The following is a 225,267-nucleotide window of genomic DNA, read 5'->3' on the forward strand; positions in this document are numbered from 1 at the left end:
GATGCAGTCATGGCTCGAAATTGCACCGCGCCGAGCCCTCTCACCCCCCTAATTCGGATTCTTGCCCAGCCTCGACGCCCCCGAGTAAGGTCCTCCTCGAAGCAAGGCGGGCGATCTCGTCGACGCGCAAGGGGGATCGAACCTTGATCGCGTTGCCGCAGCCGAGAAGCTGCACAAGCGTTCCGGAAAACCCTCTCAAGTATTTGACTCTCGGCACCAAGCCTTTAGGCGTTCTGCATTTGCAAAGGTGTCAAATGAAGAAGCAAAATCCTCGATACCCATACCCGGCTGAGGTGTCTTCCACCGACGCTATCAGGATGGTCGCCTGGGCGAATGAGATTGCCAGAGATGAATGGGCGCCGGAGTTCGGCAAGGAGACGACAGTTTTTTGGTTCAAGGATGAGAAACACCCAGAGGCATTGATGACTGCTTACTATCTGAGACAGGAACTCTCAGCTTCTAAGCGGGAGTGATAGCGCGAGGTCCAGTTCTTGGAATCAATCCCGGACCGTGGATGGCGGTAGGCATGGGTCAAAAGCGGGAAAGCTGGTTTAATCGCGCAGGGGGCCGACTGCTGGGATGTCGCATTACGAGCTGGCCGTGTTTGGAAAATAAATCTGGTTGTCTGACAAAAGCAGCCTAGGCCGCTCTGTTGACGAGCTCTGAAAATCCAGCCACAGATGCTTATCCCTTCCCCACCGCTGGAGAGCGATCCTGATAAGGAGAGCTTTGCCATGCCTAGGGTTCCGCCAGAACTGAACCTCAAGATCGGCCTGTTCTCGGTCAGCGCCAAGGGCGTGGAAGCCGTGAGGGCCATTCGCTGGCCCGTGGCCTTCGCCGTGACCCTTCTGGCTCCTGTGGCCCTCGGCGTGGCCGTTTACGGCTTGGCTCATGTTGATGCGCTACGATCTCTTTTGCGGCACTGGTGGTCTTAGGTTTGGTATGCGTGCCAAAGCTAATTTAAGGGCCTGACAAAGCTCAGGAAATAGCATCATGCTGAGCGGGCAAGCATGTTCGTATGTAAATGCTGGCGTAACCGCCTCTATTCTTTAGTAAATTTGTGTTGCTGGTACAGCGCGAGACCACGGTGCGTTGCGCGGTCCTCGAATCTGTGGCCCCATACCACTTGGTGATTCGACGGTTCTCCTGAGTTTAAATGGAGGACTACGTCATGCGCTCACCTTCCAAGTTTGAAGTGAAGTTCCTGGGGATCAGCGTGTCGGCTGAGGGTACGCTGGGTATTGCCGCAGCTTTGTTGGTCGTATTCGCGGCCTTCATCTTTTACCGGTTCTGAGATGGAAAAGCCGAGACCTGAGCAGATCGCCTTGGGCGACGAAATGTTTTACCTGCGCGGAAAGATCATCACGGGCTACGCCCAGGTGGAATTTCTCCTCGCCGATCTGTCGGTAAAGCTGAACGTCAGGTTTCCGTTTAAGATCAAGGATCGCATCAAGGCGGCAAAGGAAATCGCTGAACGGCCCGGGTATGAGAAGTATCGGGGCGAACTGCATGATATCTGCGACCACCTCGTGGACTACGACGAACTCCGGCATTTCATGGCACATGGTCTGGTGACGATTACGACCATGGCCGACGCTCATAGTCTCCAGATGAGGCGATACGACCGTAAAGACAAAGAGCACTTCGTGCAGTATCAGCTGTTCACGGACCTGGATAAGCTCAGGAATGCCGCCATCGACGTTGCCGCGTACTCGTCGCGCGCTGTGCGCCTGTTTCACACAATGTACCTTGAGCAAGATCTGGAAAAGTAGAAACAATCAGAAAATAAATCCCCCAAGTGAACTAGCGCGGCCAATTTTTCGGTGATTATTGGTAGGCTCTTCAAAGAGGTTTACGTGACCCAGATCGATGTTCTTCAATTTCTGATCAGGAAGGGCCCAGGGCGTACAGAGATTGAACTGGCGCGGGCGATTCACGGCGACAAAGGGTATCAGCAGCAGGTCAACCAAGACCTCTCGTTACTGCTCGGTCGGGGTACGGTGGAAAGGCGGGGCGTAGGGGGACAGCATGGTCCCTTTCGATATTTTCCGGCCCTTCAAAACGCTACGGAACGCTGACGAGACTCTTTATCACAACGGTATGCCGACTAGAACACACTCGCGGCTTCGGGCTGGCAGCTACCAGCTTCTCGCATAAAATTGCCCATAATTGCAGAGGTATGGGCTGTGTTGTCAGGCTTGATCGTAACCCGCTTGTTTCGCTGCGATGATGGCTATGTCTGCAGGGACCATGAGTACACCAAAAGTCCCTGAAGGTCGTTCTGGCACCGAGGAGTGGGTGAGGAAACGCTGAACCTCTCTAGATTAGCCATCGTCGTCTTCAATGGCGTCCATCACACCGTCAAGCGCTACTTCGAGGGCCCGCCGCGTGTATGATTTATTCTCGTCAGTCAGTGCGCGGCCCATGGTGACCGCGTCCGCGATAACGGTTACCGGCGTAAGCGCCACTGTTCCTGCGGCCTTGAACAGTTTTCCAATCACCGCAAAGGCGAAGCGTCACCGTAACGCCTTGAGAACGCTCGGGGATGGAAGTCCGGCTGACACGACGCTAGGCGGTTGAAATGCTCGAAATCGAGATCGCCGGCCGGGATTTCCTCGTCGGCCCTGGCGTCGCTGACCTCAGCCTCGAAGGCCGCGAGTTCCGCGGAGTCCCGGATGTCGAGCTTGTTCTTCAGAACGATCGTGCCGGGATAGCAGTAGTCGTCGGCGACCGCGTCGTACATGGCGGCCTAAGCCATGCGGTAGGCTTCGATGATCGACTTCCGGCGTTCCTCGGAGGAAAGGGCCTTACCCGTCGAAGACGAGGCTCCCTTCATCTTGGGAGAGTACTGGATTCCCTCGACGGCGCTGATCTTGCGAAACCGGGCGCTGCCGATCACAAAGCCACCGGCTTTGGTCTTTTTTGGCGAGGGTTTCTTTGGGGCCATGACGGAACAGTAGCACAAGTAGCGCGATGTCGCACGACGAGAAAATAGGGGATCGGCGAGCGTGACTTGGAAGCCGTAAAGGAATGCCTGAGGTGAGCGATCTCCTCTCACAAAATGGAGGCCTTGCGACCTCCAGCGCCCCGCGGCGTCTCTGCTCGATCGCTTCCGCCGCGGAGTACTGGATGCTCCGCCTGCGCGGAGCATGACAGCATTGGGGGGCGAGAGTTCGATCCATCCAAGAGCGCGATTCAGGTAAATGCTCGTCTAGATCAGCCCGTACTGCATCCGCTCGCGCCGTGCCAGCAGCGGCAGGGCTTGGCCGGCGACGTAGGTCTTGAAGTGGTCGCTCTCCTGGTGGGCCTTGAACGCGGCTTCGTCGCGGAACAGCTCGTAGAACAGGAACTGCGCCGGGTTGTCCTTGGCGCGGGAGATCAGGAACAGTTTTGCGCCGGGCTCGCGCTGCGCCTCGGGCAGGAAGCGCGACAGGATCTCGGCGACGCGGTCGGCTTCGCCGTCCCTCGCCTCCCATTGCGCCACCACCAGCAGGCCGCCGCCGCTGACGGCCTCGTTCACGGTTTTCGTCTCGATGGCATATCCGGTCATTGTGATCGGTCCTTTCGTTGAAGTGCTGCAAGGGCAACGATACCGCAGTTCCTGCATCAGATCCTTCGATGGCGGACGAAGGATGGATGTGTACATGAGGGCGTAGGGCGGATTAGCCGAAGGCGTCATCCGCCATGTGTCTCGGAAGGTCGGCGGGTTACGCTTCGCTAACCCGCCCTACGGGCTGGGGAGTACGCGATGCCTGGGCTTGTTCCGCCTGCGGGGCCTGGCGCCTCGCGGGGCGAAGGCCCGGCATCGACGTCTTTCCTTCTCCGGATTCGACGACGTGGATGGCCGGGACAAGCCCGGCCATGACGACGTTGAAACAGCTCGGCCGGACTCTGACGGCGTCATATGCGATAGGCCTGCAGGGCAGCGAGGCCTCGATGCCGCAGAGCACGACGGCGGGGCCATGCAGATCGCTCGGGAGCGTTCCGTCTTGCCCGCCCTTGTGTCCGGCTCGCAACGCTTTAGAAAGGCCCCAACGCTGGTGGCCGCGCGTTGCGCTGGGCCGGCTGTCATCATCAACAAGCAAGGCGAGCAGCGGTGGACGCCCTCAAAGTACGCAACGCAGCCGACGTCGAGGAGGTGGTTCGCGCCGCGATCGCCAGCGAGCAGCCGCTCGACGTCATCGGTCATGGCTCGAAGCGCCAGATCGGGCAGATCACGACCACCAACGCCGTGCTCGACCTGTCGGCCCTGAGCGCGGTCGTCGCCTACGAGCCGAACGAGCTGATCATCACGGCGCAGGCCGGCGCGCCGCTCGCCGACCTGCTGTCGCTGATCGATTCGAAGAGCCAGCAATTCGCGTTCGAGCCGATGGACACGGGACCGCTGCTCGGCACGGCCGGCCGCGGCACACTCGGCGGCATGATCGCGGCGGGCCTGGCCGGTCCGCGGCGCATCCGCGCCGGCGGGGCGCGCGACCATCTGCTCGGCGCCCACGCGGTCTCCGGCTTCGGCGAGAGCTTCAAGACCGGCGGCAAGGTCGTCAAGAACGTCACCGGCTATGATCTCTGCAAGCTGCTGGCGGGCTCCTGGGGCACGCTCGCGGTCATGACCGAGGCGACGCTGAAGGTGATGCCGCGGCCGGAGTCGGAGCGCAGCCTGGTGCTGCGCGGGCTCGACGACCTCAAGGCCAACCGCGCCATGACCGCGGCGCTGGGGTCGCCGTTCGACGTGTCGGGGGCTGCGCATCTGCCGGCCTCTACGCTGCGGCCGGAGGTCGATGGGCTGCGCCCGATCGGCTCGCCGCGCGAGGCGGTCACGGTGATCAGGCTCGAGGGCATCACGGCCTCGGCGGCGCATCGGGCGGCGTCGCTCGCCAAGCAGCTCGCGACCTTCGGTCCGGCCGAGATCATCGCGGACGACGCCTCCGCCCAAGTCTGGAGCGCCGTGCGCGACGTGCTGCCGTTCGCGGCCAATGGTCCGCTCGGCGCCTGGCCGGTCTGGCGGATCGTCTGTCCGCCGGTGTCGGGCAGCGCCATCGGGCAGGCCTTGGCGCGTCAGACCGGCGGCGAGGTGATCTATGACTGGGGCGGCGGGCTGATCTGGGCGGCGCTGCCGCCGCAGCCCGATGCGTCGGCGGGGCTGGTGCGCAAGCAGGCCGAGGCCGTCGGCGGTCACGCGACGTTGCTCCGGGCGTGGGACGAGATGCGTCTGGCGGTCGACGTCTTCCACCCGCAGCCGCCGGGTGTCGCCGCGCTGGAGGAGCGGGTGCGCGTCTCCTTCGATCCCAAGACCATTCTCAACCGCGGCCGTATCAGGCGGAGCGTTGCGCCATGAAGACCGAGTTCACCTTGGCGCAGCTCGCCGATCCCGACATCGCGGTCGCCGACAAGATCCTGCGCGCCTGCGTCCATTGCGGCTTCTGCACGGCGACCTGCCCGACCTACGTGCTGCTCGGCGACGAGCTCGACAGCCCGCGCGGCCGCATCTACCTGATCAAGCAGATGCTGGAGAAGGACCAGGCCCCGACCGCCGACGTGGTCAAGCATATCGACCGCTGCCTGTCGTGCCTGTCCTGCATGACGACCTGCCCGTCCGGCGTCCACTACATGCACCTCGTCGACCAGGCGCGGGGGCGAATCGAGCAGAGCTACCAGCGCCCGCTGACGGACCGGCTGCTGCGCGCCGTGCTCGCCTATGTGCTGCCGCGGCCGCGCGAGTTTCGGCTCGCGATGACCCTGGCGCGGCTCGGCCGGCCGTTCAAGGCGCTGCTGCCGGCGTCCTCCGCGACGCAGGGACCTGTGCCGAGCCTGCTGCGGCGCGTCAGGGCGATGCTCGACCTGGCGCCGGCCGCGGCGCTGCCGCCGCCGGGGCCGGCGGGCGGCAGCGTGTTTGCCGCGCAGGGCGCGCGGCGCGGCCGCGTGGCGCTGCTGCAGGGCTGCGCGCAGGCGGCGCTGGCGCCGCGCATCAACCAGGCTGCGATCAGCGTCCTGACGCGGCACGGCGTCGAGGTCGTGCTGGTCAGGGACGAGCAATGCTGCGGTGCGCTGACCCATCACATGGGGCAGGACGCCGACGCGCTGGCGCGCGCCCGCGCCAATGTCGGGGTGTGGGCTGCCGAGGCAAAGCGTGGCGGTCTCGACGCCATCCTGGTGACGACCTCGGGCTGCGGCACCGTCATCAAGGACTACGGACACATGCTGCGCGAGGACCCGCAATATGCAGCGCCCGCTGCGGCCGTGTCGGCCATGGCGAAGGACATCAGCGAGTATCTCGCAGGTCTCGATCTGGTCTCCGCATCTCGGCACGACGACCTCGTCGTGGCCTATCACTCCGCCTGCTCGCTGCAACATGGGCAGAAAATCACGAGCATTCCGAAAGAATTGCTTTCCAAGTGCGGATTCGTGGTGAAAGATATACCGGAGAGTCATTTGTGTTGCGGTTCGGCGGGGACCTACAACATTCTCCAGCCTGACATCGCGATGAAGCTGCGCGATCGCAAGGTCGCCAACATCGCGACCGTCAAGCCGAATGTGATCGCGGCAGGCAATATCGGCTGCATGATGCAGATTGCCAGCGGCACCACCGTTCCCGTCGTGCACACCGTTGAGCTTCTCGACTGGGCGACGGGCGGTCCGCGACCAGGAATGATTTGACGGACGGGCGCGTGCTGACTGCCGGCCCGTCCCGCCGGATGAGTTGATCGATCGGCGGCAACTGGAGGGTTTCTGATGGCGAAGGACAAGAAGGCGAAGAAGGACAAGAAAGAGAAGAAGAAGCTGATGGCGCAGGCCAAGACAGCCAAGAAGGCGACGAAGAAGTCCGCCAAGAAGGCTGCCAAGAAGTCCGCAAAAAAGGCTTCCAAGAAGGCTGCAAAGGCGCCGGCCAAGAAGGCGAAGAAGACCGTGAAGGCCGCGGCGAAGAAGGCGGCCAAGGCTCCTGCCAAGAAGGCGCCTGCCAAGAAGGCTGCTGCGAAGAAGGCTCCCGCCAAGAAGGCCAAGACGTCGGCCGCAAAGGTTCCCGCTGCGCCGAAGAAGAAGGCCGCCAAGAAGCGGGCTCCCAAGATGGCTCCTCTGGTCGAAACCCCCGAAGTGAGCGCAACCGAATCGGCTACCGAAACCAGTTGGGCGATGCCGAGCGTGGCGCCCGAGGCGCACGAGGACGGAGAGGGGACTGCCTCCGGAAGCTGATCTTTCCGGATCGGATCGTTCTCACCACCGAACGAATTCACATCGGGAGGCCGCGGCGGCAACGCTGCGGCCTTCTCGTTTGTTGTTGCCTCCGTCTGTTGCCTCCGTCTGCTGCCTCCGTCTGTTGGCTCCGTTTTGGCTGGCCATCTTGTCGATCTGCTTGTCGCCAGCGTCGCCCCCGCAGATCTACGGCCGGGCGAATCCGATCCCGATGCGCTGCGGCATTTCGCTTGCGGCACGACGAGTCAGCGTGCCGGCACACCGTCCTGGGGGGCTCTAGGACACGGAGATTTGTTGTTCAAATGCAACACGCGCTGACTACCTGCCGTGGAATTGTCAAAACGCCCAAAAAGGCGGCAGATGCCGCGCTTTTTTGCTTCACCTGCGGCGAGACCCTGGCGCAAATTGCGTCTGGATGACGCAGCCGGTCTTGTTTGCGCCCTGGGGGGCCAATGTGGGGCAGGCTTTTTCGAAATAGGGTGATGGGGATCGTCATGAAAAAGTGGGCTTTGCTGGCAACGGCGCTGGCAATGGTTTCGGGATCGGCTTCGGCGGCGGACATGGCGGTCAAGGCCTATAAGGCTCCGCCTCCGGTGGCGTTTGAACCGTGGGATATCGCGTTCGGCGCGGCGATCATGAACGACTACGTCTTCCGCGGCATTACCCAGTCGAACCACAAGCCGTCGGTCGCCGCCTATTTCGAGCCGCGCTTCAACGTCAACAAGGACCTGCAGTTCTACGTCGGCGTCGCTGGCGAGAGCATCTCCTTCCCGAACCGGGCTGCGGCCGAGATCGATATCTACGGCGGTATCCGCCCGACCTTCGGCGCCTTCGCCTTCGACATCGGCGTCTGGGGCTACCTGTATCCGGGCGGCACCTGCTATTACGGCGGCGGCGCCACGACGGACTTCGCCGGCCGCGCGCTGAGCGCCGAGTGCCAGGCCAACACCTTGACGAACTTCAACACCATGAAGAAGGACGTCAGCTTCTTCGAGGTCTACGGCAAGGGCACCTATACGGTGAACGACAACTGGTCGTTCGGCGTCACCGAATTCTATACCCCGAGCTTCCTGAACTCCGGCGCCTGGGGCAACTACGCCTCGGTCACCGGCAAGTATACCGCTCCGAGCACCCTGTTTGGATCGAGCGGCGTCGGCATGTACGTCTCGGGTGAGTTCGGTCGCCAGTGGTTCGGTACCACCGACAGCTTCTACGGCACCGCGGCCTTCCCGAACGGCATCCACTACGCCGACTACAACACCTGGAACGTTGGCGTCGGCTTCACCTACAAGGTGTTCACGCTGGATCTGCGCTACTCCGACACCAACCTGTCGAAGGGCAATTGCAACGCCTTCACTGGCGACTTCACCGCCAGCGGCACCACCAACGTCACCGCGATCAACCCGGGTGGCCTGGGCTCGAAGTGGTGCGGTGCGACCGGCATCGCCAAGCTCTCGGTCGACCTGACGGCGATGACCAACCTGAAGTAATCGTCCCAAGGCGGATCGAAATTCCTGACGAGGGCGGCAGAGCAATCTGCCGCCCTTCTGCTTTGGTGACGGCAGCTCGCCGCGGTCGCTCGGGCGTCTTGCCGTCCTTCTGGATCGCCATCTTCTGGATCGCGATGGCTCGGACGCCGCCCGGGCAATTGGACTTCTCATGGGGCGCAGGGGCGCGATGAGATCCCTGGCGGCGCCCTCGGGACAATGGGCTGGGTTCGGGGCGGATCTCTCAGACCCCTTGCTGTTGGAGACGCGCCGCTTTGCAGCGCGTCTTCATCCATGAGGTCCGCAGCGTTCGCTTCAGTTGCCTCCACCCGCGGTCGCGTCGGCAGCCTGTCCCGCCGGCCGCAGCGAGAACCGGTCGCCATCCCGAATCAGCTCGACCCTTCGATCATGGAGATCGTGCAGGGTCGAGCGGTGCCCGATCGAGACGACTGTGGTCTGCGGCAGCCGCTCGGCGATGATCCGATACAGCCGGGCTTCGCTCGGCTCGTCCAGCGACGCCGTGGCCTCGTCGAGGAAGAGATATTGCGGCTGATGCAGCAGGGCGCGGGCGATGCCGAGTCGCTGCTGCTCGCCCAGCGACAGCATCCGGTTCCAGTGTGCGTCCTCGTCGAGCCGGTCGGCGAGCTGCGGCAGGCCCACAGCGACGAGCGCCTCCTTGACCAGGTCGATGCTGAACGCGTCGGCCGCTGCCGGATAGACGATCGCGGCCTTGAGCGGGCCGATCGGGAAGTAGGGCCGCTGCGGCAGCATCATCAGCTTGGCATGCGCGGGCACGCTGATCGCACCGCTGCCGAACGGCCAGACCCCGGCGATGGCGCGGAACAGCGTCGACTTGCCGGCGCCCGACGGCCCGGTCAGCAGCGTGCGTTCGCTGCTCTTGAGGCTGAAACCGTCGGCCGCGATCAGCGGCAGCCCGTTCGGCAGCTTCAGCAGCAGCTGGGCGAGGTCGATGCTGTCGTCCGCGTGGTTGACGACATCGATCGTCTGCGGCTCGCCCGAGAGCTTGGCGGCGCTCTCGATCGACATGTCGAAGCCGTCGAGACGGGCGACGGTCGAGCGCCAGTCAGCCAGTGTACGATAGGCCGACACGAAGAACGACAGCGCGCCCTGCACCTGCGAGAATGCCGACAGTGTCTGCATCACGCCGCCTAGCTGAACCTTCTTGGCGAAATAGGCCGGCGCGACCAGCACGTAGGGAAAGATCGTGGCCGCCTGCGAATAGCCGGCGGTGAAGGCCGTCAGCCGTTTGGTCCGGCTCATGATCTGATACCAATTCTGGACCACGCGACCGAACCGGCTCGCCAACTGGCCCTGCTCGACGGCTTCGCCGCGCAACAGCGCGATCTGCTCCGAGCTCTCGCGTACCCGCACCAAGTTGAAGCGGAAATCGGCTTCATAGCGCTGCTGCTCGAAATTCAGATTGACAAGCGGCCAGCCGATCCAATGCGTTAGTGCCGTGCCGAAGATCGAGTACAACAGGGCTCCCCAGACCAGATAGCCGGGTATCCGATACTCCGTACCGAACAGCGTCAACGGAGCCTCTTCCGACAGGCCCCAGAGAACCACGACGAACGAGGCCAGCGTCACGATCGAGCTCAGCAGGCCGATCGTGATCGTGAGCGTTTGCTCGATGAACTGCTTCACATCTTCGGCGACGCGCTGGTCAGGGTTGTCTGCCGCGTCTCCCTTGAGCTGCATGCGATAGTGGTTGGCCTCGCCGAGCCAGCGCTTGAGGTAGGCCTCGGTCATCCACCGCCGCCAGCGGATCTGCAGCCACTGATTGAGATAGAGCTGGTACACGGCCAGAATGATGAAGACGGTGGCCAGCACGACGAACACGCCGAGCTCCCAGATGAAGCTGTTCCAGTCGTATTGCTGCAGCGCGTTGAAGAACCGGCTCTGCCACTGGTTCACCAGAACCTGGATCGCAACCAGCGACAGCTCGATGGCGATCACGGCGGCGAGCAGGCTGCGGCCGGCGACCTTGTCCTCGGAGCGGAAGTAGGGAATGGCGATCCGCCAGACGGTGGCGACGGTCGAGCGCAGATTGTTCACAGAGGGGCTGCTCCTGAGAAAAGGTCTTAACGGGCTGACGAAAAACGAGAAAATCGCAGTGATTGCCGCCTGTATAGACTAAAGTCGTAATGTGGCGGGTGACCGCCGGCTTGTCGGTCGCGTGTGACAAACCGTAGCATGGGGCAGGGGAGAGGGACTGCGACCGCCGCCAGATTTCGCGAGAATTTGAGCAGAGTTGGGCGTTGCCGGTTTTGTGATCTCCTTTTCCGACCTTTGCCGGGCTTGGGGGCCTGGGCGAGGAGACCTGATCCGTCCCGCCGGACCGGGTCCAACAACAAGAACGTGGGGGGAGAAGTCACGATGTGGAATCAAATCTACGACCCGATGGGGAGCCCGGCGCTGTCGACGCTGGCCGCCGCCGTCCCAGTGGTGACGCTGCTGGTGCTGATCGCCAGCGGCAAGGTGAAGGCACACATCGCGGCGATCATCGCCGTGATCCTGACCAACCTGATCACGATCTTCGTGTTCACGATGCCGGCCAACATGTCGCTGCGCGCGACGTTTCTGGGCGTCATCACCGGCTTCTTTCCGATCGGCTGGATCGTCCTGAACGTCATCTTCCTCTACCAGGTCACGGTCTCGACCGGCCGCTTCGAGTTGCTCAAGCGCGCCATCGGCGGCGTCACGGAAGACCGGCGGCTGCAGCTGCTGCTGGTCGCCTTCTCCTTTGGCGCCTTCTTCGAGGGCGCGTCGGGCTTCGGCACACCGGTGGCGATCACCGGTGCCGTGCTGATCGGCCTCGGCTTCTCGCCGCTCGCGGCGTCCGGCCTGTCGCTGATCGCCAACACCGCCCCGGTCGCCTATGGGGCGCTGGGCACGCCGATCCAGGGCCTCGCCTCGGTCACCGGTCTCGATCCCTACATCCTCGGCGCGATGGTCGGCCGGCAGCTGCCGGTGTTCTCGCTGATCGTGCCGTTCTGGGTGATCTGGGCGTTCGCGGGCTGGAAGGGTATGAAAGACGTGTGGCCGGCGATCCTGGTCACCGCCGTCTCGTTCGCGGTCCCGCAGTTCCTGATCTCGAACTACATCAATCCGTGGATCGTCGACATCGGCGCCTCGCTGATCTCGATGGGCGCGCTGATCCTGTTCCTGAAGGTCTGGCAGCCGAGGCAGCTGTGGCTGTCGCCGGCGTTGCGCGGGCGTGACGAATCGGCCGCCACGATGACGGCGGCGAAGCCGCTGGACCGCACGCCGCTGACGCAAGCCGAGCTCTGGGGCGCGCTGCTGCCCTGGATCATCGTCTGCGTGATCATGCTGATCTGGGGCAACGGCGCCTTCAAGGCCTGGGCGAACTCGATCTTCACCTGGAACTATCCGGTGCCCGAGCTCGACAAGCTGATCAACAAGATGCCGCCGGTGGCTGCGAAGCCGACACCGGAAGGCGCGGTGTTCTCGTTCACCTACCTGACCTTCACCGGCACCGGCATGCTGATCGCCGCGATCATCTCCGGCTTCCTGATGGGTGTCGGACCGGGCAAGCTGATCGCGGAATATGGCCGCACCATCCGTCTGTGCGCGATCTCGCTGATCACGATCTCGGCGATGCTGGCGATCGGCACGCTGACCCGGCTGTCCGGCGTCGACGCAACGCTCGGCCTCGCCTTCGCCGCGACCGGCGTGCTCTATCCGTTCTTCGGCACCTTGCTCGGCTGGTTGGGCGTGGCGCTGACGGGATCGGATACGGCCTCGAACGTGCTGTTCGGAAACCTGCAGAAGATCACCTCCGAGCAGCTCGGCCTGTCGCCTGTCCTGATGGCGGCTGCCAACTCATCCGGTGGTGTCATGGGCAAGATGATCGATGCGCAGTCGATCGTGGTCGCTTCGACCGCCACCAACTGGTACGGCCACGAGAGCTCGATCCTGCGCTACGTCTTCCTGCATTCGATCGTGCTGGCCTGTCTGGTCGGCCTGTTCGTCACCTTGCAGGCCTACGTCTATCCGTTCACGGCGATGGTGCTGAAGTAGCAACACCGGCAGCGACAAAAGCCCCGCGCCGCAGCTGCGGCGCGGGGTTTGCTATGTTTGGAACACATTTGTGCGGGAGCCGTGGCGCGGCGGGGATCACGGTCGTCGCCTGGAAGGCGCAGCCCTGCGTGTGATTGGTCTGAAGAGGAACGATGCAAGTGTTGAAGCGTGGCTGCGCCGTGGCGATGATGGCGTTGTCGATGTCGGGCCTGCCGCTTGCCGGCGCGTCGGCGGAGGAGTTTCCCTTCGGAATGGAGATGACGCTCGATGCGTTACCAATGCCCGGCTCGAAGCGCGTGCCGGATCTCGACATCGGCGACAACGGCGAGACCGTGCTGGAGCTCTGGTGCAAGGGCGGCAAGGGGCAGTTCTCGGTCGCCGGCAACACCATCGTGTTCATCGCCAGCAAGATCGAGGACCGCAACTGCCCGGCGGCACGCGCGCAAGCCGATGACGAGCTGATCGCGGCGCTGAGCGCGGCGACGAACTGGAAGCGTCAGGGCGACCTGATCATCTTCATCGGACCGAAGACGCTGCGCTTCCGGCTCAACACCAATTGAGCCGAGACGGCCGTATCGAAAGTCCTAGTCTTGGTCACATCGATATATCGGCATGTGGACCTCGCTGTCATGGTCCGGCACCTGGTCCTGCTTCATGCACGTTCGCGATTCCGCAGCACGCAGCTTTGAGGTCAGCCCCGCTGTCACCCTCCCCTGGAGGGGGAGGGTCGCCTCTCATGAGCGCAGCGAATGGGAGGCGGGGTGGGGTGATCTCCCCACGTGCACCGGTGCCCGCGGCGTCACCCCACCCCGCTCGCCCGCTTCGCGTGCGATCGACCCTCCCCCTCCAGGGGAGGGTGGCATCTGAGATCGCGGCGCCTGCCGTCGCCTTACTTCCAGACGGAGTTGTCCGCATCCCAGCGCTTGGCCTTGAAGGCCTTCGCCAGCTCGTCGATGGCACCGCCGTCGTCGCGGGTATCGCTTTCCTCGTCGCCCGAGGATTCGTCCGACAGGATCAGCTTGGCGCTCGATGCCTCATCGACGGTGGTCGTCGTCGGGCTGCTGATCCACAGCATCAGCGCGTCCGCGCCGCCCGGCTTGTCCGCCGAGACGAGGCCGGTGACCTCGATGACGTCGGTCAGCTCGAGCGCCGGCATCAGCTGGCTCGGCCGCTTCAACGTCAGCTTCAGCTTGCCGCTGACCGGATTCCACGCCGCACTCGTCGGCCTGGCATTGTAGGTCTTGGCCAGCACGTCGGAGATGGCGCCCGCCAGCTTGTCCTTGTTGATCTTGTCACCGTCGCGCCAGTCGGCCGCCGCAAAGCGGATGGTGCGGTCCATCTCGACCGTGCCGGCGGTCCAGCCGGCGGTGACGACGCCGTTCATGGTCCGCGCCTTCGCGATCAGTGCGCCGGCTCGTTCGGGGTCGACGGTCATGCTGATGGTCTGCTCGCCCGCGCGCAGTGCGTCGCAGCTCACGATGAGGCTCGACAGCGAAACTTCGACGTTCTCGCCCTTCAGGCTCTTGAGGAAGTCGGTCACCGCGTCGAGCTTGAGCCGGACCGAGACCGCCTCGGGCGAGACGTCGGTGAAGTCCTTCGGCTGGGCGCTGATGCCGTCGTCGCTCGACTGGCTCTCCTGGAACTCTTTCTCGCTGACGTCGGAATTGTCGGTCGACGCCACCTCGGTGACGGTCTTGCCGATCGCGATCTGTCCGCGGAACTCGAACGTGTCGCCGGTCGGCTTGCGATTCAGCTTCACCGTGACCGGCTCCTTGGCGCCGTTGCTCTGGGTCGCACCGGTCAAGGTCTGGCCATTGACGGTGAGGCTGACCACGAAGCGGTCCTTGCGATCCGAATTCTTTGCGACGGGATAGCAGACGTCGAGCGTGGCGGCGGTGACGGTCTTGCCCTGGCGCGTCTCCTTCAGGATCACGTCGGCATTGCCGTCCATCAGGCCGTCGATCGCGGTGAAATACCGAGTCTCGTTGGCGGGGGCCTTGGTCCCGCTCTTGCTCTGGGCCCAACCGAGTTCCGGCGCGGCCGCTGCAATCACGGCCAGCGCAAGCAAAATCGCGCGCATCTGAAAATCCTTGTGGGGGCAGAATCGGCCTTAAGCTGTAGCGCCGATTTGCGATCGCTGCACCCCCGGGCGCGGACACTCGGCCAAAAAGAAGGCCGCCCGGAGGCGGCCTTCCTGAACGTCTCGGTGATGCAAGGGGGGGCTCAGAAGCCCATGCCGCCCATTCCACCCATGCCGCCGCCGGCCGGCATCGCGGGAGCCGCGTCCTTCGGCAGCTCGGCGACCATGGCCTCGGTGGTGACCAGGAGGCCGGCGACCGACGAGGCGTCCTGCAGCGCGGTGCGGACCACCTTGGCCGGGTCGATGATGCCCTTGGCGACCATGTCGACATAGTCCTCGGTCTGGGCGTCGAAGCCGAAGGTCTCGGACTTCTCGTCCAGGATCTTGCCGACCACGATCGAGCCCTCGACGCCGGCGTTCTCGGAGATCTGGCGGATCGGAGCCTCGAGCGCCTTCAGCACGATGTTGATGCCGGCCTGGACGTCCGAATTGGCGTTGGTGATGCGGCCGACCGCCTTCTTGGCGCGCAGCAGCGCGACGCCACCGCCGGGGACGATGCCTTCCTGCACCGCAGCGCGGGTCGCGTTGAGGGCGTCCTCGACGCGATCCTTCTTCTCCTTGACCTCGATCTCGGTCGCGCCGCCGACGCGGATCACCGCGACGCCGCCGGCGAGCTTGGCCAGACGCTCCTGCAGCTTCTCGCGGTCGTAGTCCGAGGTGGTCTCCTCGATCTGCGCCTTGATCTGGCCGACGCGCGCCTCGATGTCGGCCTTCTTGCCGGCGCCGTTGACGATCGTGGTGTTCTCCTTGTCGATCACGACCTTCTTGGCGCGGCCGAGCATCTTCACCGTGACGTTCTCGAGCTTCATGCCGAGGTCTTCCGAGATCAGCTGACCGCCGGTCAGGATCGCGATGTCCTCGAGCATCGCCTTGCGGCGATCACCGAAGCCCGGCGCCTTGACGGCGGCAACCTTGAGGCCGCCGCGCAGGCGGTTGACGACCAGCGTCGCCAGCGCCTCGCCCTCGACGTCCTCGGCGATGATCAGCAGCGGACGGCCCGACTGCACCACGGCTTCGAGCACCGGCAGCATGGCCTGCAGGCCGGACAGCTTCTTCTCGTGCAAGAGCACGTAGACGTCGTCGAGCTCGGCCGTCATTTTCTCGGCGTTGGTGACGAAGTAGGGCGAGAGATAGCCGCGGTCGAACTTCATGCCTTCGACGATGTCGACCTCGGTATCGAGCGACTTGTTCTCCTCGACCGTGATGACGCCCTCGTTGCCGACCTTCTGCATCGCCTGGGCGATCATCTTGCCGATCGCGGCGTCGCCATTGGCGGAGATGGTGCCGACCTGGGCGACCTCGGAGGACGAGGCGACAGGCTTGGCGCGCTTCTCGATGTCCTTGATCACGGCGGCCACCGCGATGTCGATGCCGCGCTTGAGATCCATCGGGTTCATTCCGGCGGCAACCGCCTTGGCGCCCTCGCGCACGATGGCCTGGGCCAGCACGGTCGCGGTGGTGGTGCCGTCACCGGCGGTGTCGTTGGTCTTGGAGGCGACCTCGCGCAGCATCTGCGCGCCCATGTTCTCGAACTTGTCCTCCAGCTCGATCTCCTTGGCGACGGTGACGCCGTCCTTGGTGATGCGCGGAGCGCCGAAGCTCTTCTCGATGACGACGTTGCGGCCCTTCGGGCCGAGCGTCACCTTGACGGCGTTGGCGAGAATGTCGACGCCGCGCAGCATGCGGTCGCGTGCGTCGCCGGCGAATTTGACGTCCTTGGCTGCCATTTCAAAATTCTCCTGGAGTAGACCTCGACGGCGAGGGGCGTGATCGCCCGTCTGTCGCCGGAACGAGGTTGCAGAGCATTTTCGCCCGGGGCGGCTGATCGCCGCCCCCGGCAGGTCGGGATCAGGCGACGACGCCCATGATGTCGGACTCCTTCATGATCAGGAGCTCCTCGCCGTCCAGCTTGACCTCGGTTCCGGACCATTTGCCGAACAGCACGCGGTCGCCGACCTTGACGTCGATCGGGATCAGCTTGCCGCTCTCATCACGGCCGCCCGGGCCGACGGCGACGACTTCGCCCTGCGAGGGCTTTTCCTTGGCGCTGTCGGGAATGATGATGCCGCCCTTGGTCTTCTCTTCGGCGTCGATGCGCTTAACCACGACGCGGTCGTGCAGGGGACGAAACTTCGATTTGGCCATGACGGATCCCTTTTGGGGTGCTTGGATAAGTTGTTGCTGTCGGAGGAAATCTGAATGCGGCCACATTTGACGCCCACTTGGCGCCAACTGGCTCGCAGCCTTAGCAATCGCGCCCTCCGAGTGCTAAAGACCGCTCGGGGAAATATGGCTTGCGGCTGTTCCTGTCAAGCAACGGCCGGCAGTTAAGCCGTTCTTGAGGCTGTTAGGGGATGTTGTCCCGGGCCAGACATGTTAGTGGAGCGGCGTCGTCATCCGACGTCATTGCTCTGACGAGCGTTTTGGGTTTGGTTGCCGGACGGGGCAGCCACGATCTTGTTCCTAAGGGGATGCCATGACGAGTTCACGGTGCGCGCGGCCGGTTGCCAATCTCGCGATCGCGTCGGCGCTCACGATGCTTCTGGGAGCGTGCACGGGCTTCAGCCTGTCGCCGTCGCCCCCCATGCAGACCGAGGCGCCGGTCGAGCCCGAGGTTCCGGCGACGATCCGCCCCGAGGATCTCGTCGGCAAATGGGGCCTCGCCGCTTACAACAACCCCAACGACCGTCCGCGCACCGAGAAGATGGCGTTGGCGCAGTGCAAACAGCCCTATGTCATCGGGGCGGGCACGTCCGGCGGTGTCGTGATGCATCTGGCCGACCAGGCGACTCCCCAGGAGCTGCGCCTGAAGGGCTCGGCCAGCGGCAAGAACTACATCGGCCCGGCCGGACCGCCCGGCGGCGAGCAGGACCGCGAGGTCGTCTCCTTTGACGGCCGTGTGCTGATCACCCGCTTCGTCGACAAGGATGCGGCGACCCGTTACCAGACGATGGTCTACGTCCGCTGCGGACCGCGCGCCTGAGATCCGGGCGAAGCCCTCGCGACAAGCCCCGGCCACACCCAAAAGCCAAACGAAAAACGCCGGTGAAAGCGCCGGCGTTTTGCTTGGTGCTGCTCGGTGCCATCCCTGGTCGGCGTGGCCGCCGGTCAGGCAGGACGAGGTCAGTTGAACATCGCGTCGATGTCGTCCTGCGAGGCGTGGCCGACGTCGCCTTCCGCCTTCGGGCCGTTCAGCAGTCTGGCGTCGCCCTCGCGGTGGTCGACGATCGGCGGCGTATGCGCCTTGATGGCGTCGACGCCACCCCAGATGTCCATCATCACCACGATGTGGTGCTCGATGAACTTCATCGTGGTCATGACCTTGTTGATGCGCTGGCCGGTCAGGTCCTGGAAGTTGCAGGCCTCGAAGATCGAGACCACCCGCTCCTGGATCTCTTCGCTCAGGATCTTCTGCTGGTCGGCCGAGTCCACCTTGGACAGCGCGCTGGCGGCCTGGTCGATCGCCTCCGCGGCTTCGAGGATCTGCTGCGTCGCCTGCTCGGTGCCGCCGACGACCGCGCCGAGCTCGCCGTTGACCTTGGCCATCTCCTCGCCGTTGAAGCTCTTGGCATGGAGGGTCGCGATCTCGCCCTTGGTGCGGTTGATCGCGTCGTGGATCAGGTCGAGCTCGACCTTGAGCTTTTCGCACTGCTCGATCTGGGCACGATAGGTCTCGAGCAGCGCGCGCGCTTCGGCGACCTCGCGTGCGGCGGACTCTTCGATGGCGGCGTTCGCCGTGTTGCTGCCGCCGCTGCGGATCGCATTGGCCATCTGGGAGCGGATCGCGCGGAGCTCGTCCATGATTTCCTTGTGGTTGGGGCCGATCTCGCCGCCTACGAATTCAGGCTCCGGCATATGGCCGACGATTGCTTCTTCGATACGGAAACGCTTGCGAACCGCCATGATAGTATCCCTGACCTTTTGCTCGGATCAGTTCTACGCAGAGGCTATTTAACATCGCGTTCACGCCAGGAACCGCCGTTGAGCAACGCTGGCGTGCATCGTGCGTCAACGATTAACCATGCGCCAGCGGCCTTCACGCAAAATAAACGCTAGCGATCAAAACCGCCGCGTGTGCAGCGATGGTGAATCCCGGCGCCTCCTGCGTTTACCAAAGCGATCGGGTTTTGCTCTTTATTGACGATACGCGGCGGCGCATTTGCCTCGCGCGATGAACAGTCTTCAGACGAAACAGTACAGAGTACGTCGATGTTCAAATCAGTATCCGCAGCGCTGCTGGCCGGCGCATGCGTTTTCCATGCAGGTCTGGGCCGCGCCGCAGCCCAGGGATTTCAGCAGCCGACCGTGATCTATAGCGGCCCGCCGCAGCAGTCCGCGCCGGTGCGCACCGCCTATGTCGAACGCTCGCGCATGGGCGGCGGCTTCATCGAATTCCTGTTCGGGGATCCGCAAGGCGGCCGCGGCGCGCCTCCGCCGGGACAGCCGATGTACCAGCAGCAGCCGTCCTACTACGAGCCGCAGCGGCTGGCGCCGGGCATGGTCCCGCAGCAGGGAGTGCCGGATGAGGAGGCCTATGAGCAGACGCAGCGGCCACTCGATCCGAAATACGAGAAACAGATCGTTGACTATAACGGCAAAGAACGGCCGGGCACGATCGTCATCGATACGCCGAACAAGTTCCTCTATCTGGTCCAGGGCGAGGGCAGGGCGCTCCGCTATGGCATCGGCGTCGGCCGCCCCGGCTTCACCTGGTCGGGCGTGAAGACGATCTCGGCCAAGCGCGAATGGCCGGACTGGACGCCGCCGCCGGAAATGCTCGCGCGTCGGCCCGACCTGCCGCGGCACATGGAGGGCGGGCCGCAGAACCCGCTCGGCGCACGCGCGATGTATCTCGGCTCGTCGCTGTATCGGATCCACGGTTCGAACGAGCCATGGACGATCGGCACCAACGTCTCGTCAGGATGTATCCGGATGCGCAACGAGGATGTGATCGATCTCTATGGCCGGGTGAACGTCGGTGCCCGGGTCATCGTGATCTGACGACCGCCGCTGCACGACATCAGCAACAGAAAAAGGCCGCCCGCAGGGGGCGGCCTTCGCATTCTTCAGTTCGTTGCGACCCGAGAACTTCACGCGTAGTCGCTGCCACCGTCGTCGTCGCCATAGCCGTCATCGGCATCGAAGTCGGCCGCGTCGCTGTCATTGCCGCTGTCGTCATGGCTCGCCTGGTCGAACAGGCCGGCCCGGCCGCCGTCGCCGCCCGGGCGGCCGATGTCGTCGAGACCGGCGTCGCGCGCCAGCGAGCCGCCGGACTGGTCGCCGCTCCACGGGCTGGCACCGCCGCCCCGCTCCTCGATGATCGTGGTGTCACCGAACGCCTGATGCGACCCGCCGCCCATCATCGAGCGGATGCCGCCGAGCAGCAGCGAGCCGCCGACCATGCCGGCCGCTGCGGCCGCCGCCGTGCCGAGGAACGAGCCGCCTCCACCGCCGAACATGCCGCCGCGCGGCTGGCCGAAGCCGCCCTGATCGTAAGGGCCGGGCTGACCGGGATAGCCGGGCTGGCCCTGGTAGCCCGGGGGCATCGCCTGGCCGCTGTTCCAGACCGGGCGGCTCTGCGACGGCGGCGGCACGTTGGGGACCGAGCCGCGACTGCCCGAGCCGAAGATGCTGTCGCGCATCGAATCGAGGAAGCCGCCGGACTGGCCCTGCGGGGCCTGGGCGTGCTGCAGCTCCTCGATGCGGGCGTTGGCGCGCTTCAGGGCCTCGTCCTGCACCAGCACCGTCTGCACCAGCGCATAGACGGCATTGGGAGCCCGCTGCAGCGCCTGGGCGATGGCGGCGGCAGCCTCCGGATCACGCGGTGCACTCTCCAACGTGGCAAGCCGGTCGAACAGATCGTCGATGAGTTGGCGTTCTTGCGGTGTCATGTCGTTCTCCTGCCGCTTGCCTTGTTCCGGCCAAGCGCGGCCAAGATTTAGGGGGACTTTGTGGCCCGGCCAGCCGGGGCGCGGATTAAATTTCCGTATGCGACAAAGCGTCTTTGCACTTGCGAGGCGTTTCGGAAGCCGAAGGCGGACGGCATGCCTGCCTCCCTCCCACTTCGAACGCCGCCGCGCCGGGTTTTGTTCGCCGGGGCACGCGAAACATCCATCAGTCGAGCGTCACCTTGCGGCGCTCCAACAGGCCCGGAAAATGCTCGCCGGCAAGATAGGCGTGCTCATGCTCGCGCTGCACCGTCAGCGGATCGAGCTCGATGAGGACGTCATCGACGAAACCGGGGTGGCACATCACCAGCCCATGCTCGGGCAACTCGTCGAGGAAGCCATCCATCAAAGCTCCGAAGTCGGAGGCTTTGGTGAAGTCGTAGGCGCCCGCGAAGCCGGGATTGAAGGCGATCTCGGCCCGCCTGGCCTGACGGCGGAATTGCGCGCTGAGCACGTCCAGCAGCAGCGCCTTCGGCGCCGTCAGCCGCTGCATCAGGGGCAGATTGCGGCCGCCCTGGCGCACCCAGGCCGTGGGCGCAGTTTCCTTGACGGCGGCGAGAAAGCCCTCGCGCACCTGCGGATAGAGCTGGGCATGCTGGTGGCCGTCGACGAAATCGGGGGCGCGACCGAACAAATCGCCGAACGCTGCAAGCTGAACCAGGACCTCGGCACGGATCATCTCGGGATCGAGCCGGCGGGTCAGTCCGGCGCGCAGCAGCTTCGGGAAGGGCAGGAACATGCCGCCTTCCGAGGGACGGAAATGCATCGTCAGGGGCCGGAACGGCGCGGTCAGCGTGACGTGCAGGCCGATGGCGCAACGCGGGCTGTCGGACGCGACCTTGGTCAGCTCCGTCACTTCGTCGCGCCCGATCGCGGCGCCCACGGTCATCACCGAGGTTGCGTTCAACCGACCGCGCGCGATCAGGTCTCGGATGGCGCTGTTAACCCCGGGGCTGATGCCATAGTCATCGGCGCACAGCCAGATGCGTCGGTGCGGCGTCGCGCTCATTCGGCGGCGTTCCTCTCGGCGCCGTCGCTGCGCGCATCGAGCGCTGCACGCTTCTCGCTGTGCTCGGCGACGAAGTAGATCGGACGCGCCTTCAGCTCGGACAGGATCTTGCCGATATACTCGCCCATGATGCCGATCATGATCAGTTGCACGCCGCCGATCGTCATCAGGCCGACCATCAGCGAGGGATAGCCGGGCACCGACTTGCCGGTGGCTAAAGTCTCCCACAGGATCGAGAGGCCGAACAGAAAGGCCGCCGAGGCGAGCAGGATTCCGAGCAGGCTGGCGAACCGCAGCGGGGCGACCGAGAACGAGGTCAGGCCTTCGATCGACAGGCCGAGCAGGCTGGTCAGGTTGAAGGCCGTCACGCCATGGGCACGCGCGGCAGGCTCGTAGTCGACGCGGATCTGGCGGAAGCCGATCCAGCTCGCCAGGCCCTTGAAGAAGCGGTTGCGCTCCGGCAACTGCCGCAGCGCGGCCACCGCGCGCGGCGAGAGCAGGCGGAAGTCGCCGGCATCCTCCGGGATCTTCTGCCGCGCGCCCCAGTTGATGAGCGCGTAGAAGCCGTGCACGGCGACGCGGCGCAGGAACGGCTCGTTGTCGCGATGTGCCTTGGCGGTATAGACGACGTCATAGCCGTCCTTGATCCAGTGCGTGACGAGCTGCTCGACCAGGGCCGGCGGATGCTGGCCATCGCCGTCCATGAACAGCACGGCGCCGCGCCGGGCATGATCGAGGCCGGCCATCAGCGCGGCCTCCTTGCCGAAATTGCGCGACAGCGAGACGACCTGGATGTCGAGCGCATCGGCCTGCAAGGTGCGCGCAATCGCGAGCGTATTGTCGCGGCTGCCATCGTCGACATAGACGAGCTCACAGGCGAGACCGAAGCGCTGGCGCAGCGTACGGGCGAGATTATTCAGCCGCTCGTGCAGCGCCGTCAGTCCCGCGCCCTCGTTGTAGACGGGGATAACGATCGACAATCCCTGCGACGCGGCGTCGGCCGCAGTCGTGGTCAGATCCGACACGTCAGTTCCCAGCATTGCTCAGCGTCCTCGTTCTGCTACCAACATATGGTAGCTGCGCTCGCCTGTCGCTACGATGAACGGCGATTTATGATCGCAGGAAGGCCTCGAGGCGAGCAAACAGCGGATTTTCGCGGTCGAGCACATAGTCGAGCGAGGCGACCGAGACGGTCTCGGCGCCATGCGCGCGCAGAAAGCTGCCGAGCGCGTAGATCTGCGCCGGCGGGCAGTGCAGGGTGAGCATGCCGGACGAGGTCGGGCCGCCGAACGGCGCCACGACGCCGAAGCGGTTGTGCGCCTCGGTCAGCATTGCTGCGTCGCACCCTCTGAAGCGGGTGCGGACCTCGCGGTATTTGCTGGCGCGGGCGCGGGCATGGATGTGGTCGAGAATGATCCGGGCGCTCTCGCGCGGCCCCTCCGACCAGTCGGCGTCGCGGGAGGCGACCAGATTGGCCTGGCTGCGCAGGATCACGCCGTCGTCCAGCACCTTCAGCCCATTGGCGGCGAGCGTCGAGCCGGTGCTGGTGATGTCGACGATCAGCTCGGCGGTGCCCACCGCCGGCGCGCCCTCGGTGGCGCCGGCGCTCTCGACGATGCGGTAATCGACGATGCCATGGGCGGCGAAGAAGCCGCGCGTCAGGTTGATGTACTTGGTGGCGACGCGCATGCGGCGATTATGCTGGGCGCGAAAGCCGGTGGTGACGTCGTCGAGATCGGCCATGGTGCGGACGTCGATCCAGGCCTGCGGCACGGCGACGACGACGTTGGCGCCGCCGAAGCCGAGCGTATCGATCAGCAGCACGCGCTTGTCGGCATCGGTGATGCTCTCGCGAACCAGGTCCTCGCCGGTGACGCCGAGATGCACGGTGCCGCGCGCCAGTTGCGAGGCGATCTCACTCGCAGAGAGATAGGCGATCTCGACATTGTCGAGACCTGCGATGGTGCCACGATAGTCGCGCGCGCCGCCGGGCTTGGACAGGTTCAGTCCGGCGCGGCCGAAGAAGGCCTCGGCATTCTCCTGTAGGCGCCCCTTGGAGGGAACGGCGAGGACGAGGGGGCCGCTCATGATGCTCTCCCGCGCGGGGACTTGCCGACGGCGCTGCTCTGGGCCAGGCGCTCGATCCAGATCGAGAAGCCGACGGCCGGAATCGACTCGGCGGCGCCAAGCTGGCTCAGCAGGCCGTCATAACGGCCGCCGGCGACCAGTGGCTCGTCGCCATTGCCCGGATGATGCAGTTCGAACTCGAAACCGGTGTAGTAGTCGAGGCCGCGGCCGAACGACGTGGCGAAGCGCACCTTGGTGATGTCGATGCCGCGCTGGGCCATGAAGCCGGCGCGGGCCTCGAACGTGTCGATCGCCGCTGAAATGTCGAGCTTGGCGTCGGCGGCGAGCGCGCGAAGCTGCTGGACAGCCTCGGTCGGGCTCCCGCTGATGGCGAGGAAGCGCTTGATACGGTCCAGCGCGTCACGCGGCAGCGCGCCGCTCTTGAGGGTGGACTGCTCGAGGAAGCGGTCGGCGATCTCCGCCACCGTGCGGCCGCCGACCGCCGTTGCGCCGGCAATCGACATCAGGTCGGTGACCAGGGCGAGCGCCGCCTTGCGGTCGGAGCCGGCCAGGGCGGCGAGCACCCCTTCATACTCGTTGCGCGGGGCCACCGAGGCGATCGCCAGCCGCTCGAGGTCCTGCGCCAGGGTGCGCTTGCGGTTGAAGTCCTTGATCAGCCGCCGTCGCCATACCGGATAGAGATCGAGGGCGTCGATCAAGGCCGTGAACAGCGCGACGTCGCCAGTGCGGATATCCACCGCGGCAAGGCCGGCGGTGGCGGTCGCCTCGATCGCCAGCGCCAGCATCTCGGCATCCGCGGCGGGCCGATCCTGACGGCCGAACGATTCGATGCCGGCCTGCAGGAACTCGCTCGGGCGGCCCTCGCGGTAACGAAATACTGGACCGAGATAGCTGAAGCCAGCCGGATGCCCGGCGCGGGCCGAGGCGAGGTAGTCACGGGCGACGGGAATGGTCAGGTCGGGGCGCAGGCAGAGCTCTTCGCCGGCGGCGTCGCCGGTCAGATAGAGGCTCTTGCGGATGTCCTCCCCCGAGAGATCGAGAAATGGCTCGGCCGGCTGCAGGATCGCCGGTTCGGCCCGCTCATAGCCGGCCTGGGCGAAGGATTGCAGCAGCATGTCCGCCCACGCGGCGGGTCCGGTTGGAGCGGGTCCGGTCATGTCGATCGAGTTCCAAAGTGGAGTGGGCGCCTCTGGAGGCCGCGGCTGCCCCTTAGCATGGCCGTTTGACGGTTTCGACTGCGAATGGCCGCGGCGAGCCACAATTGGCCGGATGCCTTAACCGCGGGGGCCGGTCCAGTCCCCGAGCGTTGCCTGGATCACGGCGAGGGCGGCAACGCCGGCCGTATCCGCGCGCAGGATGCGCGGGCCCAGCGCGAGCCTGATCACATGCGGCTGGCGGAGCAGCAGCGCCCGCTCGTCGTCGGCAAAACCGCCCTCCGGTCCGATCAGCAGGTCGATGCCGGCCGGGTCCTTGCCGCCGCGCAGCGCCTGCAGCGGATCGGCCAATTCGGCCGCCTCGTCGCAGAACACCAGCAGCCGCTCAGGTTGCCGCTGCGCGAGGAAGCGCTCCAACGGCACCGGGTCCTTCACCTCGGCGAGGCTGAGGATGCCGCATTGCTCGGCCGCCTCGACCACGTTGGCGCGCATGCGCTCGCCATTCACGCGCGACACCTGGGTGTGACGGGTGATGACCGGCTCCAGGCGCGAGGCGCCCATCTCGACCGCCTTCTGCACCATGTAGTCCAGCCTCGCGTGCTTGAGCGGTGCGAAGACGTAGGCGATGTCCGGCAGGTGATCCTGGGGCCGGCTCTGCTGCTGGATCGTCAGGCCATCTGGCCGCTTGCGGCCCTCGATCACGGCCCGCCATTCGCCGTCGCGGCCGTTGAAGACCAAGACGTGATCGCCGGTGCCGAGACGCAGGACGTTGCCGAGATAGTTGCCCTGATTGCGGTCGAGCGCGACCGTGCCTCCCTCCCGCAAGGGTGCGTCGACGAACAGGCGCGGGGCGGTGAAGTCGTATGCGGGCATGGAGCGAAGCGGTGCCGATGATGGATGTTGCTTAACCAGACCACGCGCCGGCCGCAAAGCCGGCGGAGCCGTCACGGGGTGTTGTATCGGGTATTGGCGATGGCGCCTTTCGGCCGTGCTGTCGACAGATTTTACCGGTTCGATCCCGCCGGTCGTCCCTTGGGGACGGACATCCGACGATTCCGTGAGCCTTGAAGCGGAGAACGGCCTTGATCTTGAGACATTCGACTTGGGCGCTTGCCGCGGTCATCGTGGTGACGGTCGCCGGGCCGTCCCGGGCCGACGACAAGGCGATCGCTGCTCCGCCCCAGCAAGCGGCTCCCGCGGTGCCGGGTGGTGCTGCAGCGGCCGGCTTTCGCCCGCCCGAAACCTGCCTGAAGGAGTTCACCCCGCTGCGGGACGAGACCGCCCGCCGGGCCAAGCTGCTCAAGGCGGCGACCGAGCGGCGTTTCGCGCCCGGCGAGGCTTGCCAGCTGGTGCACGACTACGAGCTCGCCCAGACCAAGATGATCGACTACGCGGTCGCCCATGCCTCGCTCTGCGGCATCCCGCCCAAGATCACCGATCAGCTGAAGGCGAATCACGAAAATACCCTGGCCGTCATGCGCAAGGTCTGCACGGCGACGTGAACCGTCCCGCCGGCCGCCGAACTGGCGACTCCGGCCTGACCAGGTGGGCGAGGGCGCGGAGTGAACGGATTTTTGGGCCCCGACGTTCGGGAAGGGCCTCGTTTTGGGCCTCCGCGCCGGTTGGAACCCGGCTGCGTCCCTCCGCCGCGGCTGTGATCAACTCCGCGGTTGTGCTGGACGGGCGAGAATCGTAAAAGCCCCGGATCGGATCGTGCTTTCATCCGGAAGTGTTGAGGATTCTTGGTCTTACCGGAGAACCAGCCTTGATCGTCCGCCAGTCTTTCATGCCGCTCGCCATTGCCGCCCTGGTGCTCTCCACAGGGCAGGTTGTTGCGCAGAGCTCGTTTCCCGCGCCGATGCCTGGCCAGGCCCAGACCAGCAACTCGCCGTTTCCGCCCATCAACGGCGCGGCGCCGACCCGAGCCGCAGCCCCGGCAAGTCCGTTCCCCAGTCCAGGCGCCTCGGCGTTCGGCGGCGGTGGTGGCTTCCAGCCGGCCCCGATGGGAGCCGCGCCGCAGGGGGGCCCGCCGGAGAGCTGCATGAAGGAGTTCATTCCGCTGCGCGAGGAAGCCGAGCGTCGCGGCAAGCTGATCAAGGCCGCGAGCGACCGCAAGGCCTCGCCTGACGAGGCCTGCAAGCTGATCGCAAATTTCGGCAAGGCCGAAGTGAAGATGATCAAATATGTCGAGGCGCATTCGGCGAGCTGCGGCATTCCTCAGCAGATCGCCGATCAGCTGAAGGCCGGTCACAAGAACACCGACGCGCTGGAAAAGAAGGTCTGTGCCGTGGCGGCGCAGATGCAGTCGGGGGCCGGAAGGCCCTCCGCTCCGAGCCTGAGCGACGTCCTGGGCTCGTCGGCCGCGTTGCCTGAGGCCAACACAACGAAGAAGGGCGGATCCGCCTTCGACACCATGACCGGCAACGTTCTCACCCGATGAGCGACACGGCCGTCCGCGTTGCTGACGCGACCGGCAATTGGGTCGATACGCTGGCGCCGGTCTGGAGCCGGCCCTACCTGCGTCTCGCCCGCTTCGATCGCCCGATCGGATCCTGGCTGCTGCTGATGCCGTGCTGGTGGTCGGCCGCTCTGGCCGCTGGGATCGCCGGGAACCTATCCATGTTGCCGGCGTGGATCGGGCTCTATTTCGTCGGCGCGTTCGTCATGCGTGGCGCCGGCTGCACCTGGAACGACATCACCGACCGCGATCTCGACGCCAAGGTGGAGCGCACACGTTCGCGACCGATTCCCGCCGGTCAGGTCGGCGTCAAGCAGGCGCTCGCCTTCCTGGTGGCGCAGGCCCTGATCGGCTTGGTGGTGCTGCTGCAGTTCAACCGGTTCGCGATCGCCACCGGCATCGCCTCGCTGCTGATCGTCGCGATCTATCCGTTCATGAAGCGTGTCACCTGGTGGCCGCAGGTCGTGCTGGGTCTCGCCTTCTCGTGGGGCGCGCTGATGGGATTTGCGGTCGCGTTCGGCCGCATCGATGCCACCGCGCTGCTGCTCTACGCCGGGTCGATCTCGTGGGTGATCGCCTACGACACGATCTACGCGCATCAGGACGCCGAGGATGACGCGCTGATCGGCATCAAGTCGACCGCGCGCCTGTTTGCCGACCGCACGCATCTGGCGCTGGTCATCTTCTACAGTCTGGCCGTCATCCTGATTGGGGCCGCGTTCGCGACCGCCCACGTGCATGTCGCGGCGTGGCTCGGGCTGGCGTGTTTCGCCGCCCATCTCGGCTGGCAGATCCGGCGTCTGGATATCGCCGATCCGGCGCTTTGCCTGCGGGTGTTCAAGTCGAACCGCGATGCCGGACTGCTGCTGTTCGCAGGGCTGTTGGTCGATGCCGTGCTGCGCGCAACCTGATCAGCTGCGCGCGATGATCTCGCGCTCGCCGCGATGGACCGAGGCTGGATTGAGCTGGTAGCCGACACGGCGTCGCATCAGGAAGCGCGGGCGGCGCGAGCGGATCGCGTTGCGGCGGCGGCGGCGCGGCGTGGCCTCCCGGCGCGTGTCCTGCAACTGGGGCAGCGCGAAGGTCTCGCTCCACATCGCCCACGCAGCAACGATCTCGTTCTGGTCGTCGCTGACGCAGAGCGGGATGGTCAGGGAAGGGTCGCGGTGGACGAGCACCAGCATCACCTGTGTGTCGTCGATCTCGCGCACGCCGATGCCGAGGAAATCGCTGACGCGGAGGTTCAGGGCCATGCGCATGCCGCTGACGGCACGACGCAGGACCACGCGCTCCCGGTGCAATTCGATCTGCCGGATTCCGCCATCGGCACGGGTATCGTGCGCGCTGTACGAGACGGGCAGGGAAAGAGGGTCGAGCCGCAGGGCGCGGCCCGACCCAGCGGAATGGCTTCCGCCTGTTGCTGTTTGACGCCTCACGGCTTGGTCTCCCCGCCGGGATTATGCTCCCGGTCGATGCGTGTGACCTTGCCACGCGGATCGCCCGTATCGGCTTAACAAGCCTGGTTAATCAGATCTCACGCGTGATCCTCCTACCGTCATGATTGACAAGCGCTTGCCCCGCATGATTGACGAGACCTTGCCGATTTGCCGACAATCCGATGTGCCGTCTGCCGTCCTGCTTGAAGTCGGCGTGAACAGGCCACATTTCCTTTGGATTGAGCCGTCTTCGCCGCCCACCTGACATCGATCGGATCGTGTTCGTGACCTCTTCCCCAGCCTCATCGTCGACCTCAGCCCAATCAGATCTGCTTGACCAGTCCGCCCTGCGAACGCTCGCCGAGCGGCTGGTGGAAGCCGCGAGGAAGGCCGGCGCCGATGCCGCCGACGCCATCGCGGTGCGCGGCATCTCGCAAGGCGTCGAGGTCCGTGACGGGCGCGTCGAGGAATCCGAGCGCTCGGAAGGCGACGATGTCGGCCTGCGCGTTCTCGTCGGCAAGCGCCAGGCCGTGGTGTCGACCAACGACGTCAGCGGGGACGGCGTGGCGCGGCTGGCCGAGCGGGCCGTGGCGATGGCGCGGGTGGCGCCTGACGACCAATATGTCGGCCTCGCCGATCCGGCGCTGCTGGCGCGCGACATTCCCGAACTCGACCTGCTCGATCCGCAGATTCCCTCGACCGCAGAGCTGGAGCGCCGTGCCCAGGAGGCGGAGGCTGCCGCGCTCGGCGTGAAGGGCGTGACGAAGTCCGGTGGTGCGTCGGCCTCGACCGGCATCGGCGGCATGGTGCTGGTGACGAGCGACGGTTTTCACGGCGCCTATCTGCGCTCGAGCCAAAGCATCTCGACGACCGCCATTTCCGGCGAAGGCACCGGGATGGAGCGCGACTACGACTACACGGCGGCTCCGCACGGCGCCGACCTGCTGGCGCCCGCGGCCGTCGGGCGCAGCGCTGGCGAACGCGCGGTGGCGCGCGCCAATCCGCGCAAGGTTGCCACGTGCCAGGTGCCGGTCGTGTTCGATCCCCGCGTGTCCGGCTCGCTGGTCGGACATCTGGTCGGCGCCATCAATGGCGCCTCGATCGCGCGCAAGACCAGCTTCCTCAAGGACAAGCTCGGCGCGCAACTGTTCGCCAAGGGTATCCGCATCATCGATGATCCGCTGCGCAAGCGTGGGCTGCGGTCGCAGCCGTTCGACGCCGAGGGCGTGAAGGTGAAGCAGACCGCGCTGGTCGACGATGGCGTGCTGACGACGTGGCTGCTGGATTCGGGCACCGCGCGCGAGCTCGGCATGGTGACGACCGGCCACGCCCATCGCGGCGTGTCGTCGTCGCCTTCGCCCGGTCCGTTCAATCTGCATCTCGAAGCCGGCGTCGTGACAGCCAAGGAGCTGATCTCGGACATCAAGCAGGGCTTCTACGTCACCGACCTGATCGGCTCGGGCGTCAACGGCGTCACCGGGGACTACAGCCGTGGCGCGTCCGGCTTCTGGATCGAGAATGGCGAGATCGGCTATGCCGTGAGCGAGGTGACGATCGCCGGGCATCTGTTCGAGATCTTCAAGTCGATGACGCCTGCCAGCGATCTGGAATTCCGCTATGGCGTCAATGCGCCGACGGTGCGCATCGAAGGATTGACGCTTGGCGGACGGTGAGATCGAGAAACCGGACGAGACCAGCCTCGCGACAGACGCCAGGCTCCTGAAGGAGGCGGTGCGCGAAGCCGGCGAGCTCGCACGTTCGATGTTCGGAACGGAGTTGCGCAAATGGACCAAGGGTGCGTCGTCGCCCGTCTCCGAAGCCGACATGGCGGCCAATGCGCTGCTTGAGCTCAGGCTGCGATCGGCAACGCCGGATTACGGCTGGCTGTCCGAAGAGAGCGCGGATGATCGGGCGAGACTCGGTCGGTCGAGGGTCTGGATCGTCGATCCGATCGATGGGACGCGGTCCTATCTCGGCGGCCGCAACGACTGGTGCGTGAGCGTCGCGCTGGTCGAGCACGGCGCGCCGATACTCGCCGCGGTGCATGTCCCGGTCAGCGAGGAGTTCTTCTTTGCCGCCCGCGGCAGCGGCACCACGTTGAACGACGAGCCGGTTCAGGCCTCGACCGGACGCGTGCTCGACTTCGCGCGGGTGGCCGGTCCAAAACCGTTGGTTGAGCGGTTGGCTCCGAGTTCTGCGCGGATTGAACTCCATCCGCGAATCGGATCATTGGCGCTGCGTCTGTGCCGTGTCGCGCATGGCGGGCTCGATGCCGCTTTTGCAGGCGGGCAAAGCCGCGATTGGGATCTTGCGGCGGCTCATTTGATCGTGCAGGAAGCGGGGGGTAAAATGACCGCGTTGTCCGGCGAGGCGATCCTCTATAATCGTCCGGAGGTGGTGCACGGGATGCTGGTGGCAGCGGGCCGCGACCGACATGCCGACATCGTCGCGCAGTATCGCAGGTTACCGCCGGACTGAACGCCCCTGGATCGCACCCTCCATGTCGCCTGCAAGGCGTTGACTAGGAAACAATACCGATGACAGATAGCGCCTCGCAGCAGCTCCTTCACCTCGTGATCGGCGGCGAGCTCATCAATCTCGACAAGAACGAATTCAAGGATCTCGACAAGGTCGATATCGTTGGCGTCTATCCGAACTACGCGGCGGCCCACGCCGCCTGGCGCGCCAAGGCGCAGATGACGGTCGACAACGCCCACATGCGCTATTTCATCGTCCACCTGCACCGGCTGCTCGATCCCGGTCAGGATGCGAAGTAAGACGCAAAGCTCGCGACTTGAAACACCTGATCCGCAATACGCTGCGTAGCGGCTGGTTCCAGCGCGCCGTCGGGTTCCTCGCGGCCGAGTACCTGCGCCTTGTGTGGCTGACCAATCGCTTCACCTATGAGCCGCCCGAGGTCTACGACATCGTCGAGCCGCAGATGCCGGCGATCTTCGCGTTCTGGCACGGCCAGCATCTGCTGACACCCTTCATCAAGAACAAGCCGAGCTATCGCGCCAAGGTGCTGATCTCCCGCCATCGCGACGGCGAGTTCAACGCGATCGCCGCCGAGCGGCTCGGCATCGGAACCATCCGCGGCTCCGGCGATCATGGCTCCTCCTTCCACCGGAAAGGCGGGGTGGGGGCGTTCAAGGAGATGGTGCGGGCGCTCGAAGACAACTATAATGTTGCATCGACCGCCGATGTGCCGAAGCGGGCGCGGATTGCGGGTCTCGGCATCATCATGCTCGCGCGCGAATCAGGACGTCCGATCATGCCGTTCGCAATGGTCACGAGCCGCTTCATCCGCCTGAAGAACTGGGACAGCACCACCATCAATTTGCCATTCGGCCGCGGCGCATTGGTGGGAATCAAGGAAATCAACGTGCCGCGCGATGCCGACGCCGCGATGATGGAAGAGGCGCGTCTCGACCTCGAGGCGACGCTGAACGAGTGCATGCGCCGCGCCTATGAGATCGTCGGCCGTCCCGAGGCCTGTCCTCCGCCGGTCGCGTCGGGAGCATCAAGTGCCTAGGCCGCTGCCGATGGCCCTGCGTGTCTACCGCGGGTTGTCCTCGGCGGCGGTGCCGCTTGCGCCGGCACTGATCAGACAGCGGCTCAAGCATGGCAAGGAGGATCCCGAGCGGACCGACGAGCGGCGCGGCCTGAGCCACGACACGCGCCCGCTGGGTCCGCTGGTTTGGATTCACGGTGCCAGCGTCGGCGAGGTGCTGGCGGCGGCGGCGCTGATCGAGCGGCTGCGTGAGCTCAACATCCGCATCCTCATCACGTCCGGCACCGTGACGTCGGCCGCCATCGTGGCCAAGCGCTTCCCGCCCGACGTGATCCACCAATACGTGCCCTATGACACGCCGCGCTTCGTCGAGCGCTTTCTCGATCATTGGCGTCCCTCGCTCGGGCTGTTCATCGAGTCGGACCTCTGGCCGAATCTCATCCTCGCCGGCGCCTCGCGGCGGGTGCCGATGGTGGTGATCAACGGCCGCATGTCGCCGCGCTCGTTCCCGCGCTGGCGCCGCATGTCCGGCACCATCTCCGCTTTGCTGGGACGCTTTGATCTCTTCCTGACGCAGTCGCAGGCAGACGCCGACCGGTTCTCCGCGCTCGGCGCGCGCACCGTCATCACCACCGGCAATCTCAAGCTCGACGTGCCGGCGCCGCCCGCCGATCCGGCGAAGCTCGATCGGCTCACGGCGATGACGCGCGGCCGTCCGGTCGTCGTCGCCGCCTCCACGCATCCCGGCGAGGACGAGATCCTGATCGCGGCCCACAAGGCCTTGTCGGCTACCTATCCGTCGCTGCTCACCGTGATCGTGCCGCGCCATCCGCATCGTGGCCCGGCCGTCGCCGAACTCGTCGCAAGCGCCGGCCTGCAGGGCGCCTTGCGTTCGCGCGAGGAACAGCCGCTCGCAGGCACCGACATCTACGTCGCCGACACGATGGGTGAGCTCGGCCTGTTCTACCGGCTGGCGCCGGTCGTGTTCATGGGCGGGTCGCTGGTCGAGCATGGCGGCCAGAATCCGATCGAGGCCGTCAAGCTCGGCGCGGCCATCGTGCACGGACCCCACGTGTTCAACTTCACCGACGTCTATGAGTCGCTGGACAAAGCCGGGGGAGCCAGGCTCGCCCACGATCAGGAGGCGCTGATCCGCCAACTCCGGCAGCTGCTCGCTGATCCCGCAGCCGGCAACAGCCTGGTTGCGGCAGGAACGCGCGTGGTCGATCAGCTCGGTGGCGCGCTGGAGCGGACGCTGTCGGCGCTGGAGCCGTATCTATTGCAGGTCAGGCTCGAAATGGGGGCAGCCGGCGATGCGTGAGCCGGCCTTCTGGCATCGGCCGCCGTCCTGGCAATCGCGTCTGCTGTTCCCGCTCTCGAAACTCTACGGCGCCGTTGCCGCACGCCGCATGGCGCAAGCCGGCGTCGATGCCGGCTTGCCGGTGATCTGCGTCGGCAATTTCCATGTCGGCGGAGCCGGCAAGACGCCGACCGTGCTGGCGCTGACCGATATGCTGCGTGACCTCGGCGAGCAGCCGGTGGTGCTGAGCCGTGGCTATGGTGGCCGGCTGCACGGGCCCGTTGTCGTCGATCCAGCTGTCCATGAGGCTGCCGATGTCGGCGACGAGCCGCTGATGATGGCGGCGCGGGTGCCGGTCGTCGTGGCGCGCAGCCGCGCCGACGGCATCGGTCTCGTCAAGGCGCAGGGCGCCTCCGTCATTCTGATGGACGATGGCTTCCAGAACCCGTCGATCACCAAGGATCTCGCGTTGATCGTGATCGACGGCGCGCGCGGTCTCGGCAATTCCGAGGTGTTTCCCGCGGGCCCGTTGCGCGCGCCGCTGCCACCGCAGCTGGCGCGCACCGACGCGTTGGTCGTGATCGGTAGCGGCCGAGCCAGCGAGGCGGTCGCCTCACATGTGTTGGCGGCCGGCAAGCCGGTGTTTTCAGCCGCGTTGCAGCCCGATGCGCAGATCGTCGCGGCGCTGCAGGGCAGGCCGCTGCTGGCGTTTGCCGGGATTGGCGATCCCGCCCGCTTCTTCCGCACCCTTCGCGGCGCCGGTCTCGACGTCAGGCGCGAGCGTGCCTTTCCGGATCACCACCCATTCACGACGGCCGACGTCGTAGCCCTTGCCAACGAAGCCAGGCGTGATGGATTTGCCCTGGTGACCACGGAAAAAGATCTCGTGCGGTTCCGCAGCCACGAGGCCGCGCCCGATGTCATGGCATTCCCGGTGACACTGCAGTTCGGCGATCTCGCCGCGTTGCGCGCGTTGGTTGTGCAGCGGCTGTCAGCGAAGCGGAACGGTCAGCCGCTGGCTTTCAATGCGCCCGGATAATGCCGCTGCAGCACGGCGCTCGGCAGGGCGTAGGCTTCCTGCAGATCCACGCTCCAATATTTCAGCTCGTCCAGCGGAATCCGCACATCGGTGACCGCGCAGCGCACATAGCTTCCCGGTGAGATCACGCGGAAATCGCCGTCCAGATACTGCACCTGCGCCTCGCCCTGGCCCGAGGGACCAAACTTGTTGAGCACGTCCGCGATCTCCAATTCCTTGACGTGAAGTCCCCCTACGCAGGCGCAGCGCGCACACGACAGGCCGAATTTCGATGATTTCCTAGCATAGATGGGGGGCCCTGTCCCCCCGCGCAAACCCACTGATTTGTGATGCTTCTGCTCGAAACTCCGTGCTAGCTAGGTTTCAATATCCGCCGCTTGTCCCGCCCGGCTGGTTTGATGCGCTCCCTCGTCGCCATCGTCGTCTCAATGCTCTGCGCCACGGCGTTTTCAGCCTTGGCTGAGCCATTGCCGGCGCCCGTCGCGGTCGAGATCCCCTCGGGAAGCTATGTGCTGCGCGCCCAGCTCTACCGGCCGAAGGGGGCCGGCCCATTTCCGGTCGTCGTCGCGCTGCACGGCTGCGGCGGGCTTTCCGGCCGCTCCGAGCCGGTGCTGCCGCGCTATCGCGACTGGGCCGAGGAACTGGTCAAGGACGGCAAGGCCGTCCTGCTGCCGGACAGCTACGGCTCGCGCGGACTGGGCCCGCAATGCCGCGTCAAGGAGCGTCGTATCAGCGGCCGGCGCGAGCGTGTCGCTGACATCGTGATCGCGCAGAAATGGCTGGCGGAGCAAGCCTGGGCGATGCCCGACCGGGTCAGTCTCGTTGGCTGGGCCAGCGGCGCGAGCGCGCTGTTGTGGGCGGTGCGCCCGCAATTGCCCGAGCATGTCTCGCCGGATTTCCGCTCCGCGGTGGCGTTCTATCCGGATTGCCGAGCCTCGTCCGGCCTCGGCTGGAGCACGCGCGTCCCGACATTGGTGCTGATCGGCGGCCTGGACGACGTCTATTCGCCGCCGGCGTGCCGACAGATGATCGATGGCGCGCGCGGCCGCAGCGCGCTGACCCGCATCGTCATCTATCCCGGCGCCTATCACGATTTCGATCGTGTGAACCTGCCGCTGCATCAAGTCGCAGGGTCGGACGCCGGGGCGCCCGAGCGCGGCCATGTCGGCTCGGATCCCGAGGCGCGTGCCGATGCGCAGAAGCTCGTGGCCGATTGGCTCGCGCGCTGAGGACCACTCAGAACAGGCTGCCCTGATCGGCGGGATCGGGCGTGCGCTTCGGCGCCGAAGGCTTGCCCTCACGCGGGGCTTTTGGCGATGCTGGCGCCGCGGCTGGAAGCGGGCGGTCCGCGCCCGCCGTGGCCGCGACCTTGCCGTCCGCAAATTCGATCGAGAGTGCGGCGCCCGGACCGATGCTCGCGGCATGGTGCAACGGATGGCCGGCCTCGTCGCGCACCAGCGCAAATCCACGCGCCAGCACGCTGCGATAGGACAGCGCGGTGAGGAGCTTTTCGTTCTGTCCCACGCGGGCCGTCAGGCGCTGGAGCTGAGTCTGCAATGCGCGCCGAGCCCGCTCGGCAAGACGTTCGGTTCGGTCGCGCTCGCGACCGATGGCCTGGCGCTTGGCCTGCGCATAGGCCTGGCGCGAGGCCTTGAAGCGGGCGTCGAGCGCCTCGAATCGCTCGCGCCGCCGGTGCAGCTGGCCGCGCGACGACAGCGACAGCCGCTCGGACGAAGCGATGAGGCGATGGCGCGATTGCGCGATCTGCGCGTGCAGCACGCGCAGAGTGAGCTTGGCGCTCGCCGCTGCGAACTGGCGAAAGTGCACATGCGTGTTGGTCTTGAGCGCGCGCGGCAGGCTGGCGGCCGCCGTATCCAGCCGCTGCCTGGGAATGGCGAGCAGATCGCCGGCGCCGGGCAGGGCGCGCGCGGCGGCGCGCAGCTCGTTGCGGCGGCTCTCCTGGCCGCGCTGCCAGCAGACGCTGACACGGCGCGCGAGGCTTGCGACCTCCTGCATCAGCTCGCTGCGCACCGGCACCGCCATTTCCGCGGCTGCTGTCGGCGTCGGCGCACGTTTGTCGGCGGCGAAATCGATCAAGGTCACGTCGGTCTCGTGGCCGACCGCCGAGATCAGCGGGATCATGCTCTCGGCCGCGGCGCGGACCACGATCTCCTCGTTGAACGACCACAGGTCCTCCAGCGAGCCGCCGCCGCGCGCGACGATCAGCACGTCGGGCCGCGGGATCGGGCCATCCTGCGGCAAATCGTTGAAGCCGCGGATCGCGGCGGCAACCTGCTCGGCCGAGCCTTCGCCCTGCACCTTCACGGGCCAGACCAGCACGCGGCGAGGAAAGCGGTCCTCGAGCCGGTGCAGGATGTCGCGGATGACTGCCCCGGTCGGCGAGGTGACGACGCCGATCACCTCGGGCAGCCACGGCAGCAGCTGCTTGCGTGCGGGGTCGAATAGTCCTTCGGCGCCGAGCTTCCGCTTGCGCTCCTCCATCAGCGCCATCAGCGCGCCGATCCCAGCTGGCTCCAGCGCCTCGATGACGATCTGGTACTTCGACGAATTCGGGTAGGTGGTGAGCTTGCCGATGGCGATCACCTCGAGCCCTTCCTGGGGCTTGAAGCGCATGCGGCCATGCACGCCCTTCCAGATCACCGCTTCGATCTTGGCGCTCTCGTCCTTGAGCGCGAAATAGCAATGCCCCGAGGAATGCGGCCCGCGAAAGCCGGTGATCTCGCCGCGCACCCGGACATGGCCGAACTGGTCCTCGACCGTGCGCTTCAGCGCCGAGGACAGCTCGGTGACGGTGAATTCGGGCGCGTTGGGCAAGGCTTCCGCAGGCGGCATCGCTGTCTGATTCGGTTCGGGGAGCAGTTGCCAAGGTAGGGGCTTTCCGCGTCCGCCGCCAATCAAGCCGTTGCCTTTTCGATAGCTCTGTGTTATAGAGTACTCTATAGAAAATGGAGAGGGGTATGCGGGCAAGCATCAAGATCGTGCGTCAGCTCGTCGGTTGGAGCTTCGGCCTCGCCGGGGCCCTTGCCCTTCTTCTGGGCGGGATGATCGCGACGCCGTTGGTGCGCCCGCCCGAGCTGAAATCGATCTCGGAGACCGTCGGGCGTGTCGATCGGAGCACCATGCCGGCCCTACAGCGCTTCAGCGCCCGGGACGGCACGGAGCTCGCCTACCGCCACTATCCGGCGCGGGCGACGCCGACGGGCAAGGTTGCCGTCCTCGTGCACGGCTCCTCCGGCTCGAGCGTCGCTGTGCATGCGCTGGCGGATGGGCTCGCCGCCCGGGGCATCGACACGTTCGCGCCCGACATCCGCGGCCATGGCGGCTCAGGCACCCGCGGCGACATCGGCTATCTCGGCCAGCTCGAGGACGATTTGGCCGATCTCGTCGCAGAGGTCAGGAGGACCGCGCCGTCGCAGCCGATCGTGCTGCTCGGCCATTCGGCCGGCGGCGGCTTCGCGCTGCGCGCGGCCAGCGCGCCGACCCAGGACCTGTTCGCGCGCACCGTGCTGCTGTCGCCCTATCTCGGCTATGACGCGCCCACCAACCAGGAGAACTCGGGCGGTTGGGCCAGTCCCGACATTCCGCGCATCCTCGCGCTCGGCGTGCTCGATCGCGTCGGCCTGAGATGCTGCGAGGCGCTGCCCGCGCTGGCCTTTGCTGTCAGGCCGAACTCGGAGAAGTTCGTGGCCTCGACCTACAGCTACCGGCTGTTCCGCAATTTCGCGACCCGTGGCTACAAGGCCGATCTCGCTGCGGCCAAGCACCCGGTGACCCTCATCGCCGGCGCCGACGACGAGCTGATGCGCGCCGACAAATATGCCGGCGCGGTGCAGGCCGTCGCGCCCGGTATTGACGTGAAGCTGATCGCGGGCGTCAATCACATGGAGATCGTGTCGGCGCCGCAGGCGGTGAGCGCGATCGCCGATGACGTGGCGACGCGCTAGGGGTTCAAGCCGCATGATCGACAGCCTGGAAGCCGCGCGGGCGCTCAGCGACATCGAGGATGTCACGAAGCGCGTGCGGCAGTCGCAGATCTATCGGCTGTCGAGCCTGATGATGATCCTCTGGGGCGTCCTCGTCTTTGCCGGCAATCTCGTGACCTATCTGGCGCCTTACTACGCCGACAAGGCTTGGCTGTCGGTCTATGTCCTCGGTCTGGCCGGATCGGTGGTGTTGGGCGCGACGGAGAAGGCGCGTTCCGGCGTCCGCAGCTTCGATCTCCGGGCCCTGCTCGCCTTCGTCATGTTCTTTGCGTTCGGCTTCTTCGTCGAAGCGATTGGCCATTTCGGACCGCGTGAAATGGGCGCGTTCTGGCCGGTCTATTTCATGCTGTTCTACGGTCTTGCCGGATTGTGGTTCGGCGCGGCCTTTACGGTGTTCGGCCTGTGCGTCACCGCGTTGACCCTGGTGGGCTACCTCTTCATTGGCGCGGCTTTCCCGTTGTGGATGGCGTTCGTCAATGGCGGCGGCCTGGTTCTCGGCGGCTTGTGGATGCGGCGGAGCTGACGGTTTGGCGGAGCTCGACGAGATCATCCACCAGCCGCTGCGGCTGAAGATCATGGCGGCGCTGAATGCCCTGCCTGCCGGGGCCGGGCTGGAATTCGTCCGGCTGAAGAAGCTGACCGGCGCCACCGACGGTAATCTCGGCGCCCATATCGACACGCTGGCGCGCGCCGGCTACGTCGCCGTGGACAAGGCCTTCGTCGGCAAGAAGCCGCAGACCACGGTGACGGCGACCGCGGCCGGCCGGGCGGCGTTCGCCCGCCACGTCGCCAGCCTGCAGGACATCATCGCCGGCGCCGCCGTCAAGCCGTCCGAGCCATGATTTGACTCTGTAGCGATGGCCGGGCAATTGGGGCGTCCAAATTGGCCCACCCCTGCGACGGCATCGACGATGAACATTCTGCTCCTTGGTTCCGGCGGCCGCGAGCACGCGCTCGCCTGGAAGATTGCCGGCTCGCCGCTGCTCACCAAGCTGTGGTGCGCGCCCGGCAATGCCGGGATCGCCAAGGAGGCGGAATGTGTCGCGCTCGACGTCGCCGATCATGCGGCGGTGATCGCCTTCTGCCGGGCGAACAAGGTGGATTTGGTGGTGGTCGGCCCCGAGACGCCGCTCGCCGCCGGCATCGTCGATGATCTCGAGGCTGCGGGCATCAAGGCGTTCGGCCCATCCAGGCTTGCCGCCAAGCTCGAGGGCTCCAAGGGCTACACCAAGGATCTCTGCGCCGAATACGACATCCCGACCGGCGCCTACTGCCGCTTCGACAATGCCCCCGAGGCGCTCGCTTATGTCCGCGAGCACGGGGCGCCGATCGTCGTCAAGGCAGACGGGCTCGCGGCCGGCAAGGGGGTCGTCGTCGCCAAGACGGTTGCCGAGGCTGAGGACGCCATCAAGATGATGTTCGAGGGCGGCTTCGGCGTCGCGGGCGCCGAGGTCGTCATCGAGGAGTTTCTCGAAGGGCGGGAGGTGTCGTTCTTCGCGCTGTGCGACGGTGAGACCGCGATACCGCTGGCCTCCGCCCAGGACCACAAGCGGGTGTTCGATCACGACCAGGGACCGAACACCGGCGGCATGGGGGCGTATTCGCCGACGCCGTTCGTCACGCAGGAGATTCATGACAGGATCATGAATCAGATTATTCAGCCGACCATCGCCGGAATGAATGCGCGTGGCACTCCGTTCAAGGGCATTCTCTATGCCGGCCTGATGCTGACCGCCCAGGGGCCGAAGCTGTTCGAATACAACGTGCGCTTCGGCGATCCGGAATGTCAGGTGCTGATGCTGCGGATGATGTCGGATCTCGTGCCCGCCATGCTGGCCGCCTGCGACGGACAGTTGAAGAATTTCGACCTGCGCTGGTTTCCCGACGCCGCCGTCACCGTGGTCATGGCCGCGAGTGGCTATCCCGGCGACTACGCCAAAGGCGGTGTCATCGAGGGGCTCGACGACGCCGCGCGGATCGAGGGCGTGGAGATCTTCCACGCCGGCACGGTGGCGAAGGACGGCGCCATTCTCGCCAACGGCGGGCGCGTCCTCAACGTCTGCGCGTCGGGAAAGAGCGTCACCGAGGCTCAGGCGCGGGCCTATCAGGCCGTCGACCGCATCAAATGGACCGACGGCTTCTGCCGGCGCGACATTGCCTGGCAGGCGGTGGCGCAGGAAAGCGCTCAGGGCTGAGCATCGTGATCGCCGCAGTCGGCCCTGCAAGGCTATTTTTCCCGCGAGAATTGTGGCAGTTCCATAGACTCATGCCGTGATGGGATGAATCAGTTCCGCCGTGGAACGGAGGGGCCATGGAATGCGCGCGGTGCGGCAGGCAGAATCAGCCAGGGAGAGCCTCGTGCGACCGGTGCGGCGAGCCGCTCGGCCTCAGATGTGAGGCTTGCAACCAGACCAACAGCCCGTCGAATCGCTTCTGCGGCCAATGCGGCGCGCCGTTGCCCGGCCGGCCGGCTCCGCCCGACCAGGCGGCGCAGCGCGTCCTGAGGACCCTGAGCAGCAAGGGCGGAGAACGCAAGCGTCTCACCATCCTGTTCGCCGACATCCGCGATTCCACCCAGCTGATCGATAGCCTCGGCGATCCCGAGCTCGCGATGCAGCGGCTCGATCCGGTGCTCAACCTCATGAAGGAGGCGGTTCACCGCTACGACGGCGTCGTCAACAAGACGCAGGGCGACGGCGTCATGGCCCTGTTCGGGGCGCCGGTGCCGCATGAGGATCATGCGGTTCGCGGCTGCCTCGGCGCGCTGGCGATGCAGGACTCCATCGCGCGCCTCGCCGACCCGCATTTGCAGGTCCGGGTCGGGCTGCACACCGGCGAGGTGATCGTCCAGGTCGTCGAGAACAGCATGTACCAGACCTACGACGCGGCCGGCGCCAACGTCCATCTGGCCAATCGTCTGGAGCACATGGCCGAGCCCGGGACCATCCTGATCAGCAAGGAGACCTACACCGGCGCCAGGCAGTTCGTCGAAGCCGAGCCCCTCGGCACCCACACGCTGCGCGGCATTGCCTCGCCGGTGTCGATCTACAAGCTGATCGGCCGCCTCAGTGCGCCGGCGAGCGACGTCTTTCGTAGCGGCCAGCGCCTGTTGCCGCTGATCGGGCGCAACGCTCAGCTCGCCGTGCTCGAACGCGAGCTCGACGACGTCCTGGCGGCGCGCGGCGCTGTCGTCGGCATTGTGGGTGAGGCCGGCATCGGCAAGAGCCGGCTGTGCTTCGAGTTCGCCGAGCACTGTCGCCGCCAGGGCATTCGCGTCTACGAGGCGCGCGTGCTGGCACATGGCCGCGCCACCCCGTTCCAGCCGGTGCTCGAATTGCTGCGCGACTTCTTCGGCATCCGGCCGAAGGAGCCGGTGGAGGTGTCGCGCCAGCGCGTGGTCGACCGGCTCGAAGCCATTGCCATGCCCGACACGGCGCTGGTCCTGCTCTTGGACTTCATGAACCTCGCCGATCCGTCACGTCCGGCGCTCCGGCTCGATCCCGGCGTGTTCAAGACCCGTCTCCTGAACGTGTTCAAGACGCTGTTCCGCGCCGCGCCGGCTGATGGCGCCATGGTGATCATGATCGAGGATCTGCATTGGATCGACGAGGCCAGCGAGGAGTTCGTCGAGGCGCTCGCGGAGGCCACGATCGGCACCAAGACGCTGCTGGTCGTGAACTACAGGCCGGGTTTCGCCGCCTCCTTCATGCAGCAGGTCCCATTTCACGAACTGCACATCGTCCCGCTGGCCTCCGAGGAGGCAAGCGAGCTGCTGCGCGGGGTGTTTGGTGACGATCCTTCGCTGGAGGTGCTGGCGCGCGATATCGTCGAGCGCGCTCAGGGCAATCCGTTCTTCCTCGAGGAGCTCGCCAGCGCTGTATCTGAAAGCGGTGGCTTCGAGGGTGAGCGCGGCGCCTATCGGCTGAAGGGCGGGATCGGCCCGATTCCGCTGCCGCCGACGGTGCATGCCGTGGTAGCGGCCCGCATCGACCGTCTGAGCGAGACCGCCAAGAGCGTCCTGGAAACAGCGGCTGTGATCGGCCGCTCGGTCGCGCTCGCCGTGCTCAAGCCGGTCGTCGGGCTCAGCGAGGCGGACCTGTTCGACGCGCTCGCACAACTGAGACATGCCGATCTTCTCTATGATCTGCCGCCGTTCGACATGGGCGTGCTCGCCTTCCGCCATCCGCTGATCCAGGAGGTGGCCTATGCCATGCAGCTGCGCTCGCGCCTGAGCGGCGTGCACGTGGCCGTGGCCAAGGCGATCGAGGCGCTGGATTGGGGCACGCAGGACGAGTTCGCCGCCCTGATCGCCTCGCATTACGAATTCGCCGGCCAGACCATGCAGGCCGTCGAGCATCTGCAGCGCGCGGCGCGCTGGATCGGCCGCACCAACACGGCGGAGGCGCTGCGGCTGTGGAAGAAGATCCGCTCCCTGCTGCAGGCGCTGCCGCAATCGGAGCGCGTCGACCGCCTGCGAGCGCTGGCCAGCGGCCAGATCCTGAACTTCGGCTGGCGCGAAGGCATCTCGGCCGAAGAAGTCAAGCCTTTTGCTGAGGAAGCGTTGAGATTTGCACGCTCCTCCGACAAGGCGCATGAGCCGTTGTTGATCGGCGCTTATGGACGCGTGCTCGCTTCGACGGGAGCGGCCGATGACTACGTCGACCTGGCGCAGAACGCCATCAAGCTGACCTCGGGCGAGGGGGATGTCGGCCGCTACGCGACCGTCAACGCCATGCTGGCGCAGGCATACACACATTCGGGACGGATGAACGAGGCGCTCTCGGCGGCCAATACGGCTATCGCTGCGATGGCAAGCCAAGCCGGCTTCGACAGTCACGTCACGCTTGGTTTGAACCCGAACCAGATTCTCGGCTTCGACGTCAGCTATTGGGTGAGATGCATCAGGGCGCGCGCAATGGCTCATCTCGGCCAAATCGAGGATGCTCGCAGCGAGCTTCTCGAACTGGTGCAGCAGCCTTCATCCGAGGTCGCACCGGTGCTTCAGTTCGTTCCGCACTTCAACCTGGTGGAGCTAGCATGGATCGTCGGAGACCAGGGTCTTGCGCGCGAGCACGCAAGGCGAGTTTCCGATCTCGCTGAAACATCCGGCATTCCCTACATCCGCGTGCTCACCTTGCTCTGTGCAAGCCTCGAACAGGCTTTGACTGGTCGATTCGCCGATGCGACGAATGAGATGGTTGGCGCGATCGAAGCCGCACGGGCCGCAAGAACCGGGCTCGAGCTTGAGGCGCGCATGGCTGCCATAAATGCCGATCTGCTTTACCGGAGTGAGGACTTCGATGCCGCTATCGAGGCCAGCAAACAGGCGATCCTTGTAGCCAAACGAAAGACGGATCGAGTCGCGGAGTGTTACGCGACGATCATCCTGGGCCTTGCTCTTGCCGGAGCCGGCAGGAACGAGCAGGCTGCGGGACTTCTCGAGCAGATACGACATTTGATGAATGTCTCCGGTGCGTTCTGTCTGCGTTCATTAGTTCAGAAACTGCAATTGCATCTTGAAGCAATGCAATGATGCATGCATTGTCGATTCGTTGAATTCCAGCTTTTTCAGATTTGGGGGTTACAATGGGGGTAATGATTAAAGACAGTACTACCCTTGATATTATCGTGCAGCTCAACAAACGGTTCGATGCTGATGCTTTGCCCGAAATGGTTGAGCTACAACGGGAGTTCGGGGTCTTCTCGCTGAAGCATGGTCTACAGCAGTCCTTTGCTTTGCTCGGAATCGTGCCTGCCGATTGGTCCGAGCGGCGGCGCTGGTACAAGTTTCTCGAGTTTCTCAAGACTTATCCGTCGGACCTCGCCAATGTTAACGGGCATGATCGAGTGATCCAGGCGTTCAAGGATGACCTCGAATCCGAAAAGCCGCTCCCCGTCTCGATCGTCTGTCATTCCGCGGCTGACGATCCGCGGGTGACCGTGTCCGAAGGTCGTCCGATCGTTTTTTCTCTCGACACGCACGTCATCATCTCGATTCCGACGACGCCCGGTCGTGAAGCACGCAAGCAGGCGGCTGAGACCGCCCGCACAAGGCGGGTCGAGAAACGCAAGAAATGACCGTGAGGGCGGGCAGCGTCGTCGGGGCCGATCATCTGTCGCTCGATGACATCTCCTCCGACGTCGACGCCTACTACACCGCATGCGTCGCGCGTCATGGCGCGACGCCGCGCGGAGTGGACTGGTCCTGCGAGGCGACGCAGGGCCTGCGCTTCGTGCAATTGATGAAGCTGTGCGATGTGTCGGCGCCGTTCAGCCTCAATGACATCGGCTGCGGTTATGGCGCGCTGGTGCCGTTTCTTGAATCGCGATTTGCGTCCTGTGAGATTGACTATCTCGGCATCGACCTGTCCCGCGCCATGATCAGCCGGGCGCGGCGCCGCTTCGCCGCCCCCTTGCGGCGCTTCGTCGTCGCTTCGGAGAGCCCGCGCATCGCCGACTATTCGGTCGCCTCCGGCATCATGAATGTCAATGTCGGCTATTCGCGCGACGCCTGGGAAGGCTACATCAAGGCCATGTTGCAGCGCATGTTCGCGACCAGCCGGCGCGGCTTTGCCGTCAATTTCATGCGAGCTGCCGCGGACGAGGAGCAGGAAGGCGATCCTGCCAAGGCGCGCCTGTATCGCACGACGCCGGACGTTTGGGCCACCCACTGCGAGCAGGAGTTTGCGGCGGCCGTCGAGGTCATCGGCAACTACGGCATGAAGGAGTTCACGCTCCTGGTGCGCCGCTTGCCTCATGCCGCGCCGTCGCAAGCGGGGCCCTCGCACTGATGTCGGCTGTTCCGTCGCTATCCTCGCAGACAGATCGCCGCAGCGCCGCCATCGAGCGCGCTGTGGACGTGCTGATCTCCTCGCGAGGTCACGCTGATCCAACGCGGCTGGAACGCGCCTGCGCGCTGCTGCGCCAGCGCGCGCCGCTGCATTGGGTCGAACGCTCGGGCGTTCGTCCGTTCTGGGCCGTCATGCGCTACGCCGACATCGTTTCGATCGAGACACGGAGCAATGAGTTTGCCGCGGGCCCGCGCACTTATCTTGCCAGCGAGACCGCCGAGGCCGTGCTGCAGCGTGTCACCGGTAAGCCGCAACTCGTGCGCGGCCTGACCGAGATGGATCCGCCGGATCATGGCGTTTATCGCGGCATCATCCAAGGCGCCTTTGCGCCGTCGGCCTTGCGCGAGATGGAGACATGGCTGTCGCAATGGGCTGCCGAGATCATCGACCGGGTTGCGGCGCGCGGGGCCAGTTGCGACTTCGCAGGCGACGTGGCGCTGCCCTTCACCCTCCGGGTGATCGGCCGCATGCTGGGCACGCCGGAGGCCGACGATGCCCGGCTTGCGCGGCTGGCCCAGGCCTTCGTGGGCGCCGAGGATCCGAAGCGCCGTCTGGCCGAGTCGCCGGGCGATACGATGCGGACGGCCATGCTGGCGCTGCGCGATTATTTCGAAGCCGTCGTGGCCGATCGGCGCGCCCAGCCGCGCGACGATCTCGCCAGCCTGATTGCGCATGCCGCGCCGCATGGCGCAGCGATGCCGCATTACGAGCTGATCTCCTACTTCATCCTGCTGGTCACGGCGGGCCACGATACGACGGCGCTCGCATTGGCCGGCGGCCTGGCGGCGCTGCTTGCAGCGCCCGAGCAGATGGCGCGGCTGCGGGCCGAGCCCGAGCTGCTCGATCCGGCGATCGAGGAAATGCTGCGCTGGACCTCGCCGGTGCGGCACTTCATGCGCACCGCGGTCCGCGACACCGAGGTCGCGGGGCAGCGCATTCGCGAAGGCGATGCGCTGGCCTTGTTCTTCCATTCGGCGAACCGCGACGAGGCCGTGTTCGAGGATGCCGGCGCGTTCCGGATCGATCGCAGTCCGAACCCGCACATCGCCTTCGGCCGTGGCCCGCACATCTGCATGGGACTGCAGCTGGCGCGGATGCAGATGCGGGCGCTATTTGCGGAGCTGCTGCGCCGGACCGACCGGATCGAACTGGCCGGGCGGGTGCGCCGGGTGCGGTCGCCCTTCATGAGCGGCGTCTCCAGCCTCCCTGTTCGCATGAGCTTTCGCGCGCTGCGCAAGGAGGCGGCTGCATAGGCTGACCGAGCCTCATCGCCGCGCCTTGAAGAACTCCTTGAGCATCTGCGCCGCCTGTTGCTCGCCCACGGCCGAATAGACCTCCGGCGCGTGATGGCAGGTCGGCGCAGTGAAGAAGCGCACACCCGACTCGACCGCACCGCCCTTCGGATCGGCGGCCCCATAATACAGCCGTCGGATGCGCGCGAAGGAGATCGCGCCAGCGCACATCGTGCAGGGCTCGAGCGTGACGTAGAGGTCGCAATCGACCAGCCGCTCGCTGCCGACGACCTGGGCCGCCTGCCGCAGTGCCAGGATCTCGGCATGCGCGGTCGGGTCGCGGTCGGTCAAAGTGCGGTTGGCGGCGGCGGCGATCACCGCGTTGTTCCGCACCACGACGCAGCCGATCGGCACCTCGCCGGAAAGTGCGGCCGATTCGGCCGCTTTCAGCGCCAAATCCATGAAAGAAGGGCCGTTCATGGCTCGTCACGCCCGCCCAAGTCTGCTACTGGATCGCCCTTCAGCACAACCGGACCCCGATTTCCTGCGTGACATGCGCTGCTTCAGAAGCGCGCGGTTCACGCCTCGTCCTGCACCTCGAAGTGAGACCTTCATGCCCCGCACCACCGACAAAGACAACGATTCCCGCGGCCGCCGCGGCGGCGCCCCGCGGGGGCGGGCCGAGGGCGGCAAGGGACGCTCGGGCGCCGCACGCGGGCCGGAGAAGAAGTTCGCCAAGCGCGGCTTCGGCGACAAGGAAGCGGGTGGCCGGGGCAAGCGCGCCTTCGACGAGGGCCGCGCGCCGCGCCGCCGCGACGAGGGCGATGCGCCGCGCAAATCCTTTGGCGACAAGCCACGGTTTAACCGCGATGAGCGGCCGCGTGGCGATCGGCCCTATGCCGCTCGCCCGGCGCGGGACGGCGATGGCGAGAAGCGCGCCTTCAAGCCGCGGGGTGACCGGCCCAAATTCGATCGGGACGAGCGGGGCGGCGAGAAGCGTCCCTATACGCCGCGCACTGGTCGCGACGAGGCTCGTCCTGCCGGGCGATCGTCCGAGCGCAAGTTCGGCGAGCGCAAGCCCTACGCCGCGCGCGAGCGTGACGGTGACAAGCGGCCCTATACGCCGCGCGGCGAAGGCGCCCGCGATCGCAGCGACCGGCCGCGGGCGGAGGTGCGCAGCTTTGGCGACCGTCCGCCGCGCAGCGGCGATCGGCCGGAGCGCAAGTTCGGCGGCGAAAGGAAGTTTTCCCGCGGTGCTGATGGCGATCGTGGCGAACGCAAGTTCGGGGCCGGACCGCGTGGTCCGCGCAAGGAATTTGGCGATCGTCCGGCCCGTGGCGAGAGCAAGCCGTGGCAGAAGCGCGGCGCGGAGGGAGATCGTCCGGAGCGCAGTGCGCGTCCGTCGCGAGAAGGCGGGCGCAGCTTTGACCGGCCGCGCACCGAGCGCAGCCGTGAGGATCGTCCCAAGTTCGACAAGCCGAAGTTCGACAGGCCGAAATTCGATCGTCCGCGTGATCGCGGCGACGACCGTGGCTTCGACAAGCCGCGTCGCCGTCCCGAGGGCCGCACCGATTGGCAGGAGCATCCGCGCAGCGAGCGCCGCGGCGGCGAAGGCTTCTCCGAGCGGCCGCGCCGCGACAACGAGGACGACAGCAAGGTCTTCGCCAAGCGCCCGGCGTTCGGCGGCCGCGGCGCCTATCGCGAGCGCAAGCCGGAGACGGACAAGCGCAGCCCCCGCGTCGCGGCCGAGCCGGCCGCGCCGAAGAAGGCGGGCGAGCGCATCGCCAAGGTGCTGGCGCGCGCAGGGCTGGCCTCGCGGCGCGACGCCGAGGAGATGGTCACGCAGGGCCGCGTGACGGTGAATGGCCGCATCATCAACTCGCCGGCGCTCGACGTCACCGAGAATGACGTCATCCAGGTCGACGGCGCGCCGCTGCCGGAGCGCGAGCGCACGCGGCTGTTTCTGTATCACAAGCCGCGCGGGCTGATGACGACGCACAGCGACCCGGAGGGGCGACCGACGGTATTCGACAATCTGCCCGAGGGCCTGCCGCGGCTGATCTCGATCGGCCGGCTCGACTTCAACACCGAGGGCCTGCTGCTGCTCACGAATGACGGCGGGCTGGCGCGCGTGCTCGAATTGCCGGACACCGGATGGACGCGGCGCTATCGCGTCCGCGCCCATGGCGAGATCACGCAGGCGCAGCTCGATCAGCTCGCCGCAGGCGTCGAGGTCGACGGCGTCAAATACGGACCGATCGAAGCCACGCTCGAACGCGACCAGGGTGCGAACGTCTGGCTCGTGGTTGCGATCCGCGAGGGCAAGAACCGCGAGGTGCGCAACGTGCTCGCTCATCTGGGCCTCGAGGTGAACCGCCTGATCCGCGTCTCCTACGGCCCATTCCAGCTTTTGGAGCTGCCCGAGGGCGAGGTGCAGGAGGTCAAGACGCGAGTTCTGCGCGAGCAGCTCGGCGAGAAGGTGATCGCGCAGTCGGGCGCCGATCTTGGGCCGGCCGGCAAGGGCAATCGCGAGCCGCTGCCGGATCCGAAGCCCAAGCCGAAGCGCGAGGTGGTCGCCGACCGCAAGGGCCGCCGCGTGCTGGTGCAGCGCACCGGCAGCGACGAGGCGCGTGCGCGCAATGAGAACGAGGCGGCCGGCTATGGCCCGCCGCGCCGGCCGAAGCGCGGCTATCACGGCAAGCGCGATATCACGCCGCAGGACGAGTAGGGCGTTGCGATGCGTGTCGTCGGTGGACGGCTGAGAGGCCGCAACATCGCTTCGCCTGCGTCGCGCGAGATTCGGCCGACGCAGGATCGGCTGCGCGAGGCGCTGTTCAACATCCTCGTCCACGCCTACGACGATCCGATCGCCGGCGCGCGCGTGCTTGACTTGTTCGCTGGCACCGGCGCGCTCGGCATCGAGGCTGTCTCGCGCGGCGCGGCGTTCACGCTGTTCGTCGACAACGGCGCCGAGGCAAGGGCGCTGCTGCGCAACAATGTCGAGGCGCTCGGCCTCGGCGGTGTCACCAAGGTCTACCGCCGCGATGCCACCGATCTCGGTCCTGCGCATCCGGTCGAGCCGTTCTCGCTGGTGTTCCTCGACCCGCCCTATGGCAAGGGTCTGGCGGAGAAGGCGCTGGCCGCGTTGCGCGACGGCGGCTGGCTGGCGCCATCGGCGCTTCTGGTCGTCGAGGAAGCCAAGGCCGCGTTCAAGGCGCCCGATGGCTTCACCGAACTCGAACGCCGCGCCTATGACGACACCGAGTTCGTATTTTTGCGCAGCGCGTGATCCTTGCTCACTGTCGCCCCTGCGAACGCAGGGGCTCATAACCACAGGATCGGGTTGGGACGCGCGACGCTCGCGACGGCGTACTCGCACGCCACTTCTGCTGCGGCGTATGGGTCCCGGGTCGGCGCCGCCGGACAACGCTGCGCGTTGCCGGTGGCTTGCCCGGGACGACAGCCAGTTTGTCGCTCTCGTCGTGCTCCAATTCGTGGCCGCTATCTCCTCCCGAACAGCTTCTCGACGTCGGCGAGCTTGAGCTCGACGTAGGTCGGGCGGCCGTGGTTGCATTGGCCGGAGTTGGGCGTGTCCTCCATCTCGCGGAGCAGCGCGTTCATTTCCTCCGGCTTGAGGCGGCGGCCGGCGCGGACGGAGCCGTGGCAGGCCATGGTGGCGGCGACGTGCATCAGGCGGCGTTCGAGCGGCAGCGCCTCGCCCCATTCCTCCATATGCTCGGCGAGATCGCGCAGCAGCGCGGATGCATTGATCTTGCCGAGCAGCGACGGTGTCTCGCGCACGGCAACGGCGCCGGGGCCGAAGGATTCAATCGCGAGCCCGAATGAGGCGAGCTCGTCGGAGCGCGCGAGCAGCGCCTCGACGGTCGCCTCGTCCAGCTCGACGATGTCGGGGATCAGCAGGATCTGCCGCTGCACGCCATGCGCGGCGAGCGAGGCCTTCAATCGCTCATAGACGATGCGCTCATGCGCGGCGTGCTGGTCGACGATGACGAGGCCGTCGCGGGTCTGCGCCACGATGTAGGTGTCGTGGATCTGCGTACGCGCGGCGCCGAGCGGGCGGTCGAGCAGGTCGGGCGCGGCCGGCTGCTCATGCAGCCGCAGATCGGCGCGCGGCGTGCCGACGTCGAATGCGGACTGCGTCGACTCGGCGAGACCAAATGATGTGGCAGCGGGCGAGGGCGCGGCCGATGGGAACGAGCCGCCGAAGTGCGGCATCACGGGCGCCGACGGCGAGCGTTGCCAATCCCAATTGGCAGGCCGCGGCTGCGGCGTGAACGCCGGGCGGAACGCGGCGATGGTCGCGCCACCGTCATTGGCCGCGGTGCGGCGGCCCTCGCGGGCGAGGCCTTCCTTCAGCGCGTGAATGATCAGCGCGCGCACGAGGCCGGCATTGCGGAAGCGCACCTCGGTCTTGGCCGGATGGACGTTGGCGTCGACCTCGCGCGGGTCGAGCGTCACGAACAGCGCCACCACGGGATGGCGGTCGCGCGGTAGATAGTCGGCATAGGCTGCGCGCACCGCGCCGAGGATCAGCTTGTCGCGTACCGGCCGGCCGTTGACGAACAGATACTGTCCGAGCGCATTGGCCCGCGTCAGCGCCGGCGCCGCGGCGAAGCCTTCGATCATCACATGATCGCGCTCGCTGCGCACGGCGATCGCATGGCTACGGAAGTCGGCGCCGAGAATGTCGCCAAGCCGCGTCAGCTGGCCCGGCGCGCCGGGCAGCGTGGCCGCCCAGGTCACCGGCGCGCGCTCCTCGCCGGCCAGCGTAAACGCAATGTCGGGTCGCGCCATCGCCAGCCGCCGTACCACCTCGCGGATCGCCTCGGCCTCGGTGCGGTCGGTCTTGAGGAACTTCAGCCGGGCCGGCGTGGCGTGGAACAGATCGGCGACCTCGACGCGGGTGCCCTGGTTGAGCGCGGCTGGCACGATCGGAGACTTGTCGCCGCAGTCGACCGCGAGCGCCCAGGCATGCGGCTCGCTCTTGTGCCGCGTCGTGATCGACAGCCGTGCCACCGAGCCGATCGAGGGCAGCGCCTCGCCGCGGAACCCGAGGGTACGGATCTGCAGCAGGTCCTCGTCGTCGAGCTTCGAGGTCGCGTGGCGCTCGACCGCGAGCGCAAGATCGGCCGCAGTCATGCCGCCACCGTCGTCGGTGATCGCGATCTTTCGCCGGCCGCCGCCACCGGTGAAGATGTCGATGCGACTCGCGCCGGCATCGATCGCATTCTCGACCAGCTCCTTGACCACGCTCGCCGGCCGCTCGACCACCTCGCCGGCGGCGATGCGGTTGACGATCTGTTCGGGAAGCTGGCGGACGGGCATGGTGCGGCTCGGAACGTTGATGCGACGCCGCTGTCGCGACGCCACTAGTGTTGCCGGGAGAATAGCGTTTTTCACGCAGTGCGGCAGACGAATGCGGCGTTCTCCAACGGGATTGTGAGGCGGGCGGGGCCAGTATATCGTTTCGCAAAAATCACGATCAGCCGGAGGAAGCCCATGTGCCATCTGTTCGCACACCAGCCTCAGCGCGACTATGCATCGCAGACCCGCTCGTTGCGGATCGGCGGCCATAGCACCTCGATCCGGCTCGAAATGGCGTTCTGGGACACGCTCGAGGAGATCGCCGCCAAGGAGGGCATGAGCCTCGCCAAGTTCGTGACCACGCTCTACGCCGAGGTGCTCGATCATCACGGCGAGGTGAAGAATTTTGCGTCGCTGTTGAGGTGCTCCTGTCTGATCTACCGGGCGAAGGCGACCGCGGCGCTGGCGGATTTTCCCGCGGCCGCGATCATGGACGCGGCGGAGTAGCCGCACGCCGGCTCTCTCGTCTCCCTCCCCCGCCTGCGGGGGAGGGCGGGGTGGGGGCGCCACATCAGTAGTCCCGCCGGAGCGTTCCCCCACCCGCATCGCATCTTTGATGCGATGCGACCTCCCCCGCAAGCGGGGGAGGCGCTGACCGAGTGTGGAGCGCCAAGTGTGCCCCATCGCACGACCTTGTCCCTCAGATCTCCTTCTTCTGCATCGCTCCCGCAATGTAGTCGGCCTGGCGGATCGCCAGTGCCACGATGGTCAGCGTCGGATTGCACGCCGCGCCCGTGGTGAACTGGCTGCCGTCGGAGACGAACAGGTTCTTGATGTCGTGGGTCTGGCCGAATTTGTTGACGACGCCGTCCTTGGCCTTCTCGCTCATCCGGTTGGTGCCGAGATTGTGCGTCGAGGGGTAGGGCGTGGTCGGATAGGTCACGGTGGCGCCGACCGCCTCGTAGATCGCCGAGCCCTGCTTGTAGGCGTGGGCGCGCATCGCGACATCGTTGGGATGATCGTCGAAATGCACTGACGCCACCGGCATGCCGAACTTGTCCTTCGCCACGGGATCGAGCGTGATGCGGTTGGTCTCCTGCGGCATGTCCTCGCCGACCAGCCACATGCCGGCCATGCGCGGATAGGTCTCCATCGCCGCCGTGAAGCTGCGGCCCCAGGCGCCGGGATTGAGGAACGCCGCCATGAACGGCAGGCCGAGCGACAAGGTCTCCATCTCGTAGCCGCCGACGAAGCCGCGCTTCGGATTGAATGCCGCCTCGTCGCGGACGATGCCGGCCATCGTGGTGCCGCGATACATGTGCACCGGGTTCTCGAACGTCGCATAGACGCTGCCGGTCATGTGCCGCATGTAGTTGCGCCCGACCTGGCCGGAGGAGTTGGCAAGGCCGTCCGGGAACATGTTCGAGGCGCTGTTGAGCAGCAGCCGCGGGCTCTCGATCGAGTTGCCGGCGACGGCGACGATACGGGCCTTCTGCAGCTGCATCTTGCCCTGGCTGTCGGCATAGACCACGCCGGTGACCTTGCCCGAGGCGTCATGCTCGACCTTGATCGCCATGCTGCCCGGCCGCACCTCGAGATTGCCGGTGGCCTCGCCCTTCGGGATCTCGGTGTACAAGGTCGACCATTTCGCACCGGACTTGCAGCCCTGGAAGCAGAAGCCGATCTGCTGGCAGGCGCCGCGGCCGTCGCGCGGCTGCGAGTTGATCGCCATGTTGCCGGTGTGCACGGTCTTGTAGCCGATCTTCCGGGCACCGGCCTCGAGCACCTTGAAATTGTTGTTGCCGGGCAGGCCGGGAATGTCGTTGGTGCGGGTCACGCCCATCTTGAACTCGGCCTTGGCGTACCACGGCTCCATCTCGGCCAAGGTCACTGGCCAGTCCAGCAGGCTCGTGCCGGGCACGCCGCCATAGGTGGTGCGCGCCTTGAACTCGTGCTCGTCGAAGCGCAGCGAGGCGCCGGCCCAGTGCACGGTGGAGCCGCCGACCGCCTTCACGATCCAGGCCGGCAGGTTGGCAAAGTCCTTTGCCACCCGCCAGGTGCCGGACGTGGTGCGCATGTCGGTCCAGGCGAGCTGGGTGAAACTCTCCCATTCGTCGTTGATGAAGTCGGGAATCTCGTAGCGATTGCCGGCTTCGAGAATGACGACCTTGATGCCCTTCTGTGCGAGCTCGTTGCCGAGTGTGCCGCCGCCGGCGCCCGAGCCGATGATGACGACGACGCTCGAATCGTTCTGATCGAATTTTGCCATGGTGGTTTCCTCCGTGTTCTCTGTTGTTCGCCGGCGTCAGGCTTTCGGCAGCCAGTCGATGTCGGAGAAGCCACGGTTGATGTAGCCGCCATGCTCGGCGGAGGAGCCCTCGTAGCCGAATTTCGGCCAGAGCTCCTTCTGATTGTAGAGCGAGACGACGAGGTCGCCGCGGATGGTCTTGAAGAAGGTCGTCTGCTCGATGCCCTGCAGCAGCGCGACGCGATCGACCTCCCACGGCACCTGCGCATACGGCACCTTGTGGCGGTCGCGTGCATCCTGGTCGAGCCGGGCGATGCCGTCATTGATCATCGCCTTCACGGCGGCATCCTCCGCCGCCTTGCCGTCCCACGGCTTGACCGCGGTGATGTAGTAGCGGTCGGCGAGGAAGTCGTGCGGGTAGATGTCGCGCGCGACCTTCACCAGCGTCTTCAGGGTCGCCGGCGTCAGCGCCTTGGCGTCCTCCGCCCAGGCATCGGCAATGCCAAGGCCGGTCGCGGAAGCCACGGCTGCGGCCGGCACGGTCGAGGCCGCGCCCTTGAGAAAGACGCGGCGGTCGTATTTGTTGCGGCGATCGACTTCTCTCATGGGTATCCTCCGTGTGATTTTGTTGATGTATGGTCGTAGTTCAGCGGCTTCAGCCGAAGCGGCCGCCGCGCTGGATCACCTCGATCTTGTAGCCGTCGGGATCGGTGACGAAGAAGAAGCGCGCGAGCGTCGCACCATTGTGCTTGAAATCGCGCAAGGGGCCTGGCGCCAGGTTCTCGCGCTCGAAGCGGGCATGCTCGGCATCGAGATCGTCGACCACGACAGCGAGATGGCCGTAGCCGTCGCCGAGCGTATAGGGCTCCTTGCGGTCGAAGTTGACGGTCAGCTCGACCTCGAACGGCGATGACGGATGGCGCAGATAGATCAGCGCGAAGCCGTCGAAGCGCAGATTATCGGCGATCTCCAAGCCAAAGGCGCGCGTGTAGAAGTCGAGCGCCTTGGCCTCGTCGAGCACGCGGATCATGGAATGAACGGGTTTTGCCATCTCAATTGTCCTTCAAATAGGTGATGATCGCGGCGCGCAATTCGGGCTTGGCCTGGCGATAGGCCATCACGGCGCCGGGGATCAGCTCTTGCGGATTGGTCAGCCAGGCGTCGAGCTTGGCTTCGTCCCAACTGAAGTCGGCCCTGGCGAAGCCGGCCGAGTAGCGGAAGCCGTCGATCGATCCGGCGCGGCGGCCGACGATCTTCGATAGCGGCGGTCCCTGTCGCATCGGTTCGCCGCTGCTCAGCGTATGGCAGACACCGCATTGCTGCTTGAAGAGAGTCGCGCCGTCGACGGGCTTCGGCGAGGGCAGCGCCATCTGCGCGAGCGCGGCGGCCGCGCCCAGCATCGCGCCGCAACATCCAAGTCCAACGCGAAGAAAAGCAGTTTGCGCTGCACGCTGTCCCGACATCGATCCTCTCTCATCATTTTTGATGAGACTAGGTCGCAGTGAAAGCACCGTGGTAGTAGCGGGCTGTTTCAGCAGGAACAAAGCGTGCGCAGGACGCGTCCGCCCGCAGGATGTGTCAGCGTTGCGGACTAATCGTCGAAGCGACGCCCGCCGCGTCCCGCTTTGACGTCGCTGCGGATCTTCTTGCCTTCGAGCCGGCGCTGCTTCGAGCCGAAGGTCGGCTTGGTCGGGCGCCGCACCTTCGGCCTGATCATCGCCTCCTTCAACAGCGCCACCAGGCGGTCGATCGCATCGGCCTTGTTGCGCTCCTGGGTGCGGAAGCGCTCGGCCTGGATCACGATGACGCCGTTCTTGGTCATCCGCTGGCCGGCCAGCCGCGCCAGCCGTGCCGCGGCATCCTCGGGCAGCGTGATCCGGGTCGTGTCGAAGCGCAGCTGCGCCGAGGTCGACAGCTTGTTGACGTTCTGGCCGCCGGGTCCGGAGGCGCGGACGAACGAGATCTCGATGTCGTTCTCGTCGATGGCAAGGTCGCGGGAGATCCGCAGCATGGGGCACCAGGTGGAATCGAGGCTTTCGCGCACCATAGCGGGTTTAGGGCCGGTGTGCGCGGGTTCGCACCATTGCGTCGCGGGTTGGCCAGGGGCCGGTGCGAAACCCTCCACTGTCATCCCGGCGAACGCCGGGATCCATAACCCCAGGGAGAAGTTTGAGGCAGGCTGGTCGTTGACACCTCCCGCATCACGTCGGCCGCGGAGTGTGGGTCCCGGATCGGCGCAGCGCCGCGCTGGCGCGCGTCGCCGCTTGTCCGGGACGACAGCGGTGGGGGTGGCGGATTCACGGCTCAAACAGCAGGTGTCGATCAGCTCAGCCATGACGCTGCGTTCTCGCGGCATCTCATGCCCGAGGTCTGCGATCAGTTCGTCCCTCTTGAAAGTGCAGAGGGCGCGGGGAATGCCGGGCGCTGGCCGCACCCATGGCCCGCCTGCGAAAAAAATGCAGGCGGCAGGTACCACAGGTTCAGCCGAGACATCCCGGCATTCCCCGCGCGGTGGTCTTCACGCTTATACGCAGTCTCCCTGGTGCGCCGGGCTTGTTGGCCACCATGATCCACGCGGCGCGTTAGCGCCGTCGCGAACGTGACACCAGCGTCGGGGTGTCAGGACCCTGCGACTTCACGTCCGCAAGCGATCGTTCGTCCGCGTCCTCGCAAGAAGACGCTGCGACCTCTCGCGGCCACCGCATCCCCGCCTCGCGTGTCGTGACGATCGCGCGCAACGCCCCTCCGCAGTGAGGCGGGATGGCGGAGAAGAACATGATTTCCGAAAAATAGCAAGATAATTATTGTTATCGGAAGTCGACGCGCGGTCCTCCGCTGTCGTCCCGGGCAAGCCGTCAGCGACGCGAAGCGTGGCTGACGGCGCCGACCCGGGACCCATACGCCGCAGCCGACGTGAGGCGGGAGGTGTCAATGACCAAGCTGCCTCAAACATCGCCCTGGGGGTATGGGTCCCGGCTCGAGGCCGGGACGACACCATTTTTGTGGAGGCAGCGATGGTCAGCGACATCGAAGCGTCGCGCGACGCGAGCGCCGCGCCCCGCTCAGTTCGTCTTGGTCACCGGCGCCGTGGCCGGTGCTTGCACCGGCTCGGCGGCGGCCTGCGGCGTGCGGCCGACGACCGCCGTCAGCAGGCCCTGGCTCCAGAGCTGCTTCGCCGCCTTCTTGGCGTCGTCCAGGGTCACGGCCTTGACGATCTCGCTGCGCTTCTCGATGTAGTCGATCGGCATCTTGTCGAGCTGATATTGCAGCATCGCCTGGGCGAGCTTGGAGGAGGTGTCGAGCGCCAGCATCTGCGAGCCGTTGATGTAGGACTTGGCCTCGTCGAGCTCCTGCTGGGTCGGGCCTTCCTCGGCCATGCGGCGGATCTCGCCCTCGACCGCGGCGATGGTCTCGCCGGCGCGGTCGAAGCGGGTGGCGGTGTTGCCGATGAACAGCGCGGAATGATCCATCCACAGCAGCGCGTCATAGACCGAGTAGGCGAGGCCGCGCTTCTCGCGCACCTCCTTGTACAGCCGCGAGGAAAGACCGCCGCCGCCGAGGATGTGGTTGACGACATAGGCCGCCATGAAGTTCGGGTCGTGGCGGCGGATGCCGGGTCCGCCGAAGGTGATGACGGTCTGCGGCACGTCGAGCGAGACGAGGACGCGCTGCGGCGGCTTGGTGGCGATGACGTCGGGCACCGGCGTCAGGGTCGCTTTTGCCGGCAGCGCGCCGAAGGTCTGGTCCAGCAGCTTGCCGAGCGTCGCCGGATCGACGTCGCCGACGACGGCGACCTTCAGCGTGTCCTTCGCGAGAACGCGGCCGGTGTAGTCCTTGAGATCGTCGACGGTGATCGTCGGCACGCTGTCCAACGTGCCGTTGGACGGACGGCCGTAGGGGTGGTTGGGGAAGGCGAGCTCAAGGAACTTGCGGCCTGCCAGCGAGCTCGGGTTGGTGGTCTCGCGGCGCAGGCCGGAGATCACCTGCGAGCGGATGCGCTCGACATCGGCGCTGTCGAAATGCGGCGAGGTCAGCGCGGTGCGCAGCAGCTCGAACGCCTCGTCCTTGTTGTCGCGGAGCATGCGCAGCGAGCCGCGGAATTGATCGCGCGATACCTGGAAGCTGAGCTCGATGGCGCGGCGGTCGAGCCGCTCGTGGAAGGTCTTGGAGTCGAGATCGCCGGAGCCTTCGTCGAGCAGGTCGGCGACGAGATTGCCGACGCCGGGCTTGCCAATCGGATCCTGTGAGGCGCCGCCCTGGAAGGCGTATTCCATCGCGATCAGTGGCACGGTCGCGTCCTGCACGAACCAGGCCTCGATGCCTCCGGGCGAGACCAGGCGCTGGATCTTGGTTGCGGCCTGTGCAGCCGACGTGACGGCGAGCGCTGCGGCAGCGACGGCGAGCGTGCAGGCGAAGCGGCGCGCGAAGATCATTGTGTTCATCACGACCGCTTCTCCTCGCGCTTGGCCGCATTGTCCTTGATCAGATAGCCGGTCACGGAGCGCTTCTTGTCGAGCCACTTCTGCGCCGCTGTGCGCACCTGCTCGGCGGTCACGGCGCGAATGCGATCGGGCCAGCTCCGGATGTCCTCGATGCTCAGCCCCGTGGTGAGGCCGCCGCCATACCAGCGTGCCATCGTGGCCTGGTTGTCCTGGGCGTAGATCGCCTCCGCGATCAGCTGCGTCTTGACCCGTTCGAGATCCTCGGCGCGAACCGGGTTCTGCGCCAGCTCGGCGATCACGCTGTCGACCACCGCCTCGACCTGGGCGAACTCCACGCCGGGTCTTGGCGCGGCCGCGACCGAGAACTGGCTCGGATCCAGCGAGGTGCCCTGATAGGACGCGCTGGCGCTGATCGCGAGCGACTTGTCGATGACGAGCGCGCGGTAGAGATAGGAGTTGCTGCCGTTGCCCATCAGCTGGGCCAGCACGTCGAGCGCAGCGGATTCACCGGGCGCGGCCGTCGTCGCCGACGGCACCAGGTAGAAGCGGCGCATCGAGGGCTGCTCGACATGCGGGTCGGCCAGCGTGACCGTGCGCGGCGCCACCGGCTGCGGCTCCTGCGGCCGGAGCCGGTGCGCGGGAATGTCGCCCTGCGCGGGGATCTTGGCGAAGGTCTGCTCGACCAGCGGACGCACTTCCTTGGCGTCGGTGTCGCCGGCGATGATGAGGATCGCATTGTTGGGCGCGTAGAAGCGGCGATAGAATGCCAGCGCATCCTCGCGGCTGAGCTTTTCGATCTCCGGCTTCCAGCCGATCACCGGGCGGCCATAGGGATGATTGACGTAGAGCGCCGCCATGACCTGCTCGTTGAGCCGGGCTTCCGGAGAGTTGGCGACGCGCATGTTGTATTCTTCGAGCACGACGTCGCGCTCGGGCAGCACGTTCTCGTCCTTCAGCACCAGGCCGGTCATGCGGTCGGCCTCGAACTCCATCATCTTGGGCAGTTGGTCGCGCGGCACGCGCTGGAAGTAGCCGGTGTAGTCGACCGAGGTGAAGGCGTTCTCGTTGCCGCCGATCTTGAGCACGGTCTTGGAGAACTCGCCGGCCGGATGCTTCTCGGTGCCCTTGAACATCAGATGCTCGAGGAAATGGGCGAGGCCTGATTTACCGGGCGTCTCGTCGGCGGAGCCGACCTTGTACCAGATCATCTGCGTCACCACGGGGGTGCGGTGATCCTGGATCACGACGACCTGCAGGCCGTTGGGGAGGGTGAAGCTGGCAGGGGGCTCGGAGGCGAACGTCGTTTGCGCCGAAGCGCCGGCCGTGAACGCAATGATGGAGAGGAGCGCGGCGGCGACGGGAATGAAGCGGTGCGAGGACATCATGATCCTTCTGAAGGCCCGCAGGGAGGGGCGATCGGGTTTGAGCGCAGCATGCTACATCGCGCCGGACCGAGCCCGACGTCACAAAGCGGCGATGGCATGGTGCCGCCGCGAGACATTAAATTTCACTAATGCCCGGCAAACGCGGCAAGTCCGGGACTCCGGCGGCTGGCCGCCGTCACCGTTCCTTGCCGGTCATGATGTCCATCTGCTTGCCGCCGAGCGGCTCCTGCGGGCCGGTCCCGTAGGCATAGCCCGGCGACGGCGTCTGATAGCCGGGCGGCGGCTGGGTCAGGCTTTCGCGCTGCGGCTCGCTGGTGAACGGCTTGGTCTCGCTGTCATTGCCCTTGAACAGGCCGAACAGATTACCTTTGAAGCCGAGCTGGGACGGGCTCATCATCGGGTTGTTGGTGACCCCCGGCTGCACCGGCTCGGTCTGCTTCGCCGCCGCCGTCCGTCCCATCTTCATCTCGGCCGGGGTCAGCGGGCGGGCCGCATTGACCGGATCCTTGTTGTCCTTCTTGCGCGCGGCGGCCGCGGCACGGCGCTGCTGCTCGTCGGGGTCCTTCGGCCAGTTCGGGGCATTGGCCTGGGTCGCGGCAGCCGGCGGCGGCAGATCGAGCTTGGGCGGCACGACGAGCGGCGAGCGCTCGCGATAATTGATGGTCGGCGTCTCCATGTTGGTGCCGCCGAGGCCGCGCATCAGGTTGTCGACGATCTTCTCTTCGAAGGTCTTGTCGTCTTCCTCGTCCTCCTGGGCACGGGCGACGCCCGCGGCCATGATGACGCCGATGCAAAGCGCAGCCGCCGACAGGCGCAGAGCGCGAAAGGCCGCGTGGGTCATGATCCGGCCGCTGACTTCGGTCTTGCGCATGGCTTTCCCTGTCCTCGCTTGTCCAGTGCTCGTGCTCCGACGAACCGGCCGCGAACCCACCGATTGCGATCCTCGATTCGACGGGGGCCGTCCAGGCATCGCGCCGATCTCGAAAACGTGAAGATCATCAGGCTCTTGACCCTGGATCGGCACCGGCCGGTATCGACCCGGATCAGGGCGCTTTTGCGGCGGGAGCCCCGAAGAAGGAGTCATACAGCAGGCCCGCCACCCCGGCAACGATGGCCACGTCGGCCATGTTGAAGATGTACCAGTTGTAAACCGTGCCGCCGATCTGGACGTGGAACAACGCGAAATCGACCACCGCGCCATAGGCCAGCCGGTCGATGCCGTTGCCGATGGCGCCGCCGATGATCAGGCCGAGCGCCGCCGTCGCCAGCTTGCTTTCCGCGCGCGCCATCCAGATGGCGAGGGCGACCACCGCGACGGCCTTCACCGCCATCAGTCCATATTGCGCCAGCGCGCTCTCGCTCTGCAGCCAGCCGAAGCTGATGCCGATGTTCCAGGCGAGGTAGAGGTCGAAGAACGGGGTGATCCTGACCGTGCCGCGGTTGGGCAGGTCGAACACGTACAGCAGCCACAGCTTGGAGGCCTGGTCGATGACCAGGGTGGCGAAACCAGCGATGAGGCCGAGGCGGAGGCGGGGGGTCATTGCGGACCGGCGAGGGTGCCGGGCCACTCGCGGCAAACACCGCTGTCGTCCCGGCGAAAGCCGGGACCCATACCGCGGATGGCCAATTGTTGAAAAAGGCTCTGGGTCATCTGTCTTTGTCTACAAAGGCGCCGGTGGCTATGGGTCCCCGCGTTCGCGGGGACGACAGTTGTGGGTGTCGTACCAGCGAGCCTCACATGCTGACCCCGAGCGCCTTCCACTCGCGCAGCGCCTGCGCGTCGCGCGGGGAGACGTCGGGGTACTCCTTGTCGTCGCCGACGCTCTCCAGGATCTTCCAGGAGCGGGCGCACTTCTTGCCCACGGCCTTCTCGACGACGACCGCGACCCCTGGCACCGCATCGAGCCGGAACGCATCGGCCGGTGCGTCGCCTTCGCGGACCTCGTAGTTCGAGGTGATGCAGACCTCGGCGAGGTCGGTATCGAACAAGGTGCCGAGCAGCGCGCGATCGGCCACATAGATGATCGGCGACGCTTCGAGCGAGGAGCCGATGGTCTTGGCGGCACGCGCGAGCTCCAGCGCCCCGGTGACGACGCGGCGGATGTTGCGGATGGTCTCCCACTTCGCCGCCAGATGATCGTCGCGGTACTGGTCCATCGCCTCCGGGAACAGCGTCAGATGCACCGACGGCTCGGCGTCGGGGCGGTACATCCGCCACGCCTCGTCTGTCGTGAAGGACAGCACCGGCGCCAGCCATTTCAGGACGGCGTCGCAGATCAGGTCGATCGTGGTGAGCGCCGCCTTGCGCGCCATCGACGACGGCGGATCGCAATACAGCGTGTCCTTGCGGATGTCGAAATAGAACGCCGACAGCTCCGTGTTCATGAACGCAGCCAGGCTCGCGATCACGGTCTTGTAGTCGAACGCGGCATAGGCGCGGCTGATGACCTCGGCCTGCTGCGACAGCTGATGCAGCATCAGCCGCTCCAGCTCCGGCATGTCGGCGAAGGCGACGGCATCGCTGCGCTTGTAATGATGCAGCGTGCCGAGCATCCAGCGGATGCTGTTGCGCAGCTTGCGGTAGGTCTCGATGGTGTTCTTCAGGATCTCCGGGCCGATGCGCTGGTCGTCGGCGTAGTCGGTGGCGCACACCCACAGCCGCAGGATGTCGGCGCCGGAATCCTTGATCACCTTCTGCGGCTCGACGGTGTTGCCGAGCGACTTCGACATCTTGCGGCCGTTCTCGTCGAGCGTGAAGCCGTGCGTCAGCACCACGTCGTAAGGCGCGCGGCCGCGGGTGCCGCAGCTCTCCAGCAGTGACGAGTGGAACCAGCCGCGGTGCTGGTCGCTGCCTTCGAGGTACATCACGGTGTCACGGCCGCCATCGACCTTGCGCCTGATGCCGGCGAGGCCGGGGAAGTGCACGGGGTCTTCGAGCACGAAGGCGTGGGTCGAGCCGGAGTCGAACCAGACGTCGCAGATGTCGTCGACCTTCTTCCAGTCCTCATTGGCGCGCGAGCCCAGGAAGCGCTCGCGCGCGCCGTCGGCGTACCAGGCGTCGGCGCCTTCCTTGGCGAAGGCATCAGTGATGCGGGTGTTGACGGTCTCGTCCTGCAGGATCTCGGCCGAGCCGTCGCCTTTCTCGCGCACGAACACCGCGATCGGCACGCCCCAGGCGCGCTGGCGCGAGATCACCCAGTCCGGACGGTTGGCGATCATGCCGTTGATGCGGTTCTGGCCGGCGGCCGGCACCCATTGCGTGACGCTGATCGCGCGCAGGGCTCGGGCGCGCAACGTGTCGCCGGACTTGGCCTTGCCATCATCGGCAATGTCCTTGTCCATCGCGATGAACCATTGCGGCGTGTTGCGGAAGATCACCGGCTTCTTGGAGCGCCAGGAATGCGGATACTGATGCTTGAGCCGGCCGCGCGCGAGCAGCATGCCCGCGTCCGTCAGCGCCTTGATGACCGCCTCGTTGGCGTCGCCCTTCTCGCCCTTGTCGTTGATGACGCGCTTGCCGGTGAAGCCCGGCGCGTGGTCGGTCAGCGCGCCGTTCTCGTCGACGGTGTAGGGGATGGTGGTGGCGATGCCGCGGCCGTCGAGCTCGCGGGCATTGGCCATCCAGACGTCGAAGTCCTCGCGACCGTGGCCGGGCGCGGTGTGCACGAAGCCGGTGCCGGTGTCGTCGGTGACGTGGTCGCCGGGCAGGAGCGGCACGGTGAAGCCGTAGCCGCCGGCGAGACCTTTCAGTGGATGCGCGCATTCGACGGCATCGAGCGTATCGCCGGGGATGTCGCGCACCTTCTCATAGGCCGTGACGCGCGCCTGCTTGAACACGCCCTCGGCTAGCGCATCGGCGAGGATCAGCATGTCGCCGGTCTTGGCCCAATTGTCGGCGGGCGCATCCGTGACCTTGTAGAGGCCGTAGGCGATCTTCGGCGAGAACGAGATGGCGCGGTTGCCGGGCAGGGTCCAGGGCGTGGTGGTCCAGATCACCACCGAGGCGCCCGCAAGCGCGCCATGCGCCGGCGAGGTCACCGGAAACTTCACCCACACCGTGTCGGACTGATAGTCCTCATACTCGACCTCGGCCTCGGCGAGCGCGGTCTTCTCGACCACACTCCACATCACCGGCTTGGAGCCGCGATACAGCGTGCCGTTGGCGGCGAACTTCATCAGCTCGCGGGCGATCTGGGCCTCGGCCGGATAGGTCATGGTGGCGTAGGGATGGTCCCAGTCGCCGATCACGCCGAGACGCTTGAACTCCTCGCGCTGCACGTTGAGCCAATGATCGGCATAGGCGCGGCATTCCCTGCGGAACGCGACCATGGCGGCGGAGTCGCGGAAGTCGGGCTTGGTCTTGCCCTTCTTGCGGTAGTTCTCCTCCTCGATCTTCCATTCGATCGGCAGGCCGTGGCAGTCCCAGCCCGGCACGTAGTTGGAATCGTGGCCGAGCATCTGCTGGCTCTTGGTCACGACGTCCTTGAGGATCTTGTTCAGCGCGTGCCCGATGTGGATGTTGCCGTTGGCATAGGGCGGGCCGTCGTGCAGGACGAATTTCGGCCTGTTCTTGGCGGTCTCGCGCAGCTTGCCGTAGAGGTCGATGTCGCTCCAATATTTCAGGATCTCCGGCTCGCGCTGTGGCAGGCCGGCGCGCATCGGGAATTCCGTCTGCGGCAGGTAGAGGGTCTTGGAATAGTCCTTGGCGTCGGATTTTTGGGCGTCGGGCTTTTGCGGCTTTTCGGACATCGTGATCTGGCTGGCTGAGAGATGAGGCGCTGAGACGCGATTTCGATCGCGGGCGGCGGAACGAGCAGAGACATCCCGGTCTTGCGCCGAGCTCAAAGCTCAGGCGGAAGCCGGGCCGCTAATGCCGATGATGCGCCGTATCAACATGGGCCTCCTCATAGCAGCCGGACTGCGGAATCGCAAAGCGATCCTGCGGCAGCAACGCTGCGGGATCGTCGTTCAGCGTCATTCCGGGGCGATGCGCGAGCATCGAACCCGGAATCTCGAGATTCCGGGTTCAGCCCTGGCGGGCTGCCCCGGAATGACGTCACCGATGGAGCAGGAGGATCAGCCGATCTCGCCAAGCCGCGGGAAGAGACCAGGATGGGCCGCCAGCAGGGCGCGGGCCTTGGCGCTGTCGTCGTCCATCTGCCGGATCAGGGCCTCGATGGAGCCGAATTTGGCCTCCTCGCGGATGAAGCCGATGAAGGCGACATCCAGGACCTCGCCATAGAGGCTGCCATGGAAGTCGAACAGGAAGGTCTCGAGCAGCGGCGCACCATTGTCGAAGGTCGGCCGGCGGCCGAAATTGGCGACGCCATCGATCAGCACCCGGTTCGCGCCGCGGCCGCGGCCGACCCGGACGGCATAGATGCCGTGGCGAAGCCCGCAATCACGGTCGAGCCGCATGTTGGCGGTGGGGTAGCCGAGGTCGCGGCCGCGCTTCTCGCCGTGGATCACCTCGGAGCTCACGAACCAGGGGCCGCCGAGCATCGCGGTCGCCTCGCTGACCTGGCCCTCCGCCAGCGCCTCGCGGATCGCGGTCGAGGACACCGGCCGCTCGTCGATGTCGACATGGGCCTGGATGTCGACCTCGATGCCGAGCTTGGGGGCCTCGTTGGCGAGCAGGCTGGGCGAGCCGACGCGGCCCTTGCCGAAATGAAAGTCGTAGCCGACCGCGATTCCGGCGATCCCCAGCCGCCCGATCAGGTCATGGTGAATGAAATCCTGCGCCGAGGTCTGGGCGCGGCCCTTGTCGAAGGCCATGACCACGGCGCCGGCAAGGCCGGTTCCGGCCAGGAGCCGCAGCTTGGCGGTCTCGTCGGTCAGGCGGAACTGCGGGGTATTGGGGCTGAAGAAGCGCCGCGGATGCGGCTCGAAGGTCAGCGCCAGCGCCGGCCGCCCCTTGGCCTTGCCCATGTCGATCGCCGCCTCGATCACGGCCCGGTGACCGAGATGGACGCCGTCGAAATTGCCCATCGCCACCACCGCGCCCCTGAGGATGTCCGACGGCGGGGTGGAATCGCGGATGATCTTGAAATCGGGCATGTGACGGAAATATCTCGCGGATTTCGGTGGGCCGCCGTCTGGCGGCGTTGCCCTCGACCGTGGGCGGCCGGCCCCGCGAAGTCAAGCCGAAGGGGTTCCTCCGCTCATGCAGCGCAGCAATAGCGACATGCAGACGCAGCGCAGTTAACGCGCTGTTTAACGGCTGATGCTACTGCTCGGGGCGGATGGCGGGGTCGGTTACGACCCGTGCCGCAACAGCGTTTTTGTAACAGTCTGCGCGTTGTGTTCGCGTCTGGGGGAGTCAAGATGGCGGTTGATTTGACGATGCCGGTGCTCGTCGTCGACGATTACAGCACCATGATTCGTATCATCAGGAATCTTCTCAAGCAGATCGGGTTCGAGGACATCGACGATGCCAGCGACGGCTCGATGGCGCTGAACAAGATGCGCGCCAAGAAATACGGCCTCGTGATCTCGGACTGGAACATGGAGCCGATGACCGGCTACGACCTGCTCCGCGAGGTCCGTGCCGATCCGAACCTGGCGACCACGCCGTTCATCATGATCACGGCGGAATCCAAGACCGAGAACGTGATCGCGGCCAAGAAGGCCGGCGTGAACAACTATATCGTCAAGCCGTTCAATGCCGCGACGCTGAAGACCAAGATCGAGGCGGTGTTCCCGGACATGGCGACGGCCTGAAGCCCGCCTGATCCACTCCCACAGGACAGACGCCCGGCACTCGGCCGGGCGTTTTTCGTTTTAGGATCCGTTCACCACTTCAATTCGCGCATCAGCGCGCGGGGCGGGTGGCCGAACAGCTCCTTGACCGAGGCCGGGTCGAGCTGCTCGACGCCGGCGAACTCCTCGGAATGGATGCCGCGGGTCACGAACAGGCAGTCGATGCCGAAGCCGTGGGCGCCGGCGAGATCGGTGCGCACGGAATCGCCGATCGCGAGCACCTCTTCGCGCGCCACCGGCCGGCCGGCGTGCTGCTCGGCCAGCATCATGGCGCGCTCGTAGATCGGCCGGTGCGGCTTGCCGTAGAAGATCACCTCGCCGCCGAGCTCGCGGTAGAGCTCGGCGATGGCGCCGGCGCAATAGATCAGCCGGTCGCCGCGCTCGACCACGATGTCCGGATTGGCGCAGATCAGCGGCAGCCTGCGCTCGCGGGCGCGCAGCAGCATCGGCCGGTAGTCCTCGGCGGTCTCGGTCTCGTCGTCGTAGAGGCCGGTGCAGATGATGTAGGAGGCTTCCTCGAGAGGCGACAGCGCCAGGTCGAGACCGCGATGGATGGAATTGTCGCGCTCGGGGCCGAGCCAGAACACCTTGCCGCCGGGATGATCGGCCACGTAGTGGCGGGTCAAATCGCCGGAGGAGACGATGGCGCTGTAGACCTCGTCGGCGACGCCGAGCTTGCGCAACTGGCGCTGGACCGAATCGGCCGGACGCGGTGCGTTGGTGATCAGGATCACCGTACCGCCCTGGCGGCGAAAGTGGTGCAGCGCGTCGCAGGCGTCGGGGAAGGACTCCAGCCCGTTATGGACCACGCCCCAGATGTCGCTCAGCAAAACCTGCTTGCGGCCGACGAGATCGCGCAGCCGCTCTTCGAAGCGGAGAACGGTCATGGCAGGCGGCTGATCTCAGATGGTGCCGGCGACACGGCGGGCGAGGGCGGCATTGCCGCTGCGCGTCGGAGCGTTGGTGTGTGACACGTCGAGAGAGGTGGTGCCGGCGGCATTGGGGTCCTGAATCTTGATGTCCTGCCCGCCCGATGGGCCGGCGGCGGCATCGCCGGTAGCAGATGCGCCCTCCGGTCGCAATGGGCGGGGCGGCGCGAACAGGAAGCCCTGGCCGAAGCGGACGTCGTAGTCGAGCAGGTCGACGACGCTGTTCTCGCCTTCGATCCGCTCGGCGATCAGGTCGATGCCGAAGCGGCCCAGCAGATCGGAGAGATCGGTTGGATGAATGTCCGAGGCCGAGCTCTGCTTGGGGTCGAGCAGCAGCACGGCCGGAACCTTGATGAAGCGGACACCGCGATCAGCGAGCTCGCGCGGCTCGAACCGGAGGTCGGTGACGTGGTCGATCGAGAAGCGGTAGCCGCGCTGCGCCAGGGCCGCGAGGTGCTCGGTCTCGGTCGGGCCCAGGCTGCGAAAGGTCGACTGCTTGAATTCGAGCACGAAGGACGGCGCCAGGGCGCGATTGGCTTCGAGGAAATCGAGGCATTGTGAAAAGTTTGCAGGGCTGCTCAGGGTGGCTGAGGAGATGTTGCAGAAGATGCCGACGTCCTTGTTGCGAACCATCAGGCGGCGAAGCACCTGGACGCAGCGAAGCAGGACCATGTGGTCGATGCGCCCGACCAGGCCGGCGGCCTCCGCGATGCCGATGAAGTCCTCGGCCGCGACCACCTGATCGCGCTCGTCGCGTAGCCTGGTTACGGCCTCGTAGAAGCGCACCTTGCGCTGCGGCAGCGTTACCAGCGGCTGCAGATAGATGTCGAGACGGTTGTCCTCGATCGCGCCTTTGACGGCGGCGAGGATCTGCGGCTGGCTGCGCGGCACGGCGGGGGCAACCGGCGCCGACGGAGCTGGCGTCGTGATCTTGGAGGCTGCTGGCACGGCAGCGACCGCCGGGGCCTGCGGTTTGGAGGTCTCGGCCACCTTCTGCTCGAAGCCGCTCGACGGCAGCGCGTTCATCTCGAGCGCGCCGCTGGAGGAAGCGGTCGCCGGGAGCGGACGATCGGCGTCGCGAACCGCGCTGGCCCCAGCTCCCGGTGGTGTTGCCGGCGGGATGGCCGCGATCAGGTCCTCGTGCTGGGCCACGGTGACGGCGAGCTGCTTCATCAGTCCGCCGAGCTCATTGATCTCGCCGATCACACCCTGCAGGCGATCAGCGCTGACCGAACTCGACGACACGATGCGTCCCTCGACCGCCGACAGCCGCCGGCCGAACTCGGCGACCTGGCGCGCGAGGTCGGCGGTGCCGCGTGACAGATCGGCGATCTGGCTGCCGACATCGGTGCGGTCGCGCAGTCGCATCGACACGGCGTTGTAGAGAATCAGGAAGGTCAGTGCGGTGAGCGCGACGATCGCCGATTCCGAGCCACTGATACCGGCCACCGAATACAGGATCAGGCCGAGCGAGGCCGCGACCAGAACCATACAAACGGCAATGAAAATCGTGGAGATACGGATCATGCTGCGCGGCGCTCCCAACCGAACGCAACCTTAGCACTTCTGTTGATTCGCGAGGATAGTGGGCGGGATTCAAATACCGGGAGACGCCGATGATTTCTCGTCTGCGTGTCATTTACGCAAGTTCAGCTCGGCAAGCGGAGTGTCATCGTAGTGTCGCGGGTCCGTAGAACGCCGGAGTACGCGCCGTGCGGATTCCAGACATCTTCAGACATGCTCGCGACGCCCTTCGCCTAATCGGCGCATGTAGGCGCTCCAGGAGCGGCAGCGATCCCGACGCGGATCAGCTCAACTGAGCCGGTTATGCTTCGATGTCCGTCGAACCGCGCCTGTCGCTGTCCGGGCAGGCTCACTTGCTGCGGTGACGCCTGCGCAGGGCGGCCACGCCGAGCAGCAGTGCCGCAACGGCGACACCGACGGGCACGTTGACCCGTCCGAGTGCGCCCGCAACTCCGCTCGCGTGATTCGGCGACGTCGATGACGGCGCCAAGGGGATGGTGTCGGGATCGATCTCGTCCGCATCGGGTTCCTGGGCCGCCGGCGCGGCGATCGCCACGCGCAGCCGGCTGGAGAGTGAAGGATAATGCGGCGACGGGCTGCGGAGCTTCACCGCGGCGATGATCGCGCAGATCACCGCCAGCGCGACCAGGATGCCGCCGACCACCGCGAACGCGGTGAACAGGCCGTAGGTCATTTCCACCCAGCGGAACAGCGCCGTTAGCCCGACAATGCAGGCGGCGATCAGGAAGACGCCCGCAGTGGCGAACATCCCGGCCGCGACGGCGTAGGACGTCACGGTGCCGGTGGCCTGTCGCGCGCGATCACGTATGTAGGACTGGGTCGCGCGCTTGACGCGGTTGAGCCTCTGCTCGAGTCCCAAGCGCAACAGCTCTCCTGGCGGTGCAAGCATGCGCGTCCTCCGACAATCCGTTCGCCGCGCAAACCGCCGGCTCGCGACATGAACGTGGAGGATTTGCGAAGGTTCCCGGCAATCAGGCGTGCCGTTCTGCGGCAATCCTTGCAGGGCAAGCGAGATTCCGGGGTCAATCGCCAACGCGTGGCCGCGTTGACGATTGCCCCGGAATGACCGCTGCTGGGAAGCAGTCCAGATAAGGAAATGGCGGCCACCGGGGCCGCCATTCTTGTTGGCTGACGATGTCCGCGCGCGGCTTATGCCACGGCCTTGATGACCTTGCCGACCTTCTCGATGATCTCGCCGACCTGATCCTCGCTGACGATCAGCGGCGGGGTCAGCGCCAGCGTGTCGCCGGCGATGCGCAGCATCAGGTCGTTGTCGTGGAAAGCGGTCTCCATCGCCGAGTAGCCGCGTTTGCCGGCCGCGTCCGGCAGCGAGGCGAGATCGATGCCCGCAGTGAGACCGACGGTGCGGATGTCGAGCACGTTGGGCAGGCCCTTCAGCGACATCACCGCGTCGGCGAATTTCGGCTCGATCGCGCGAGCGTGCTCGAACAGCTTGTCGTCGCGATAGATGTCGAGCGTGGCGAGACCGGCCGCGCAGGCGATCGGATGCGCCGAGTAGGTGTAGCCGTGGGTGAACTCCACCATGTGCTCGGGGCCGCTCATGAAGGCGTCGTGGATGGTGTCGCGCACCAGAACGCCGCCCATCGGAGCCGCACCATTGGTGACGCCCTTGGCGAAGGTGAGCAGGTCAGGCGTCACGCCGTAGCGCTCGGCGGCGAAGGCGTAGCCGAGGCGGCCGAAGCCGGTGATGACCTCGTCGAAGATCAGCAGGATGCCGTGCTTCTGGGTGATCTCGCGCAGGCGCTTGAGATAGCCCTTCGGCGCCGGGATCACGCCGGTCGAGCCGGCCATCGGCTCGACGATCACGGCGGCGATGGTGTTGGCGCCGTGCAGGTTGACGAGATTTTCGAGCTCATCGGCGAAGTGCGCGCCGTATTCCGGCTCGCCCTTGGTGAAGGCCTGCTTCTCGCGGTCATAGGTGGCGGGGATGTGGTCGACGCCGGTCAGCAAGGTGCCGAACAGCTTGCGGTTGTTGACGATGCCGCCGACCGAGGTGCCGCCGAAGCCGACGCCGTGATAGCCGCGGACGCGGCCGATCAGGCGGGTGCGGCTGCCCTGGCCGTTGATCTGGTGGTAGGCCAGCGCCATCTTCAGCGCGGTGTCGGCCGCCTCCGAGCCGGAGTTGCAGAAGAACACGTGATCGAGGCCGGCGGGCGCGAGGTCGGCGATGCGGTTCGCCAGCTCGAAGGCCTGGGGAATGCCGAACTGGAACGGCGGCGCATAGTCGAGCGCTGCGGCCTGCTTGGCGATCGCCTCGGCGATCTGGCTGCGGCCGTGGCCGGCATTGCAGCACCACATACCGGCGGCGGCATCGATGATCTTGCGGCCGTCGACGGTGATGTAGTGCATGTCCTTGGCACCGGCGAGCAGGCGCGGGTTCTTCTTGAACGCGCGGTTCGCGGTGAACGGCATCCAATGCGCGGCAAGATCATTCGGAACGGTGACGGCGGGGCGGGGGCTCTTGTCCAGCATGGGGACCTCTCGGACGGTTGTGCGACGGCGGCAGCATGATCCGGAAAGGTGGCGAACCGGTGCCAGAAAAGCTTGCCGAAACGGATCGTGCTTGATGGGCCTGAATGCGTACGCCGACGTTGTCAGCGGCTGATCTGGGCCGGCTGCAAGTTATCAGCTTCGCGCGCAGACGGAAATGTCAAAGGTCCGGCGTTCCTGCTGCCCTGGTGAGCGGATTCTGCACAGCAGCAGCAGATTGTGCCGCATATTGGAAGTCGCCGCGTCATTTCGCGCCAACCGCGCGGGTGTGCCTCAGGCAGCCGCGTCTCAGACGAGATCGCGCGCGGTGATCCAGAACACCTCGCCCTCGGAGTCCTCAGTGTCGAGCCAGAGCAGCGGCAGGTCGGGATACGCCGCCTCGATCTGCGGACGGTCGCGGCCGACCTCGCACAACAGCCCGCCTTCGGCGGTCAGGTGGTCGCGCGCCTGGCCGAGGATGCGGTGGATGATGTCGAGGCCATCAGCGCCGCCATCGAAGGCCAGCGCCGGCTCGGCGCGGCATTCCCGCGGCAAGCCGGCCATGCCCTCGGCATCGACATAGGGCGGATTGGTGATGATCAGATCGTAGCGGCGCTGGCTGAGGGGGGCGAACAGGTCGCCGCGGTGCAGCGAGACGCGCCCGGAGAGATCGTAGGCGGCGACGTTCTTCGCCGCGACGGCGAGCGCATCCTTGGAGATGTCGACCGCGTCGATGACTGCATTCGGGAAGTGGCGGCTCGCGAGGATGGCGAGGCAGCCGGAGCCGGTGCAGAGGTCGAGCACGCTGTCGACCGCCAGGGGATCGTCGATCAGCGAGGTGCCGTCGCCCTCGGCGCCACCGAAATGCGTCTCCAGCAGCTCGCCGATGAACGAGCGCGGCACGATGACGCGCTCGTCGACATAGAACGGCAGGCCGCGCATATAGACCTTGTTGACCAGATACGCCGCCGGCTTGCGCGTGGTGATTCGGGCGGTGATCAGGTCGAGGATCGTCTTGCCTTCGGCGGCGGTGACCCGGGCCGTGACGAAGGTCTCGAACTGATCGGGGCGCAGATGCAGCGCCTCGCCGATCAGGAAGGCGGCCTCGGACACCGGATCGGTGGTGCCGTGCGCGAACACCAGATCGGCGTTCTGGAAGCAGCTCACGGCGTAGCGCAGGTAGTCGAGCAGGCTCACCAGCTCGCCCGCATTGACCTTCGGCAGCCTCAGTGCCGCCGCCTTGCGCGGCGCTGCCGTCTTGACCGTCTTCGCCATCACCTTGTCCAGCGCGCTGCGGCGGCGTCATCGTGGCTCCTGGCCTCGACCCAGCTGCCGCCGTCCTCGGTTTCCTCGCGTTTCCAGAATGGCGCGTTGGTCTTGAGATAATCCATCAGGAACTCCGCGGCCTCGAACGCCGCCTGGCGGTGGCTCGACGCGGTCACCACCAGCACGATGTTCTCGCCCGGCCGGATCCGGCCGAAGCGGTGAATCACGGTCAGCCCCTGCAGCGGCCAGCGCGTCATCGCCTGTTCGGCATGGCGCATGATCTCCGCTTCCGCCATCCCGGGATAGTGCTCGAGCGTCAGCGCGCTGATCGGCGTGTCATGGTCGTTGCCGCGGCACAGGCCGGAGAAGGTGACGACGGCGCCGATGTCAGTGCGGCCATGGCTGAGCGCCGCGATCTCGGCGGCGGTGTCGAAATCCTCGTGCTGCACGCGGACGGTGACGATCGCGGTCATGATGCCGTGTCCTGGTCTGCCGGTCCGGCGCTCGGCCTCAGCCGCCGGTCATCGGCGGGAAGAACGCGATCTCGCGGGCGCCGGCGATGGCCGCATCCGGCTGCACATGGGTCTGGTCGATGGCGGTGCGGATCACCTTGGGCTTTTCGAACGCATAGGCGTAGTCCTCGCCCTGCGCGCTGAGCCAGGCGATCAGCTCGCTGACCGTGCGGACATCCGCCGGCGGCTCGATGGTCTCCTCGGCCTTGCCGATGCGCTCGCGCACCCAGGCGAAATACTTCACCTTCATCGCTAGTCTGCCTCGATGAGGTGGTGGATGCCGGCGCGGAAATAGTCGTAGCCGGTGTAGATGGTGAAGACCGCCGACAAGCCGAGCAGCCAAATTCCGATCCCGCTCACGATCGGGCCAACGGCCGTCGAGATCTGGGCGACCGCGGCATCGCCCGCCTCGCCCGCGAGCAGGAAGCCGATTGCCACCAATTGCATCGTGGTCTTCCATTTGGCGACCTTGGTCACCGGCACCGAGACGCGCAGCGCGGCGAGATATTCGCGCAGGCCCGACACCAGGATCTCGCGGCACAGGATCACAATGGCCGCCCACAGCGACCAGTTCTGGATGGTGCTGTCGGCGGCCAGCATCAGCAGGCAAGAGGCGACCAGAAGCTTGTCGGCGATCGGGTCGAGCATACGGCCGAATGCCGATTGCTGGTTCCAGATCCGCGCGAAATGACCGTCGAGATAGTCGGTGATCCCAGCCGCAATAAACACCGCGACGGCGACCCAGCGGAGCCACAAAGGATACATCCAGACCGACTGCGCGTAGATGCAGCCGACCACGACCGGTATCGCGGCGATGCGCGTATAGGTCAGGATGTTCGGCAGGGACGTCGACGTCTTGCTGGGCACGCGTGTGGTCGCAATATTCATCCCGTGTACCAATACTGATGCCGTGCGAACGTCAACCTTCGAGCCGAGCCGCCCGGACAGGATGACGCAGATATGACGCAAATCGCAACAAAGCCTTGCGGAGATAGGAACTCTCGCGCGCGAGGCAACGCGAGCCGCAACGCTTCATTAAGCAACCGGACGCGGTCGCGCCAGTGCCCAGATCGGCGGCCGCGACGCGTGGCCGCGACCTTATTGCAGTGCGGTGACAGCCGGGCGAATGCTTGAGCGGAAGCCTCAGATGGCCTCCGCGCCATGCACCGCGCACCAATGCGCCTGGCGTTCCGCGAACACGCGGTCGCGGACATAGGCCAGCGTCTCCTCATCGAAGGTCTCGATCACCTCAAGACTGAACGCGTCAGGGCCGTGGGCGGTCCACGCCGCCTGCAGCCCGCCGCGGCGGTGGCCGCCCTGGCGCAGGGTGAACCACAGCCGGTTCTGGATCTTGTCGAGATCCGGCGCGCAGCCGACCCAGCGCTTGCCTGTGGCGGTGCAGGTGACGGCGAAGATGCCGGCGGGCGTTTTGCGTTCCTTGTAGGCGGCGACGGCCGCCTTGCGCTGGTCGGGGGTCATGGGCGCTCCTGATTATCACCCGGGCGTATATCGGATATTTCTATCCGGGTAAAATAATTTCTGCGTGCTGGCAGGGCCTCCGGGAGGGGCCGGCCCCGACGACTGGGCTTGCGCCGGATCGGGAGGTCGCAGCCTCAACCCGCGTTGCTGTGAAAATATTCGAAAATCTTCCGCGCGCTCTCGGCGCTCACGCCGGGCACCTTGCCGAGGTCGGCGATCGAGGCGCGCTCGATCTCCTTCAGCGTGCCGAAATGGTGCAGCAGCGCGCGCTTGCGCGACGGACCGATTCCGGGGATCTCCTGCAGGCCGGCCTCGCGGATGTCCTTCTTGCGCAGCTTGCGATGTGAGCCGATGACGAAGCGATGTGCCTCGTCGCGCAGGCGCTGGATGAAATACAGCACGGGGTCGCGCGGCTCGAGCTTGATCGCCTCCCGCTCCGGGACGAACAGCGTCTCGCGGCCGGCGTCGCGATCGGGGCCCTTGGCGACCGACATCAGCGCGACGTTGGTGACGCCAAGCTCGGTGAAGATCTCGCGGACGGCATTGAGCTGGCCGCGGCCGCCGTCGATGATGACGAGGTCGGGCCATTGCGGCACGTCGTCCTCCTTGGCCGCGCGTGCGACATCCTTCTCCGACGGTGACACCAGCCGCTTGAAGCGGCGCTGCAGCACCTCCTTCATCATGGCGTAGTCGTCGCCGGGCGTGAGACCTTCAGACTTGATGTTGAACTTGCGGTACTGGTTCTTCATGAAGCCGTCGGGGCCGGCGACGATCATCGCGCCGACCGCGTTGGTGCCCTGGATGTGGCTGTTGTCGTAGACCTCGATGCGCTTCGGGACCTGCGGCAGGCCGAGCGTCGTGGTCATCGCCTCCAGCAGCCGGCTTTGCGTTGCGGTGTCGGCGAGCTTGCGGCCCAGCGCCTCGCGCGCATTGGTCAGCGCGTGGGTGACGAGGTCCTTCTTCTCGCCGCGCTTCGGGCAGGACACCTCGACCTTGTGGCCGGCCTTGACGCACAGTGCCTCGGCGAGCAGCTCGGCCTCCTCGATCTCATGCGACAGCAGGATCAGCTTCGGAGGCGGCTTGTCGTCGTAGAACTGCGTGATGAACGCCGACAGCACCTCCTCCGGCAGATAGCTCTTCTCCGCGCGCGGGAAGTAGGCGCGGTTGCCCCAGTTCTGGCCGGTGCGGAAGAAGAACACCTCGACGCAGGAATAGCCGCCCTCCTGGTGGATGGCGAACACGTCGGCTTCCTCGACCGTGCGCGGGTTGATGCCCTGCTGCGAGGAGATCGCCGACAGCGCCGCGAGACGGTCGCGATAGACAGCGGCAGTCTCGAATTCGAGCTCGCCAGACGCCTTCTCCATCTCGCCTGCCAGCAGCGCCTTCACGGCCTGACTGCGTCCGGACAGGAAGTCGGTCGCCTCGCGCACGAGCTCGGTGTAGCCGGGGAAGTCGATCTCCTGGGTGCAGGGACCCGCGCAGCGGCGGATCTGATGCAACAGGCAGGGGCGGGTGCGGCTCTCGAAGAACGAATCGGTGCAGGAGCGGATCAGGAAGGCGCGCTGCAGCGCCGTGATGGTGCGGTTGACGGCGCCGGCCGAGGCGAACGGTCCGAAATAACGCCCGGGTCGCGACTGCGCGCCGCGGTGCTTGAGGATCTGCGGCGCCCAATGGTCGCCGGTGATCAGAATGTAGGGGAACGACTTGTCGTCGCGCAGCTGCACGTTGAAGCGCGGCTTGAGCTGCTTGATCAGGTTGGCTTCGAGCAGCAGCGCCTCGGTCTCCGTGGTGGTGGAGACGATCTCGACAGTCACGGTGGCGGCGATCATGCGCAGGATGCGCGCCGGCAGCGGCGCGTTGGCGCGGGCGTAGGACGACAGCCGCTTTTTGACGTTCTTGGCCTTGCCGACATAGAGCACGTCATGGGCTGCGTTGAGCATGCGGTAGACGCCGGGCGAGGTCGGCGCCAGCCGCACCGCGTTCTCGATCGCGGCATGGCCGATCGCCAGCGGGCCCTCGCCGACCGCCTCCAGGCTCTCCTCGGCCAGCTCCGGCAGCCGGCCGTCATCGTCCTCGTCCGCAGCCGGGGCGGCGGGATCGAGGTCGGGCGTGTCGATGGCCTCGGGGGGCAGGTCGGCAGAGGCGCCACGCCGGCTCGGGGGCGTCGGCGCCTTGGATGGGTCGGAGCTGTGGGTGGTCATGTCCAACAAATTAAGCGCTGCCGCGCCGCCTCGCCAGCTTGCGATGGCGCCATGCACAGGGCAGGGCGGTAACGCTTCGTTAAGCACGTTAATGGCCGGGTAACCCGGCTTAACAACGGCTTAACCTAAAACTCTCGATAAAAGCTCACGAAAGAAGCGAGAGTTCCGTAACCACGTCGGCCCGCGCAGCACAGTCGCGCGGCGCATGCTCCGGGTGGTGACGGCGAGTTGCGTGGAGTGAGCGATGAACAGGTTCTTGGTCGGTGCTGCCGCCGCGGCGGGCTTTGGCGCGGCGGCTCTCGGATCGGTCTCGGCGCAGGCGGCCGATCTCGGCTATGGGCGCGGCGCGCCCTATACCGTGAACCAGCCCCTCAACGCCTATAGCTGGGCCGGCCCCTATCTCGGCGGCACGCTGGGCTACGAATGGGGCACCGTCGGCAACAACCCGACCAAGCCGTCCGGTCTCACCGGCGGCCTGACCGCGGGATACAATTGGCAGAACGGCCCATGGGTGTTCGGCGCCGAGGGCGACATCAACCTGACCGGCGCCAACGACACCTTCGCGCCGTGGAAGTTCTCGAACCCGTGGTTCGGCACATTGCGCGGCCGCGCCGGCTACGCCTTCAACAACATCCTGTTCTACGGCACCGGCGGCCTCGCCTTTGGCGGCCTGCGCGCCGAGACCTTCGGTCTTTCGGAATCGCACACCACGGTGGGCTGGACGCTCGGCGCCGGCACCGAGTTCGGCCTGGCGCAGAACTGGACCGCCAAGATCGAGTATCTCTACGTCGATCTCGACAGCAGCAATTTCGTCATCACGGGGGCGAAGAACGACTATCGGTTTGGAGTGGTGCGCGCAGGCATCAACTTCCACTTCTGATGGCAACGAGGGAATAGGAAGAAGAAACGTCGAACGACAACCTCCCGGCCGCTCGCGCGGCCGGGATTTTTTTGTCGGAGTCCCTTTTGTCGTAGTGCTCCGTGCAATCTGGAGGCATGCAGCATCGCGCGCGGCCTGCACGTACGAGCCGGCAATGCTGTGCACGCGAGCCGGCGGCGCTGCCGGCAGCTTCCAAACGAACGAATGAGGTGCCGTCGAGGCGCCCGCGGCTGCAGTCTCACGCTGGTGCGTGAACCGTCGCCTGGTGGGCTCGCTCTAAGACGACAGGACCAGGTTCACCGCCTTCGGGCCCTTGCCCTTCTTGTCCGGCTCGACCTCGAAGCTGATCCGTTGTCCCTCGGTCAGATCCTTCAGGCCCGCGCGCTCCACCGCCGTGATGTGCACGAACACGTCGCGTCCACCGTCGTCCGGCTTGATGAAGCCGTAGCCGCGCTCACCATTGAAGAACTTGACCGTCCCAGTCATGGCCATCGGGAAACTCCTCCCCCGCAATGCTTCCTCCACTGCGCGCTCTGCGCAGCGTCCGACCGGACATCACTTTGATCGGAAAGCGTTGGCCACCTTAACGCCCAGCGCTCGCCACGCCGGATCGTCTGGATCTTGTTAGGCCTTGATCACCCCGCCGCAACCATTCGCGGAAGCGGAACGTAAAGCCAGTCTTACAATTAGACACAATAATACGGTTCCGCGCCGATTGACTACGGCTTTTCGACCAGTCGCCGTTTCAAGCTTTGGGGAATTCGATCCGGAAGCGCGCCGCGCCGCCCTGGCCGAGCGGCTTCTGCAGTTCCTGCAGGATGAGCTTCAACTCGTCATGCAATGTCCAGGGCGGGTTGACGATCAGCAGCCCGGTCGAGGTCAGCGCCTCGCCTTCGATCTGCGGCGCAACACTGAACTCGATCCGCAGCACCTTGCCCGGCGGCTTGGCCGCGGCCGCGAGCGCCGCGACGCGATCGGTCAGCTCTTCCGTCGCGCGCCGGCTCTTGGCGGGATACCAGAGCACGTAGATACCGGTGGTCCACTTTGCGAAGGCCGCAGCAAAGCGGTCCGCGAGGCGCTCGAACTCATCCTTGGCCTCGAACGCCGGATCGATCAGCACCACGCCCCGGCGCTCGTTCGGCGGCACGAAGGCGGGCAGGGCGACCCAGCCGTCGAGATCGACGACGCGGGCCTGGGTGTCGCGGCGCAACTGATCGATCAGCTGCTTGCGGGGGATCGGTGCGAGCTCGCAAAGGGTCATGCGGTCCTGCGGCCGCAGCAGCGCCCGGGCGATCAGCGGCGAGCCGGGATAGGCAACCAGCTCGGCCTTCGGATTGAACGATCTGATGATGTCGAGATAGGGCGACAAGAGTGCATAGGCCTGCTCGGAGAAGCGCGCCTGCAGCACGCGAGCGATGCCGGTGAGGAACTCGCCACTGCGGATGGCCTCGTCGCCGGTGAGATCGTACAGGCCTGCGCCGGCATGGGTGTCGATCACCCGGAACGCAGCGGGCTTCTCCTGGAGGTAGACCAGGATGCGCGTCAGCACGATGTGCTTGATGACGTCGGCAAAGCCGCCGGCGTGAAAGGCGTGTCGGTAGTTCATGCGGCACGAGTTACGCCGTTCCGCGTCAAAAGGGTACCCCGTCGATGCGCCGGATGGATCCAGAGAGCATCGGATCAGCGCCGCGGCGAGAGGCGCCGCAGGCCGACGCACTGCGGTCGCCCGATTCGGCCGTCGCTAGCCGCCGCGGACCGGCGGCATGTTGACCTCGTCGCGCCGGCAGGCCTGGCGGTCGATCTCGTCGCAGTTGCGAAACTCCAGATCCTTCGACAGGCAGATCCGGACCTCGCTCAGCCTGGTGCGGTTGCAGGTGACGGCAATGCCCGATGTCGTGAGCTTGGGGTTGGCCTTGATGAAGGCCTCCTCGACCGCCCCCGGCGCCACCGTCTTGGCCTCCGCAAGATCGAGGAATTCCGGCGGGATCTTGATGGCGGCGCGGGCCTTGCGGATGATTTCGAAGTAGGCCTTCGCGGACAGGCCGGCGCAGGTGCCGTGCTTGTCCCACTCGTTGTAGATCAGGCCCGGCGCCGGCATCAGGTCGAGCATCGAGGTCATGATGTTGCGCGGCAGGCGCGGCGCCGGCTGCTCGCAATATTCGGGGTAGCCGTTCTCGTATTGCGGCCACAGCCCGTGCACGACGAACGAGTAGGGCCGGCCGCCGCACTGCTGGGACCGGTTGCCGCGGCCGCCTCGCTCCTCGGCTTCGGCACAGTACGAGGGCGACCAGGATAGCGAGAGAACGTAGAAGTCGAACGCGCCCGGCGCGTTCTGGCGACGGTCCTGCGCCTCGGCGGAGCCAGCCGCGAGCACACCCACCAAGAGGGCAAAGCAGGCGATCGTTATGGACAACAGGACGGCAGGTCGGCGCAGGCAATCGAACATGGCGAACTCCCCGGACAATGCCAGGAGCCTAGCAGCGCGCCGGAACATTTCAAGAACAAAAATGGCTGCCCCGAGGCAGCCATTCGTCAGCCGGCCGCCCGCGCGAGCGGCCGATGGTCCGACAAAATCGAATCAGGGCTTGGCGGCGCGGCAGGCCGGATTGAAGGCCCAGTTGCGATCGAGGCCGACGACGCAGAACTCGACGCCCTGGTCATAGCCGGCGAAGCCGCCATCCTCGATGATCGAGAAGTTGACGGTGCGCGCCTTGCCGTCGCTGATCATCACGCTGCCGGTGCAGAAGCGGCGCGGAATATTGTCGGACTGCCAGGGGCGGAAGGCGATCTCATGGACGTTGGCGACGCCGGTGATCGTCAGCGAGGAATTCCAGAAGGTGCTCTCCTTGTCCTGGAATCGCGACACGATGGTCGGAATGGCCGCCTCGCAGGGGGCAACCCGGCCTTCGTACTTCGGGCCGGACAGCCAGAAGTTCATCTCGAGCGGATTGGCGGCCTGAGCCGGGGCGGTGGCGACGATGGCGGCAAGCAGCGCGCCACAGGCGGCGCCGAACATCTTGAAAGGTGAGCTGAAGTCGCGCATGGGCCGTCCGCAAGGCTGATCCGGGAGCGTGGACCGTGCCGCGGCGGCCACAGGAGGTCAAGTGCAACGCGGCAACACTCCACGATTAGTCCTGTTAACGCGAGGCTGGTGTTCTTTTCTTGACCGCACAGGACCTTTAGGATGGCAGGCCAGCTCAAGGAGAATGCAATGCGGACGCTGAAGGCCGGACTCGTGAAGACTGCAGGCCTCGCGGCCGTCGGGATGCTGCTGGCCGCCGCGCCGGCTCTGGCCGACGTGGTGCCGCCCTTCAAGGGCAACGACACCGGCGGCATCATCGCCTATCAGCTGGCCCAGAGCACGGATGCGCGCCAGCTCGCGGTCGATCATTGCGCCTCCTACGGCAAGGTCGCGAAGTTCCGCGCCGTCGATGCGCGCTATGGCGGCTACGTCTCGTTCGCCTGCCGCTGGGTGCCCTATGGCTCGGCGCAACGGCCGCTGCGGACGCTGTACTAACGTTCTCCTAATTGCCATCTTTTGGCGGCATTCGCTCCGACATCGCGCAACGAGCCGGAACGGAACACATGACCTGCACACGCACTGCCATCGGCCTTCTGGCCTGCTGTCTCCTCAGCGTGACCGCGAGTCACGAGGCCCGTGCCGTGGACCTGCCGGTGCGCAAGGCGGGCCTGTGGGAATTGAAGATGGTCAGGTCCGGCGGCCAGCTGCCGGAGATGACCATGCAGCACTGCACCGACGAGACCACCGACAGGGACATGAACAACATGGCCTCGCCGATGGCGCAGCAGGTCTGCTCCAAGCAGGACATCCAGAAGACCGCAACCGGCTATGTCAGTGATGCCGTCTGCAGCTTCGGCGGCATGAACACGACCTCGCACGCCGACATCACCGGTGACTTCAACTCGGCCTACACGGTGAAGACCACCTCGCGCATCCAGGGCGGTGCCGCCGGCGCCGCCAAGGAGACCGCGATGACCATCGAGGCGAAGTGGCTCGGCGCCTGCAAGCCCGACCAGAAGCCCGGCGACATCGTCATGCCCGGTGGCATGAAGATGAACATCAAGGACATGAACAAGCTGAAGAACCTCATTCCGGGCGCCAAGCAGTAGGCGGGCGGCCGTTGCGTTTGGCGGCACGAGCGCAGAGACATGGATCGTCGCTCATTCGCGGACGCAAAGCACGATCTTCCCGATATGTCGGCTCGTCTCCATGCGGGTGTGCGCATCGGCCGCCTCGGACAAGCGATAGATGCTGTCGATGTGCGGCCGAATGGCCGTCCCGAGAAGGGGCCCGACGCGTTGCCGCAGGTCGGCCGCGATGCGTCGTTTGAGGTCCAGTGCCGTCGAACGCAGGAACGTGCCGGTGATGCTGGCCCGGCGCGCCATCAGGCCGCGCAGCGGCACCGCCAACTCGTTCCCATGTCCGGCTGAGAGCAGGGCGATCCGTCCGCCCATTGCGAGCGCCGCAAGGTCCTGCGCGATGTGAGCGCCTGCGGAGGTGTCGAGGATGCAGTCGACACCACGCATCCCCGTCGCCACGCGGATCTGCTCGGCGAGATCAGGATCGGCGTAGTCGAACACGGCGCTGCAGCCGAGCCTGAGCGCCGCGGCGCGCTTCTCTGTGGTGCCGGCGGTGGCGATGACGGGATGACCCAGCGCGCGCAGGAGCTGGATCGCGATCGTGCCGACGCCGCTGCTTCCGCCATGAATCAAGGCGGTCTCGCCGGGCGCCATGCGCATCAGCTCGAAGAAATTGAACCAGGTCGTGAACAGCGCCTCGGGCAGCGCGGCGCCTTGGATCCAGTCGAGGCCGCTCGGCAAGTCCAGGGCAAGATGCTGATCGGTGGCGACGTATTGCGCGTATGAGCCGCCGTCGGTCAGTGCGATCACCGCTTTACCCAGCCGTTCCCGGGGAACGTTGGTGCCGCAGGCCACGATGCGCCCCGAGGCTTCCAACCCCGGCACGGGATTGGGCTCCCGCGACGGCCCGGCAGCGCGCTGGTTGCAGTCATGACGGTTGATGCCGGCGGCTGCGACCTCGATCAGCACATCGTCTGGTCCGAGGCGCGGGACCGGCCAGTCCTGTCGCTCCGACAGGACCTCCGGGCCGCCCGCGGCGCTGATGATGACGGCGCGCTGATCGTCCGGAATCATGCTTGGTCGCTCATGTGCTCACTTACCGACCAGGCTGCACTTGCTACGGTCGAGCGGGCGAAATGCCTGATCGGGGGCGATCTTCGTCACCAGCTTGACGAAGTCCCAGGGGCCCTTCGATTCGGCGGGGGTCTTGACCTGGACCAGATACAGGTCGTGCACCATGCGCTGGTCGTCGCGGATCTGGCCGTGGTCCGCATAGGCGTCCGAGACCGGCGTCGCCTTCATCCTCGCCATCACGCTTGCGCCGTCGTCGCTGTCGGCATCCTTCACCGCCTGCAGATAGTGCCGCACGGCCGAATAGACCCCGGCCTGTATCTGTGACGGCATCGCCCTCCGGCGCGCGTAGAACGCGTCGGAGAAGCGGCGCGCGGTGGGAGAGGCATCCTCGAAGAAGCTGGTGACGATGAGATCGCCCTGCGTCGCCTTGAGGCCGATGGCTTCGATGTCGACGTTCTGGAACGACATCGGCACGATCTTCATGCCCTGGGCCGCAAGCCCGAATTCCTCGGCCTGCTTGATGGCTGTGGCATTGTCGCCGGCGACGTTGAGCGCCAGGATCTTGGCGCCGGAGGCCTGGGCCTGCAGCAGGAAGGATCCGTAGTCCGGCGTGCCGAGCTGCGCCTTGACGCTGCCGGCGACCTTGCCGCCGAGCTCGGCGATGCGGGCGCGCGCGGTCGCCTCGACCGAATGGCCGAACGCGTAGTCGCCGGTGATGAAGAACCATGGCTCCTTGCTGGTCTGCATGATGCCCGAGACGACTGCGGTCGCGGTCGAATAGGCGTCGTGCGTCCATTGCACCGAGGTCGGGGCGCAAGCTTCGTCGGTCAGCTGGTTGGCGCCGGCCCCCGAGATGAGAAAGATCTTGCCGTTGCTACGCACCAGCTCCTGGACGCCAAGGGCCGCGCCGGAGCTGCCGCCGTCGGCGATCGCCTGCACACCGTCCTGCTCGAACCAGCGCCGGGCGATCGCGACCGCGATATCCGGCTTGTTCTGATGGTCAGCCTGAATGATTTCGATCGGCCTGCCGTTGATCTTGCCGCCAAATTCCTCAGCGGCCATCCGGGCCGCTTCCACGGAGCCGGGCCCCATCGCGGTCGCGAAGATGCCGGTCATGTCGGTGAGCACACCGATACGGATGGCACTCCCCTTGATTTCGGCCTGCGCGGATGAGCCTGCAAGCAGCAGCAGGCCAGCGATGCTGGATCTGAGACAGCGCGACATGATGATCCTCCCCGGACTTGAAGATTTGGTTTTTTGTCGTGTTTGATTGGTGCGCCTCGCGGTTCTCCGCGAGGCGGAGACGTCAGGCTGCCGGTTCGGCAGCCACGGGATTGCGCAGCACGCCGATGCCCGAGATGTCGACCTCGACCGTATCGCCGGGCTTCATGAACAGAGGCGGGGTGCGCTTGAAGCCGACGCCTCCCGGCGTGCCGGTGACGATCACGTCCCCCGGCAGCAAGGTCATGATCGTCGAGCAATAGACGATCAGATCGGGGACATCGGTGATGAGGAGATCCGTGGTGGTCCGCTGCACGGTCTCGCCATTGAGGCGGGTCTGCAGCGTCAGTTTCGACGGGTCGGGAATTTCATCAGCCGTGACCAGCCAGGGGCCGAACGCGCCAGACCGGTCGAAGGTCTTGCCCGACAGGAATTGCGATGTATGGCGCTGCCAGTCGCGGATGCTGCCTTCATTGTAGCAGGAATAGCCGGCGATGTGCGCGAGCGCGTCCTGGCGCCGGATGTGCCGGCCGGCTTTCCCGATCACGAGCGCAAGCTCGCCCTCGTAGTCGAAATGATCGGAGACACCAGGGCGAATGACCGGCTGCAGATGGCCGACTTGGCTGGTGGGAAAGCGCGCAAACAGCGCAGGTTTCGCGGTGACGGTCCGCCCGGTCTCGGCGACGTGGTCGCGATAGTTCAGGCCAACGCAGATGATCTTGCCGGGATCAGGGATGACGGGCGCGAAGGTGATTGCATCGAGCGGATAGTCGGTCTGTTCGCGGGCGAGCAGTTCGGCGGCGTGACCGAGCGCATCCGCCTCGATCAGCGCGCGCAGGCTCTTCGACGGCAGGCGCCGGCCGAGGTCGACCACACCGTCTCCCTTCACGGCGCCGTATCCGGGACGCCCGTCAATGACAAAGGAAACCAGCTTCATACGTGAACCCTCTCAGCAAAACGGAAACGATCAGGCGGCGCTCGGCCGCGGCGCGAGGACGGACAACAGCGCGGCGAGATCTTCACTCTTCTGCACGGCACCCAGGATGTAGCGGTCCGGGCGCATCAGCACGGCGGCGAAGCCGTGCTCATCGAGCCAACCGTCGAGGCCGCTAGCCTCCTCGCCGGAAATGATGGCGACGTCAGCCGCCGCCAAGCCGGCATGATGCTGCTCGATCACCGCGGCACCGAGTCCAGACCGGCACAGCAGCGCGAAGCGATAGCCGACGCGGTCGTCGCTGCGGCCGAGATCGCGGGTGCGGAATTGCGGTGCCAGCTTTCCCGTCATGCTTCGATCGCCGCCGGCGAGGCCCGGGCCGAGCACTGGCTTCTGCACGTCGAGCTTGAGCTGGCCGTCGCCCTGTGCCGTGCCGGTCGCGAGCGCCGCCTCGACCGCCCTGGTGTTGATGAGTCCGCCCAGCCGTATCGCGAGCTCGATGAATTCGCGCACGTGGGGCGCGCGCTCGCTCTGATAGGTGTCGAGAAGATCAGGCGTTGCCTTGCCGGCAATCACAAGGGCCAGCTTCCATGCGAGGTTGGCCGCGTCGCGAATGCCGGCACACATGCCCTGACCGAGGAAAGGCGGGGTCTGGTGCGCGGAATCACCTGCGAGCAAGAGCCGTCCGGCACGCCATTGCTGGGCGACCGCGGAGTGGAATGTGTAGACGGCGGCGCGTTCGATCTCGGCCTCTGCGGACTGGAGCCAGGGCGAGAGCAGCTCCCACACGCGCGCCGGTTGGGTGATCTCGACCGCGTCCTCGTCAGGACGAACCGTGATCTCCCACCGACGCCGGTTGCCGGTGCCGCGAATATAGGTTGCGGGACGCTGCGGGTTGCAGTGCTGGACGCTGAAGTCGCCGAGATCGGGCCGCTCCTGCCTCAGCAGCACGTCGCAGACGAGCCAGCGCTCGTGAAAGCCGAGATCGTCCAGCGCCGAGCCGATGAAGCGGCGCACCAGCGAACGTGCACCGTCGCAGCCGATGACATAGGCGCAGGAGATGTCGACGAGCCGGCCGGTACCGAGGTCTTCATAGCGAACGCGCGCACCGTTGTGGTCCTGCTCGAGCGCGAAGACATCACAGCGCGTGCGCAGCTCGACATGAGGCCAGCGCGCGAGTCCCTTGTTGAGCACGTTTTCGAGATCGGGCTGGTGGAATCGGTAGCTCAGATTCCAGCCCATCGAGGTCGGCTCGCGGGTGCGCGGCCAGTCGAGCAGCAGCCGTCCCTCGGCATCGACGAAGCGCATGCCGGGACTCAATGTAAGGTGGGGCAGGATGGCGTCGGCAAGGCCGATGGTCTGGAACACGCGCATGCATTCGTCGTCGAAATGCACCGCGCGCGGCAAATGATAAGCCTTGGCTTCGCGCTCCAGGATCAGGGTGCGGATGCCGCACAGGCCGAGCAGATTGGCGAGCGTCGAGCCCACGGGCCCGCGACCGACGATGACGACGTCGAAGCTTCCGGAATGTGCAGCCATGTTGCTCATGGCCGCATCTGTTCCGCAACCGCCTCGCACCTTCAAGGCGCGGTCGCAAACTGTCCACGCAGCGGACGCTCAGGCCTGGACGGGAATCGCGGCCGCGGCGTCGCGCAATGGGGCCGCGTATTGAGCGACAGCCTCCTCGAGGGTCATGGCGGAGCGGATCCAGATGATCGAAATGCAGCCGAAGACGACGTCGCCACGAACGATCGGCACTGCGATCGACGACGTCTTCGGATTGAATTCGCCCTCGTTGCGGATTGCATAGCCGCGCTGAGCCGTTTCCGTCACCATGCGCTGCAGCCGCTCGTGCGCCAGGAAGGAGACGTCCTCCGCATTCTCGATGCGTCGCAGGTGGTTGATGATGATGTCCCGCTCTGCGGGCGGGCAAGCGGCCAGATAGGCCCGGCCGGCCGAGGTCTGCAGCATCGGCAGGCGCTTGCCGATCATGCTGCGATCGATCGAGAGCGGGCTGCGCGCATGAGTGGTCTCCTGGATGACCATCGCGCCGTTTTCATAAGTCGACAGATCGACCGGCCAGATCAGGCTGCGGCTGAGCTCGGCGAGATAGGGCGCGGCGACCTGGCAGATGAAGATGCCGGGATCATAGCCGTCGCCGAGGCTCAACGCGTGGCGCGTCACCCGGAAGCGGTCGTCGCTGGCGCTGCGCGCGACATAGCCGAGTTCCTCGAGTGTCTCGAGCAACCGATAGACCGTAGGCCGCGGCAGATCGAGCTGGCGCGCCACGTCGCCGGCGCGAATGCCCCCGGACCGATTGACCGCGCGCAGCACGTCGAGCCCCCGCTTGAAGGCGCGGACACCCTCCGCAGGACGGGCTTGCGGAGATCGCGTCCGTTGCTTGGACACTTGGAAAATCCTCCCTGTTCTTCGTTTCCGTCCGCCGATACCGTCTTGAGAACGCGAGCCGGATGCAGGGGCGGCAGTCTACTGCAGGACCGCGCGGAGCTGATACGAAATTCCGCCCGCACCTTTCGGGAGAAAACAAGATGGAAATAACGGCGCTCGGTTACATCGGCATCAGGTCGTCCCAAGCGGAGCAGTGGGGACGCATGGCGACCGAGCTCCTCGGGATGCAGCGCGTGGATCGCGCGGCCAGCGTGCAGGCCTATCGGATGGATGATCGCAAGCAGCGGCTGATCGTCGATGGCAGCGGCGATGGCGGGCTCGCCGTCATGGGCTGGGAGGTCGGCGACGCCGCGGCGCTCGCGCGCCTCGCGAGCCGTCTCGACGACAACGGCGTGAAGGTGGCCCGCGGTTCGCAGGCACTGGTCGACGAGCGTCATGTCACCGAGCTGATCTGCTTTCAGGATCCCGCCGGCAACACGATCGAGGTGTTCTGGGGTGCAGCCGTCGCCTCGGATCCCTTCAGGCCGGGACGTCCGATCTCCGGCTTTCGCACCGGGCCGCTCGGCATGGGACACGTCGTGCTCAACGTCGAGGACGTCGAGCCGCTGCTGCGGTTCTATCGCGACCTGCTCGGCTTCAAGGTGTCCGACTTCGGCCTGACGCCGTACAAGCTCTATTTCTTCCACGTCAACGGCCGCCACCACAGCTTCGCGATGGTCGGCTCCGGTCGCCGCACACTGCATCACTTCATGGTGGAACTAGGTAGTCTCGACGACGTCGGCCAGGGCTACGACCTGGCACAGCTCGACGACGGGCGCGTGGCCTACACGCTGGGCCGTCACACCAACGACCACATGACCTCGTTCTACGTCAACACGCCCTCCGGCTTCTTCATCGAATATGGCTGGGGCGGCCGGGTGATCGATCCCGCGACCTGGCAGCCGCATGAGACCTTTGACGGCCCGTCGCTGTGGGGGCACGAGCGATTGTACCTGCCGGATGAGCAGCGCAAGCGCCTGCGCGATATGCGGCTGTCCGCGGCTGCACGCGGCGTTCGCGTGCCGGATCCTCGCGTTCCGGCACTGAACTGCGCGTGGCTCGACGCCGTGGTCGCGCAGGAATGAACTAAGCAGCGCGCTACACCGGAATCCGCACGCTCGCCCGCAACCCGCCCATCGGGCTGTCGCCGAGGGTGATGTCGCCGCCATGGGACCGCGCGATGTCGCGGGCGATGGCGAGGCCCAAGCCCGTGCCGCCCTCGTCCTGGTTACGCGCGTCGTCGAGGCGCAGGAACGGCTTGAATACCTCCTCGCGCATGTCGGCCGGGATGCCCGGGCCGTCATCGTCGACGGTGATGGTGAGGTAGCGGTGGTCGCGATGGCCGGTGATGGCGATCGCATCGGCATGGCGGGCGGCGTTGGAGACGAGATTGCCGAGGCAGCGCTTCAGCGCCTGCGGCTTCACGGTGACCACAGGCAGGCCGTGGAACGAGACCGTGGCGGAATGGCCGTTGCGCTCGGCGTCGCCGCGCAGCTCCTCGAGCGCGTTGGAGATGTCGGTCGGCTGCGCGATCTCGCCATTGTCGCCGCGTGCGAACGCCAGATAATCCTCCAGCATGTGCGACATCTCGTCGACGTCCTTGCGCATGGCGTCGATCTCGGGACTGTCGCCGAGCAGCGCCAGCTCCAGCTTGAAGCGCGTCAGGATGGTGCGCAGATCGTGGCTGACGCCGGCCAGCATCGCCGTGCGCTGCTCCAGGGTGCGCTCGATGCGCGCCTTCATCTCCAGGAAGGCGTGTGCAGCACGCCGCACCTCGCGCGCGCCGCGCGGCCGGAAGTTCGGCACCTCGCGGCCCTTGCCGAAACTCTCGGCGGCGTCGGCAAGGCGCAGGATCGGCTTGATCTGGTTGCGCAGGAACAGCACCGAGACGATCAGCAGGATCGAGGAGGTGCCGACCATCCAGAACAGGAAGATATCGGTGTTCGACGCGTAGGCCGCGCCACGCTGCGCGAACACGCGCATCACGGCGTCATCGAGCGCGATGCGGATCTCGACCAGATTGGAGCGGCCGACGGTGTCGATCCAGAACGGGCGGCTGATCTGGCGGCCGATCTGGCTCGACAGCGACTGGTCGAGCAGGTTGAAGAACGGTTTTGGCCCCGGCGGCGGCATGTCGCCGGCGGGCAGGAAGTCGACCACCAGGTTGAGCCGCTGCTGCGCGATCCGGCGCAGCATGGTGCGGTCCTTGTCCTGCGGATAGCCCTTGTAGATGTCGATCAGCGCGGCGACGTCCTGCACCACGGCGGCGGAGAGGCGTCGCGTCACCGTGTTCCAGTGCCGCTCCATGAACACGCCCGCGACCACCGTCTGCAGGATCACCATCGGCACGATCATGATCAGCAGCGCGCGGGCATAGAGGCCGGTCGGCATCCAGCCCTTGAACGCGTTGCCCACCACGCTGTTGGCGCGCGACACCCGCCGCGACGCGGTGCGGATCAGGATGAGGCCGGTGTCGAGCGTGCTCATGATAATCCTAACGCGCGCCGTTTCCGTCATTGCGAGGAGCCCCCGGGTCTCGCCCGCGGCGAGCCCGAGGGCAGGCTCCGCGACGAAGCAATCCAGAATCGTCGCGGGACTCTGGATTGCTTCGCTTCGCTCGCAATGACGCGGAGATGCCAGGTCGTTTCAGGTCTTGCGGTGAGGAAGCTAGCTCAGATGCTTTCAAGGCAACGTGGTCGGAATGGCCCGGCATATCAACCGCTCATCTCAACCCGACGTCATCAGCCGGTAGCCGATGCCGCGCACGGCCTGCAGGAACAGCGGGTTGGCCGGATCGCTCTCGAGCTTGCGGCGCAGGCGGTTGATCTGGACGTCGACGGCGCGCTCGTTGACGGTGCCGTTGCCGGTCAGCGCGCCGCGCGGCACGGTCTCGCCGCGGGCATTGGCGAGGATGCGCAGCATCTCGCGCTCGCGGTCGGTGAGGTGGACGATCTCCTCGCCCTGCTTTAGCTCGCCGCGCGCCAGATGATAGACGAACGGCCCGAACGCGATCTGCTCGACGACCTCCTCGGCCGGCGGCGGCGCGGCGCGCTTGAGGATGTTGCCGATGCGCAGCGCGAGCTCTCGCGGTTCAAAAGGTTTTGCGACGTAGTCGTCGGCGCCGAGCTGCAGGCCCTCGATGCGGCTCTCCGGCTCAGCCCGTGCGGTCAGCATCACGATCGGCACCGAGGATTGCGTGCGGATGAAGCGGGCGAGGTCGAAGCCGCTTTCGCCGGGCATCATCACGTCGAGGATCAGGAGATCGAAATGCAGTCCCGTCAGCTTGGCGCGGGCATCGCTCGCGCTCGCCGCGGTGGTGACGCGATAGCCTTCGCCGCGCAGAAAGCGCGACAGCAGGTCGCGGATGCGGCGGTCGTCGTCGACGAGCAGGAGATGCGGCGCGTCGTCGGCCGGCGTCTGCTGATGATGCGGGGCGATGGCGGCGATCGTCACGGTCACTCCTTGGCAGCGGCGACAGGCGTCTTGAAGATGGCTTCCAGCACCTTGTCCGGATCGTCGCGATCGATCATCGCGCGCAGGAACTGCCGGACCTTCTCGGCGCCGGCCGGTCCGATCTGCTCCAGCGCGCGATCAATGCGCCGCGTCTGCAGCCCGGCCAGCTTGGCGACCAGCGCCTCGCCCTTCGGCGTGGCGAAAAGAAGGCGCTGCCGGCGATCGTTGTTGCCGGTCTTCTGCACGATGTAGCCTTCGTCGAGCAGCTGCTTGAGCACGCGTCCGAGCGACTGCTTGGTGATGCGGAGAACGTCGAGCAGATCGGCGACCTTCAGGCCGGGATAGCGTGTGACGAAATGCATCACGCGGTGATGCGCCCGGCCGAACCCGAACGCCTCCAGCTCGTGGTCGGCATCGCCGACGAAGTCGCGGTAGGCGAAGAACAAGAGCTCGATGATGTCCCAGCGCAGCGGCTCGCCGCCGGCAGCCGCGGAGGGCTCAGCCGCCCGCAGCTCGGGGCTCAACGTCGGAGACGAGAAATTTATGTCAGCCATATTGACGTTTCTGCGGTTCAATGTTACAAAACAATCGTCCGCTGCGAAATTTTAGATCGTTTCATCGGCGGGCGATGGCTCTCCAGGCGTGTCTGAACGGGCCGTAGGCAACCCCGACGGGCATCCCTGGGCGACGTATCGAACAACCGTGTGATGTCGAGCGGCATTTCGGCAAACCATACTGGACTTCCGCCGGGCGCAAAAGCATGTCCTGTAGTGGCATGCTTGCCCGGTGACCGGCTCAAAAGCCGGTCGCGGCAGGTCCGAAATTCAAAAAGCCGACTGGCCCGATCGGACGGGTCGGCGCCAGAACTCGCGAATGGCGATCAAGCGGGGGAAGCAAGGACATGACTTTGACATTCGACATCAAGCCGACGACGAACCCGACCTCCGACCAGGAGCGTGCTGCCAAGCTCGCCAACCCGGGCTTCGGCCGGGTGTTCACCGATCACATGGCCGTGGTCCAGTACAGCCAGGACAAGGGCTGGCACAGCGCGCGGGTCGAATCCCGCGCCAACTTCCCGCTCGATCCGGCCGCGGCCGTCCTGCATTACGCGCAGGAGATCTTCGAGGGCCTCAAGGCCTATAAGCGCGACGATGGCGGCGTGAACCTGTTCCGCCCCGATGCCAACGCGAAGCGGTTCTGGAACTCGGCCGAGCGCATGGCGATGGCGCAACTGCCGCCGGAGGTTTTCATCGAGGCGGTCGAGCAGCTCGTCCGCATCGATCGCGCCTGGATCCCCGGCGGCGAGGGCAGCCTGTATCTGCGCCCGTTCATGATCGCCAACGAGGTGTTCCTCGGCGTGAAGCCGTCGGCGGAATACATCTTCGCGGTCATCGCCTCGCCGGTCGGCTCCTATTTCAAGGGCGGGCCGGCCCCGGTCTCGATCTGGGTCTCGGAGAACTACACCCGCGCCGCGGTCGGCGGCACCGGCGGCGTCAAATGCGGCGGCAATTATGCCGCGAGCCTCAAGGCGCAGGCCGAGGCGATCCAGCATGGCTGCGACCAGGTCGTGTTCCTGGATGCGATCGAGCGCCGCTATGTCGAGGAGCTCGGCGGCATGAACGTGTTCTTCGTGTTCGACGATGGCTCGCTGTCGACGCCGCCGCTCGGCACCATCCTGCCCGGCATCACCCGCGATTCCATCATCAAGCTGGCGCGCGACGCCGGCCGCGAGGTGCGCGAGGAGGCGTATTCGATCGACCAGTGGCGGACGGACGCCAAGAGCGGTCGTCTGAAGGAGGCGTTCGCCTGCGGCACCGCTGCCGTCATCTCGCCGATCGGCAAGGTGTGCTCGGCGAACGGCGACGTCCTGATCAACGGCGGCGAGGCCGGCCCGGTCGCCATGGGCCTGCGCAAGCAGCTGGTCGACATCCAGTACGGCCGCAGCCCCGATCCGCATCAGTGGATCCGGGACGTGAAGTAGGGGGCATGCCTCCCTAGCGCTTGCAGGTTCTGGGCACAGTCTAGCAGCGATGACGGTTTGCTCCCTCCCCCGCTTGCGGGGGAGGGCTGGGGAGGGGGAAGCCCCGTAAAGACCACCGTTGGGACGCCCCCACCCCAACCCTCCCCCGCACGCGGGGGAGGGGGCGCACCGCATGCGTGGCGGAAGCGTGGCTCTCACTGAGAATGCTGAGCCAGTGCCATGCGCCAGCACCTGACCGGCCCGCGGGTTGCCGCACCGGGCCCCGACTGCTACCAACCAAGCAACGCATTCCATCCCGTAGGGTGGGCAAAAGGCCGCGTAGCGGACCGTGCCCACCACTTCGGCGTTTATCAGCCATGGTGGGCCCGCTGCGCTTGGCCCACCCTACGTTCCGGTCCCCATGTCCGACAAACCCAAGAAACCCCAGAAGCTGAAGGCGCGGCTGCCGCGCGGGCTCGAGGATCGCGGCCCCGCGGCGATCGCAGCGACGCGCGAGATGGTCGAGAAGATCCGCGCCGTCTACGAGCGCTACGGCTTCGAGCCGGTGGAGACGCCGGCGTTCGAATACACCGACGCGCTCGGCAAATTCCTGCCCGACCAGGACCGTCCGAACGAAGGCGTGTTCTCGTTTCAGGACGACGACGAGCAGTGGATCTCGCTGCGCTATGATCTGACCGCGCCGCTGGCGCGCTACGTCGGTGAACGCTACGGCACCGATGGCCTGGTGCTGCCCTATCGCAGCTATCGCTCGGGCTACGTCTTCCGCAACGAGAAGCCCGGCCCCGGCCGCTTCCGCCAGTTCATGCAGTTCGACGCCGACACCGTCGGCTCCGCATCGCCCGCGGCGGACGCCGAGATGTGCATGATGGCGGCCGACACGATGGAGGCGCTGGGGATTCCGCGTGGGGACTACGCGATCAAGGTCAACAATCGCAAGGTGCTCGACGGCGTGATGGAGTCGATCGGCCTCGGCGGTGACGAGAATTTCGGCCGCCGGCTGATCGTGCTGCGCGCGATCGACAAGCTCGATCGTCTCGGCGAGCGCGGCGTGCGTGAGCTGCTTGGACCGGGCCGCAAGGACGAGAGCGGCGACTTCACCAAGGGCGCTGGACTCGACGACACCCAGATCAAGAAGATCGAGACCTTCGTCAATGCGCGTACGCTGGTCGCGCCGCCGCTGCTCGCCTATGCCGGCGACAAGGATGTCCAGCAGCGCGTTGCGGGCGATCCCGATCGCAAAGACAACGAGTATGACATCGCCCGCCGTATCGCCGACATGCTGCGCGAGACCTTTGCCGACTCGAAACTGGCGATCGATGGTTTGAACGAACTCGTCGAGATCGCGCGCCTGGTTGATGCGGCCGGCTATCAGAGCCAGATCACGGTCGATCCGTCGGTGGTGCGCGGGCTCGAATACTACACGGGGCCGGTGTTCGAGGCGCAGTTGCTCGCCGAGATTCCCAACGAGAAGGGCCAGCCGGTGGTGTTCGGCTCGGTCGGCGGCGGCGGGCGCTACGATGGCCTCGTCTCGCGCTTCCGCGGCGAGCCGGTACCGGCGACCGGCTTCTCGATCGGCGTGTCGCGCCTGCAGGCGGCGCTGACGATGCTCGGCAAGCTCGACACGCGGCCGGCGTTCGGGCCAGTGGTCGTCACCGTGTTCGATCGCGAGCGCGTCGCGGACTATCAGAAGATGGTGTCGACCCTGCGCAATCACGGCATCCGCGCCGAGCTCTATCTCGGCAATCCGAAGAACATGGGCAACCAGCTCAAATATGCCGACCGCCGCAACGCGCCCTGCGTCATCATCCAGGGCTCGGACGAAAAGGCGCGCGGCGAGGTGCAGATCAAGGACCTGATCGAGGGCGCCAAGGCGGCGGCTGCGATCGCCTCCAACCAGGAATGGCGGGAGAGCCGCCCGGCGCAGTTCTCCTGCAAGGAGGACGAGCTCATAGCCGGCGTCCGCGACGTGCTCGCGCGCCATGACGTGAGCTGGGGGTAGGCATTCCTTGCGGTCGTCATGCCCGGCCTTGTGCCGGGCATCCACGTCTTGTTTGATTGGAGAAACGTGGATGGCCGGGACAAGCCCGGCCATGACGAGGGAGAGAGCGAATGCCCGAGATCACCGTGAGCATGGCCGCCGGCCGCACCGACGAGCAGAAGGCCAACATGATGCGCGACATCACCAAGGCCCTGGTGACGCATCTTGGCGTCGATCCGGAAGCGGTGGTGATCCAGATCAACGAGGCGCCGCTGACGCACAAGATGAAGGGCGGCAAGACCTTCGTCGAGCGCCTGGCCGAGCAGAAGAAGTAGTTGGCCGTCGTCCTGGCGAAAGCGAGGCTATGACATCTGTCTCGACGATCACCGCCGTCGTCCCGGCGAACGCCGGGACCCATACCCCCAGGGAGCGGTTCGAGGCACGCTGGTCATTGGCCCTTTGCCCATCACGACCGCCACGGCGTATGGATCCCGGATCGGCGCGCGCTTGTCCGGGACGACAGCGGAGTTTGGAGCAGCCATGGACGCACGTGAGTTCATCAAGCCGGGCATGCGCGCCGAGCGTTTGCTCGTCGTGCCGCCGGAGCGCACCGTCGGGCATTTCGTGCCGCACATGCCGATGGTCTATGCGACGCCGATGATGATCCTGGAGATGGAGATGACGTCGGGCGATGCCATCAACCCGGTGCTGCCGCCGGGCTGGGTCACGGTCGGCACCGAGGTCAACGTCCGCCATCTCGCGGCGTCGCCGGTCGGCGCGACCATCCGCACGGTCGCCGAGGTGATCGAGGTCGAGCGCCGCGTCATCCGCTTCTCGGTCGAGGCCTATCATGGCGAGGTGAAGATCGGCGACGGCCGTCACGGCCGCGGCCTCATCAATGTCGAGCAGTTCAAGAAGCGGTTCGGCGTGACGTAGCCGCACCGCGCTAGACCGACTGGCCCGTCTTCAACAGCGAGCAGCCGGTGATCTTGAGGCTGCCGTCGGGCTGGGTCTGCAGCGTGTAGAGCGCCTCCCACGCCTCGCCTTCGGCATCGACGATGTGGACGCGCTGCGCGATGCTGCCGTCCTCGACCTGCGCGGCGCCGAATTCGAAGCTGCGATGGCGATAGACCGGCGGATAGCCGCTCTTGACCATGCTCATGAAGATCTCGACGCTCGGAAACAGCGCCTGGATCTCCGGCGCGGCCTGGGCATAGGCGGTCGCGCCGTCGTCGCGCGCCAGGGCCTGCTCTTGGGCGCGAATCACGCTCTGCGCCGCGCTGGCGTCGGCCGCGGCGGCGGGGCGGGCCAGCAGCGCCAGCAGCAGGACGAGCGGCACCAGAATGCGCATGTCGTGTCCTCCATCGGCGGTTCGGATCGATCTATCATGCGCCACGCGCCGCCCGTGACAAGCCTGCCGTGGCGCGTCAATGTCGCCGACCGGCGGCGATCGACCGGCTGGATTGTGTCGACATCGTCACGTCTTCGCGAGCCATGCGGCCGACGCGGTGCCGGTCGCGATGGGACCGGCTTGATCTGGTCCGACCCGGCGCGAATCATGCATGCAGGGCGGCGAACCACACAGGGGCAGCATGACCGATTTTTCCAGGACCCGATCGCTCTTCACGATCCCTGAAGGCGTCATCTATCTCGACGGCAACTCGCTCGGCGCGCTGCCGTCAGCGGTGCCGGCGCGCGTCAACAGCATGATCGAGGCGGAGTGGGGACGGGAGCTCATCCGCGGCTGGAATAGTGCGGGATGGATGGTGCAGCCGCGCCGCGTCGGCGACCGCATCGCCCGGCTGATCGGGGCCGCGCCCGGCACGGTCGTGATGGGCGATACGCTCTCGATCAAGGTGTATCAGGCGCTCGCCGCGGCGCTGTCGCTCAATCCGGGCCGCCGCGTGATCCTGTCCGACAGCGGCAACTTCCCGTCCGATCTCTATATGGCGCAGGGCCTGGTCCGCATGCTCGGCGACCGCGCCACCTTGAAGGTGGTCGAGCCCGAGCAGGTGGAGGCGGCGATCGACGACAGCGTCGCCGTGCTGATGCTGACCGAGGTGGATTACCGCACCGGCCGGATGCACGACATGACGGCGCTGACGACAAAGGCGCATGACGCCGGTGCGCTCGCGGTGTGGGACCTCGCGCATTCCGCCGGCGCCGTGCCGGTCGATCTCGCCGGCGCGGACGCCGACTTCGCGGTCGGCTGCACCTACAAATATCTCAACGGCGGCCCCGGCGCGCCGGCCTTCATCTATGTCGCGCCGCGCCATGCCGATATCGCGCCGCCGGCGCTGTCGGGCTGGATGGGGCACGAGGCGCCGTTCGCCTTCGATCTCGATTATCGCCCGGGCGGCGGCATCGAGCGGATGCGCATCGGCACGCCGCCGATCATCGCACTGGCCGCGCTCGATGCCGCGCTCGACGCCTGGGACGGCGTGTCGATGCAGGACGTGCGCGCGGCCTCGATCGCGCTGTCGGAATTGTTCATCGCCGAGGTCGAGAAACGCTGTCCGTCGCTGACCTTGGCGTCGCCGCGCGATCCGTCGCGGCGCGGCAGCCAGGTGTCGTTCCGCCATCCCGACGGCTATGCGATCATGCGGGCGCTGATCGCGCGCGGCGTGATCGGCGACTTCCGCGCGCCGGATGCACTGCGCTTCGGCTTCACGCCGCTCTATCTCGGCGAAGCCGAGGTGCGCGGCGCCGTCGACATCCTCGCGGAGGTCCTCGACAACAAGCTGTGGGACAGACCCGACTATCGCCAGAAGGAGCTCGTGACGTGAGCAACGGTCCCTACGATCCCGCCACCGAAGGTGCGCGGATGAACTTCAAGGGACGGATGTCCTATAGCGACTATCTGATGCTGGATCGCCTGCTCGACGCCCAGGCGCCGCTGTCCTCGGCCCATGACGAGCTCTTGTTCATCATCCAGCACCAGACCTCCGAGCTATGGATGAAGCTCGCCATCCACGAGATCAAGGCGGCAATGGCCGCGATCGCCAAAGACGACGTGCAGCCGGCGTTCAAGATGCTGACGCGGGTGTCGCGCATCTTCGAGCAGCTCAACGGTGCGTGGGACGTGCTGCGCACGATGACTCCGAGCGAATACACGCTGTTCCGCGACAAGCTCGGCGAGTCCTCGGGCTTCCAGTCGTTCCAGTATCGCTCGATCGAATTCCTGCTCGGCAACCGCAATCTGGCGATGCTGCGCCCGCATGCGCATCACCCCGAGCTGACCGCCGAGCTGGAAGCGATCCTGGCGAAGCCGAGCCTCTACGACGAAGCGCTGCGGCTGCTGGCGCGGCGCGGCTTCTTCATCGGCGCCGACGGGCAGCGCACTGACTGGCGCGGCACGCGCAGCGAGAGCGCGGAGGTGACGGCGGCCTGGACCAGCGTCTATCGCGATCCGCAGCGGCATTGGGAATTGTATGAGCTCGCCGAGAAGCTGGTCGATTTCGAGGATTATTTCCGCCGCTGGCGCTTCAACCACGTCACCACGGTGGAGCGCATCATCGGCTTCAAGACCGGCACCGGTGGCACCAGCGGCGTCAATTACTTGCGCAAGATGCTGGAGATCGTGCTGTTCCCCGAGCTCTGGAAGCTGCGCACCGGGCTGTGAGCCTCGCGCTCATCATTCGATCAGGAGATCCTCATGCTCTATGCCGTCAAGGACTGGGACAATGCCTACGCCAACGGCCCTAACATCGCCGGTGGCGAGCGCTGGCCCGGCCTGTGGGTCGCGCCGGCGGAAGCCTATCGCACGACATTGGCGGGGCAGGGCCGGGCGAAGCTCGACATCGCCTATGGCGCGCACGACCGTCAGCGCCTCGACCTGTTTCTTCCCGAGGGGACGCCGAAGGGCCTCGTCGTGTTCGTGCATGGCGGCTACTGGATGCGGCTCGACAAGAGCTTCTGGTCGCATCTCGCGCAAGGCTCCATCGCGTGCGGCCATGCCGTGGCGATGCCGTCCTACCGGCTCTGTCCCGAGGTCGGCATCGCCGATATTTCGGCCGACGTGGCGCAGGCGATCGCGCGCGCGATGGACGAGGTCGCGGGGCCGGTGGCGCTGACCGGGCATTCCGCCGGCGGCCATCTCGTCAGCCGCATGATTTGCCGCGGCGCGCCGCTGCCGCCGGAGCGGCAGGGCCGCATCACCAGCGTGGTCTCGATCTCCGGCCTGCACGATCTGCGCCCGCTGCAGCGGACCGCGATGAACGAGACGCTGCACATCGACGACGCTACGGCTGCGAAGGAGAGCCCCGCGCTGCTGGTGCCGGTCGACGGCGTCAAGGTCACCGCCTGGGTCGGCGGCGCCGAGCGCAACGAATTCCGCCGCCAGGCCCAATTGCTCGCCAACATCTGGACCGGGCTCGGGGCCTCCACTGCCTATGTCGAGGCGCCGGACCGGCACCATTTCGACGTGATCGACGAACTGGCGGATCCGGAGAGTGGGTTGGTGCAGGCGCTGGTGGGGTAGTCTCAAGTAGCGTCGATTGCAGCGCTCGCCCCGTGCTCCGTGCATGCGTTCTGCGGTGACGGCGCTGCGACCTCATCTCCCCTCCCCCTTGCGGGGAGGGGTTGGGGGTGGGGGTCCCCGGGCGCTGAACTTGACTAGGTGCGCTGTCGATATTTTCCAGGATGCGAGTCCATTTGAAGCGCGGATCAGGATATCCGCTTGCGACGTGCCGGAAGCGCGTCCTGCGTCAACGATGGTGATGGTCTCCGCGGAGCCGCGGAGCTTCAGCGCTCCTCACATCGAGCGTGACTCGTGGACCCCCACCCCCGACCCCTCCCCGCAAGGGGGAGGGGAGCTCATCGTCATCGTGGCGATATCTCGAATCCGGCGACGATCGCGTCAGCTCTCCGCCACCGCATCTCCCCACGCATGGAAGATCTCCGTGGCGCCGCTGTTCAAATCGCCCTCGCGCATCACGACGCTGGGGCAGGCGAACTTCATCGGCATGGTCTGCACCGGTGCCGGCACGGTCTCGAACTTCGCTGTCAGCGCGTCCATCACCTCCTCCGGCAGGCGCGTATCCGCGCCGACCACGTCACCCTCGCTGGCGTCGATGCGAGGCTGGTGGATCGCCGTGTCGAGATCCATGCCGAAGTCCATTACGAAGGAGAGCATCTGCGCCACGGCGGGCAGGATGCGCCGGCCGCCGGAGGCGCCCAGCGCGAGGCGGCGGCCGTCGGCGGCCTGCGCCACCACCGGCGTGTAGTTGGTGAGGCAGCGCTTGCCCGGCGCCAGCGAGTTCGTCGTGCCGGGCGTCGGGTCGAACCACATGATGCCGTTGTTCATCATGATGCCGCTCTGCGGCGCTTGGAATTTCGAGCCGAAGCCGGACAGCAGGGTCTGCGTCACCGCGGCCATGTTGCCGTCGTGGTCCACCACCGAGTAGTGCGTGGTGCAGGCCGGTGCCAGATATTCGGCGCCGAGCGCGCGCTTGCCGGGCGCATCGCCCATGTCGTTGAGCCGTTCGCGATAGGCCGACTGCATCGCTTCGGCATAGGCGATGAAGGCGCTTGCATCAGGAGTCTTGCCCGAGGCCGTCACGCGCGCCTGCATCAGCCGCAAGGCGTGTGCGAGCGTCGGGCCGGCCGTCAGCTCCGGTGTCGCGAACACCGTGCCGCCGCGATAGGGAATGCGCAGCGGCTCGCGGTGATGTGCCTCGAACGCGGCGAGGTCATCCACTGAAAGCGCGCCACCGGCGGCCTGGATGTCGCGGCTGAGCGAGCGCGCAATGTCGCCCCGGTAGAAGTCGCGCGCGCCGGCGCTGGCAAGATGTGCCAGCGTCGCCTTCAGCTGCTCCTGCGGCAGCCGTGTCACCGCTTTCGCGCCCCATTGCGGGTTCGGCGGCAAACCATCCTTCAGATAGGCCGCGGCGCTGCCGGGATAGCGGCGCAGGTCTGCGGCGCAGCTCGAGATCATCACGGTGGTCCACCAGTCCACCAGCAGGCCCTCGGCGGCGAGCTTCACGCTCGGCGTGACGAGATCCTGCCACGGCAGCCGCGCGTAGCGGCGATGCGCCGCCTCCATGCCCGCGACGACGCCGGGCACTGCGATCGCGCCGGGGCCGTGCAGATTGCGGTCGTCCTTGACGCGGGGCCAGGGGAAGATGTCGGCTGCGACGCTGCCGTCGTTGGCCAGCGGATAGTCCGCGACGTCAAGGCTGTCAGGGGCGCGCATGCCGTAGTCGATCACCTCGACGTGGTTGTCCCTGGCGCGGTACAGCAGCATGGCGCCGCCGCCGCCGAGGCCGCTCATCCACGGCTCGAGCACGCCGAGCGCAAAGCCGGTCGCCACCACGGCATCGACGCAGTCGCCGCCCGCGGCCAGCACCTCGGCACCGACCTCGGCGGCGCGCCGTGACTGTGCCGCGACGATGCCGCCCTTGCTGGTCACCGCCGGCTTGCGGATCTGCTGACGATTGGAAAACTGGTACGGCATGGCACTCCCCCGATCCCGCCTAATTGTCCGGCGAATTGACACCGCCAAGCCTCGGCGCACAATCGGCAACAGCGGGACGCTCCCCAGCCCGGATCGAATGACGGTTGCCTGCGTTGAGGAGATGTTTACCAATGGGTATTATGGTCTTCGGCAGACCAGATCGATCTCGATCAGCGCGTCATAGGCGAGACCGGTGACGCCGACGCAGGTGCGGGCCGGTAGCCGGCCCGGCGGGAAGAATGAACGGTAAGTTTCATTCATTGCCGTGTAATCGCGCTTGAATTCGGTCAGGTAAATCCGAGACATCACAATATGTTCGAGACCAAGGTTGAGACCTTGGAGGATGTACTTCAAGTTCTGCATCACCGCCTTCGTCTGATCCACGATGCCGTCGGGCAGCACGCCCGGTGCCTCCGGTGAATCCGGCATCTGACCGGTGACGAACACGAAGCCGTCGGTCTCGACCGCGTGACTGAACGGCGCCACGGGTTTCGTCGCGCCGGAGATCATGTGGAACTGCATGGTCGGATTCCTCTGCGAGTGAATGTGTAGGGTGGGCAAAGCGGCGCCGCAGGCGGCGCGTGCCCACCATCATCAGCGGATGCGCCGCGGTGGGCACGGCGCGACGTACATCATGATCGATGTCGCAGGTTCGCGGGCGCGCCTTTGCCCACCCTACGATTTAGCGTGAACTCAGCCCGCATCCTCGAACAGCCGCTTGCTGAGGATCGCGTGCACGCCCCAATTGCCGTCGACGACCTGGGTGACGCCGAAATCCACCGCGGCCGACATCAGCGCGACCGCCTCGTCCTCGCTCAGGCCTTTGATGTGCATCAGGAAGCGGCGCATCTTGCGGAACGCGTCCTTCATCGCGAGGTCGAGCGAGGAGGTCGCGTAGACCTCGCTCTGGCCCTGCGCGCCGAACTCGGCGAGATAGTTCGGGTGGCTGAAGCCGGTCAGCACCCAGTCGGTCTCGGTTTCGATCAGGGGATAGGTGAGATCGGCGAAAGGCTGTCCGGCGAGCTGCGACTTCTTGTGGAGGATGACCTGGAAGGTGCCGGTCATCGAGCATTCGATCGCGGTGCCGCCGAGCTCGCCGTCGCCCTGCGTGGCGTGGGGATCGCCGACCGATAGCAGCGCGCCGGGAACGGAGACGGGGAGATACACGGTCGCGCCCTTGCCGAGCCGCCAATTGTCGAGATTGCCGCCGAAATAGGACGGCGGAATCGAATCGACGAAGTCGGCCTCGCGTGGCGCCACCGCGATCACGCCGAAATGCGGCCGCAGGGGAATGCGGATGTTGTCGAGCACGCCGTGGCGGCGCTTGATGCTGCCGGGCGCCACCGGAACGCCGGGATAGTCGTAGGTCGCATGCACCACGCCGGCCGGATCGGTCTGCGGCTCCCAGCGATAGGAATAGAGCGCGCGCGCATGCGGCTCGGAATCGTCGGCAAAGATCTCGTAGATCGTGATGGCCTCGCGCGGCGCGGGCGGAGCGATCAGCTCATTGTAGTGATAGCCCCACCATGCCGCCACGCTGGAGCCGAACACGCGGCCTTCATGTTTCGGATTGCGGCTCGGCCGCGGCACGATGTCGAGGATGCGCACCTCGAGCACATCGCCGGGCTGCGCGTCCTTGATGGCGACCGGGCCGGTGCAGATGTGGACGCCAAAGCCTTCGCCGGCGCCGCGGCCGAACACGCTGGCGTCCATCGGACCGGCGCCACGGCGGTCGACGTTCTTCTTCGCCTTGGTCCAGCCGAACACGCTGAGCGCAGCGGCATCGCCTGAGATCATCAGCTCCGGATCATCGGAGGCATGCTGGGTCAGCGTCTCCACCGTGATCGTGTCGCCGGATGCGATTTCGATCTGCGGCGGCAGCGAGCGGCTGAAATAGCCCCAATGCACGCGCTCGGCCGACACCGCCAGATGATGGTGATGCCGCCGCGCGTCCTGGTCGTTGGCCGGCGCGGGCAGGGCGATATCGCTCCTGGCCGCCGCCGGCCTCTCGCAGACGCGCTGCTGCGCCAGCGCATCCTGCGGCCAGCCGCGCTGACCGCGCGGGGCCGCCGACGTCATCGCCTGCTCCGCCTTCTGCTGCCGGAACTCGCGCGGCGACAGGCCGAAGCGGGCGCGGAAGCTGCGGCTGAAATGCGCCGAATCGGCGAAGGCGTAGCGATAGGCGATCTCGGAGATCGAATGGTTGGCTTCGGCCGGATTGGACAGGTCGGTCCAGGCCCTCTGCAGCCGCCGTTCCCTCACGTAGTGACTGAAATTGTCGCCGGCGCCTTCGAACAGTTTTTGCAAATAGCGCTCTGAGATGCCTTCGGCCTGCGCCACCCGCGCCGGCGTCAGCTCGGCATCGTCGAGCCGCCGCTCGATGGTCTGGCAGATCCGGTGCAGGATCGCAGCCTGCGTCGCGCTGCTGCCGGCCTCCGTTGTCGGCACTGCTTGTTGATGGGCCAGCGTCAGCAGCAGATCGACGAGGCTCTGCGCGACCGTGCTCCATTCGGCATCGCTGAGCGTTTCGAGCGCCCGTGCGGTGGCCTCGATGGTGCGGCAGACTACGTCGGCAAGACCGCTCGGCGCGATCACCTGGGGGGCGGCCAATTTCAGCTTGCCGCTGATGCGGCCATGCAGGGCGTCTGATGTCACCGATAGCCCGATGGCGCGCAGATCGCGCTGGAACGCGATGTTCCAGTCGCCGATGCGCGGCAATAGCATCAGATGTCCCGCGGGGACGATGCGATGGCTGTCGCCGCTGCGGAGCACGGCGCCGTCGTCGATCGCGAGCAACGCAATCGGCAGGTCCTCATGGGTTTGCGGAACCGCGGTGATGACCTGCGAGCCCGCCGCCAGCCGCGACAGCGCGATGCCCGGCGCGCTGCGATGCGAGGCGGTCGCATGGCCGTCATAGAACGGCGCCTTGGCAGCCGGCTGCAACCCGACCGCGTTCAGGACATCACGCCACGCCTCAGGACGCTCGTCCCGCGCGTAGGATTCACTGGTGAACGGACGAAAACTCATGGCACGACCCGGGTCCGGGAATTCGAAGCAACCCCCGTGCCAGATGAGTTTCATGGTCTGTCGTCTCTGTAGCGGCATGTCGGCGCTGGCCAGTGCTTTCGTCCCGGTTTCATTGAAGCCAACGCTGTCGCCGCGCGCTGAGTGCGCTCCCCTCCCCCTTGCGGGGAGGGGTTGGGGGTGGGGGTCCACATCGGCAGTGCCGCCCGGGGCACCCCCCACCCCAACCCTCCCCCGCAAGGGGGGAGGGAGCGCACTGCCCTCTGCGCGACGGCTTTTATGACCAACGTCGAATCAATCACACCGGAACACGTTCTTCCGGATCGTGCCGTGGACGCCCCAATTGGCATCCACCACCTGGGTGACGCCAAAGTCGGCACCGACCGACATCAGCGAGATCGCCTCGTCCTCGCTGAGATGATGCACCGTCATTAGGAATCGCCGCAGCTTGCGGAAGGCGTCGCGCATCGCGCGGTCGAGGCTGGAATGGTTGGCGATCTCGGTCTGCGCGTTGGCGCCGAGCTCGGCGAGATAGTTCGGATAGGTGAAGCCGTAGACGGACCAGGCCTGGTCGGTCTCCAGCAGCGGATGGGTCAGTCCTTCGAGCTGGGTGCCGCCGAGGTCGCTCTTCTTGTGGAGGATGAACTCGAAGTCGCCGGTCAGCGAGGTCTCGATTGCGGTGCCGCCGAGCTCGCTATCGCCTTGCGCGGCATGGGGATCGCCGACCGAGAAATACGCGCCGGGCACGGCGACCGGATAGTACATCCGCGCGCCCTTGCCGATGCGCCAGTCGTCGATGTTGCCGCCGGTGTAGCTCGGCGGGATCGAGGAGACATAGTCGGCTTCCGATGGCGCGAGCCCCATGGTGCCGAAATGCAGGCGCGCCGGTACCTTGATATTCGGCAAAATGTTCTCGCGCTTCCTGATCGTGCTGTGGTCGACCGGCACGCCGGGATAGTCGATGGTCGGATGCACGATGCCGTCGGGATCGGTCTGCGGCGTCCAGACGTAGTTGTAGACCGCCTTGGCGAACGGCTCGCCCGATGTGTCGATCTCGAAGATGGTGATGACCTCGCGCGGCTTCGGTTCCTCGATCAGGTCGTGATAGTGGAAGCCCCAATTGGCGGCGGCGTTGGAGCCGAAGCACTTGCCGGCATGGCAGCCGCACCGGCTCGGCCGCGGCTTGATGTCGAGGATGCGCACCTCCAGAACGTCGCCTGGCTCGGCCCCCTCGATCGCAACCGGGCCGGTCAGCAGATGCACGCCGACGCCCTCGCCGGAGCCGCGGATGAACGGCCCTTCGGTCGGCCCCGAGCCGCGCCGCGCCACCGCCTTGTGCTCTCTGGTCCACTTGAACACGCTCTCGGCGCCGGGATCGTCCTTGATCATGCGCTCATAGTCGTCATTGGCGTGATGCGTCAGCGTCTCGATCGTGGCGCGGTCGCCGGAGCGCAAGGTGAGAGCCGGTGTCACCACCTTGGAAAAATACCCCCAATGGATGGTCTTGGGGGACACCGGCAGCAGATGGTGCTTCATGCAAGGGCCTCATGAAAGATCGGACGCGAGATCGTTGATGTTGACGTGAAGGATGAACTCATGCGACCGCATCCTTCGGCCGCTCTGCCTCCATCACCGAGAGGAAGCGCGCGGTCAGCGGGTGGCGCGGGTTGGTCAGCACCTCATGGGCCGGTCCGTCTTCGAGGATGACGCCACCATTGAGGAAGGCGACCCGGTCGGCGACCTCGTCGGCGAAGCGGACCTGATGCGTCGAGATGATCATGGTCAGACCGTCGTCGACGGCGAGGCGGCTGATCACCTCCAGCACCTCGTTGACCAACTCGGGATCGAGCGCGGAGGTCGGCTCGTCCAACAGCAGCACGCTCGGGTTCGGCGCCAGCGCGCGGGCGATGGCGACGCGCTGCTGCTGGCCGCCGGAGAGATGCCGCGGCAGCGCATCGGCGCGATGCGACAGGCCGACGCGGTCGAGCAACTCGGCCGCGCGGCGGTCGGCCTCGAACCGGCCGAGGCCGTGCACCCAGCGCAGGGGACCTGCGACGTTCTCCTTCGCCGTGAGATGCCCAAACAGGTTGAACTGCTGGAACACCATGCCGACGCCGACATTGGCGCGCTCGTTGGCGACCGCGCGCGGCGTCAGCCTGCGCCCCTGCTCGTCGAAGCCAAGCTTGCGGCCGCCGACGCGGATCTCGCCGGCGTCCCAGTTCTCCAGATGATTGATGCAGCGGAGCAAGGTGCTCTTGCCGGAGCCGGAGGGGCCGAGCAGCGCGATCACCTCGCCGATGCGCACCGTGAGATCGAGCCCGTCCAGCACTCTGTTGCCGTCATAGGCCTTGCGCAGCTCCTTGACCTCGACCGCGACGTTGTTGCGGGCGATGGTCGCGGCGCGCCTGGCGCGATCCTCGATCGACAGGGCGAGGGGCGGCGTTTCCTTCAGTTCGGCGGGCTCCGGCGGCGCGGCCTCGACGGTAGGTGCAGTCTTCGCAAGGTCCAGCTTGGCCGCCGGCTCGACGCGGCGCCATGGCAGGTAGTCCGCCAGCTTGCGTTGTTTGGCCGTGCGGTCGAGATCGAGCAGCCATTCCAGCGCGAGCTGGATGACGCTGATCGCGCCGGTCAGCAGGAGATAGATGAGACCCGAGGCGAAGAAGATCGAGAAGAAGTCGAAGGTGGAGGAGGCGAGCTGCGTCGAGCGCAAGGTCAATTCCTGCACGGCGATGACGGAGGCGAGCGAGGAGTTCTTCAGCGCGCTCACCGCCTCGTTGCCGAAGGCCGGGATCATCGTGCGGATCGCCTGCGGCGCGATGATCCGGCGCATCAGCACTGATGGCGTCATGCCGAGCGCCTGGCCGGCCAGGAGCTGGCCGCGATCGACGCCGAGCACGCCGGAGCGCAGCATCTCGGCGATGAACGGCGCCTCGTTGCAGGCGAGCGCGAGGCCCGCCGCCAGCACCGCCGGCAGCTTGATGCCGATATGCGGCAGCGCGTCGTAGGCGAACACCATCTGCAGGATCAGCGGCGTGCCGCGGAAGATCACGGTATAGCCGCGCGCAATCGCGGCCAGCAGCCAGAACCGGCTGAGCTGCATGCCGGCGAGGATGAGGCCGAGGACCAGTCCGCCGATCAGGCCGAGCGCGGTGACCTGCAGCGTGAGCTCGATGCCCATGAGCAGATACGGCATGCTGAGATAGTGCAGGAAGAGAGACATCGGTGATTGCAGCCTGATGAGTGCCGTAGGGTGGGCAAAGGCGCGAAGCGCCGTGCCCACCGTGGTGTTTCGGAACAGCGTTGGTGGGCACGCTGCGCTTTGCCCACCCTACGAAGTTGGCTCACGCGTGTGTCGCCGAGGGAGCTGGTGCACTCCCTCCCCCCTTGTGGGGGAGGGTTGGGGAGGGGGGTGCCCAGCAAAGACTCTCGCTTGTGGACCCCCACCCCCAACCCCTCCCCGCAAGGGGGAGGGGAGTGGACCGTCTTTGTGGCTGCAGCTGTGATTCCAGCGCGGCCGCACCGCTCTTAGTCCGCTGTCAGGATGTCCGGCTCCTTGAAGTTCGCGGGATCGAGCTGCCACTTCTTCAGCAGCTCCTGATGGATGCCTTCCTTCTGCACCTCGATCAGGGCGGCGAGCACGGCGTCGCGGAATTTCGGCCTGTCCTTCGGCACGGCGATGCCGACCGAATAGGGGATGGTCACGGCGATCGCCTTCTCCAGCTTGTCCGGATAGGCCTTCACCGCCTGGTCGACGGTGTTGACGTCGTTGACATAGGTGTCGGCGCGACCGGCGAGGATGGCCTGGATGCAATTGGCGTTGTTGTCGTAGAGCTGCAGCGTCGGCTCCAGCTTGCCTTCGGCCTTGCACTTCGGCGCGAGGTCCTGGATCAGCGGCACCTCGACATAGCCGGTGTTCTCGGCAGCCGCCGCGCCGCACATCGTCATGTTGATCCCGTTGATGCCCTTCGGATTGCCCTTCGCGACCAGCACGCCGTCGAACACCTTGGAGTAGGTGATGAAGTCGGCGGCCTTGGCGCGCTCCTTGGTGGCATAGATGTCGGAGATGACGATGTCGGCCTGGCCGCTCGCCAGCGTCGTCAGCAGCGCAGCGAACGTCACCGGCTTGTAGGTCAGCTTGAAGCCGAGGCAGTCGCCGATGGCTTCGCCGAGGTCGATGTCGAAGCCGACATATTTACTTGGATCCTTCGGGTCGATCGATTCGTAGCCCGGTGTGTGCGGATTGATGGCGTTGACGAGCGTCTTGCCCTTCCAGTCCGGATATTTCTCCTTGAGCGCCGCGCACCCTGCGGGCGTCGCCGCCTGTGCGTCGATCGGCGCGAGAAGTCCCGTCGCAATGATGGCGCAGAGCGCGGCAAGCCACGCGCGCCGCGCTCCAGTGAATAGCCTCGTCTGCATGTTGCCAGCTCCTTCGAACGATGTGTCGCGCTGGTCCGGCGGTGCATTGGTGCCGTCGCCCCGGTCCAAGCTCGACGGCAAGCTTAGGTGCGAGCCTGCGCGGATGACTTGTCCGTAGGCGCACAAAATATTGGATCGTGCCGGTGCAAGAATTGAGCACGCATTGCTCAAATCCGCGCCGCCGCGACGGACTGGCGCGCACGCGTCAAGTCCGCCTGTGCGGTCCTCGAAGATTCCGAAAGTCGAAAATCGGTCACGCCGGCGACGGGGCAGGTGCGCACGGCGCTAGCGCCAAGATGGAGGTGGCGCCACGTCACGCGTCAGGATCGTGGCGTCGCTGCGTCGCTCCGCCCATGCGTATGTGCATTGCGATAACTCGTGTCGCAGGCTTGGCGGCAGCGGAGCTGCCGACTACGATGCCGCCGCACAAGTTGCTGATCTGTTTGTTGAGGTGTCTGCAATGCTGTTCCGTTTTACGGGACAACCATCACTCGGCCAATTCGCAGTGCGGACACTGATCGTCGTCGCCTACGCAATCATCTTCGCGCCCGTGATCATGATCGTGGTGACCAGCTTCTTCGCGCAGGAGATCGTGAGCTTCCCGCCGCCTGGCCTGTCGCTGAAGTGGTACGCCAACGCGCTGAGCAAGCCCGAATTCCTGCGCGGCCTCGTGACGAGCTTCCAGGTCGCGCTGCTCGCGACGGCGATCGGCGTGCCCGTCGGCACCGCCGCGGCGCTGGCCATCGTGCGCGGCGAGTTCCGCGGCCGGCAGGCGCTGAGCTCGTTCCTGCTGGCGCCGCTGGCGGTGCCCGGCGTGGTCGCCGGCTCCGGGCTCTACATGTTCTACGTGCTCGCCGAGGATCTGCTCGACCGCGACATCAAGGCGACGACGGAAGGGCTCGTGGCCGCGCATACGCTGCTCGCGATTCCCTGGACGGTGCGGCTCGTCGTCGCCAGCCTGCAGGGGCTCGACCGTGCCGCCGAGGAGGCCGCCGCCAATCTTGGTGCGAGCCCGTTCACGGTGTTCCGCCGCATCACCCTGCCGATGATGCGCTCAGGGATCGTTGCGGCCGCGATGTTCTCCTTCATCCAGAGTTTTGAAAATCTCGATCTGTCGATGCTGCTGGTCGGTCCCGGCCGCATTACGCTGCCTGTTGCCATGCTGAACTATCTCGAATTCCGCATCGATCCGACGCTCGCCGCCGTCGCCACCGTGCAGATCGCGCTGGTCGGACTGCTGATGGTGGTGACCGATCGCTTCGTCAAATTGTCGCGGGTGGTGTGATGGCGCAGCTCACCATCGAGAAGCTGACCAAGCGCTTCGGCACATCCATCGGCGTGGAGGGGCTCGATCTCGCCGTCCATGAGGGCGAGCTGGTCGCGCTGCTCGGACCCTCCGGTTGCGGCAAGACGACGACCTTGCGCATGGTCGCGGGCTTCCTGCCGCCCACGAGCGGCCGCGTGCTGTTCGACCGCGAGGACGTCACGCATCTGCCGGCCTACAAGCGTGCCACCGGCATGGTGTTCCAGTCCTATGCGCTGTTTCCGCACATGAGCGCGGCCGACAATGTCGGCTTCGGCCTGGAGATGCGCGGCATCAATGCGGTCGAGCGAAAGATCAAGATCGCCGACGCGCTCAAGCTGGTGCGGCTGTCGCATCTCGCCGATCGGCTGCCGCGGCAATTGTCCGGCGGGCAGCAGCAGCGCGTCGCGCTGGCGCGCGCGCTGGTGATCAATCCGCGCATCTTCCTGCTCGACGAGCCTTTGTCGAATCTCGACGCCAAGCTGCGCGCCGAGGTGCGGCTCGAGATCCGCGCGCTGCAGCAGCGGCTCGGCCTGACCACTCTGATGGTGACGCATGACCGCGAGGAGGCGCTGACCATGGCCGACCGCCTCGTGGTGATGGAGGGCGGCCGCGTCCGCCAGATCGGCACGCCGCAGGAGCTGTACGACTCGCCGAAGGATGCGTTCGTCGCCGACTTCGTCGGCCGCTGCAACATCGTGGCGGGCCGGCGGGCGAACGAGAGCCAGTTCCGCACCAACGGCGGCCTGCTGCTACCGGTCGATGTCGCCAGCGGCGAGCGCGACGATGCCGATGCTTTCGCGCTGCGGCCTGAACGCATTGCCGTGGTGGCCGGTGAGTCCGGCGAGGTGCGCGGCCGCGTGCTGGCGATCACCTATATGGGCGCGCAGAGCGAATATGTGGTGGCGATCGGCGACGAGACGCTGGTGGCCGTCAGGCCAACGCCCGACGCGAGCGAGCCGCTGGCAACACTCAAACCGAACGATCCCGTGTCCCTGGAATGGGACCGCAAGGTCCCGCGTCTCGTGCCGCAGACAGCTTCGTAAACACCATCCATTCACAGCAAGAGGTTCTCCCATGATTTCGCGACGTCACTTTCTCTCTGCCAGTGCCGGCGTCGCCGCGCTGGCGTCCGGCATGCCCTCTGCGCGCGCCGAGGGCGGACAGGTCGTGGTCGGCACCTGGGGTGGCGACTACGGCCAGTTGCTCTCCGACATCATCGACAAGCCGATCATGACGCCCAGGGGTTTTGAGATCGTGCAGGACGTCGCCAATGCCGATCCGCGCAAGACCAAGCTGCTGGCCGAGCGGCAGAGCCGGCGCGGCTCGATGGACGTCGCCTGCCTGTCCGACAACGACGCCTACATCGTGTCGCAATCGGATGTGTTCGAGAAGGTCGATGCGGCGCAGGTGAAGCGGCTGGACAAGGTGTTCCCGGAGCTCCGGAGCGAGATCGCGATCCCGCACATCTATTCGGCGCAGGTGATCCTCTACAACACCAACCAGGTGAAGACGCCGCCGCAATCCTTCGCGGATCTGTGGGATCCGAAATGGCGCGGCCGCATCGGCCTCGCCGACATCCTCTATCCCAACAACACGCTGGCGGCGGCGCTCGCCGGCGGTGGCGGCGTCAGCAATCTCGATCCGGCCGAGAAGAAGCTGATGGAATGGCGCTCGCTCGACGTGAAGATCTATCCTTCCAACGAGGCGCTGGCGGCGGCGCTGAAGTCGGAGGAGGTGTGGCTGACCACGATGTGGCTCGCCCGCGGCTTCATGTGGAAGAAGTCCGGCATCCCGCTCGCCCACGTCGTGCCGAAGGAGGGCACCCCGGCGATCGTGTTCCAGGCCTCGGTGCCGAAGAACGCCAAGAACAAGGCCGGCGGCTTCGCCTATCTCGACGCGATGCTGGACGCCAAGGCGCAAGGCGGCTTCGCCGACAAGATGGGCTACGTCCCGACCGTCACCGACGCCGTGCTGCCGGAGGACCTCGCCAAGCAGGTCAGCCTGACCGAGGCTGAGCGCGCCCGCCTGCTGCAGCCGGACTATGCCTATGCCGCAGGGCGCTCGCAGCGCACGCTCGACTTCTGGAACAAGGAGTTCAAGGCGTAAGCCTTGAATGATGCGCTCCTGCGGCCCCGCCGCAGGAGCTGCGGCTGAAGAGCCGACACACTCGCAATCGGAGCTCGCGCGATGGCGCTGTTGGTCGTCCCCGCCTGTCTGCTGGTCCTGGCGCTGCTGATCGGGCCGATGATCCTGATGTTCCGGATCTCGCTCAACCAGTTCAGCCCGACCCAATTGATGGTGCAGGCGCTGTCGCCGGACAACTACATCAAGGCCGCGACCGATCCGTACTACCAGCAGATCATCCTGGCCACGCTGGGCATCGCGCTGCTGTGCACCTTGCTCACGCTGATCCTGGCGTTTCCGGCGGCGTATTGGCTCGGCCGCATGGAGAGTCGCTGGAAGAGCCTGGTCGTGATCGCGACCCTGTTTCCGCTGCTGGTCGGCAACGTCGTCCGCTCCGCCGGCTGGATGGCGCTGTTCGCCCGCGACGGGCTCGTGAATACGAGCCTGATGAAGCTTGGCCTGATCTCCGCGCCGCTCGAGATCATGTACACGACCAAGGCCGTGATCATCGGCATCATCGCCGTGGTGCTGCCCTACATGATCCTGACGCTCTCGGCGGTCATCGAAAGCATTCCCCGCGACCTGGAATATGCCGCCGCCAATCTCGGCGCCTCGGGCGCGCGGGTGTTCTGGCGGGTGATCCTGCCGCTGTCCGGCCCCGGCGTGGCCGCCGGCTCGATCCTGGTGTTCGTGTTGTGCATGAACACCTATGCAACGGCGGTGCTTCTCGGCGGCCCGCGATTCAAGATGATGGCCCCGGCCGTCTACGACCAGTTCGTGCGCGGCAACAACTGGCCGATGGGCGCCGCGCTCGCCTTCATGCTGCTCGCTGTGACCATGGCCTTCACTGTGTTTGGCAGCGTGGCGTTCGCGCGGCGGTACAGGACGGGATAAGGGCGTTGGGCGTCATTGCGAGGAGCGCAGCGACGAAGCAATCCAGACTTCCTTCGTCGCCCCTGGATTGCTTCGCTGCGCTCGCAATGACGGAAAAACCATTCGTAGGGTGGGCAAAGGCGCGGAGCGCCGTGCCCACCATCTTGCAAGAGAAGGACGGACGGTGGGCACGCTACGCTTTGCCCACCCTATGCTTCGAAAATGAGGAAACGCCTTCATGACCGACCAAGCCACGATGCTGCCGGGCGATGAGCTCGCCTTCATCCGGAACAAGGGCGCGGCGCCGATCGTGCCGAAGGCCACGTCGCGCGATCGCGGCATCGGGCCGTTCAAACGGCTGGCGCTGCGCAGCGCCATTGTGATCGACGGCACCGGCGCGCCGCCGATCGGGCCGGTCGACATCATCGTCGAGGACGGCCGCATCGTCAGCATCAAGAAGGTCGTCGGCTACGGCTATGCCGGCAACGCCGGCGAGCCCGCCGATCACGAGATCGACTGCCGCGGCAAATGGGTGACGCCCGGCTTCGTCGACTGCCACGCCCATGCCGGCGTCGCCTATCACTCGGCCAATGGCTGGGTGCCGCCGGTCGACTACGTCTACAAGCTGTGGCTGGCGCATGGCGTCACCACGGTGCGCGAGATGGGCTCGATGAACGGCCTGTCCTGGATGCTGGACCAGAAGCAGCGCGCCGCCGACAACACCATCGCCTCGCCGCGGCTGCTGGCCTATGCCTATTTCCCGGCCGTCAACGACATGGTCAAGACCATCTACACGCCGGAGCAGGGACGAGAGTGGCTGCGTCAGGTCAAGGAGCGCGGCGCCGACGGCATCAAGTTCTTCGGCGCGCCGCCGGCGATCATGGAAGCCGCGCTCGACGAGTGCAAGACGCTCGGCTTGCGCACTGGCTGCCATCACGCCCAGATGGCGGTGTCGCGCATGAACGCCCTGACCACGGCGCGCTGGGGCCTCACCAGCGCAGAGCATTATTACGGCCTGCCGGAGGCGCTGTTCGAGGATCGCGTGATCCAGAACTTCCCGCTCGACTACAACTACACCGACGAATATTTCCGCTTCTCGGTGTCGGGCCAGATGTTCAGGCAGGGCGCCGAGCCCGGCTCGGCCAAGTGGAACGAGGTGCTGGAGCAGTTCCTGGAGATCGGCTTCACCTTCGTGCCGACCTTCACGATCTACGATGCCAATCGCGACCTGATGCGGGCGCGCCAGGCCTATTGGCACAAGGAGTACACCTGGAAGTCGATGTGGGACTACTTCACGCCGCAGCGCGGCGGCCACGGCTCCTACTGGTATCGCTGGTCGACCCAGAACGAGATCGAGTGGAAGGAGAACTACCGGCTCTGGATGGCGTTCATCAACGAATACAAGAACCGCGGCGGCCGGGTCTGCACCGGCTCGGATTCCGGCTTCATCTATCAGATCTTCGGCTTCGGCTATGTCCGCGAGCTCGAGCTGTTGCAGGAGGCCGGCTTCCATCCGCTCGAGGTGATCCGCTCGGCGACCTCGCAGGGCGCGGCGCTGTGCGGCCTCGAGAACGAGATCGGTACCATCGACGTCGGCATGCGCGCCGACATCCTTGTGCACGACCACAATCCGCTGACCGATTTCAAGCTGCTCTACGGCACCGGCGCGATGCGCTTCAACGACGCCACCAACGCGGTCGAGTGGCATCGCGGCCTGAAATACACGATCAAGGACGGCATCATCTACGATACCGAGGAATTGCTGGCCGACGTCCGCGAGTTGGTGAAGGCGAGCTGGGAGAGCGACGTGCCGGAGAAATACGCCGCCAAGGATAAAGACAAGGACGCCGCGGCGCCATGAGCGCCGGTGCAATCGACTTCTTCGTCCTCACCGGCTTCCTCGGCTCGGGCAAGACCTCGCTGCTGCGCGACGTGCTGAGCGCGGAGACCGGCTCGGACACCGCCGTGATCGTCAACGAGGCCGGCGAAATCGGGCTCGACGGTGTGCTGCTGCGTGAGGGCGGCGACGACGTGCCGATGGCGATGCTGTCGAACGGCTGCGTGTGCTGCCAGGTCGGCAGCGATCTCGCCTTCACCATCGACCGCCTTATCATGGCGCCGCGCCCCGCCGGCCTGCCGCCCTTGCGCCGGATCATCCTGGAGACGTCGGGCCTGGCGATGCCCGGCCCGGTGCTGCGCCAGCTCGCGACGCTGGCCGAGCACCGCATGCGCGTCGCGGTCGTCGCAACCTACGACCTGACGCGAGGGCTCGCCGTCGCGACATTCGAGGAAGCTGCGGCGCAATGGGCGGCAGCGCATCGCATCGTCGCGACCAAGGCCGATCTCGCGCCGCAGGCGCTGACTGAGGCGCCGGTTGCGATCGCGCAGCTCAACCCGGTGGCGGAAGTCGTTGCCGGCGCTGATCGCGCAGCCATCGTCTCGGCCGCCTTCGCACCCCTCGTAGCCGCGTTGCCGCTACGCGAGGTCGCGCCCGATCTGGCAACCGCGCATCCGCGCCTCGCGCTCTGCCTCGTCCGCCCGCGCGCTGAGATCGCCTATGCCGATCTCGCCGGTTGGCTCGACAATGTGGCCGGCGCGCTCGGCGAGCGGCTGCTGCGCATCAAGGGTCTCGTGAAGGTCCAGGAGGCGCCGCGCCCGCTGCTGGTCGAAAGCGTCGGCACGATGTTCGCGCCGCCGCGGCAATTGACGGCCGAAAAACTGCCGGCGCCCTTCATCGTCGTGATCGCGCGCGACATTGTCCGCAATGAGCTCGAACAGGTCGAGCCGTCGGGCCTGTTCGCGTTCTCCTGGCGCGAACGCGAGAGCGCGGCGGCACAGCCGGGCGGCATCCGCGCCGAGTGGGTCACTTAGATTGCGCGCCGCCGATCGTGCTCAGACTGCGTGACGGATAGCGCAGAGCCACGTCGAACGGGTTGAGCTTGCCGGCCAGCGCCTGCGCCTCGCCCTGCAGGATCTTGACCACATGCGGCAGGCGATCGGCGTTCAGCCGTTCGGCCAGCGTGCCGACACTGAGCGCCGCGACGGCGCGGCCCTGCGCGTCCAGCACAGGCACGCCGACGCCGGCCATGCCGGGAATGAGCCCGGTGCTGGTGTTGACCCAGCCCTGCGCGCGCGCCTGCGCCAGCGCACTGCGCAGCGAGGCTTCGTCGAGGAAGCCGCGATCGAGCAGGCGCGGGATGTTGAAGCGGATCACCGCCTCCTGCTCGTCCTCGGGCAGGTTGGCGAGAATGGCGAGGCTGCCCTGGCCGAGTCCGAGCGGCACCTTGCCGCCGATGTCGCCGGTGAAGGAGCGGATCGGAAACGGACCCTCGACGCGGTCGAGGCAGACCGCATCGAAGCCGTTGCGCACCAGCAGGAAGATCGTGTCGCTCAGGGTCGCCGACAGCCGCAGCAATGCCGGCCGCGCGGCCTCGCGCAGGCCGCTGGCCTGGCCGGCGCGCGCGGCAAGCACGTAGAAGTCCAGCGCGAGGCGATAGCGCTTTCCGGCCGCCTGCTCGGCGAAACCCTCCGCGGCTAGGTCCTGCAGCATGCGGTGCGCGGTCGGCTGGCTGCAGCCCGCGACCTCGGCGATGTCCTTCAGCCGCAGCCCGTCGGGGTCGCCCTCGGCGAGAATGCGCAGCAGCTTCAGGGCCCGGCGAAGGCTGGAGGCAGAGTCGGTGTTGGATGCAGTCATCTGTTTGATTGAATGAAAGCGCGCAGTTTGAAGATAAGATTTCATATATCAAAATTCGAAAGAGATAAATTCAGGATATCGGAATTCACGATTGACCATCTGGTTCGCTCCCCGGCATGAAAGAACCCCAGGGCGGCAATCCCTGCCGATGGCGAAGGGAGCCTCCCGCGCGAGGACGCATGGGTTTCCTGACGCTGGACGGTCTGACGAGGCTCTACGGCGATGTCGCTGCGGTCAGCGATGTCAGTCTCAGCGTCGCCAAGGGCGAGTTCATCTCGCTGCTCGGTCCGTCCGGCTGCGGCAAGACCACGACGCTTCAGATGATCGCCGGCTTGGTCGAGCCGACGTCCGGGCGCATCACGCTCGATGGCCGCGACATCACCCATGAGAAGCCTGATCGCCGCGGGCTCGGCATCGTGTTCCAGAGCTACGCGCTGTTTCCGCACATGACCGTGGCGCAGAACATCGCCTTCGGACTCGAAATGCGCAAGGTGATCAGGGCCGAGCGCGAGGCGCGCGTCAAACAGGCGCTCGCGCTGGTGCAGCTCGCGGCGCTCGCCGACCGCTATCCGCGCCAGCTCTCCGGCGGCCAGCGCCAGCGCGTCGCGGTGGCGCGGGCGCTGGTGATCGATCCGCCGGTGCTGCTGCTCGACGAGCCCTTGTCCAATCTCGACGCCAAGCTGCGCGAGGAGATGCAGTTCGAGCTGCGCGGCATCCAGCGGCGCATCGGCACCACCACGATCATGGTGACCCACGACCAGAGCGAGGCACTGTCGATGAGCGACCGCGTCGTGGTGATGGAGCACGGGCGCATCATGCAGGTCGATGCGCCCTATCGTCTCTATGAGAGCCCCGCGACGCCCTTCATCTCCTCCTTCGTCGGCAAGATGAACCGACTGTCCGGCATCTGGCGCAACAATGGCGTCGAGATCGGCGGCCATGCGCTGCTTCCTTGCGAGGGCGCTGGTCTCGCCGAGGGCGCGGCGGCCGTGCTGGCGATCCGGCCGGAGAAGATCGGTCTGGCCGCTCCCGGTGCCGGCGTGCTCGACGGCCGCATCAAGGCGCGTTTCTTCCTCGGCAGCGCCTGGTTCTTCACCGTGGAGACCCCGGCCGGGGTGATCGGCGTCTCCCTGCCCAATGCAGGCGGGGAGCCGGCGCGCGAGGGCGATCAGGTCGGGCTCGCCTGGAGCAGCGCCAGCGCGCACGCGTCCAAGCCGGACGGAGCGTCACCGGCATGAGCAGCGGGCGCGCCAGTGCGACACCATGGTTATTGGCGGCGCCGGGCGCGCTGCTGTTCGCCGCATTGGTCGTCGTGCCGCTCGCGCTCACGCTGATCCTGTCGCTCCACGTCTATGACGCCGCGACCGGCGTCAAGGACGAGACCACGCTGACGCACTACATCGCCATCCTCTCCGACAGCTACTTCCTCAATATCTTCTGGCGCACCCTGCGGCTTGCGGCGCTGACGACCTTGGTCTGCGCAGCGATCGGCGCGCCCGAGGCCTACATCCTGGCGCGCATGCGCGAGCCCTGGCGCTCGGCGTTCCTGCTCGCGATCATCGGCCCGCTGCTGGTCTCGGTCGTCGTGCGTGCCTTCGGCTGGAGCATGCTGCTCGGCCCCACCGGCCTCGTGAACGAGGCTTTCCGCGCGGTTGGCCTCGGCACCGTCAGGATCCTCTACACCGAGACGGCCATCGTCATCGCGCTCGTCCATGTGATGCTGCCGTTCATGGTCATCCCGGTCTGGACCTCGCTGCAGAAGCTCGATCCGATGGTCGAGGCCGCCGCCTGGACGCTCGGCGCCTCGCGCTTCACCGCGCTGCGCCGGGTGGTGTTGCCACAGGTGACGATGGGCCTGCTGTCGGGGTGCCTCGTCGTGTTCGGACTATCAGCGTCCGCGTTCGCGATCCCCGCGCTGCTCGGCGGCCGTCGGCTGAAGATGGCGGCGACGCTGGTCTATGATGAGTACATGCACGAGCTGAACTGGCCGCTCGGTGCGGCCATCGCGATCCTGGTGCTCGTCATCAACCTCGTCATCATGCTTGTCTACCAGCGCTTGGTCGAGGCGCGCGCCAGGCGGACGCTGGGGTGAGCGGCATGCGCCACAATGGTCCCATCGCGCTTGTCTTTCACGCGCTCGTCGTCGGCTTCGTGCTGGCGCCGCTGATCGTGATCTGCCTCGTCGCGTTCACGCCCGCCAACACCTTGACCCTGCCGACCACGCAGTTCTCGCTGCGCTGGTTCACGGCCGTGTTCGCGCATCCGGATTTCGTCGCCTCCTTCCTCAACAGCCTGTGGGTCGCGGCGACAGCCGCGACGATCGCGGTCGTGCTCGCGGTCGCCGCCGGCCTCGCGCTCGATCGCTATGACTTCCGCGGCCGTGCGGCGCTGAACGCACTGTTCCTGTCGCCCTTGATGATCCCGCATCTCGTGCTCGGCGTCGCGCTGCTCAGATTGTTCGCGCTCGTCGGTGCCACCGGCAGCCTGCTCTGGCTCACCGCAGGCCACATCGTCGTGGTCACGCCCTATGTGCTCCGGCTGGTGCTGGCGGCACTGTCCGGCCTCGACCGCAGCGCCGAGCAGGCGGCCGTGACCTTGGGCGCCTCGCGCTGGATCGTATTCCGCCGCATCACCGTGCCGATGATCCTGCCCGGCATCACCGGCGGCTGGCTGCTCGCCTTCATCAACTCCTTCGATGAGCTCACGATGTCGATCTTCATCACCTCGCCCGCCACCGTCACCCTTCCGGTGCGCATGTACATGTACGCGACCGAGTCCATCGATCCGATGATGGCGGCGGTATCGGCACTGATGATCGCGGTGACGGCGGCGGCGATGCTGCTGCTCGACCGCATCTTCGGTCTCGACAAGATCCTCGTCGGGCAGGGCTGACACCATGCCGCTGCTGCATCGCCTGGTCCGCACCGACAGCGCCGTCATCTCCTTCACGATCGATGGCGTGCCCTGCGACGGCCGCGCCGGCGACACCGTTCTGACGGCGGTGCTCTGTCACGTCGAATGGCTGCGCCACAGCGAGTTCTCCGCCGCGCCGCGCGCCGGCTTCTGCCAGATGGGCGCCTGCCAGGACTGCTGGGTGCAGCTCGCAAGCGGCGAGCGGCTGCGCGCCTGCACGACTCCGCTCACCGAGGGCATGCACATCGTCACGCAGCGGGGACGCAGCAATGGCTGAGCGCGCGCCGCCCCTGATCGTCGGCGCCGGTCCGGCCGGCATCCGCGCCGCGATGACATTGGTCGCCGCCGGCCTGCGGCCGGTCGTGATCGACGAGGGCCACGCCTGTGGCGGCCAGATCTATCGCCAGCCGCTGAGCCCCGACGGCCGCGATAACCGCGCGCGCTACGGCTCGGAGGCTCCGAAGGCCGCGCGGCTGCATCACGACTTTGCGGCGCTCCGTACTGCAATCGACTATCAGCCAAATACGCTGCTGTGGAATCTGCGCGACGGCGCGGCCGACATCTTGCGTGGGGGTATCAGCCAGCGGGTCAGCTATGACGGGCTCATCCTCGCGACCGGCGCGACCGATCGCGTACTGCCGATCCCCGGCTGGACCCTGCCGGGCGTGTTCACGCTCGGCGGCGCGCAGATCGCGCTCAAGGCGCAGGGCTGCGCGATCGGCCGACGCGTGGTGTTCGCCGGCTCCGGCCCGCTGCTCTATCTGGTTGCCTGGCAATACATGAAGGCCGGCGTCGATGTCGCTGCCGTGCTCGACGCGGCGCCCTTGTCTGCGAAGCTCAATCTGCTGCGCGCGTTGCCGCTCGCGCCGGGCATCGTGCTGCGTGGGTTGCGCATGGCGGTGGAGTTGACGCTGCGCGGCACTTGCGTGCGGTTCGGCGTCTCCCGGCTCCGGATCGAGGGCGAGGGCAGGGTGGCGCGCATCGTCTATCGGGCCGGTGGGCGCGAACACGCGATCACCTGCGACGGCGTTGGCTACGGCCTCGGTCTGCGCTCGGAGACTCAGGCTGCTGATCTCGCCGGCTGCGCCTTTCGCTTCGATGCGCGCGACCGCGCGCATCGTCCGGTTCGCGACGTCAGTGGCCGCAGCAGCATCGCGGGCGTGTACCTCGCCGGCGACGGCGCCGGCATTACCGGCGCCGATGCCGCTGAAGCCGCCGGCGAGCGGGCCGCGCTGGCATTGTTGGAGGATCGCGGCCAGCCGCATGATTCCATGCGCGCCGCCGTCCTCGAACATGCGCTTGCGAGGATCGACCGGCTGCGCGACGGGCTCGAAGCCGCCTTTCCCTATCCATCGCATTGGGCGGGCGACATCGCCGATGACACGCTGCTGTGCCGCTGCGAGGAGATCGATGCCGGCGAGGCGCGGCGCGCGATCAGGGATTTCTCGCTCACCGAGATCAATCGTCTGAAGGCGGTGACGCGCATCGGCATGGGCCGCTGCCAGGGCCGCATGTGCGGCGCGGTCGCCGCGGAGCTCTTGGCTGCGCAGACGCGCCGCGACATCGGCGCCGTCGGCCGGCTGCGCGCGCAGGCGCCGATCAAGCCGATCCCGGTGGCCGCCAGCCTTTCCCTCGACGAGAGGCAGCATGACCCGGCGCATTGACTGCGATGTCGCGATCGTCGGCGGCGGGCTGGTCGGCAGCTCCGCCGCGCTGGCGCTGCGCGCCATGGGCTTCTCCGTCACGCTGCTCGACAAGGGCTTCTGTGGCGCGCAGGCGAGCGGCGTGAACTATGGCGGCGTGCGCCGCCAGGGCCGCCCGCCCGAGCAACTGCCGCTGTCGCAGCGCGCGCATGCGATCTGGCCGCAGCTGAAGGCGCTGATCGGCATCGACGGCGAGTTCCTGCGCTCGGGCCATCTCAAGCTCGCGCGGACGCCTGCGGACATGGCGAGCCTGGAGCGCTACGCCGCCGAGGTTGCGCCGTTCGGGCTCGCTCTCGAGCTGATCGGCCACAATCGACTGCACGAGCGCTTCGGCATCGCGGGCGGCGTCGTCGGCGGCTCGTTCTGCCCCGGCGACGGCCACGCCAATCCCCGGCTGGTCGCCACCGCCTTCGCCGCAGCGGCGCGTCGCGCTGGCGCCGAGGTGCTGGAGAACACGGAGGTCACGGGCGCCACCAGGACGTTCGAGGGCTTCGTGGTCGAGGCCGGCGACGTTACCATCAAGACACGTACGATCATCAACAGCGCCGGCGCCTGGGCCGACGGCTTGGCGCGCGCGTTCGACGAGCCGGTGCCGCTGGAGCGAACCTATCCATCGATGATCGTGACCGAGCCGCTTGATCCATTTCTCGGCGTCAATATCGGCATCGAAGGCGGCGGCATCTATGCGCGGCAGGTGGCGCGCGGCAATGTCGTGGTCGGCGGCGAGCGCGCTGCGCCACTCGACGATCCCGACTACTCGCGCCCGCGCAGTGACGGCGTGCTTGCGATCATGCAGCGCGCCAGCGAGCTGTTTGGTCCGCTGCGCCATGCCCAGGCGATCCGCTTCTGGAGCGGCACCGAGGCGACGATGCCCGACCGCAACCCGGTGATCGGCCCGAGCGCGACGACGCCGGGACTGATCCACGCCTTCGGCTTCTCTGGCGCCGGCTTCCAGATCGCGCCGGGGGTCGGCGAGGTGCTGGCCGAGCTGGTGCGCGACGGCGAGACCTCGACGCCGATCGCCCCTTTCGCCATCACCCGTTTCTCACCCGCATCGCAGCCGGGCGATGCATCTCAAGCAGCAATGACGACAGGATCGAAGGAGACCTCGCCATGATCGATGCTCGCGCCGCGCTCGGCTCAGCCCTCGCACTCGTGCTTGCAACCGCCTCCGCGCACGCCGAAACCAAGACGCTCTATGTCGGCATGAACGGCGGCAATTTCGAGCGCACCTACACGCAGGCGGTGTTCCCGGAGTTCGAGAAGGCCAACGACGTCAAGATCGTCGTCGTGCCCGGCACCTCCTCGGAGATCCTCGCCAAGGCAATCGCGGCCAAGGACAGGCCGCAGATGCATGTGATGTTTCTCGACGACGGCGTGATGATCCGCGCCGCCGGTCTCGGGCTGTGCGAGAAGCTGAAGCCGAGCGATGGCCTGGCGCAGCTCGAGCCGTTCGCGCGTCTCAAGGACGACATCGCCGCCGGCATCGACATCGGCATGACTGGCCTTGCCTACAACAAGAAGCTGTTCGACGAGAAGGGCTGGGCGGCGCCGACCTCCTGGCTCGATCTCGCCGATCCCAAATTCAAGGACAAGGTCGTGTTCCAGTCGGCCTCGGTCTCGACCTTCGGCCTGCACGCCTTCCTGATGTTCAACCGCATCAAGGGCGGCAACGAGGCCAATGTCGAGCCTGGCTTCAAGGCGTTTCCCGACACGATCGGCAAGAACGTGCTCGAATACATCCCGAACTCGGCCAAGATCTCCGAGATGGTGCAGACGGGCGAAGCCGCGATCTTCCCGCTGACGCCGACTGCGGTGTCGACATTGAAGGAGAAGGGTATCGCTGTCGAATACGCGCAGCCGAAGGAAGGCTCGGTCGTGCTGATGGTCGCCGAATGCGTCATCGCCAACAACTCCGAAGCCGAGCTGGCGCAGAAGCTCGCCGCCTATCTGCTGTCGCCGGAAGCGCAGGCCAAGGCGCTGGCGGCCGGCAACATCGTGCCGTCCAACACCACCGCGAAAGCCACGACGCCGGCAGCCGAGCAGAAGCTCGCGACCTTCCACGGCTACATGAAGAGCGCCGTCACGCTCGACTGGGACGTCATCAACGCCAGGCGCCCGGAGTGGAATACGCGCTGGAACAGGATGATCGAGCGGTGAGAAGAGTCGTAGGGTGGGCAAAGGCGCTCCGCGCGATGCAAAGCATCGTGCGAAGCGACGTGCCCACCGTACCCGCCACGCGTCGCGGTGAAATGGTGGGCACGGCGCGGTCAGGCAGCACGTCGCAAAAGCAACGAGCGGGCGCGCCTTTGCCCACCCTACATTGCCGCGCGTGAACTAGGGCGCCGGATAGCTCGTCGCATACGCCTCCGTCAGCGCCTCATCGAGCCGCCGTCCAGCGCTGAAACCTGCCAGCGTCGCGGGACGGGTGACGCCCGGCAGCAATCGGCCATCGGGCTCCGGCGGCCCGATCAGGGTGTGCACCGGAATGCGCTCGGCGTAGATCGGCAGCGCATAGTCCTCCTCATCATCGATGACGCCCGCGGCGCGGATCTTCGCCGATGCCTTTTCGATGTCCATGGTCACGACTGACGTGGCCTTGAGCTCCTGCTCCGTGGTCGGGCGCAGGCTTGCAGTGCGGCCGGGAAACAGGCGATCGACCATCATCACCAGCGCGCGCGCCTTCTCGGCCTGATCCTCGATCAGCCGGGCATGCCCGAACGCCATCACCGAGCGGTAGTCGGCGGAGTGATGGAAGGCGCTGCGCGCCAGCACCAGGCCGTCGAGATGGGTGACGGTGAGACAGGCCGGCTGTCCCTCGGACAGGCTGCGCAGCATGCGGCTGGCGCTCGATCCATGCCAATACAGCGTCGTTCCCTCGCGCCAATACAGCGTCGGCGTGCAATAGGGCTGGCCGTCGATGACATACGAGACGTGGCACAGCGTTGCGGAGTCGAGCAGGGCATGGACGGTCGCATGATCGTAGTGGGCGCGCTGATGCCGCCGCTTGACCCGATTGGTGTCGTCGACGGGATAGCTCGGCATCTGTTGCTCGGACATCGTCAGTCTCCTGTTTCCGTCGACGTCATGCCATGGCAAAGTGGTTGCCGGGAGTTCCACTTCGATGCGAAAGCAAGCAACCACTTCGCGGCGCCGCGACGACGTGCTGGCGCTGCCGATCCACCTCGACCGCACCATCCGCAGCCAGTCGCAGCAGGTGCACGGTGCGCTGCGGACCGGCATCGTCGATGGCCTGCTCGTGCCCGGCCTTCGTCTGCCTTCGACGCGAGGGCTTGCCGAGCAGCTCGGCGTCCGCCGCAACGCGATCGTCACAGCCTATGAGGCGCTGCTGTCGGATGGCCTGGTCGAGGCGCGCCACGGCGCCGGTACCTATGTCGCCGCCCGGCTGCCCGCGCCGCAGGTCGCCGCACCGGTTGCGGAGTTGGATATACGTATTCCGCCGCGCCGGCCGTTCGCACTCGGCTACACGCTGGTCGATCCCGCGCTCTTGAGGCGGCTCGCCGCAGCCAGCCGGCGCCGCATCGCCCACGCCGCGCCCGACGAGCTCGGCTATGGCGATCCGCGCGGCAGCCTGCATCTGCGCAGCCAGGTCGCGCACTACCTTGCCGCCAATCGCGGCGTCCGCTGCGACCCAAGCTGCATCCTGATCGTGAGCGGCACCCAGCATGGCCTGCGGCTGTGCATCGACGCGTTGCTTGCGCCGGGCGATCCCGTCTGGTTCGAGGACCCCGGCTATGTCGCCTCGCGCCACACGTTGAGCACAACCGGCGCGAAGTTGGTCCCCGTTCCCGTCGATGATGAAGGCGTCATGGTCAGCTCGGGCGAGACGACGTACATGGCGGCCAAGGCCGCCTACGTGACGCCATCGCATCAGTTTCCGACCGGCGTTGCGATGAGCATGGCGCGGCGCATCGCGCTGCTCGACTGGGCGCGCAGGGCGGACGCCTACATCTTCGAGGACGACTACGACAGCGAATACCGCTTTGCCGGCCCGCCGCTGACGGCGCTGGCCGGAATCGGCGGTGAGCGCGTGATCTATCTCGGCACCTTCGGCAAGACGCTGTTCGCGGGACTGCGGCTCGGCTACCTCGTGCTGCCGCCGGCGCTGGTCGCGCGGGTCGTCGCAGCGCGCGCGGCGCAGGACCGGTTTCCGCCGGCCTTCATGCAGGACGCTCTGGCTGACCTGATGGCCGACGGCGTTCTCGCGGCCCACATGCGGCGGCTGCGCCCGCGCTACCGCCAGGCGCGCGATGTCGTCGCCGAGGCGCTCGCCAGGCATGGCAAGGGAAGCCTGCAACTGGCCGCGCCGTCGCAAGGGTTGCATCTGCTGGCGACCTTGCCGCCCGCAGCGCCGAAGGGCGCAGCGAAACTGATCCGCGACCGGGCCGGCATCGAATGCCGGCTGTTGTCGGATGCGCGGATCGTGCAGCGCGCGCCCGACGGATTCATCCTGGGCTATTCGGGCTTTGCGGCGAAGGATCTCGCCGATGCCGCCAGGCGGCTCGGTCGCGCCACACAGGACATCCTGGGCGCTGCCGCGCGCCCGCGCTGAGCATCATCGATGCTGCATGTGTGGCCGAGCCGGGCGAGACGGATCGCAAGCCTCGGGCATCATCTGCCGCGAGAATGCGCCCTCATGTTCATGGCTGTGCGAGATGTGGTTTGGAACAGATGCGTGTCAGGCAGCCCGGATGGGCATTGTCGCACCCGCGGCGCGTTCATTCGTAGGGATTGTGCTCGGCGTTCGTCATCGTCTGGCGCACCCGGCGCAAGGTGATGGGTGTGCCGTCGGAGACGAACTGCAGCTCATAGGCGCGGCCGCTGTCGTCCTTGGCGGAGCAGGTCACGCTCGTGACCTTGAGCATCGCGAAATTGCCGACCTGACGGCACACGCCGGCCGAGCTCTTCGTCGCCGGCACCGGAATGCCATCGACCTTCGGACGATGCTTGGAATTCAGCAGCATGCGGTCGATCGGCAGTTCGTAGACGTTCTGAATCGACCTGCGGCCATTGATGCCGGAGAATGCGATGATGTGGCTCTCGTCGGCCGGATCGTCGAGCGCGACGGTGAAATGAGCCCGCCCCTTCTCGCTGTGAAAGAACGCCACTGTCTTGCACGAAAATTCGCGGCCATCGACCTTCGCGGTGCGGCAGGAGCCAGACATCAGCGCATAGAGATCGATGTCGGGCGTGTTCTCAGACGTGCTGGCAGCCGTCATCGGCGCCTGGGCCAGACAGGACGAGCCGAGGCAAAGGCCGAGCGCGGCGGCGACAATGCGAGGAAAATGCAGGGACATCCGCGGCGTCAGGCCCGATGGGAGAATCAGGAATTAAGGTTCGATCAACAGATGTGTCAACTTTGCGGCAAAATGAGGTCGGTGATCGCCGAACGCTATTTGCCAATCTGCACCTTCTGCTTCCACAACGCCCAGGCACGATCCATGATCACCATGTTGACGCCATCGGCCTTGGCGGCCTCCTCGGCGCTGAGATACGTCACATCGGAGCCGAGCCCGAGTGCCTGGGCCTGAAGCCTCGCATTCACATCGGTGTAGTAGGCGCGGAACACGGCGGCCTGGACTGCAGGACCGACGGTGACGTCACCGTGGCCGCGCATCAGCACCACGGACTTGTCGCCGAGCGCGGATGCGAGCGACCTGCCGATGGCGTTGTTGCGCACCAGCATGTCGGTCGCGCCGAACTCCTTGCCGATGTCCCACACCGGGGCGCCGTCGCCGAGAAAGGCCGCATTGTGATAGAGCGGCTTCAAGGGTGTACGGCTGACGCTGAAGGGGACGACGCCGGGCGAATGCGTGTGTACCACCGCGTTGACGTCCGGGCGGGCCTTGTAGATCTCGGCATGGATGAAGCGTTCGAGGAAGACGGCGCGGTTCTTCGCATCGACCGGTTCGCCGTTCTCGTCGAACTCCATGATGTCATTGGCCGTGACCTGCGCCGGCGCGATCGAGCGCGCCATCAGGAAGTGGCGCGGATTGGTGGGATGCCGCGCACTGACATGGCCGAAGGCATCGACGACGCCGAGATCGGCGAGCACGCGGCTGCCGGTCGCGATGTCCTCGAGCAGCTCGCGGGGAACGCCGGGGATGGAGTCTTCGGCGCGAGAGGGGGCGGCGGAGAGGAGGAGGGCGGTGACGGCAAGCGCGGCGAAGCGGCTGAAGCTGGACATCTGGCTCTTCCTCCCGGCCTTCGTTGTCTAGGCTCGTTGCTTCAACATACGCGTCATTGCGAGCGAAGCGAAGCAATCCAGGATGGTGGTCGGGACCCTGGATTGCTTCGCTTCGCTCGCAATGACGGGGAGAGGTTTGAGCGAGGCAACTGGCATGGCAGGGTGAGCGCTCCCTCAGGTCACCGGCGCCGGATTGAACAGCGTCAGATCGTTGTGGATGCCCCAGCGGTCCGACCACGGCTTGGTGCGGCCGCTCGCAACCTCGAGGATCAGCTTGAACAGCTCCCAGCCGGTTTCCTCGATCGTCATCTCGCCGGTGGCGATGCGGCCGGCGTCGAAGTCGATCAGGTCCTTCCAGCGCCGCGCCAGTTCGCTGCGGGTCGCGACCTTGATCACGGGCGCGGCGGCGAGGCCGTAGGGCGTGCCGCGGCCGGTGGTGAACACCTGGAGCGTCATGCCGGAGGCGAGCTGCAGGGTGCCGCAGATGAAGTCGGAGGCGGGCGTGGCTGCGAACAGCATGCCCTTCTGCTTGGCCTTCTCGCCCGGCGCCAGCACGCCATGGATCGGACCGGAGCCGGACTTGACGATCGAGCCCAGCGATTTCTCGACGATGTTGGCGAGCCCGCCCTTCTTGTTGCCCGGCGTCGTGTTGGCGCTGCGATCGGCGCCGCCGCGGGCCAGATAAGAGTCGTACCAGTCCATCTCGCGGATGAGCGCGCGGCCGACGGCCTCGTTGATCGCGCGCCGGGTCAAGAGCTGGATGGCGTCGCGAACCTCCGTCACCTCGGAGAACATCACGGTCGCGCCGGCGCGCACCAGCAGGTCGGCGGCGAAGCCGACCGCAGGGTTGGCGGTGACGCCGGAGAACGCGTCGCTGCCGCCGCATTGCAGGCCGATCACGAGATCGGCTGCCGGGCAGGTCTCGCGCGTGCGCTTGTTGAGCTGCGCGAGGCGCCGGTCGGCCTGGGTCATGATGGCGTCGACGATGGCGCCGAAGCCGTCGAAGGCCTCGTCCTGCATGCGGACGATCGAGTCTTCGGTGCCCTCCGGCAGCAGCCGTTCCGGCGCGAGCTTCTCGCAGCCGAGGCCGACGACCAGGATCTCGCCGCCGAAGTTCGGGTTCAGCGCGAGGTTCTGCAGGGTGCGGATCGGCACCACGGCATCGGGCGCCGTGATCGCGACACCGCAGCCATAGGCGTGGGTCAGCGCGACGACGTCATCGACATTGGGGTACTTCGGCAGCAGCTCGCTCTTGATGCGCTTGATCGCGAATTCCAGCGTGCCCTTGACGCATTGCACCGAGGTCGAGATGCCCAGCACGTTGCGGGTGCCGACCGAGCCGTCGCGATTGCGATAGCCTTCGAAGGTGTAGCCGTCGAGCGGCGGCAGCGGCGCCGGCACCGCGGTGGAGATTTCGAGCTGATCGAGGGCAGGGGCCTCGGGCATGTCGATGCGAGCCTCGTCGACCCATTCGCCGGATGCGATCGGCGACTTCGCATAGCCGATGATCTCGCCGTAGCGGACGATCGGCGCGCCCTCGGCGATGTCGACCAGTGCGGTCTTGTGGCCCTGCGGGACGAAGCTCCTCAGCGTCAGGCCATCGGGAAATTTGGTGCCGGCAGGCAGGCCGAAATCGTTGACCACGATCGCGACATTGTCGCGCGCGTTGAGCTTGATGATGCGGGGCTCTTGGTTGGCGACGACCTGCTGGTTCATGCTCGCTCCGTGCTGTTCCGTAGGGTGGGCAAAGCGAAGCGTGCCCACCGTCTTTCGTTCGTCTTCGAGCCGTCGGTGGGCACGGCGCTTCGCGCCTTTGCCCACCCTACAGGTCTTGGTTTCCGTCATTGCGAGCGAAGCGAAGCAATCCAGGGCCGAACAGGAGGTCTGGATTGCTTCGTCGCTTCGCGCCTCGCCATGACGGCGCTCACGACGGGCGAGGTCTCACACCGGATAGGTGTAGGCCGTCTTGACCGTCGTGTAGAATTCGCGCGCGTAGGAGCCCTGCTCGCGGGCGCCGTAGCTCGAGCCCTTCCGGCCGCCGAACGGCACGTGATAGTCGACGCCGGCGGTCGGCAGGTTGACCATCACCATGCCGGTCTCGCTGTTGCGCTTGAAGTGCGAGGCGTATTTGAGGCTGGTGGTGCAGACGCCAGCCGCGAGACCGAACTCGGTGTCATTGGCGATTGCCAGCGCCTCGTCGTAGTTCTTGGCACGGATCACGCAGGCAACCGGCCCGAAGATCTCCTCGCGGGCGATGCGCATGGTGTTGGTGGCCTCGGTGAACAGCGCCGGCTGCATGTAGAAGCCGGGCGTTTCGCGGTTCAACAACTCGCCGCCCCAGGTCAGCTTGGCACCTTCGTCCTGGCCGATCTTGAGATAGCGCTGGTCCTGCTCGAGCTGATTGCCGTCGACCACCGGGCCGATATGGGTGCCCTGCTTGACGGCGTCATCCACGACCAGGCCCTTCAGCCGCTCGGTCAGCGCGGCAACGAATTTGTCGTGGATGCCCTCGGTGACGATCAGGCGCGAAGACGCGGTGCAGCGCTGGCCGGTCGAGAAGTAGGAGCCGTTGGCGGCGGCCTCGACCGCGACCTTGACGTCGGCGTCGTCGAGCACGACGAGCGGGTTCTTGCCGCCCATCTCAAGCTGGAACTTCTTCATCGGGTTCGACAGCACGCAGGTCTGCGCGATCTTGCGCCCCGTGCCGACCGAGCCGGTGAAGGAGATCGCGGCGACGTCGGGGTGCTCGAGCAGCGTCTGGCCGACCACCGAGCCGGAGCCGACGACGAGGTTGAACACGCCGGCGGGAAGGCCGGAGCGCGCGATGATCTCGGACAGCGCATGCGCCGAGCCGGGCACCAGCTCGGCCGGCTTGAACACCACCGTGTTGCCGTAGCAGAGCGCGGGCGCGATCTTCCAGGCGGGGATCGCGATCGGGAAATTCCAGGGCGTGATCATGCCGACGACGCCGACGGCCTCGCGGGTGATCTCGACGTCGAGGCCCGGACGGACCGAGGCGCCCTTCTCGCCGGTCAGGCGCAGCGCCTCGCCGGCAAAGAACGCAAAGATCTGCCCCGCACGCGCCACCTCGCCGATGCCCTCCGGCAAGGTCTTGCCTTCCTCGCGCGCGAGCAGCCGGCCGAGCTCTTCCTTGCGCGACAGGATCTCCGCCGAGATCTTGTTGAGCGCGTCATAGCGCTCCTGCGGGGTCGAGCGCGACCACGCCGGAAAAGCGGCCTTGGCGGCGGCGATCGCCTTCTCGGTCTGGGCGCGGTCGGCCTTGGCATATTCGCCGACGACGTCGTTGGTGTTGGACGGGTTGATGTTGCGGGTCACCCCGCTGCCGTCGACCCACTCGCCGGCGATGAAATTCTTGAGGATCGCGTTCATGTTGTTCTCCAGACTTTTGCGCGATTGCTCGGACAATCTAACCGATCGCCTCCGTCATCGCACGAGACAGGGGCGCTTGTCGTCGAAGGTCCAGCCGGGGATCAGATACTGCATTGCGACGGCGTCGTCGCGTGCGCCGAGCCCGTGGCTCTTGTACAGCGCATTGGCCTTTTCGATGGCGCCGCGGTCAACCTCGATGCCGAGCCCGGGTTGCTCGGGCACGGCAATCCTGCCGCCCTTGATCTGCAGCGGCGCCTTGGTCAGCGCCTGGCCGTCCTGCCAGATCCAGTGGGTGTCGATCGCGGTGACCTTGCCCGGTGCGGCGGCGGCCACATGGGTGAACATCGCCAGCGAAATGTCGAAATGGTTGTTGGAGTGCGAACCCCAGGTCAGGCCATTGTCCTTGCAGGTCTGGGCGACGCGGACCGAGCCCTGCATGGTCCAGAAATGGGGATCGGCCAAGGGGATGTCGACCGCGCCGAGCCGCAGCGCATGGCTGAGCTGCCGCCAATCGGTGGCGATCATGTTGGTCGCGGTCGGCAAGCCCGTCGCGCGACGGAACTCGGCCATGATCTCGCGGCCGGAGAAGCCGGCCTCGGCGCCGCAGGGGTCCTCGGCATAAGCAAGGATGCCGTGCATGTCCTTGCACAGCCGGATCGCCTCATCGAGCGACCAGGCGCCGTTGGGATCGAGCGTGACGCGCGCCTGCGGAAAGCGCTTGGCGATCGCGGTCACCGCCTCGATCTCGGCCTCGCCTTGGAGCACGCCGCCCTTCAGCTTGAAATCGGCGAAGCCGTAGGCGTCGTGCGTGGCCTCGGCCAGCCGCACCACGGCCTCGGGCGTCATCGCCTCGTGGTGGCGCAGCGTGAACCAGCCGTCCCTCTCGCCTTCGCCGGTGGCGTAGGGCAGGTCCGTCTTCCTGCGGTCGCCGACGAAGAACAGATAGCCGAGCGCCTCGACCGACGTGCGCTGCTGGCCTTCGCCGAGCAGCGCCGCGACGGGCAGAAGGAGATGCTGGCCGAGCAGGTCGAGCAGCGCGGATTCCACCGCCGTCACCGCGTGGATCATCACGCGCAGATCGAAGGTCTGCTTGCCGCGGCCGCCGGCGTCACGGTCGGCGAAGGCGGTGCGCATCGTGGCGAGGATGGTATTGCAGGCGCCGATGCTTTTGCCCACGATCAGGCTCTTCGCATCCTCCAGCGTCTGCCGGATCTTCTCGCCGCCTGGCACTTCGCCGACGCCGATGTGGCCGGAATTGTCGGTGAGGATGACGAGGTTGCGGGTGAAGAACGGCCCATGCGCGCCGCTGAGATTGAGCAGCATGCTGTCACGGCCGGCGACCGGAACGACCTCCATGCCGGTGACGACCGGCGCGCCGGAGATGCCGGTCTTGGTGGCCTTGTGACTCATTTGCTCCTCCTCCTCGCTACCACCTCCGTCATTCCGGGGCAGCCCGTCAGGGCTGAACCCGGAATCCAGAGATTGGCTTGCGTCTCTTCTTGTCCATCAACTTCGAGATTCCGGGTTCAAGGCCTCGCGGCCTTGCCCCGGAATGACAGCCAATTACTCCGCCGCCTGCTGCGCCGAGACGGCGCCTGGCAGCGCCTTCACCAGCGCCGTCAGCTCCGCCATCTCCTCCGCGGTCAGATCGGTCAGCGGCAGGCGGACAGGGCCGGAATCGCGGCCGATCACCTTCATGCCGGCCTTGATGATCGAGACCGCGTAGCCCTTCTTGCGGTTGCGTATCGCGATCAGCGGCAAAATGAAATCCTTCAATCCGGCCTGGATGGTGGCGTGGTCGCGCTTGCGCACCGCGGCATAGAAGTTCGTCGCGAACTCCGGTACGAAGTTGAACACGGCTGAGGAGTAGGTCGTCACGCCCATGTCGAGATAGGGCAGCGCGAAGGTCTCCGCGGTCGGCAGGCCGCCGATATAGGTCAGGCGGTCGCCCATCCTGGTGTAGACCCGGGTCATCAGCTCGATGTCGCCGACGCCGTCCTTGTAGCCGACCAGGTTCGGGCAGCGCTCGCACAGCCGCGCCAAAGTGTCAGGCTGCAGGATGGCGTTGTCGCGGTTGTAGACGATGACGCCGATCTTCACCGACTTGCAGACCGCCTCGACATGGGCGGCGAGGCCGTCCTGCTCGGCATGGGTCAGATAGGGCGGCAGCAGCAGGAGGCCGTCGGCGCCGGCCTTCTCGGCGCCAATGGCGATCTCGCGCGCGATCGCGGTGCCGTAGCCGGTACCCGCCAGCACGGGCACCCGGCCGCGGGTCTCGTGCACCGCGACCTCGACGACCTCAGGCACCTCCGCAGGGGTGAGCGAGAAGAACTCGCCGGTGCCGCCGGCGGTGAACAGGCCTGCGACCTCATAGCCGCACAGCCAGTCCATGTTGGCGCGATAGGTGGCCTCGTCGAACGAATGGTCGGCCTTGAACGGCGTCACGGGGAAGGAGAGCAGGCCGCTGCCGATCTTCGCAGCCATTTCCGTCGGGGTCATCTTGCTCATCGTGCGGGTCCTTCACGAATGTCCTGGGGAACGGGCGCGGCAGGCGCCGGCGCATTCCCCGGGCGATGTCGTAGGACCAAGTTCAATGCCGGTCCAAGCCAATGACGGTATCGATTGATGCAGATCAGATATCAATCTTCCGCTTGCTGCACGGCGAGATTGCCGGCCAGCTCGACCAGTGCCGGCAGCAGCGGATTGTCGTGATCGCGCCGCCAGACCAGGAACAGCTCGGCCGGCGTCGGGTTGCGCAGCTTCAGCGGCCGCAGCCGGACATCGGCGATCTTCAGGCTGGAAGCAGCTTCGGGCACGATCGCAAGCCCGAGGCCGGCGCGCACCATCGCCAGGATCGAGTGGATCTGGCTCAGGTGCTGCACGTAGCGCGGCAGCACCTCTGCGCGCATGAACTGCGACACCAGGAGATCGTGGAAATAGCGCGCCTCGGTCTGCGAATACATGATGAAGTTCTGGCCGTCGAAATCGCGGATCGACACGGTCTCGGCCGAGGCCAGCCGATGCCGGCGCGGCAGCGCGGCGCAGAGCGGCTCGGCGACGACGCGGCGGGTGGCGAATTCGGGCCGCGCGATCGGCGGCCGCAGCAGGCCGGCATCGATCTGGCCGGAGGCGAGCGCCTCGATCTGATCCCCGGAGACCATCTCCTTCAGCGACAGATCAGCTTCGGGCAGCTCTGTTCGGCAGGCGGCGACGAGGTCGGGCAGGAAGCCGTAGGCGGCGGCCGCGGTGAAGCCGATCTTCAGCGACCCGCTCTTGCCGCTGGCGATGCGCTGCGCCACCTGGGCGGCGCTCTCCGCCATCTTCAGGATGCGCCGCGCCTCCGGCAGGAAGCTGCGCCCGGCCGGCGTGAGCTTCACCGAGCGGCTGGTGCGCTCGAGCAGCACCGCATCGATAATGTGCTCCAGCACCTGGATCTGCCTGGAGAGCGGCGGCTGCGTCATGTTGAGCCTCACGGCGGCGCGGCCGAAATGCAGCTCCTCGGCCACGGTGACGAAGCAGCGCAGCTGGTTGAGGTCGAACATCGATGCTTCCTCGGCATGGATAGGGCCGGTGGTGCGAGTTTGGTAGCATCGATTGGGGGCAGTGGGAATATTGGCGGGATCTCCGGCCGCGGCTTTGGCAGACGCGCCAAACTCGGCGGTTGGCGTCAGGCAGGGCCACTTGCTTGACCCCCCCCCCCGCGTCAGGCGCCGGCTCACTTGCCGGACGCAGCAGCGCGGGCATCCGCAATGGCCTGCTTGAAAGCCTGTGCATTGGGGACGCCGGGGATGCGGAAATGGCCGATGATGAAGGCCGGCGTGCCGCGGAAGCCGAGGCCCGTGGCCTGCTCGTGGTTGCGCGCAAGCACGGCGTCGATGTCGGCGCGCTTGGCCGCGAGGTCGGCCTTGGCGCGGGCGAGGTCGATTCCGGCGCCGCTGAGCGCCGCATCGACCTTGGCCTCCGACAGCTTCTCATTGAGCGAGATCAGCGCCTCATGGGCTTCGGCGAACTTGTCCTGATATCTCGCCGCCAGGGTGAGACGCGCCGCGTAGATCGAGGCGCCGCCGAAGATCGGCCAATCCTTGAAGACGAGACGGACGTGACCGTCGTCGCGAACCACCTTGGCGAGCTCCGGGCTGATCTTGCGGCAATACGGACACTGATAGTCGAAATACTCGACGATCGTGATGTCGCCATTGGCGTTTCCGACAGCGGGGATGGCGGGATCGTGCAGGATGCGCGCTTCGCTCAGAATGTCGGTGTCGTCGTCCTCGGCGCGGGCCTGGAGCGGCAGGATGGCCGCAGTCAACAGCAGCAGCGTGGCGATCGATGCGGCAAAGGTCTTCGTGGTCATGACTTGTCGTTCTCCTGATGAGGGATGGTCGATGCGGTGTCGATGGCATCCAGCACGGTCTGCGGCGTCAGCAGTTCGGGGAGCAGGATGCCGTTGGGAGCTCCGGGGCCGTACACGATGTTGAACGGCAGGCCGTAGCGGCCGAAGGATCGGAGGTAGGTCGCGATCGCGTCGCTGGGCGAGGTCCAGTCCGCCTTGAGGGAAACGACACCCGACGCGAGTCGGCTGCGCACGGCCGTGCTGTCGAGCACGAGCTTTTCGTTGACCTTGCAGGTGACGCACCAGCTGGCGCCGATGTCGACGAAGACCGTATGGCCGGCACGCACCTGTGCCGCGATCTCGGCCGGAGCCAGCGGCTGCCAGGCGATCTCGGCCACCCGGTCCCTGCCGTCCGGCGCCTTGATGTAGGTTGCTGCCGTCAGCGCCAGACCTGTCGCGATGGCGAGGCTGGCTCCAGCGATCGTTCGCCGCAACGGGAAACGGAGCGCCGCCGTGATCAGCGCAGGGACGAGCAGCGCAGCGGCGAGGATGACCGCAGTCGGGGGGCCACTGATGTCGGCGAGCACGATCAGCAACCAGAGCGCGGTCGCCGCCATCGCGGCCGCTGCGACGGCGCGCAGCTTCAGCATCCAGCGGCCGGGCCGCGGGAAGAGTGCGGCAAGGCCCGGCGCCGCGGCGAGAGACAGATACGGCGCAGCCATGCCGAGCCCAAGCGTGGTGAACACCAGCAGGATCTGCGGCGCGGCCTGCGACAGCGCAAAAGCGACGGCGGTGCCGACGAATGGCGCCGAGCACGGCGTGGCCAGCAGCGTCATGACGAAGCCGTTGATGGCATGACCTGCCATCGTCCTGCGGCTCGCAGCGTTGCCGAGGCGGCCGGCGATCCACCACGGCAGGCTGATCTCGAACAGGCCGAGCAGGTTGGCGCCGAATGCCGCGAGCGCGATGATCATCGCGATGAGGAAAGCCGGCTGCTGAAACTGCAGGCCCCAGCCGACTTCGGCGCCCGCGGCCTTGAGCGCGGACAGGATGATGGCAAGGGTCACGAACGAGGCGACGATGCCGGCCGCCGTCGCCAGGAATGCCCGACGCGGCGAGGGCGCGTGTGCGGGATCGTGATCGACCAGCGAAACGAGCTTCAGCGACAGCACCGGAAACACGCAGGGCATGAAGTTGAGGATGAAGCCGCCGAGGAGGGCCACACCGAGAATGGCCCAGATCGATGCCGCCGAAGGACGCGGTGCCGGTGTGGCTGCTTTGGCCGCAGAAGCGTGAGCAGCTTGATCGACATCCACCGGAAGCATGGCTTCTATCGATCGGTCGCCATCGACCAGGGTGACCCGCAGGCGTTGCACCGGACCGGCCCGATCGAGGCCTTGCACCGGCACGGCGATCCGTACGCCGCCGTCCGACATCGTGCTCACCTGGGGACGGCCGCCGGACACGGCGTCGTCCCCATCAAGGAAGACGTCGGGCGCGTGCAGTGGCGGCGTCGCATGCGCTTCGAGCAGCAGTTGCGGCTTTGGTTGCCGATCGATGCGCAGCGCCGTGATGGAAAGTCCGGGCGAACTCGCCCGCGGGACGCTCTGCCGCCATTCGTCGATCAGCGCCTGATCGTTCGGCCGACGCGAAACGGCGGGGATGTCGGCCTCGAGATCGGCCTCCTGCTGGGTGCAGATGACCGAGCAGACGAACAGCACGGCCTTCAGCGTGAGATGTGCGGGCGCCGCTCCATCCTCGAGCCGCACGCGCAACGGAAACAGCACGTGCTCGGCATAGCCGAACGTGTCGATATCCTGCTCGCTGAAGCGGCTCGGCGCCGGCCATTCGACGGTGACATCGGCGACGTTGCGCGAGCCGCTCCAGTCGAATTGCGGTGGTGCGCCGGCGTCGCCGGCCGAGCGCCAATAGGTGTGCCAGCCTGCATCCAGCCTGACATCCAGTCCCGCCCACGCCGTGGCCGGGCGGTCGTCTGCTCGCGTGATGTCGCCGACCAGCAGGCGCGTGTCGACGTTCGCCTGCGGCCGCAACTGACCCGCGGCGGCGGTCGTCGGCGCAAGATGGAGCAGGCCGAACAGCAATACGAGCCGGCCAAGATGACGGATGGACATGATGATCTCCCGCGCGCTGATCGCACATTGCGGTGGCCGCTGCGCCGCGCGATCCGGCGCAAGGCACGCCTAGAGACGGGCACCACGAGCCGATCCGCGTGACCCGCGATCGATGTTGGATATTCGTTCGCTCAAGTCACGGCGTTACGCTGCCCGTGAGCCGATGAGCACGGAACGGTCAGGCGTGGCGACAGGGAGGACGGTAGGGCGAGGACCCGTAGCATTGCGTCGTCAGCGCCTCGTCATAGGGGCGCCAGGACAGCGTCCGGGAGGCGGCAACCGGCTGTGCCGCAGGATTGTCGTTCGCCGGGACGGCGGTCAGACCAGCCGCGGCAAACGGACAGGTGTTGATCATGCCCGGAAGGACGGCCTTCCTGCACGGCTTGGGCGCGCTCGTGGTCGTTCGGGACCATTGAGGGGCACCGGCACCGGTGTCTGCCGTGGCAACCTCGAACGTTCCGAGCAGAGGCGCCAGACTCAAGACGAGCGCGACCAGCGCCGCCATCAGGCGGCGTGTCATCGCGGGCATCTCGAAATCAGCATGCCTCATCTTGGATCATCTGCTCCAGCTTGGACTGGTCGCGCAGACCGGCCGCTCTTGGCAACTGACATCTTCGTGACGCCGCGAACTTGCGGCCCAGGCCGGTATCGCGTGAGCAAAGCGAGTGGTTCTCAAAGCACGTTGATCGGTACCTTCAGGAATGTCTTTCCCGTCGCATCCGCGGGAGGCAGATGTCCGGCGCGGATATTGACCTGAAGCGATGGAATGATCAGGCGCGGCATGCCGAGCGTCTTGTCGCGGGCCTCGCGAAGCGCAACGAACTCGTCCTCGGTCATCCCGTCTCGCGCGTGGATGTTGCGGAGCCGCTCCTCGCCGACGGTCGTTTCCCAGCGCACCGCGCGGCCGTTGGGGGCATAGTCGTGACACATGAACAGCCGGGTCTCGCGCGGCAGCGTTTCAAGGATCTTCCGGATCGAGCGAAACAGCGTGCGCGCATTGCCGCCTGGAAAGTCGGCCCGCGCCGTTCCCCCGTCCGGCATGAACAGGGTGTCGCCGACGAAAGCTGCATCGCCCATCACGTGTGTGGCACAGGCGGGCGTGTGACCCGGCGTGTGCATCACGAGGGCCGTCATCTGTCCCACCTGATAGGTGTCGCCATCCTTGAACAGCCGGTCGAATTGGCTGCCGTCGCGGCGAAACTCCGTGCCCTCGTTGAAGACCTTGCCGAAGGTCTCCTGCACGGTCAGGATATGCTCGCCGATGCCGATCTTGCCGCCGAGCCTGTCCTGGATGTAGGGCGCGGCGGAGAGATGATCGGCATGCGCATGCGTTTCGATCAGCCACTCTGGCCGGAGGCCGTTGATCTTCACGTAGTCGATCAGCATGGCGGCGGAGCGGGTGCTGATGCGGCCGGCCGCGTAGTCGATGTCGAGGACGGGATCGACGATCGCGCAGCACGGCGATGACGGGTCCTTCACTACGTAGCTGATCGTGCTGGTGTCAGGATCGAAAAATCCGGCCACCTTCGGCTGCACGCGGAGATCGATTGGATAGGACATGGCTGCTGCTCCACGATTTGGCTCCGGGGCGGCATCGCCGCCCACGCCGCGTTTGTTGTCCTGCGCGGTCTAAGACATCGGACTGGATTTCGTTCCGCAGGTATTGATGCCGAGCATCGCGTAGGGCGGGCACCAGCCGATCAGTGCGGTGCCGACCGGGATCAGGCCCAGAAGGCCCCACAAGGTCTGCGGCCCTACGACCGTGAGACTGAGGATGGCGAGTCCGACGATGATCCTGAGCAGCCGGTCGATCTTGCCAATGTTCCGTGTCATGTCGCGCTCCCCTTTGGCTTGCGATGATGCAGACGATAGGGCGGGATACGGCGCGCGTATGTAACTAAGTCACCAAGAGACGCCGGTTCCTAATCATGCTGGGCCAGCTGGACAAGCGCCGGTCTGTCGGTGATCTCGACGATTCCGCGAGCCATTCGCAACCAGCCGCGCCTCGCGAATTCATTGAGCTGGCGGCTGATGACCTCGCGTGCGCTGCCGAGCTCGTTGGCGAGATCCTGATGCGTTGCAACGATCTGCTGCTTTGCCCCGGCAAGCTCGAGAAGCTTCTGGGCGAGCCGCACATCGATCCGCTCGAACGCAACCTCCTCGATGATGCGGAAGAGATTGGTGACGCGGCGGCTGAACGCGGTGAAGACGAACTGACGGAATTCGCGCGAGCTGGCGATCAGCCGGTCGAACAGCGCGCGCGGGATCGCCACGGCGCGGATCCGGGTCTCCGCGATGCCCTCGGCCTGGTATTCCTCGTAACCCATCAGGCAGGCCGTGGTCAGCGCGCAGCTTTCGCCTGCCTGGACGCGGTAGAGCACGATCTCGCGGCCGGACTCGGACGTCTGCTGCACCCGGATGGTCCCGTCCAGCAGCAGCAGGAAGGAGTCCGGCGCCTGGCCGGGGCCGAAAATCCGGCTGCCTTCCGGAAGCTCGACAATGAGGCTGGCCTCGCGCAACTGCGCGAAGATCTCCTCCGGCAGTTGTCGCAACGGCGGGAAAGCGCTCGTCCAGTCCTGCTCCGACGACATCACGACATCCGGCTGCGCCACATCGGCGTCGTCCAGACTTGCCATAGGATCGCGCGTGGGTCGAGGGACGGGATCTGCCCCCCGACCCTAATCTTCGGCACCACGAGGGAGCTCGCATGGACTTCGGCAGCGCGTTGCCTTGCAACCGATCGGCGTCTCACGCATGCGCGGCCGTTGCAGGCGGGCCAGACCAACAGGTTGCCGCACCTGCCGGCAGAGCAAGGCCCGCGCACTCTCGGACCGCGCCTTTCCTCGCTCTTTGCTCTTAGCTCTTGGTGCTTGCCGTCTTGTCGAGCGCCGCCCGCAAACCCTTGGCGAGCTTGATCGCATCATCGTTCGCCCAGAAGTGCATGAAGAAGAGGCGGGGGTGTTCGTCCAGCATGTGGCTATGCAGCGCCGTGACCTCGATGCCGTGGGCACGGAGCGTCCGGATCACGGGGTTCACCTCCTCCCCGCTCAGCACGAAGTCACCGGTGACAGCGGCCTTGCCCGCGCCGGTCGGCTGGAAGTTGATGCCCGTCGCGACGCCCATCGCCGCGACGGGAGACAAGGATAGTCCGCCCTCGACAATTGGATCGCGTCGCGGCACGTTGAACTGATAGACCCCGCCATTGGCCTGTCCTTTGACCGCCAGGATCTGATCGAGCTGTGCCGTATCGAGATCGATGGCCGGTGGCGGCGTGGTCGGCGACGCCGCAATCGTCAACGGTGTCTTGCTGTCGGCGAGGGCGTCGCGGATGGCGGACGCGAGTTTGACGGGATCGCCGTGGCCGGCGACGTGCATGTAGAACGTTGCTGGGCTCGCGCGGAGCAGATGGTTGTGCATGGCGCTGATTTCGAGCCCGCCGGCGATCATCTTCGCCATTACCGGATTGACCTCTGATTCCAGCAGGACGAGATCGCCCATGATCATGGTGCCGCCATGCGCCGGCTTGAACGCGACCCAGCCGCCGAGCGCGAGCGCCGGCCTGATGGTTACGCCGTCCAGGGTCACCGCGAGATCGGTGCGCGGGAAGCCGTACCGGCGGACGTCTCCCGCCACGGACGGCTTCCGGCCCAATGTCTCGTCGACCTTCGGCCAATCGATGTCCTGTGCGCGCGCCGTCGAGACGATCGGTCCGGCGCCGGGTGCGAGGAGGCAGGCGCCGAGGCCCAACAGACTCCAGAACGTGCTTCTCATCGTTCGCTCCTTTTGGTCTGGCACTGCCCCATGTTCCGTCGCAGCGTGCTCTCAGATGGCGCCCGCAAAGCGCATCAGGATGCCCGCGATACACGAGGCGGCGAGCACGACGAGCATTCCCACGTTGAAGCGGAAAATGGCCGTAGCGGCCGCAACCGACAGGACAACGGCCGGCAGGTCGATGCTCATCGGCCGGGGCGCGTCGAATGACAGTCCAAATCCCTGGATCGGAAAGGTCTCGCGGAAGAGGGTGTGCAGCGCGAACCAGATCGACAGATTGAGAATCACGCCCACGACGGCGGCGGTGATGGCCGAGAGCGCGCCGCCGAGCGCCTTGTTTCCCCGCAACGCCTCGATGTAGGGCGCGCCAACGAAGATCCAGAGAAAGCACGGCGCGAACGTCACCCACGTCGCCAGCAGTCCGCCCAGCGTGCCGGCGAGCATGGGAGACAGCCCGCTGGCCCCGCGGAACGCGGCCATGAAGCCCACGAACTGGACGACCATGATCAGGGGACCGGGAGTCGTCTCCGCCATGCCGAGGCCGTCGAGCATCTCGCGCGGAGCAACCCAGTGATAGTACTCCGCGGCCTGTTGCGCGACGTAGGCGAGCACGGCGTAGGCGCCGCCGAACGTCACCATCGCCATCTTGCTGAAGAAGATCGCGATCTGGCCGAAGACGTCGTTCGGCCCGAGCAGGATCAGCAGTGCGAAGACGGGGACGAGCCAGATCGCGAGCCAGACGGCCGCCACGCGCAGCGTGCGCGCAGCGTTCGGACGGACGTGATCCGGCACGGCCTCGCCGAGCATGCTGTCGATCGCGCCGGCGCTCTTGCCGCCGTGCTCGAGGGGTGCGAACTCCGGCCGGCCGAGGCGGGCACCGACGAAGCCGATGACTCCGGCGGCAATGACGATGATCGGAAACGGCGCCCCGAAGAAGAAGATCGCGACGAAGGCTGCGGCCGCCAGTCCGATCATGATCCGATTGCGCAGCGCACGCTTGCCGACGCGGACGACGGCCTGGATCACGATCGCCAGCACGGCCGCCTTGAGGCCGAAGAACAAGGCTTCGACGACGCCGACATTGCCATAGGCTGCATAGATGTAGCTGAGGCCCATGATGGCGAAGATGCCGGGCAGAACGAAGAGCGTTCCTGCGACGATGCCGCCCGTGGTCCGGTGCAGCAGCCAGCCGATATAGGTCGCAAGCTGTTGCGCCTCCGGGCCGGGCAACAGCATGCAGTAGTTCAGGGCGTGCAGGAAGCGGCTCTCCGAGATCCAGTTCTTCTCCTCGACGAGAATGCGATGCATGACCGCGATCTGACCGGCGGGGCCGCCGAAGCTCAGCACGGCCACCCGGATCCAGACGAGAAGCGCCTCGTTGAAGGAGATGCCGTGGGCGAGCTCCTCCGCGATCGGCTTCCGGGATGCTGCGACGTCCGTCATGACTTCACCTTGCTGGTCGGCCAGTTGTGCGCCTCCTTCGTGGCGTCGCGGCACCAGCGGTAGAAGGCATCATAGAGCAGCAGGCCGGCGTTCAGCTGGTCCAGATCGTCGTCATACATTCGCGATAGGCCGAGTGAAGCGGCAAGGAGGCCAGGAGCCTCGGGCGAGAGATCAAGTCGCGCCGTATCCGCGGCACGCACCAGCGTGGCGAGTCGTTCCAAGGGTGGTGTCCGCAGACCGAGCTCCTCGACCATGACGTCGAAGGTGCAAAGCTCGCCGCGGTGGCTCCAGAAGACATTCTCGATGTCGAAGGGAGTGGCTTGGAAACGCTCGGCGACGGCTTCGACTTCGGCCGGCGTCACGAACAGGAAGACCGCGGCGGGGTCGACGAAGCGACGGATCAGCCATGGACAGGCGATGCGGTCGATCTTGGGGCGTGATCGCGTGACCCAGACGGTGCGGCCGCGGTCGTCCCTGCTCGGAATTCTGTCGGCTGGCACGGTCGGGAGTTGTGCCTCTGTCCAGCCGACGTGCCCGCCCTCGAGGACCTCGGCTGCGACGTTGCTGCACCGGAGCCAGGCCGCGGTGCCTTCGCTCAGCTTCTTGCCTTTCTGGCAGATCACGACAACCGATTGGCCGGTGAAGCTCGGTGCCCATTGCTGGACGTCGAGATGGGAGCGCCTGACGGCGCCGGGGATGAGGCGTGGGTCGGCGGCGAAATCCTCGTCGACACGCACGTCGACGAGCCGTGGCGAGGTCGCCGTGCCGATCAGTCGAGACAATTTTTCGGATGATATCGAGGTGTATGATGATGACATGTTGCGCCCTTGGTGACCAGGACGCGATTCTTGGGCATGTCGCCTCGCGGGGAGATCGCACATCCCCGTAAGCGAAATAAAGCGCTCGATGGCTCGGCTGTCAACTGCCGGATGGGCCGGGAACGCCGCGGAGGTAACGCGCTGATCTCTCCCTGTCCGGCTGGATCCCGGACCGCGGGCCTCACGTGATGAATTCGTGCAGACCCAGCCACCCCGTATAGACCCCGACGAGCACGATCAGAGCCGCCGAGACGTAGGGCGCACGGTGGGCGAAGCGACTGAGCCCGCTCCAGTGCCGCTCGACGTGCCGCAGGCTAAGGGCCGCCGCGACGCCAACCGAGACCATCGTGATCGCCAGACCGATGCCGAAGCACAGCACCAGAATGAAGCCGAGGGCGAACTGCTTCAATTGGATGCAGAGCAGCAAGACGGTGATGGCGGCGGGGCAGGGGATCAACCCGCCTGTGAGACCGAAGGCGACGATCTGCGCGGTCGTGACCGTGCGTCCCGCAAAGCGCTTTCGAATGTCGTCCGCATGGGCGCGTGCGTGGGCATCGTCCTCATCGCCGAGGTCCATGTGATCGTGCCCGTGTTCCTCGAACAGGATCTCGGCAGTGTCACCCGCAAGCGCAAGCCGTGCCTTGAACGCGTGCGGCTCGGGAATCTCCTCGATGCTCTCCAGGTAATCGCTTGCGGCGCGGAAGCTGAAGCTCTGCGCGTCGCCATCTCCGCGAATGGTCGTAAGCTGGAGTTCGCCGGCCGGAGGGAGCGCGCCGGACTCGGTCCGGACTCGCCAGCGTGGCGGCACGCCGTCTTCGAAGATGTCGAGCAACAACGTACGTCCGGTCAGCACGACGGATGTCGGCGCGTCGTGATGATGATGACCGTGATGTTCATTCTTATCCAGCCACGTGCGCCAGACCATCCACACGGCGATGCCGATGATGACGACGGCCGAGATCAGTTGCAGATAGGCTTCGCTCCGCGCCCCGGACAGTTCCTGGCCAAAGTGAAGCCCGGCCAGCGCGATCACCCACACGATCGCGGTGTGGGAGAGGGTTGCCGACAGGCCGAGCAGCACGGCCTGAAAAACGGTTCCTCGAATCGCGACGATGAACGCAGCCATCATGGTCTTGGAGTGACCCGGCTCGAGCCCGTGCAGCGCACCCAGAACGATGGCGCTGGGGACGAACAGCCAGGCGTTCGCGCTGCCTTGTTGCAGAAGGTGAGACAGGTCGGTCATGCGAGGGTCATTTCAGATAGGTTCGAACCACTTCGATGAGGTCCGCGGCGCCCTTGGCCTTTTCAGGATCCTTTTCGTGCGCCGGATCGACGACATGGTGGCGGATGTGATCCTCCAGCAGCTCGGTGGTCAGGCCTCCGATGGCGCCCCTGACCGACGCCACCAGCATGAGGACGTCGGCGCAGCCCAGCTCCGCGTCCAGCGCCCGTTCCACGGCATCGATCTGTCCTTTGATGCGCCGGACGCGCGCAAGCAGCTTCGACTTGTGTTTGATCGTGTGCGACATCCCCATAAGATAGGGGGGTACCCTACAGAGGTCAACAGGACTCCGGGAGCCCGACCGGTCTTTCGCCCATGGCAGGAGCGCTTCTTGAGCCAGCCCGGCTCGACATGGACGACATTGCGCGCGACGTGCGTCCGCCGTCCTCGACGCATGATCGGGCCGTCCAGCCCGCCTCAGATCAGCAAGGGCAGCTGTGCGTCCGCCCCGGCGTCATTCTGCTGCTGCAAGGATGACAGCGAAACGCCGAGGAGCCGCACCGGCTTCGGCAACGGCATCTCGCTCTGCAGGAGAGCAACGGACAACCGGGCAAGATCCTCGCGACTCCCGACCGCGTGGGCGACGGACCTGCTGCGCGTCATGATGTCGAAGTCGGCGAACTTGACCTTCAGCGTGACCGTCCGGCCTCGGTTGCCGCTGGTTTCACAATGCTGCCAGACCTTGTCGATCAGGGGCTGCAGCTCCGCCAACATCGGCTCGAATTCCGTCAGGTCCGTCGAGAAGGTGTTTTCGGCGCCGACGGATTTTCGGATGCGATTGGCTCGGACCGGGCGATTGTCGATTCCGCGCGAGATCCAATAGTAGTGGTTGCCCGCTTTGCCGAAGTGCTGCTGGAGGAAGGGCAGGGTCTGATTGCGGATGTCGAGGCCGGTATGAATTCCGAGCGCGTTGAATTTCGCAGCGGTCGCCGGGCCAATGCCGTGAAACCTGCCGACCGGCAGCCCCTCCACGAAGACCGGACCCATCTCCGGCGAAATGACGTATTGCCCATTGGGCTTGCGATGGTCCGAGGCCAGCTTGGCGAGGAACTTGTTGTAGGAGATTCCCGCGGAGGCATTGAGTCCGGTTTCGGCCTTGATCTTGGCCCGGATCTGCAACGCGATGTCGCGCGCCAGCGGAATGCCTCGCAGGTTTTCGGTGACGTCCAGATAGGCCTCGTCCAGCGACAGAGGTTCGATGATCGGCGTGTGCTCGGCGAAGATGGCACGGATCTGCTGGCTGATGGCCTTGTAGACCTCGAAGCGCGGCTTGACGAAGATCAGGTCCGGGCACTGGCGCTTTGCCGTCACCGACGGCATGGCCGAGCGCACGCCGAACGCCCGAGCCTCGTAGCTTGCGGCTGCCACGACGCCGCGCTCGCGCGATCCGCCGACGGCCACGGGTTTGCCGCGCAGCTCGGGATTGTCCCGCTGCTCGACCGACGCATAGAATGCATCCATGTCGATGTGGATGATCTTGCGAATGGCCGGCGGCGCGGCATCCTGTTCCGGACCGGAGCTTGGCATCGCCAAGCTCTATCAGAGCGTGGCGATGAAGTCTGCCCGGCCCGAGCGCTGCCTGCGACGTCCCTTTGACGGCGGCGTTGCGATGAGATCCGCCCGTCAGGCCTTCAAACGGCGGCTGGGGAAAAGCGCTCAGAAAAAGGGATGGCCTACGGTGATTGAAACGAAGCAGCGCAGCCGGGACCCGTTGTCAAAACGGGTCACGCCGCCGCGACCGAAATTCGTCTGGCCCGGCTGTGATGTTTGAGCTCACGTTTCTGGGGACCTCGGCGAGCGTTCCGTCCGCGGACCGCAATCATCCCGGCCTTCTCGTTCGAGCAGGCCGGGATCGCATTCTCGTCGATTGCGGCGAGGGGATCCAGCGTCAGCTGCTCCGCGGTGGGGCAGGCTTTCGGCGGCTCGATCGGATCCTGCTCACCCACGGCCATTTCGACCATGTCCTCGGCATTCCCGGACTGTTTTCCACCCTGCGGCTGCGCAGGAGCGCCGACATCATGCGCGTCCACGGCAGCCCCGGCACGCTCGATGTGGTGATCCGAATGCTCGCGGGGCTGTGGGGCGAGGGCCGCGCGCCGATCCCGCTTGAGTTCGTACCGCTCAGGCGCGGGGAGGTTCTCGACGCCGGTGAGTTTACGATCAACTGCTTTCCCGTCCGGCACCGCGACACCGACAGCTTCGGCTTCGAATTTGTGAGTCGAGCGCGCCGCCATCTGCTGCCAGAGCGTCTGGCAGCGCTCGCCGTGCCCGATGGGCCCGTGCGGAAGGCCTTGGCGGAGGGCCGGCCGGTCACGCTGGAGGATGGCCGAACCATCGATCCTGAGGATGTTCTGGGGCCTCCGCAGGGACCAAAGAAGCTCGTCATCGTCGGCGATGCGGAAACGACCGAGGGTCTGCACGAGCACGTCCGCGACGCGGACATGCTCGTGATCGAGGCGACCTTCCTCCGGCGCGATTCTGCCATGGCTCGCGACTACGGCCATCTGACGGCCGCGGAGGCCGCCGGGCTCGCGGCGTCGAGCAACGTCAGGCAGCTCGTCCTGAACCACATCTCCGGCCGCTATCCCGACGAGGAGATCCTCGCCGAGTCGCGGGAGATCTTTCCTGACAGCCGAGTCGCGATCGATTTCGACCGGATGGTGGTCTAGCGGCTCGTTCGGGCACGTCTGCTACGTCGCACCCGAGCCGCTCTGCAAACGGCTCTGGGCGAACGCGATGTACCAGTCGAGGCAACCGGGATTGGCCATCGCATCGCGGTTGATGACCTTGTCGAGGGGCTGCCCGAGCAGGAGCTTCTTGATCGGGAGCTCCTGCTTCTTGCCGGACAGCGTGCGCGGGATCTCGGCAACCGCGAAGATGTCGTCAGGCACGAAGCGTCGCGACAGGCCGGCTTCCACCGCCATGTTGATCTTCCGCTTCATCGCTGCATCGAGCGCGACGCCGTCGCGCAGGACCACGAACAGCGGCATGTAGCTGTCTCGGCCGAGATATTCGAGATCGACGACCAGCGAATCAAGGATCTCCGGTAGCGCTTCGATGGCCGAGTACAATTCGCTCGTCCCCATGCGCAGCCCGTGGCGATTGATGGTCGCGTCGCTACGGCCATAGATCACGCAGGAGCCGTCCGGATCGACCTTGAGCCAGTCGCCGTGCCGCCAGACCGGCCCGCCCTCGCGCGTCTCGAAGGCGTCGAAATAGCTTGCGAGATAGCGCACATTCCCCGCGTCGTTCCAGAACCGCAGTGGCATCGACGGCATCGGCGCGGTGCAGACGAGCTCTCCGACCTCGCCGATGACAGGCTTGCCCTGGTCGTTGAAGGCCTCGACCGCTGCGCCGAGGACGCGGCACTGCATCGTTCCGGGCACCTGCGGCAATTCGCGATTGCCGCCGATGAAGGCGCCGGCGAAGTCGGTGCCGCCCGAGATGTTGGCCCACCACATTTGCGCCTGCGCCCGGCAGCCATTGACCTGCGACAGCGCCGCGAACCGCTGATCGAACCAGGCCTGCGTGTCGGCGCTGAGCGGCGAGCCGGTGGACCCGAGGCAACGCAGATGGGACAGATCGCCCGCGTCGGCCAGGTTGATGTCCGCCTTGACGCAGCTCGCGAAGAACGCCGCGCCCGCGCCGAAGAAGGTGGATTTCGAATTCGCCACGAATCGCCACAGCGTGGTCCAGTCCGGACGATCCTTCGGTCCGGCGGGGCTGCCGTCGAAGATGCAGCACGTGGTCCCGTTCAGAAGCGCGCCCACCTGGTTGTTCCACATGATCCAGCCGGTCGAGCTGTACCAGTGATAGCGCTCGCCGAACGAATTTGGCTGATACGAGCAGCCGATGTCGTTGTGCAGCCCGAGCAGGGCGAGTGTGACGACGATGATGCCGCCGTGACCATGCACGATCGGCTTCGGCAGCCCGGTGGTGCCGCTCGAATAGACGATCCAGAGCGGATGATCGAACGGAAGCCACTCCGGTTCGAAGGCATCGATGCCAGGGCTTGTTCTTGCCAGAACGTCCGAGAGACGAACCCCGTCGCTCACCTGCGCGCCGGCATCGTCACTGTGCAGGATGACGTGACCGAGTGTCGGCAACGACCGGCGCAGCTCCTCGACGACACCGCGGCGATCGTGCCGGCGGCCGGCATAGGTGACCGCATCGCAGGCGATCAGCACCTTGGGTTCGATCTGCTTGAACCGGTCGATCACGGCGGGCGCGGCCATGTCGGGCGCGCAAACGCTCCAGATCGCGCCAATGCTCGCCGAAGCGAGAAACGCGATGATGGCTTCGGGTATATTGGGCAGATAGGCGGCGACCCTGTCGCCGGGCGCCACGCCTTGCTCGCGCAGATGCAGCGCCAGGGCGGCTGCCTTTCGCCGAAGCTCGGGCCAGGTCGTCTCCGTGAGCCTGCCGTCCTCGTGACTGCTGATGATCGCAGGCAGGCCCGCCGCATCGGCGGCGTCGACGTGACGAAAGACCTGCTGGGCGTAGTTGACCGAAGCGCCCGGAAACCAGACCGCTCCCGGCATCGTGCGCTTGCCGAGGACGGTCGAAAACGCGGACGGCGACTGCAGGTCATGATAGTCCCAGATGCTGCGCCAGAATCCGTCGAGGTCGCGGATGGACCATTGCCGCATCTGCTCGAAGTTCTCGAAGTGGAGGCCGCGATTGTCCCTCAGCCATTGCCGATAGAGAGCCATTTGCGGGACGTAGGGAGCTATCATCATTCGTTCCGGCTTGTTTGCATGGTACGGCCAGGAGACGCCAAGAGGCGCTCATTTCGACTTCTGCTTCCGCCGCTTGTAGAGCGCGTTGAAGCCCCCGGCCATGAAGGTCACGAACCGCTCGCGGACCGCGGCGAAATCGTCGGACTTGCACAGGCCGCCGGACAGGCGGTCGATCCGGCCGGTCCGTGACAGGATCAGCGAGTAGGCGCCGGAGGTGAACTGGAAGCTCCAGAACAGGTCCTCAGGCTTGGCGTCGGGCAACGCCTTCTGCAGCAGCCCGATGAGACGCAGCACCAGCGGATCGAGATAGGTGTCCATCATCTCCACGCCATAGCCCGGCGCGTTGGCGACCTGCGCGAAGATGCGGCCGAAGTGTCGCCAGTTGTCCTCTTCGTTGACGTAGACGTCGAACGCGCCGTCATAATAGGCACGCAGCGCGCCTTCAACGGTCGGACGATCTCCGACCTTGGCCTCGTAGGCATCCAGCCCGGCCGTGCGCACCGTGACCGCGTATTCCATGCGGCGTTCGAACACGGCATCGAACAACGCCCTCTTGCCCTCGAAGTAGTAATGGATCAGCGCAGGATGGATGCCCATCTTGTCCGCCACATCCTTGATCGTCACGCCGAAATAGCCGAGCTGCGCGAACAGCTCCTCGCTGGTGTCGAGGATCAGCTTCACCGTCGTCGCGCGCTGTTCCGCGCGCGTGCGGCGCCCTTCGGGTTTCGGCTCTGCTGGCATGCTCTCCGTGGTCCCTGATCGGCGCACACAGGAACGGCACCGTTGGTGTTTTGACGATGAGGGGGTGGGCGCGCCCGGTCAAGCAAGACTTCGGGCTTCCAACATTTTCATTTAGTGCTAAATGAATGAACTTGACCGGCGGCCGGCCGGACGGTAGGTCTCGGAGACCTGATGGAAGGCGGTCGACGATCGGGCGGCGGGCAGCGCGTCGCCAGTCTCGTCGTGCGCGGACATCATCAAAAACAATCGGCTGGCCATGGATCAGCCGCTCACGGGAGGACACATGACACGGATCAAGTCGACGGCGGCTGCCCTGCTGATGTTCGGCGTGGGCCTTTCAGCCCCGGCATCCGCTGAAAAGAAATACGACGTCGGCGCGACCGACACCGAGATCAAGATCGGCCAGACGAACCCGCTCAGCGGGCCGGCTTCCGCTTTCGGTGCCATCGGCAAGGCGGAGGCGGCCTATATCCGCATGATCAACGAGCAGGGCGGCGTCAACGGTCGCAAGATCAACCTTATTCAATACGATGACGCCTATAGCCCGCCGAAGACGGTCGAGCAGGTGCGCAAGCTGGTCGAAAGCGACGAGGTGCTGACCACGTTCCAGATCATCGGCACGCCGCCGAATGCCGCGGTCCAGAAATATCTGAACAGCAAGGGCGTTCCGCAGCTTCTGGCGGGAAGCGGAGCGTCCCGCTTCACAGATCCCAAGAACTTTCCGTGGACGATTTCCGCCAACCCGAACTACCAGTCGGAAGCGCACATCTACGCAAGATACATTCTGGAGAACTATCCGAACGCGAAGATCGGCATCCTCTATCAGAACGACGACCTCGGCAAAGACTACGTCAAGGGCCTGAAGGACGGGCTCGGCGCCAAGGCCGGCATGATCGTGAAGGAGCTGTCCTACGAGCTGTCCGACCCGACGGTCGATTCCCAGTTGGTGACGCTGAAGGCAGCGGGCGCCGACCTCTTCTACAACATGTCGACGCCGAAATTCGCGGCGCAATCGATCAGGAAGGCCGCCGAGCTCGGCTGGAAGCCCGTCCACATCCTGGAGGTCAACGCGACGGCGGTCGGTCAGGTGCTCGTGCCTGCGGGGCTCGAGCATGCCAAGGACATTATCTCGGTCGCCTACGGCAAGGATCCGCTCGATCCGCAATGGGCCGATGACGAGGGCATGAAACGCTACAAGGCGTTCATGGCGAAATACGCGCCCGGCGAGGACGCCAACAGCGGCTTTGCGACCTATGGCTACTCGACGGCCGCTCTGCTCGTCCACATTCTCAGGCAATGCGGCGACGAGCTGACGCGCGCCAACATCATGAAGCAGGCGACCAACATCAAGGGCTTCGTTCCCGATCTCGGGCTGCCGGGAATGTCGGTGACGACGACCCCCGATGACTACCGCATCAGCAAGCAATTCCAGATGATGAAATTCGATGGTCAGCGCTGGATCATATCGGGGCCGATCCTGACCGACGACTTCAAGGCGGACTGAAGCTTCTCACCGGGCCACGGCCTGATCGGGCGCTGCTTGTGCGCCCGGCCATCCCGCGGCCTCTGCTTTGCCGTCACGGTGCCGCGGCGAAGGCCGGTGGCCGAAAGCTGACCCCTGTCCATCGGAGCGCCCGCTCATGACCAGTGAAGCCGTCTGCCGCCGTCGCGGCTTCGATCCTGCGGCGCTTGCGGCGATCGGCCCGGAACTCGCCGCATTCGTCGATCGCGGCGAACTCGCCGGCATCGTGTCTCTCACCTCGCGCGGCGGCGAGATCGTTCATGCCGAGACGATCGGCTGGCGCGATGTCGAAACCAAGAGCCCGATGCGCCCGGATACGTTGTTCCGGATCGCGTCGATGACCAAGCCGATCACCTCGGTGGCGGCGATGATGCTGGTCGAGGAAGGCAGGATCGCCTTGGCGGACCCGATCTCCCGGTGGATTCCAGAACTGGCCGATCTGCGGGTCCTGCGTGACGCCGCCGGCCCGCTCGACGATACCGTGCCCGCCCGGCGCGCGATCACCGTCGAGGATCTGCTCACGCACCGTTCGGGCATCGCCTATGCGTTCTTCTCGGAAGGCCCGCTCAAGCTCGCCTATGAGCGCGCGCTCGGTGATCCCGCGATGAACCGGTCCACGCCCGACGAATGGCTCGCTGCGCTTGGCACGCTGCCGCTGGCGTATCAGCCCGGCGACCGCTTCCACTACGGTCATTCGACCGACGTGCTCGGCTTCCTGATCGGCCGGGTCGAAGGCAGGCCGTTCCGGCAGGTGCTGCAGGAGCGCATCTTCGCGCCGCTCGGCATGGCCGACAGCGATTTCTGGTTGCCGCACGCCAAGCGAGATCGTCTGGCGAGCCTGTACGGATATGACGAGACGGCGGGGCGGCTCGCGAAGGTCGAGCCGGTCATGTATGACGAGCCGCCGGCCTATACGCCGGGCGGCGGCGGGTTGATCTCGTCCGCGCCCGACTATCATCGGTTCGCGCGCATGCTGCTGAGAGGAGGCGAGCTGGACGGCGTCAGGTTGCTGCGGCCCGCAACCGTGGAGCTGATGCGGACCAATCGGCTGACCGATGGGCAGCGCCAGATTCCCTTCGCCGGCATGCCGCTGTGGCAGACCTGCGGATTTGGGCTCGGACTTGCGATCGCCGAGGATTCCACCGGCAATCCCTATGCCTGTGGCGCACCGGGCTCGCTGACCTGGCCGGGCATCTTCGGCACCTGGTGGCAGGCCGATCCCGTCAATGACCTGATCATGATCTATCTGATTCAGCATCAAGTGCCGGTCTCGGCGGGGACAGGGGCCACGATTGCCACCGGGCGCGGCGCTGCCGGCCGCCGTGCTCTTCCCGTCTATCAGCGTGGAACCTACGCCGCGTTGTCCCACATTGTGGAACAAGCGACATGACCGGGGCAGCGCTTGTCACCCCCGCGTGTCGGGCGGATTCGTCCAGGATGTGGACGCCAACATTCCGCCGAATGAAACGTCCGATCAGCGGCGAGCCGCCTTTCCTCACATTGCCGGAGCGGCAACATGCGTTCATGTCATGCCGAGCTTGTCATCCGGCCGTTATTCTGCTCAGTGCTTCTTCAAATTGCGCGATCATGCGCATCGATCGACTGAAGTCGACAGCCCGCGAGGAAACAAGACTATGCGCAAGTTAACTTTGGCCATTGCCCTGATCGTCCCGATGCTCGGTCACGCCGCGCAAGCCGAGGACACCGTCAAGATCGGCTATATCGATCCGCTGTCCGGCGGCGGCGCCAGTATCGGCGAGGGGGGCCTGAAGACGTTCCAGTATCTGGCCGACGAGCTCAACGCCAAGGGCGGCATTCTCGGCCATAAGGTCGAGATCGTGCCGTTCGACAATAAGACCAATCCGCAAGAGAGCCTGGTCCAGGCCCAGAAGGCGATCGACGCCGGCGTCCGCTACATCACGCAAGGCAACGGATCGTCCGTCGGGCTCGCGCTGGAGGATTTCGTCAACAAGCACAACACGCGCAACCCCGGCAAGGAAGTGCTGTACTTCAACTATGCCGCCGTCGACCCGAGCATGACCAACGAGAAATGCAGCTACTGGCATTTCCGCTGGGACGCCAGCTCGGACATCAAGATGGAGGCGCTCACCAACTACATGAAGGACATCCCTTCCATCAAGAAGGTGTATCTGATCAATCAGGACTATTCTTTCGGCCAGTCGGTCCGCAGCGACGCGCGCAAGATGCTCGCGGCGAAGCGGCCCGATGTCCAGATCGTCGGCGACGAGCTGCATCCGCTGCTGAAGATCACGGACTTCTCGCCCTACATTGCCAAGATCAAGGCGTCCGGCGCCGACAGCGTCATCACCGGCAATTGGGGCCAGGACATCGCGCTGCTGCTCAAGGCCGCCGCCGATGCCGGCCTGAAGGTCAACTGGTACACCTATTATGCGGGCGGCGCCGGCGGCCCGACCGCCATCAAGCAGACGGGCCTGGATCATCAGGTCTTCCAACTGACCGAAGGCTTCGCCAATTCGGGCCATCAGGCCGCGATGGACTACGAGAAGGCGTTCCGCGCCAAGGTCAACATGTCGCTGTGGTACCCGCGCGCGGTCAACGAGATGCGCATGTTCAAGGCGGCGGCCGAGAAGGCCAACTCCATCGACCCGGTGAAGGTCGCGGCCGCGCTCGAGGACCTCAAGCTCGAGGTGCTGGATGGCGGCACCGGCTTCATGCGCAAGGATGATCACCAGTTCTTGCAGCCGATCTACGTCTCGTCCTTCGGCAAGCTCGCGGCGAACGAGACGTTCGACGAGGAGAACACCGGCTGGGGATGGCACCTGGTCTCCAGGGTCGATACGCCCCAGGCCATGGTGTCGACGACGTGCAAGATGGCGCGTCCGTAACGATCCGCGCCGGCTTCCCGCACGAGGTCAGCGTGCGGGAAGTGGCGCCGGCCGTGCGTCGGTCCGTCAGAGAATGAGCGGCAGGGCATTGAAGCCCGGGACATTCGCGAGTGCGCCGTGCTTGAACTCATCGTCATTTCGACCCTCAACGGCGTGCTGTTCGGCATGCTGCTGTTCCTGCTGTCGAGCGGGCTGACCGTCATCTTCAGCATGATGGGGGTGCTCAATTTTGCTCACGCCAGCTTCTACATGCTCGGCGCCTTCTTCGGCTTCCAGCTCACGAAGTGGGTCGGCTTCTGGCCGGCCCTGCTGCTCGCGCCGCTGCTGGTCGGGGCCATCGGCATGGCGGTCGAGCGCTATGGTCTGCGCAACACGCACAAGCATGGCCACGTCGCCGAGCTGCTGCTGACCTTCGGCCTCGCATTCGCCATCGAGGAGATCGTCTCGATGATATGGGGCAGGACCCCGCTCGACTATCGCGTGCCGGCGCTGCTGGACTTTCCCGCGTTCACGATCTTCTCGACCAACTATCCGGCGTACAAGCTTTTCATGCTGGCGGTATCGGTGACGATCTTCGTGGTGCTCCTGATCGTGCTCAAGCGCACCCGGGTCGGCCTGATCGTGCAGGCGGCGTTGACCCATCCCCACATGGTGGGCCATCTCGGCCACAATGTCGGACGCGTGTTCATGGTGGTGTTCGGGGTCGGCAGCGCGCTGGCCGGCCTTGCCGGCGTCATCGCCGGTCCCGCCTTGGTCACGCAATCCGACATGGCCGCCGCGCTCGGGCCGATCCTGTTCGTGGTGATCGTGTTCGGCGGCCTCGGCTCGCTGCCGGGCGCCTTCATCGCCTCGCTGGTGATCGGCCTGGTGCAGACCTTCGCCGTCGCGTTGAACGGCTCGCTGGCGAGCGCCTTCGGACCGCTCGATCCCTCCGCAGGGCCATCGGTGCTCACCGACATCTGGAACGTGACGATCGCGCAGGTCGCGCCGATCGTTCCCTACCTGCTGCTGGTGCTCGTCCTGATCGTGCGCCCCGTGGGCCTGATGGGGACTCGCGAATCATGACCGCAGCAGTCACCTCCGCGTCTCATCTCGCGGCAAAGCCCGCCGGCTCCCGTCTCCGCTTCTACGCCGTCTGGCTGATCGGCGTGGCCGTGCTGATCGTGCTGCCGCTGCTCTTCAATTCGGGCGGATCGCTGACCTCGTTCAGCCTGATCGGGATCGCGATCGTGTTCGCGCTCTCCTACAACGTCCTTCTCGGTCAGACCGGATTGCTGTCGTTCGGCCACGCGGTTCATTACGGCCTCGGCGGCTTCGCGGCCTGTCACATGATGAACGCGGTGGTGGCGCATGGCTGGCCGATTCCGCTGCCCTTCATTCCGCTGTTCGGCGGGCTGGGCGGCCTCGCCTTCGCGATCATCCTCGGCTGGGTCATGACCAAGCGCGCCGGCACGGTGTTTGCGATGATCTCGCTCGGCATCGGCGAGCTCGTGGCGTCGTCGTCGCTGATCCTGCGCTCGGTGTTCGGCGGCGAAGCCGGCATCACCACCGACCGCACCGCTCTGCCACGCATGTTCGGCTGGACCTTCGGCCCGCAGCTGCAGGTGTATTACCTGATCGCGGCCTGGCTGGTGCTGTCGGCAATCGCGATGTATGCGCTGACCCGGACGCCCCTGGGACGGATCAGCAATGCGGTGCGCGACAATCCCGAACGGGTCCAGTTCATCGGCTATGATCCGCACGTCGTCCGCTATCTCGCTTATTGTTTTGCCGGGTTCTTCGCCGGCATCGCGGGCGGACTCGCGGCCATCAGCTTCGAGATCGCGAATTCCGCCTATCTCGGTGCAATCCAGTCGGGCCTGGTGCTGTTCGCGACCTTCATCGGCGGGACGGCCTACTTCTTCGGTCCGATCCTCGGCGCGATCCTGGTGACCTATCTCCAGCTCGGGCTGACGAGCCTCACCAGCGTATGGCAGCTCTATTTCGGCATCATCTTCATCGGCATCGTCATGTTCTCACCCGGGGGCATTGCCGGTCTGCTGATGATGCACCGGCCGCTGGTCCGTGCCGGAACGCTCGGAATGGTGATCCCGTCCTATCTCGTGGCCATCGTGCCGACCGCGGCGCTCGCCTACGGCGTCATCCTGACCATCGAGACGGTCGCGCGCTATTCGGGTGGTGACGCCATCAACCTGTTCGGCATGGCCTTGAATCCGCAGTCGCCGGCGACATGGGGCGCCGCCGCGATTCTGCTGGTCGCCGGCTTCGTCGTCGGGCGGTGGACGTGGCAGCGGATCGCCGAAGCCTGGGACAGGGCCGCCACCGTGGCGCGTGACCGGGGGTATCTGGCATGACCGCAGCGATCGAAGTTCGTGCCGTCGAAAAGCGCTTCGGCAATGTCGGCGTGATCCGCGACCTCAATCTCAGCGTCACCAAGGGCGAGCGCCACGCCATCATCGGCCCGAACGGCGCCGGCAAGTCCACGACGTTCAACCTGATCAGCGGACACATCAAGCCGACCTCCGGCGAGGTGAGGCTGAACGGCGAGGTCATCTCGGGCCTGCGGCCGTTCGAGATCAATCGGCGCGGCCTGTCGCGCTCGTTCCAGGTCACCAACGTGTTCGCCCGCATGACCGTGTGGGAGAACGTCCGGTGCGCCGTGCTGTGGGCGACCGGGCATCGCTACGCGTTCTGGAAGAACGTCGACAGTCTCCCGGAGGTGCGGGAGCGGACCGCCCAGATTCTCGACGACATCCATCTCACGCATCGGCGTGACGTTCCCGCGGGATTGTTGACCTATGCTGAGCAGCGCGAGCTGGAGATCGGGGTCACCATTGCGAGCGGTGCGACGGTCGTCATGCTCGACGAGCCGACGGCCGGAATGAGCCACGCGGAAACCGAGCGCGCCGTGTCGTTGATCCGCCGGCTCACCGAGGGACGGACGCTGGTGATCGTCGAGCACGACATGAGCGTCGTGTTCGGCCTCGCCGATCGCATCTCGGTGCTGGTCTACGGCCACATCATCGCGTCGGGCACGCCGGAGGAGATCCGTCGCGACCCGAAGGTGAAGGAAGCCTATCTCGGCGAGGAGGCCCACTGATGCTCGAAGTCAGGAACCTCCACGCTTACTACGGCAAGAGCCATATTCTGCAGGGCGTCGACCTCGACGTCGCCGCCGGCGAAGTCGTGAGCCTGCTCGGCCGCAACGGCGTCGGCCGCTCGACCACCGTGAAGGCGATCATGGGCGAGGTCAGTCCGCAGGGGACGATCCGCTTCAAGGGCCGGGACATTGCCGGCTTGCCCAGCTACAAGATCGCGCGCCTTGGGCTCGGCTATGTGCCCGAACATCGCGATATCTTCCCGAGCCTCACCGTCCGGCAAAACCTCGTGCTCGGCATCAAGGACACGCGGCGGCCGGGGAAGTGGCGCCTTCAGGACATGCTCGACATGTTTCCCAATCTCGCGGCGCGCGCCGATACGCCGGCCGGCGTCTTGTCGGGCGGCGAGAAGCAGATGCTGACCACCTGCCGGACGCTGATGGGCGACCCCGACCTCATCATGATCGACGAGCCGACCGAAGGTCTGGCGCCGCTGATCGTGCAGCAGGTCGGCGATCTGATCGCCCGGATCGCAGCGGCGGGCGTCGCGATCCTGCTGGTCGAGCAGAAGCTCTCGATCGCCATGCGGATCTCGAAGCGCGTCTACGTCATGGGCCATGGCCGTGTCGTGTTCGAAGGAACGCCGGATCAGCTCAAGGCCAACACCGCGGTCCGGCAGGAGTGGCTCGAAGTGTGAGGTGCGCGGACTGCGGGCACGCGTTCGCCGATGCAGCTCGGGCAGAAGTGCAACAGACATCCTGCCGTGCCCGAATCCATCAGTTCAGGTCTGAGGCAATGGATGTCGCAGCATGCGGTGCGGAAACGCGGCGTGGCGCTCGCGCAGCCTCAGGGCAACGAGGCGCGCGATGCAGATCGACGCCGTCGCGATCGCGATGCCGGCGATCATGTCGACGAGGAAATGTCCGCCGCCGATCGGGGTCGAGAGCAGCATCGCGCCGTGGATCAGGACATTGAACGGTCGCAACCAGCGCAATGACCACAATGCCCAGCCGTCGAGGACCGCGGCCGCCGCGTGAAAGCTCGGAAAGGTCACGATCCCCGCGAGATGGCTGGTGTCCAATAGGCGCAGCGTCCCGTCGCGAACCAAGGGCACCTCGCGCGCCGTGTCGAAATAGGCTTGGGGAATGAGGTTTGCGTAGGCCGACGGTGGTAGCTCCAGAGCGTGGTACACGCCGAGTGCAGGAACAAACAAGGTGATGATGCATGTCAGCGCCAGCGTCAGGCTGATCGCGAGGTTGAACTCTGCAAACCGGCGATAGTGGCCCAACAAGGGAAGGGCCACGACGATGATGCAGATCGTCCAGGAAATGGATCGATAGCCGAACGCGAGGGTCAAGACGGCCCACGGACGGTCATTGACGAACGACAAGTACTCGCGAAAGTCGAAGCCGAGGGCGCGATCGAGGGCGAGCAGGTTGGCGTCCTGAAGCGGCAGGTTGGCGGCCGTCGCAATGTAGGACAGTGATGCCAGCACGGTGGATGCCAGTGTGGTCTGGGCCATCCCGGTCAGGAATGAGAACATCCAGGGTTTGGCACGCTGGGCCGACCGTGCATTGGCGTAGCCGATGAGGCCATAGGCGGCCGATGTCGACAGCACGACGACGTAGCCGATTGGTTCGATGCGAAAGTCCGTAAAGATCAGGCACAGTCCGAACAGCACCCAAAGTGCTGTCATGACAGCCCAGTTGAACCGGAACACGGCCCAGGCCGTCGCTGCATCCCCGCTGTCATGCGCCCGTTGCAAGACGCTCTTTGTCCAGGCGAGCCAGCGGCGGCTGAGATCAGGCAATAGACCACCGGCGGCGGTGTCCGACATTGTCGTCCGCTCTCACGTTTCAATGGATTTCGACTTGTTTCCCGTCGGTGTCTTGTTACGGCCAATCAGGCCAACAAATCAACCTTTGCGGGTAAAATACGGAGATACCGTGATGAGATGCTTAACTGAACGTAGCCTGGAATCCTGTATCGGTTGTGTCGAGACCGCATTCATGTCCGGAAAACGAAGCCGCTTTCGTGTCGACACAGCCCTCGTGTAAAGGGTCTTCACCATTCATCATGGGAAGCCACCCGTGGTAGTGCTGTCGTATGCGCCGCAGCTCGCAGGCCGGCTTGCGGGAGGGCCGGTCGCCGCGGTCGCTGTCCGTGCAGCCGTCTTCCGTCCGATCGCCCCGTCGCGATGTCGCGTGCGATCACAGTTTCTGGCGGCCGTAGATCAGGAGCATCAGGATGATCACGGCGCCGTAGATCAGCTGGCGGCCGGCCTCGCTGATCTGCATCACCGACAGGATCGATTGTAGCAGGGTGATCAGCACGACGCCGGCGACGGTGCCGAGATAGCTGCCGCGGCCGCCGAGAATGTGCGTGCCGCCGAGCACGACGGCGGCGATCGAGGGCAGCAAATAGGCGTCGCCCATCGACTGCGCTGCCTTCGAGGCATAGCCCGCGAGCAGCACGCCGCCGAAGGCGGAGAGGGCGCCCGACAGCGCGAACGCCAGCATGGTGATGCGGCGTGTATCGATCCCTGAGAGATAGGCGGCGCGCTCGCGGTTGCCGATGGCGTAGATGGCGCGGCCGAACGTGGTCCGCGACAGCAGCCAGATTGCTGCGCCGCCGATGATCGCCCAGACCAGCACCGCGTTCGGAACGCCGGGAACAATGGTGCCGGTGGCGAGATAGCGCATCGCCTTGGAGGCGGAATCCTGCGGCGCGAAGCCGCCGGTGTAGGCGACCATCAGCCCTTGCGCGACCGCGTTGGTCGCCAGCGTGATGATCATCGAGGGGATGCGCAGATAGGCGACACCGACGCCGTTCAACAGACCGATGGCGGCGCCGCAGAGAATGCCGCAGGGAATCGCGATGATGGCGCCGGTCGTGCCATGAGCGGCCGCCGCGCAGGCCATCATCGCACCGGTCGTAACGACCCACGGCACCGACAGATCGATCTGGCCGAGCAGGATCACCAGCATCATCCCGGTGGCGATCACGCCCAGGAAGCTCGCGACCTTCAACTGCTGCAGCAGATAGTCCGGCGACAGGAAGCTGCGCGAATAGAGACTGCCCACGAGCAGCAACAGCAAGATGCAGCCAAAGGAGGCGGCCACCGCCGGATCGATCCGGCGCAGCATGGCGATCCCCCGACGGGCCGGTTGTGATGCCGTTGCGTCGCTCATCCGAACCACTCCAGGCGATTGCGCACCCGCACCAGGCCGAACGCTCCGATCGAGACCGCGAGCATCAGCACGAGGCCCTGGAATAGCGGCTGCCACAGCGGATCGAAATCGAACACGAACAGGAGATCGCCGATGGTGCGGAACGCGAGGGCGCCGAAGATCGCCCCGATCGCGCTGCCGCGTCCGCCCATCAGCGACACGCCGCCGAGCACCACGGCCGCGATCGAGAACAGCGTGTAGGCGTTGCCGCTCGCATAGGCGGCCTCGCCGGTATACGAAAAGAACGTCAGGAACAGGCCGCCGATCGCCGACAACAGGCCGGCCAAGGTATAGGCGACAAACTTGGCCGCGCGGATCGGCGCGCCGGACATGTAGGCTGCGACCTCGGAGGAGCCGGTCGCGAACGCGGCGCGGCCGACGACCGAGCGGCTATAGGGCACCCAGATCAGCAGCGCCGTCACAGCCAGAACCACGAGACTCGTGGGCAGCACGCCGAACAGCCTGCCGGTCAGGGCATCCGCCAGCGTCTCGTTGACGGATCCGCCGGGATTGGGTCGCAGGAACAGCGCGAGCCCGTAATACATCGCGCCCGTGGCGATCGTGGTCACGATCGGTTGCAAACGCCCGAAGATCACGATCGCACCGTTGATCATGCCGCAGACGATGCCGGTGCCGAGCACGCCGGCCACGCCGAGCGCCGTCTCGGTGGCGGTTCCGACCACGATCCAGGACGCGAGGCAGTTGGTCAGGGTCAGGATCATGCCGACGGACAGATCGATGCCGGCGGTGATGACCACGATCGCCTGCGCCATGGCGACGAAGGCCAGCAGCGTCGCCTTGTTGGCGGCGGTCTGCACCATGTTGGCGCTGAAGCCGGCCGGATGATTGGTCGCATAGAGCACGAACATCGCGACGAAGATCCCGATCGCGAGCAGGGTGCCGCGCTGTTCGGAGAGCCAGTACCGCCACTCGGTCATGCCAGACTCGCTTCCGCTCGCTCGCCCTCGTCGACGTTGAGCGCGCTGCTGACCAGCGCACGTTCGGTGATCTCGGCGCCCGCGAGCTCGCGCCTGATCGCGCCATCGTACATCACCAGCACGCGGTCGCAGCAGCCGATCAGCTCGTCATAGTCGGTCGAATAGAGCAGGATCGCGGCGCCCTCGTCGGCAAGCCGGCGCAGCAGCCGGTAGATCTCCTGCTTGGTGCCGACATCGATGCCGCGCGTCGGATCATTGAGCAGGATGATGCGCGGCTTGTTCATCAGCCATTTCGCGATCACGACCTTCTGCTGGTTGCCGCCGGAGAGCGCGCTGACGGCGAGATCGGGGGAGGCGGTCTTGATCTCGATCAGGCGGATCATCTCGTCGATCAGCGTCGATTGCCGCTGCTGGTCGATGATGCCGAATGTCGCGAACCGGTCGAAGGCGGCAGCCGAGAGATTGTCGCGCACCGACATCGGCAGCATCAGTCCTTCGGTCTTGCGGTCCTCCGGAATGAGCGCGAGGCCGATGCGCTCCGACTTGGCGGTGACGGGGCTGTCGATCGTCACCTTGTTGCCGTCGATCAGAATGTCGCCGCGACAGTCCCGCAGCACGCCGAACAGCGCCAGCAGCAGCTCGCGCTGGCCCTGGCCGTCGAGCCCGCCGAGACCGATGATCTCGCCGGCCTGCAGCGAGAACGAGATGTCCTTCAGCCGGTCGCCCCAACTGATGCTCCTGCATTGCAGCGCTGGCGGCCGGCCATCGATTTTCCGCGGCGGCTTTTCCGGGAAGGCATGCTTGTACTCACGGCCGATCATGAGCTCGATCACTTCGGCATCCGTTTTGGTACCGGCCGGGAAAGTCGCGATGCGGCGGCCGTTGCGGAACACGCTGCAGTCGTCGGCGAGCTCGGCGATCTCGTGCATGCGATGGGAGATGTAGAGCAGCGCCAGCCCCTCGCTGCGCAGGCGCTTCAGCACCTTGAACACCTTGGTCACGTCGGAAGCGGTCAGCGCCGAGGTTGCCTCGTCGAGGATCAGGATCTTGGGCTGCCGCGACAGCGCTTTCGCGATCTCGACCATCTGCCGGCGCGACAGCGGCAGGTCCTTCACCAGCGCACGCGGATGAATGTCGCCGGCGCCGGCGCGGTGCAGCGCCTCCTCTGCAAGTCGACGCTGGGCCCGCCGATCGATCATTCCGAATCGCGTCGGCGGATGAGAGATCATGATGTTGTCCGCGACCGACAGGTCGGGAATCAGCGACAGCTCCTGGAAGATGCAGACGACGCCGGCATCGTTTGCCGCGGAAGGACCGGTGAAGGCGACCTCGCGTCCCGCAAGCGTCATGCGGCCTTCGTCCGGCGTGACCACGCCGACCATGAGCTTGATCAGCGTCGACTTGCCGGCGCCGTTCTCGCCGAGAATCGCGTGGATGCGGCCGGGATGGACCTCCAGGTCCGCACCGTCGAGAGCGATCACGCCGCCGTAGCGCTTGGACAGTCCTTCGGCGCGAAACAGCGGCTCGGCCGCGATCATGCTTGCTCCCTCAGTCGCTTGAGCAATAGGGACAGGCTGGCCGCGAGAGAACTCGCGGACCAGCAATCACACCGGCCTATTGATTTTCCTTCGACTGGCCCATGATCTCCTGCGCCGTGAAGTTGATGCCGCAGGTCGGGAAGGAGTTGCCGACGAAGAAGTTGTCGGACTGGGCCGGGAAGTAGTCCTGATCCTTCTTGAAGTTCGGATCTTCCACGACGGCGAGCGGCAGCTTGACCGATTGCGGCACCACCTTGCCTTCGAGGGCGGCGAGCGCGACCTTGATCGCGACCGCGACCTGCGCAGGTCCGGTACCGGCGGAAGAGCATTTCAGGCCTTCGGACGCCTTGGCGGCGCAGAACTTGCGGAAGCCGTTTTCGGTCTCGCCACCGAACGGCACCATCTTGTGCTTGGCGTCGAGCATGGCCTGCACGATGCCGGTGTCGCCGCCCTGACCGGAGATCGCATCGAACGGGCCATTGGTCGCGATCGCATCCGCCGTGGCCTTCTGGGCGACGCCGTCGTCCCATTTGCCGACGACCTCGGTGACCTGCCACTTCTTGCCGGAGCCGTCGAGAACGGAGTGGAAGCCGTTGTGACGATCGGTGTCGACCGAGGTGCCGGCGACGCCGCGCACCTCGAGCACCTTGCCGCCGCCGGGCACGTTCTTGACCAGCCACTTCGCCCAGAGTTCGCCGAGACCCTTCTGGTCGACGTTGACGTTGATCGCATCTTCCGTCGCAAGGATGTTGTCGAAGGCGACGAGGATCACGCCTGCCTGCTTGGCACGCTTGATCACCGGCCCGAACGCGGTCGGGTTCTGCGCGTTGACGACAATCGCGTCATAGCCGGAGTCGATGAAGTTGTTGATTGCCGAGATCTGGGCCGGGACGTCCTCGCCGGTCGAGACGACCTTGAACTCCTTCAGCTTGGCCTTGACCTCCGGCTGCGCCGCATAGGCCTTCGCGGTCTGGATCATCTGGATGCGCCAGGTATTGGCGATGTAGCCGTTCGCCAGTGCGATGCGGTACGGGCCCTTCTTGGCCGGAAACTTGAAGAACTTGGTGTCCGCGGTCCACGGCACCATGCATTCAGGCTCGGTCGCCGGTCCCTTGACCATCTCCGGCTCCGCCAGCGCCTTGCCGGCAAACGCCGTGACCAACACCAGCGATGCACAAGTGGCAAGGCATCGCGCCCTCATCGACTTGGACGACATTCGTGACCTCCCCTGTTGTTGTGGCGCCAAATCAATGACGCATGTGCGAGACGCCTCTTTGTTTCCGGAGGTTTGTGCGAGCATTGCTCGTCGTCTCGACCCGCCAAGCGTTACTGATCAATGACAGCGCTGTCAATTACCGTCGCGCGGCTTTTGCCAAGCGGCCGGTCGCATGTCATGAATATGGTTCGGACAAATCCGCGTGAATCAATGTTGCAAGGATCATGTCTCAGAAGCGTCGCACCACGCTGGAGGACGTCGCCCGCATCGCCCATGTCAGCGCTGTCACCGTGTCGCGGGCGCTGCGGCGGCCCGATATGGTGTCGCCGGAGTTGCGCAAGCGGATCGATGCCGCGGTCGACAGGCTGGCCTATGTGCCGAACTTCGCGGCGAGCCGGCTCGCCTCGACCCGCACGCATTCCATCGGCATCGTCGTGTCGTCGCTCTCCAACGGCATCTTCGCGGACTACCTGCAGGCGATCTACGACACCCTGCTGCCGCTCGGCTTTCGCCCCGTCGTCGTCAGCAGCCGCTATTCGGCGGAGGAGGAAGAGGGCGCCATCAGGACGCTGCTGGGCCAGAACATCGAGGCGCTGATCCTGGTCGGGGTGAACCAGACGCGGGCCGCGCGGCGCGTTCTCGAACGTTCGCGGATTCCGGTGGTGCAGACGTTCGAGCTGACCGACGATCCGATCGATCTGAATGTCGGACTTTCGCAGCGCCAGGGCGGCTATGCCGCGACCCGCTTCCTGATCGAGCTGGGACATCGGCGGATCGCCTACCTCTCCGGACAGCGCGACGACCGGGCACGAGCCCGGCTGGAGGGTTATCGCGCGGCGCTGACGGAAGCTGGTTTGGACGGCGAGTCGCTGGTTGCCTGGCTCCCGGCACAGACGACGATCTCGCTGGGGCGGAAGCTGACCGAGGAGATGCTCGCGAGCGGAGCTCCCGATGCGATCTTCTGCTGCGATGACAACATCGCGCTGGGTGCGTTGTTCGCCTGCCAGCAGGCGGGGCTGGAGGTCCCGCGCCGGATCTCGCTGATCGGCTTCAACGACCTGGAATTCGCGGCGGCCTCCAATCCGCCGCTGTCGACCGTGCTGACGCCGCGCGCCGACATGGGGCGCGTGGCGTCCGAACTGGTGCTTCAGGTGATCGCCACCGGCAAGCGGCCGAGAACGCGTCGGATCGACCTCGGCTTCGAGATCGTCGCACGCGGCAGCACCGGACCGCATCTCGTGGCTTCGTGATGATGGTCGCGCCCTTTCGGGCGCAGTGCTGCACGTGGTGCGGCCGAGCACCCATTGCATCACCCACGAGCAGGCCAATCTCTCGCAAGGAGGCAGCGGCCGCGCTGGGCGAGATCGCCGCGCCGGCCACGAGCGTTCCCGACCGCCTGGCGGACCAGGCGGTAAGCCAGATGACGAGCCTTGCGACGACCATGTCGCGGCCGATCGCGCGCGAGCCCCGCAGGGCCGCGCGCCGCACGTTCTCGTGCGCCCCACGTCCCGTTCTGGACGGCTCCGATATTGTCTGACAGAAACGTCGGACGCATCCATCGGGCATCATGACCGCTGCAGCGCAAACGGGGGAGAGCGGCCGGCCAATCCGGCCATGGTGACACGCCTCCGTTGCCTCGGCCGTCGCGCGGCCGCGTGGTGATGCACCGTGCCGAGGTCTGACATGACCGAGGACGAGCTGCAAGAGAAGCCGGAGAGCTGCCATGAACGCCAATGTCAAACTGCCTGCCGCAAAGGGCGTCTTCATCGACAACACGTGGCAGCCCGCGCGGTCGGGCCGCACCATTGCGATGCTTGCTCCGGCGACCGGCCAGGTGATCGCTTCGATCGCGGCAGGGGATGCGGCCGACATCGATCTTGCCGTGGCGGCGGCGCGCCGCGCGCTCGAAGGCCCGTGGGGCCGGCTCGCCGCGGTGGACCGCGGGCGCCTGCTGTCGAAGCTCGGCCGCCTCGTCGAGGACAACGCCGAGGAACTCGCGAAGCTCGAAGCGGCGGATACCGGCAAGCCGATGAAGCAGGCCAAGGCGGACGTGGTCGCGGTCGCGCGCTATTTCGAATATTACGGCGGCGCCGCCGACAAGGTGCATGGCGACACCATCCCGTTCCTCGACGGCTTCTTCGTCACCACGGTCTATGAGCCGCTCGGCGTCACCGGCCATATCATTCCGTGGAATTATCCGGGGCAGATGTTCGGCCGCACCGTCGCGCCGGCGCTGGCGATGGGCAACGCGACCGTGATCAAGCCGGCCGAGGAGGCCTGCCTGGTGCCGCTGCGTCTTGCCGAGCTCGCGGCGGAAGCCGGCTTTCCGGCCGGTGCGATCAATGTCGTGCCGGGTCTCGGCGAGGAGGCGGGTGCGGCGCTGTCGGCGCATGACGGCATCGATTTCATCTCCTTCACCGGCAGCCCGGAGGTCGGCACGCTCGTGCAGACGGCGGCCGCGAGGAACCACATCGGCTGCACGCTCGAGCTCGGCGGCAAGTCGCCGCAGATCGTGTTCGCCGACGCCGATCTCGATGCTGCGCTGACCTCGGTGGCCGCGGCGATCGTGCAGAACGCCGGCCAGACCTGCTCGGCCGGCTCGCGCGTGCTGGTGGAGCGTTCGATCTGGGACCGTTTCCTGGCTGACCTCAAGCTCCGCTTCGAGAAGATCACCGCCGGCACCCCGGAGATGGATCTCGATCTCGGCCCCGTCATCAGCGCGGTGCAGAAGAAGCGCATCGAGAGCATGCTGGCGCGTGCCGAGTCCGGCGGCGCCAAGCGCGTGGCCCAGGGCAAGATCGCCGACGGCGTGCCGAGCGAAGGCTTCTACGTCGCGCCTGCGCTCTATCAGCAGGTCGCCCGCGACTCCGAGCTGGCGCGCGACGAGGTGTTCGGCCCGGTGCTGGCGGCGATGCCGTTCGACGACGAGGCCGATGCGATCAAGCTTGCCAATGGCACCGATTTCGGCCTGGTCGCGGGCGTATGGTCGGGCGACGGCTCGCGGGCGATGCGCGTCGCGCGCAAGGTCAAGGTCGGCCAGATGTTCGTCAACGGCTACGGCGCTGGCGGCGGCATCGAGCTGCCGTTCGGCGGCATGAAGAAATCGGGACACGGCCGCGAGAAGGGTTTCGAGGCGCTGTACGAGCTTGCGGCGATGAAGACCCTGATCGTCAAGCACGGCTAGCGGATTCGCATCTCCGATCAATTCCGCCGTGCGGACGTCACTGACAACGCCGCCCGGCGTTGTTGTTGTCAGTCCGCGCGGCGAGGCGCTAGAGCATGATCCGGAAAAGTGGAAGCCGGTTTTCCGAAAAGATCATGCTCAGACAAAGAGCTGACATCTGGGTTTGCAGAAGGAGACGAGCGGATGAGCGACGAAAAAGAATTGTTCGAGAAGGGCCTGAAGGTGCGCCGCGAGGTGCTCGGCGCGGCCTACGTCGATGGCAGCCTCGCCAAGGCCGACGACTTCATGATGGCCTTCCAGCACATCACCACCGAAATGTGCTGGGGCTATGCCTGGACCCGGCCAGGACTGGATCGCCGCACCCGCAGCATCATCAATCTCGCGATGCTGACCGCGCTGAGCAAGCCGAGCGAGCTGAAGCTGCATGTCAAGGGCGCGCTCACCAACGGCGTCACGGTCGACGAGATCAAGGAGATCCTGCTGCACGCCACTGTCTATTGCGGCATTCCCGCAGGGCTCGAAGCCTTCAAGGCGGCGCATGAGGTGCTGGTCGCGGAGGGCGCGATCGCCAAGAAGGACGGCGCAAAGGACGGCACATGAGCGCGCCGGGGAAGATCCTGTTCGTCGGCATCGGCAACATGGGCTGGCCGATGGCCGCGCGCCTGCTCGGCGCCGGCTTTGCGGTTGCGGTCAATGATGCCGTTCCAGAACGGGCTGCGGACTTCGTGCGCCAGATCGGCGGCATCGAGGCGGGGGATCTTGCGGCGGCAGCGGCAGATGCCGACGTCATCATCACGATGCTGCCGACCAGCAAGCATGTCGCGGACGCGGTCGGGACCCTGCGCGCAGGTCTGAGGCAGGGTCACGTCGTGATCGACATGAGCTCCGGCGCGCCGGCCGCGACGCAGGCGATCGCGGCCGATCTCGCCCCGCTCGGCGTGATCATGCTCGATGCGCCGGTCAGCGGCGGCGTGCCGCGCGCGGTGACCGGCGAGCTCGCGATCATGGCCGGCGGCGAGCCGGCTGCGCTCGATTGCGTCGAGCCGCTGTTGCGCGCGATGGGCACGACGATCCACCGCATCGGCGGCCTCGGCTCGGGCCAGGCGATGAAGGCGCTCAACAACCTCGTCTCGGCCGGCGGCTTCCTGATCGGCATCGAGGCGCTGCTGATCGGCCAGCAGTTCGGCATCGATCCCGGCCTGATGACCGACGTGCTCAACGCCTCGACCGGCATGAACAACTCGACGCAGAAGAAGTTCAAGCAGTTCGTGCTGTCGCGCCAGTTCAACAGCGGCTTCGGCCTCGACCTGATGGTCAAGGACCTCTCGATCGCGCTCGAGGTTGCGCGTGCCAGCGGGGTCGCGGCCCCATTCTCCAATCTCTGCCGCGAGCTGAGCGCGAGCGCGCAAGGGATGCTCGGACCCGGGCAGGATCACACCGCGCTGGCGAAGCTGAGCGAGGCGCTGGCCGGCATCGAGCTGAAGGGCTGACTACCCCTGGCGCCGCAGGAATCCGGTGATCGTCACCTTGTCCCAGATTCCGGCCGCGGCGAACGGGTCGGCGCGGTTGAAGGCCTCGACCTCGGCGCGGCCGGGTGCCTCGACCAGGAACAGGCTTCCGATCATCGTCGACCCATCGTCGGAGACGAGCGGGCCGGACATCACGATGGTGACGGGCAGGCGGGCGGTGTCACCGAGATAGGCCTTGTGCGCGTCGTAGTTGGCAAGCCGGACCGGCAGCGCGTCCGGCTTGTCGATCGCGTGAATCGCAAACAGCATGAATTCTCTCCGCAAGTTGAAGCCGGACGGCTCCATGCCGTCCTGCTTCCGGACTGATGGCTGATCCTATTTCGCGCCGAGCTTGCTCGCATCCTCGAAGCTCGGGCAGGTCCGCTGTTCCAGCGCTACGTCGAACGGCTGGTAGTTGTCCTTGGTGATCACCGTCGGCTTCAGCACGATCTCGTTGATCACCGGCTGTCCGCGCAGCGAGCGGACGGCCATCATGGTGCCGAGGCAGCCTTGGGCGAAGCCGTTATAGTCGCCGCTGGCGAGCAGCTTGCCGGACTTGATCGCGTCGATCGCCTCCTTGGTGCCGTTGATGCCGATCACCTGGGCCTTGCGGTTGGCGCCGTCCAGCGCCTCGATGGCGCCGACGGCCATGGCGTCGTTGGCGGCAAGCACGCCGTCGATCTGTGCATTGGACTGCATCAGGTTCTCCATCACCTGCAGGGCCTGCAGGCGCTGGTAGTTGCCGGGCTGCGACGCCAGCAGCTTGGCGCCGGGATTCTCCTTCAGCGCGTCGTTGAAGCCGCGGACGCGATCGACATTGGTCAGCGAGCCCTTGACCCCTTCGATGATGACGATGTTGCCCTTGCCGCCGAGCGTCTTGAGCAGGAACCGGCCCGTCTCCAGGCCGAGGCTGTAGTCGTCGGCGCCGACGAAGGAGACGAACTTGCCGCCGGCCGAGCGGTCGGTGATGTTGACGACGGGAATCTTGGCGTCGTTGATCTTCTCGACGCCGGGCACCATCGCCTTGTAGTCGACCGGCGTGAAGACGATGGCGCTCGGCTTCTTCACCACCACGTCTTCGATCTGGCTGAGCTGCTCGGGGATCGAGTCCGGCTTGGTCGGGATGTAGTGCAGGATCTTGGCGTTCAGCACCTTCGCCATGTTGTCGGCGCCGACCCGCACCGTCTGGAAGAACGGATTGGTCTGGTTCTTGGTGAACACGGCGATGGTCTCGCCGTCGGCGCGGGCCTGCGTCGTGACAGCCGTGATCAGGAGTGCGAGCGCGAGGCTGTGCGGTATCCGGTGTTGCATGGTGTTTCCATCCCTCGTTTTCTGAGTTTGCTTATGAGCTCATTGCGTCGGGCGCCGCGTCTTCATGTCGAGCCAGACGGCGATGATGACGATGATTCCGGTGACGAGCGGCTGCCAGTTGGCGCTGATCGCGAGCAGGTTCATGCCGTTCAGCACCAGCGTCAGGATCAAGGCGCCGATGAAGGTGCCGAACACGGTGCCGACGCCGCCGAACAGCGAAGTGCCGCCGATCAGCACCGCGGCGATGGCCGGCAGCGTCAGGCTTTCGCCGATGTCGGCTTCGGCGGAGTTGAGCCGCGACAGGAAGATGATCGAGGCGAGGCCGGCCATGGTGCCTGAGACGGTGTAGACCAGCAGCAGCCGGCGCGCGACCGGAATGCCGGAGAGTCGCGCCGCGACCGGATTGGCGCCGATGGCGTAGATCTCCTGGCCCCATGTGGTGCGTTGCGCGAACAGCGTTCCGATCGCGAGGAACACCAGCAGCAGATAGACCGGGATCGGCAGTCCGAGCAAATAGCCGCTGCCGATCTGGCGGAAGCCGGCCGGGAAGCCATGAATGGTCTCGCCGGCCATGTACCAGTAGGTGACACCGTTCAGCACCCAGAGCATGCCGTAGGTCGCGATGAAAGAGGGGATGCGCAGCGCCGTGACCATGAAGCCGTTGAGAAATCCGACGCTGCCGCCGGCGAGCAGCCCGGTGCCGATCCCGAGTGCGGGCGAGCCGGTCTGATGGATCACGGTGCCGGCGAGACACGCCGACAAGGCAACGTTGGCGCCGACCGACAGATCGAGGCCGGCGGTCAGCACCACCAGCGTCAGGCCGGAGGCGATGAAGAAGGTCAGGCTCGCCTGCCTGAGCACGTTGAGGATGTTGCCGAGGCTGAGGAAGGAGTCGCTCAGCACGGTCAGCGCGGCGCAAATCAGCAGCGCGGCGAGCAGCCGGTAGAACACCTGTGCCGCGTTCTGCGACAGGAATGACCGCGGCGGCAAGACGCTCTCTTTGGCGATGTCGGTCATGACCGGCTCCGCAGGCCGTCGAGGAACATCGCGACGATGACCAGCGCACCGACGCTCGCGACCTGCACGGAGGATGGCAGCGACACCAGATTGAGGCCGTTGCGCAGCACGCCGACCGCGATGACGCCCAGCACGGTGCCGAGCAGCCAGCCATTGCCGCGCTCGAACGAGGTGCCGCCGACCGCGACCGCCGCGATGGCGTCGAACTCCATCCCGAGCCCTGCGGTCGGATGTCCCGAATTCATCCGCGATGTCATCAGCAGCCCCGCAATGCCGGCCATCGTGCCGCCGATCGCATAGACCGCGATCAGGAGCCGTGTCGGCGACAGGCCGGCATAGCGGAGCGCCTCGCGGTTGCCGCCGAGCGCGAAGACGTAGGTGCCGAACCTGGTATGATAGAGCAGGCCGTGAAACGCCGCGTAGGTCAAAAGCCCCATCACGATCGGCACGGGGATGCCGAGCAGCGTCGCCGAATAGATGTCGCGCACGCCGTGGGGAATGCCGACCACGCTCTGGCCGTCGCTCACGATCAGCGACAGGCCCTGCGCCATGCCGAGCGTGGCGAGGGTGGCCACGAACGGCGGAATCCCGACGATCGCGACCAGCCAGCCATTGACGGAGCCGAACGCCGCGCCGACCAGCACCGCGGCGCCGAGGCCCAGCAGCACGGACTTGGTCGCGAGCGAGACGATGGCGACGCAGAGCGAGGTCAGCGTCAGCACCGCGCCCATCGAGAGGTCGAGCCCTTCGGTCATGATGATCAGGGTCATCGGCAGCGCGAGCATGGTCAGGATCGTCGACTGCACCAGCACGTTGGAGAGGTTCGCGGCCGACAGGAAGCCCGGCGCGATCGCGCCGAACAGCGCGATCAGCAGCACCAGCACGATCGCCACGCCCGGGATGCGCTGCAGCGTTCGGAGCGGTGAGGCGATGGTGGCGTCACTCATCATGCATCCCCAGTCGCACGATATTCTCCTCGGTCAGCTCGCTGCGCGCCAGGTGTCCGGCGATGCGGCCCTCGCGCATCACATAGGCGCGGTCGCAGACGTGGCAGATCTCGATCTGCTCGGACGAGATCATCAGCGCGGCGGCGCCCTCGGCGACCAGCCGGTCGATCAACGCGAAGATCTCGGACTTGGCGCCGACGTCGATGCCGCGCGTCGGCTCGTCGAAGATGAACAGCCTGGCGCCGGCCGCGAGCCACTTGCCGATCACGACCTTCTGCTGGTTGCCGCCCGAGAGCAGGCCGACCGTCTGGCGCGCATTCGGCGTTGCGATCCGCAATTGCCGGATCAGCCCGTCCGCGGTGCGCTGCGCGCCGCGCGGATCGTAGAGCCCGCTGGGAAACAGCTTCTTCAGCGCCGAGACCACGAGGTTGTCGCCGACCGAGCGCAGCAGCGCCAGGCCCTCGCTCTTGCGGCTCTCGGGGATCAGCGCGATGCCGCGGCGGGCCGCGATGTCGGGCTCGCCCGCGATCGGCTTGCCGTCGAAGATGATCTCGCCTTCGCTGACCGGATCGGCGCCGAAGATCGCGCGCGCCACCTCGGTGCGGCCGGAGCCGACGAGGCCGCACAGGCCGACGATCTCGCCCCGCCGCACCTCGATGTTGATGTCGGCAATCCCGGTCGGCGCGCTCAGTCCCTTGACCTCGAGCACGAGCTCGCCCGGCGTTTCCGCGAAATGGCGCGGATAGCTCATGTCGATATTGCGCCCGACCATCATGCGCACGAGTTGGTCGGGCGTGACGTCGGCGGGGCTGACATCGCCGATGCGGCGGCCGTCGCGCAGCACGGTGATGCGGTCACCAAGCGCGAACACCTCGGCGATGCGGTGCGAGATGTAGACGATCGCCACGCCTTCCGCCTTCAGCCGCCGGATCAGCGCGAACAGCAGCTCCGCCTCGCGGTCGGACAGCGCCGCCGTCGGCTCGTCCATCACCAGGATCCGCGCATTCTGGCTGATCGCTTTCGCAATCTCGACCATCTGCTGCTGCGCGACGCCGAGCGTGTCGACGATGACAGAAGGATCGATGTCGAAGCCGATGCTGTCGAGCACGCGCTTCGCATCGGCCAGGATCCTGCGGCGGTCGATGGTGCCGGGCAGGCGGCCTTTCGGCTCGCGGCCGAGATAGATGTTCTGCGCGATGTCGAGGAACGGCACCAGCGAGAATTCCTGGAAGATCACGGCGATGCCGAGGTCTTGCGCATCGGCCGTCGAGGTGATCGCAACCTTCTTACCCTTGTAATAGACCTCACCCGCATCGGCGCTATAGGCGCCGCACAGGATCTTCATCAGGCTGGATTTGCCGGCGCCGTTCTCGCCGAGCAGCATGTGGACTTCGCCCGGGTAGATCGCAAACGAGACGTCGTCCAGCGCCTTGACGCCGGGGAACGTCTTGCTGATCCCGCGCAGCTCCAGCAGCGGCGCGGGCGATGAGGCTGCCATGGCTGCCGCCACGCTCATGGCCGCGCTCCGCCCCCAAAGATCTTGCCCGGATTCATCAGGCCATCCGGATCGAGCGCGGCCTTGATCGCGCGCATCACACCAACGGCCTCGCCGAGCTCGTCCTCGAGATAGTCGACCTTTCCGAGGCCGATGCCGTGCTCGCCGGTGCAGGTGCCGTCCATCGCGATCGCGCGCGCCACCATGCGCGACTGCAGCGCCTTGGCGCCGGCCAGCTCGTGCGCATCAGTTGGATCGATCAGGATCAGCATGTGGAAATTGCCGTCGCCGACATGGCCGACGATCGGCGCAATGAAGCCGTTGCTGTCGGCATCCCGGCGCGTCTCGATCAGGCATTCGGCGAGGCGCGAGATCGGCACGCAGACGTCGGTGATGACGGCGCGCGCGCCGGGGCGCAGGCCCAGTCCGGCATACAGCGTATTGTCGCGGGCGTGCCAGAGCCGGCTGCGGTCCTCGGCCGCCTTGGCCCAGGCGAAGCCTCGGCCGCCATGCTCGATCGCGATCGCCTCCGCCGTCTGCGCCTGCTCGGCGACGGCGGCCTCCGAGCCGTGAAATTCCAGGAACAGCGTCGGGGCTTCCCGATAGCCGAGCTTCGAATAGGCATTGATGCCGCGCATCATGACGTCATCGACGAGCTCGATGCGGGCGGCGGGGACGGCCGACTGGATCAGCGCGATCGCTGTGTCGACCGCGTCGTGCAAAGTCGGGAAGCTGCAGGTTGCGGCCGAGATCGCCTGGGGCAGGGGATGCAGCTTCAGCGTGATTTCGGTGATCACGCCGAGCGTCCCCTCCGATCCAACGAACAGCCGTGTCAGGTCGTAGCCGGCGGCGGATTTGCGCGCACGCTTGGCGGTGCGGATCACCCGGCCGTCGGCCAGCACGACCTCGAGCGCGAGGACGTTGTCCTTCATGGTGCCGTAGCGCACCGCCATGGTCCCGGAGGCGCGGGTCGAACTCATGCCGCCGATCGAGGCATCGGCCCCGGGATCGATCGGAAAGAACAGGCCTGTCCCGCGCAGCTCGGCATTGAGCTGCTTGCGGGTGATGCCGGGCTGCACCACGACGTCCATGTCGGCGTCATGCACGGCCAGCACCTCGTTCATGCGGGCGAAGTCGAAACAGACCCCGCCCGCGACAGCCGCAGCGTTGCCTTCGAGCGACGTGCCGGCGCCGAACGGCACGATGGGCGTGGCAGCCTCTGCGCACAGCCTGACGATGTCGGCGACCTCCTGCGTTGTCTCGGGAAACACGACGATGTCGGGCGGCATCGCCGGATAGTACGACTCGCTCCGGCCGTGCTGATCCAGCACGCCGCGCGCGAGACTCGCGCGCGGCCCGATCAGGTTCGAAAGCCGCTCGGCCAATGCACCGGTGCCGACCCGCAACTCCATCATTCCTCCCGTCCGCTTCCTCGTCGATGACAGGACTCTTGACGGTCCTTGTCGCCCGCTCAGCTCAAACCTGATTGGCGCGCTCCGCAAGCCGTTTCAGGCCGAAATCATAGTTGAGATGAAAATATCCGTCCGTCACCATGCGGCCATCTGGCGCACGGCCCGGCGGGCAGCGTTCGAACTCGCGGATCAGGCTGTCCTTGACGCCGAACACGACATCGGAATCGAGATACTGGTCGCCGGCCACGAACACATGCGTCACCAGCCGCTCGAAACCGGGCGCCGAGATCATGAAATGCACATGCGCCGGCCGCCACGGGTGCCGTCCCTGCGCCGTGAGCATGTCGCCGACCGGCCCGTCGTTGGGGATCGGATAGGCCGCGGGCTTGATCGACCAGAAGTGGAAGCGGCCGTCGGCGTCGGTATGGAAGCGCGCGCGCATGGCGAGATCGCCGATCTGCTCGAGCCGCTGCACGTCGTAATAGCCGTCGTCGTCGGAGTGCCAGACGTCGACCACGGCGCCTGCCAGCGGCGCGCCGTCCGCGCTCGACACCGAGCCGGTCACCAGCAGCGGATCGCCTTTCATCGGTCCCGCGATATCGTCGCCGTTGGCGCGTTCCGGCGCCGCCTGGACGAAGAAGGGGCCGAGCACCGTGGTCTCGGTGGCGCCTTCCGGCACCGGATGATTGATGGCGTCGACCAGCATCGAAACGCCGAGCGTATCCGACAGCAGGATGAACTCCTGGCGCTTGTCGTCGCACATCTGGCCGGTGCGGGTCAGGAAGTCGATGCCGTATTCCCATTCCTGCTGGGTCGGACGGACCTCGCGCACGAAGGCATGGAGATGCCGCACCAGCGCCTCGCTGACCTGTTTGATCCGCGCATCACGCGCGCCCGCCAGGCGTTCGAGCACGGCATCTGTGATCGTGGTCTCGTTGAAGTTGCGCAAGAGGCGGCTCCTTTCAGAGAGGCTCGCCGAGCCCGGACAGCCGCTCGACATGCCGGACGGTGGCGAGGAAGTCGGTGTCGGCATCGCCTGACGCGATCAGCGCGCCATAGGTCTCACGGACCTGCGCCGCGAGCTGCAGCGGCACGCCGACGGCATGGCCGGCGCCGAGAATCAGATCGAGATCCTTGGCCATCTGCGCGCAGGAGAACGTCGCGGCAAAGTCGCGCGCCAGCAGCGGCGCGGTCTTGTACTTCACCATCGGCGAGGCGACTGCGCTGTCATGCAGCACCTTCAGAATGTCGGGCCAGGCGATGCCGCCCTTGCGTGCGAGGGCGAGGCTTTCGGCCATCATCGCCGCCGTCGTCGCGATCATCAGGTTGACGGCGAGCTTGGCGTAGCGCGCCTCTTCCGCCGCGCCCAGATAGGTCTGCGCGCGCGTGAAGCCGGCCAGCACCGGCGTGATCAGGGTGAACGCCTCTCTTGGACCGGACACGAAGCACGTCAGCTCGCCGGTGTGGGCGATGCTGGCATTGCCGGAGATCGGCGTGCGCAGATAGGCGACGTCGCGAGCGCTCGCGGCGGCCGCGACCGCGCTCGACGCGTCGACACCCACGGTGCTGGTCTCGATCAGGATCGCGCCCGGCGCCATGGCCGCGATCAGTCCGCTGCTGCCGAGCATGGCGGCGCGCAGCGCATTATCGTCGGGTAGCGACGAGATGACCACGGCATGGTCGCGCACCGCCTCGGCAGCGGACGACGCGGCGGCCATGCCGAGCGCACGTGCCTCGTCGAGCCGGGCGGCGTTGGGATCGAACGCCGTGACGTCATGGCCGGCCTTGGCGAGCCGCGCCGCGATCGGCAGGCCGATCTTGCCGATGCCGATGAAGGCGAGGCGCTTGTCAGGAAGTGACATGGGTGAGGTCCGCCGATTGCTTCATTTTCTGCGCCTGTGGCGACGCGATGCTGCCTCGCAGGTTCGTCGACGTGAGGGGGCCGGTCACGCGCCGGTCGCCACGGGATAGTCGACCTGGAAGCGGCCGATCCTGAGGTCGCCGAGCTCCTCGCGGACGCGCAGGTGCTCCGGATGCGACGCATAGGCCTTCAATGCGGCGCTGCTGGCGAATTCGGAGAACAGGACGACGTCGCAGGCATAGTCGACGTCGCTGACATCGAGACCGACCTCGATGTGGGTCAGGCCGTCGATCCGGCCTTTCAAACTCTCGAACAGGGTCTTGACCTTGAGCCGGGCCGCGGCGCGCTCGGCAGCCGTCTCGGCGCGCAGCCGCCACATCACGATGTGCCTGATCGGCCCCGTCATTCGTGCGTCCCTCACCTGTGCTTGTTCTTGTCTGACGATTTTGCCTTGCAGGAAATGGAAATAAAGGACAAAAATTGTAACTCTGTTTTCCGATCAGCGTAACAATGGACCGTCTGCTCCAACTCGAGGTGTTTTCCAAGACGGCCGAGCTGGGCAGCCTGTCCAAGGCCGCCGAGTCCTTGCGGATGTCCAACGCCGCGGCGAGCCGGCATCTCAGCGCGCTGGAGGAACGGCTCGCGGTGCGCCTGATCGAGCGCAACACGCGCCGGCTCTGGCTGACCGAAGCCGGGCAGGAGCTGCTGCAGCGCTGCGGCCCGCTGCTCAACGAGCTGGCCGAGGCCGAGGACGCCGTCAGCGACCGCGCGCTGTCGCCGCAGGGCATGCTGCGCGTCACCAGCTCGCTGTCGTTCGCGACGATCTATCTCGCGCCGATGCTGCCGGCGTTTCGCGCGATGTATCCAAAGCTGAGCCTGCAGATCATCGCCGCCAACCGCTACCCGGATTTCATCGAGGCGGGCATCGACGTGGCGATCCGCACCCGCGAGCATGAGCCGGACTCGGGCATCGTCGTCCGCCGCATCGGGCAGATGCGGCGCGTGCTGGCGGCCGCGCCGTCCTATCTCGCGAGCCGTGGCTGTCCCGTCGTTCCCGGCGATCTGGTGCGCCACGACATGCTGATCTACAATCTTGCCAATGATCCGTATTCCCTGTCCCTGCGCAACGGCACGACTGCCCAGAGCATTCGGATCGCGCCGACGCTCGACAGTAATGACGGCCAGGTGATCAAGGGCGCCGCGCTTGCCGGGCTCGGCATCCTGATCCAGCCGCTCTACATCGTGCAGAGCGACATTCTGGCCGGCCGGCTGGTGCCGGTCCTGCTCGACTGGGAGCTGCCGCTCTTGACGATGAACATCGCCTACCAGAACCGCGTCAGGCTGCCGGCCAAGATCAGGGTGTTCGCCGATTTCCTCGTCGATCACATCCGGACCCATTCCGACCCGGGGATCTGGATCGAGCCGCCCAAGCCGGATTGAGCCGATGCCCGCATGCGGGGGAGGGCGGATCATGTTCTGAGAAAAATAATTACCTTGCTATTTTTCGGAAATCATGGTCTCCTGCGTGCATCCCGCCTCGAGCAGAGGGACGTACGCGTCGTCACGAACGTGGAGGTGGGCTGCGATGGACGTGACGGCTGTGCCAGACGAGCGCAGGCGGCGCGGACGGCGAAGTCGTGTGGTCCTGGCCTCTCGACGCTGAGGTCAAGTCCGTGGTCGTTGCTTGACGGCACGCGCGGGCGATGGGGGCAAGAACGCCGATCCCCAGGGAGAGCACGAAGGACACCGTTAACACCGTCGCGCGGGGAAGGCCGGGTCTGTCCGGCTGTACCTGTGGTACCTGCCGCCTGCATTCTTTTGAGCAGGCGGGCCACGGGCCTCAGCCGAGGTCCGGCCTTCCTCGCGCCCTCTCATGATCAGGAGGGACACGACGAACCCACACCTCGGGCCTCGTAGGCCGCGGGAACGCACGCGCTCATCTCCATGGCTGCTCATGTCGCCAACCCAATCCCCGGTGTCGTCCCGGACAAGCGCGCACAGCGCGCCGATCCGGGACCCATAACCCCAGGGCGCAGACGGGCATCCAGTACGCCGCGGCGTCTCGGCGGATCATGGCCGCCGGTGGTATGCTGGTTCGCCCGCCCGCCCGCGCGGGCGATGACGGCGGTGATGGTCTGTCCCCGGGGGGGGGGGAGCGACGCTCGCACGGACGCGAGGTGCCGCAGCCCGCCGCAATATGTCGGTTGGCCCGTAGAAATTCGGAGTTGGATCGAAAGATCAATACTTATCAACGGCTTGTGACTGTCATCCGACTGTCATCGAACCTTTATAAAAGCCACACTGAGGCCCCGTAAAGCGGCCGGGGAAGCGCAATCGGGCGCAGATGGCGCTTCGCTTCCCAAGCATGGAGACCAGCTATGAATTTCGTCAAAGCTATCGTCGCTGCCGGCTTGGTCGCCGCATCGACGTCGGCCTTCGCTGCCGACATTACCGGTGCGGGCGCGACGTTCCCGTTCCCGATCTATTCCAAGTGGGCGGACGCCTACAAGAAGGAGACCGGCAACGGTCTGAACTACCAGTCGATCGGTTCCGGCGGCGGCATCAAGCAGATCCAGGCCAAGACCGTGACCTTTGGCGCCACCGACGCGCCGCTCAAGGCCGAGCAGCTCGAGAAGGACGGCCTGGTGCAGTGGCCGATGGTGATGGGCGGCATCGTGCCGGTCGTCAACCTCGAGGGCGTGAAGCCGGGCGAGATGGTGCTGGACGGCGAGACGCTCGCCAACATCTATCTCGGCAAGATCACCAAGTGGGATGACGCCGCGATCAAGAAGCTCAACCCCAGCGTCAAGCTGCCGTCCGATGCGATCGCCGTGGTCCGCCGCTCCGACGGCTCGGGCACGACCTTCAACTTCACCTACTACCTCTCCGAGGTGAGCGCCGACTGGAAGAGCAAGATCGGCTTCAACACCGCCGTCGAGTGGCCGGTCGGTGTCGGCGCCAAGGGCAACGAGGGTGTGTCCGGCAACATCGGCCAGACCAAGAACTCGATCGGCTATGTCGAGTACGCCTATGCCAAGCAGAACAAGCTCACCTACACCGGCATGATGAACAAAGCCGGCAAGACCGTGCAGCCGACCGTCGAGGCCTTCCAGGCCGCGGCCGCGAATGCCGACTGGGCCAAGGCCCCCGGCTACTACGTGATCCTCGCCAACCAGCCCGGCGACAAGTCCTGGCCGATGACGGCGGCGACCTTCATCCTGATGCACAAGGAGCCGGCCGACAAGGCGGCGTCCGGCGAAGCCATCAAGTTCTTCAAGTGGTCGTTCGAGAAGGGCGGCAAGATGGCTGAGGAGCTCGACTACATCCCGATGCCCGACAGCGTCGTGAAGCTGATCGAGAAGACCTGGTCGGCCGACATCAAGAGCTGAGCTGGACGTATCGAAAATCCCCTCTCCCGGCCTCCGGGGGAGGGACGCTACCGGGGTTGCGGCGTGTCCAAGGAACAGGGGGCAGAATTGGCAGAGATGGCGGTTCAGACCGAAGTCAGCGATATCGCGGCCGCTGCCGGACCCTATGACCGGGCACGCGCGCTCAACGCCTTCAAGCTCGGCGACGTGACCTTCTATTGGATCACGCGGCTGTCCGCGATCTCCGTCCTGTTGATCCTGGGCGGCATCATCCTGTCGCTCATCGTCGGCGCATGGCCGGCCATGAGAGAATATGGCTTCGAATTCCTGTGGACGCGGCGCTGGGCGCCGTCGGCCGATCCGCCGGTGCTCGGCGCGCTCGGCCCGATCTACGGCACCTTGGTCACGTCCTTCATCGCGATGCTGATCGCCATTCCGGTCGGTCTGGGCATTGCGATCTTCCTCACCGAGCTGTGCCCGCAATGGCTGCGCCGTCCGATCGGACTTGCCATCGAGCTGCTCGCCGGCATTCCCTCGATCATCTACGGCATGTGGGGCTTCTTCGTGCTGGGCCCGTTCCTGGCCTATACGTTCCAGCCGTTCATGATCAATCTCTGCGCCGGCATCCCCGTGCTGCAGGACATCTTCGCGGGGCCCCCGTCCTATCTCAGCCTGTTCAACGCCTCGCTGATCCTGGCGATCATGGTGCTGCCGTTCATCACCTCGATCTCGGTCGACGTGTTCAAGACGGTCCCGCCGGTGCTGAAGGAAGCCGCCTACGGGGTCGGCTGCACCACCTGGGAGGTCGTGCGCAGCGTCGTCATTCCCTACACCCGCGTCGGCGTCATCGGCGGCGTCATGCTGGCGCTGGGCCGTGCGCTCGGCGAAACGATGGCGGTGACCTTCATCATCGGCAACTCGTTCCGGATCTCATCCTCGATCTTCGCGCCGGGCACCACGATCTCGGCCGCCATCGCCTCCGAATTCCAGGAGAGCGACGGGCTGCACCAGTCGAGCCTGATCCTGCTCGGCCTGCTGCTGTTCGTGCTCACCTTCTTCGTGCTGGCGAGCGCGCGGCTGATGCTCATGCGGCTCGAAGCCAAGGCGGGAAGATAAGCCATGTCCAGCGCTGATACGCTTACACTCGATGCGCCGGTCAATCCGATCTATGCACGCCGGCGCCGCAGGGACATCGTGATCCGCGGCCTCTGCGTCGCCGCCGCGATGTTCGGCGTCACCTGGCTGGCGCTGATCCTGTTCACGCTGTTCTATAACGGACTCGCCGGCCTCAGCCTGCAGGTTTTTGCCGCCGACACGCCGCCGCCCGGCTCCAGCGAAGGCGGCCTGCGCAACGCCATCGTCGGCTCCTTGATCATGACGATCATCGGCGTCGGCATCGGCGCGCCGCTCGGCCTGTTCGCCGGCACCTATCTCGCCGAATACGGCCGCAACGACCGCCTGACCTCGGTGATCCGCTTCATCAACGACATCCTGCTGTCGGCGCCCTCGATCATCATCGGCCTGTTCATCTATGGTGCGGTCGTGGTGCCGATGGGCGGCTTCTCGGCACTCGCGGGTTCCCTTGCATTGGCGGTCATCGTGATCCCGGTGGTGCTGCGCACCACCGAGGACATGCTGCTGCTCGTGCCCAACCCGCTGCGCGAGGCGGCGTCTGCGCTCGGCCTGCCGCGCTCGCTGGTGATCCGCCGCATCGCCTATCGGGCGGCGCGCTCGGGCCTCATCACCGGCGTGCTGCTTGCCACCGCCCGCGTCGCCGGCGAGACCGCGCCTCTGCTGTTCACCGCGCTGTCGAACCAGTTCTGGAGCCTCAACCTTTCCAGGACGATGGCGAACCTGCCCGTCACCATCAACAATTTCGTCCAGAGCCCTTATGCCTACTGGAAGCAACTGGCCTGGAGCGGAGCCCTTCTCATCACTCTGGCCGTGCTCGCCCTGAACATCGGTGCACGCATTCTCGGCGCCGAGAGGAACACCAAATGACCGAACTGTCCGTCTCCGTCAGTCAGCCCAATCACGCTCTTCACGGCAAGGCGCTTCCGGATGCGCCGGCCAAGGTGACCGCGCGCAACCTCAACTTCTACTACGGCGACCATCACGCGCTGAAGAACATCAACCTGTCGCTGGGCACCAACCGCGTCACCGCGTTCATCGGCCCGTCCGGCTGCGGCAAGTCCACGCTGCTGCGCATCTTCAACCGGATGTACGATCTCTATCCGGGCCAGCGCGCGACCGGACAGCTGATGCTCGACAACACCAACATCCTCGATCCCAAGCTCGATCTGAATCTGCTGCGCGCCCGGGTCGGCATGGTGTTCCAGAAGCCGACGCCGTTTCCGATGACGATCTACGAGAACATCGCCTTCGGCATCCGCCTCTATGAGAAGATCTCGAAGTCGGAGATGGACGACCGGGTCGAGAAGGCGCTGCGCGGCGGCGCGTTGTGGAACGAGGTCAAGGACAAGCTCAACGCCTCGGGCCTGTCGCTGTCCGGCGGCCAGCAGCAGCGGCTGTGCATCGCGCGCACCGTGGCGGTCCGGCCGGAGGTGATCTTGTTCGACGAGCCGTGCTCGGCGCTCGATCCGATCTCGACCGCCAAGGTCGAGGAGCTGATCCAGGAGCTCGCCGAAAACTATACGATCGCCATCGTGACGCATAACATGCAGCAGGCGGCGCGCGTCTCCGACAAGACCGCCTTCATGTATCTCGGCGAGCTGATCGAGTTCGACGACACCAGCAAGATCTTCACCTCGCCGAGTGATCGGCGGACCCAGGATTACATCACCGGCCGGTTCGGCTGACGCCGACGACATTGTCTTCAGGAGATCATCATGGCCAGTGAACATACCGCCAAGGCGTTCGACAGCGATCTGCAGGACCTCACCCGTCTGGTATCGGAGATGGGCGGCCTCGCGGAGCGGCTGATCGTCGATTCCGTCGATGCGCTGGTGCGGCGCGACATCGCGCTCGGCCAGAAGGTGGTCGCCACCGACGCCGAGGTCGACAAGCTGCAGCGCATCATCGAGGAGCGCGCCGTGCTCACGATCGCCCGTCGCCAGCCGATGGCGGTCGACCTGCGCGAGATCGTCGGCGCGATGCGCGTGGCGACCGATCTGGAGCGCATCGGCGACCTCGCCAAGAACATCGGCAAGCGCGTCGCGGCGCTGGAGAGCGACTTCCATCCGCTGAAGCTGATCCGCGGCCTCGAGCACATGACCGATCTGGTGCAGTCGCAGGTCAAGACGGTGCTGGACGCCTATGCCGCGCATGACCTGCCGGCGGCGATGACGGTGTGGAAGGGCGACGAGGAAGTCGACGCCATCTGCACCTCGCTGTTCCGCGAGCTCCTGACCTACATGATGGAGGATCCGCGCAACATCTCGTTCTGCATCCACCTGATGTTCTGCGCCAAGAACATCGAGCGCATCGGCGATCACGCGACCAACATCGCCGAGACTGTATTCTATATGATCGAAGGCCAGCAGATCATGGACAAGCGCCCGAAGGGCGACATGACGAGCTTCGCGACGACGATTCCCGGTAACTAAGAGAGACGGTTCAGACATGGGCGCCCGAATTCTGGTGGTGGAGGACGAGGAGGCGCTGACGACGCTGCTGCGCTACAACCTCGAGGCCGAAGGCTACGAGGTCGAGACCGTGGCGCGCGGCGACGAGGCCGACACGCGGCTGAAGGAGCGCGTTCCGGATCTCGTCGTGCTCGACTGGATGCTGCCGGGCCTCTCCGGCATCGAGCTGTGCCGCCGCCTGCGCGCGCGCTCCGAGACCCGGCAACTGCCGATCATCATGCTGACGGCGCGCGGCGAGGAGAGCGAGCGCGTGCGCGGACTCGCCACCGGCGCCGACGACTACATCGTCAAGCCGTTCTCGGTGCCGGAGCTCCTGGCGCGCGTGAAAGGCCTGCTGCGGCGGGCGAGCCCGGAGCGGCTGGCGACCGTGCTGTCCTATGGCGACATCGAGCTCGACCGCGAGAAACGCCGCGTGGCGCGCTCGGGGCGGCCGATCGATCTCGGCCCGACCGAATACCGCCTGCTCGAATTCTTCCTCGAGCACCCCGGCCGCGTGTTCAGCCGCGAACAGCTGCTCGACAGCGTTTGGGGCCGCGACATCTACATCGACGAGCGCACCGTCGACGTCCATATCGGCCGCCTGCGCAAGCTGCTCAATCCCGGCCGCGAGCAGGACCCGATCCGCACCGTGCGCGGCGCCGGTTATGCGCTCGATGATCGCTTCGCCAAGAGCGAGCAGGTGTAAGGGCGATGGGCGTGAGGATGAAGAAGGTGTGAGGCGCGAGCGGGCCCGATTGAGGAGATCGCGGTCCGCTTTCCGCCACGCCGCCGCCGTCTTGATCGTGTCTGCTTCGTGGCCCGTCACGATGTTTCGGTCCCAGCGGACGCCCTTGATCAAGACCATCATCATATCTCTTGCCGTGCTGCTCGGCAGCCTGGCGGGCGCCCCGGCCGCCGAGCTCGAGGACGCGGTCGCGGCGGCAGGCAACGGGCAGCATGCGGCGGCGATGCGACGGCTGCTGCCGCTGGCCGCCAAGGGCGATGCGCGGGCGCAGTTCGACGTCGGCTTCATGCAGGCGTTCGGCTGGGGCGTGCCGCGTAATCCGAGCGAGGCGCTGGCCTGGTACCGCAAGGCCGCCGATCGGGGGCTCGCCGTCGCGCAACATCATCTCGGCATCGCCTACGTCAATGGCGAGGGTGTTGCCTCGAACTACGGCGAAGCCAGTCGCTGGTTCAGCCGCGCGGCGGCGCAGGGCTTCGCCCAGTCGCAATACATGCTCGGCCTGATGCTGCTCGACGGCCGCGGTGTGAAACAGGACGTCGTGCAGGGCTATGCCTGGCTGGTGATGGCGGGCCGTAGTGGCGTGCGATCGGCCGGCCGCGACGTGCAGCGGGTCAGGTTGACCGAGCCGCAGCGCGTCCAGGCCCAGAGCGCCATTGCGTCCTGGCAGCCGAAACCGGAATCGGCGGATGCGGGCATTGCCACTCCGCGTCCGGAGCAATTGCTCGGGCTCGATCGCCACATCGGCGAGGTCGTCGATCCCACCTCCTGGCCGGCGTCGTCGATCGGCGTCGTCACCGTCGCGCAATACTCGAGCGGCGGCTGGTGCACCGGCACCCTGGTGGCGCCGCGCGTCGTGCTCACCGCCGCGCATTGCGTCTTCAACGGCGTGGCGCAGGTCAGCCCCGGCAATGTCCGCTTCCTGGCCGGCATGAACCGTGGCACGCCGGCGGCATCGTCGGTCGCCGACAAGCTGATCGTGGCGCCCGATTTCGTCCCGACCCGGCACGACAGATGGTCGCTCGACCGCTCGCCCGCCGATTGGGCGCTGATCGTGCTGAAGGATGCTCTGCCGTCGAAGCCGGTGGCGGTCAAGGCGCTGACCCGCGAGGAGCTCGCGGCTGCGACCACGGCCGGAACCATCTCCGAGATCGGCTATGGCCAGGAGCGGCGCTATTCGCCGACCGGCCAGCGCAATTGCAGCGCCGGCATGACCGGGGATGCCCGGCTGTTGACAGTGCATTGCCTGGCCAATTTCGGCTATTCGGGCTCGCCGATCCTGGCCGAGGTCGGCGGGGAGCCGGCCGTGGTCGGCATCTTCTCGGCGTTCCACGAGGAGACCCGGCTGATGTTCGCCGCCCCCGCGAGCCAGTTCGAGGCGGTCGTGCGGCGCGAGATCGCGGCACAGAGTGCCTCGGCGCGGTGAGGGAAGGAGGGGGCGAGAGGGACGAGGTCCCCGCCGCTGGTCATGATCTGTGCGTGACTGGATAGCGGGTTGCCAAGCGAGAGGGCAATCCGGGAAGCGCCGCCCAGGTTTTCCTGCAGCTTTTGCCTGCAGCGGGGGCTTTACCGAACTGGCCTGGCTCTTGCTATAGTCCGAGTATGACGATTGTTCCAATTGATCATCCTCGGGCCGCGCGGCTGCTGTGGTGGCGGTCGCAGCCCGGCCGGACCGTCGCGCTCGTCGCCGGGCTGGTCGCGGCCAACGCGCTCGCCTGGGCCTGGGCGTTCGCGCTCTATGCCGACCGGCCCGCCATCGTAGGCACCGCGATGCTGGCCTGGCTGCTCGGGCTGCGCCATGCGATCGATGCGGATCACATCGCGGCCATCGACAACGTCGTGCGGAAGCTGGTGCAGGACGGTAACCCTCCGCGCGCCGCCGGCCTCTATTTTGCGCTCGGCCATTCCAGCGTCGTCGTCATCGCCACCATCGTCGTGAGCCTCATCGCCGGCGCCGACCTCCTGGATGAAGAGAGTGCGATCAGGGCGATCGGCGGCGTCATCGGCACGTCGGTATCGGCCGGCTTCCTGCTGCTTATCGCGTTGGCGAACCTCATTCTGTTCGTGAACCTCTGGCGCCGCGCCGCACAGCCGCAGTCCGAGATGGAAACAGCCGGAAACAGCGGACGGGGCATCCTCATCCGCCTGCTGCGCCCCGTGCTCCGCCTGGTGGGACGCGCCTGGCACATGTATCCGCTCGGCTTCCTGTTCGGTCTCGGCTTCGACACCGCGAGCGAGATCGGGCTTCTCAGCCTGTCGGCGACCGAGGCTGCGCGCGGCGCGAGCCTCGCCCATGTGCTGGTATTCCCGGCGCTGTTCGCGGCTGCGATGGCCACCGTCGACACCGCCGACAGCATGCTGATGGTCGGCGCCTATCGCTGGGCGCTGACCGATCCCGCACGCAAGCTGCGCTATAACCTCGTGATCACCGGCGCATCCGTTGCGATCGCGCTGGTGATCGGCAGCTTCGAGGCGTTCACGCTGTTGGCGCCGCGGCTTGGCCTGACGGGGGGATGGGCTGACGTCGCCACCGCGCTGGGTGACGGTGTCGCCAATCTCGGAATCGTCGCGATCGGCCTGTTCGGACTGGTCTGGGCGGTCGCGATGCTGCTCGGTCGCAGTCAGCGCGGTTCCGAGGCGACGCCCGGCGAAGCGCTTGCCAGCGTTCGTGCGGGGGCGCTAAACCCGCCGGCGATACGAAGCGGAACGCATAAGACGGGCTAGGAGCGGGGCCTCATGATGGTCGGCTCGGAGGGAACGATCAGGATGCTGTGGCTGCAGGGCGCGAGCTGCGGCGGCTGCACCATGTCGATCCTGGAAAGCGGTGCGTCCGGCTGGTTCGACGAATTGCGCCAATCCGGCATCGATCTGGTATGGCATCCCTCCGTCAGCGAGCAGACAGGGGACGAGGTCGTGGAGCTGTTGGAGGCGATCCGCGACGGCCGCGAGCGGCTCGATCTGCTGGTGCTCGAAGGCTCGGTGGCGCGAGGCCCCGGTCTGACCGGCCGCTTCAACATGCTCGCCGGCACCAACCGCTCGATCTATCACTGGCTGCTCGATCTGGCGCCGCTGGCCGACTACGTCGTTGCCGTCGGTAGTTGCGCCGCCTATGGCGGCATTCCTGCTGCCGGCATCAATCCGACCGATGCGGTCGGATTGCAGTTCGAGGGCAGCGATATCGGCGGCGCGCTTGGCGCGGCCTTCCGCTCGAGACGCGGGCTGCCGGTGATCAACGTCGCAGGCTGTGCGCCGCATCCGGGCTGGATGATGGAGAGCCTGCTGGCGCTTACCTCGGGCGATCTGACGGCAGACGGCCTCGACGCGGTCGGCCGTCCGACCTTCATCGCCAACCACCTCGCTCATCACGGCTGCTCGCGCAACGAGTTCTACGAGTTCAAGGCGAGCGCGGAGACGATGTCGGAGCGCGGCTGCCTGATGGAGCATCTCGGCTGCCGCGCAACGCAAGCGGTCGGCGACTGCAATCAGCGCTCGTGGAACGGCGGCGGTTCCTGCACCAAGGGCGGTTATGCCTGCATCGCCTGCACCTCGCCGGGCTTCGAGAGCGCGCAGAACTATCTGGAGACGGCGAAGCTCGCCGGCATCCCCGTCGGCCTTCCCACCGACATGCCGAAAGCCTGGTTCGTCGCGCTCGCAGCGCTGTCGAAATCGGCCACGCCGCGCCGCGTCCGAGTCAATGCGACGGCGGATCATGTCGTGGTGCCGCCGGGCCGTTCCGGCGACAAGCGCCGTCCATGACGCGGATCACGGTCGGACCGTTCAATCGTGTCGAAGGCGATCTCGAGGTCAGGCTCGATATCGAGAGCGGCCGCGTCGCGCGGGCGGAGGTGACGGCGCCGCTCTATCGCGGCTTCGAGCAGATCCTTGAGGGCCGGCCGCCGCTCGACGCCCTGGTGATCGCGCCGCGCATCTGCGGCATCTGCTCCGTGTCGCAATCGATCGCGGCCGCCGCGGCGTTGCGCCAGGCCATGGGCATTGCGGCAGCACCAAACGGCATCCTCGCGAGCAACATCGCGCACGCGGCCGAGAACGCGGCGGATCATCTGACGCATTTCTACATCTTCTTCATGCCGGACTTCGCCCGCGATGCTTATGCCTCGCACACTTGGCATTCGACCGCGGCCGAACGTTTCGCGGCGACGAAGGGCAACGCTGCCCGCGATGCCCTGCCTGCGCGCGCGCGACTGCTCGAGATCATGGGCCTGATCGCCGGCAAATGGCCGCACAGTCTCGCCTTCCAGCCAGGCGGGACGACGCGCGCGATCGAGCTCGGCGAGCGCGTGCGGCTGAACGCGATCGCGGCGTCGTTTCGCGGTTTCCTTGAGCGCGCCGTATTTGCCGACAAGCTGGAGAATGTGCTCGCCTTGTCGACGCCGGACGAACTCGACCGTTGGCGCGAGGGCCGCGCCGGCGACTTCGCGCATTTCCTTCGGCTGGCCGATGCGCTCGCGCTGGCCGACCTCGGCAGCGGACCAGGTCTCTTGATGAGCTTCGGCGCGTATCACGACTTCAGTGGGGCTCGTTTTCGCGCTGGCGTCCGCACGAGCAGTGGCGAGGTCCAGGCTTTGCCGTCGGACGGCATCACCGAGGACGTCTCGCACGCCTGGATGCACGATACGTCGCTCGATCCGGCCGAGAGCCGCACCGTGCCCGATGCCGACAAAGCCGACGCCTATAGCTGGTGCAAGGCGCCGCGTCTCGCGGGAGAACCGGTCGAGGTCGGCGCTCTCGCAAGGCAGGCCATCGACGGTCAGCCGTTGATCACCGCGCTGCTCGCGAGCGGTCGCAGCAATGTCCGCAATCGTGTCATCGCCCGGCTGATCGAAACCGCGCAGCTCGCGCTGTCGATCGAGCACTGGATCAAGGCATTGCGTCTCAACGAGCCGTTTTGCGAAAACAGCGCCAGCGCGGTCGACGGCAATTTCGTCGGGCTCGTGGAAGCTGCGCGCGGCAGCCTCGGCCACTGGCTCGCGGTGCGCTCCGGCCGGATCGAGCGTTATCAGATCATCGCGCCGACGAGCTGGAATTTTTCGCCGCGCGACGCCGACGGCGTTGCGGGCCCGCTCGAGCAGGCGCTGGTCGGCACCGAGGTCGGCGATGCCGGCGCGCGTGCGGTCGGCATCCAGCACGTGGTGCGGTCGTTCGATCCCTGCATGGTCTGCACGGCGCATTGAGCGCGCTGCACACAGGCAGGCGGCAAGCGGAAACAAGATTGTCGGTGCAAAGCGCGTGATTTCCGATTGTCGCGCGCGATCCACCACCGAAGGCTCCGTCACTGCGATCGCACCGCTTCAAGCATCTGAAATCATTATGATTCAAATCCAGCAATGATGCTGGCCCGCATCTTGCTGTCCTTCTCGCCAGAACGCGATCAGATGATCGCCAACGCGATGTCAGGGGAGGACTCATGGGCGCGGCAACGGAAACCTTTTACAGCGTCATCAGGCGTCAGGGCATCACGCGGCGCAGCTTTCACAAATTCTGCAGCCTGACCGCGACGAGCCTCGGCCTCGGCCCGGTCGCGGCGAGCCGCATCGCCAATGCGCTGGAAACCAAGCCGCGCACGCCGGTCATCTGGATGCACGGGCTGGAGTGCACGTGCTGCTCGGAGAGCTTCATCCGCTCAGCGCATCCGCTGGTGAAGGATGCCGTGCTGTCGATGATCTCGCTCGACTATGACGACACCATCATGGCGGCGGCCGGCCACCAGGCGGAGGCCATCCTCGACGAGACGCGCGCGAAGTACAAGGGACAGTATATCCTCGCGGTCGAAGGCAATCCGCCGCTGAACGAAGGTGGCATGTTCTGCATCGACGGCGGCAAGCCGTTCGTCGAAAAGCTGAAGATGATGGCCGAGGACGCCATGGCGATCATCGCCTGGGGCGCCTGTGCCTCCTGGGGCTGTGTGCAGGCGGCAAAGCCCAATCCGACGCAGGCGACCCCGATCGACAAGGTCATCACCAACAAGCCGATCATCAAGGTGCCGGGCTGCCCGCCGATCGCGGAAGTCATGACCGGCGTCGTCACCTTCATCACCACCTTCGGCAAGCTGCCGGAGCTCGACCGCCAGGGCCGGCCGAAGATGTTCTACTCACAGCGTATCCACGACAAGTGCTATCGCCGGCCGCATTTCGACGCCGGCCAGTTCGTCGAGGAGTGGGACGACGAGGCCGCGCGCAAGGGCTACTGCCTCTACAAGATGGGCTGCAAGGGCCCGACCACCTACAATGCCTGCTCGACGGTGCGCTGGAACGGCGGCGTGTCGTTCCCGATCCAGTCCGGTCACGGCTGCATCGGCTGCTCCGAGGACGGCTTCTGGGACAAGGGCTCGTTCTACGACCGCCTCACCAACATCAAGCAGTTCGGCATCGAGCACAACGCCGACCAGGTCGGCATGGTGGCCGCGGGCACGGTGGGCGCAGCGGTCGCGGCGCATGCGGCGGTGACGGCCGTGAAACGGCTCGCCACCAAGCGCGACGACGCCAAACAAGATCATTGATCGCATTCAGGGCAGGCAACGATGGGCATCCAGACTCCCAACGGCTTCAATCTCGACAATTCCGGCAAGCGCATTGTCGTCGATCCGGTCACCCGGATCGAGGGACACATGCGGGTCGAGGTCAACGTCGACTCCGACAATGTCATCCGCAATGCGGTTTCCACCGGCACGATGTGGCGCGGCATCGAGGTGATCCTCAGGAATCGCGATCCGCGCGACGCCTGGGCCTTCACCGAGCGGATCTGCGGCGTCTGCACCGGAACGCATGCGCTCACATCGGTGCGCGCGGTCGAGAACGCGCTCGGCATCACCATTCCGGAGAATGCCAACTCCATCCGCAACCTCATGCAGCTTGCGCTGCAGGTGCACGACCACGTCGTGCACTTCTATCATCTGCACGCGCTGGACTGGGTCGACGTGGTCTCGGCGCTCTCGGCCGATCCGAAGGCGACGTCGACACTGGCGCAGTCGATCTCGAGCTGGCCGCTGTCGTCGCCCGGCTATTTCAGGGACCTCCAGACCCGCCTCAAGAAGTTCGTCGAGTCGGGGCAGCTCGGCCCGTTCAAGAATGGATATTGGGGCAGCAAGGCCTATAAGCTGCCGCCCGAAGCCAACCTGATGGCGGTGGCGCACTATCTGGAGGCGCTCGATTTCCAGAAGGAGATCGTCAAGATCCACACCATCTTCGGCGGCAAGAACCCGCACCCCAACTGGCTCGTGGGTGGCGTGCCGTGTCCGATCAACATCGACGGCACCGGTGCGGTCGGCGCCATCAACATCGAGCGGCTGAACCTCGTCTCCTCGATCATCGATCGCCTGATCGAGTTCAACGAGATGGTCTATCTGCCCGACGTCGCCGCGATCGGCTCCTTCTACAAGGACTGGCTCTATGGCGGCGGCCTGTCCGGCAAGAGCGTGCTCGCCTATGGCGACGTGCCCGAGCATGCCAATGACTACTCCGCCAAGAGCCTGAAGCTGCCGCGTGGCGCGATCATCAACGGCAACCTGTCCGAGGTGTTTCCGGTCGATCACGCCAATCCGGACGAGATCCAGGAGTTCGTGGTTCACTCCTGGTACAAATATCCCGACGAGACCAAGGGACTGCATCCCTGGGACGGCATCACCGAGCCGAACTACGTGCTCGGCCCCAATGCCAAGGGCACCAAGACCGACATCAAGGAGCTCGACGAGGGCGGCAAATATTCCTGGATCAAGGCGCCGCGCTGGCGCGGACATGCGATGGAGGTCGGACCGCTCGCACGCTGGGTCGTCGGCTATGCGCAGAACAAGGCGGAGTTCAAGGATCCCGTCGACAAATTCCTGAAAGATCTCGACCTGCCTCTGACGGCACTGTTCTCCACGCTCGGCCGCACCGCGGCGCGCGCGCTGGAATCGGTCTGGGCCGGACGGCAGATGCGCTACTTCCAGGACAAGCTGATCGCCAACATCAAGGCGGGCGACAGCTCGACGGCGAATGTCGACAAATGGAAGCCCGAGAGCTGGCCGAAAGAGGCCAAGGGCGTCGGCTTCACCGAGGCGCCGCGCGGCGCGCTCGCGCACTGGATCAAGATCAAGGACACCAAGATCGACAACTACCAGTGCGTCGTGCCGACGACCTGGAACGGCTCGCCCAGGGATCCCAAGGGCAACATCGGCGCATTCGAGGCGTCGCTGATGAACACCCCGATGGCCAATCCCGAGCAGCCGCTCGAGATCCTGCGCACGATCCATTCCTTCGATCCGTGCCTGGCCTGCTCGACGCACGTCATGAGTCCGGATGGCCAGGAACTGGCCAAGGTCAAGGTCAGGTAGCACGGGAGCAGGGTCATGATGGATGCAGTTGCACGCCCGCCCGAGTCGGGGACGGACATCGCCGCGATCGTAGCCGACGCCGCCGGCGAGCATGCGGTCGGCCGGCCCACGGTCTATGTCTACGAAGCGCCGGTGCGCATCTGCCACTGGGTCAACGCGTTCGCGATCATCGTTCTGATGATCACCGGTTATCTCATCGGATCACCTCTCCCGACGGTGTCGGGAGAGGCGTCGGCAAACTTCGTGATGGGCTATATCCGCTTTGCCCATTTCGCGGCCGGACAGGTGCTGGCGGTGTTCTTCCTCGCCCGCATCTTCTGGGCCTTCGTCGGCAACCACCATTCCCGGCAGATCTTCTACATTCCGGTGCATCGCAAGCAGTTCTGGAAAGAGGTGCTGCACGAGATCCGCTGGTACGCCTTCCTGGAACGTGAGCCGAAGATGTATGTCGGCCATAATCCCCTGGCGCAGACGGCGATGTTCATCGGCTTCACGCTGTTCGTGACCTTCATGATCGTCACCGGCTTTGCGCTCTATTCGGAAGGCACCGGGATCGACAGCTGGCAGCACAAATTGTTTGGCTGGGTGTTTGTGATCTGGCCGAACAGCCAGGATGTGCATACCTGGCATCACCTCGGGATGTGGGCGCTGGTCACGTTTGTGATGGTGCATGTCTATGCCGCCATTCGCGAAGACATCATGTCACGCCAGAGCATCATCTCCTCGATGATCTCAGGCGAACGGCAGTTCCGCGACTAGCAGGGGGCCGGCATGGTCGATGAGCGCGGACGCGATCGCATTTTGGTGCTCGGGATCGGCAACATTCTCTGGGCTGACGAAGGCTTCGGCGTGCGGGTGGTGGAGGAATTCCACCGCCGCTTCACCGTGCCCGACAACGTCACGATCCTGGATGGCGGCACGCAGGGGCTCTACCTCGTCAACTATGTCGAGGAGGCCGACGGTCTGATCGTGTTCGACGCCATCGACTACGGCCTCGTGCCGGGCGAGCTCAAGCTCGTCCGCGACGACGAGGTGCCGCGCTTCACCGGCGCCAAGAAGATGAGCCTGCACCAGACCGGCTTCCAGGAAGTGCTGAGTGCGGCCGATCTGCTCGGCCGCTATCCGCAGCGGCTTGCGCTGATCGGCTGCCAGCCGCTCGACCTCGAGGACTGGGGCGGACCGCTCACCGTGCCGGTCCGTGCGCAGATCGCGCCGGCGATCGAGCAGGCCTGCGCCCTGCTGGCGGAATGGGGCGCGCCCGCCGTGTCGCGGCGTGAACCGCTCGCCGGCGACGAACGCCTGCTCGCGAACGACATCGACCATCACAGCTATGAGCAGCGGACGCGCACGGCCGAGTGACCGCGTCGCGAGGGAATCCGACATGTGTCTTGGCCTGCCGATGACAATCCTCGAGACCGATGGCGTCTCGGCGCTGTGCAGCTTCGACGGCGAAGAGCGCCGCGTCTCGGTGCTGTTGCTGTCGAACCCGCCGGTCGGGGCCAAGGTGCTCGTCTATATCGACAACGCCGTTCGCCTGCTCGATGACGAAGAAGCGCGGCTGATCGGCGAGGCGCTGCGCGGCCTGCAGGCGGCCGTGAACGGCGAGAATTGCGACGACTTCTTCGCCGACCTGATCGGGCGCGAGCCGGAGCTTCCGGAGCATCTGCGGTAGCGGTGTTATGCCCTTGGATGGGCGCCAGATTCCTGGCAATAAGATTTCCATAAGAAAAGTAAGTTGCCAGACATTATCTGGAAAGCGGCTTTCCGATTGATTGCGGAGCTCTTAATTTCAATAAAAATATGAGATATTTCAACGTATTGAGCGTTCCGCTGTCGCGCGGGCGTCTGGCACGTTGATTGCTAACATGGAGAGCGCGGCAACGATAACTGGTCAGGGAGAAACGTCGATGGAAATGCAGCAGCGTGACCCCGCGCGCATGCGAGGCGGGTTGCCGGAGGTCGATGCCGGCACCGTCGACGCCTTTCTCGCCGAGGCCGATCGCGCCGGGCTGGTCGCCGTGCTGCTGTCGGCCGGTGATCCCGCGCGGTTTCCGGAGGCGCTCGATGTGGCCATCGTGCTGCCGGAGCTGATCACCGCGTTTCAGGGCCGGCTGCGTGGCGCGGTCATCGCGCGCGACGCGGAGGCGGAGCTCGGGACGCGCTTCGGCGTGCGCGTCCAGCCCAGCCTGATCCTGTGCCGCGGGGCCGAGGCGCTCGGCCTGATCGCCAAGATCCAGGACTGGTCTGTCTATGTCGATCGCATCTCGCGGCTGATCGACCGGCCGCAGGGCGCGACTGCAGCGGTCGTCGCCAGCATCGTCCCAGTCCATCAGCCTGCGGGAGCCGAGCGATGAAGCCGGGATTCTGGATCGCGCCTGAAGGAGCCGAGGAGCCGGTCAACATCTTTCCGATCGGCGAAGAGGCGCTCGATACCTCGCACAAGGGGCTGACCGCGTCCGGGGCCCTGGCCAAGCTGGCCTCGCTCGACTCGGAGGCGCTGGCGCGCAGCTGCCCGCGGGCGGTCGAGCTGCTGTCGACGATTGCAGCGGCCATCGCGGCGCAGACCGCCGGCGCGCCGACGCAATTATTCCGGCTCGAGGGCCTCAACGATCTCGAGCGCCGGCTGATCGACGACGTGCTGGGCGAGGGCGAGGTCGCCGGCGTCGTGGCCCTTCCCGACGGGACGCTGGCTCAGATCCAGGAATCGGTGCTCGCCGGAATATGGCGGGTGCGGCTGGAGGCGGACGAGCGACACGACTACGTCGAAATCGGCGCCGTCCCGGAGATCGTATCGCGCGCCGCCGCCGATCTGACTGCAGGTGACATCGTGATCGGCCCCGTGCCCGAGGGCACCATGAACGCGCTGCCGGTGCTCGCCGAGATCCGCGAGCGCGCGCTGTCCTGGCGACCAGGTCAGCGCTCGCAGACCATCAACTTCACGCTGCTGCCGATGAGCCCGGCCGACATGAGCTTCCTGCAGCAGACGCTCGGCAACGGCCCGATCCAGCTGATGTCGCGTGGCTACGGCACCTGCCGCGTGCTCGCGACCGGCATCCGTCATGTCTGGTCGGTGCAGTTCTTCAACGCCATGGACACGATCATTCTCGACACCCTCGAGGTCGGCGGTGTGCCGGTGGTCGCGCTCGCCGCGGCTGAGGATTTCGAGGATTCGGCCGAGCGTCTGACCCAGATCATCGAGGCCTATTTCACATGAGCGGCGGCTTCGAGAATTTCGGTGTCCGCAGCGATCTCGCTGATGACGTGCTGCTGGAGTGCGGCATCTGCTGGACGCGCTACGACCCGGCCGAGGGGGATGGCGTCGCGCAGATTCCGCCGGGCACGCCGTTCGCGGCCTTGCCGGATGACTGGCATTGCCCGAACTGCGATGCGCCGAAAGCCAAGTTCATGGTGGTCGAGCCATGAGCCCTGAGGCGGTCGGGCAGGGGACGTCGGACGTCACGCCGGCCGCGTGGGGCGAGCGTCTTGCCGGCGTCTATCGTGAAATCGGCGCTCGTGCGATGCGCGAGCTGCCGATCTATCACGACGCGCTCGACGTCGAGGCGATCGGATTTTCAGTGGTCGACGGCCGCATCCTCGGCATCGTCGTCACGCCCTGGTTCATGAACGTGGTCACTCCGGTCGAACAAGGCGCCGCGGGATCCGTCATCAAGATCGGGCTTCCGGCCGGTTCGTTCGAGTTCACGATCGGCGATGTTGCCGAGGTCGGTCGGATCGCGAGCTGCTCGCTGTTCTCGCCGATGTTCGAGTTCGAGGACATGGCCGCGGCGCGTACGGCGGCGGAAGCCGCGCTGACCGCGCTGATGACGTCGCCCGAAGACGAGCCGTCGTCCGAACGTGGTGCGAAGGCATCGGGTGCGATCGATCGCCGTGCGTTCCTGCGCGGCACCCTCTCCGAGGGCCGCGCATGACCCTCGCCTTTCGCAACCGCATCGACGTGACGCTGTCGGTCGCCGATCGGCTGATCACAGGCGTCGACATTCAGCCGCGCACGCGGCCACCGCTGGGACGGCTGTTCGCCGGCAAGCCGGCCGAGATGCTGCTCGCGGCCCTGCCGCGGCTGTTTTCGCTGTGCGCCAGTGCGCACCAGGTGGCGCTGCTCTCGGCGTTGGAAGCGGCGTGCGGCGAGCGGGCGGCGCCGCTGACCAGGCATCGTCGGATCAAGGCCGTAGTCGCGGAACGCTTCGCCGAACTCGTGCGCGGTCTGCTGGTTGCGCCGTTGGCGGAAAATCGCAACGCTGCGCAGCTGGTGCAACGGCTGTTGCAGGCGGTCGCGTCGCTGCAGATGCATTCCGGCGCCCAGCAGCAATCTCGCGCTGCAACCTTGTCTCAGATCAAGACGGACATGGTGGCCCTGGGCATAGGCTTGGCAGCGGAGCCCGTTCTACCGGGAACTCCGCTTGCATCTCTGATGGACATGGTCCGGAAGGCCGCCGATGATGGAGGATGGAGGCACATGCCGGCCGAGCACGACATCCTGTCGGCCGCCGACGATGGCGCCGTCGTCGCGCAATTGATGGACGTGGGATCTGCCTTTGCTGAGGCTCCGGAACTCGACGGCAGGGCTCCGGAGACCGGGGTCTGGGCCCGGTATGCGGAGCGCCATCAGTTGGCATCAGCCGGTCCCGTCGAACGCCTCTCAGCCAAGATCACCGAGGTTGCCGAGCTGTTCCGCTGGATCGAGGCCGGCGAGGCTGAGGACGAAGCGGCCGACCAGCATGCCATCGCGAGCTACGCGCTCGGGTCGCGGCGCGGCGGCGCCGCGGTTGAATGCGCCCGCGGCCGGCTGCATCACGCAATCGAGCTGGATGCGCACGGCGCGGTCTCGCGTTTCGAGTATCTGGCGCCGACGGAATGGAATTTTCACCCGCGCGGCCCTGTCGTGAGGAGCCTCACCGGGGCTGCGCTGCGCGGAACGGGCGATCGCGATGCCATCCATACGATGGTCGGATCGTTCGATCCCTGCGTCGGCTATCACCTGGAATTCCGGGAGATGGCCGATGCATGAGATGGCGCTGTGCGAAGGCATCGTCGAGATCGTCGAGCAGGAGGCGCGCAAGGGCGCCTTCGCCAAGGTGAAGACCGTGTGGTTGGAGATCGGTGCGCTCAGCCATGTCGCGCCGGACGCGCTGCGGTTCTGTTTCGAGGCGGTGACCGCAAAGACCCTGTTGCAGGGGGCGGCGCTCGAGATCGTCGAACAGCCGGGTACGGCGTGGTGCCTGGGCTGCTCGCGCAGCGTCGAGATCAGCCAACGCTATCAGCCTTGTCCGGCCTGCGGCAGTCATCAGTTGCAGGTCACGGGCGGGGAAGACATGCGGGTCAAGGAGCTGGAGGTCGAGTAATGTGCACGGTGTGTGGTTGCAGTGACGGCAAGTCCTCCATCGAATCCGGTGATCATCATCACGATCACGGTGAGCATCAACATGCTCATGGACATGATCAGTCCGGACATCATCATCATCACGGCCATCACTGCCATGATCATGATCACGAGCATGGTCACCATCACCATGATCATGACCATCATGATCACGGTCACGCGCATGACCACCATCATGATCACGCCGCCGACCGCATCGACTGCTCGGCCAACCCTGCGGGGCAGGAGGTTGCCGGTCTCTCCAGCGGGCGCATCATCCAGATCGAGCGCGACATTCTCGGCAAGAACAACCGGCTCGCCGCCGAGAACCGCGCACGCTTCGCCGCGCATGACGTGCTGGCGTTCAACTTCGTTTCCAGCCCGGGCGCTGGCAAGACCTCGCTGCTGGTCCGCGCCGTCTCTGACCTGAAGCAGAGCCGCCCCGTCGCGGTGATCGAGGGCGACCAGCAGACCTCCAACGATGCCGAGCGCATCCGCGCCACCGGCGTGCCTGCGATCCAGATCAACACCGGCAAGGGCTGCCATCTCGACGCGGCCATGGTGGGCGAAGCCTATGGCCGGCTGCCGGCTCTGCGCGGCGGGCTGCTGTTCATCGAGAATGTCGGCAACCTCGTGTGTCCGGCCGCCTTCGATCTCGGCGAGGCCTGCAAGATCGTCGTGTTCTCGACCACCGAGGGCGAGGACAAGCCGCTCAAATATCCCGACATGTTTGCAGCGTCATCGCTGATGCTGATCAACAAGATCGATCTGGCGCCGGTGCTCGATTTCGATCTTGCGCAGACGATCGAATATGCCCGCCGCGTCAATCCGAAGATCGAGGTGCTGACGATCTCGGCCAAGACCGGCGAGGGCCTCTCGGCGTTCTACGCCTGGATCAGGAAGCAGTCGGACCGGATGCGGGCGAGCGCGATGAACGCGGTGCAGGGATGAGCACGTCCGGCCGGACATCGGCGGCGAACCATACGCGCCTCCGGCTCCGCGTCCGCGGTGCCGTGCAGGGCGTCGGCTTTCGTCCCTATGTCCATGGCTTGGCGATCCGCCATCGGCTCGGCGGCTTCGTCGCCAACGATGCTGATGGCGTGCTGATCGAGGTTGAGGGCGACGAGGTCGCCGAATTCGTCGAGGCTCTGCCGCGGCAGACGCCGCCACTGGCGCGCATCGACGACATCGCCGTCGAGCCGATCGTGGCCGACGCCGGCACGGGCTTCCGGATCGCCGAGAGCGTGAGTGGGCGCGTCACGACGCGGATCGTGCCGGACGCCGCCACCTGTGCCGCGTGCCTGGCCGAGTTGTTCGATCCCGGCAGCCGCTTCCATCTCTATCCCTTCGTCAACTGCACCCATTGCGGTCCGCGCTTCACCATCGCCGAGCGCCTGCCTTACGATCGCCCGTCCACGGCGATGAAGCACTTTCCGATGTGTGAGGCTTGCCGGTCCGACTACGACGATCGCGCAGGGCGCCGCTTTCATGCCGAGGCGATCTCGTGTCCAAGCTGCGGGCCGCGGCTCAGCCATGGCATCGATGAGATCGCGGCCGCGCTCGCGAATGGCAGGATCGTCGCCGTCAAGGGGCTCGGCGGCTATCAGTTGCTCTGTGATGCGCGAGATGAGCAGACCGTCCAGCGGCTGCGCGCCCGTAAGCAGCGCGACGGCAAGCCGTTCGCCGTGATGTTGGCCACGGCCGACGCTGCAACTGAGATTGCCGAGATCGACGCGCCTGAGCGCGCGCTGCTGGAGCAGGTGGCGCGGCCGATCGTGCTGTTGCGCTCACGCCAGCGTGTTGCGTCCTCGGTCGCACCAGGCCTCGCAAAGATCGGGGTGATGCTGCCGGTCGCTCCGCTGCATCATCTGATCTTCCATGTGCTGGAGGCGGGCCGCCGCGCGGCTGCTGATGGGCCATGGGCGCTGGTCTGCACCAGCGCCAATCCGAGCGGGGAACCGCTGCTGACCGACAATGATGAAGCGAGGAGCGGTCTGGCTGATATCGCGGATCTGATCGTTACCCATGACCGAGACATCGTCATCCGCGCCGACGATTCCGTGCTTGCTGTCGTGGCTGGCGTTTCCCGCTTCGTCAGGCGAGCGCGCGGCTATGTACCGGAGCCGATCCGGCTCGCACGCACCATGCCGTCGGTGCTCGCGGTCGGCGCTCATCTGAAGGCGACGGTGACGGTAACGCGCGGCGACGAGGCGTTCGTGTCGCAGCATCTCGGTGATCTCGACACCGGGGCCGCGATCCGCTTCTTCGAGGAGACGATCGCGCATCTCACCGCCATCCTCGACGTCGAGCCGGTCGCGATCGCGCATGACCTGCATCCGGACATGGCGTCGACCCGGTTCGCGCAGGCACGAGGTCTGCCGACGTTGCCCGTGCAGCATCACCATGCGCATGCGGCTTCCGTCATGGCCGAGCAGGGCGTGACCGGCCCCGCTCTCGCGCTGGTGCTGGATGGCTACGGCTATGGCAGCGATGGCGGCGCCTGGGGCGGTGAGTTGCTGTCGTGCGACGGAGCGGGCTTCCAGCGCCTCGGTCATCTTGCGCCGTTGAAGATGCCGGGCGGCGACAGGGCCGCACGGGAGCCGTGGCGGATGGCGGCGTCAGTGCTGCACGATTTCGGTCGCGGTGACGAGATCGAGCGGCGTTTCGTAGCGCAGCCCCAGTCGCGCAACATAGTCACGCTGCTAGACCTTGCCGATACCGCGGTCACCACCAGCGCCGGCCGGCTGTTCGATGCCGTAGCTGGTTTGCTCGGTGTCAGCACGGTGCAGAGCTATGAAGGCGAGGCGGCCATGAAGCTGGAGGCGCTGGTGCGTGAACCGGCGACGCTTGAGCGCGGCTGGACCATTGCCGATGGCGTGCTGTCGCTGCGGCCGCTGCTCGCGCATCTGATCGCGCGTGATCTCGACACTGTCGAAGCGGCGGGGCTGTTTCACGGCACGTTGGCCGCGGCCTGCGTCGACTGGATCGCGAGAGCTTCGCGCGCGACTGGCATCGGCACGATCGTGCTGAGCGGCGGCTGCTTCCTCAATGCGCATCTGGCCGAACAGATCGTGCGCGGCTGCCGTTCCGCAGGCCTCGATCCGCTGCTGCCGCGCCGGCTGCCGCCCAATGACGGCGGCCTCAGCCTCGGGCAGGCCTGGGTGGCTGGTCTGCATCTCACACAAAGCAATGTGCTGTCTGGAGGGACCGTCTGATGTGCCTGGCCATTCCCGCCGAGGTGATCAAGCTCTTGCCTGACGACATGGCGATCGTCTCGATTGACGGCGTCAGCAAGGAGGTCTCGATCGCGCTGATCGAGGAGATCGCCGTCGGCGACTACGTCATTCTTCATGTCGGCCATGCGCTGGCCAAGATCGATCCGGAGGAGGCGCGCGAGACGCTCGACCTGCTCCGGCAGATGGGCGAGGCTGTGGCGGAGGTCAGGCCATGAAATATGCCGACGAATTTCGCGACAAGGAGCTGGCGACAGGTCTTGCGCGCGCCATCCGCGCCAAGGCCGATCCGGCGCGCGCCTATCGCTTCATGGAGTTCTGCGGCGGCCATACCCATGCGATCGCGCGCTATGGCCTCGAGGACATGCTGCCGGACAATGTTCGCATGATCCATGGCCCCGGCTGCCCGGTCTGCGTGCTGCCGGCCGGGCGCATCGACATGGCGATCGCGCTGGCCGAACGCCCCGAGGTCATCCTCTGCGTCTATGGCGACCTGATGCGCGTGCCGGGCTCGCGCGGGTCCTCGCTGCTCAAGGCGAAGGCGCGCGGCGCCGACATCCGCATGGTGTATTCGACGCTGGATGCGATCGCGCTGGCCGAGCAGAATCCCGGTCGCGAGGTGGTGTTCTTCGCCATCGGCTTCGAGACCACGACGCCGCCGACCGCCGTGATGATCCGGGCCGTCGAGAAGAAGCGATTGGCGAACTTCACCGTGTTCTGCAACCACGTGCTGACGCCGCCGGCGATGCGCGCGATCCTCGACAGCGGCGACACGGTCGAGATCGACGGCTTCGTCGGACCGGCGCATGTCTCGACCGTGATCGGCACCGAGCCCTACGCGCCGTTCGCGCGCGATGACGGCAAGCCCGTCGTGATCGCGGGCTTCGAGCCGCTCGACATGATGCAGGCGATCCTGATGCTGATCGAGCAGGTCAATGACGGCCGCCACGAGGTGGAGAACCAGTATCGTCGCGCCGTCACCGGCAGCGGCAACCAGCGCGCCATCCGCGAGGTCGCCGAGATCTTCGAACTGCGCGACCAGTTCGAATGGCGCGGCCTCGGCAGCATTCCGGCGAGCGCATTGAAATTGCGGCCCGGCTTTGCGCATCTCGATGCCGAGCTGCGCTTTGCCATGTCCGAGCTGGTGGTGGCCGACAATCCGGCCTGCGAATGTCCGGCCATTCTGCGCGGCCTGAAGAAGCCGGTGGACTGCCGGCTGTTCGGCACCGCCTGCACGCCGGAGACGCCGATCGGCTCCTGCATGGTGTCGTCGGAAGGCGCCTGCGCGGCGCATTGGACCTATGGCCGCTTCCGCGACCATCAGCGGAGGCTTGCATCATGAGCATGCATCAGCGCCGGCTCGACCTGAAGAATGGCTGCGTCGATCTCTCGCACGGCGCCGGCGGCCGCGCGATGGCGCAACTGATTGCCGGCCTGTTCCACGAGGCGTTCGGCAACGAATGGCTGGCGCGAGGCAACGATCAGTCGGCGTTCGACGTTGCGGCCGGCCGCATGGTGATGACGACCGATGGCTATGTGGTGTCGCCGCTGTTTTTCCCCGGCGGCAATATCGGCTCGCTGGCGGTGCACGGCACGGTCAACGACATTGCCATGGCCGGCGCCAGGCCGCTGTATCTGTCGGCGAGCTTCATCATCGAGGAGGGGGTTCCGTTTTCCGATCTGAAGCGGATCGCCGATGCGATGGGAGTGGCGGCGCGCGAGGCCGGCATCGCGATCATCACCGGCGATACCAAGGTGGTCGAGCGCGGCAAGGCGGATGGCGTGTTCATTTCGACGGCCGGCGTCGGCGTGCTGCCGGAAGGCCTCGATCTCTCAGCCGACAAGGCCAGGGCCGGCGACCGCGTGCTGCTGTCCGGCAGCCTCGGCGACCACGGCGTCGCCATCATGTCGAGGCGGCAGAATCTCACCTTCGACACCGAGATCATCTCGGACTCGGCCTCGCTGCACGGTCTCGTCGCCGACATGGTTGCGGCCGGCGGCGCCGGCATCCGGCTGATGCGCGATCCCACGCGTGGCGGGGTTGCGGCCACGATGAACGAGATCGCCCAGCAGTCCAATCTCGGCTTCCGCCTGCAGGAGGAATCGATTCCGGTGAAGCCTGCGGTCGCAGCCGCCTGCGAGCTGCTGGGGCTCGATCCGCTGCATGTCGCCAACGAAGGCAAGCTCGTCGCGGTGGTCGCGCCCGAGGTGGCCGGCGCAGTGCTCGCCGCCATGCGGGCGCATCCGCTCGGCCGCGATGCCGCCGAGATCGGCGAAGCTGTGGCCGACGATCACCGCTTCGTCCAGATGGCGACGAGCTTCGGCGGCGGCCGCATCGTCGACTGGCTGTCCGGCGAGCAGCTGCCGCGGATCTGCTGAGACGCGCGATGGGCATCCAGGGAACGATACTGGTCGTGGATGACGAGGTCCGGTCGCAGGAGGCGCTGCGCCGCGTCCTCAACCAGGATTTCGAGGTCTTGTGCGCGGGCAACACGAACGATGCCGAGAAACTGCTCGAAGGCGAGATCGTGCATGCCGTGATCTGCGACCAGCGCATGCCGCAGGAATCCGGCGTCAGCTTCCTGAAGCGCGTGCGCGAGATGTGGCCCGACCCTGTACGGATGATCATCTCCGGCTATTCGGACTCCGAGGACATCATCGCCGGCCTCAACGAGGCCGGCATCTATCAGTACATCACAAAGCCCTGGCAGCCGGATCGCCTGATAGAGATCGTCCGCGAGGCCGTGCAGCTGTACCGGCTGCAGAAGGAGACGGAGACCGCCGGCGTCGATGTGAAGGCCACGCCGGCCCACATCAAGAAGGTGGTGTCGGTCAAGCGCGGCGCCGCCAAGCAGCTCTACGATTTCGACCGCATCGTGCATTCGGCCGCGAGCCCGATGCGCAACGTGATCGAGCTCGGCCGGCGCGCCGCCGACTACGACATCTCGGTCTTGATCACCGGCGAATCCGGCACCGGCAAGGAGCTCTTGGCGCGCGCGATTCACTACGGCTCCGCGCGGGCCACCAAGGCGTTCGTCGTCGAGAATTGCGGCGCGCTGCCGGATGAGCTGCTGGAAAGCGAGCTGTTCGGCTGCAAGAAGGGCGCCTTCACCGGCGCCTATCAGGACCGCATCGGCCTGTTCGAGGTTGCCGATGGCGGCACCATCTTTCTCGACGAGATCGGCGAGACCTCGCCGGCATTTCAGGTCAAGCTCCTGCGCGTTCTGCAGGAGAGCGAGATCCGGCCGCTCGGCGCGCAGCGCGTGCGCCAGGTCGACGTGCGCGTGGTCGCCGCCACCAACCGGGATCTTGAGGCCGAAGTCGAGGCCGGCCGCTTCCGCCGCGACCTCTACTACCGACTGGCCGCGTTTCCGGTGCACATGCCGTCCTTGCGCGAACGGCCGATGGACATTCCGCTGATCGCCGAGGGTGTGCTGTCGGCGGTGAAGACCTCGTTCAACCGGCCGCATCTGCGTTTCGCACCGGCGGCGCTGGAGGAATTCTCCCGCTATCACTGGCCCGGCAATGTTCGCGAGCTGCAGAACGAGATCCAGCGCATGGCCGTGCTGGCCGATGCCGACGAGCTGCGCTGTCCGCCGTTCGCCGGCCGGCGCAACGGTCGCCGCGCCGCGCCCGCGATCGCCAATGGCAAGCTCAACGGTTCCGGGAGCCTGAAGGACAGGGTCGAGGATCTCGAAAAGACCATCATCGTTCACTGTCTGGAGAAATATGATGGTAACATCAGTCGCGTCGCCAGCGAGCTCGGCCTGTCAAGGGTGGGGCTCCGGAACAAATTGTCGAGATACGATCTGAAGAAACATGGCAAAGGCCACTCACTCTCCTGAGTCCGGGGCTGACACGCTGCTCAAGCTGATCGCGAGCAGCAGCACGCTCGAACTCGACAGCGAGCGCGAAGGCGTGTGGATCGAAGTGATCCGCAAGATGGACGAGGTCTATTCCGACCTGCTGCGCTACGAGGTCGATCTCGAGCACAAGAACGCCGAGCTCGAGGAAGCCCAGGCGTTCGTCACCAACGTCATCGAGTCCGTCTCCGACATCCTGGTGGTCTGTGACGCCAGGGGCACAGTGCAGCAGGCCAACTCCGCCTTTCTGCAGACATCGGGACGGGCCTTGGCTGACATCGCCGGTCGCGATATCGCCGAGATGATTGATCCCGATCATCGGCCCAAACTTGTCTCGCTGCTGAAGCCGCGCAGCAGCGCCGAAGTGGTCGACGGTGAATTGCGCTTTGCCGCGGCGGCCGGCGTCAGCTCCGACCTGTTCGCGATCAACAGCTCGCCGCGGCATGACCATCGCGGCCGCTTCATCGGCGTCGTGCTGACGGGCCGTCCGATCGGCGAGCTGCGCCGCGCCTATGAGGCCCTGCACAAGGCGCATCAGGAGCTGCAGCGGGCGCAGCGGCAATTGGTCGAGCAGGAGAAGATGGCAAGCCTCGGCCGGCTCGTCGCGGGCGTGGCCCACGAGCTGAACAATCCGATCAGCTTCGTCTATGGCAACATCCACACCCTGATGCGCTACCGCACCTCGCTGGTCGGCTATCTCGATGCCATCCATGAGCAGCCGGTCAGCGAGGACATCGCCGCGCTTCGCTCGGATCTGAGGATCGACGCCATCCTGGAGGATTTCGGGCCGCTGATCGACGGCACGCTGGAAGGTGCGGTGCGCATCAGCGAGATCGTCAAGAACCTGCGCCGCCTGTCGTTCTCGAAGCTCGGCGAGGTCGAGCGCGTCAACATCGAACGGCTGATCAATACCGCCGTGCTGTGGGCAGGGCGCACCAAGCAGCATCGTGTCGACATCCAGATCGAGGTCGAGCCGGATCTGTGGATCTCCGGCAACGAAGGCCAGCTGCATCAGGTGATCGTCAACCTCGTGGAGAACGCGATCGACGCGATGCGATCGACCGATCTGCCGCGCCTTCTGGTCGCGGTGGCGCGCCAGGGCAACGAGATCGCCTTTCGCATCACCGATAACGGCCCCGGCATCGACAAGGATCACCTGACCCACATCTTCGAGCCGTTCTTCACGACCAAGCGCGTCGGGGAGGGGACGGGGCTCGGGCTGTGGATCAGCTACGGCATCGTCCGCGAGCACGGCGGCGAGCTGTCCGCGACCAACGAGCCGCAGGGCGGCGCCACGTTCTCTTTCAGCTTGCCGGCGGCTTGACCATAGCGGCGGGGCTGCTGCCGACGCTGAAGTGGGATGCTGGGTATCCCTTCGAAACGATGCGGGGGGTCCTGACGGCGGTGCCGTCGGATGTTGCGGGCAGAAGCCAAGCCCGAGGTGATCAGGACGCCGTCGCGACCGGCACGCGCTCGCGCTGATTGGTCAACCGCGCCAGCAGCACGGTTGCGGTTCGCGTGATGTGCTGCCGTGCGAGATCCTCGGCCTTCTGCGCATCGCCGGCGATCACCGCCCGCAGGATGTCCTCATGCTGATCCCAGATTCGCCGCGGCGTCTCGTCGCGCATCAGCACCTCGCCCATCAGCCGGCGCAGATGCAGCCAATGCGGCAGCGTGGTGTCCTGGATGACGGAGTTGCCGGAGATCTCGTAGAGGAATTCATGAAACTTGACGTCGGCCTCGATCAGCTTCTCGACCGAATGCTCGCGCTCGGCGCTCCGGCCCTGCTCGATCAAATTCGGGCCTTCCTCGGCCGCTCGCTTGGCGCCGCGGGTCGCCGCGAGCCGGCAGGCGAGGCCCTCGGCGACCGCGCGTATTTCATAGAGGTTGCGGATGAAGTCGGTGTCGATCGGCGCGACTTCCAGGCCGCGGCCCGGCGCCTCGCGCACAAAGCCGTGATTGCGCAGCAGCAGCAGCGCCTGCTGCACCGGCTGGCGCGATACGCCGAGGTCGCGGGCCAGATCGTCCTGAATGAGGCGGGCCGATTCCGGCAGTTCGCCGCCGACGATGTCGGAGAGAATGCGCTCGTAGACGCGTTCGGTCAGGCTCGGCTGTGTCTTCAGCGGCGGCACACGGCCTCCACGGGATCAGGTGTGATGTCCGGTCGCGAATGTGGAGCTGCCGTGCCGGAGCCCGGCGCTCGCATTGCGGCCGATGTCGGTCTGAACGGGGTCATAGCGAGAATTTCCGCGCAGTGAGCGTTCGCCGCTGCTTGGGCTTGCTGTCCTGCTGGATTTCGAGGTGATGGATGAACACACTGGCCGCGCGTGAAATGTGCTCGCGGCTCAGCCGTTCGGCCTCGTCGCTGCGGCCCTCGATCACGGCTGCAAGAATGTCCTCATGCTCGTCCCAGACCGCCCGGGACATGCTCTGCTCCTTCTGCAGCACGTCGGACATCACCCGCTTCAGGCACGGCCAATGTGGTGCCATCGTCTCGCCGATCAGCGCGTTGCCGGAGAGGTCGCCGAGGAAGCAATGGAAGGCGATGTCGGTCTCGATCTTGCGGTTGACGAGCCCGCTCTTCACCGCCTCTTGGCCGGCCGCGATGTACGCCGGACCTTCGCGCGCGGCGCGATCGCTCGCGCGCTCGGCGGCCAGCCGCGCCGCGAGGCCTTCGAGCACCGCGCGCATCTCATAGAGGTCCCGAACGAAGCCGGGGTCGAGCGGCGCCACGATCAGGCCGCGGCCGGGCGCGCTCTGCACCAGCCCGCAGCCGCGGAGCAGGATCAGCGCCTGCTGAACCGGCTGGCGCGATACCCCGTAAGCCTGGGCCAGATCGTCCTGGATCAGCCGCGAGCCCGGCGTGAGAACGCCGCTGACGATCTCGTCAGTGATCGCTTCGACGACCTGGTCGACCAGAGAGGGAGCGGCGGGCACGATTCGCATGGGTCATCACATTTTGCCGCACATTAGCATGTCAAGTCCGAAAATCCATTTGCGAGGTATTCGAATTCAGAGTACGAATTCAAAAAAAGGACGCTGCGTTAAGGCAAGTTAAAAAGCGGCCAAATAGGGAGGGACTCCGTTGTCGGAAGATCCGACCAGTCTGGAGCGCGATCAGGTTTGGTCCGCGCGCTCGGAGGGCGGCGTGCCCGCCGGCGTCATGCTGGTGGTGTCGCGGGCATTGCTGGTGGCCTCGGTCGCGTCGTTCGCCGCGATGGCGCCTGTGCTCGGGGCGGCCGGAGAAGGCCTGACCTTGTCCGATGCGTGGGTGCCGGCGGCGCCCGAGGTGGGACGCGACATCCCGTTGCTGATCACGATCAAGAATGACACGACCGCGCCGGAAGCGTTGATGCGCGTGCGTTGTCCGATCGCCAATTTTTCGGAGCGGCACACCGTCGACCGCGGCGAAGGCGCGCCGGCGATGCGCTCCATTCCCAACATTCCAATTGCCGCGGGCAGCACGCTGGTGCTGCTGCCGACCGCCTATCACGTGATGCTGCTGCAGACGCGCGAGCCGCTCGAACCAGGCAAGCGCTTCACCTGCACGATCGTGTTCCAGAAAGCAGGATCCATCGAAACGGAGGTCGAGGTTCGCAAGTCGCCTTGAAGCGTGTTTGTCGCCTGCTGCCCTCCGCCTTCGGGCTTGGCGGAGTGGTATTCGCTCCAACTCATAATCAATATAATGGGAGAAGGAAACGATGAGGACTAACGTCAGGTCGACCCTGCGGGCGGTGCTGCTGGCCAGCGCAGCCTTCGCCTGTTTCCAGCTTGCATCGCCGGCGCAGGCCGCCGACGAGATGACCCCCGAGCGGCTGCTCAACGCCGACAAGGAAGCCGGCAACTGGCTGCACCATCATAAGAACTACTCGGGCACACGGTTCTCGGCACTGAAGGAGATCAACAAGGACAACGTCAAGAACCTGAAGGTCGCCTGGACGATGCATCTCGGCGGCGTCGAGGGCGGCGGCATCTGGAGCCACGGCGGTCTCGAAGGCACGCCGATCGTCGAGAACGGCATGATCTACGTCACCGACGGCTGGGGCTCGGTCTACAAGATCGACGCGCGCGGTGGCAAAGGCCAACTGGTCTGGAAGATGGATCCTAAGACGGATCACGACTGGGCCGGCGCCATCGCCTGCTGCGGCGTCGACAATCGCGGCGTCGCGCTGTGGGGCGATCTGGTCGTCTCGCACACGCTCGACGGCCGCCTGATTGCGACCAACAAGGAGACCGGCCAAGTTGCCTGGCAGCGCCAGGTTGCCGATCCCGACAAGGGCGAGGTCATCACCGGTGCGCCGCTGATCGTGAAGAACATGGCGATCTCGGGCGTGGCCGGCGCCGAATACGGCATCCGCGGCTGGATCGCGGCGACCGATCTCGGCACGCAGAAGGAGGTCTGGCGCACCCACACCATTCCGGGGAAGGGCGAGCCGGGCAGCGAGACCTGGAAGGACAGCAACGACGCGGCTGCGGCCGGCGGCGGCTCGACCTGGGTCACGGGCACCTATGATCCGGCGACCGACACCATCATCTGGGGCGTCGGCAATCCCGGTCCGGACTGGGACAACGCCTATCGTCCGGGCGACAACCTCTACACCGACAGCTCGCTGGCGCTCGATGCCAACACCGGCAAGATCAAGTGGCACTATCAGCACACGCCGAACGATCCCTTTGACTATGACAGCGTCGCCGAGAACGTCCTGGTCGATGTGCCCGCGCCGAACGGCTCCACCCTGAAGCTCGCGCTCGAGGCCGATCGCAACGGCTTTGCCTATGCGATCGATCGCACCAGCGGCAAGTTCGTCTGGGGCCTGCCCTTCGTCAAGAAGGTCACCTGGACCAAGGGGCTCGATGCCGAAACCGGCAAGCCGATCGAGTATGATCCGAAGAACCCGGTGCAGCGCTACAATGCGTCGGTGACGCCGCATCGTGAGAACAAGGTCGCGGACATCTGCCCGGGCAACATGGGCGGCAAGAACTGGCCGCCGACCTCCTACAATCCGGACCTGAAGCTCTGGTACATCCCTGTCATCGAGAGCTGCAACCGGATCACCGTCGAGGAGGCGACCAAGGACAAGCTCAAGCCGCGCGAATTCTGGACCGGTGGCGGACCGAGCCAGCCGTTCAAGATCACGGGCAGCGTGACCGCGATCGACGTCACCACCGGCAAGATCGCCGGCAAGTTGGAGACGCCGTTCCCGAACCTCGGGGGCTTGCTTTCGACGCCTGATCTCGTCTTCACCGGCCAGCCCTCGGGCGAGGTGATGGCGCTCGATGCCAAGACGCTGCAGAAGCTGTGGGAGTTCAACACCGGCGGCGGCGTCAATGCGCCTCCCGTGACGTTCTCGGTCGACGGCAAGCAGTATGTCGCGATCCTGGTCGGTCTCGGCGGCGCCTGGGACAAATGGTTCATCGAATCCACGCCCGAGCTGAAGAAGATCCAGCCCGGCTCGATGCTCTACGTCTTCTCGCTGTGAAGTCGATTGCGGAGCGGAGGCATAGCCTCCGCTCCGTCCTCATCCCCTGTTCGACAAGAAAATCAGATGAAACTCAGTGCGATCACGTTCGCTGTGGCGTCGGCTCTCGTCCTCGGCTCCGCTTCGCTCGCATTGGCGCAGTCTGCGGCGCCGGCAGATCCGACCGATGCCGGCAAAGCCGTGTTCAAGCGTGCGAACTGCGTCGGCTGCCACAAATGGCACGGCAATGGCGGCGGCGGCTACGGCGGCGACGCGCTGTCGCTGCGCAAGACCGAGCTCGACCGCCAGCACATCGTCGAGACCGTCACCTGCGGCCGTCCCGGCACGGGCATGCCGTACTTTGCGCGCGGCTCCTATGACACGGCGAAGTGCTACGATATGAGCCGCCAGGATGTCGGCGAGCGCATGCCGCCCGAAGGCGGCGCGTTCCTGCGGCCCAACGATATCGAGGCGGTCGCGGACTACGTGCTCGCGCACATCAAGGGACGCGGCGAGCCGAGCTACGACGAGTGTACCGCCTTCTTCGGCAACACGTCCCGGGTCTGCGATATCTACAAGGCGAATGCCAGCAAGCCTGCAAGCGAGCCATCGAAATGAAACGGTCAACCTGCGCTGCGATCTTCGCCACGTTCGTGCTGCCGTTCGTGATGCATGCGGCCTCCGCGCAGGCCGTGCCGAACTACGATCTGCGTGACATCACCGTCGGCATGCCGGTCGGCGACCTGCCTAGTGAGGGCTATGTTAATCTGACCTGCGCCAAGGACCCAAACCGCAAGCTCAATGCGTGGTCGGCGTGGCGCGATTGTCCCGCGGACGAGCAGGCGCGGCATGCGGTGCGTTTCGATTTCGATCCGGAGACCAGCCAGGACGGCACCAAGGTGGCCGGTCATCCCGTGCTGCTGACGGTCCTGGTCGACGACAAGGGCACTGTCACCGGCCTGACGATCGAGACCGATCCGAAGGCGCGGCTCTACATTCGCAAGAAGGCGTTCCTGCTCGGCAACCAGGTGAAGTCGCGCTATGGCGCCGAGGGTTGGGACTGCAAGGAGCTGGAGCCGACGGCGGGCGAGCAGCCGGTCGGCGGCGTGTTCCTGCGCGAGGTCTGCAAGAAGACGGTGCCCGGTCGGACGCTGACGGTCGAGCGCGAGCTGTTCCGCAAGCCGGATCAAGATGCCAAGAGCTTCGTCGATCAGACGCTGGTGCGGATCACCAAGGACATTAACTAGCCCGCCGCCGACCTTCATCGCGCTCCGCTGGAGGCGCGCGCCAGTCGGCGTCGTGAACCCGGTTGCCGGGAGGAAACGACGATGAGGGATCTCTTGAATTTCGGGCAGATGCTGTCGGCCCATGCGCGCATGTCGCCGGAGCGCACCGGTGCCCGCGATCTCGAACGTGCGATGAGCTTTGCGTTGTGGAATGAGCGCACGTGCCGGCTCGCCAACGCGCTGCTCGGGCTCGGCCTTGCCAAGGGCGATCGCGTTGCGATCCTTGCCTACAATTGCGTCGAATGGTGCGAGATCTATGCGGCCACAGCCAAAGCCGGGTTGGTGGCGCTGCCGATCAACTTCCGCCTCACCGCGTCCGAGGTGCAGTTCATCGTCCAGAACGCCGAAGCGGCGGCGATGATCGTGCAGGACGAACTCGTCGGCCTGGTCGAGGAGGCGCGCACGGATCTCGGCATCGCCGATGACCGCTTCATCCATTTCGGCGCGAAGCCGCGTCCGGCAGGCTATCGCGGCTATGAGGACATCATTGCGATGGCCGCGGATCGGGAGCCCGACCAGCAGGTCGCGCTGTCCGATCCCTGGACCTTGATGTACACTTCCGGCACCACCGGCAAGCCCAAGGGCGTGCTGCGCAGCCATCGCAGCGCCGTCCTCTTGTCGATGGTCACCGAGATCGAGCTGAAGCTGAGCCGCAACGACGGCGTGCTGCTGGTGATGCCGATGTGCCACGCCAACTCGCTGAACTTCTTCGGCGCGTTCGGTTATATCGGTGGCGTCAACTCGATCTATTCGCGCAAGAGTTTCGATCCCGAGCACGCCGTGACGACGCTTGCGGACGGCGGCTCCACGTTCACCTCGCTGGTCCCTACGCACTACATCATGATGCTGGATCTGCCGCGCGCGGTGCGCGCGCAGCATGATTTCAGCGCGGTCACCAAGCTGATGATCTCCTCGGCGCCGGCCCGCCCGGAGACCAAGCGCGAGGTGATGGAGATGTTCCCGAAGTCCGGGCTCTACGAGCTCTATGGCGCGACCGAGACCGGCTGGGTCACCATGCTGCATCCGCATGAGCAGTTCACCAAGCTCGGCTCGGTCGGGCGCGAATGCGTCGGCGCCGCGCCCATCCGCATCTTGGATGATGCGGGACATGAGGTGCCAGACGGCGAGGCAGGCGAGCTCTATTCCTCGAACGCTCACACCTTCGACTGCTATTGGCGTCTGCCGGAGAAGACCAAGGAGGCGTTCCGCGGCGACTACTGCTCGGTCGGCGACATGGCCCGTCGCGATGCCGACGGCTACATCCATCTCGCCGACCGCAAGAGCAACCTGATCATCTCAGGCGGCGAAAACATCTATCCCTCCGAGGTCGAGGCGATGGTTGGCGCGCATCCTGCCGTCAAGGACATCGCCGTGATCGGCCTGCCCGACGACAAATGGGGCGAGCGCGTCCATGCCGTGATCGTGCCGCGCGACGGCATGGCGGTGAAGGAGGGCGATCTGGCCGAATGGGCGAAAGAACGGCTCGCCGGCTTCAAGCGGCCGCGCTCTTACGCCTTCATCACCGATAGCGAGATGCCGCGCAACGCGACAGGCAAGATCCTGCATCGCGAATTGAAGAAGAGATTTACGCAGTGAGTCGCTGCAATGCCGTACGGTCTGATATGTAGCTGCGATGCAGGCCGTCCTCAATTCCGCTCTTCCGATCTTCGCGCTGATCCTGACCGGATTCCTGTGCGGCTGGTTCGGTGTGTTCGACCGCACCGCGACCGACAATCTCAACCGCTTCGCGGTCTATCTGGCGCTGCCGGCGCTGATCTTCACGGCGATGTCCAGGATCGGCGTCGAGCAGGTCAGTCAGTTCGGCTTCATCGGCGCCTTCTGCGGAGGTATTGCCGCGACGTTCGCGACCGGTTTCGTGATCAGCCGTCTGCGCGGCCGTCGCGTTGCCAACGCCAGCATCGAGGGACTGGACGCCGGCTACAGCAATGTCGGCTTCATGGGCATTCCGATGTGCCTCCTGGTGTTCGGTCCGGACAGCGCGCCGGCCTCGATCATCGCCACCTTGTTCACGGCCTGCGTGCTGTTCCTGTTCGCGATCGTGGTCGTCGAGATGGATCTTCAGAAGGGCGCCACGCTCGGGGCGACGGTCGCCAAGGTCGCGCGTTCGCTGCTGACGAGCCCGTTGTTCATCGCGCCCGTGGCCGGGCTCGCGGTGGGCCTCAGCGGCTTTGCATTGCCGGCGCCGTTCCTGAGCTTCACGACGTTGCTTGGTGGAGCAGCATCGCCGGCGGCGCTCGTGTGCATCGGCCTGTTCCTGGCGCAGGAACGGGTGGTGACGCACGATGCGGCTTCGATCGGCATTCTCGTATCGCTGAAGCTCGTGATGCAGCCGGCGGTCACCGCGCTGCTTGCCTTCCACGTGTTCTCGATGCCGCCGCTGTGGTCGCATTCCGCCGTGATCCTGAGCGCGCTGCCGATCGGCTCCGGGCCGTTCACGATCGCCAAGCTCTATGGTCTGGAGGCCGGCGTCACCTCGGGCTCGATTCTCGTCTCGCACATGTCAGCCGTTCTCACCGTCTCGCTGCTCGTGGCCTGGCTCGCGCCGGGCTGATCACGTCACCATCCGCAGGAGTCGTCAGATGAAGATCTCTCCCGACAGTGCCGCCGATCTGATCGCCCGCCTGCTCAAGCGCCGCGGCGTCAGCCGCGTGTTCGCGCTGTGCGGCGGCCACATCATGCCGATCTGGATGCGGCTCGATGCGGAAGGCATCCGCATCATCGACGTGCGCGACGAGCGCGCCGCCGTGCATATGGCGCAGGCGCATGCCGAGCTCACCGGCGAGCTCGGCGTCGCGCTGGTCACCGCGGGGCCGGGCGTGACCAACGCGATCACCGGCATCGCCAATGCCCACGTCTCGCGCGCGCCGGTGCTGGTGATGTCGGGCGGCAATCCGCGGCCGCAGGAGAACCGCGGTGGCCTGCAGGACATGGATCACACCCAGCTCGTGCGCTCGATCACGCGCTATGCGCGCACCGTGCGCGAGCCGTCGCTGGTGCTGCAGGAGCTCGACGAGGCGATCGCGCGTGCCTTCGGCGAGGGCGGCGAGCCTGGCCCGGTTTTCATCGATTTTCCCGTCGACACGCTGCGCGGCGTCGTGCCGAAGGCGCTGCAACTCGAGGAGCATCTCGCGCCGAAGCCGCGCGCGGCGACACGGCCTGATCCGGCCGAGGTCGAGAAGGCGGTCGAGCTGTTGTGGTCGGCGCGCCGTGTGCTCGTCATCTCCGGCCGCGGCGCGCGCGGCGCCGGGCCCGAGCTGATCGCGCTGCTCGACCGGCTCGGCGCGGTCTATCTCGACACCGGCGAAAGCAGGGGGCTCGTGCCCGACGATCATCCCTCGGTCGTCGGTGCAATGCGCGGCGCCGTGATGGGTGATGCCGACGTGGTGCTGACGGTCGGCCGCCGGCTCGACTTCCAGCTCGCCTACGGCTCGCCTGCCGTGTTCAAGGACGCCAAGTTCGTCCGCATCAGCGACACCGCGAGCGAGCTGCGCGACAATCGGCGCGGTGGGGCCGAGATCCTGGCGACACCAGCGGAGACCTTGCGCGCGATGGTGGCGCTGGCAGGCAACCGCGAATCGGCCGTCGATCGGCAATGGGCCGCAAAACTGCGGGCCGCGCATCAGGAGCGCGCGGCCAAGCTGAAGCAGAGCATGGCGGCGGCGCCGGCCGGCTCGGACGGGCGGCTGCATCCGAATCGCGTGCTGTCGGCGCTGCAGGAGGCGATCGGCAATGACGCCGTGGTCATCACTGACGGCGGCGATTTCCTCTCCTTTGCCCGCGTTGGCCTCAGCGCGCCCTTGATGCTCGATCCCGGCCCGTTCGGCTGCATCGGCATCGGCGTGCCCTATGGCATCGCTGCGAGCCTCGCCTTTCCCGACAGGCCGGTGGTGGTCGCGACCGGCGACGGTGCGTTCGGCTTCAATGCGATCGAGGTCGACACCGCGGTGCGCCACAAGGCGCCGGTGCTGATCGTCGTCGCCAACAACGGCGCCTGGCAGATCGAGGTGCACGACCAGGCGGTGACACACGGCAAGGTCGTCGGCACGAAGCTGCAATTCGCGGATCACGCCGCGATGGCGCGCGCCTTCGGCATGCATGCCGAGCGCGTCGAGACCGAGCAGCAACTCGGCCCCGCGATCCAACGCGCGCTGGCCAACCGACCGGCGCTGCTCGACATGGTGGTGACGCCGGAGGCGGTCTCGTCCGACGCCAAGACAGGACTCGCCTGGGTGCCGGACCTGCAGCCGCTCGCGGCGTGGGACGAGGCCGAACGCAAGTGGCGGGGCTCGTAGCGCCCTACACCTGCTGGATCTGCCGCGGCGCGCTGAGCCAAAGCGCGAGCAGGGTGCAGACGGCGCCGGACAAGAGATAACCGCCGGCCGAAATCAGGCCGAGATAGGCGGCCAGCAGCAGGGCGGCGAGCGGCGCGAAGCCGGCGCCGAACAGCCAAGCGAGGTCGGCGGTCAGGGCCGAGGCCGTGTAGCGATAGGTGCGCGCGAAGTTGGCGGCGATCGCGCCCGAGGACTGGCCGAACGACAGGCCGAGCAGGATGAAGCCGAGCACCATGTAGATGGTCTCGCCGACCGGGCCGGCGTCGAGCAGTTGCGGCGCGAAGCCCGAGAACACCGCGATTGCGATCGCCGAGCCGATCAAGAGCGACTTGCGACCGATACGGTCGGCCAGCATGCCAGACGCGACAATGGCGACGACGCCGAACACCGCACCGACGGCCTCGATGAGCAGGAAGCGCGCCGGCGTCTCCTTGGTGAACAGGAACACCCAGGACAGCGGAAACACCGTCACCATGTGGAACAGCGCGAAGCTCGCCAGCGGCGCGAAGGCGCCGATCACGATGTTGCGGCCCTCGTGCCGAATCGTGGTGATGATGCGTGCCGGCTGCAATTCGCGCGACTGGAACAGCTCGTCATACTCCGGCGTCACGACCATGCGCAGTCGCGCGAACAGCGCCACGACGTTGATGGCAAACGCCACGAAGAACGGGTACCGCCAGCCCCAGTCGAAGAAGTCGGCCGCGGAGAGATAACCGACGAAGAACGCGAACAGCACGCTGGCGACGATCAGCCCGAGCGGCGCGCCGAGCTGCGGGATCATCGCATACCAGCCGCGCCGGTGCTCCGGCGCATTCATCGCGAGCAGCGACGCCAGCCCGTCCCAGGCGCCGCCCCAGGCGAGACCCTGGCCGATCCGCGCCAGCGCCAACAGCCAGATCGCCGCGGCACCGACGGTGTGATAGCTCGGCAGGAACGCGATCGCGACGGTCGAGGTGCCCAGCAGGAACAATGCGGTGATCAGCTTGGCGCTCTTGCCGTAGCGGCGGTCGATCGCCATGAAGATCACGCTGCCGAACGGACGCGCGAGGAAGGCGAGCGCGAACAGCGCGAACGAATACAGGGTCTGCGTCAGCTCGTCCGCAAACGGAAACACCAAGCGCGGAAACACGATCACCGAGGCGATGGCATAGACGAAGAAGTCGAAGAACTCCGACGTCCGCCCGATGATCACGCCGATCGCGATCTCGCCCGGATGCGCCTCATGCGTGCGGGAGAGATGGGTTTCGCCGTCGGCGGTCGCCGCTGCCTGTGTCATCGCGCTGCCTGCAGTCCTCTCGTACTCTATTCGCGCTCCGTAATTGTCGTCCTCGGCGCCGCTCCGGTATTGGACAAATTGTCCAATGTCGGCCGTGTCGTCCGGTCGCTAGGTGAGGCCTCGTTCAGAGATCCGCCGTGCGACGAGGTTAAGCGTGCGTTACTGGAAATCCTTGGCTCTGCTGCCGCTGGGGCTCGCGCTCGGCGGCTGCAATCTGGTCGTGCTCGCCCCCTCCGGTGATGTCGCCGCCCAACAGCGCGATCTCGTGATCATCGCGACCGTGCTGATGCTCCTGATCGTGGTGCCCGTCATGGCGGCGACGGCGATCGTGGCCTGGCGCTACCGCCAGTCGAACCAGGCGGCGACCTACACGCCGGATTGGGATCACTCCACCCAGCTCGAGCTTCTGATCTGGGCGGCGCCGCTGCTCATCATCATCTGCCTGGGCGCGGTCACATGGATGGGCACGCATCTGCTCGATCCCTACCGCACGCTCGGGCGCATCGCGGTCGATCGTCCGGTGACGCCGCAGGACAAGCCGCTCGAGGTGAACGTTGTCGCGCTCGATTGGAAGTGGCTGTTCATCTATCCGGAATACGGCGTCGCCAGCGTCAATGAACTCGCCGCACCGGTGAACCGGCCGCTGGATTTCAAGATCACGTCGTCCTCGGTGATGAACTCGTTCTACATCCCCGCTCTGGCCGGCCAGATCTATGCGATGCCTGGCATGCAGAGCCGGCTGCACGCCGTCATCAACAAGCCCGGCGTCTATCGCGGCTTCTCGGCCAACTATAGTGGTGCCGGCTTTTCCAGCATGCGCTTTGCCTTTCATGGTCTGTCGGATGCGGAGTTTTCCGGCTGGATCGAGAAGGCGAAGGCCAGTGGCAATCACCTCGGCAAGCCGGATTATCTCGTGCTTGAGCGTCCCAGCACCGACGAGCCGGTCCGCCATTTCGCCTCGGTCGATGCTGACCTGTTCCGCGCCATCCTCAACATGTGCGTCGAATCGGGCAAGATGTGCATGAGCGAGATGATGGCGATCGACGCGAGAGGCGGCATGGGCCTGGCCGGCGTCCGCAACACACTGCCGCTCGCCTACGACAAGTTCGCCGGCCGCGGCACGGTGTTCGGTGGCGAGCCGAGCTACGTCGCCGGCGGCGTCTGCCTGCCGGGCGACCAGGTCACGCGCATGGCTGCGGAATCGTCGCCCACCGTTCTCGCGCCGCTCGATTGGACGCCGCTGCAGGGCCGCGGCCTTGAACGGCCCAGCCTGCTGCGGCCGTCGAAGGCGTCTTTCATCACGGGGCCAGCCTCCAAGTCGGATTCGTGAGGGTCACATCATGTTCGACACGTCAGATCTCACCCGATCGATCTTCGGCCGGCTCACGCTGGAGTCGCTGCCGCTGCACGAGCCGATCATCATCGGGACCTTCGCGATGGTCGCGCTCGGCGGCCTCGCGCTTTTCGGCGCCATCACCTATTTCCGGCTGTGGGGCTATCTGTGGAAGGAGTGGTTCACCACCGTCGACCACAAGCGCATCGGCATCATGTACATGGTGCTCGGCATCGTCATGCTGCTGCGCGGCTTCGCCGATGCGCTGATGATGCGGCTGCAGCAGGCGATCGCGTTCAACGGCTCCGAGGGATACCTGAACTCGCACCATTATGATCAGGTGTTCACGGCGCACGGCGTGATCATGATCTTCTTCGTGGCGATGCCGCTGGTCACCGGTCTGATGAACTATGTCGTGCCGCTGCAGATCGGCGCCCGCGACGTGTCGTTCCCGTTTCTCAACAATTTCAGCTTCTGGATGACCACGTCGGGCGCGGTGCTGGTGATGTGCTCGCTGTTCGTGGGCGAGTTCGCGCGCACCGGCTGGCTGGCCTATCCGCCGCTGTCGAACCTCTCCTACAGTCCGGATGTCGGCGTCGACTATTACATCTGGGCCCTGCAGGTCGCCGGCGTCGGCACGCTGCTGTCCGGCGTCAACCTGATCTGCACCATCGTCAAGATGCGTGCGCCCGGCATGACCATGATGAAGATGCCAGTCTTCACCTGGACCTCGCTGTGCACCAACGTGCTGATTGTCGCCTCCTTCCCGGTGCTGACGGCGGTGCTGGCGCTGCTGTCGCTCGACCGCTACGTCGGCACCAACTTCTTCACCAATGATTTCGGCGGCGACCCGATGATGTACGTCAATCTCATCTGGATCTGGGGCCATCCGGAGGTCTACATCCTCATCCTGCCGGCATTCGGCATCTTCTCCGAGGTGACCTCGACCTTCTCGGGCAAGCGGCTGTTCGGCTACACCTCGATGGTCTACGCCACGGTCGTGATCACGATCCTGTCGTACCTCGTCTGGCTGCACCATTTCTTCACGATGGGCTCCGGCGCCAGCGTGAACTCCTTCTTCGGCATCACCACGATGATCATCTCGATCCCGACGGGCGCGAAGATGTTCAACTGGCTGTTCACGATGTATCGCGGCCGCATCCGCTTCGAGCTGCCGATGATGTGGACGGTCGCCTTCATGCTGACCTTCGTGATCGGCGGCATGACCGGCGTGCTGCTCGCGGTGCCGCCGGCCGACTTCGTCTTGCACAACAGCCTTTTCCTGGTCGCGCATTTCCACAACGTCATCATCGGCGGCGTGCTGTTCGGCCTGTTCGCCGGCATCGCCTACTGGTTCCCGAAGGCGTTCGGCTTCAGGCTCGACCCGTTCTGGGGCAAGATGTCGTTCTGGTTCTGGACGGTGGGCTTCTACTTCGCCTTCATGCCGCTCTACGTGCTCGGCCTGATGGGCGTGACCCGTCGGCTGCGCACCTTCGACGATCCGAGCCTGCAGATCTGGTTCGTCATCGCCGGCATCGGCGCGCTCCTGATCCTGCTCGGCATCGCCAGCTTCCTGATCCAGATCGCGGTCAGCATCCTCCGCCGCGAGCAGCTCGCCGACGTCTCCGGCGATCCCTGGAATGCGCGCACCCTGGAATGGGCGACGTCGTCGCCGCCGCCCGCCTACAACTTCGCCTTCACGCCTGTGGTCCACGACAATGACGCCTGGTGGGACATGAAGCGCCGCGGCTACACGCGTCCGCTCGCCGGCTTCAAGGCCATCCACATGCCGAGCAACACCGGCACCGGAGTGATCCTGGCGGGGCTCAGCACCACCATGGCGTTCGGCCTGATCTGGTACATGTGGTGGATGGCGGCCGGCAGCTTCGTCGCGCTGCTCGCGGTCGCAATCGGCCACACTTTCAACTATCACCGCAGCTTCCACATCCCGGCCGATGAGGTCATAAGCGTCGAGCGCGCGCGCACCGAGCTGCTCGTGGCAGGAGCCAAGTCATGACCGTTGCGATGGGCACGATGAAGGCCGGGGAGCCGGTGTTCTACGTCGTCGACGAGCACGAGCATCCCGAAGGCAGCAGCACGATGCTCGGCTTCTGGATCTATCTGATGAGCGACTGTCTCATCTTTGCGATCCTGTTCGCCGTGTATGGCGTGCTCGGCGCCAAATACGCGGCAGGTCCCGCGCCGAAGGACCTGTTCGACCTGTCGCTGGTCGCGGTCAACACCTCGTTCCTGCTGCTGTCGTCGCTCACCTATGGCTTCGCGATGCTGTCGATGCAGCGGAACCGCGTTGGCGCGATGCAGGTTTGGCTCGTGGTGACGGGGCTGTTCGGCCTCGCCTTCCTCGGCATCGAGCTGACCGAGTTCGCGCACATGATCCATGAGGGCGCGACGCCGCAGCGTAGCGCCTTCCTGTCGTCGTTCTTCACCTTGGTTGGAACCCACGGCCTGCACGTGACGTTCGGTCTGGTCTGGCTGGTCACCCTGATGGTGCAGGTCAGGACTCACGGCCTGATCGAGGCCAACCGGCGGCGGCTGGTCTGCCTGAGCATGTTCTGGCACTTCCTCGACGTGATCTGGATCGGTGTCTTCACCTTCGTCTACTTGATGGGAATGCTTCGATGAGCTCTGATGTCCATGCTCACGCGCACGGTTCCGCCGACGACCATGCCGGCACGCGCTCGGGTCAACTGATCGGCTTCGGCGCCTCGGTCGTCCTCACCGCCATCCCGTTCCTGCTGGTCATGACCGGCTCGCTCGACAAGCAGGCCACGGCGCTGATCATCATGGTGTTCGCGGCCGTGCAGGTCGTCGTCCACATGGTCTTCTTCCTGCACATGAACACCAAGGCCGAGGGTGGCTGGACCATGATGGCGCTGATCTTCACGATCATCATGGTGGTGATTGCGCTCAGCGGCTCGCTCTGGGTCATGCATCACCTGACCACGAACATGATGCCGGTGCACGAGATGGGCCAGACGCCGTGATGTCAGCTCCTGCCGACGGGGCAGGGGAACGCGACGAGGCCAGCCGCGGGCGATTCGGCGCGCTGCGGCTCGCGATCGGCGCGGCGTGGGTTGCCTGCGTCGCGATGCTGCTGGCGCTGGGCGTCTGGCAGATCGAGCGGCGGGCCTGGAAGCTCGACCTGATCGATCGCGTCGAGCGCCGCGTTCATGCCGCGCCCGTGCCGGCGCCGAGCCCGGCGGATTGGCCGGCCATCGATCGCAGCGACGACGAGTACAAGCTGATAACGTTGAGCGGCCGCTTCCTCAACGACCGCGAGACGCTGGTCCAGGCGCTGACGGTCGAGGGCTCCGGCTATTGGGTGGTGACGCCGCTGCAGACCGCCGCCGGCACCGTGCTCGTCAATCGCGGCTTCGTGCCCGCGGACCGCCGTGCGCCGGCGAGCCGCAGCGCCGGGAACCCCGATGGCACGGTCGGCGTGACCGGATTGCTGCGGATCTCCGAGCCGGGCGGCGGCTTCCTGCGCCACAACGATCCCGCGGACAATCGCTGGTATTCACGTGACGTCGTGGCGATCGCGGCGGCGCGCGGTCTGTCCGACGTCGCACCGTTCTTCGTCGATGCCGATGCGACCCCGAATCCCGGCGGGCTTCCGATCGGGGGACTCACGGTGATCTCGTTTCCGAACAACCATCTGGTTTACGCGCTGACCTGGTTTACATTGGCCCTCATGCTGGCCGGCGCCGGGCTGCAGCGGCTCCGCCGCGGGCAGAGTGAGCGCGAAGCGCCGGCGGCGCAGGATGTGGAATGGGATCAGCGGCGGCAGGACATGGGTGGATGCGGGGCGGCGTCTTGAGGGATCGAAGCTCGCCGTTCTGCCGGCGGAGATCGGACGTGGCCTCATGAGAAGCGAGGCCCCTAATCTGCCGTTTGGGGCCGTGGCCGCGACCGCCACACCCGAGATCAACGCGCCGCTGCCGACGAAGGACGCGACCAACCGCAAGAACATGGTGCTGCTGATCCAGCTGCGCTGGATCGCCGTGGTCGGTCAGATCGTCACCATCGGCTTCGTGACCACCTGGTTCGGCATTGCGCTGCCGCTGCTGCCGATGGCGGCGATCATCTGCGCGCTGGTGGCGCTCAATATCGCCAGCCATATCTGGCTGCGCACGCATGACGACGTCGGCAATCGTCACCTGCTGATCGCCCTGATGCTCGACGTCGTGGCGTTGACGTCGGAGCTCTATCTCACCGGCGGCGCGTCGAATCCGTTCACGTGCCTCTATCTGCTGCAGGTCACGCTGGGGGCCGTGCTGCTCGATGCGCGCTCGTCCTGGTCGCTGGTCGCGCTGACGGTGCTCAGCTTCATCTGGCTCACCATCGAGTACCGACCCCTGCAACTGCCGCAGCATCACGTCAGCGATGCCTTCGCCCTGCACATCACCGGCATGTTCGTCGGCTTCGTGCTCGACGCCGTGCTGCTCGTCGTCTTCGTCACCCGCATCAACCGGAACCTGCGCGAGCGCGACGCCAAGCTTGCCGATCTGCGCCAGCACGCAGTCGAGCAGGATCACATCATCCGCATGGGCCTGCTCGCCTCAGGCGCCGCGCATGAGCTCGGCACGCCGCTGGCGTCGATCTCGGTGATCCTGAACGATTGGCACCGCATGACCGCGATCTCTGCCGATCCGGCGCTCGCGGAGGATTTCACGGAAATGGAAGCGGCGGTGCAGCGCTGCAAGTCGATCGTCACCGACATCCTGGTCTCGGCCGGTCAGGCGCGCGGCGAAGGCTCGGCGCCCACGACGTTGAAGGCGTTCCTGACGACGCTGGTCGCCGAATGGAGCGTGGCGCGCTCGGCGCGCAATCTGATGTTCCGCAACGAGTTCGGCTCGGACCCGGCGATCGTCTCCGACGTCGCGCTGAAGCAGGCGATCGTCAACGTGCTCGACAATGCGTTCGAAGTCTCGCGCGAGTGGGTGGAGTTCGTGGCCGAACGAGATGGTGATCAGCT

Annotated in this window: 215 protein-coding genes (1 of these 215 only partly in view); 114 read left to right on the forward strand and 101 right to left on the reverse strand. The window is 66.0% G+C overall.

The window, feature by feature from the left end; genetic code table 11:
• The first annotated feature begins 143 nt into the window (after positions 1-143).
• The 4 genes from QX121_RS03135 (at position 144) to QX121_RS03150 (ending at position 1,772) form a co-directional block, all read left to right on the forward strand.
• A complete protein-coding gene (locus QX121_RS03135; RefSeq protein WP_315811137.1) occupies positions 144-473 on the forward strand; it encodes a hypothetical protein in 330 nt (109 codons plus the stop codon).
• A gap of 261 nt (positions 474-734) precedes the next feature.
• A complete protein-coding gene (locus QX121_RS03140; RefSeq protein ID WP_315811138.1) occupies positions 735-935 on the forward strand; it encodes a hypothetical protein in 201 nt (66 codons plus the stop codon).
• 221 nt (positions 936-1,156) lie between these two features.
• A complete protein-coding gene (locus tag QX121_RS03145) occupies positions 1,157-1,294 on the forward strand; it encodes a hypothetical protein (RefSeq protein ID WP_315811139.1) in 138 nt (45 codons plus the stop codon).
• A gap of 1 nt (position 1,295) precedes the next feature.
• Positions 1,296-1,772, forward strand: coding sequence for a hypothetical protein (locus tag QX121_RS03150; protein ID WP_315811140.1), 477 nt, complete (start codon positions 1,296-1,298; stop codon positions 1,770-1,772).
• 6 nt (positions 1,773-1,778) lie between these two features.
• On the opposite strand, the gene QX121_RS03155 is transcribed toward QX121_RS03150, so the two are convergent.
• From QX121_RS03155 to QX121_RS03165, 3 genes are all read right to left on the reverse strand, one after another.
• A complete protein-coding gene (locus QX121_RS03155; protein ID WP_315811141.1) occupies positions 1,779-1,970 on the reverse strand; it encodes a hypothetical protein in 192 nt (63 codons plus the stop codon).
• 527 nt (positions 1,971-2,497) lie between these two features.
• Positions 2,498-2,743, reverse strand: coding sequence for a hypothetical protein (locus QX121_RS03160; protein WP_315811142.1), 246 nt, complete (start codon positions 2,741-2,743; stop codon positions 2,498-2,500).
• A 468-nt stretch (positions 2,744-3,211) separates the two neighbouring features.
• Positions 3,212-3,550, reverse strand: a complete 339-nt coding sequence (locus QX121_RS03165) for a putative quinol monooxygenase (RefSeq protein ID WP_315811143.1) — start codon at positions 3,548-3,550, stop codon at positions 3,212-3,214.
• Between the two features lie 546 nt (positions 3,551-4,096).
• On the opposite strand from QX121_RS03165, the gene QX121_RS03170 reads away from it, so the two are divergent.
• The 3 genes from QX121_RS03170 (at position 4,097) to QX121_RS03180 (ending at position 7,188) form a co-directional block, all read left to right on the forward strand.
• Positions 4,097-5,335 (forward strand): FAD-binding protein, encoded by a 1,239-nt coding sequence (locus QX121_RS03170; protein WP_315811144.1) that lies wholly within the window; start codon positions 4,097-4,099, stop codon positions 5,333-5,335.
• Positions 5,332-6,654 (forward strand): glycolate oxidase subunit GlcF, encoded by a 1,323-nt coding sequence (gene glcF, locus QX121_RS03175; protein ID WP_315811145.1) that lies wholly within the window; start codon positions 5,332-5,334, stop codon positions 6,652-6,654. The genes QX121_RS03170 and glcF overlap by 4 nt, the downstream gene beginning before the upstream one ends.
• Before the next feature lie 75 nt (positions 6,655-6,729).
• The gene (locus tag QX121_RS03180) at positions 6,730-7,188 is read left to right on the forward strand and encodes a hypothetical protein (RefSeq protein ID WP_315811146.1); all 459 of its coding nucleotides are present in this window, start codon (positions 6,730-6,732) and stop codon (positions 7,186-7,188) included.
• A gap of 298 nt (positions 7,189-7,486) precedes the next feature.
• Here the strand turns inward: QX121_RS03180 and QX121_RS03185 are convergent, their stop codons facing one another.
• The gene (locus tag QX121_RS03185) at positions 7,487-7,759 is read right to left on the reverse strand and encodes a hypothetical protein (protein WP_315779399.1); all 273 of its coding nucleotides are present in this window, start codon (positions 7,757-7,759) and stop codon (positions 7,487-7,489) included.
• Here QX121_RS03185 and QX121_RS03190 point away from each other — a divergent pair.
• Positions 7,683-8,678, forward strand: coding sequence for a TorF family putative porin (locus QX121_RS03190; protein ID WP_315736549.1), 996 nt, complete (start codon positions 7,683-7,685; stop codon positions 8,676-8,678). The genes QX121_RS03185 and QX121_RS03190 overlap by 77 nt on opposite strands.
• A 312-nt stretch (positions 8,679-8,990) precedes the next feature.
• Here the strand turns inward: QX121_RS03190 and QX121_RS03195 are convergent, their stop codons facing one another.
• Positions 8,991-10,751 carry an ABC transporter ATP-binding protein/permease gene (locus tag QX121_RS03195; RefSeq protein WP_315811147.1) on the reverse strand — a complete coding sequence of 587 codons (1,761 nt, stop codon included), beginning with the start codon at positions 10,749-10,751 and terminating at the stop codon, positions 8,991-8,993.
• A gap of 321 nt (positions 10,752-11,072) precedes the next feature.
• Here QX121_RS03195 and QX121_RS03200 point away from each other — a divergent pair, with 321 nt between their 5' ends.
• Complete coding sequence (locus QX121_RS03200) at positions 11,073-12,737, forward strand: L-lactate permease (RefSeq protein WP_315736551.1); 1,665 nt, start codon at positions 11,073-11,075, stop codon at positions 12,735-12,737.
• A gap of 152 nt (positions 12,738-12,889) precedes the next feature.
• Positions 12,890-13,297, forward strand: a complete 408-nt coding sequence (locus QX121_RS03205; protein ID WP_315736552.1) for an META domain-containing protein — start codon at positions 12,890-12,892, stop codon at positions 13,295-13,297.
• 329 nt (positions 13,298-13,626) lie between these two features.
• On the opposite strand, the gene QX121_RS03210 is transcribed toward QX121_RS03205, so the two are convergent.
• The 3 genes from QX121_RS03210 to groES form a co-directional block, all read right to left on the reverse strand.
• Positions 13,627-14,817, reverse strand: a complete 1,191-nt coding sequence (locus tag QX121_RS03210; protein WP_315736553.1) for a hypothetical protein — start codon at positions 14,815-14,817, stop codon at positions 13,627-13,629.
• Positions 14,818-14,960: 143 nt separating this feature from the next.
• Entirely contained in the window at positions 14,961-16,604 is a 1,644-nt protein-coding gene (groL, locus tag QX121_RS03215; protein WP_315777953.1) for a chaperonin GroEL, read from the reverse strand.
• Between the two features lie 121 nt (positions 16,605-16,725).
• Entirely contained in the window at positions 16,726-17,022 is a 297-nt protein-coding gene (gene groES, locus QX121_RS03220) for a co-chaperone GroES (RefSeq protein WP_008961387.1), read from the reverse strand.
• A gap of 331 nt (positions 17,023-17,353) precedes the next feature.
• Here groES and QX121_RS03225 point away from each other — a divergent pair, with 331 nt between their 5' ends.
• Entirely contained in the window at positions 17,354-17,860 is a 507-nt protein-coding gene (locus tag QX121_RS03225; RefSeq protein WP_315736555.1) for a hypothetical protein, read from the forward strand.
• A 140-nt stretch (positions 17,861-18,000) separates the two neighbouring features.
• Here the strand turns inward: QX121_RS03225 and QX121_RS03230 are convergent, their stop codons facing one another.
• On the reverse strand, positions 18,001-18,780 hold the full coding sequence (locus tag QX121_RS03230; RefSeq protein ID WP_315716668.1) for a protein phosphatase CheZ: 780 nt from the start codon (positions 18,778-18,780) through the stop codon (positions 18,001-18,003).
• 306 nt (positions 18,781-19,086) lie between these two features.
• On the opposite strand from QX121_RS03230, the gene QX121_RS03235 reads away from it, so the two are divergent.
• Entirely contained in the window at positions 19,087-19,878 is a 792-nt protein-coding gene (locus tag QX121_RS03235; RefSeq protein ID WP_315811148.1) for a L,D-transpeptidase, read from the forward strand.
• A gap of 89 nt (positions 19,879-19,967) precedes the next feature.
• Here the strand turns inward: QX121_RS03235 and QX121_RS03240 are convergent, their stop codons facing one another.
• From QX121_RS03240 to QX121_RS03265, 6 genes are all read right to left on the reverse strand, one after another.
• Complete coding sequence (locus tag QX121_RS03240) at positions 19,968-20,768, reverse strand: DUF2076 domain-containing protein (RefSeq protein WP_315811149.1); 801 nt, start codon at positions 20,766-20,768, stop codon at positions 19,968-19,970.
• 223 nt (positions 20,769-20,991) lie between these two features.
• The gene (locus QX121_RS03245) at positions 20,992-21,834 is read right to left on the reverse strand and encodes a ChbG/HpnK family deacetylase (RefSeq protein WP_315811150.1); all 843 of its coding nucleotides are present in this window, start codon (positions 21,832-21,834) and stop codon (positions 20,992-20,994) included.
• Entirely contained in the window at positions 21,831-22,874 is a 1,044-nt protein-coding gene (locus QX121_RS03250) for a glycosyltransferase family 2 protein (protein ID WP_315736560.1), read from the reverse strand. Before QX121_RS03250 ends, QX121_RS03245 begins: the two co-directional genes overlap by 4 nt.
• A 70-nt stretch (positions 22,875-22,944) precedes the next feature.
• Positions 22,945-23,922 (reverse strand): ATP phosphoribosyltransferase, encoded by a 978-nt coding sequence (gene hisG, locus QX121_RS03255; RefSeq protein ID WP_315811151.1) that lies wholly within the window; start codon positions 23,920-23,922, stop codon positions 22,945-22,947.
• Positions 23,919-25,079: an ATP phosphoribosyltransferase regulatory subunit gene (locus QX121_RS03260; protein WP_315777957.1), complete on the reverse strand. Its 1,161-nt coding sequence runs from the start codon at positions 25,077-25,079 to the stop codon at positions 23,919-23,921. Before QX121_RS03260 ends, hisG begins: the two co-directional genes overlap by 4 nt.
• 117 nt (positions 25,080-25,196) lie before the next feature.
• On the reverse strand, positions 25,197-25,949 hold the full coding sequence (locus QX121_RS03265) for a 16S rRNA (uracil(1498)-N(3))-methyltransferase (RefSeq protein WP_315811152.1): 753 nt from the start codon (positions 25,947-25,949) through the stop codon (positions 25,197-25,199).
• A 209-nt stretch (positions 25,950-26,158) separates the two neighbouring features.
• Here QX121_RS03265 and QX121_RS03270 point away from each other — a divergent pair, with 209 nt between their 5' ends.
• From QX121_RS03270 to ubiA, 3 genes are all read left to right on the forward strand, one after another.
• A complete protein-coding gene (locus QX121_RS03270; RefSeq protein ID WP_315736564.1) occupies positions 26,159-26,578 on the forward strand; it encodes a hypothetical protein in 420 nt (139 codons plus the stop codon).
• A 284-nt stretch (positions 26,579-26,862) separates the two neighbouring features.
• Positions 26,863-27,516, forward strand: a complete 654-nt coding sequence (locus QX121_RS03275; RefSeq protein WP_315811410.1) for a hypothetical protein — start codon at positions 26,863-26,865, stop codon at positions 27,514-27,516.
• Complete coding sequence (gene ubiA / locus QX121_RS03280) at positions 27,513-28,445, forward strand: 4-hydroxybenzoate octaprenyltransferase (protein ID WP_315736565.1); 933 nt, start codon at positions 27,513-27,515, stop codon at positions 28,443-28,445. Before QX121_RS03275 ends, ubiA begins: the two co-directional genes overlap by 4 nt.
• Here ubiA and QX121_RS03285 read toward each other — a convergent pair whose 3' ends face one another.
• Positions 28,446-28,970, reverse strand: coding sequence for a DUF6101 family protein (locus tag QX121_RS03285; RefSeq protein WP_315811153.1), 525 nt, complete (start codon positions 28,968-28,970; stop codon positions 28,446-28,448).
• Between the two features lie 284 nt (positions 28,971-29,254).
• Between QX121_RS03285 and QX121_RS03290 the strand changes: the two genes are divergently transcribed.
• The 6 genes from QX121_RS03290 to lpxK are packed head-to-tail and all read left to right on the forward strand — an operon-like array spanning position 29,255 to position 34,823.
• Complete coding sequence (locus QX121_RS03290) at positions 29,255-30,643, forward strand: TldD/PmbA family protein (RefSeq protein WP_409998678.1); 1,389 nt, start codon at positions 29,255-29,257, stop codon at positions 30,641-30,643.
• Positions 30,644-30,701: 58 nt separating this feature from the next.
• Entirely contained in the window at positions 30,702-31,448 is a 747-nt protein-coding gene (locus tag QX121_RS03295) for a 3'(2'),5'-bisphosphate nucleotidase CysQ (protein ID WP_315811411.1), read from the forward strand.
• A gap of 59 nt (positions 31,449-31,507) precedes the next feature.
• Positions 31,508-31,747: a DUF4170 domain-containing protein gene (locus QX121_RS03300; RefSeq protein ID WP_009031572.1), complete on the forward strand. Its 240-nt coding sequence runs from the start codon at positions 31,508-31,510 to the stop codon at positions 31,745-31,747.
• 17 nt (positions 31,748-31,764) lie between these two features.
• On the forward strand, positions 31,765-32,505 hold the full coding sequence (locus QX121_RS03305) for a lysophospholipid acyltransferase family protein (protein WP_315716682.1): 741 nt from the start codon (positions 31,765-31,767) through the stop codon (positions 32,503-32,505).
• Positions 32,498-33,805: a 3-deoxy-D-manno-octulosonic acid transferase gene (locus QX121_RS03310; protein WP_315777963.1), complete on the forward strand. Its 1,308-nt coding sequence runs from the start codon at positions 32,498-32,500 to the stop codon at positions 33,803-33,805. Before QX121_RS03305 ends, QX121_RS03310 begins: the two co-directional genes overlap by 8 nt.
• Positions 33,798-34,823 carry a tetraacyldisaccharide 4'-kinase gene (lpxK, locus tag QX121_RS03315; protein ID WP_315811154.1) on the forward strand — a complete coding sequence of 342 codons (1,026 nt, stop codon included), beginning with the start codon at positions 33,798-33,800 and terminating at the stop codon, positions 34,821-34,823. Before QX121_RS03310 ends, lpxK begins: the two co-directional genes overlap by 8 nt.
• Here lpxK and QX121_RS03320 read toward each other — a convergent pair.
• Positions 34,793-35,020, reverse strand: coding sequence for a DUF2093 domain-containing protein (locus QX121_RS03320; RefSeq protein WP_315736570.1), 228 nt, complete (start codon positions 35,018-35,020; stop codon positions 34,793-34,795). The two genes, lpxK and QX121_RS03320, sit on opposite strands and share 31 nt — an antisense overlap.
• Positions 35,021-35,221: 201 nt before the next feature.
• Here QX121_RS03320 and QX121_RS03325 point away from each other — a divergent pair, with 201 nt between their 5' ends.
• Positions 35,222-36,052: a dienelactone hydrolase family protein gene (locus QX121_RS03325; RefSeq protein ID WP_315736571.1), complete on the forward strand. Its 831-nt coding sequence runs from the start codon at positions 35,222-35,224 to the stop codon at positions 36,050-36,052.
• A gap of 7 nt (positions 36,053-36,059) precedes the next feature.
• On the opposite strand, the gene xseA is transcribed toward QX121_RS03325, so the two are convergent.
• Positions 36,060-37,676: an exodeoxyribonuclease VII large subunit gene (xseA, locus tag QX121_RS03330; protein ID WP_315811155.1), complete on the reverse strand. Its 1,617-nt coding sequence runs from the start codon at positions 37,674-37,676 to the stop codon at positions 36,060-36,062.
• 125 nt (positions 37,677-37,801) lie between these two features.
• Here xseA and QX121_RS03335 point away from each other — a divergent pair, with 125 nt between their 5' ends.
• The 8 genes from QX121_RS03335 to QX121_RS03370 all read left to right on the forward strand — a co-directional run bounded on the left by QX121_RS03335 (position 37,802) and on the right by QX121_RS03370 (position 46,931).
• The gene (locus tag QX121_RS03335; RefSeq protein WP_315811156.1) at positions 37,802-38,788 is read left to right on the forward strand and encodes an alpha/beta hydrolase; all 987 of its coding nucleotides are present in this window, start codon (positions 37,802-37,804) and stop codon (positions 38,786-38,788) included.
• A 13-nt stretch (positions 38,789-38,801) separates the two neighbouring features.
• Positions 38,802-39,350 carry a hypothetical protein gene (locus QX121_RS03340; protein ID WP_315736574.1) on the forward strand — a complete coding sequence of 183 codons (549 nt, stop codon included), beginning with the start codon at positions 38,802-38,804 and terminating at the stop codon, positions 39,348-39,350.
• A gap of 4 nt (positions 39,351-39,354) precedes the next feature.
• On the forward strand, positions 39,355-39,669 hold the full coding sequence (locus tag QX121_RS03345) for a transcriptional regulator (protein ID WP_315811157.1): 315 nt from the start codon (positions 39,355-39,357) through the stop codon (positions 39,667-39,669).
• A gap of 69 nt (positions 39,670-39,738) precedes the next feature.
• A complete protein-coding gene (purD, locus tag QX121_RS03350; protein ID WP_315811158.1) occupies positions 39,739-41,022 on the forward strand; it encodes a phosphoribosylamine--glycine ligase in 1,284 nt (427 codons plus the stop codon).
• Positions 41,023-41,138: 116 nt separating this feature from the next.
• Positions 41,139-44,360: an AAA family ATPase gene (locus QX121_RS03355; protein ID WP_315771261.1), complete on the forward strand. Its 3,222-nt coding sequence runs from the start codon at positions 41,139-41,141 to the stop codon at positions 44,358-44,360.
• Positions 44,361-44,455: 95 nt separating this feature from the next.
• Positions 44,456-44,905 carry a hypothetical protein gene (locus QX121_RS03360; protein WP_315736578.1) on the forward strand — a complete coding sequence of 150 codons (450 nt, stop codon included), beginning with the start codon at positions 44,456-44,458 and terminating at the stop codon, positions 44,903-44,905.
• Entirely contained in the window at positions 44,902-45,618 is a 717-nt protein-coding gene (locus QX121_RS03365; protein WP_315779044.1) for a class I SAM-dependent methyltransferase, read from the forward strand. Before QX121_RS03360 ends, QX121_RS03365 begins: the two co-directional genes overlap by 4 nt.
• Entirely contained in the window at positions 45,618-46,931 is a 1,314-nt protein-coding gene (locus QX121_RS03370; protein ID WP_315811159.1) for a cytochrome P450, read from the forward strand. Before QX121_RS03365 ends, QX121_RS03370 begins: the two co-directional genes overlap by 1 nt.
• Before the next feature lie 12 nt (positions 46,932-46,943).
• Here the strand turns inward: QX121_RS03370 and QX121_RS03375 are convergent, their stop codons facing one another.
• On the reverse strand, positions 46,944-47,390 hold the full coding sequence (locus QX121_RS03375) for a nucleoside deaminase (RefSeq protein ID WP_315811160.1): 447 nt from the start codon (positions 47,388-47,390) through the stop codon (positions 46,944-46,946).
• A gap of 133 nt (positions 47,391-47,523) precedes the next feature.
• Here QX121_RS03375 and QX121_RS03380 point away from each other — a divergent pair, with 133 nt between their 5' ends.
• Together QX121_RS03380 and rsmD are read left to right on the forward strand one after the other, a co-directional pair.
• Positions 47,524-49,638 (forward strand): pseudouridine synthase, encoded by a 2,115-nt coding sequence (locus QX121_RS03380; protein WP_315811161.1) that lies wholly within the window; start codon positions 47,524-47,526, stop codon positions 49,636-49,638.
• 9 nt (positions 49,639-49,647) lie between these two features.
• Complete coding sequence (gene rsmD, locus QX121_RS03385) at positions 49,648-50,199, forward strand: 16S rRNA (guanine(966)-N(2))-methyltransferase RsmD (RefSeq protein ID WP_315811162.1); 552 nt, start codon at positions 49,648-49,650, stop codon at positions 50,197-50,199.
• A gap of 212 nt (positions 50,200-50,411) precedes the next feature.
• Here the strand turns inward: rsmD and mutL are convergent, their stop codons facing one another.
• On the reverse strand, positions 50,412-52,256 hold the full coding sequence (gene mutL, locus QX121_RS03390) for a DNA mismatch repair endonuclease MutL (RefSeq protein ID WP_315811163.1): 1,845 nt from the start codon (positions 52,254-52,256) through the stop codon (positions 50,412-50,414).
• Positions 52,257-52,430: 174 nt separating this feature from the next.
• Between mutL and QX121_RS03395 the strand changes: the two genes are divergently transcribed.
• On the forward strand, positions 52,431-52,742 hold the full coding sequence (locus QX121_RS03395) for a ribbon-helix-helix domain-containing protein (RefSeq protein WP_315811164.1): 312 nt from the start codon (positions 52,431-52,433) through the stop codon (positions 52,740-52,742).
• Between the two features lie 193 nt (positions 52,743-52,935).
• Here the strand turns inward: QX121_RS03395 and QX121_RS03400 are convergent, their stop codons facing one another.
• The 12 genes from QX121_RS03400 to QX121_RS03455 all read right to left on the reverse strand — a co-directional run bounded on the left by QX121_RS03400 (position 52,936) and on the right by QX121_RS03455 (position 66,367).
• Complete coding sequence (locus QX121_RS03400) at positions 52,936-54,504, reverse strand: GMC family oxidoreductase (protein ID WP_315811165.1); 1,569 nt, start codon at positions 54,502-54,504, stop codon at positions 52,936-52,938.
• 36 nt (positions 54,505-54,540) lie between these two features.
• A complete protein-coding gene (locus QX121_RS03405) occupies positions 54,541-55,089 on the reverse strand; it encodes a gluconate 2-dehydrogenase subunit 3 family protein (protein ID WP_315736587.1) in 549 nt (182 codons plus the stop codon).
• A gap of 49 nt (positions 55,090-55,138) precedes the next feature.
• Positions 55,139-55,534: a VOC family protein gene (locus tag QX121_RS03410; protein ID WP_315754721.1), complete on the reverse strand. Its 396-nt coding sequence runs from the start codon at positions 55,532-55,534 to the stop codon at positions 55,139-55,141.
• A 1-nt stretch (position 55,535) separates the two neighbouring features.
• A complete protein-coding gene (locus tag QX121_RS03415) occupies positions 55,536-55,853 on the reverse strand; it encodes a c-type cytochrome (RefSeq protein ID WP_315811412.1) in 318 nt (105 codons plus the stop codon).
• A gap of 221 nt (positions 55,854-56,074) precedes the next feature.
• Entirely contained in the window at positions 56,075-56,494 is a 420-nt protein-coding gene (gene arfB / locus QX121_RS03420) for an alternative ribosome rescue aminoacyl-tRNA hydrolase ArfB (protein WP_315736589.1), read from the reverse strand.
• A 1,051-nt stretch (positions 56,495-57,545) separates the two neighbouring features.
• Positions 57,546-58,925 (reverse strand): pitrilysin family protein, encoded by a 1,380-nt coding sequence (locus QX121_RS03425; RefSeq protein ID WP_315811166.1) that lies wholly within the window; start codon positions 58,923-58,925, stop codon positions 57,546-57,548.
• Positions 58,925-60,310, reverse strand: coding sequence for a pitrilysin family protein (locus tag QX121_RS03430; protein WP_315811167.1), 1,386 nt, complete (start codon positions 60,308-60,310; stop codon positions 58,925-58,927). The genes QX121_RS03425 and QX121_RS03430 overlap by 1 nt, the downstream gene beginning before the upstream one ends.
• 175 nt (positions 60,311-60,485) lie before the next feature.
• A complete protein-coding gene (locus QX121_RS03435; RefSeq protein ID WP_315778008.1) occupies positions 60,486-61,151 on the reverse strand; it encodes a hypothetical protein in 666 nt (221 codons plus the stop codon).
• A 202-nt stretch (positions 61,152-61,353) separates the two neighbouring features.
• On the reverse strand, positions 61,354-61,851 hold the full coding sequence (lspA, locus tag QX121_RS03440; RefSeq protein WP_315777982.1) for a signal peptidase II: 498 nt from the start codon (positions 61,849-61,851) through the stop codon (positions 61,354-61,356).
• 193 nt (positions 61,852-62,044) lie between these two features.
• Entirely contained in the window at positions 62,045-65,059 is a 3,015-nt protein-coding gene (gene ileS / locus QX121_RS03445; protein ID WP_315777983.1) for an isoleucine--tRNA ligase, read from the reverse strand.
• Between the two features lie 118 nt (positions 65,060-65,177).
• Entirely contained in the window at positions 65,178-65,309 is a 132-nt protein-coding gene (locus tag QX121_RS03450; protein ID WP_315777985.1) for a hypothetical protein, read from the reverse strand.
• 77 nt (positions 65,310-65,386) lie between these two features.
• Positions 65,387-66,367 (reverse strand): bifunctional riboflavin kinase/FAD synthetase, encoded by a 981-nt coding sequence (locus tag QX121_RS03455; RefSeq protein ID WP_315777986.1) that lies wholly within the window; start codon positions 66,365-66,367, stop codon positions 65,387-65,389.
• A gap of 267 nt (positions 66,368-66,634) precedes the next feature.
• Between QX121_RS03455 and QX121_RS03460 the strand changes: the two genes are divergently transcribed.
• Entirely contained in the window at positions 66,635-67,030 is a 396-nt protein-coding gene (locus tag QX121_RS03460) for a response regulator (RefSeq protein ID WP_315736595.1), read from the forward strand.
• Positions 67,031-67,101: 71 nt separating this feature from the next.
• Here QX121_RS03460 and QX121_RS03465 read toward each other — a convergent pair whose 3' ends face one another.
• The 10 genes from QX121_RS03465 to uvrC all read right to left on the reverse strand — a co-directional run bounded on the left by QX121_RS03465 (position 67,102) and on the right by uvrC (position 77,491).
• Positions 67,102-67,956, reverse strand: coding sequence for a TIGR01459 family HAD-type hydrolase (locus QX121_RS03465; RefSeq protein WP_315736596.1), 855 nt, complete (start codon positions 67,954-67,956; stop codon positions 67,102-67,104).
• A 15-nt stretch (positions 67,957-67,971) separates the two neighbouring features.
• Positions 67,972-69,525, reverse strand: coding sequence for an EAL domain-containing protein (locus QX121_RS03470; protein WP_315777987.1), 1,554 nt, complete (start codon positions 69,523-69,525; stop codon positions 67,972-67,974).
• A 346-nt stretch (positions 69,526-69,871) separates the two neighbouring features.
• A complete protein-coding gene (locus QX121_RS03475; RefSeq protein ID WP_315777988.1) occupies positions 69,872-70,432 on the reverse strand; it encodes a phage holin family protein in 561 nt (186 codons plus the stop codon).
• A gap of 260 nt (positions 70,433-70,692) precedes the next feature.
• On the reverse strand, positions 70,693-72,036 hold the full coding sequence (locus QX121_RS03480) for an aspartate aminotransferase family protein (protein ID WP_315777989.1): 1,344 nt from the start codon (positions 72,034-72,036) through the stop codon (positions 70,693-70,695).
• Positions 72,037-72,342: 306 nt separating this feature from the next.
• Complete coding sequence (prmB, locus tag QX121_RS03485; RefSeq protein ID WP_315777990.1) at positions 72,343-73,308, reverse strand: 50S ribosomal protein L3 N(5)-glutamine methyltransferase; 966 nt, start codon at positions 73,306-73,308, stop codon at positions 72,343-72,345.
• Positions 73,308-73,772, reverse strand: coding sequence for a molybdenum cofactor biosynthesis protein MoaE (locus tag QX121_RS03490; protein ID WP_315736601.1), 465 nt, complete (start codon positions 73,770-73,772; stop codon positions 73,308-73,310). The genes prmB and QX121_RS03490 overlap by 1 nt, the downstream gene beginning before the upstream one ends.
• Before the next feature lie 37 nt (positions 73,773-73,809).
• Positions 73,810-74,061: a molybdopterin converting factor subunit 1 gene (gene moaD / locus QX121_RS03495; RefSeq protein WP_315736602.1), complete on the reverse strand. Its 252-nt coding sequence runs from the start codon at positions 74,059-74,061 to the stop codon at positions 73,810-73,812.
• 2 nt (positions 74,062-74,063) lie between these two features.
• Entirely contained in the window at positions 74,064-74,699 is a 636-nt protein-coding gene (gene pgsA, locus QX121_RS03500) for a CDP-diacylglycerol--glycerol-3-phosphate 3-phosphatidyltransferase (protein WP_315777991.1), read from the reverse strand.
• 255 nt (positions 74,700-74,954) lie between these two features.
• Positions 74,955-75,290 (reverse strand): GIY-YIG nuclease family protein, encoded by a 336-nt coding sequence (locus QX121_RS03505; protein ID WP_315777992.1) that lies wholly within the window; start codon positions 75,288-75,290, stop codon positions 74,955-74,957.
• A 134-nt stretch (positions 75,291-75,424) separates the two neighbouring features.
• Entirely contained in the window at positions 75,425-77,491 is a 2,067-nt protein-coding gene (gene uvrC / locus QX121_RS03510; protein ID WP_315811168.1) for an excinuclease ABC subunit UvrC, read from the reverse strand.
• Between the two features lie 244 nt (positions 77,492-77,735).
• Between uvrC and QX121_RS03515 the strand changes: the two genes are divergently transcribed.
• The gene (locus QX121_RS03515) at positions 77,736-78,371 is read left to right on the forward strand and encodes a porin family protein (RefSeq protein WP_315811169.1); all 636 of its coding nucleotides are present in this window, start codon (positions 77,736-77,738) and stop codon (positions 78,369-78,371) included.
• Between the two features lie 276 nt (positions 78,372-78,647).
• Here the strand turns inward: QX121_RS03515 and QX121_RS03520 are convergent, their stop codons facing one another.
• The 4 genes from QX121_RS03520 to QX121_RS03535 form a co-directional block, all read right to left on the reverse strand.
• On the reverse strand, positions 78,648-78,863 hold the full coding sequence (locus QX121_RS03520) for a cold-shock protein (RefSeq protein ID WP_006612991.1): 216 nt from the start codon (positions 78,861-78,863) through the stop codon (positions 78,648-78,650).
• 253 nt (positions 78,864-79,116) lie between these two features.
• The gene (locus QX121_RS03525; protein ID WP_315754756.1) at positions 79,117-79,977 is read right to left on the reverse strand and encodes a 23S rRNA (adenine(2030)-N(6))-methyltransferase RlmJ; all 861 of its coding nucleotides are present in this window, start codon (positions 79,975-79,977) and stop codon (positions 79,117-79,119) included.
• Between the two features lie 135 nt (positions 79,978-80,112).
• A complete protein-coding gene (locus tag QX121_RS03530) occupies positions 80,113-80,817 on the reverse strand; it encodes a ribonuclease T2 (protein WP_315771275.1) in 705 nt (234 codons plus the stop codon).
• 132 nt (positions 80,818-80,949) lie between these two features.
• Positions 80,950-81,414 (reverse strand): hypothetical protein, encoded by a 465-nt coding sequence (locus QX121_RS03535; RefSeq protein WP_315713599.1) that lies wholly within the window; start codon positions 81,412-81,414, stop codon positions 80,950-80,952.
• Between the two features lie 168 nt (positions 81,415-81,582).
• On the opposite strand from QX121_RS03535, the gene QX121_RS03540 reads away from it, so the two are divergent.
• Both QX121_RS03540 and QX121_RS03545 read left to right on the forward strand, forming a co-directional pair.
• Positions 81,583-81,888 (forward strand): hypothetical protein, encoded by a 306-nt coding sequence (locus tag QX121_RS03540; RefSeq protein ID WP_315811413.1) that lies wholly within the window; start codon positions 81,583-81,585, stop codon positions 81,886-81,888.
• Positions 81,889-81,956: 68 nt separating this feature from the next.
• Positions 81,957-82,502: a DUF3617 domain-containing protein gene (locus QX121_RS03545; protein ID WP_315736610.1), complete on the forward strand. Its 546-nt coding sequence runs from the start codon at positions 81,957-81,959 to the stop codon at positions 82,500-82,502.
• A 51-nt stretch (positions 82,503-82,553) separates the two neighbouring features.
• On the opposite strand, the gene QX121_RS03550 is transcribed toward QX121_RS03545, so the two are convergent.
• The 5 genes from QX121_RS03550 to QX121_RS03570 all read right to left on the reverse strand — a co-directional run bounded on the left by QX121_RS03550 (position 82,554) and on the right by QX121_RS03570 (position 88,110).
• Positions 82,554-83,546, reverse strand: a complete 993-nt coding sequence (locus tag QX121_RS03550) for an NAD(P)H-quinone oxidoreductase (protein ID WP_315811170.1) — start codon at positions 83,544-83,546, stop codon at positions 82,554-82,556.
• 18 nt (positions 83,547-83,564) lie between these two features.
• A complete protein-coding gene (locus QX121_RS03555) occupies positions 83,565-84,770 on the reverse strand; it encodes an ABC transporter substrate-binding protein (protein WP_315811171.1) in 1,206 nt (401 codons plus the stop codon).
• Positions 84,771-84,852: 82 nt separating this feature from the next.
• Complete coding sequence (locus QX121_RS03560) at positions 84,853-85,704, reverse strand: fumarylacetoacetate hydrolase family protein (protein WP_315796112.1); 852 nt, start codon at positions 85,702-85,704, stop codon at positions 84,853-84,855.
• Positions 85,705-85,734: 30 nt separating this feature from the next.
• Positions 85,735-87,249 (reverse strand): bifunctional 3-(3-hydroxy-phenyl)propionate/3-hydroxycinnamic acid hydroxylase, encoded by a 1,515-nt coding sequence (locus QX121_RS03565; RefSeq protein WP_315811172.1) that lies wholly within the window; start codon positions 87,247-87,249, stop codon positions 85,735-85,737.
• A 69-nt stretch (positions 87,250-87,318) separates the two neighbouring features.
• On the reverse strand, positions 87,319-88,110 hold the full coding sequence (locus QX121_RS03570; RefSeq protein WP_315811173.1) for a DNA-binding transcriptional regulator: 792 nt from the start codon (positions 88,108-88,110) through the stop codon (positions 87,319-87,321).
• 140 nt (positions 88,111-88,250) lie between these two features.
• Between QX121_RS03570 and QX121_RS03575 the strand changes: the two genes are divergently transcribed.
• Positions 88,251-89,234 carry a VOC family protein gene (locus QX121_RS03575; RefSeq protein WP_315811174.1) on the forward strand — a complete coding sequence of 328 codons (984 nt, stop codon included), beginning with the start codon at positions 88,251-88,253 and terminating at the stop codon, positions 89,232-89,234.
• Positions 89,235-89,247: 13 nt separating this feature from the next.
• Here the strand turns inward: QX121_RS03575 and QX121_RS03580 are convergent, their stop codons facing one another.
• From QX121_RS03580 to QX121_RS03590, 3 genes are all read right to left on the reverse strand, one after another.
• Positions 89,248-90,636 (reverse strand): ATP-binding protein, encoded by a 1,389-nt coding sequence (locus tag QX121_RS03580; protein WP_315811175.1) that lies wholly within the window; start codon positions 90,634-90,636, stop codon positions 89,248-89,250.
• 240 nt (positions 90,637-90,876) lie between these two features.
• A complete protein-coding gene (locus QX121_RS03585; RefSeq protein WP_315736618.1) occupies positions 90,877-91,608 on the reverse strand; it encodes a response regulator transcription factor in 732 nt (243 codons plus the stop codon).
• Positions 91,605-92,156, reverse strand: a complete 552-nt coding sequence (locus tag QX121_RS03590) for a MarR family winged helix-turn-helix transcriptional regulator (protein ID WP_315778001.1) — start codon at positions 92,154-92,156, stop codon at positions 91,605-91,607. Before QX121_RS03590 ends, QX121_RS03585 begins: the two co-directional genes overlap by 4 nt.
• Before the next feature lie 347 nt (positions 92,157-92,503).
• On the opposite strand from QX121_RS03590, the gene QX121_RS03595 reads away from it, so the two are divergent.
• The 4 genes from QX121_RS03595 (at position 92,504) to QX121_RS03610 (ending at position 96,497) form a co-directional block, all read left to right on the forward strand.
• The gene (locus QX121_RS03595; protein WP_315811176.1) at positions 92,504-93,583 is read left to right on the forward strand and encodes a branched-chain amino acid aminotransferase; all 1,080 of its coding nucleotides are present in this window, start codon (positions 92,504-92,506) and stop codon (positions 93,581-93,583) included.
• Positions 93,584-93,983: 400 nt separating this feature from the next.
• Complete coding sequence (hisS, locus tag QX121_RS03600) at positions 93,984-95,582, forward strand: histidine--tRNA ligase (RefSeq protein WP_315811177.1); 1,599 nt, start codon at positions 93,984-93,986, stop codon at positions 95,580-95,582.
• Positions 95,583-95,692: 110 nt separating this feature from the next.
• Positions 95,693-95,896: a tautomerase family protein gene (locus QX121_RS03605; RefSeq protein ID WP_015669268.1), complete on the forward strand. Its 204-nt coding sequence runs from the start codon at positions 95,693-95,695 to the stop codon at positions 95,894-95,896.
• A 205-nt stretch (positions 95,897-96,101) separates the two neighbouring features.
• A complete protein-coding gene (locus QX121_RS03610) occupies positions 96,102-96,497 on the forward strand; it encodes a thioesterase family protein (RefSeq protein WP_315736623.1) in 396 nt (131 codons plus the stop codon).
• A 10-nt stretch (positions 96,498-96,507) separates the two neighbouring features.
• On the opposite strand, the gene QX121_RS03615 is transcribed toward QX121_RS03610, so the two are convergent.
• Positions 96,508-96,912 carry a DUF4864 domain-containing protein gene (locus QX121_RS03615; protein WP_315736624.1) on the reverse strand — a complete coding sequence of 135 codons (405 nt, stop codon included), beginning with the start codon at positions 96,910-96,912 and terminating at the stop codon, positions 96,508-96,510.
• Between the two features lie 241 nt (positions 96,913-97,153).
• On the opposite strand from QX121_RS03615, the gene kynU reads away from it, so the two are divergent.
• Genes kynU through QX121_RS03630 form a run of 3 tightly spaced genes read left to right on the forward strand, consistent with a single transcriptional unit; the run spans position 97,154 to position 100,041 of the window.
• The gene (gene kynU, locus QX121_RS03620; protein ID WP_315811178.1) at positions 97,154-98,347 is read left to right on the forward strand and encodes a kynureninase; all 1,194 of its coding nucleotides are present in this window, start codon (positions 97,154-97,156) and stop codon (positions 98,345-98,347) included.
• Positions 98,344-99,183 (forward strand): tryptophan 2,3-dioxygenase, encoded by an 840-nt coding sequence (gene kynA, locus QX121_RS03625; protein ID WP_315811179.1) that lies wholly within the window; start codon positions 98,344-98,346, stop codon positions 99,181-99,183. The genes kynU and kynA overlap by 4 nt, the downstream gene beginning before the upstream one ends.
• A 33-nt stretch (positions 99,184-99,216) precedes the next feature.
• Positions 99,217-100,041 carry an alpha/beta hydrolase gene (locus QX121_RS03630; RefSeq protein WP_315811180.1) on the forward strand — a complete coding sequence of 275 codons (825 nt, stop codon included), beginning with the start codon at positions 99,217-99,219 and terminating at the stop codon, positions 100,039-100,041.
• Between the two features lie 378 nt (positions 100,042-100,419).
• On the opposite strand, the gene QX121_RS03635 is transcribed toward QX121_RS03630, so the two are convergent.
• The 6 genes from QX121_RS03635 to QX121_RS03660 form a co-directional block, all read right to left on the reverse strand.
• Complete coding sequence (locus QX121_RS03635) at positions 100,420-102,015, reverse strand: gamma-glutamyltransferase family protein (protein WP_315811181.1); 1,596 nt, start codon at positions 102,013-102,015, stop codon at positions 100,420-100,422.
• 138 nt (positions 102,016-102,153) lie between these two features.
• Positions 102,154-102,537 carry a RidA family protein gene (locus QX121_RS03640; RefSeq protein WP_315778978.1) on the reverse strand — a complete coding sequence of 128 codons (384 nt, stop codon included), beginning with the start codon at positions 102,535-102,537 and terminating at the stop codon, positions 102,154-102,156.
• A 171-nt stretch (positions 102,538-102,708) separates the two neighbouring features.
• The gene (locus QX121_RS03645) at positions 102,709-105,042 is read right to left on the reverse strand and encodes an acetamidase/formamidase family protein (RefSeq protein ID WP_315811182.1); all 2,334 of its coding nucleotides are present in this window, start codon (positions 105,040-105,042) and stop codon (positions 102,709-102,711) included.
• 291 nt (positions 105,043-105,333) lie between these two features.
• On the reverse strand, positions 105,334-106,575 hold the full coding sequence (locus tag QX121_RS03650) for an acetamidase/formamidase family protein (RefSeq protein ID WP_315811183.1): 1,242 nt from the start codon (positions 106,573-106,575) through the stop codon (positions 105,334-105,336).
• Positions 106,576-106,633: 58 nt separating this feature from the next.
• A complete protein-coding gene (locus tag QX121_RS03655; protein ID WP_315811184.1) occupies positions 106,634-108,259 on the reverse strand; it encodes an amino acid ABC transporter permease/ATP-binding protein in 1,626 nt (541 codons plus the stop codon).
• Positions 108,260-108,564: 305 nt separating this feature from the next.
• Complete coding sequence (locus QX121_RS03660) at positions 108,565-109,455, reverse strand: ABC transporter substrate-binding protein (RefSeq protein WP_315811185.1); 891 nt, start codon at positions 109,453-109,455, stop codon at positions 108,565-108,567.
• Positions 109,456-109,915: 460 nt separating this feature from the next.
• Here QX121_RS03660 and QX121_RS03665 point away from each other — a divergent pair, with 460 nt between their 5' ends.
• The 6 genes from QX121_RS03665 to QX121_RS03690 all read left to right on the forward strand — a co-directional run bounded on the left by QX121_RS03665 (position 109,916) and on the right by QX121_RS03690 (position 116,629).
• Positions 109,916-110,740: an ABC transporter permease gene (locus QX121_RS03665; RefSeq protein WP_315754810.1), complete on the forward strand. Its 825-nt coding sequence runs from the start codon at positions 109,916-109,918 to the stop codon at positions 110,738-110,740.
• Positions 110,740-111,804 (forward strand): ABC transporter ATP-binding protein, encoded by a 1,065-nt coding sequence (locus QX121_RS03670; protein ID WP_315811186.1) that lies wholly within the window; start codon positions 110,740-110,742, stop codon positions 111,802-111,804. The genes QX121_RS03665 and QX121_RS03670 overlap by 1 nt, the downstream gene beginning before the upstream one ends.
• Positions 111,805-111,835: 31 nt before the next feature.
• Positions 111,836-112,867, forward strand: coding sequence for a PotD/PotF family extracellular solute-binding protein (locus QX121_RS03675; RefSeq protein ID WP_315811187.1), 1,032 nt, complete (start codon positions 111,836-111,838; stop codon positions 112,865-112,867).
• An 81-nt stretch (positions 112,868-112,948) separates the two neighbouring features.
• Positions 112,949-113,779 carry an ABC transporter permease gene (locus QX121_RS03680; RefSeq protein WP_315778968.1) on the forward strand — a complete coding sequence of 277 codons (831 nt, stop codon included), beginning with the start codon at positions 112,949-112,951 and terminating at the stop codon, positions 113,777-113,779.
• Positions 113,780-113,996: 217 nt separating this feature from the next.
• Positions 113,997-115,619: an amidohydrolase family protein gene (locus QX121_RS03685; protein WP_315811188.1), complete on the forward strand. Its 1,623-nt coding sequence runs from the start codon at positions 113,997-113,999 to the stop codon at positions 115,617-115,619.
• A complete protein-coding gene (locus QX121_RS03690) occupies positions 115,616-116,629 on the forward strand; it encodes a CobW family GTP-binding protein (protein ID WP_315811189.1) in 1,014 nt (337 codons plus the stop codon). The genes QX121_RS03685 and QX121_RS03690 overlap by 4 nt, the downstream gene beginning before the upstream one ends.
• On the opposite strand, the gene QX121_RS03695 is transcribed toward QX121_RS03690, so the two are convergent.
• Positions 116,622-117,452 (reverse strand): IclR family transcriptional regulator, encoded by an 831-nt coding sequence (locus QX121_RS03695; RefSeq protein ID WP_315811190.1) that lies wholly within the window; start codon positions 117,450-117,452, stop codon positions 116,622-116,624. The genes QX121_RS03690 and QX121_RS03695 overlap by 8 nt on opposite strands.
• A gap of 179 nt (positions 117,453-117,631) precedes the next feature.
• On the opposite strand from QX121_RS03695, the gene QX121_RS03700 reads away from it, so the two are divergent.
• From QX121_RS03700 to QX121_RS03730, 7 genes are read left to right on the forward strand one after another with little or no spacing between them, the layout of a single operon-like run.
• Positions 117,632-118,690 carry an ABC transporter ATP-binding protein gene (locus QX121_RS03700; protein WP_315811191.1) on the forward strand — a complete coding sequence of 353 codons (1,059 nt, stop codon included), beginning with the start codon at positions 117,632-117,634 and terminating at the stop codon, positions 118,688-118,690.
• Positions 118,687-119,544, forward strand: coding sequence for an ABC transporter permease (locus QX121_RS03705; protein WP_315771291.1), 858 nt, complete (start codon positions 118,687-118,689; stop codon positions 119,542-119,544). The genes QX121_RS03700 and QX121_RS03705 overlap by 4 nt, the downstream gene beginning before the upstream one ends.
• A gap of 5 nt (positions 119,545-119,549) precedes the next feature.
• A complete protein-coding gene (locus QX121_RS03710) occupies positions 119,550-120,344 on the forward strand; it encodes an ABC transporter permease (RefSeq protein WP_315811192.1) in 795 nt (264 codons plus the stop codon).
• Positions 120,345-120,348: 4 nt separating this feature from the next.
• Positions 120,349-120,642 carry a (2Fe-2S)-binding protein gene (locus QX121_RS03715; protein ID WP_315778957.1) on the forward strand — a complete coding sequence of 98 codons (294 nt, stop codon included), beginning with the start codon at positions 120,349-120,351 and terminating at the stop codon, positions 120,640-120,642.
• Positions 120,635-122,029, forward strand: a complete 1,395-nt coding sequence (locus QX121_RS03720; protein ID WP_315811193.1) for an FAD/NAD(P)-binding oxidoreductase — start codon at positions 120,635-120,637, stop codon at positions 122,027-122,029. The genes QX121_RS03715 and QX121_RS03720 overlap by 8 nt, the downstream gene beginning before the upstream one ends.
• The gene (locus QX121_RS03725) at positions 122,013-123,185 is read left to right on the forward strand and encodes an FAD-dependent oxidoreductase (protein WP_315811194.1); all 1,173 of its coding nucleotides are present in this window, start codon (positions 122,013-122,015) and stop codon (positions 123,183-123,185) included. The genes QX121_RS03720 and QX121_RS03725 overlap by 17 nt, the downstream gene beginning before the upstream one ends.
• Entirely contained in the window at positions 123,182-124,228 is a 1,047-nt protein-coding gene (locus QX121_RS03730) for an ABC transporter substrate-binding protein (RefSeq protein WP_315811195.1), read from the forward strand. Before QX121_RS03725 ends, QX121_RS03730 begins: the two co-directional genes overlap by 4 nt.
• Before the next feature lie 177 nt (positions 124,229-124,405).
• Here the strand turns inward: QX121_RS03730 and QX121_RS03735 are convergent, their stop codons facing one another.
• A complete protein-coding gene (locus tag QX121_RS03735; RefSeq protein ID WP_315811196.1) occupies positions 124,406-125,128 on the reverse strand; it encodes a pyridoxamine 5'-phosphate oxidase family protein in 723 nt (240 codons plus the stop codon).
• A gap of 64 nt (positions 125,129-125,192) precedes the next feature.
• Between QX121_RS03735 and QX121_RS03740 the strand changes: the two genes are divergently transcribed.
• Positions 125,193-126,641: a PLP-dependent aminotransferase family protein gene (locus tag QX121_RS03740; protein WP_315811197.1), complete on the forward strand. Its 1,449-nt coding sequence runs from the start codon at positions 125,193-125,195 to the stop codon at positions 126,639-126,641.
• A 166-nt stretch (positions 126,642-126,807) separates the two neighbouring features.
• Here the strand turns inward: QX121_RS03740 and QX121_RS03745 are convergent, their stop codons facing one another.
• From QX121_RS03745 to dinB, 19 genes are all read right to left on the reverse strand, one after another.
• On the reverse strand, positions 126,808-127,386 hold the full coding sequence (locus tag QX121_RS03745) for a hypothetical protein (RefSeq protein WP_315811198.1): 579 nt from the start codon (positions 127,384-127,386) through the stop codon (positions 126,808-126,810).
• A 95-nt stretch (positions 127,387-127,481) separates the two neighbouring features.
• The gene (locus QX121_RS03750; RefSeq protein WP_315811199.1) at positions 127,482-128,276 is read right to left on the reverse strand and encodes a class II aldolase/adducin family protein; all 795 of its coding nucleotides are present in this window, start codon (positions 128,274-128,276) and stop codon (positions 127,482-127,484) included.
• Positions 128,277-128,450: 174 nt separating this feature from the next.
• Complete coding sequence (gene garD, locus QX121_RS03755) at positions 128,451-129,992, reverse strand: galactarate dehydratase (protein ID WP_315811200.1); 1,542 nt, start codon at positions 129,990-129,992, stop codon at positions 128,451-128,453.
• A gap of 225 nt (positions 129,993-130,217) precedes the next feature.
• A complete protein-coding gene (locus tag QX121_RS03760; RefSeq protein WP_315811201.1) occupies positions 130,218-131,666 on the reverse strand; it encodes an aldehyde dehydrogenase family protein in 1,449 nt (482 codons plus the stop codon).
• 54 nt (positions 131,667-131,720) lie between these two features.
• Complete coding sequence (gene gudD, locus QX121_RS03765; protein WP_315811202.1) at positions 131,721-133,076, reverse strand: glucarate dehydratase; 1,356 nt, start codon at positions 133,074-133,076, stop codon at positions 131,721-131,723.
• 153 nt (positions 133,077-133,229) lie between these two features.
• Entirely contained in the window at positions 133,230-134,174 is a 945-nt protein-coding gene (gene kdgD, locus QX121_RS03770; RefSeq protein ID WP_315811203.1) for a 5-dehydro-4-deoxyglucarate dehydratase, read from the reverse strand.
• Between the two features lie 131 nt (positions 134,175-134,305).
• The gene (locus QX121_RS03775; RefSeq protein WP_315736656.1) at positions 134,306-135,208 is read right to left on the reverse strand and encodes a LysR substrate-binding domain-containing protein; all 903 of its coding nucleotides are present in this window, start codon (positions 135,206-135,208) and stop codon (positions 134,306-134,308) included.
• A gap of 173 nt (positions 135,209-135,381) precedes the next feature.
• Positions 135,382-136,020 (reverse strand): DsbA family protein, encoded by a 639-nt coding sequence (locus QX121_RS03780; protein WP_315778935.1) that lies wholly within the window; start codon positions 136,018-136,020, stop codon positions 135,382-135,384.
• Positions 136,017-138,131 (reverse strand): protein-disulfide reductase DsbD family protein, encoded by a 2,115-nt coding sequence (locus tag QX121_RS03785; RefSeq protein WP_315811204.1) that lies wholly within the window; start codon positions 138,129-138,131, stop codon positions 136,017-136,019. The genes QX121_RS03780 and QX121_RS03785 overlap by 4 nt, the downstream gene beginning before the upstream one ends.
• A 178-nt stretch (positions 138,132-138,309) precedes the next feature.
• The gene (locus QX121_RS03790; protein WP_315796172.1) at positions 138,310-138,651 is read right to left on the reverse strand and encodes a hypothetical protein; all 342 of its coding nucleotides are present in this window, start codon (positions 138,649-138,651) and stop codon (positions 138,310-138,312) included.
• 152 nt (positions 138,652-138,803) lie between these two features.
• Entirely contained in the window at positions 138,804-139,691 is an 888-nt protein-coding gene (locus tag QX121_RS03795) for an MBL fold metallo-hydrolase (protein WP_315796174.1), read from the reverse strand.
• A 69-nt stretch (positions 139,692-139,760) separates the two neighbouring features.
• Positions 139,761-139,964 (reverse strand): DUF2892 domain-containing protein, encoded by a 204-nt coding sequence (locus QX121_RS03800; RefSeq protein WP_315811205.1) that lies wholly within the window; start codon positions 139,962-139,964, stop codon positions 139,761-139,763.
• A gap of 89 nt (positions 139,965-140,053) precedes the next feature.
• Positions 140,054-140,722, reverse strand: coding sequence for a Crp/Fnr family transcriptional regulator (locus QX121_RS03805; protein ID WP_315771433.1), 669 nt, complete (start codon positions 140,720-140,722; stop codon positions 140,054-140,056).
• 265 nt (positions 140,723-140,987) lie between these two features.
• Positions 140,988-141,902, reverse strand: coding sequence for a DUF1259 domain-containing protein (locus QX121_RS03810; RefSeq protein ID WP_315811206.1), 915 nt, complete (start codon positions 141,900-141,902; stop codon positions 140,988-140,990).
• A 51-nt stretch (positions 141,903-141,953) separates the two neighbouring features.
• Positions 141,954-143,345: a chromate efflux transporter gene (gene chrA, locus QX121_RS03815; protein ID WP_315811207.1), complete on the reverse strand. Its 1,392-nt coding sequence runs from the start codon at positions 143,343-143,345 to the stop codon at positions 141,954-141,956.
• The gene (locus tag QX121_RS03820; RefSeq protein WP_315811208.1) at positions 143,342-144,163 is read right to left on the reverse strand and encodes a sulfurtransferase/chromate resistance protein; all 822 of its coding nucleotides are present in this window, start codon (positions 144,161-144,163) and stop codon (positions 143,342-143,344) included. Before QX121_RS03820 ends, chrA begins: the two co-directional genes overlap by 4 nt.
• A 181-nt stretch (positions 144,164-144,344) precedes the next feature.
• Positions 144,345-145,406, reverse strand: a complete 1,062-nt coding sequence (locus tag QX121_RS03825) for a sulfite exporter TauE/SafE family protein (RefSeq protein ID WP_315811209.1) — start codon at positions 145,404-145,406, stop codon at positions 144,345-144,347.
• A 7-nt stretch (positions 145,407-145,413) separates the two neighbouring features.
• Positions 145,414-145,692, reverse strand: a complete 279-nt coding sequence (locus tag QX121_RS03830; RefSeq protein WP_315736666.1) for a metal/formaldehyde-sensitive transcriptional repressor — start codon at positions 145,690-145,692, stop codon at positions 145,414-145,416.
• A 170-nt stretch (positions 145,693-145,862) separates the two neighbouring features.
• The gene (dinB, locus tag QX121_RS03835) at positions 145,863-146,972 is read right to left on the reverse strand and encodes a DNA polymerase IV (RefSeq protein WP_315771327.1); all 1,110 of its coding nucleotides are present in this window, start codon (positions 146,970-146,972) and stop codon (positions 145,863-145,865) included.
• On the opposite strand from dinB, the gene QX121_RS03840 reads away from it, so the two are divergent.
• Both QX121_RS03840 and QX121_RS03845 read left to right on the forward strand, forming a co-directional pair.
• On the forward strand, positions 146,905-147,216 hold the full coding sequence (locus QX121_RS03840; RefSeq protein WP_315811425.1) for a hypothetical protein: 312 nt from the start codon (positions 146,905-146,907) through the stop codon (positions 147,214-147,216). The genes dinB and QX121_RS03840 overlap by 68 nt on opposite strands.
• Positions 147,209-148,114 carry a ribonuclease Z gene (locus QX121_RS03845; RefSeq protein ID WP_315811210.1) on the forward strand — a complete coding sequence of 302 codons (906 nt, stop codon included), beginning with the start codon at positions 147,209-147,211 and terminating at the stop codon, positions 148,112-148,114. Before QX121_RS03840 ends, QX121_RS03845 begins: the two co-directional genes overlap by 8 nt.
• Positions 148,115-148,135: 21 nt before the next feature.
• Here QX121_RS03845 and QX121_RS03850 read toward each other — a convergent pair whose 3' ends face one another.
• Positions 148,136-150,181 carry an acetoacetate--CoA ligase gene (locus QX121_RS03850; RefSeq protein ID WP_315811211.1) on the reverse strand — a complete coding sequence of 682 codons (2,046 nt, stop codon included), beginning with the start codon at positions 150,179-150,181 and terminating at the stop codon, positions 148,136-148,138.
• 51 nt (positions 150,182-150,232) lie between these two features.
• Entirely contained in the window at positions 150,233-150,925 is a 693-nt protein-coding gene (locus QX121_RS03855) for a TetR/AcrR family transcriptional regulator (protein WP_315771333.1), read from the reverse strand.
• Between the two features lie 283 nt (positions 150,926-151,208).
• Between QX121_RS03855 and QX121_RS03860 the strand changes: the two genes are divergently transcribed.
• The 7 genes from QX121_RS03860 to QX121_RS03890 all read left to right on the forward strand — a co-directional run bounded on the left by QX121_RS03860 (position 151,209) and on the right by QX121_RS03890 (position 159,109).
• Positions 151,209-152,429: an ABC transporter substrate-binding protein gene (locus tag QX121_RS03860; RefSeq protein WP_315811212.1), complete on the forward strand. Its 1,221-nt coding sequence runs from the start codon at positions 151,209-151,211 to the stop codon at positions 152,427-152,429.
• 136 nt (positions 152,430-152,565) lie between these two features.
• Complete coding sequence (locus QX121_RS03865; RefSeq protein WP_315811213.1) at positions 152,566-153,837, forward strand: serine hydrolase domain-containing protein; 1,272 nt, start codon at positions 152,566-152,568, stop codon at positions 153,835-153,837.
• A 244-nt stretch (positions 153,838-154,081) separates the two neighbouring features.
• Positions 154,082-155,314, forward strand: a complete 1,233-nt coding sequence (locus tag QX121_RS03870) for a branched-chain amino acid ABC transporter substrate-binding protein (RefSeq protein ID WP_315754896.1) — start codon at positions 154,082-154,084, stop codon at positions 155,312-155,314.
• Positions 155,315-155,431: 117 nt separating this feature from the next.
• Entirely contained in the window at positions 155,432-156,379 is a 948-nt protein-coding gene (locus tag QX121_RS03875; protein WP_315736674.1) for a branched-chain amino acid ABC transporter permease, read from the forward strand.
• Positions 156,376-157,668 (forward strand): branched-chain amino acid ABC transporter permease, encoded by a 1,293-nt coding sequence (locus QX121_RS03880; protein WP_315778913.1) that lies wholly within the window; start codon positions 156,376-156,378, stop codon positions 157,666-157,668. The genes QX121_RS03875 and QX121_RS03880 overlap by 4 nt, the downstream gene beginning before the upstream one ends.
• Positions 157,665-158,414 (forward strand): ABC transporter ATP-binding protein, encoded by a 750-nt coding sequence (locus tag QX121_RS03885; RefSeq protein WP_315811214.1) that lies wholly within the window; start codon positions 157,665-157,667, stop codon positions 158,412-158,414. Before QX121_RS03880 ends, QX121_RS03885 begins: the two co-directional genes overlap by 4 nt.
• Positions 158,414-159,109 (forward strand): ABC transporter ATP-binding protein, encoded by a 696-nt coding sequence (locus QX121_RS03890; protein WP_315713534.1) that lies wholly within the window; start codon positions 158,414-158,416, stop codon positions 159,107-159,109. The genes QX121_RS03885 and QX121_RS03890 overlap by 1 nt, the downstream gene beginning before the upstream one ends.
• An 84-nt stretch (positions 159,110-159,193) precedes the next feature.
• Here the strand turns inward: QX121_RS03890 and QX121_RS03895 are convergent, their stop codons facing one another.
• The 5 genes from QX121_RS03895 to QX121_RS03915 all read right to left on the reverse strand — a co-directional run bounded on the left by QX121_RS03895 (position 159,194) and on the right by QX121_RS03915 (position 165,334).
• Positions 159,194-160,249 (reverse strand): phosphatase PAP2 family protein, encoded by a 1,056-nt coding sequence (locus QX121_RS03895; RefSeq protein WP_315736678.1) that lies wholly within the window; start codon positions 160,247-160,249, stop codon positions 159,194-159,196.
• Positions 160,250-160,622: 373 nt separating this feature from the next.
• Positions 160,623-161,603 (reverse strand): ABC transporter permease, encoded by a 981-nt coding sequence (locus QX121_RS03900; RefSeq protein ID WP_315811215.1) that lies wholly within the window; start codon positions 161,601-161,603, stop codon positions 160,623-160,625.
• Positions 161,600-162,580, reverse strand: coding sequence for an ABC transporter permease (locus QX121_RS03905; RefSeq protein WP_315754908.1), 981 nt, complete (start codon positions 162,578-162,580; stop codon positions 161,600-161,602). The genes QX121_RS03900 and QX121_RS03905 overlap by 4 nt, the downstream gene beginning before the upstream one ends.
• Entirely contained in the window at positions 162,577-164,118 is a 1,542-nt protein-coding gene (locus tag QX121_RS03910) for a sugar ABC transporter ATP-binding protein (protein ID WP_315811216.1), read from the reverse strand. Before QX121_RS03910 ends, QX121_RS03905 begins: the two co-directional genes overlap by 4 nt.
• A 76-nt stretch (positions 164,119-164,194) precedes the next feature.
• Positions 164,195-165,334: a sugar ABC transporter substrate-binding protein gene (locus QX121_RS03915; RefSeq protein ID WP_315771346.1), complete on the reverse strand. Its 1,140-nt coding sequence runs from the start codon at positions 165,332-165,334 to the stop codon at positions 164,195-164,197.
• A gap of 224 nt (positions 165,335-165,558) precedes the next feature.
• Between QX121_RS03915 and QX121_RS03920 the strand changes: the two genes are divergently transcribed.
• The 4 genes from QX121_RS03920 to QX121_RS03935 all read left to right on the forward strand — a co-directional run bounded on the left by QX121_RS03920 (position 165,559) and on the right by QX121_RS03935 (position 170,008).
• On the forward strand, positions 165,559-166,584 hold the full coding sequence (locus QX121_RS03920; RefSeq protein WP_315811217.1) for a LacI family DNA-binding transcriptional regulator: 1,026 nt from the start codon (positions 165,559-165,561) through the stop codon (positions 166,582-166,584).
• 473 nt (positions 166,585-167,057) lie between these two features.
• The gene (locus tag QX121_RS03925) at positions 167,058-168,518 is read left to right on the forward strand and encodes an aldehyde dehydrogenase family protein (protein WP_315811218.1); all 1,461 of its coding nucleotides are present in this window, start codon (positions 167,058-167,060) and stop codon (positions 168,516-168,518) included.
• Positions 168,519-168,701: 183 nt separating this feature from the next.
• Positions 168,702-169,118 carry a carboxymuconolactone decarboxylase family protein gene (locus QX121_RS03930; RefSeq protein ID WP_315736685.1) on the forward strand — a complete coding sequence of 139 codons (417 nt, stop codon included), beginning with the start codon at positions 168,702-168,704 and terminating at the stop codon, positions 169,116-169,118.
• A complete protein-coding gene (locus QX121_RS03935) occupies positions 169,115-170,008 on the forward strand; it encodes an NAD(P)-dependent oxidoreductase (protein WP_315811219.1) in 894 nt (297 codons plus the stop codon). The genes QX121_RS03930 and QX121_RS03935 overlap by 4 nt, the downstream gene beginning before the upstream one ends.
• On the opposite strand, the gene QX121_RS03940 is transcribed toward QX121_RS03935, so the two are convergent.
• From QX121_RS03940 to QX121_RS03980, 9 genes are all read right to left on the reverse strand, one after another.
• The gene (locus QX121_RS03940; RefSeq protein ID WP_315771355.1) at positions 170,009-170,296 is read right to left on the reverse strand and encodes a YciI family protein; all 288 of its coding nucleotides are present in this window, start codon (positions 170,294-170,296) and stop codon (positions 170,009-170,011) included.
• Between the two features lie 66 nt (positions 170,297-170,362).
• Complete coding sequence (locus QX121_RS03945) at positions 170,363-171,337, reverse strand: sugar ABC transporter substrate-binding protein (RefSeq protein ID WP_315778902.1); 975 nt, start codon at positions 171,335-171,337, stop codon at positions 170,363-170,365.
• A 39-nt stretch (positions 171,338-171,376) separates the two neighbouring features.
• Positions 171,377-172,354 carry an ABC transporter permease gene (locus QX121_RS03950; protein ID WP_315811220.1) on the reverse strand — a complete coding sequence of 326 codons (978 nt, stop codon included), beginning with the start codon at positions 172,352-172,354 and terminating at the stop codon, positions 171,377-171,379.
• Positions 172,351-173,304 (reverse strand): ABC transporter permease, encoded by a 954-nt coding sequence (locus tag QX121_RS03955; RefSeq protein WP_409999307.1) that lies wholly within the window; start codon positions 173,302-173,304, stop codon positions 172,351-172,353. Before QX121_RS03955 ends, QX121_RS03950 begins: the two co-directional genes overlap by 4 nt.
• On the reverse strand, positions 173,294-174,817 hold the full coding sequence (locus QX121_RS03960) for a sugar ABC transporter ATP-binding protein (protein WP_315811222.1): 1,524 nt from the start codon (positions 174,815-174,817) through the stop codon (positions 173,294-173,296). The genes QX121_RS03955 and QX121_RS03960 overlap by 11 nt, the downstream gene beginning before the upstream one ends.
• Complete coding sequence (locus QX121_RS03965; RefSeq protein ID WP_315811414.1) at positions 174,814-176,208, reverse strand: FAD-linked oxidase C-terminal domain-containing protein; 1,395 nt, start codon at positions 176,206-176,208, stop codon at positions 174,814-174,816. Before QX121_RS03965 ends, QX121_RS03960 begins: the two co-directional genes overlap by 4 nt.
• A 64-nt stretch (positions 176,209-176,272) precedes the next feature.
• Positions 176,273-177,157, reverse strand: a complete 885-nt coding sequence (locus QX121_RS03970) for an intradiol ring-cleavage dioxygenase (RefSeq protein ID WP_315811223.1) — start codon at positions 177,155-177,157, stop codon at positions 176,273-176,275.
• 13 nt (positions 177,158-177,170) lie between these two features.
• Positions 177,171-178,070: an NAD(P)-dependent oxidoreductase gene (locus QX121_RS03975; protein ID WP_315811224.1), complete on the reverse strand. Its 900-nt coding sequence runs from the start codon at positions 178,068-178,070 to the stop codon at positions 177,171-177,173.
• A gap of 84 nt (positions 178,071-178,154) precedes the next feature.
• Positions 178,155-178,475: a Dabb family protein gene (locus QX121_RS03980; RefSeq protein WP_315811225.1), complete on the reverse strand. Its 321-nt coding sequence runs from the start codon at positions 178,473-178,475 to the stop codon at positions 178,155-178,157.
• A 104-nt stretch (positions 178,476-178,579) separates the two neighbouring features.
• On the opposite strand from QX121_RS03980, the gene QX121_RS03985 reads away from it, so the two are divergent.
• From QX121_RS03985 to QX121_RS04125, 29 genes are all read left to right on the forward strand, one after another.
• Positions 178,580-179,509: a LysR family transcriptional regulator gene (locus QX121_RS03985; RefSeq protein WP_315736697.1), complete on the forward strand. Its 930-nt coding sequence runs from the start codon at positions 178,580-178,582 to the stop codon at positions 179,507-179,509.
• 938 nt (positions 179,510-180,447) lie between these two features.
• Positions 180,448-181,458, forward strand: coding sequence for a phosphate ABC transporter substrate-binding protein PstS (gene pstS / locus QX121_RS03990; protein WP_315736698.1), 1,011 nt, complete (start codon positions 180,448-180,450; stop codon positions 181,456-181,458).
• Between the two features lie 96 nt (positions 181,459-181,554).
• Positions 181,555-182,553 (forward strand): phosphate ABC transporter permease subunit PstC, encoded by a 999-nt coding sequence (gene pstC / locus QX121_RS03995; RefSeq protein WP_315778888.1) that lies wholly within the window; start codon positions 181,555-181,557, stop codon positions 182,551-182,553.
• A 3-nt stretch (positions 182,554-182,556) separates the two neighbouring features.
• Entirely contained in the window at positions 182,557-183,438 is an 882-nt protein-coding gene (gene pstA, locus QX121_RS04000; RefSeq protein WP_315736701.1) for a phosphate ABC transporter permease PstA, read from the forward strand.
• Positions 183,435-184,256 (forward strand): phosphate ABC transporter ATP-binding protein PstB, encoded by an 822-nt coding sequence (pstB, locus tag QX121_RS04005; protein WP_315713505.1) that lies wholly within the window; start codon positions 183,435-183,437, stop codon positions 184,254-184,256. Before pstA ends, pstB begins: the two co-directional genes overlap by 4 nt.
• A 30-nt stretch (positions 184,257-184,286) precedes the next feature.
• On the forward strand, positions 184,287-185,003 hold the full coding sequence (gene phoU, locus QX121_RS04010) for a phosphate signaling complex protein PhoU (protein ID WP_315736702.1): 717 nt from the start codon (positions 184,287-184,289) through the stop codon (positions 185,001-185,003).
• Between the two features lie 16 nt (positions 185,004-185,019).
• A complete protein-coding gene (gene phoB / locus QX121_RS04015) occupies positions 185,020-185,727 on the forward strand; it encodes a phosphate regulon transcriptional regulator PhoB (protein ID WP_315754964.1) in 708 nt (235 codons plus the stop codon).
• Positions 185,728-185,872: 145 nt separating this feature from the next.
• The gene (locus QX121_RS04020) at positions 185,873-187,189 is read left to right on the forward strand and encodes a trypsin-like serine protease (RefSeq protein WP_315811226.1); all 1,317 of its coding nucleotides are present in this window, start codon (positions 185,873-185,875) and stop codon (positions 187,187-187,189) included.
• Between the two features lie 176 nt (positions 187,190-187,365).
• On the forward strand, positions 187,366-188,487 hold the full coding sequence (locus tag QX121_RS04025) for a HoxN/HupN/NixA family nickel/cobalt transporter (RefSeq protein WP_315811227.1): 1,122 nt from the start codon (positions 187,366-187,368) through the stop codon (positions 188,485-188,487).
• A gap of 15 nt (positions 188,488-188,502) precedes the next feature.
• Positions 188,503-189,519: a HupU protein gene (locus QX121_RS04030; RefSeq protein ID WP_315811415.1), complete on the forward strand. Its 1,017-nt coding sequence runs from the start codon at positions 188,503-188,505 to the stop codon at positions 189,517-189,519.
• The gene (locus QX121_RS04035) at positions 189,516-190,955 is read left to right on the forward strand and encodes a nickel-dependent hydrogenase large subunit (RefSeq protein WP_315811228.1); all 1,440 of its coding nucleotides are present in this window, start codon (positions 189,516-189,518) and stop codon (positions 190,953-190,955) included. The genes QX121_RS04030 and QX121_RS04035 overlap by 4 nt, the downstream gene beginning before the upstream one ends.
• A gap of 233 nt (positions 190,956-191,188) precedes the next feature.
• Entirely contained in the window at positions 191,189-192,280 is a 1,092-nt protein-coding gene (locus QX121_RS04040; protein ID WP_315736707.1) for a hydrogenase small subunit, read from the forward strand.
• A gap of 21 nt (positions 192,281-192,301) precedes the next feature.
• The gene (locus QX121_RS04045) at positions 192,302-194,092 is read left to right on the forward strand and encodes a nickel-dependent hydrogenase large subunit (protein ID WP_315736708.1); all 1,791 of its coding nucleotides are present in this window, start codon (positions 192,302-192,304) and stop codon (positions 194,090-194,092) included.
• Positions 194,093-194,107: 15 nt separating this feature from the next.
• Positions 194,108-194,851, forward strand: a complete 744-nt coding sequence (gene cybH, locus QX121_RS04050) for a Ni/Fe-hydrogenase, b-type cytochrome subunit (protein ID WP_315811229.1) — start codon at positions 194,108-194,110, stop codon at positions 194,849-194,851.
• A 12-nt stretch (positions 194,852-194,863) separates the two neighbouring features.
• The gene (locus QX121_RS04055) at positions 194,864-195,451 is read left to right on the forward strand and encodes a HyaD/HybD family hydrogenase maturation endopeptidase (protein WP_315811230.1); all 588 of its coding nucleotides are present in this window, start codon (positions 194,864-194,866) and stop codon (positions 195,449-195,451) included.
• A gap of 22 nt (positions 195,452-195,473) precedes the next feature.
• Positions 195,474-195,764: a HypC/HybG/HupF family hydrogenase formation chaperone gene (locus QX121_RS04060; RefSeq protein WP_315736711.1), complete on the forward strand. Its 291-nt coding sequence runs from the start codon at positions 195,474-195,476 to the stop codon at positions 195,762-195,764.
• Positions 195,765-195,999: 235 nt separating this feature from the next.
• Entirely contained in the window at positions 196,000-196,446 is a 447-nt protein-coding gene (locus QX121_RS04065; RefSeq protein WP_315811231.1) for a hydrogenase accessory protein, read from the forward strand.
• On the forward strand, positions 196,443-197,306 hold the full coding sequence (locus tag QX121_RS04070; protein WP_315811232.1) for a hydrogenase expression/formation protein: 864 nt from the start codon (positions 196,443-196,445) through the stop codon (positions 197,304-197,306). Before QX121_RS04065 ends, QX121_RS04070 begins: the two co-directional genes overlap by 4 nt.
• Positions 197,303-197,515, forward strand: coding sequence for a rubredoxin (locus tag QX121_RS04075; RefSeq protein WP_315736715.1), 213 nt, complete (start codon positions 197,303-197,305; stop codon positions 197,513-197,515). Before QX121_RS04070 ends, QX121_RS04075 begins: the two co-directional genes overlap by 4 nt.
• A complete protein-coding gene (gene hybE, locus QX121_RS04080; RefSeq protein WP_315811233.1) occupies positions 197,512-198,021 on the forward strand; it encodes a [NiFe]-hydrogenase assembly chaperone HybE in 510 nt (169 codons plus the stop codon). The genes QX121_RS04075 and hybE overlap by 4 nt, the downstream gene beginning before the upstream one ends.
• Positions 198,018-199,118, forward strand: coding sequence for a nickel-dependent hydrogenase large subunit (locus QX121_RS04085; protein ID WP_315811234.1), 1,101 nt, complete (start codon positions 198,018-198,020; stop codon positions 199,116-199,118). The genes hybE and QX121_RS04085 overlap by 4 nt, the downstream gene beginning before the upstream one ends.
• Positions 199,111-199,452, forward strand: a complete 342-nt coding sequence (hypA, locus tag QX121_RS04090; protein WP_315811235.1) for a hydrogenase maturation nickel metallochaperone HypA — start codon at positions 199,111-199,113, stop codon at positions 199,450-199,452. Before QX121_RS04085 ends, hypA begins: the two co-directional genes overlap by 8 nt.
• The gene (gene hypB / locus QX121_RS04095; RefSeq protein ID WP_315811236.1) at positions 199,452-200,420 is read left to right on the forward strand and encodes a hydrogenase nickel incorporation protein HypB; all 969 of its coding nucleotides are present in this window, start codon (positions 199,452-199,454) and stop codon (positions 200,418-200,420) included. Before hypA ends, hypB begins: the two co-directional genes overlap by 1 nt.
• Positions 200,417-202,684, forward strand: a complete 2,268-nt coding sequence (gene hypF, locus QX121_RS04100) for a carbamoyltransferase HypF (RefSeq protein ID WP_315811237.1) — start codon at positions 200,417-200,419, stop codon at positions 202,682-202,684. The genes hypB and hypF overlap by 4 nt, the downstream gene beginning before the upstream one ends.
• Positions 202,684-202,920, forward strand: a complete 237-nt coding sequence (locus tag QX121_RS04105) for a HypC/HybG/HupF family hydrogenase formation chaperone (protein ID WP_315736723.1) — start codon at positions 202,684-202,686, stop codon at positions 202,918-202,920. Before hypF ends, QX121_RS04105 begins: the two co-directional genes overlap by 1 nt.
• Complete coding sequence (gene hypD, locus QX121_RS04110) at positions 202,917-204,044, forward strand: hydrogenase formation protein HypD (protein WP_315811238.1); 1,128 nt, start codon at positions 202,917-202,919, stop codon at positions 204,042-204,044. The genes QX121_RS04105 and hypD overlap by 4 nt, the downstream gene beginning before the upstream one ends.
• The gene (gene hypE / locus QX121_RS04115; RefSeq protein ID WP_315811239.1) at positions 204,041-205,081 is read left to right on the forward strand and encodes a hydrogenase expression/formation protein HypE; all 1,041 of its coding nucleotides are present in this window, start codon (positions 204,041-204,043) and stop codon (positions 205,079-205,081) included. The genes hypD and hypE overlap by 4 nt, the downstream gene beginning before the upstream one ends.
• Before the next feature lie 8 nt (positions 205,082-205,089).
• The gene (locus tag QX121_RS04120; protein ID WP_315713484.1) at positions 205,090-206,547 is read left to right on the forward strand and encodes a sigma-54 dependent transcriptional regulator; all 1,458 of its coding nucleotides are present in this window, start codon (positions 205,090-205,092) and stop codon (positions 206,545-206,547) included.
• On the forward strand, positions 206,522-207,889 hold the full coding sequence (locus tag QX121_RS04125) for a sensor histidine kinase (RefSeq protein WP_315811240.1): 1,368 nt from the start codon (positions 206,522-206,524) through the stop codon (positions 207,887-207,889). The genes QX121_RS04120 and QX121_RS04125 overlap by 26 nt, the downstream gene beginning before the upstream one ends.
• A 121-nt stretch (positions 207,890-208,010) precedes the next feature.
• On the opposite strand, the gene QX121_RS04130 is transcribed toward QX121_RS04125, so the two are convergent.
• Entirely contained in the window at positions 208,011-208,697 is a 687-nt protein-coding gene (locus tag QX121_RS04130) for a GntR family transcriptional regulator (RefSeq protein WP_315736729.1), read from the reverse strand.
• 100 nt (positions 208,698-208,797) lie between these two features.
• The gene (locus QX121_RS04135) at positions 208,798-209,511 is read right to left on the reverse strand and encodes a GntR family transcriptional regulator (protein ID WP_315778852.1); all 714 of its coding nucleotides are present in this window, start codon (positions 209,509-209,511) and stop codon (positions 208,798-208,800) included.
• Between the two features lie 139 nt (positions 209,512-209,650).
• Between QX121_RS04135 and QX121_RS04140 the strand changes: the two genes are divergently transcribed.
• The 7 genes from QX121_RS04140 to QX121_RS04170 all read left to right on the forward strand — a co-directional run bounded on the left by QX121_RS04140 (position 209,651) and on the right by QX121_RS04170 (position 217,623).
• Positions 209,651-210,175 carry a copper chaperone PCu(A)C gene (locus QX121_RS04140; RefSeq protein WP_315811241.1) on the forward strand — a complete coding sequence of 175 codons (525 nt, stop codon included), beginning with the start codon at positions 209,651-209,653 and terminating at the stop codon, positions 210,173-210,175.
• A 91-nt stretch (positions 210,176-210,266) separates the two neighbouring features.
• Complete coding sequence (locus QX121_RS04145; protein WP_315811242.1) at positions 210,267-212,045, forward strand: PQQ-dependent dehydrogenase, methanol/ethanol family; 1,779 nt, start codon at positions 210,267-210,269, stop codon at positions 212,043-212,045.
• A 66-nt stretch (positions 212,046-212,111) separates the two neighbouring features.
• Positions 212,112-212,642, forward strand: coding sequence for a c-type cytochrome (locus QX121_RS04150; RefSeq protein ID WP_315811243.1), 531 nt, complete (start codon positions 212,112-212,114; stop codon positions 212,640-212,642).
• Positions 212,639-213,271: a hypothetical protein gene (locus tag QX121_RS04155; protein WP_315811244.1), complete on the forward strand. Its 633-nt coding sequence runs from the start codon at positions 212,639-212,641 to the stop codon at positions 213,269-213,271. Before QX121_RS04150 ends, QX121_RS04155 begins: the two co-directional genes overlap by 4 nt.
• Before the next feature lie 81 nt (positions 213,272-213,352).
• Positions 213,353-214,906, forward strand: a complete 1,554-nt coding sequence (locus QX121_RS04160) for an AMP-binding protein (RefSeq protein WP_315811245.1) — start codon at positions 213,353-213,355, stop codon at positions 214,904-214,906.
• Positions 214,907-214,943: 37 nt separating this feature from the next.
• A complete protein-coding gene (locus QX121_RS04165) occupies positions 214,944-215,882 on the forward strand; it encodes an AEC family transporter (protein WP_315778841.1) in 939 nt (312 codons plus the stop codon).
• 28 nt (positions 215,883-215,910) lie between these two features.
• Positions 215,911-217,623, forward strand: a complete 1,713-nt coding sequence (locus QX121_RS04170; protein ID WP_315811246.1) for a thiamine pyrophosphate-binding protein — start codon at positions 215,911-215,913, stop codon at positions 217,621-217,623.
• Between the two features lie 4 nt (positions 217,624-217,627).
• On the opposite strand, the gene QX121_RS04175 is transcribed toward QX121_RS04170, so the two are convergent.
• A complete protein-coding gene (locus QX121_RS04175) occupies positions 217,628-218,938 on the reverse strand; it encodes an MFS transporter (protein WP_315811247.1) in 1,311 nt (436 codons plus the stop codon).
• 154 nt (positions 218,939-219,092) lie between these two features.
• Between QX121_RS04175 and cyoA the strand changes: the two genes are divergently transcribed.
• The 6 genes in view from cyoA to QX121_RS04205 are tightly spaced (at most 46 nt apart) and all read left to right on the forward strand, a layout consistent with a single transcriptional unit that may run on beyond the window.
• Positions 219,093-220,268 carry a ubiquinol oxidase subunit II gene (cyoA, locus tag QX121_RS04180; protein WP_315778835.1) on the forward strand — a complete coding sequence of 392 codons (1,176 nt, stop codon included), beginning with the start codon at positions 219,093-219,095 and terminating at the stop codon, positions 220,266-220,268.
• Between the two features lie 10 nt (positions 220,269-220,278).
• A complete protein-coding gene (gene cyoB / locus QX121_RS04185) occupies positions 220,279-222,288 on the forward strand; it encodes a cytochrome o ubiquinol oxidase subunit I (RefSeq protein WP_315811248.1) in 2,010 nt (669 codons plus the stop codon).
• The gene (gene cyoC, locus QX121_RS04190) at positions 222,285-222,914 is read left to right on the forward strand and encodes a cytochrome o ubiquinol oxidase subunit III (RefSeq protein WP_315811249.1); all 630 of its coding nucleotides are present in this window, start codon (positions 222,285-222,287) and stop codon (positions 222,912-222,914) included. The genes cyoB and cyoC overlap by 4 nt, the downstream gene beginning before the upstream one ends.
• Complete coding sequence (gene cyoD, locus QX121_RS04195; RefSeq protein ID WP_315778828.1) at positions 222,911-223,276, forward strand: cytochrome o ubiquinol oxidase subunit IV; 366 nt, start codon at positions 222,911-222,913, stop codon at positions 223,274-223,276. Before cyoC ends, cyoD begins: the two co-directional genes overlap by 4 nt.
• Positions 223,276-224,109 carry an SURF1 family protein gene (locus QX121_RS04200; RefSeq protein WP_315778826.1) on the forward strand — a complete coding sequence of 278 codons (834 nt, stop codon included), beginning with the start codon at positions 223,276-223,278 and terminating at the stop codon, positions 224,107-224,109. The genes cyoD and QX121_RS04200 overlap by 1 nt, the downstream gene beginning before the upstream one ends.
• A gap of 46 nt (positions 224,110-224,155) precedes the next feature.
• Positions 224,156-225,267, forward strand: the 5' portion of a protein-coding gene (locus QX121_RS04205) for an ATP-binding protein (RefSeq protein WP_315811250.1). It continues 241 nt past the right edge of the window; only the first 1,112 of its 1,353 coding nucleotides appear in the window; it begins with the start codon at positions 224,156-224,158; its stop codon lies beyond the right edge, outside the window.

This window comes from Bradyrhizobium sp. SZCCHNR2028 (genome assembly GCF_032380995.1).
GTDB lineage: Bacteria > Pseudomonadota > Alphaproteobacteria > Rhizobiales > Xanthobacteraceae > Bradyrhizobium.

Excerpts from the sequence above, each read along its gene's own strand:
- QX121_RS03540 (WP_315811413.1), top strand. The coding sequence starts at position 81,583 with ATGCGGACGCTGAAGGCCGGACTCGTGAAGACTGCAGGCCTCGCGGCC.
- QX121_RS03805 (WP_315771433.1), bottom strand. The coding sequence starts at position 140,722 with ATGTCGTCGGAGCAGGACTGGACGAGCGCTTTCCCGCCGTTGCGACAA.
- QX121_RS03410 (WP_315754721.1), bottom strand. The coding sequence starts at position 55,534 with ATGGCAAAACCCGTTCATTCCATGATCCGCGTGCTCGACGAGGCCAAG.
- uvrC (WP_315811168.1), bottom strand. The coding sequence starts at position 77,491 with ATGACCACCCACAGCTCCGACCCATCCAAGGCGCCGACGCCCCCGAGC.
- QX121_RS04065 (WP_315811231.1), top strand. The coding sequence starts at position 196,000 with ATGGAAATGCAGCAGCGTGACCCCGCGCGCATGCGAGGCGGGTTGCCG.
- QX121_RS03705 (WP_315771291.1), top strand. The coding sequence starts at position 118,687 with ATGAGCAGCGGGCGCGCCAGTGCGACACCATGGTTATTGGCGGCGCCG.
- QX121_RS03915 (WP_315771346.1), bottom strand. The coding sequence starts at position 165,334 with ATGTCGTCCAAGTCGATGAGGGCGCGATGCCTTGCCACTTGTGCATCG.
- QX121_RS03515 (WP_315811169.1), top strand. The coding sequence starts at position 77,736 with ATGAACAGGTTCTTGGTCGGTGCTGCCGCCGCGGCGGGCTTTGGCGCG.
- QX121_RS03550 (WP_315811170.1), bottom strand. The coding sequence starts at position 83,546 with ATGATTCCGGACGATCAGCGCGCCGTCATCATCAGCGCCGCGGGCGGC.
- glcF (WP_315811145.1), top strand. The coding sequence starts at position 5,332 with ATGAAGACCGAGTTCACCTTGGCGCAGCTCGCCGATCCCGACATCGCG.
- QX121_RS03935 (WP_315811219.1), top strand. The coding sequence starts at position 169,115 with ATGAGCGCGCCGGGGAAGATCCTGTTCGTCGGCATCGGCAACATGGGC.
- QX121_RS03910 (WP_315811216.1), bottom strand. The coding sequence starts at position 164,118 with ATGATCGCGGCCGAGCCGCTGTTTCGCGCCGAAGGACTGTCCAAGCGC.
- cyoC (WP_315811249.1), top strand. The coding sequence starts at position 222,285 with ATGACCGTTGCGATGGGCACGATGAAGGCCGGGGAGCCGGTGTTCTAC.
- QX121_RS03735 (WP_315811196.1), bottom strand. The coding sequence starts at position 125,128 with ATGTCCGAGCAACAGATGCCGAGCTATCCCGTCGACGACACCAATCGG.
- QX121_RS03405 (WP_315736587.1), bottom strand. The coding sequence starts at position 55,089 with ATGAGAGAAGTCGATCGCCGCAACAAATACGACCGCCGCGTCTTTCTC.
- pstC (WP_315778888.1), top strand. The coding sequence starts at position 181,555 with ATGGCGGTTCAGACCGAAGTCAGCGATATCGCGGCCGCTGCCGGACCC.
- QX121_RS03590 (WP_315778001.1), bottom strand. The coding sequence starts at position 92,156 with ATGGCTGACATAAATTTCTCGTCTCCGACGTTGAGCCCCGAGCTGCGG.
- lspA (WP_315777982.1), bottom strand. The coding sequence starts at position 61,851 with ATGACCCCCCGCCTCCGCCTCGGCCTCATCGCTGGTTTCGCCACCCTG.
- arfB (WP_315736589.1), bottom strand. The coding sequence starts at position 56,494 with ATGCTGCGGATCTCCCGCGACCTTGCCATCGACGAGAACGACATCGAG.
- QX121_RS04160 (WP_315811245.1), top strand. The coding sequence starts at position 213,353 with ATGAGGGATCTCTTGAATTTCGGGCAGATGCTGTCGGCCCATGCGCGC.
- QX121_RS03140 (WP_315811138.1), top strand. The coding sequence starts at position 735 with ATGCCTAGGGTTCCGCCAGAACTGAACCTCAAGATCGGCCTGTTCTCG.
- QX121_RS03400 (WP_315811165.1), bottom strand. The coding sequence starts at position 54,504 with ATGGCAAAATTCGATCAGAACGATTCGAGCGTCGTCGTCATCATCGGC.
- QX121_RS03870 (WP_315754896.1), top strand. The coding sequence starts at position 154,082 with ATGCGCAAGTTAACTTTGGCCATTGCCCTGATCGTCCCGATGCTCGGT.
- QX121_RS04145 (WP_315811242.1), top strand. The coding sequence starts at position 210,267 with ATGAGGACTAACGTCAGGTCGACCCTGCGGGCGGTGCTGCTGGCCAGC.
- QX121_RS03985 (WP_315736697.1), top strand. The coding sequence starts at position 178,580 with ATGGACCGTCTGCTCCAACTCGAGGTGTTTTCCAAGACGGCCGAGCTG.
- ubiA (WP_315736565.1), top strand. The coding sequence starts at position 27,513 with ATGAGCGACACGGCCGTCCGCGTTGCTGACGCGACCGGCAATTGGGTC.
- QX121_RS03530 (WP_315771275.1), bottom strand. The coding sequence starts at position 80,817 with ATGTTCGATTGCCTGCGCCGACCTGCCGTCCTGTTGTCCATAACGATC.
- QX121_RS03505 (WP_315777992.1), bottom strand. The coding sequence starts at position 75,290 with ATGACCCCCGACCAGCGCAAGGCGGCCGTCGCCGCCTACAAGGAACGC.
- hisS (WP_315811177.1), top strand. The coding sequence starts at position 93,984 with ATGTCCGACAAACCCAAGAAACCCCAGAAGCTGAAGGCGCGGCTGCCG.
- QX121_RS03380 (WP_315811161.1), top strand. The coding sequence starts at position 47,524 with ATGCCCCGCACCACCGACAAAGACAACGATTCCCGCGGCCGCCGCGGC.
- QX121_RS03365 (WP_315779044.1), top strand. The coding sequence starts at position 44,902 with ATGACCGTGAGGGCGGGCAGCGTCGTCGGGGCCGATCATCTGTCGCTC.
- QX121_RS03335 (WP_315811156.1), top strand. The coding sequence starts at position 37,802 with ATGCGGGCAAGCATCAAGATCGTGCGTCAGCTCGTCGGTTGGAGCTTC.
- QX121_RS03240 (WP_315811149.1), bottom strand. The coding sequence starts at position 20,768 with ATGACACCGCAAGAACGCCAACTCATCGACGATCTGTTCGACCGGCTT.
- QX121_RS04135 (WP_315778852.1), bottom strand. The coding sequence starts at position 209,511 with ATGCGAATCGTGCCCGCCGCTCCCTCTCTGGTCGACCAGGTCGTCGAA.
- QX121_RS04025 (WP_315811227.1), top strand. The coding sequence starts at position 187,366 with ATGACGATTGTTCCAATTGATCATCCTCGGGCCGCGCGGCTGCTGTGG.
- QX121_RS03490 (WP_315736601.1), bottom strand. The coding sequence starts at position 73,772 with ATGACCGCGATCGTCACCGTCCGCGTGCAGCACGAGGATTTCGACACC.
- kdgD (WP_315811203.1), bottom strand. The coding sequence starts at position 134,174 with ATGAGCAAGATGACCCCGACGGAAATGGCTGCGAAGATCGGCAGCGGC.
- QX121_RS03205 (WP_315736552.1), top strand. The coding sequence starts at position 12,890 with ATGCAAGTGTTGAAGCGTGGCTGCGCCGTGGCGATGATGGCGTTGTCG.
- QX121_RS03720 (WP_315811193.1), top strand. The coding sequence starts at position 120,635 with ATGGCTGAGCGCGCGCCGCCCCTGATCGTCGGCGCCGGTCCGGCCGGC.
- xseA (WP_315811155.1), bottom strand. The coding sequence starts at position 37,676 with ATGCCGCCTGCGGAAGCCTTGCCCAACGCGCCCGAATTCACCGTCACC.
- QX121_RS03325 (WP_315736571.1), top strand. The coding sequence starts at position 35,222 with ATGCGCTCCCTCGTCGCCATCGTCGTCTCAATGCTCTGCGCCACGGCG.
- pstS (WP_315736698.1), top strand. The coding sequence starts at position 180,448 with ATGAATTTCGTCAAAGCTATCGTCGCTGCCGGCTTGGTCGCCGCATCG.
- QX121_RS03825 (WP_315811209.1), bottom strand. The coding sequence starts at position 145,406 with ATGACCGACCTGTCTCACCTTCTGCAACAAGGCAGCGCGAACGCCTGG.
- QX121_RS03975 (WP_315811224.1), bottom strand. The coding sequence starts at position 178,070 with ATGTCACTTCCTGACAAGCGCCTCGCCTTCATCGGCATCGGCAAGATC.
- cybH (WP_315811229.1), top strand. The coding sequence starts at position 194,108 with ATGATGGATGCAGTTGCACGCCCGCCCGAGTCGGGGACGGACATCGCC.
- ileS (WP_315777983.1), bottom strand. The coding sequence starts at position 65,059 with ATGTCCGAAAAGCCGCAAAAGCCCGACGCCCAAAAATCCGACGCCAAG.
- QX121_RS03865 (WP_315811213.1), top strand. The coding sequence starts at position 152,566 with ATGACCAGTGAAGCCGTCTGCCGCCGTCGCGGCTTCGATCCTGCGGCG.
- lpxK (WP_315811154.1), top strand. The coding sequence starts at position 33,798 with ATGCGTGAGCCGGCCTTCTGGCATCGGCCGCCGTCCTGGCAATCGCGT.
- QX121_RS03230 (WP_315716668.1), bottom strand. The coding sequence starts at position 18,780 with ATGGCGGTTCGCAAGCGTTTCCGTATCGAAGAAGCAATCGTCGGCCAT.
- QX121_RS03745 (WP_315811198.1), bottom strand. The coding sequence starts at position 127,386 with ATGTCCCTGCATTTTCCTCGCATTGTCGCCGCCGCGCTCGGCCTTTGC.
- QX121_RS03760 (WP_315811201.1), bottom strand. The coding sequence starts at position 131,666 with ATGAACGCGATCCTCAAGAATTTCATCGCCGGCGAGTGGGTCGACGGC.
- QX121_RS03630 (WP_315811180.1), top strand. The coding sequence starts at position 99,217 with ATGCTCTATGCCGTCAAGGACTGGGACAATGCCTACGCCAACGGCCCT.
- QX121_RS04165 (WP_315778841.1), top strand. The coding sequence starts at position 214,944 with ATGCAGGCCGTCCTCAATTCCGCTCTTCCGATCTTCGCGCTGATCCTG.
- QX121_RS03930 (WP_315736685.1), top strand. The coding sequence starts at position 168,702 with ATGAGCGACGAAAAAGAATTGTTCGAGAAGGGCCTGAAGGTGCGCCGC.
- moaD (WP_315736602.1), bottom strand. The coding sequence starts at position 74,061 with ATGAAGGTGAAGTATTTCGCCTGGGTGCGCGAGCGCATCGGCAAGGCC.
- garD (WP_315811200.1), bottom strand. The coding sequence starts at position 129,992 with ATGAACCAGCAGGTCGTCGCCAACCAAGAGCCCCGCATCATCAAGCTC.
- QX121_RS03180 (WP_315811146.1), top strand. The coding sequence starts at position 6,730 with ATGGCGAAGGACAAGAAGGCGAAGAAGGACAAGAAAGAGAAGAAGAAG.
- hypF (WP_315811237.1), top strand. The coding sequence starts at position 200,417 with ATGAGCACGTCCGGCCGGACATCGGCGGCGAACCATACGCGCCTCCGG.
- QX121_RS03860 (WP_315811212.1), top strand. The coding sequence starts at position 151,209 with ATGACACGGATCAAGTCGACGGCGGCTGCCCTGCTGATGTTCGGCGTG.
- QX121_RS03450 (WP_315777985.1), bottom strand. The coding sequence starts at position 65,309 with ATGCTCGCGCATCGCCCCGGAATGACGCTGAACGACGATCCCGCAGCG.
- QX121_RS03880 (WP_315778913.1), top strand. The coding sequence starts at position 156,376 with ATGACCGCAGCAGTCACCTCCGCGTCTCATCTCGCGGCAAAGCCCGCC.
- QX121_RS03210 (WP_315736553.1), bottom strand. The coding sequence starts at position 14,817 with ATGCGCGCGATTTTGCTTGCGCTGGCCGTGATTGCAGCGGCCGCGCCG.
- QX121_RS03700 (WP_315811191.1), top strand. The coding sequence starts at position 117,632 with ATGGGTTTCCTGACGCTGGACGGTCTGACGAGGCTCTACGGCGATGTC.
- QX121_RS04040 (WP_315736707.1), top strand. The coding sequence starts at position 191,189 with ATGGGCGCGGCAACGGAAACCTTTTACAGCGTCATCAGGCGTCAGGGC.
- QX121_RS03830 (WP_315736666.1), bottom strand. The coding sequence starts at position 145,692 with ATGTCGCACACGATCAAACACAAGTCGAAGCTGCTTGCGCGCGTCCGG.
- QX121_RS03950 (WP_315811220.1), bottom strand. The coding sequence starts at position 172,354 with ATGACCGACATCGCCAAAGAGAGCGTCTTGCCGCCGCGGTCATTCCTG.
- QX121_RS03635 (WP_315811181.1), bottom strand. The coding sequence starts at position 102,015 with ATGCCGTACCAGTTTTCCAATCGTCAGCAGATCCGCAAGCCGGCGGTG.
- QX121_RS03355 (WP_315771261.1), top strand. The coding sequence starts at position 41,139 with ATGGAATGCGCGCGGTGCGGCAGGCAGAATCAGCCAGGGAGAGCCTCG.
- hisG (WP_315811151.1), bottom strand. The coding sequence starts at position 23,922 with ATGAGCGGCCCCCTCGTCCTCGCCGTTCCCTCCAAGGGGCGCCTACAG.
- rsmD (WP_315811162.1), top strand. The coding sequence starts at position 49,648 with ATGCGTGTCGTCGGTGGACGGCTGAGAGGCCGCAACATCGCTTCGCCT.
- QX121_RS04120 (WP_315713484.1), top strand. The coding sequence starts at position 205,090 with ATGGGCATCCAGGGAACGATACTGGTCGTGGATGACGAGGTCCGGTCG.
- pstB (WP_315713505.1), top strand. The coding sequence starts at position 183,435 with ATGACCGAACTGTCCGTCTCCGTCAGTCAGCCCAATCACGCTCTTCAC.
- QX121_RS03455 (WP_315777986.1), bottom strand. The coding sequence starts at position 66,367 with ATGCCCGATTTCAAGATCATCCGCGATTCCACCCCGCCGTCGGACATC.
- QX121_RS04125 (WP_315811240.1), top strand. The coding sequence starts at position 206,522 with ATGGCAAAGGCCACTCACTCTCCTGAGTCCGGGGCTGACACGCTGCTC.
- QX121_RS03250 (WP_315736560.1), bottom strand. The coding sequence starts at position 22,874 with ATGCTGGGAACTGACGTGTCGGATCTGACCACGACTGCGGCCGACGCC.
- groL (WP_315777953.1), bottom strand. The coding sequence starts at position 16,604 with ATGGCAGCCAAGGACGTCAAATTCGCCGGCGACGCACGCGACCGCATG.
- hypD (WP_315811238.1), top strand. The coding sequence starts at position 202,917 with ATGAAATATGCCGACGAATTTCGCGACAAGGAGCTGGCGACAGGTCTT.
- QX121_RS04035 (WP_315811228.1), top strand. The coding sequence starts at position 189,516 with ATGACGCGGATCACGGTCGGACCGTTCAATCGTGTCGAAGGCGATCTC.
- QX121_RS03715 (WP_315778957.1), top strand. The coding sequence starts at position 120,349 with ATGCCGCTGCTGCATCGCCTGGTCCGCACCGACAGCGCCGTCATCTCC.
- QX121_RS03200 (WP_315736551.1), top strand. The coding sequence starts at position 11,073 with ATGTGGAATCAAATCTACGACCCGATGGGGAGCCCGGCGCTGTCGACG.
- cyoB (WP_315811248.1), top strand. The coding sequence starts at position 220,279 with ATGTTCGACACGTCAGATCTCACCCGATCGATCTTCGGCCGGCTCACG.
- hypA (WP_315811235.1), top strand. The coding sequence starts at position 199,111 with ATGCATGAGATGGCGCTGTGCGAAGGCATCGTCGAGATCGTCGAGCAG.
- QX121_RS03300 (WP_009031572.1), top strand. The coding sequence starts at position 31,508 with ATGACAGATAGCGCCTCGCAGCAGCTCCTTCACCTCGTGATCGGCGGC.
- QX121_RS03925 (WP_315811218.1), top strand. The coding sequence starts at position 167,058 with ATGAACGCCAATGTCAAACTGCCTGCCGCAAAGGGCGTCTTCATCGAC.
- QX121_RS03855 (WP_315771333.1), bottom strand. The coding sequence starts at position 150,925 with ATGCCAGCAGAGCCGAAACCCGAAGGGCGCCGCACGCGCGCGGAACAG.
- QX121_RS03665 (WP_315754810.1), top strand. The coding sequence starts at position 109,916 with ATGCTGTTCCGTTTTACGGGACAACCATCACTCGGCCAATTCGCAGTG.
- QX121_RS03840 (WP_315811425.1), top strand. The coding sequence starts at position 146,905 with ATGTCGATGTGGATGATCTTGCGAATGGCCGGCGGCGCGGCATCCTGT.
- prmB (WP_315777990.1), bottom strand. The coding sequence starts at position 73,308 with ATGGCGAAGACGGTCAAGACGGCAGCGCCGCGCAAGGCGGCGGCACTG.
- QX121_RS03260 (WP_315777957.1), bottom strand. The coding sequence starts at position 25,079 with ATGACCGGACCCGCTCCAACCGGACCCGCCGCGTGGGCGGACATGCTG.
- QX121_RS03650 (WP_315811183.1), bottom strand. The coding sequence starts at position 106,575 with ATGAAGCACCATCTGCTGCCGGTGTCCCCCAAGACCATCCATTGGGGG.
- QX121_RS03475 (WP_315777988.1), bottom strand. The coding sequence starts at position 70,432 with ATGCTTGCACCGCCAGGAGAGCTGTTGCGCTTGGGACTCGAGCAGAGG.
- QX121_RS04075 (WP_315736715.1), top strand. The coding sequence starts at position 197,303 with ATGAGCGGCGGCTTCGAGAATTTCGGTGTCCGCAGCGATCTCGCTGAT.
- QX121_RS03940 (WP_315771355.1), bottom strand. The coding sequence starts at position 170,296 with ATGCTGTTTGCGATTCACGCGATCGACAAGCCGGACGCGCTGCCGGTC.
- QX121_RS03850 (WP_315811211.1), bottom strand. The coding sequence starts at position 150,181 with ATGATAGCTCCCTACGTCCCGCAAATGGCTCTCTATCGGCAATGGCTG.
- QX121_RS03810 (WP_315811206.1), bottom strand. The coding sequence starts at position 141,902 with ATGAGAAGCACGTTCTGGAGTCTGTTGGGCCTCGGCGCCTGCCTCCTC.
- QX121_RS03275 (WP_315811410.1), top strand. The coding sequence starts at position 26,863 with ATGCCGCTCGCCATTGCCGCCCTGGTGCTCTCCACAGGGCAGGTTGTT.
- QX121_RS03750 (WP_315811199.1), bottom strand. The coding sequence starts at position 128,276 with ATGTCCAGCTTCAGCCGCTTCGCCGCGCTTGCCGTCACCGCCCTCCTC.
- QX121_RS03655 (WP_315811184.1), bottom strand. The coding sequence starts at position 108,259 with ATGTCTCTCTTCCTGCACTATCTCAGCATGCCGTATCTGCTCATGGGC.
- QX121_RS03845 (WP_315811210.1), top strand. The coding sequence starts at position 147,209 with ATGTTTGAGCTCACGTTTCTGGGGACCTCGGCGAGCGTTCCGTCCGCG.
- QX121_RS04200 (WP_315778826.1), top strand. The coding sequence starts at position 223,276 with ATGTCAGCTCCTGCCGACGGGGCAGGGGAACGCGACGAGGCCAGCCGC.
- QX121_RS03395 (WP_315811164.1), top strand. The coding sequence starts at position 52,431 with ATGTGCCATCTGTTCGCACACCAGCCTCAGCGCGACTATGCATCGCAG.
- QX121_RS03680 (WP_315778968.1), top strand. The coding sequence starts at position 112,949 with ATGGCGCTGTTGGTCGTCCCCGCCTGTCTGCTGGTCCTGGCGCTGCTG.
- groES (WP_008961387.1), bottom strand. The coding sequence starts at position 17,022 with ATGGCCAAATCGAAGTTTCGTCCCCTGCACGACCGCGTCGTGGTTAAG.
- QX121_RS03235 (WP_315811148.1), top strand. The coding sequence starts at position 19,087 with ATGTTCAAATCAGTATCCGCAGCGCTGCTGGCCGGCGCATGCGTTTTC.
- QX121_RS03780 (WP_315778935.1), bottom strand. The coding sequence starts at position 136,020 with ATGACCACGAAGACCTTTGCCGCATCGATCGCCACGCTGCTGCTGTTG.
- QX121_RS03520 (WP_006612991.1), bottom strand. The coding sequence starts at position 78,863 with ATGGCCATGACTGGGACGGTCAAGTTCTTCAATGGTGAGCGCGGCTAC.
- QX121_RS03245 (WP_315811150.1), bottom strand. The coding sequence starts at position 21,834 with ATGAGCGCGACGCCGCACCGACGCATCTGGCTGTGCGCCGATGACTAT.
- QX121_RS03535 (WP_315713599.1), bottom strand. The coding sequence starts at position 81,414 with ATGCGCGACTTCAGCTCACCTTTCAAGATGTTCGGCGCCGCCTGTGGC.
- pstA (WP_315736701.1), top strand. The coding sequence starts at position 182,557 with ATGTCCAGCGCTGATACGCTTACACTCGATGCGCCGGTCAATCCGATC.
- phoU (WP_315736702.1), top strand. The coding sequence starts at position 184,287 with ATGGCCAGTGAACATACCGCCAAGGCGTTCGACAGCGATCTGCAGGAC.
- hypE (WP_315811239.1), top strand. The coding sequence starts at position 204,041 with ATGAGCATGCATCAGCGCCGGCTCGACCTGAAGAATGGCTGCGTCGAT.
- QX121_RS03900 (WP_315811215.1), bottom strand. The coding sequence starts at position 161,603 with ATGAGCGACGCAACGGCATCACAACCGGCCCGTCGGGGGATCGCCATG.
- QX121_RS04030 (WP_315811415.1), top strand. The coding sequence starts at position 188,503 with ATGGTCGGCTCGGAGGGAACGATCAGGATGCTGTGGCTGCAGGGCGCG.
- purD (WP_315811158.1), top strand. The coding sequence starts at position 39,739 with ATGAACATTCTGCTCCTTGGTTCCGGCGGCCGCGAGCACGCGCTCGCC.
- QX121_RS03425 (WP_315811166.1), bottom strand. The coding sequence starts at position 58,925 with ATGAACACAATGATCTTCGCGCGCCGCTTCGCCTGCACGCTCGCCGTC.
- QX121_RS03670 (WP_315811186.1), top strand. The coding sequence starts at position 110,740 with ATGGCGCAGCTCACCATCGAGAAGCTGACCAAGCGCTTCGGCACATCC.
- gudD (WP_315811202.1), bottom strand. The coding sequence starts at position 133,076 with ATGAGTCACAAGGCCACCAAGACCGGCATCTCCGGCGCGCCGGTCGTC.
- QX121_RS03885 (WP_315811214.1), top strand. The coding sequence starts at position 157,665 with ATGACCGCAGCGATCGAAGTTCGTGCCGTCGAAAAGCGCTTCGGCAAT.
- dinB (WP_315771327.1), bottom strand. The coding sequence starts at position 146,972 with ATGCCAAGCTCCGGTCCGGAACAGGATGCCGCGCCGCCGGCCATTCGC.
- QX121_RS03795 (WP_315796174.1), bottom strand. The coding sequence starts at position 139,691 with ATGTCCTATCCAATCGATCTCCGCGTGCAGCCGAAGGTGGCCGGATTT.
- mutL (WP_315811163.1), bottom strand. The coding sequence starts at position 52,256 with ATGCCCGTCCGCCAGCTTCCCGAACAGATCGTCAACCGCATCGCCGCC.
- hybE (WP_315811233.1), top strand. The coding sequence starts at position 197,512 with ATGAGCCCTGAGGCGGTCGGGCAGGGGACGTCGGACGTCACGCCGGCC.
- QX121_RS03800 (WP_315811205.1), bottom strand. The coding sequence starts at position 139,964 with ATGACACGGAACATTGGCAAGATCGACCGGCTGCTCAGGATCATCGTC.
- QX121_RS03370 (WP_315811159.1), top strand. The coding sequence starts at position 45,618 with ATGTCGGCTGTTCCGTCGCTATCCTCGCAGACAGATCGCCGCAGCGCC.
- hypB (WP_315811236.1), top strand. The coding sequence starts at position 199,452 with ATGTGCACGGTGTGTGGTTGCAGTGACGGCAAGTCCTCCATCGAATCC.
- QX121_RS03905 (WP_315754908.1), bottom strand. The coding sequence starts at position 162,580 with ATGACCGAGTGGCGGTACTGGCTCTCCGAACAGCGCGGCACCCTGCTC.
- cyoD (WP_315778828.1), top strand. The coding sequence starts at position 222,911 with ATGAGCTCTGATGTCCATGCTCACGCGCACGGTTCCGCCGACGACCAT.
- QX121_RS03890 (WP_315713534.1), top strand. The coding sequence starts at position 158,414 with ATGCTCGAAGTCAGGAACCTCCACGCTTACTACGGCAAGAGCCATATT.
- QX121_RS03465 (WP_315736596.1), bottom strand. The coding sequence starts at position 67,956 with ATGACCGTTCTCCGCTTCGAAGAGCGGCTGCGCGATCTCGTCGGCCGC.
- QX121_RS03525 (WP_315754756.1), bottom strand. The coding sequence starts at position 79,977 with ATGAACTACCGACACGCCTTTCACGCCGGCGGCTTTGCCGACGTCATC.
- QX121_RS03415 (WP_315811412.1), bottom strand. The coding sequence starts at position 55,853 with ATGGCGCTGCCCTCGCCGAAGCCCGTCGACGGCGCGACTCTCTTCAAG.
- QX121_RS03955 (WP_409999307.1), bottom strand. The coding sequence starts at position 173,304 with ATGATGAGTGACGCCACCATCGCCTCACCGCTCCGAACGCTGCAGCGC.
- QX121_RS03480 (WP_315777989.1), bottom strand. The coding sequence starts at position 72,036 with ATGCTGGACAAGAGCCCCCGCCCCGCCGTCACCGTTCCGAATGATCTT.
- QX121_RS04155 (WP_315811244.1), top strand. The coding sequence starts at position 212,639 with ATGAAACGGTCAACCTGCGCTGCGATCTTCGCCACGTTCGTGCTGCCG.
- QX121_RS03610 (WP_315736623.1), top strand. The coding sequence starts at position 96,102 with ATGGACGCACGTGAGTTCATCAAGCCGGGCATGCGCGCCGAGCGTTTG.
- QX121_RS03605 (WP_015669268.1), top strand. The coding sequence starts at position 95,693 with ATGCCCGAGATCACCGTGAGCATGGCCGCCGGCCGCACCGACGAGCAG.
- kynU (WP_315811178.1), top strand. The coding sequence starts at position 97,154 with ATGACCGATTTTTCCAGGACCCGATCGCTCTTCACGATCCCTGAAGGC.
- QX121_RS03960 (WP_315811222.1), bottom strand. The coding sequence starts at position 174,817 with ATGAGCGTGGCGGCAGCCATGGCAGCCTCATCGCCCGCGCCGCTGCTG.
- QX121_RS03965 (WP_315811414.1), bottom strand. The coding sequence starts at position 176,208 with ATGGAGTTGCGGGTCGGCACCGGTGCATTGGCCGAGCGGCTTTCGAAC.
- QX121_RS03640 (WP_315778978.1), bottom strand. The coding sequence starts at position 102,537 with ATGCAGTTCCACATGATCTCCGGCGCGACGAAACCCGTGGCGCCGTTC.
- QX121_RS03740 (WP_315811197.1), top strand. The coding sequence starts at position 125,193 with ATGCGAAAGCAAGCAACCACTTCGCGGCGCCGCGACGACGTGCTGGCG.
- QX121_RS03555 (WP_315811171.1), bottom strand. The coding sequence starts at position 84,770 with ATGTCGCGCTGTCTCAGATCCAGCATCGCTGGCCTGCTGCTGCTTGCA.
- chrA (WP_315811207.1), bottom strand. The coding sequence starts at position 143,345 with ATGACGGACGTCGCAGCATCCCGGAAGCCGATCGCGGAGGAGCTCGCC.
- QX121_RS03430 (WP_315811167.1), bottom strand. The coding sequence starts at position 60,310 with ATGATGTCCTCGCACCGCTTCATTCCCGTCGCCGCCGCGCTCCTCTCC.
- QX121_RS03660 (WP_315811185.1), bottom strand. The coding sequence starts at position 109,455 with ATGCAGACGAGGCTATTCACTGGAGCGCGGCGCGCGTGGCTTGCCGCG.
- QX121_RS04055 (WP_315811230.1), top strand. The coding sequence starts at position 194,864 with ATGGTCGATGAGCGCGGACGCGATCGCATTTTGGTGCTCGGGATCGGC.
- QX121_RS03820 (WP_315811208.1), bottom strand. The coding sequence starts at position 144,163 with ATGTCATCATCATACACCTCGATATCATCCGAAAAATTGTCTCGACTG.
- QX121_RS04045 (WP_315736708.1), top strand. The coding sequence starts at position 192,302 with ATGGGCATCCAGACTCCCAACGGCTTCAATCTCGACAATTCCGGCAAG.
- QX121_RS04170 (WP_315811246.1), top strand. The coding sequence starts at position 215,911 with ATGAAGATCTCTCCCGACAGTGCCGCCGATCTGATCGCCCGCCTGCTC.
- QX121_RS03580 (WP_315811175.1), bottom strand. The coding sequence starts at position 90,636 with ATGAGCACGCTCGACACCGGCCTCATCCTGATCCGCACCGCGTCGCGG.
- QX121_RS03165 (WP_315811143.1), bottom strand. The coding sequence starts at position 3,550 with ATGACCGGATATGCCATCGAGACGAAAACCGTGAACGAGGCCGTCAGC.
- QX121_RS03560 (WP_315796112.1), bottom strand. The coding sequence starts at position 85,704 with ATGAAGCTGGTTTCCTTTGTCATTGACGGGCGTCCCGGATACGGCGCC.
- QX121_RS03150 (WP_315811140.1), top strand. The coding sequence starts at position 1,296 with ATGGAAAAGCCGAGACCTGAGCAGATCGCCTTGGGCGACGAAATGTTT.
- QX121_RS03980 (WP_315811225.1), bottom strand. The coding sequence starts at position 178,475 with ATGACGGGGCCGATCAGGCACATCGTGATGTGGCGGCTGCGCGCCGAG.
- QX121_RS03615 (WP_315736624.1), bottom strand. The coding sequence starts at position 96,912 with ATGCGCATTCTGGTGCCGCTCGTCCTGCTGCTGGCGCTGCTGGCCCGC.
- QX121_RS03895 (WP_315736678.1), bottom strand. The coding sequence starts at position 160,249 with ATGTCGGACACCGCCGCCGGTGGTCTATTGCCTGATCTCAGCCGCCGC.
- QX121_RS03730 (WP_315811195.1), top strand. The coding sequence starts at position 123,182 with ATGATCGATGCTCGCGCCGCGCTCGGCTCAGCCCTCGCACTCGTGCTT.
- QX121_RS03470 (WP_315777987.1), bottom strand. The coding sequence starts at position 69,525 with ATGATCCGTATCTCCACGATTTTCATTGCCGTTTGTATGGTTCTGGTC.
- QX121_RS03375 (WP_315811160.1), bottom strand. The coding sequence starts at position 47,390 with ATGAACGGCCCTTCTTTCATGGATTTGGCGCTGAAAGCGGCCGAATCG.
- QX121_RS03690 (WP_315811189.1), top strand. The coding sequence starts at position 115,616 with ATGAGCGCCGGTGCAATCGACTTCTTCGTCCTCACCGGCTTCCTCGGC.
- QX121_RS03775 (WP_315736656.1), bottom strand. The coding sequence starts at position 135,208 with ATGTTCGACCTCAACCAGCTGCGCTGCTTCGTCACCGTGGCCGAGGAG.
- QX121_RS03265 (WP_315811152.1), bottom strand. The coding sequence starts at position 25,949 with ATGCCCGCATACGACTTCACCGCCCCGCGCCTGTTCGTCGACGCACCC.
- QX121_RS03145 (WP_315811139.1), top strand. The coding sequence starts at position 1,157 with ATGGAGGACTACGTCATGCGCTCACCTTCCAAGTTTGAAGTGAAGTTC.
- phoB (WP_315754964.1), top strand. The coding sequence starts at position 185,020 with ATGGGCGCCCGAATTCTGGTGGTGGAGGACGAGGAGGCGCTGACGACG.
- QX121_RS04070 (WP_315811232.1), top strand. The coding sequence starts at position 196,443 with ATGAAGCCGGGATTCTGGATCGCGCCTGAAGGAGCCGAGGAGCCGGTC.
- QX121_RS03790 (WP_315796172.1), bottom strand. The coding sequence starts at position 138,651 with ATGACACGCCGCCTGATGGCGGCGCTGGTCGCGCTCGTCTTGAGTCTG.
- QX121_RS04175 (WP_315811247.1), bottom strand. The coding sequence starts at position 218,938 with ATGACACAGGCAGCGGCGACCGCCGACGGCGAAACCCATCTCTCCCGC.
- QX121_RS03160 (WP_315811142.1), bottom strand. The coding sequence starts at position 2,743 with ATGTACGACGCGGTCGCCGACGACTACTGCTATCCCGGCACGATCGTT.
- QX121_RS03945 (WP_315778902.1), bottom strand. The coding sequence starts at position 171,337 with ATGCAACACCGGATACCGCACAGCCTCGCGCTCGCACTCCTGATCACG.
- QX121_RS03645 (WP_315811182.1), bottom strand. The coding sequence starts at position 105,042 with ATGAGTTTTCGTCCGTTCACCAGTGAATCCTACGCGCGGGACGAGCGT.
- QX121_RS03575 (WP_315811174.1), top strand. The coding sequence starts at position 88,251 with ATGGAAATAACGGCGCTCGGTTACATCGGCATCAGGTCGTCCCAAGCG.
- QX121_RS03920 (WP_315811217.1), top strand. The coding sequence starts at position 165,559 with ATGTCTCAGAAGCGTCGCACCACGCTGGAGGACGTCGCCCGCATCGCC.
- QX121_RS04105 (WP_315736723.1), top strand. The coding sequence starts at position 202,684 with ATGTGCCTGGCCATTCCCGCCGAGGTGATCAAGCTCTTGCCTGACGAC.
- QX121_RS03595 (WP_315811176.1), top strand. The coding sequence starts at position 92,504 with ATGACTTTGACATTCGACATCAAGCCGACGACGAACCCGACCTCCGAC.
- QX121_RS04060 (WP_315736711.1), top strand. The coding sequence starts at position 195,474 with ATGTGTCTTGGCCTGCCGATGACAATCCTCGAGACCGATGGCGTCTCG.
- QX121_RS03565 (WP_315811172.1), bottom strand. The coding sequence starts at position 87,249 with ATGAGCAACATGGCTGCACATTCCGGAAGCTTCGACGTCGTCATCGTC.
- pgsA (WP_315777991.1), bottom strand. The coding sequence starts at position 74,699 with ATGAATATTGCGACCACACGCGTGCCCAGCAAGACGTCGACGTCCCTG.
- QX121_RS03225 (WP_315736555.1), top strand. The coding sequence starts at position 17,354 with ATGACGAGTTCACGGTGCGCGCGGCCGGTTGCCAATCTCGCGATCGCG.
- QX121_RS03710 (WP_315811192.1), top strand. The coding sequence starts at position 119,550 with ATGCGCCACAATGGTCCCATCGCGCTTGTCTTTCACGCGCTCGTCGTC.
- QX121_RS03685 (WP_315811188.1), top strand. The coding sequence starts at position 113,997 with ATGACCGACCAAGCCACGATGCTGCCGGGCGATGAGCTCGCCTTCATC.
- QX121_RS03695 (WP_315811190.1), bottom strand. The coding sequence starts at position 117,452 with ATGACTGCATCCAACACCGACTCTGCCTCCAGCCTTCGCCGGGCCCTG.
- QX121_RS04085 (WP_315811234.1), top strand. The coding sequence starts at position 198,018 with ATGACCCTCGCCTTTCGCAACCGCATCGACGTGACGCTGTCGGTCGCC.
- QX121_RS03460 (WP_315736595.1), top strand. The coding sequence starts at position 66,635 with ATGGCGGTTGATTTGACGATGCCGGTGCTCGTCGTCGACGATTACAGC.
- QX121_RS03675 (WP_315811187.1), top strand. The coding sequence starts at position 111,836 with ATGATTTCGCGACGTCACTTTCTCTCTGCCAGTGCCGGCGTCGCCGCG.
- QX121_RS03725 (WP_315811194.1), top strand. The coding sequence starts at position 122,013 with ATGACCCGGCGCATTGACTGCGATGTCGCGATCGTCGGCGGCGGGCTG.
- QX121_RS03545 (WP_315736610.1), top strand. The coding sequence starts at position 81,957 with ATGACCTGCACACGCACTGCCATCGGCCTTCTGGCCTGCTGTCTCCTC.
- QX121_RS03340 (WP_315736574.1), top strand. The coding sequence starts at position 38,802 with ATGATCGACAGCCTGGAAGCCGCGCGGGCGCTCAGCGACATCGAGGAT.
- QX121_RS03190 (WP_315736549.1), top strand. The coding sequence starts at position 7,683 with ATGAAAAAGTGGGCTTTGCTGGCAACGGCGCTGGCAATGGTTTCGGGA.
- QX121_RS03435 (WP_315778008.1), bottom strand. The coding sequence starts at position 61,151 with ATGACCCACGCGGCCTTTCGCGCTCTGCGCCTGTCGGCGGCTGCGCTT.
- QX121_RS03785 (WP_315811204.1), bottom strand. The coding sequence starts at position 138,131 with ATGTCCATCCGTCATCTTGGCCGGCTCGTATTGCTGTTCGGCCTGCTC.
- QX121_RS04150 (WP_315811243.1), top strand. The coding sequence starts at position 212,112 with ATGAAACTCAGTGCGATCACGTTCGCTGTGGCGTCGGCTCTCGTCCTC.